Source organism: Polynucleobacter sp. MWH-Berg-3C6 (genome assembly GCF_018881855.1).
Taxonomy (GTDB): Bacteria; Pseudomonadota; Gammaproteobacteria; order Burkholderiales; family Burkholderiaceae; genus Polynucleobacter.
The window spans coordinates 115,344-287,286 of the sequence record NZ_JACVPN010000005.1 but is presented as its reverse complement, the minus strand read 5'-3'; the positions used below and the strand labels follow the sequence as shown (position 1 = coordinate 287,286).

The window sequence follows — 171,943 nt, the reverse complement described above, 5'->3', positions numbered from 1 at the left end:
GATATGGAGTCTTCAAGGGTACAAGCCCTAGAAAACCCATTTGGTCCCAAAGTATTGGGGATGTGATTGGTAAATGTGTAAACCATGTGGTCGGTACCGGACGTAAAGCATGTGTCCGGTACGTACCTACTTAATATGGTGGGTCGGGCGAGATTCGAACTCGCGACCAACGGATTAAAAGTCCGCTGCTCTACCGACTGAGCTACCGACCCGGTAAAACAGAAATTATAGCAAGAAGTTTGTAGTCGCTCCTGGGTCTAGGCCGTCTGCCCGTAAGCCCTTGTACTTACAAGTACGTTATGAGTTGACCCGTCTGGCCACTGGTGGGTTTTTGGAAAAATACTCCTTAATTCCTCTCAAAATAGCCTCTGCAATGCGATCCTGATAGCCCTCATCATTCAATCTGGCTTCTTCTTGTGGGTTGCTGATAAAAGCAGTTTCTACCAGGATGGAGGGGATGTCTGGAGCCTTTAAAACAGCAAAGCTGGCTTGCTCTACCTTTGGCTTATGCAGAGGAGCAAAACCTCCAATTTGTTTCAGGATGGATTGACCGACTTGCATGGAATCTTTAATTTGAGCAGTTGTCGACATATCGAGAAGTAGGTTCGCCACCTGACGATCTTGAGTCTTGATATTGATGCCGCCAATGAGATCTGAGGCATTTTCTTTGTTCGCCATCCAACGGGCCATTGAGCTACTTGCGCCCATTTGGGAGAGTGCAAATACAGATGCACCTTTGGCTCGGGGCTCAATAAAAGCATCTGCATGGATCGATACAAATAAATCCGCTTCTACACGTCTCGCTTTTTGTACTCTGACATGCAGTGGCACAAAGTAATCACCATCTCTGGTCAAGTAAGGGCGCATGTAGGCCTCACCCTCAATCTTTTCCTTCAGTCTTTTAGCAATCGAGAGGACTACGTTCTTTTCTCTTGATCCTGCAGCGCCAATAGCGCCCGGATCTTCTCCGCCATGCCCAGGATCAATCGCAATCGTAATTAATCTCTTGTATTTAGGGGGTGCTAGAGCCTCTTTTGTTTCTGGAATGGATTGGGCTACTGGATTAGCTGGTGCTTTTGCTGCTTCTTTATCTTTCTTGGTCGCGAACTGAGCAATTAGATCAATCTCTTCATTGGATTTTTCAAGCGCAATCTCTTTCTTGGCGCTACTTCTCACCAAAGCCATGAGTGGATCTAGTGGCGTTGTAGGGTAAAGATCAAATACCATGCGGTAGTTGTATTCAGCAACAGGATCGAGTGTGAAGAGTTGTGGCTTGATAGGTTCTTTTAGGTCAAACACCAAACGCACAATCCCTGGCTGAAATTGCCCCACCCGAATCTGCGATACATAAGGATCATTGGGCTTAACTTTGGCAACTAAGTCCTTCAGTGTTGGATTCAGTTCTAAGCCCTGCACATCAACCACTAGACGATCTGGGTTTGTCAGGATCTGCTGTGTAATTGGTAATGGAGTATCGGACTCCAAAGTAATGCGGGTGTAATCCTCTGAGGGCCATATACGAACACCCAATATCTTGGCGCCCCAAGCAATGTCAACCTCGGTAAGGAGGAGGGCAAAACTTAAGAACTTGACTGAAGTCTTTAAATGCTGGCGTCTAGAGAGGTTAGTTTTTTTACTACTCATATATTTAATTGGATGTTGCTTGAATCTGCTCAACTACTTTTTTACCTTGCTCAGACAATGCGCTGATATTTATAGTGCGCACATTTTCTTCTGCGCCAGCTGTCAACTGAATCTGAATGTCAAATGCGGGAAGAGTGCCCTCGGCTTTTTCTGGCCACTCAATTAAGCAAAATCCCGGAACATCAAAATATTCTGCAAATCCTGCTTCTTGCCATTCCAGTGGATCACGCATTCTGTAGAGATCAAAGTGATGGGCAGTAAAGGCTTGTTGCTTACATTGGAGTGCGTAGGGTTCGCACAAAGTATAGGTAGGGCTCTTTACTTTTCCCTCATATCCCAAGCCTTGAATCAAATGTCTGGCAAAAGTCGTTTTGCCTGCCCCTAGGTCGCCCTCTAAAGAGATATTGAGGTGCGCTGCCGGCGATTGCCCAATCCATTCTTGTATGGAGGCGGCAAGATGCTGGGCTAGGGATGCAGTTTCTGCTTCCTGCCTACAATATTGTTTAAGCGATGCTTTGGGAGATGCCTGGGGCGTCTGATTTCCGGTCATTGCCCTAGTTTATTCAATTATTGCGCTACATTCTGTATTGCCTATGTCTTTATCTACCAATCCTCATTCCCTAGATCAGCCAAAGCTTCGCGCTTGGCTGGGGGAGCAGGCTGAGAGCTTAGGCTTTGATGGTTTGCGTATTACCGATACCCACTTAGGTCCTGCCTCTGAGCGTCTACAAGAATGGCTGGCAGAAGGGCGCCATGGCCATATGGAATACATGCAGCGTCACGTAGACTTACGCGCCAATCCTCAGTTACTAGTTCCAGGTGCAGTGCGCGTCATTTGTGTTTCGATGAACTATCTTCCTCCCGAAAGTGATTTCGATACTGAATGGCGGCGATTAGAAGATCCTTCACAGGCAGTGGTCTCGATGTATGCGCGTGGGCGCGATTATCACAAAGTACTGCGCAATCGTTTACAAGACTTTGCTAAAGCCATTGAAGAAAAGATTGGTGCTTTTGGTTATCGTGTGTTCACAGATTCAGCACCGTTAATGGAAGTAGAGCTTGCTCGTAAAGCAGGCTTAGGTTGGCGTGGTAAACATACGCTCTTGCTCAATCGAGAGTCTGGCTCTACTTTTTTCTTGGGCGAGATCTTAGTCGATGTGCCATTACCAATTGATCAGGAGCAGGAAGAGCATTGCGGTACCTGTCAATCCTGTATTGATATCTGTCCAACCCAAGCTATTACTGCCCCTTACCAATTAGATGCCCGTCGTTGCATCTCTTACCTCACTATTGAAAATCCCGAGGCAATTCCAATCGAGTTCAGAAGTGCGATGGGTAATCGTGTTTATGGTTGTGATGATTGTCAACTCATCTGCCCATGGAATAAGTTTGCCAAGCGCTCACAGCTCCCAGACTTTGCTCAGCGTCATGGCTTAGGCCAAGCTAGTCTCTTGCATCTCTGGTCATGGACTGAGGCAGAGTTTGAGCAGCGTCATGAGGGCAGCGCCATTCGAAGAATTGGTTATAGTCGTTGGCGGCGTAATCTGGCAGTGGCGATGGGTAATGCATTGGCCAGCCCTAGAACAGATGCGGCTGATAAGACTCTCATTCATCAGGCATTAAGCGATGCTTTAAGTTCTGCTGATTCTCTGGTAGCTGAGCATATAGAGTGGGCTCTGAAGGCTAACTAAGGGCTTACAATTAAATCATGTCATCGTCCGAGCAACCCTATATCGATCCTAGCGAAATCGCGCTAGAGGAATCGGCAGCTCAGCGCTTCAAGAGTCCAAACGATGCATTCTGGACGGGGATCAAAGATGCGGCTGGCGCTCCAGCAATGGTGCTTTTTGCCGGTATGGTTGGCTTTGGTGCCATGGGTAAGACCAATGGCTTTGATGTTTGGTTCACTACCTTTACTTCATTTTTGATGTTCGCTTTACCGGGGCAAGTGGTCTTGCTCGAGATGGCCATTACTGGCTCATCGGTGATTGCAATTGCTTTAGCAGTCACCTTAACTTCCACTCGCTTTATCACCATGACGGTGACACTCTTTCCGCAGTTTCATCAAAAAGATCGCAATCGCACTTTGTATGCTTCAGTCCATTTATTAGCGATGACTGCGTGGGCAATCTCGATGAGAGAGTTCCATGCGATTGAGACTAAGCACCGCCTGGCTTACTTTGTGGGCTTAGGTCTACTCTGCTGGTTGATTTCTATTCCGGGAACGATCTTAGGCTTTTACTTAGCAGGCATGGTGCCTCCAGCCGTGACATTGGGCCTCGTTTTTATTAATCCACTTTTCTTCTTATTAACCTTTACTGAAGTCAAACCCTGGATTAACCGTATTGCACTGATGTTGGGTTGTATTTTCGGCCCAATCTTTTTTATTGTTGACCGCGATACTAGCTTGCTCACTTCGGGTCTGGTAGCTGGAACGCTGGCTTACTTTATCGATCGTAAGTTCTTGCGCAAGAAGTCTGGAGTCATCGGATGATGAACACCATGGCAAACGCGCTCTCTGGTTGGGGTTTATGGATTGCCTTGATTGGCGCTAGCCTTGGCACTTACTTCTGCCGCGCAATTGGTGTACTACTCTCCAATAGCATTAATCAAGATAGTGAGATCTTTCGGTGGCTAGCCGCTGTCACTTATGCAATGGTGGCAGCCTTAACTATTCGTTTGATCGTCATGCCACTGGGTTTGATGTCAACAGTACCCTTATGGATACGCATTCTGATTTGCGTCTTAGCGATTGGCGTCATGGTATCCAAACCCACCAAGCGATTGGTCCCAGCCTTACTGACTGGAACCTTGTTGATGGTGGGTTACGGCGTGATTCGCTAACTTCTGAAAACAAGTTTAGAGATGGGCCGCCAGAATTCTGGCGATATGTACGGCTTCTCTTTGAGCCCCATCCGCAATTTGATGACGGCAACTGGTGCCATCTGCTACCACCCAACCATCCGGTGATTTCCGAATACTAGGCAATAGACTGAGTTCGGCCATTTGTTTAGACACCTCAATGTGCTCAGCCTCATAGCCAAAACTACCTGCCATACCACAGCAAGAAGATTCAATTAACTTAGGCTCTGCTTTAGGAATGAGTTTGAGTAATTCCATTGCTGGCGTCACGGCAGCAAAAGACTTCTGATGGCAATGTCCATGAAAGAGTACTGGCTTGCTGGCTTCCTTAAGATTCAGCTCGAGAGTCCCTGCTTTAGCTTCGCTTGCTAAAAACTCTTCTAAGAGTTGAGCTTGCTTAGAGACGCTGATCGCTTTCTCACCAAAACCCATCACCAGAGCCTCATCCTTGAGAGTAAATAGGCAGGAAGGCTCTAAGCCAATAATTGGAATGTTCTTTTGCGCATAAGGCGCAAGATGGTCGACTAATTCACCGAGAGTCTGTTTGGCCTTATCTACCATGCCTGCGGCAAGATAGGTTCTGCCGCAACAAAACTCTTTAGAGCAAGTATTATTTGCTGCTTTTGTCTTGCCGCTGCTCTTATTTGGAATATGCACACGGTAACCTGCGGCCTTGAGAACTTTTAAGGCAGCGGTGAGATTTTCATCTTCAAAATAGGCATTAAAAGTATCGGCTAGCAGGACTACACCTTTGCTATTGCTATCTTGCGCCAATTCTTCAGGCGTGAACTGATGATTTTGTGCAGCTTTTTGGTTCCAGAAAGTTTTTCCCTTCCAGATTGGCAAACTTCTCTGCGCGGAGATGCCCATAATCCATTCTTGAAGCTTGGCAATCGGAGCAATGTGATTGCGCAGGTTCAAGAGTGCTGGCAATAGTGGAATATTGCTAATCGTAGAGGCATATTTCGGTAGATAAGCTACTGCGAGATCTCGCAAAGAGTGGCCAACCCGTTTCTTATACGCTGATAAGAACTCAATCTTCATCTTGGCCATATCTACGCCAGTAGGGCACTCACGACGACAGGCTTTACAGCTGATACAAAGCTCCATCACCTCTTTAATAGCATCGCTGGCTAGTGGGGAGGTTTCTGTTGATGCGCCACTCTTAATATCGAGTTGATTCGATAGTGCTAGGCGCAAAGTATTCGCTCTTCCTCTGGTGAGATGCTTCTCATCCCGAGTAACACGATAGCTAGGGCACATCACTTCAGCATCGAACTTGCGGCAGTGACCATTGTTATTACACATCTCCACGGCTTTAGCCAGTCCCATTGCAGGATCACCGCCAGTGCCAGGCGCAGTAGTTTCTTCTGTAACGGGATCGTTCTGTACGTTCCAAGCAGACCAATCTAATGCGGGCTGTAATGGAATGACTTTGTAATTGGGCGGAAATCTAAAGTTGATGGAATCATCCATCTTCGGTGGATTCACAATCTTGCCAGGATTAAACAATCCCTTAGGATCAAACGCGTGCTTGATCTCCGAGAGTGCTTCCGTAATCGTGGGGCCAAACTGCCAAGAGATCCACTCGCCACGACACAGGCCGTCTCCATGCTCGCCGCTATAAGCGCCTTTGTATTTGCGTACTAATTCTGAGGCCTCTTCTGCTACAGCGCGCATCTTTTGGGCGCCGTCTCTGCGCATATCCAAAATAGGGCGCACATGCAAGGTTCCTACTGAAGCATGAGCATACCAAGTGCCGCGCGATCCATATTTAGCAAAGACATCAGTTAGTGCTTGGGTGTAATCAGCCAAACTCTCTAGCGGTACAGCGCAGTCTTCAATAAAACTCACTGGCTTGCCATCACCTTTAAGACTCATCATGATGTTCAAACCTGCTTTGCGTACTTCCCATAAATTCTTTTGCAAGGCTGCATCTGGCATTGCCACCACTGAACCTGGTAAACCTAAGTCACTCATCAGCTCTTGCAAGGATTTGAGTTTATCGAGGAGCGGTGCATGCGCTTCACCAGAAAACTCTACCAGCAGAATGGCTTCTGGAGTTTGTGCCGTGTGATCAATCAGTGCAGTCTCAATGGTTTTCTTAAAGTTCGGATTGCTGCGTGCCAAATCAATCATGGTGCGATCCACTAGCTCAACCGCGGTAGGGCCTAATTTGACAATATGCTGGGCACTATCCATCGCCTTATAAAAACTCGCGAAGTTCACAATACCTAATACTTTGTGTTGTGGCAGTGGTGCTAATTTGAGTTTGAGGGATTTGAAGTAGGCCAGCGTACCTTCGCTACCCACTAATAGATGCGCTAAGTTAACACTGCCATCTTGGGTGTAAGGTAATTCACTTTGGGGGTGGAAGATATCGAGGTTGTAGCCTGCAACACGCCTTAGCACTTTCGGGAACCGTGCCTCAATCTCAGGCTGCAGCGTATTAGCCAAGCCTTTCACAAAGTCACCCAGCTCTTTAGCAACCCCAGAGCTATTTGCATAATTAGCAAATTCACCAACCTGGCCGCTGGCAAGCCAAGCGTTGATTCCTAAAACGTTATGCACCATATTGCCGTAGGCAATCGAGCGACTACCGCAGGAGTTATTGCCAGCCATGCCGCCAATCGTTGCTTGCCCAGCAGTCGATACATCAACCGGATACCAAAGGCCATGTTGTTTCAATGAGCCGTTGAGGTGATCGAGCACCATGCCTGGCTCAACTTCGACATAGCCTTGATCCAGATTGAGATCGAGAACATTTCTGAAGTATTTAGTATTGTCGATGACTAAGGCTGCGCCAGTAGTTTGACCGCATTGACTAGTGCCACCACCACGTGGAAGAACGGGCACGCCTAGTTCGGCTGCAATCTGAATAGCACTCGCAATATCTTGGGCGGTCTTCGGAATAAATACAGCAACTGGCATTGCCTGGTAAATCGACGCATCAGTAGCGTAGCGACCACGACTTGCACTATCGGTCATCACATCGCCAGAAGTTTCTTGACGCAAGCGCTTCGCTAATTGCGCCTGATCCACCATCAGCTCTTTAAGATCAAGGGGTTTGTTCATTTGACTGCCTCTGCTGTAGTTGTGGCTTCCGCTTCAGCCTTGAGTAGCTGCACTACAACGTCGCGTTTATTGTGAACGTGCTGGATCATGATCTTGCGCATACGGCCGCTGTCTCTGGCTTTGAGGGCATCGAGCATCTCTTGATGCTCTTCCACTGCCTTCTCCCATTTGACGCCATCTTGATTGGATCGAAAGCGCAATGCTTCAATACGAGCATTCACTTGGGAGAAGAGTTGAGCTAGCACTGGATTATTAGCCGCTTGATTAATCAGATGATGAATACGCAGATTGAGTTTGTAATAAGTTGATAAATCACGGCGCGCATACGAAGCCATCATTTCATATTGGAGGGCCTCTAATTCTGAGAGGGTGGTCTCACTAATATTGTTCGCAGCTAGTTCGCCAGAAAAACCTTCCAAGTCTGCAATCACATTAAAAGTGTTAATGACATCTTCAAGGCTGAGTTGCACCGCAATCGCACCCCGGTTCGCAATCAGCTCTACTAAACCATCTGCTGCTAGGCGACGAATTGCTTCCCGAATCGGAGTGCGAGAAACGTTCAAGCTCTCGGCGAGCTCCCGCTCATTGAGTTTGCTACCAGGAATAATCTTGCCTTCCACCAACAGCAGTCTGAGCTTTTGGAAGATCGCTTCATGCAAGTTCTGCGAATTAGGCTGTTCAATTACCTTCATGGCATTAATTCCCTAGACCCTAAATTTGTATACAAAAATATCAATAAGCCATCATAAAGCATAAATATAGGCTTTTAAGGCTAAATAAAGGCTTTATTTTAAGGTTTTCTATATATATTTTGTATACAAAATGGAAAATTGGCAAAAATTGTCTTACACTAGGCAGATTATTTAACCCAAAACCAGCGAGACAAAACATGCTCAAACTCGATAACCACGCATCTGGACGCCATTTCTTACATATTCCTGGCCCAAGTCCAGTTCCACCACGCGTATTACGCGCGATTAGCTATCAAACGATTGACCATCGCGGTCCTGAGTTTGGTCAGTTTGGCTTGAAGGTCCTTGATGGTATTAAAAAGATTTTTAAGACTAGCCAGCCAGTCATTATTTATTCTGCATCTGGCACTGGCGCATGGGAAGGCGCGTTGGTCAACGTACTGAGTCCTGGCGATAAGGTGCTTTTTTATGAGACTGGCCAGTTTGCAAACTTATGGCGCGCACTTGGTAAGCGTCTTGGCCTCGATGTTGAGGTAGTCGGTAAGGCTGGACAAGATTCTTGGCGTTGGGGTGTCGATGCTTCTGTCATTGAAGAGCGTTTACGTAAAGATACTGGGCACGAGATCAAAGCGGTATGCGTAGTGCATAACGAAACTTCTACCGGCGTTACTTCAAACATTGCTAATGTTCGTAAAGCGATTGATTCACTCAAGCACCCAGCGCTACTCTTGGTAGATAGCGTATCTGGCTTGGGTTCTGCGGACTATGAGCACGATAAGTGGGGTGCTGATGTAACTATCTCTGGTTCACAAAAAGGCTTGATGCTGCCTCCGGGTATTGGTTTTAATGCTTTGTCACCAAAAGCAATTGAGGCAAGCAAGAACAACAAAATGCATAAAGCGTATTGGGCTTGGGATGAAATCCTCGAATCCAATAAAAATGGTTACTGGCCTACAACACCAAGCACCAATCTCATGTACGGATTGCATGAAGCAATGGATATGATGTTGGCTGAAGGCCTCGACACAATTTTTGCGCGTCACCAGCGTTTAGCTGCAGCATGTCGTGAAGCAGTGAAAGCATGGGGCTTAGAGATTCAGTGTCAAGACACTGATTGCTATTCACCAGTACTCACATGTATTGCTACACCAGAAGGTATGGATGCAGATGTACTGCGTAAACACGCTTTAGAGAAATTCAATCTCTCCTTAGGTACTGGCCTGGGCAAGATCAAAGGCAAGGCATTTCGTATTGGCCATTTAGGTGACTGTAACGAGCTCAATCTCATGGCTGCATTAAGTGGTGTCGAGATGAGTTTGGGCTCTATGGGCTTCAAACCGAAGGCAAGTGGGGTAGTTGCTGCGCAAGAGTTCCTTAAATAAGAGGCACTTAGGGCGGGTGGAGCTAGATTCCTCAGGGCAAATCGAGCTGCACCCCTTATAATTCAAGTACTTATATAGAAGTGCATGAATTCAATACACCATATTCGAGACAGAAAGATTAAACATGTTAGCTACTAAACCATTTTTAACTCAGGCAGATGTTCAAAAGATTTTGAATGCAGCTGATCAACACGCTGCTAAAAATAATTTGGCAGTGACGATTGCCGTCTGTGATGAGGGTGGTCATATGTTGGGTTTAATTCGTCGCGATGGTTGCGCACCTTTATCTTCTTATATAGCTCAAGAAAAAGCACGCACCGCTGCAATGGGTAAACGTGAGACACGTGTTTACGAAGAAATTATTAATAACGGACGTCATGCTTTCTTATCTGCCCCGCACGTATCGGGCATGTTAGAGGGTGGCGTCAATATCGAGGTAAACGGGTTTACCATCGGCGCAGTCGGCGTTTCCGGCGTTAAATCGGCTGAAGATGCTGAAACCGCTAAGGCCGGTATCGCAGCCATTCTGTAAGTTACCTTGATAAATACTGATACTGAAATAACTTCTACTACAGGGGCTGACAATACAGTCGCCCCTAGTGACTCCAGCGCTGCTACCACTGCTGCCGCTGCCCCTCCAGCAACAATTACCTTTGCTGATTTTGGTTTAGATCCAAAGATTCAAAAGGCGGTACTCGAGCAGGGCTATACCATCCCTACGCCAATTCAAGCGCAATCTATTCCGCATGTTTTAGCTGGCAGCGACTTGATGGGTGCTGCACAAACTGGTACCGGTAAAACTGCTGCCTTTGTCTTACCTATCATTCAAAAGATCTTGCGTCATGCTAGTAATAGCGCTTCACCAGCACGCCATCCAATTCGTGCCTTAGTGCTGACACCAACACGAGAGTTGGCAGTGCAGGTAGCAGAGAACGCTGCTAGCTACTCCAAACATACTGATTTACGCGCTGCTGTTGTCTATGGCGGTGTGGACATGAAGGAGCAAGTTGGGATTTTGCGTAACGGCGTTGAGATCTTGATTGCGACCCCAGGTCGCTTGCTTGATCATATTGGTTCAAAAGTTGCCAACTTATCCCAAGTCGAGATTTTGGTATTAGATGAAGCGGACCGCATGCTGGATATGGGCTTCTTGCCTGATCTGCAGCGCATTATTAATTTGATCCCAGCGCAAAGACAAACCTTACTGTTCTCTGCAACTTTCTCGCCAGAAATTAAAAAACTGGCACAAAGCTATTTACGTACTCCAGTCACAGTTGAAGTGGCGCGTCAAAATGCTGCTGCCGATACGGTCAAACAAGTAGTGCATATGGTGGCCTCGGCAGATAAACAACGCGCTATTGTGAAGGTATTGGAAGAGCGCACACGTAATGGTTTATCGCGTCAATGCATCATCTTTACTAATAGTCGTTTGGGTTGTGCTCGTTTATCTCGTGCACTCGAGCGTGATGGCATTAAAGCAGGTGCGATTCATGGTGATAAGAGTCAAGGTGAGCGCACTCTCACATTAGATGCATTTAAATCAGGTGCGATTGAAGCTTTGGTTGCTACCGATGTAGCAGCTCGCGGTTTAGATATTCCGGATATGCCCTGCGTGATTAATCACGAGTTGCCATATAACGCAGAAGATTTTATTCACCGCATTGGTCGTACAGGCCGCGCTGGTAGTAAGGGTGATGCGATTGCCTTGGTGGATGCAAGTGAAAAGCGCTTGCTAGATGATATTGAAAAATTGATGAAGCGTAAGCTTGATATCAAGCCTCTACCAGAGGGCGCGCCTTCACCAAGTAGAGTATCGAATTATTCTTCTGTTAGCTCTTCATCCAATACTGCTTCAGCGAAAATGCCTGACCCATTCTTCTACAAGCCCTATGAGCCAAGCGCTGCACCACCAGCAGCTGAGGGCGCAAAACCAGAAGAGAAAAAAGTGGGCATTACTCCTGCCAAGCCAGCTATTGGTGCTTTGCTGGGCGGCTTTAAAAAGAAGTAATTCAGCGCCAAGCACGAGTGGCCGCTAAGAGCCACTCTGCAATGGTGATGCTTTCACCATCTGGCAAATGATTCAATCCTAAATGCAGTGCTGCTTTGCGTAATTCTGCAAGCGCATGTTTTTCATCTTGAGTATTGATTTGGGTTGCTAAAGTCTGCTTACTGAGTTTCTCACCATGCTCATCGAGCACTAGAGGAAGATGCAAGTATTGCGGTGTGTGATAACCCAATACCTTTTGCAAATGGATTTGCCTTGCTGTGTTGCCTAGCAAATCAGCTCCACGCACAATATGCGTAATTCCTTGTAAAGCATCATCTACTACGACTGCAAGTTGATAGGTGAAGATGCCATCGTTTCTGCGCAGAACAAAATCACCCACTTCTATATTGAGGTCTTGGTCTTGATGGCTTAGCACTAAATCCTCAAACTCAATGTGGCAATTTTGGGGAAGAGCAAGTCGCCAGGCCGCCTTGGATGTCTTTAGCAATTCTGGTGAATTAGTTTCCAACGAATGTGATCTACAGGTTCCCGGATAGACCATTTCCTGGTTACGGGGAGTTTTTATTCCGAGGCCGGCTAGAGTATTGGCAATAGCCTGCCTAGAGCAGGCGCAGGGGTAGATCAATTTGAGCTCATTTAAGCGCTCTAAAGCTCTCTGGTAATGATCTTGGCGCTGGGATTGATGGGTAAGTTCCTCATCCCAAGAAAGCCCACAGGCGACCAGTTGCGCCTGAATTTGCTGGACTGCCCCAGGAATACATCTCGGGGCATCTAAATCCTCTATTCTGAGCAGCCATTTACCCCCATTTTTACGGGCATCTAGCCAGCTTCCCAAGGCGGCAACCAGTGATCCGGCATGGAGCGGGCCAGTGGGCGAGGGGGCAAATCGCCCGCGGTAGCCGTCGGCTGGGGATGAGGGGTTTTTCAAAGTAGACACAGCTAAAATCATCTCATGGCTTCACCCCGTTTTGTCCATCTTCGCCTTCATTCCGAGTTTTCGATTACGGATGGAGTGGTTCGTATTGACGATGCAGTTGCCGCCGCCGTTAAAGATGAAATGGGCGCCTTAGCCCTAACCGACCTCAGTAACTTATTCGGTTTAGTGCGTTTTTATACCGCGGCTCGATCTAGCGGTATTAAGCCAATTGCCGGTGCTGATGTTTGGGTAAGTAATCCTCAAGATCCAGATCAGCCTCATCGCTTATTGCTTTTAGTTCAGAACCATTCTGGTTACCTCAATTTGTGTGAACTACTGAGCAGAGCTTCTTTAGATAACCAATCTCGCGGTCGTGCTGAAGTTGACTCCGCCTGGTTTAGTGAACCCGCTGCCAAAGCGGAAGATAAGAAAGCCAAGAAAACCCTTGCTGATGGATTGATTGCACTATCCGGTGCACGCCAAGGTGAAGTGGGTAGCGCTTTACTAGCAGGTCAAGATGATCAGGCCAAGATTGTTGCCAGACGGTATGAGAAGTTATTCCCGAATTCTTTCTATATTGAAGTGCAGCGTGGCGGCCATCAGCAGGATGAAAAACAGCTCCAGCTTGCCTGCCACTTAGCTAGTGAGCTGAAACTGCCGATAGTAGCGACCCACCCAGTGCAGTTCATGCAAAAGAGCGATTTCACGGCCCATGAGGCACGGGTGTGCATTGCTGAGGGAGAGCTATTGGGTAACCCAAGACGCGCCAAGAAATTTAATGACGAGCAATACTTCTTAACGCAAGCCGAAATGGAAAAGCGTTTTGCAGATTTGCCCGCTGCAATCACAAACTCTGTAGAAATTGCGAAGCGTTGCAACTTATCGCTGGTCCTTGGCCAGCCACGTCTGCCAGATTTCCCTACACCCCCAGGCATCACCCTTGATGAATATTTACTAGCTCAATCTGAGATTGGGCTGAAGCGTCACATGGAGCGCAACTTCCCGGACGCCGAAGAGCGCGCTAAAGAAATGTCGCGCTATCACGAGCGTTTAGTGTTTGAGGTGAAGACGATTGCTCAAATGGGATTTCCGGGTTACTTCCTGATTGTGGCGGACTTCATTAACTGGGCTAAAAATAATGGCGTACCAGTTGGCCCAGGTCGTGGATCTGGTGCAGGCTCTTTAGTGGCTTACTCCCTGGGTATTACGGACCTTGATCCACTACGCTACAACCTGCTCTTTGAGCGCTTCTTAAATCCAGAGCGGGTATCGATGCCCGACTTCGATATCGACTTCTGCCAGCATGGTCGTGACCGTGTGATTCAGTACGTTAAGGATAAATACGGCAAGGATGCGGTCAGTCAGATCGCCACTTTTGGAACCATGGCAGCGCGAGCAGCGATTCGGGATGTGGGGCGCGTATTAGAACAGGGCTATAACTTCGTCGATGGCATTGCCAAACTGGTTCCGAATAAGCCAGGTCAGTACATGACCATTGAAATGGCTAAAAAAGAAGAAAAGCAATTAGCCGAACGTGAGAAAAATGAAGATGAAGTGCGACAGTTACTTTCACTGGCGCAACAATTAGAGGGCATGACTCGTAACGTCGGTATGCACGCTGGTGGCGTATTGATTGCTCCAGGACGCTTAACCGATTTTTGTCCGCTTTATACACAAGAGAGCAAAGATCAAGACAGTAGCTCCGTGATTAGTCAGTTTGATAAAGATGACGTTGAAGCGATCGGCCTGGTGAAGTTTGACTTCTTGGGCTTGACTACGCTCACTATCTTGGCTGCAGCGGAGCGTTGGATTAAAGCGCTACACGCAGATCGCAAAGACTGGAGTATTAGTGACATTGCGCTCGATGATGAGAAAGCCTTTGATGTTCTCAAGAAGGCCAACACCGTTGCTGTATTCCAGCTTGAAAGTCGCGGCATGCAGGGCATGCTACGGGAAGCCAAGCCTGACCGCTTTGAGGACATTATTGCTTTGGTGGCTTTATATCGCCCGGGCCCAATGGACCTGATTCCAGACTTTATTGAGCGTAAGCATGGTCGTCAAAAAGTAGAGTATCCAGACCCACGTATTGAGCCAGTTCTGCGCGAGACCTACGGCATCATGGTCTACCAAGAGCAGGTGATGCAGATGGCGCAGATGATTGGTGGTTACTCATTGGGTGGTGCTGATATGTTGCGCCGTGCGATGGGTAAGAAAAAGCCTGAAGAGATGGCGCAGCATCGCAAGATCTTTAGTGATGGCGCAAAAGCGGGCGGCATTAGCGAAGGCAAAGCGAACGAGATCTATGACTTGATGGAGCGTTTTGCGGGTTATGGATTTAATAAATCCCATGCTGCTGCATACGCACTCTTGGCTTATCAAACTGCTTGGCTCAAAGCTTATTACCCAGCAGAATTTATGGCAGCCAACTTATCGCTCGCTATGGATGACACCGATAAGGTAAAGATTTTGTATGACGATTGTTTGGCAAATCAAATCCGAGTCTTCTCGCCTGATATCAATACGGGCGTATACGACTTCACGCCATTGCGTGCACCTGATGCAGCGCCTGATTCACCGATCAGTCATATTCGTTATGGCCTAGGCGCTGTGAGAGGTACTGGTGAGGCTGCGATTGAGGCGATTGTCAAAGCCCGTGAAAGTGGTGGACCATTTAAAGACTTGTTTGATTTCTGCGCACGCGTTGATCGTCGGCAAGTTAACCGCCGCGCCATTGAAGCGCTAATGCGTGCTGGTGCATTTGATAGTCTCTATCGTGATTCAGTTCCTGCAGGGGGCAATCTCTATGACATTCGATCTACCTTACTTGCCTCATTGGCCAGAGCCATTGAGGCTGCAGAACAAGCAGAGGCCTCGATTCATCAGGTGAGCTTATTTGAGGCTGCTGGAGAAGAAGATCGCCACCTCCCAGAATTAGTGCGTGAACCTGTTTGGTCTGAGAAGAAACGCCTCCAAGAAGAAAAGACCGCTTTAGGGCTTTGCCTAACGGGGCATATGTTTGATGCCTATCGTGACGAGACTGGGCATTTCATACGCCAGCCTTTGGCTAAAGTAGCTGAAGGTAAGGATCAGTTAATTGCCGGCATCATTACTTCTGCTCGCATGCTTACGGGTCAGCGTGGCCGTATGATGATCGCAACCATTGATGATGGCAGTGCTGCGATTGAGGTAACGCTGTATAGCGAAGTGTACGAACCTAATCGCTCTTGGCTGAAAGAAGATGAGATGCTGATTGCTAAGGTCAATGTCACGCCAGATAAATTTTCAGGTGGCGTGCGAGTGGTTGCTGAAGCGGTAATGGATATCACTGGTGCTCGCATGCGCTTTGCTCGCAATGTGCATGTCTGTATTGATTCTGCGATTGATCTGAAGATGCTGCGTAGCCAAATCGGACCTTATTTGATGGCTAATCGCGTACGTGATCCAAAGATGGGCGCAGCTCCACCTCCAATGCCGGGCTCCAATGAGGGTATCAAGGGCTTGATGTTGACTGCTGCGGTAACTACCAGTGGTGGAGCTTGCTTGATGCAGTTTCCTGAAGAGTTGCGCATTTATCCTGATGATGCTTGCTTGCATAGTCTTAATCAACTACTAGCGTCTAAACAAAAAGATCCTGTCCAGGTTCAATACCACTGAGTTACTTGATTACCTGCTCAATCGCGGTAATGACTTGAGTGGGTTCCAATAAATCTAAGCATTCACTATTACTATCAGCGCGATCAAGGCAGCCTGCCTTGCGGCAAGGAACGCATTCACCTGGGCCTTGCAAGATTGTGAGATTACCAACAGTTTGTGAACGGGCGCGTAACTGATAAGGTTGTTCGCCAATAAAGCCATTAGGCCATGGGCCAAAGTTGGTCGGTGGTGTTGCGCCAAATAAAGTAATCGTAGGAGTATTGCAAGCTGCTGCTAAATGGGTGATGGAGGTATCAACGCCAATATATAGTGCGGCACCGCGCAGCAATGTCCCAGCCTGTGGAATAGAAAGCTTACCTGCAGCATTAATGACTTTCGCGGCAGTCTCATCATTTAAGAGAGAGATGATGTCGTGATTGAGTTGCACATCCTGCTTAGCAGGCGAGGCACTTAATACCACCTGAAACCCTTTACTAACGAGCCAGGTAATCAGATGTTGCCAGTGCGCCAAGGGCCAACGCTTATAGGCAGTCAGTGGCCCTGGATGAACTACAACATAGGGTTGCACTAGAGCATTTGTAATGACGGGTGTCAGTGCTTCACCAACAGGTGGTGTTACAGATATCGGTTTGCTGAATAATTCAGGAGGGTTTCTAAAGAAGACTTCGAGCAAGCGGAGTTTTTCTGCGATGACGTGTTGATTAAAGTAATCGATATCTACCGTATGCATGCAGATCAATTTCTTCCAAGCGTTCTGTTTCTCAGCTTTACTTCTTTTAGATTTATCTTCCACATCTTTGCCTTGAGGGTGGCCACCTAAGACACCAACTCTTCTAAAGGCAGCAACTAGCCCATAAAGATAGGCGCGATCACTAGGCTGGGTAACGAATGCTAAGTCGTAGCGCTGAAATAGTCGATTAAAAAGGGAGAGGTATTCACCAACACCAGGACGATCTGAAGTTTCAATAATTTCGTTGATGTCTGGATTGCCGTAAAGCATATCGAGTTTGCCGCGATAGCCCAGAAAGTGAAATTCAGCATCAGGCCACAACTCTCTGGCCTTGCTAATGAGAGGGGTGGTAACTAGCACATCCCCAATTTGCCGAGTAGCAATAAACAATACCTTTTTAGGCTTTAAATCTGAGAAGGTATTCATGTTCGGGGGGTTCATTACAGTGCCTTCGCCAGAATCTTTTCACGGACGCGGCGCGCGTTCTCGGCAGCATTGCTTTGATCATGAATTTGATGAAAGAGATGCAATACTTCTGTTGCCCATGAGCCTGATTTACGAATGATGCGGTGATGTTGTAAGCGGAAGACAAAATCGGCATCCTCATGACCCCAACCCGTCATCGTTTCATCAAAACCACTAATTGCCTCGGCATCTGCTTTCCAGCAAGCCATGTTGCAGCCTTTAATACGGCGCCACACAAACTGTTTGTAGTCTCGCCATGAGCCGTTTCCAAGTTTGATTTTGAGGGGCCAATATTTATTGATGCCACCACTGATGCGATTACTTAAAAGGCTAGCGCTAAAGCGTTGAAAGTCCCAATGTGGCCAAGTAATCAGATCTTGTGTGAGTTTTTCATTGAGAAGCACTCGGCTACCGGTCACCAAATATCCTTTTTGTGCCAATGCACGATGACGCGCTACGAAATCGGGCTGCACAATGCAATCGCCGTCCAGAAATACTAGATAGTCGCCATGTGCAGCTTGAATCGCGCGATTCAGAATGATCGTTTTTCGAAATCCTTGATCCTCCTGCCATAGATGATTTATGGTAATCGAGGAAGAGGATTTAAATTCTTCAATCACTTGTTTGGTGCTCTCGGTAGAGCCATCATCGGCAATAATGATTTCAAAGTTGCGATCTGTTTGTGTCGCAAGAGATTCTAGGCATAGCTTAAGTGCTTGTGGCCAGTTGTAGGTGGCCAACAAAATCGAAATCATTTGCTAGCGTCCTGATTGAGATGCCACAACTTCATATAACGATAGTAGGTACCTTGACCATTAGAAATTGCTAAAGCAAATCCTTGAGCGCCATCTAAGAAGCCTGCGCGGATTACATAGGTACGAAAGAATGCCCAGAAACCATGTAGCACTGCTTTTAAGGGGCTGCTAGTTTTTCCTTTAGCAAAAGCTTGCTCTGCGGATGCAGTGGAATAACGATCGATCTTTTGTAAGACTTGAGAGTAGTTCATGAAGCTGTAGTGCAGCATCGGATTTTCCAACTTGGCGACTTGACCATTTGGAATGAGGCGTTCATGAACCAGGTCATCTGAGAAGTGGGCAGTGCCACGCTTAAAAAGACGGTCAACATAATCTGGACTCCAGCCAGAGTGACGAATAAAGCGTCCGCAATACCAAGAGAGGCGAGGAATGGCAAAGCAGTCCACCTGAGCGCTATGCTGGATAGCGTTCAAAATCTCCGATCGCAGGGCGGGGGTAAGTCTTTCATCGGCATCCAAGGAAAGCACCCATTCGCTGGTAGCCAGGTCTAAGGCACGGTTTTTTTGGGGGCCAAAACCAGGCCAATCCGGCGGGCTGGAGGTAATAGCGCCATACTTTTGGGCGATCTCTAGGGTACGGTCTGAGCTGGCCGTATCGACCACCACAATTTGCTGGGCAACGCCTTCCAGGGAGGCTAGACAATCGTCCAAATTGGCCTCTTCATTGCGGGTGATGAGTATGACTGATAAGGTGGGCATAATTCATTATATGAATGCTCAAGACCGTACCGCCCTAAATCGCTTAATTACCTACCTCAAACCCCATACTGGCTTAATTATTGGGTCTTTGGTGGCCATGGCTTTTGTAGCCGCGGCTGAGACCTCAATCCCCGCCTTGATGAAACCGCTGCTTGACCGCGGCTTTACAGGCCAGCTGAATAGCAAGCTTTGGCAGGTGCCACTTTTCTTGGTTGGGTTAGCTTTGGTGCGCAGTTTGGCCCAGTTCTTTTCAAGCTATTTGCTAACCCGAGTAATTAATGCGGTACTTCTGAAGTTGCGAGAGCAAATGTTCCAAACATTGCTGCATGCGAGCACTACTTTCTTTCAAAAGAACTCTGCATCAAATTTAATTAATGCAGTGGTATTCGAGGTTAATAATGTGCTGACGCTCATGGGGGGCATGCTAATTAGTTTGGTGCGCGATTCTCTGACTGTAATCGGCTTGATGGGCTACTTGATTTACTTGAACTGGCGATTGACGCTGGTGGTCTTAATTATCTTCCCGATCATTGCATTTGTGATGAGCAAGATTAATAAGCGCTTGCGCTCACTCAATCGGGAGCACCAAACCTTAACTAGTGAATTGGCTTATATCGTGGAAGAAGCTGCTGCTGGTTACAGGATCGTGAAGGTTTATGGTGCCGAACAATATGAGATGAACCGCTTTATTGAGAAGGCTGAACGTTTGCGCCAGTTTGCCTTGAAGTCTGCAGTAGCAGGCGGATTGAATCAGCCAATTACTCAGTTGATCGCCTCGATGGCCTTGTCAATAGTGCTTGTGATTGCTTTGATGCAATCTGCTACAGAGGGGACGACAGTTGGAGGCTTTGCAGCTTTTGTTACCGCAATGATGTTGGTGATTTCTCCATTGAAACATTTAGCTGATATTAATCAGCCTTTACAACGTGGCTTGACGGCTGCCGAAATGATTTTTGGCTTAATGGATGAACCTTTTGAAGAGGCAAAAGAACGCAGAGAGAATATGAAGTCCTTGGAAAAGGCGAAAGGCGGTATTCGTTTTGAGGATGTTGGATTTTCATATCAACAAGAGGCTGGCCGACAAGCTGCCTTACGCGGAATTAACCTAACTATTAAGCCTGGCGAAGTTGTGGCATTTGTTGGGCCATCAGGCGGCGGAAAATCTACTCTAGTGAATTTATTGCCGCGCTTCTTTAAACCAACGAGTGGACATATTTTCCTGGATGATATTCCCTTAGAGGATATTGTCTTAGCCGATATCAGAAAGCAAATTGCCTTTGTAAGTCAGGATGTCATTCTGTTTAACGATACGATTGCTGCAAACGTAGCCTATGGCGCTACTGGACAAGAAGGTATTGACCGAGGCCGAGCCATTGAGGCTTTAGAGGCCGCCAATCTCGGTGCTTTAATTAAAGAGCTGCCCGAAGGCATTGATTCCATGATTGGTGACAACGGCAATCGTTTATCTGGCGGACAGCGCCAGCGCCTGGCCATTGCAAGGGCTATTTACAAAAATGCCCCAATCTTAATTTTGGATGAAGCAACCTCTGCCTTAGATTCTGAATCTGAGCGCCAAGTACAAGATGCGCTTGATCGATTGATGGCTGGCAGAACTACTCTGGTGATTGCACATCGCCTATCTACGATTGAGCACGCTGATCGTATTGTGGTGCTAGAGCACGGTCAAATCGTCGAAAATGGTGCGCATGAAGAGCTCATCAAAAAAGATGGTCTTTATGCCAACTTGCATCGCATTCAGTTCTCGAACGCTTAAGTAAGTTAGCTTAAAACAATATCGTATTGCTCTTGGCGGAAGCTGCCTTCTGCTTGAAGGGTAATTGGTTTGGCGATGAAGTCACCTAGTTGCGCCAAAAATTGATTTTCTTCCTCTAGAAATAAATCAATCACATCGGGCGCGGCTACGATTCTAAATTCACGAGGATTAAATTGGCGATGCTCACGCACAATCTCACGTAGGATTTCGTAGCAAATGGTTTGAGCAGTTTTTATCTCGCCCTTGCCCATGCAGGTGGCGCATGGCTCACAGGTGATATGGGCCAAAGATTCGCGCGTCCTTTTACGAGTCATCTCGACCAAACCTAGAGCAGAAAATTCACTTACTGAAGTACGGGCATGATCACGCTCGAGATTGCGTTTTAGCTCATGCAGCACGGACTCTTGATGGTCTTTGCCCAGCATATCGATGAAGTCAATAATGATGATGCCGCCGAGGTTACGTAAACGTAATTGGCGAGCAATTGCTTGAGCAGCCTCTAAATTGGTTTTAAAGACAGTGTCATCTAGATTGCGTGCGCCAACATAACTTCCTGTATTGACATCAACGGTTGTCATTGATTCTGTCTGGTCGATCATCAGATATCCACCAGACTTAAGATCTACTCTTCGACCCAAAGCTTTATTAATTTCGGCATCAACATCAAATAAGTCAAAAAGCGCGCGTTCACCACGATGCAATGTCAGCTTACCTAATAGGTTAGGCATATACAAATTCGCAAATCCTTTGAGCTTCTCAAAATTTTCTGCAGAGTCAACCCGAATTTGCGTTGTATCTTCACCGGCCACATCACGCAGGACTCGCTCAGCAAGGCTGAGGTCTTGATAGAGCAGGCTCGGAGCAGGTTTGTGCTTCATTGCTACCCGAATGTTTTCCCAGGTTGTACGCAGGTAATGCATATCGTGCAGAAGCTCGGCATCAGATGCATCTTGGGCGCTAGTGCGCACAATAATGCCCCCTTTTTCATCATCTGACATAAGCCCTGCAAGTCGAGCCTTAATTGCTTCACGTTCTTCTGGTTGGTCAATCCGTTGCGATACGCCGATGTATTTTTCGGTGGCAGGATCGCTGCCTGCTGGTGGTAGATATACCAAGTTGCGGCCAGCAATACTAAGTTGGGTTGTAAGGCGAGCACCTTTGGTGCCCAGGGGATCTTTTAGGACCTGCACCAAGAGCGTCTGTCCTTCGAACAACAGCTTTTCAATTTGCGCCTGCGGATTATTTTGGGTGATATCAGCAACGTGCATAAAAGCAGTGCGCTCAAGACCAATTTCAATAAAAGCAGATTGCATGCCAGGAAGTACGCGTACGACTTTGGCTAAATAGATATTGCCAACGATTCCCCGTTGACGAGTACGCTCGATTTGTAACTCTTGAACAGCGCCTTGCTGGATTAAAGCAACCCGTGTTTCTTGGGGAGTGATGTTAATGAGGATTTCTTCATTCATATGCATTTCACTTGAGCGCGCTCTAATAGTTGTGCAGTTTCAAATAGGGGTAGCCCCATGATACCGCTATAGCTGCCCTCAATTGCAGGGATGAATGTGCCACCAAGCCCTTGAATGCCATAGGCCCCAGCCTTTCCAAAAGGCTCCCTGCTGGCAATATAAGAATCAATCTGTTCTTGGGATAGCTTGGTAAATTGCACTTTGGATACTTGCACCAGGCAAAGCGGTTTTTCGCTTGGACTGATAGTCAATGCAACAGCTGTGAGTACTTCATGAGTTTTACCGTTAAGCATCTTTAAAATCCGCTCCACATCTGCGGCATCGGTAGGCTTGCCTAATATCTCTCCCTCACTGTTATTAGGCAGGCTAACTGTTGTATCGGCACATAAGATCGGAGCCCATGAAAGCCCACTTTTTTGCCAGCGTGCTAAAGCAACAGCGCTCTTTGCTAAGGTCACACGCTCAACATAAGCCCGAGCTTTTTCATGGGGCAGGGGAGTTTCGAGGCTTTCAGTATCTTCACCTGGGCTAGGCAATAACATCTCAAATCGCACACCCATTTGCTTTAATAACTCTTGGCGACGTGGGCTTTGTGAAGCCAGATAGATAAAAGAAAACACAGCATTACTCACGATGGTATGGGTGCCCTTGCAAAATCGTCCAAGCACGATAGAGTTGTTCAACCAACATCACTCTTGCCATGGCATGCGGCAAGGTTAGGCTAGAAAGGCGCCACATGGCCTGTGCATTGGATTTCAGGCTAGGATCTAAGCCATCGGCACCACCAATTAAAAAGGTGATATCAACACCTTCCTGGCGCCATGTAGCTAGCTGGGTGGCTAGGTTTTGCGTAGTTTGATCTTTGCCGCGCTCATCTAGAGCAATTACTTTTGATCCCTTTGGGATGGCAGCAGTAATCTTGATGGATTCTTTGGCTGGCGTGAGATCAGGTTTGATCTCTTTAATTTCAATGCTGCAATCCGCTGGCATGCGTTTGACATAGTCATGAGTTGCTGTAGCAACCCAATCTGGCATTTTGTGGCCAACAGAAACAATAGTTAGGCGCATTGACTAGCGAATCAATTATGAAGAGTATTGCTTACTCGTCGTCTTCAAGTTCACTTGCTTTAACAAGTCCTTTGCTACCAGCTAATTTGACGCGCACAGGCTTGGCGCCCCACATGCCTTCTAGTTGGTAGTAAGAGCGCAGCATCGGCTGCAAGATGTGAACAACAATATCACCGCAATCTACTAGGACCCATTCACCAGTCTCCAATCCTTCGATAGAGATCACTTCGCCACCTTTAGCGTTGACATCTTCTTTCACTGACATCGCTAGTGATCGAGTTTGACGATTACTTGAGCCAGTAGCAATGATCACGCGATCAAATAACTCACTCAGTTTCGTGGTGTCGTAAACGCGAATATCCTGCGCTTTAACGTCCTCTAGAGCATCAATAATGACGCGTTGTAATTTACGTAAGTCCATGGTTTCTCAATGATATTTTTTCAGTATTTAGGAAGATCTTAGCTTGATTACTGGTACAGGCCTAGATTTGTAATGATTTGTAGGGTGTGGGAGGAAATTGCCTCTGACTCAATCTGGCTTCGAGCCGGTGTTTTAAGGCGTTTACGTAGCTCGGTAGAGGAAAGGTCTACCGATAGGCTTTCATCTATATAGATGAGGCCAGATGGCTGCTTTTCAAGTGCGACTGAGTCCATTATCTGATGCGCTTTCAGTAATTCCTGAATTTCAGTGCTCAGCCCAGCATTCAGATCGTAATGTGGCCGACTTGCCACTGCAAAGTTGATGTATTGAAATAGATCGCGCCACGAGTGCCAAGTCGGAAGTTGGATGAGTGAATCCGCCCCCGTCAACCAAATCAGACTTGCTTTGGGCCCAAAGCGCTCTCTAAGTGCTTTGGCAGTATCAATGGTGTAGCTTGGACCAGCACGTTCTATCTCAATACGGTCAACACCAATACGGGTTGGAATTTTTAAATATAAGAAAACTCGGGCTAAATCTTTGGCGGCTGCCTCGGTTAGCTGAAAGCGAATTTCTGCAGGCGTAATGCCTGAACCTTTTTGCCAGGGCTCACCGCTGGGAATGAGAAGTAATTCATCTAATTGCAATGTTTCTGCAAAGTGAGTTGCTAGCTTTAAGTGGCCTACGTGGGGTGGATCAAACGTTCCCCCTAAGATGCCGATTCTCTGAGTAGTGCTCAACCCAACCAATCCCGTGGTTTGAGGTAATAGTCATACAGCTTAGCCTCGGGTGTACCAGGCTTTGGTTGCCAGTTGTACCACCACTGCACTACTGGCGGCATCGACATTAAGATCGATTCAGTGCGACCACCGGAATGCAGTCCAAAGATCGTGCCCCGGTCAAATAAGAGGTTGTACTCAACATAACGACCGCGACGGTACTCTTGGAACGACTTTTCTTCTGGCGTGAATGCGTCCTGATAACGACGCTCTACGATCGGCAGATAAGCATTGATAAACGCATCACCTACGGCCCGTGTCATCGCAAAGCTTTTCTCAAAACCAAGTTCATTAAAATCATCAAAGAACACGCCGCCAATACCGCGTGGTTCTTCACGATGTTTGAGATAAAAGTACTCATCACACCATTTCTTAAAGCGAGGGTAGAGCTCTTCGCCAAATGGATCAAGTGCATCCTTAGCGGTCTGATGAAAATGTTTGCAGTCTTCGTCAACGCCGTAATAAGGCGTAAGGTCAAAGCCACCACCAAACCACCAAACTGGTTCTTTATCAGGGGCTTGCGCAATAAAGCAGCGCACATTCATATGGGTGGTAGGGGCTTTGGGATTGTTGGGGTGAAAAACTAGAGACACTCCCATGGCTTCAAATTTGCGACCAGCTACTTCGGGGCGGTGATGAGAGGCAGAGGGTGGCATTTGATCACCACGGACGTGTGAGAAACCAACCCCGCCTTTTTCTAGAATATTGCCGCCATCTAAAGTGCAGGTCCGACCATAGCCTTTGAGTTTGCTGTCTTCAGGCTTGTGCCATTCATCAGCAACGAAAGCTTTGCCATCAAGTGCGCTCATCGCGCTCGTAATGCGATCTTGTAGGCCTAAAAAGTAATCCTTTAGGGCTGCGATATCAATTTGGGTCTGAGTAGATGTCAAGGGATAACCTCTGTCTTATTTAACCGCGCGATAGCCAATATCTTTGCGATATTGCATGCCATCAAAACGAATGTGATTAATTGCTTCGTAAGCTTTTTGCTGAGCACCGCGAACAGTATCTGCAAGGCCGACTACACATAAGACGCGACCGCCGGAAGTCACGATCTTGCCATCTTGTAGTTGAGTACCCGCATGAAAAGTAATTTGATCTTCAGTGTCGGCTGGAATGCCAGTAATCACGTCGCCATTACGCGGAGTCTCTGGATAGTTATGGGCCGCTAGCACTACACCTAATGCAGTGCGACGATCCCATTCCAACTCAACTTCATTGAGCTTGCCATCTACTGCATGGTCTAGCGCATTGACAAGATCGCTCCGTAAGCGAGCCATGATGGGTTGCGTTTCTGGGTCTCCCATGCGGCAATTGAACTCCAAAGTCTTGAGCTTGCCGTCTGGAGCAATCATCAAGCCAGCATATAAGAAGCCGGTATACGGAATGCCATCAGCTTCCATGCCCTTGACGGTTGGCATGATGACTTCACGTAATGCCCGCGCATGAATTTCTGGGGTGACAACAGGGGCAGGGGAATAAGCACCCATACCGCCAGTATTGGGGCCTTGATCAGCATCGAGTAAGCGCTTGTGATCTTGGCTAGTTGCTAGTGCAAGAACATTTCTGCCATCAACCAGCACAATAAAGCTGGCTTCTTCACCAGTTAGAAATTCTTCGATCACAACACGCGCACCGGCATTGCCGAACTTATTATCCGCAAGCATCATGTCGACTGCAGCATGTGCTTCATCCAGACTCATGGCTACTACCACGCCCTTACCAGCAGCAAGACCATCAGCTTTGATCACGATTGGCGCACCTTTAGCATCGATATAGGCATGTGCTTCAAGAGCGCTAGAGAAGGTTTGGTAATCCGCTGTTGGAATACCGTGCCGCTTCATAAATGCCTTGGAGAAATCTTTAGACGACTCGAGTTGGGCTGCTAATTGGGTTGGACCAAATATACGTAAACCATTATTACGGAAAACATCAACAATGCCGGCTGCCAAAGGAGCTTCTGGTCCAACAACCGTGAGGTGAATCTTTTCACGTTTAGCAAAGTCTGCTAGTTCTTGTAAGCCAGTAATTGGTAGATTCTCAATACCAGCAGTAGCTTGCTTAGCAGTGGCAGTGCCACCATTGCCTGGTGCTACAAAGACAGTTTGTACTTGAGGCGATTGTGCAAGCTTCCAAGCTAATGCATGTTCGCGTCCGCCGGATCCAATCAGAAGAATTTTCATAGCTAGCTGTGACTTAAATAGGTTATGAGGAAATAGTTGTTTAAAGAGCAGCGTTCGTAAAGACTTCTTGAACATCATCTAGATTTTCAAGCGCATCTAATAGTTTTTGCATACTCTCTGCCTGCTCACCCTCTAGGGCAATCTCAGTCTCAGGACGCATTGCTACCGTAGCCAATTCAGGTTTGAGGCCTGCTTGGTTTATGGCATCTTGTACCTTAGAGAAGTCTGGTACTGGAGAGAGAACTTCAAGCGAGCCATCATCATGCGTAATGACATCTTCGGCGCCAGCATCTAAAGCAACTTCCATGAGTTGATCTTCACTCGTGCCTGGTGCGAATAACATTTGACCGCAATGCTTGAATAGAAAAGCCACTGATCCTTCGGCGCCCATATTGCCGCCATTTTTATTAAAAGCATGGCGAACTTCAGCAACGGTGCGGGTGCGGTTATCGGTCAAGCAGTCAACAATAATCGCGGCACCGTTAATGCCATAACCTTCATAGCGAATCTCTTCGTAGTTCACACCTTCAAGCGAGCCAGTGCCACGCTGAATTGCTCTTTGTACGTTGTCGTTCGGCATATTGGAATCTTTAGCTTTATCAATAGCTAAACGCAAACGAGGGTTGGTTGCGACATCGCCGCCACCAAGTTTGGCTGCAACAGTAATTTCTTTAATGAGTTTGGTCCAAATCTTGCCGCGTTTTTCGTCTTGACGACCCTTGCGGTGCTGAATATTGGCCCATTTCGAGTGGCCGGCCATACGGGTAATTCCTTTTAATAATTTGGCTAGAAGTCCTCATTTTAAGGGGTTCTAGACCAAAGGTAGAGGGTTAGGAGCCATTTTTTGTTACACTTTCATCTCTTAGCAGTAACAAAGCATCAAAGTTAAGCAGAATTTCCACTGCAAACACCTGCCTCGGTGATGGAATTGGTAGACGTGCCGGACTCAAAATCCGGTGCCGCAAGGCGTGGCGGTTCGAGTCCGCCCCGAGGCACCACTCAAATGACGGTTCAGTCTTTGGGTTTCTTCAAAAACTTAAATTTCGTACGAATCCGATTCGTTATTCATAGCTTGCTCGACAATTTTCTTAGTTAAGGTCGGCGAGAAGAGCTCAATGAAGGTGTACACGAAGGAGCGTAGATAAGCACCTTGTTTGACGCCAAGGTGGGTAACGTTATTGCCAAACAGGTGACCTGCTTGAATTACTTTGAGGTTCCGATCTCTATCTGGATCATAAGCATGACCAGCAACGATACCGATGCCCATACCAGTTTCTACATAGGTTTTGATCACGTCCGCATCGATCGCTTCCAAAATAATATCTGGCGTGATATTTCGTTGTGCAAAGGCAGCATCAATTTTGCTGCGGCCTGCAAAGGCTTTGTCATAAGTGATGATGGGGTACTTCGCAATCTCTTCTAAAGTAACCGTTGCTTGATTGAGGAGTGGATGACTTAATGGCACCATCACTACGTGATGCCATTGATAGCCAGGCAATGCAAGGACTCCAGGGGTATTGGCAATACCTTCAGTGGCAATGGCAATATCTGCACGATCATGTGTCAACAACTCTGCAATTTGTCCCGGATTGCCTTGTTGAATGCTAACGCGTACCTTTGGAAAGCGTTTTGTAAATTCTGTGAGCACTTTAGGAAGTGCATAGCGAGCTTGTGTATGTGTGGTTGCAATAACAAAGCTACCTTGGTCTTGGCTTGCAAAATCTTTGCCAACCCGCTTTAAGGTCTCGACTTCATCCAAGATGCGCTCAATTGAGCTCAGAATTCTTTTGCCTGGCTCAGTAAGTGAGCGAATCCGTTTGCCATGGCGACGAAAGATCTCCACTCCCAACTCATCCTCAAGCTCAATGATCGCCTTTGATACTCCAGGCTGAGAAGTAAAGAGTGCCTTAGCGGCTGTTGTCAGATTGAAGTTTTGTCTAACTGCTTCACGTACAAAGCGAAATTGATGAAGATTCATAGGGATTCCTGTCTATATATCAACAAAGATATAGGAATCAAATTCTAAATGAAATTTGGGTATTAAGCCTTAGATACCCAGCGTAATGCTGCTATGGCAAGCAGTAGGTAGAGGAGGGGCGGTGTTAATGCCGTCATAAAGGCAGGCCAGGAACCAAGAAGTCCCACATTTGAAAATAGGGAATTAAAGAGCTGGAAGCTCATACCAAGCATGATGCCGCCAAAAACCTTAATACCTACGCTACCAGCACGAACTTTTAAGTAAGCAAAAGGTAGGGCCAAAGCTAGCATTACAAAAATCGTAAAGGGGTAAACCACTTTTTTCCAAAAAGCGATTGAGTGGCGTTGCGCATCTTGTTTGTTATCACGCAAATGGGAAATAAATCGACCCAAGCTAACGATAGACATTTTTTCCGGGCTAATCAGTAGCACGCTCAAAATTTGTGGCGTGACTTCAGACTCTAAAGTCAGTATGGGGTGCGTAAATGTTTGCGCAGAGAATGCCGCATTTAATGGGTCAGATTGTTTTGTCTCTTTGAAGCGAGTTTCGACCACTTCATTGAGCACCCAAATGCCAGCTTCATCAAATTGGCCTGATGCAGCAGTTCGAATCGAGAGTAGGTTGTAGGTGTCATCGAATTCATACATTCGAATATTACGGATTTCATTATCCTTATCGACTTTCCCGACGTTCACGTAACGAACGCCAGGCCGAACAGGCCCGCTGCCATCTGCATCGCGCAGCCGATCCTTGACCCAGACACCTGTTCTAAATTGAGAGGAGTAAGCAGATCCCAATGCTTTCATTCGCACTCGCTCTGATTTAGATTCAGCATAGGGACCAATCCATTCGCTCATCAGGAGAGTGAGAACTACGAGTGGTAATGAAATTTTGGTGAGGGTGATGAGACCTCGCTTCACATCTAGGCCCGCAATACGTAGGATAGTAAATTCTGATTGACTAGCAAGCATGGCAAAAACATAGATACTGCCAATGAGTCCTGCGATCGGAATAATTTCAGAGATGCGGCTTGGTGCCTTTAAGACAACATGCAATAAGGCCAAGGGGAGGGTATAGCCACCTTGCACAGAGCCGAGCTCACTCAAGATATCAAAGAACAGAAATAGGGCAACTAGCGCAAATAAAATAAAACCAAAAGCCGCATAAATTTGTTTGGCTAAATAACGCTCATAGATAAAAGGAAAGAGCAGCTTCATTTATTTCCAAAGCCAGCAGGTAGCTGACGGCGCCACCACTTTAAGGAGGGGTTGATGCGGTTGCGGATTAAGGCAAAGGCAATGAGAAATGCTAGAACATGAATTGGCCAGATGCCAACAAACATACTTAATTTTCCTTGGGACACAAAGTTTTGTGTCAGATTCAGCAAGTTGCTATAGATTAAATAAATTAACACTGCATAGAACATGGCGGTGTAGTTACCTAGTCTTGGGTTGACATAGGCTAGTGGAATCGCAATCAACACCAACCCCAGTGCCATCAGCGGTAGACCAATGCGCCACAGTAATTCAGCACGATTAGGATTAATGACGGTTGGGCTTTCGTCATTAAGTAGTTCAGAGATCGTTTTTTCTCGATCACGTGGTGCCGGGGCAAGCGCTTCTTTACTGCGAATTTTGGTGCTGTACTCATCAAATTCCAGAATTCTGAAATCGGGCTGGGTAGGTTGGCCCTCATAGCGCCGGCCGTTATGGAGAACAATGGATTTCTCCCCGCCTTCCGAGTTTTGAATGTAGCCAGTTGAAGATACGGCAATGCTTAACTTGCCACCCTTGGAATCGGCGACAAAAATATTTTTTACTTCACTCTTATCGATATCTAATTCTTCAATAAAAAATACACGCTCTGCTTTTGCTGATTCTCTAAATTGTCCAGCGCTTACCATTGAGACGTCATCGCGCTGTTGAAAGCGTTGACTAATAAGAGTGGATTCGCGATTAGCCCACGGCCACACAAATAAAGCTAGGAGAGCAATGATGATGATGAGTGGAGTTGCAAACTGCAGAATAGGGCGAATTAAATTCGTAATGCTCAAGCCACTGGCAAACCACACAATCATTTCTGAGTCTTTATACCAACGTACTAAAACAATCAGGGTTGCAACAAATAGGGATACGGTTAGCAGGACGGCCAGGTAACCAAGGGTAGCGAGTGCAATTAATACTAGGGCGTCTTCTGGATTGACGGCGCCATTCGCTGCATAGCCCAAAATTCGGATAACCAAGGTTGTGACCATGATGGTAACCAGGACCAAAAAAACACCACCAGTCGTAAAACTGAGTTCGCGGCGGAGGGCTTGGTTAAAAATCATGCGAAGCTATTTATCTGGATTCTGGGGTTATTGGTGGGGTCTATAGGGCTTATATTGGCGCAGATAAAAGAAGTTCATCTCATGTCGGAGGATAATGGATAAAAGTGCCGTTTTAGTAATTTCCTACCCTCTGAATCGACTTAACCATACCGCAATAGATTATGACAATTCAATTTAGTACCAAGATTTTCCCTCAAGCTGACCTCCAAAGCGTAAAAGCCTTAAATTCCAGTCTAAAAAGCCTGCTGGCTCAAAGTTCTGACTGTTTGGTTCTGGGCTATTCCAAAGCAGACTTAGATAGTTTTAGCGGCACAAAAGCTGCGAAAAGTAAGGCTGGCTTTTTGGCTGAGCTAGATCACTTGCTAGGCGGTTCAGTAGGCCATGCCAATGCACTGGGGGATCTGGATGACAAACAATCTTCCGTCTGCCTCTTGCGCGCTGAAAAATCTTGGGCTACGAATGGCGTAAAGGCAAAGCGAGTTCTCTTGCTGGGTACAGGTGACTTACATCTAGAGAGTGCACGCAGTCTGACCAGCTTTTCAAAAGTGGTACGCGCTGGATTAAAGGCATTAAGTGGCGGATCGATTGAGAATGCACTCTGGTATGTGCCGAGCTTTGGACAAAAAGCAGAATTGATCGCTGAAGAAGTTCGGCTAACAATTCAGTATGCCGGTGATCAAGCCTATCGTTTTGGCGTACGTCAACCGGCTATGAAATTTAAAGCCAAAGACAAAGCCGACACTTTTAAGCATTTAGTGTTTGCCGGCAATAACGCCTGTGCTAAGGAGCTCAAGTCTGCGGTAGAGCAAGGACTTGCAATGGTTGAAGGTATGCACCTCGCAAAAGATTTGGGCAATCTTCCGCCAAACGTTTGCACCCCGACTTACTTGGCTAAGACAGCTCAAGGCCTTAGCAAAAAAGTTGGCCTGAAAGTCGAAGTGCTAGGCAAAAAGCAAATAGAAGCTTTGGGTATGGGCTCATTCCTGTCGGTTGCTCAAGGATCTGAAACGCCTCCTCAATTTATTGTGATGCGTCATCAAGGTGGTAAGGCTGGCGATGCGCCGATTGTCTTGGTGGGTAAAGGTATTACCTTTGATACCGGTGGTATTTCATTAAAACCAGGCGAAGCCATGGATGAGATGAAGTACGACATGTGCGGTGCAGCTTCAGTCATTGGTACTTTGTATGCGGCTGGCTTGATGAAGCTTAATAAGAACGTGATTGGCGTGATTCCAACTTGCGAGAACATGCCATCTGGTCAAGCAACTCGTCCTGGCGATATTGTGAAGAGCATGTCTGGCCAAACAATTGAGATTCTCAATACGGATGCTGAGGGCCGTTTGATTTTGTGTGATGCACTCACTTATGTTGAGCGCTTTAAGCCGAAGGCGGTAATTGATATAGCCACATTAACTGGCGCATGCATCATCGCTTTGGGTCATGTACATAGCGGCTTGTTTTCAGATGACGAAGATTTGGTTAACGCGCTGACCAAAGCAGGCAAAGCTTCCTTAGACACCGTCTGGCGCTTGCCCCTGGATGCGGCTTACCATGAGCAGCTCAAGTCTAATTTTGCTGACGTTGCCAATATTGGTGGGCGTCCCGCAGGTAGTGTTACAGCAGCCTGCTTCTTGTCGCGTTTTACCGAAAAGTACAAGTGGGCTCACTTAGATATTGCTGGTACTGCCTGGAAGAGTGGGGCTGCTAAAGGCTCTACTGGTCGTCCAGTGCCTTTGTTGGTGAACTTCTTGCTTGAGCAAAAGTAAGTCTTAATAGCAATATGGCCCGCATCGACTTTCATAGCAATGTAGCAGACAAGCTGGAATACGCTTGTCGCCTAACGCGCAAAATTTGGAGCGCTACTGCCGCAGGTCAACCGGTGCGCAATATCGTCATGGTTGGAGAGAAGGCTGATCTTAAAAAATTGGATGAGCTACTCTGGACTTTCAGTAGCACTGATTTTTTGCCGCATTGCTTTATCGATGATGAAGCTGCAAGTGAAACACCAATCGTATTGACCGATGATTTTGCTACTCCAGCTTTATCAGGCGTACCTCATGCCGATGTCATGATTCACTTAGGAATGCGTATGCCACAAGATGTAGCTGCTTTAGTCGCACGCTTTCCTCGCATTGTTGAGGTGGTCACAGTCGATGAGGCGGAACGCCTAGCGGGGCGCGAGCGTTATAAAGCCTACCGCGATCTTGGTCACGAGTTGCACAACTTTGACCAATCTAAGAGTTAAGGTATGTTGATTCATCCTCAGTTTGATCCAGCGGCGATTCGGATTGGATCATTTGCAATTCATTGGTATGGCTTGATGTATCTCATGGCCTTTGCACAGTTTCTATTGTTAGGCCGTTTACGTATTCGTGCGGCACGCTATCAAGCCCTAGGTTGGAGTTATAAAGACCTTGAAGATCTTCTATTTTCAGGAGTCTTGGGTGTTGTTCTCGGCGGTCGTCTAGGGTATGTCTTGTTTTATATGCCCGGCCATTATCTTGCCAACCCTTTAGATATTCTGAAAATTTGGGAAGGTGGGATGTCTTTCCACGGTGGATTGCTTGGTGTTCTAACTGCGTTGTATTGGTTTGCCAAAAAACGGAATACTACTTTTTTTGTGGTGAGTGATTTAGTGGCGCCTTTAGTGCCATTTGGTTTGGCCTTTGGAAGATTAGGTAACTTTATTAATGGCGAGTTGTGGGGGCGACCCACAGATGTGCCTTGGGCCATGGTATTTCCTTTGGTCGATAACCTCCCGCGCCACCCCTCTCAAATCTACCAATTTCTGGGTGAAGGAATTTTGCTGGGAGTAGTGCTGTGGATTTACTCTAGTAAGCAACATCGCATAGGCCAGGTCTCAGGACTGTTTTTATTAGGCTACGGCATCTGTCGCTTCTTAGCTGAATATGCACGCGAGCCAGATGCTTTTCTTGGTCTCTTAGGTCTCGGTTTATCGATGGGCCAATGGCTATGTATACCGATGATCCTTTTTGGCCTCTACCTGATGACGGCATTTAAATCGAAGTCCTAGGCATAAAAATTTGCCTAGGGATTGAGGTGATTATGTTGCAACGCAACAATATCTAAATACCTATATTCTCTAGATACAATCACAGCTTCATGGATTTCCTTGCCTTTGCAGGAATACATTGATTTACCGTTTTTGTTAGTTGTATTTCTGAAAAGACCTCATGCTTGAAAAGTTAGCAAAAGCCCGTTATTTTTCGCGCGTCACCGGCGCTGTGAATCGCCTCATTTCTGAGCGCGGTGAGTCTAATGCCGTCAGCATGGCTGATGAGGTGATTCATAATTACCGCAAGTTAACAAAAGATCAGCACGCTAAGTTTTTTACTTTCTTATTTCAAAAGCTCAATCCTGATCCTGTAGCAGTGATGGCTGCTGCTCAAAACTTTTCTGCCGAAGGCAATGCTCGCAACTATATTAAATTGCAGCGAGTTGCTGAGCCACCAAGGCAAGAATTATTTCGTCGCTTAAACCGCGCAACCGATGGTACTGCTGCATTGGTGGCGATGCGCCGCGATCTGTTGCAATTGCTCGATAAACAGCCTGAGTTAACTGCAGTAGATTTTGATTTACGCCATCTTCTTTCTTCCTGGTTTAATCCAGGCTTCTTAAAGATGCACCGCGTTGATTGGAAGTCACCAGCAGAAGTGTTGGAAAAACTCATTCAGCATGAAGCAGTGCATGCGATTGATGGCTGGGATGACCTGCGCCGCCGCTTGCAGCCTGATCGCAGATGCTTTGCTTTCTTCCATCCTCAGTTGCCTAATGAGCCATTGATCTTCGTTGAGGTGGCATTGCTGCCTGAGATCCCTGCAGTGATTACCCCACTTGTGGATAAAAAAGCAGAAACAGTGCACCAGACTTCCAACTACAAAGTGGCAGCTTTTTATTCCATTAGTAACTGCGAGCCTGGATTGCGCGGCGTCTCTATGGGCAACTTCTTGATTAAGCGAGTTGCTGAGCAATTACATGCAGAGTTTCCTGGGCTGAAAACTTTCGTGACCTTGTCACCGATTCCTGGATTTATTGATTGGGTAGCTAGCGGCGCTGATATCGGCGGTGAAAAAGCCAGCGTGCAACTCAAGCCTGCTATCAGAATGGCGCGAGAACAAGCATTAGAGACTATTGGGCTTGAGAAGCGTTCTTGGACTGAGCGCTTAAGTGCTGGATGGCATCCTGACAATGCCACCGAAAAAGAAAAAGCGGCATTGATGTGTCTCGCAAGTATTTATTTGGGTCTCGGCTCTGCCGGTCGTAATGGCAATCCGGTTGCTAAGTTTCACTTAGGCAATGGCGCTAAGCTTCATCAAATCAATTGGGCGGGAGATCTTTCGCGCAAGGGGCTACGCCAATCAGCAGCATTAATGGTGAATTATTTGTACGATCTTTCTTCTGTGGAGGAAAACCACGAGCGGTTTACCTTGGGTGAGATCGATTATTCAAGGGCGGTGGGCCGTTTAATGACGCTCTAAATAGGAATTGAGGAGGAGGCACCCAAAGGCAGAATTCAAAGAGTATTCGCCTAGGGGCTCATGGAGTAAGCTAAGCGTCACAAAGCAGTAAATAAGAAGGCATTATTGATGCCTAAATGTTGTGTATATAGCCAATAAAAATGGCAAGTGGAGGAGACAAAAATGTTGAAGCAATTAAAATTTTCAAGCCTTGTAAAGCAGTTTCTATTCTTAGCTTGTGCTGCACCCTTGATGGTGATTGCGCAAGAGTGGCCTAATAAGCCGATTACTTTTATCGTACCTTTCCCTGCGGGTGGTGGTACAGATGCTTTTGCAAGACCGTTGGCTGCACAGTTGACTAAACAGTTGGGTAAGCAAATCATTATTGATAACCGCGGTGGTGCAGGTGGTACCCTCGGCGCCTCGATTGCAGCCAAAGCAGCTCCAGATGGTTATTCCTTCTTTGTGGGAGCAGCACACCATGCGATTGCTCCAGCGATGTACCCAAATTTAGATTACGACATTGAGAAGAGCTTTATTCCAGTGGCGATGATTGCAAACCCTCCTCAAGTCATCGTTGTAAATCCGAAGAACGTACAAGTTAAGGATTTGAAAGAGTTCATCGCGCTTCTGAAAAAGAACCCTGGCAAATTCAACTACGCTAGTGCAGGTAATGGCTCTTCACATCACTTGGCTGGTGAACAGTTCAAGATGTTGACAAAGACGTTTATTACCCATATTCCATATCGTGGCGCTGGCCCAGCAATGCAAGACCTGATTGCCGGTCAAGTTGACATTGAGTTTGATGGTTTAGGTTCATCCGCTGCGCAAATTAAGAATGGCTCCATTGTTGCCCTGGCAGTGGCTTCACAAAAGCGTGCTCCAGGATTTCCGAATGTGCCAACAGCTGCAGAAGCAGGTCTAGTCGGTTATGAAGTATCTACTTGGTATGGCTTATTTGCACCTAAGGGTACCCCTCAACCAATCATCGACAAGATGATTGTTGAAGTACAAAAGGCTATCAATAATCCAGAACTAAAAACCATTTGGACCAATAACGGATCTGACACTCCAAACTTGACAGGTGATGCATTTGGTAAGTTTGTCAATGCCGATATCAAGCGTTGGGCTGCAGTGGCTAAAGCTTCTGGCGCCAAGTTGGATTAATACCTGCATTGCTAATCATTATTACTAGTTAGATTTGAGAGTCTCATGAATTTATATTCACTATTGGAAAAAGGGTTTCCAAAAGATAAGAAAGCATGCGCTTTAGAAACGCATGATGGTTTGTATTACTCCTGGGCTGACCTTGAGGGCGCCACCGCTAAGATGGCAAATCTACTCAAGAGTCTGAAGCTGCCCGCTGGTTCTCGGGTTGCTGTCCAGGTTGAGAAATCACCCGAGGCTCTCTTTCTATATTTGGCTACGATTCGTGCAGGCTATGTATATCTGCCACTCAATACTGCCTATCAGGCTGCTGAAATCCAGTACTTTCTGGAGAATGCAGAGCCGGCTGTAGTGGTTTGCAGTAGCAAGAACTTTTCTTGGGTATCTAAGGTAGCTGCGAAAGCGGGTACCAAGCATGTCTTTACTCTTGATGAAAATCGTACAGGTACCTTACTTGAGCGTGCAGGTGGCTTGAGCGACAAGTTCACCACGGTCCCCGCTAAAGATGATGACCTCGCAGCCATTCTGTATACCTCAGGTACTACTGGCCGTAGCAAGGGTGCGATGCTGACGCATAAAAACTTGGGCAGTAATGCTCAGGTCTTGCAAAAATTCTGGGGCTGGAAAAAAGGTGATGTATTGCTACATGCATTGCCTATCTTCCATGTTCATGGATTATTTGTCGCAGCGCATGGAGCATTAATTAACGGTAGCAAAATGATTTGGCTGCCACGTTTAGATACGGCTCAATTGATTAAGCACATGCCTCAATCTACCGTGATGATGGGCGTACCTACCTTCTATGTACGTTTGTTGGCTGATAAAGGCTTTAATAAGAAGGTGGCGCGTAATATGCGCTTGTTCATTTCTGGTTCAGCACCATTGTTGACAGAAACATTTAATACTTTCAAGCAAGTGATTGGTCAGCCAATCCTAGAGCGCTACGGTATGAGTGAAACAGTGATGTTAGTTTCTAATCCGTATAAAGGTGCTCGCGTTGGCGGTTCTGTTGGCTTGCCATTGCCTGGCGTTAAGGTGCGCGTCGTGAATGAAAGCAATAAGCCATGCGGCGTTGATGAAATCGGTAGCATCCAGGTTAAAGGCCCAAATATATTTAAAGGCTACTGGCGCATGCCGGAGAAGACCGCAGAAGAATTTACTAAAGACGGTTGGTTCAAGACGGGCGACGTTGGACGTTGGGGTGGTGATGCCAATGGTGGCAAAGCTCCAAAAGACTACTTATGCATTGTTGGCCGTAGTAAAGACCTCATTATTTCTGGCGGCTACAACGTGTATCCAAAAGAGATCGAAGGCTTTATCGACGATATGGATGGTGTAGATGAGAGTGCCGTGATCGGCATTCCGCATCCAGACTTTGGCGAAGCTGTGATGGCGGTAGTAGTTCCTAAAGCGGGTGTGAAGTTAAATGCCGAGGCAATGATTGCAACGCTTAAAACTCAGATTGCTAACTTTAAGATTCCCAAGCGCTTAGAAATTGTTGCTGACTTACCGCGTAATGCAATGGGTAAAGTGCAAAAGAATATTTTGCGTCAGCAGTACACGCAGTAATTAGAAGCCAAATGCCTTGCGGCTTTCATTGAACATGAAGGCTGCAAGGAAAAACAACATGACACCGAAGATACGCTTGAGCTGAGCAACATTGAGCTTACGCGCCATCTTGGCTCCCAGCGGAGCAGTAAAAATGCTGACTGCCACGATGCAGGCAACCGCTGGCACATATACAAAACCTAAAGATCCTGCAGGTAGATTGGGGTAGTCCCAGCTGCCATACATATAGCCAATGGTTGCAGCTGCTGCAATCGGAAATCCTAAGCCAGAAGAGCTTGCCATGGCGACATGGGGTTTGACATTGCACCAGAGCATAAATGGCACTGTAATAAATGCGCCACCTGCACCAACTAGGCTAGCTAGACAGCCTGCAAAGCCCCCGAATGAAAATAATCCTAGGGCGCCAGGTAACTCACGGCCGGCGCCAGGTTTCTTATTCAGAATCATCTGAATAGATGTGTAGACAATAAAGATCGCAAAAAAGAGTGATAGCCATGAGGTGTTGAGTGCCTCAAAAATTTCACTACCACCAATGAGGCTTCCTGCAACCAATCCAGGGCTAAATGCTGCAACCAATTTCCAATCAATGGAGCCATGTTTGTGATGCGCCCAAATGGCAGAGGTTGTCGTAAAGAGAATGGTTGCCATCCCTGTGGCAATTGCCATATGCACGATGACGCTTTGATCAAAATTGAGGTGGTTAAATACCAAGATCATGAAGGGCACGAGGATCATGCCTCCACCGATGCCAAGAAGCCCCGCCAGAAAACCAGCGATGCTACCGCACAGCATGAGCATTGCAATATCAGTTAGTAACATGGATTCCCCGCCTTGGCCGCTAGGCCGTCATCCTGAACCCTAAGGTTCAAGGTGGAACGGCTACTCTGTTTCGGGTGCATTAAGTGTTTCAGGGAGTAACCAAGTCTAAGTTGGCACTGTGAATCAGCAAAACGCTCACGCCCACAAGGTAAAGATCGTTCCGGATGCATGCGCATCGGTTCAAGGAACTATTGGCCTTGGCGAACCAGGCAGGGAAAGGGTTTGCATCAAAGCATCAACCTGATCTTCAAGGGTGTGGATCTCTGCTTGCAGTCTTGCAACTTCATCAGAGCTCACATTAGAAGAAGGGCTTTGCTGCGATTCTTTTTGTAGCTTAATCAGGTCGCCAGCAATTTTAAGTGCAGCCATCATGCTGGCGCGTTCAATGCTACGATTGCCACCGCTAATAGCCAGTTGAATTTGCTCATCAACCAAGACGCAAGCAGCACGAAGTAAAGGCTCGTGCTCTACGCTCGTAGCGAGAGTAATTTTTTGCCCAGCTAGGGTTACTTCAATGCGTTGTTGGCTCACTATCATCCTCTGCGTTGGTAGGTGGAATAGCTTCGCCAAGTAAGTTCAGTTGGCGACCATCACTTTGCTCTGGTAGGCGACTCAAGATATGTTGAATGCGCTTCTGTGCACCCTCAATTTTTCCTTCAAGATGAACCCGGTTCTGCGATAGGTTTTTTACTGCATCAGAAACTAAGGCAATCTTTTCAGACAGGCGTTGAATAGATGCACTGAGGGCATCTAGACCTACATCGCCAGAGGAAAGAGGGTTTGGCTCATACATTCCACCATTGTAGCTTTTTGATCAAGCCTTGTGAAAACTCGCCCGAGGGCCCTTGATTATGGCCAGTAGTCTCAAAAGGTATATCTGGCTGTTAAGTAGTACGCTCTGCGGTCACTAGGGTAGTAGTAGTAATTGTTAGAAAATGATCCACTTGCGCCCTGGGTAGAGGTATAACCCCCGTAAGTTGCATACAAAGCATTGCCGACATTCTTGATTGTGAACTTAGTATCCCATCCCCCTGTTTTGTAATTTAAGTACACGTCACCGACAGTGTAGGAGGGCATCAATGCTAGAGAGTTATAAACGGTAGTGTTGGTTCCGGCATCGTAATGCTGAGTACTAACGTAGTTGACAATGCCACCAATTGACCAACTTTGGTCGATTAAATAGCTAGCTCTTGCATTCAAGAGTAAATCGGGGGTGACTGCAATTGATTGCCCCGTATATATTCCATCAGCATAGTATGAGCGCTGAAACTTCCCGCCGCCCGCCACACTAATGCGATTGGTGAGATTGACAGATGAATCAATCACCACACCCCGTCGATTGATGTTATTCGGGGAGTTGTAGTTAGCCCCCGTTATGGGGTTGTAAGTAATTTCATTTTGAGAAACAGAAGAGAATATGGAGCCATTTACTTTTAGACTTTGGAGCAACCAATTGCCTCCAAGCTCATAGGTCTGGGCAGTTTGAGGTCTCAAGATGCCATTAAAAACTTGCACACCTGTGGTTGGGTCAGAGCCCCAAAATTCATCAATATTAGGAAAGCGATACGATTGATTCCATTTTATGTAGAGATTTTGATTCTTTGCGTAATTGAAATTAAATGCGGCATCTCCAGCATTGGCTGAAAAAGTTTGGTTTGCATTCGAGGGGCCATCAGTTGAGCCGACGGCAGAGTAATAGGTATTTGCTTGCTGTGTTTGGCGTCTTGCGCCACCTGCAAAGCTGATACCTTTAGCAATTGGAACCTTGATTAGTCCATATACCGACTGATTCAATAGGGCAGCGTTTTGAATGTTATTGGTTTGACCGCTTGGATTGGTAATGTAGCCTTGTGGAATCATGTAGCTATTTAATTGATTTGAGCCATAGGAGCCAACAGATCCCTGTCCAGCTTTATTAAACTCATACCCCACAATCGTTGTGCCCAGGGGGCCAAAGTCAGCCTTCACCCGAGGCGAAAGATTGAGTTGCCAGCCAGAAAGCGTATTGTTGGTGTTTGACCATACTGGAAAACCGCTAGTGGTATTGATGGCTGCTGTCGTGTCATAAAAGGGGTAGTAATTAAACGAAGTTTTATTGGTATATGAAGTGTCTAGTTCCCCGATGTATCCCTTGGATAATTCTTTGGTTCCGCCAAAACGAAATCCCAAGTTATTGACGGTATTATTTGCGCCAATATTTTTGAAATAAGCCGATTGCGGATTTCCGCTCCCCACTTGTCCAATGACTGCGCCAGGAAGCTGTTGATTTGTATAGCCATAAAAGACGTCCGTATAGATTTTGTCTATCCCACCAAATTTCTGAATAACTTTCGCATCGAATGCATAAGCATTGGCTGCTGAATTTTGTCTCCATCCATTGGTATTGGAGCTATTAGCAGTCAGTTGATAGGTGGTATCTCGATATGTATCGCGAAGAATCGCATTGTTAATGAGAGTGTTGTAACTGCCATAGCTTGTGCTGGCTTGATTAAGCTTAGAGGTATTTCCATTGGTGATGATATTAATCACGCCACCGACTGCACCGTTACCATATTGAACGCTGGCGCCTCCTTGTAGGACCTCAATCCGCTCAATCGAATCTATCGGAATGGACTCCCACATAACCGATGATGAATCAATTGGGTTAATTCTTTGCCCATCAATCAATATCAGAGTGGTGCTTCCAGCGGTCATTCCGTAGCCACCCATATCAACTGTGGCATCTAGGTTAAGTTGACCCCCACCATTGATATTGCGGACATTGAGGCCGCCAATTTGAGAGAGAACATCGGGAATATTGTTTGATGTTGAACTGGATATCTCATCACGCGTAATCACTTTCACATTCGCGGGAACTTCATTCAGGTTTTCTTCGAAGCGCGAGCCGGTCACAACAACAGTGGACTGTGAACTTTGGGCAAATGCTAAAGATGGACTACTGATGGTAAAGAATGCGCCGCAGAATAAGGCGATCTTTTTCTTGCTGAACTGCTGTTTCATGACATGCTTCCTGTTATCGAATGCCTAGCTCACTTCCCCGTAAGCTGGGTCGAACAGAATTTCATGTGCAGGGGTTCGGGCGTCAATTGGGCGCAAGATCTTAGGACCAGGCGCTGTCATCGGCGCGCGAAGGTCCCCGTCCGCGAAATTCCACCTGTCTTGGCCGGTATCCGGGCTAGTAAATATCAGAATCTGGCCTTCCCATGCGATTGACGCGCACAGTGGCTTTGTCAGATTCCTGACGCCTAAAAAATGAGCAAAAGGCGTATTTACCTACCGTTGCGGGGGCAGCACACGTTTAGTGTTTCCCGTTTAACTCGATTGCAATGCAAAAGAGCACCACGACCAGTTGATTCTAGCCTAACTACAGTCCGTATTAGGGTTTTTATCTAATTTGGAGGGTAAAAAAGCCTACAATGGAGAGTCTAGGATTAAGGATTCATGACAGCATTAGATAAGCACCCCGAAAAAAACCTGATTCGTCTCCAGTTAAGTCAAAACTCTGTCTTAAAAAGCTTGAATCAGGATGCGATGGCTGAATTAGAGCGGCATTTAGAGATTTCCGATCTCAAAAAATCAGAGATTTTGCTCCATCAGGGCGATCATCAGATGGAACAATACTTTGTTTTAGATGGCATTTTGAAGCGCATTGTTTCTAGTGCCGATGCCAAAGAGATGATTCTGCGTTTTGCTATCGAAAAAGATATTGAAACCAGTTATGCTGCTTGGCGTCTCAAGACCGCTGCACCCTACAGTATTGCCTCTGTAACCAAGGCTCGAGTGGCTCGGATGCCCCTCAAGAAGTGGGCAGAATTCTTGGATCAGCATAGGTCCCTTAAAGAGAGCTTTGAGTTCGAAGTGATGCGCCTGATGAGCGAGATCATGGCTCACACCATTACCTTGCATATGCTCGATGCCCCAGGCCGGGTAGAGCGTTTTCTGCGTAAATACGAGGACTTATTTGAGCTGCTCCCTAAAAAGGAGTTGGCTGCCTATCTCAACCTCTCCCCCGAGACCTTGAGCCGCCTTAAAACGAAGCATAAAGAGCTATTTATCTAAGTTTTATGGGTTTGCGCTCCTTTAGGGGCCTGAATTCAGGGGAAATTGACCGAAGTCAATGATGAACCCTCACCCCGAGCCTAATATTCATTTCTGCCTAAGCGGGGACTAATACCCGTAGTGCGATTAATAACTTCATTGGAGACACTAGCGAAAGCTAAATTGCGTGGAACTATCACTTAGTGATGACTTGCAATTCATAAAAAAATCTATGACTACAGATAACCAAAACACACAACTAACTGATGGCTTCCATCTCGTCATTGACGCTTTAAAAGCAAATGACCTCGATACAATTTTTGGCTTAGTTGGTATTCCAATTACCGACCTCTGTCGTTTGGCTCAAGCTGAAGGCTTGCGCTTTATCGGTTTCCGTCATGAGCAGCATGCTGGTAACGCTGCAGCGATTGCTGGTTACATGACACAAAAGCCTGGTATTTGCATGACTGTTTCTGCCCCAGGTTTCTTGAATGGTTTAACAGCTCTGGCAAATGCAACTGTGAACTGTTTCCCAATGATTTTGATTTCTGGTTCAAGCGAGCGTGAGATCGTTGACTTGCAGCAGGGTGACTACGAAGAGATGGATCAGCTCAATGCTGCTAAGCCATATTGCAAAGCTGCATATCGTATTAATCACATTGAAGATATCGGCATTGGTTTTGCTCGTGCAATTCGTGCAGCAGTGTCTGGTCGTCCAGGCGGCGTGTACTTAGACTTGCCAGCACAGTTGCTTGCTCAAACAATGCCTGCTGATGAAGCCAAGAAATCGATTTTCAAAGTAATCGATCCAGTTCCACGTCAAATTCCTGCTGCTGATGCAGTGGCACGTGCTTTAGATGTATTGAAGGGTGCTAAGCGTCCATTGATTCTCTTGGGCAAAGGTGCTGCTTATGCACAAGCTGATAAAGAGATTCGTGATTTGATCGAAAAATCTGGCATCCCTTACTTGCCAATGTCGATGGCTAAAGGTTTATTACCTGATAACCATCCACAATCCGCTTCTGCAGCACGCTCATTTGTATTGGCTGAAGCTGATGCGGTGATGTTGGTTGGTGCACGTTTGAACTGGTTGCTAGCTCACGGTAAGGGTAAGACTTGGGGTAAAGATCCTAAGAAATTTATTCAGATCGATATTCAAGCAAACGAAGTGGATAGCAACGTACAAATTGCTGCCCCATTAATTGGTGATATTGGTTCATGCGTTAGCGAACTCTTAAAAGGTATTTCTGCAGTTCCTAAGCCAAGCGCTGAGTGGATTGCTGCAATCACTGAGAAGAAAGATAAGAACACTGCCAAGATGGCTGAGACGTTGGCAAAAGAAGCCAACCCAATGAACTTCCATGGCGCATTGCGTGTGATTCGTGATGTGATTAAGAAGAACCCAGATGTCAATTTGGTAAACGAAGGTGCAAACACCTTGGATTACTGCCGTGCGATCGTGGATATGTACAAGCCACGTAAGCGCTTTGACTCAGGTACTTGGGGAATTATGGGTATTGGCATGGGTTATGCCATTGGCGCTGCTGTAACGAGTGGCTTGCCAACAGTTGCAGTAGAAGGCGATAGCGCATTTGGCTTTAGCGGTATGGAGCTCGAAACCGTTTGCCGTTACAACCTGCCAATTACAACCGTTGTGTTTAACAACAATGGCGTATACCGTGGTACTGATGTCAATCCAACTGGCGGCGCTGATGTTGCTCCGACGGTTTTCGTTAAGGATGCGCGCTACGACAAGATGATTGAAGCGTTTGGAGGTGTTGGTTACTACGTAACGACCCCAGCAGAATTGGAAGCAGCGTTAACCGAAGCAATCGCTGCCGGTAAACCAGCTCTGATCAATGCGGTTATTGATGAAACTGCAGGTACTGAGAGTGGACGTTTGACGAACTTGAACCCATCTACAGCAGGAGCTAAGAAATAAGTATTAGAAGTAGTAATAAAAAGTTAATATTTTTGGACTAAATTAAGCAGCAAATAAGAAACACTTAAGGAGAAACAAACATGACTAAACCATTAGACGGTATTCGCATTATTGACTTCACACACGTACAAGCAGGTCCTGCATGTACTCAGTTGTTGGCATGGTACGGCGCTGACGTTATCAAAGTAGAGCGTCCAGGTTCTGGCGACGTAACTCGTAGCCAATTGCGCGATATTCCAGGTGCGGATGCTTTGTACTTCACTATGCTCAACGGTAACAAGCGTTCTTTGACTCTCGATACTAAGACTCAAGAAGGTAAAGAAGTTTTAGAGAAGATGATCAAAACCTCTGATGTGATGGTTGAGAACTTTGGTCCAGGCGCGTTAGATCGTATGGGCTTCTCTTGGAAGCGTATTCAAGAATTGAACCCAAAAATGATCATGGCTTCTGTAAAAGGCTTTAGCGATGGCCACTCATACGAAGACTTAAAAGTGTATGAGAACGTTGCTCAGTGTGCTGGTGGTGCCGCCTCTACAACAGGTTTCTGGGACGGTCCTCCTACTGTTTCTGCTGCTGCTTTGGGTGACTCTAATACTGGTATGCACTTGGCAATCGGCATCTTGACAGCATTGATGCAGCGTCAAAAAACTGGCAAAGGTCAAAAAGTTTCTTGCTCAATGCAAGATGCTGTATTGAACTTGTGCCGCGTCAAGTTGCGCGATCAACAACGTTTGGACAAAGTTGGTTACTTGGAAGAGTATCCACAGTACCCACATGGTTCATTCACTGACGTAGTTCCACGTGGTGGTAACGCTGGTGGCGGTGGTCAGCCAGGTTGGGTGTTGAAGTGTAAGGGTTGGGAAACAGATCCAAACGCATATATCTACTTCACTATTCAAGGCCATGCTTGGGAGCCAATTACTAAAGCTTTGGGTAAACCAGAGTGGGCAACAGATCCAGCCTATATGACTGCTGAAGCTCGTCAAGACAAGATTTTTGACATCTTCGCAACCATTGAAGATTGGCTCAAAGACAAGACTAAGTACGAAGCTGTGGATATCCTCCGCAAGTTCGATATTCCATGTGCTCCAGTTCTCTCAATGAAAGAATTGGCTGCTTCACCTGACCTGCGTAAGAGCGGTTCAATCGTTGAAGTGGATCACAAAGTACGCGGTAAGTATTTGACTATCGGTAGCCCAATCAAGTTCTCTGATTTGGAAATCGAAGTTGGTCCATCACCAGTATTGGGTGAGCATACTGATGAAGTGTTGGCTGACCTTGGCTATAGCGCTGATGACATCGCTAAGCTGCATACAGCTAAAGCAGTTTAAGAACGATAATTAATTAGCACTATCTTTAAGGCGCTCCTTGTGAGCGCCTTTTTTATCTTTAGATTGCATCTATGAATAAGAATATTGACTTAAGCCAATTGGTAGAGTGCGTGGGTGATGCGATCATTGTTGTCGATGCACATGAAAAAATTGTGATGTGGAATCCCGCAGCTACTCGTATCTTTGGGTATTCAGAAGCAGATGCTTTAGGTAACACCTTGGATTTGATTGTTCCAGAGCGCCAACGTCATAGACACAATGAGGGCTGCCGTAAGTCAATGGAAACCGGGATCACGCGTTACGGCACATCGCTATTAAAAGTGCCGGCGCTTCATCAGAATGGCAGCATGCTCTCAATCGCTTTTACGGTCGGGATGCTGTTTGATGAGCATCAAAAGGTGAGCGGGATTGTTGCCGTAATTAGGGATGAAACAGAGCGTTTTGCCGAAGAAAGGGCCTTGAAAAAGCGCATCCTAGAACTTGAAAACTCCCATTCTTAGGCTCAAATAGCATTTAAATAAGCTTCAAAGCAGGTAGTGCCCAAAAATTGGGCATAGACCATTTTGCTAAATTCCCCGCTGGTAAAATTGTCCCAATTCAAAATTTTCATTCTTATTAGGACTTAAACCATGGCAAAAGCACTAGAAGGGGTCAAAATCCTCGACTTTACGCACGTTCAATCGGGACCAACCTGTACACAGTTACTTGCTTGGTTTGGTGCAGACGTTATTAAGGTAGAAAAATCTGGCGAAGGGGATGCAACCCGCGGTCAACTGCGCGACATTCCAGATGCCGATAGCTTGTATTTCACTATGCTGAATCACAACAAGCGTTCCATCACTGTCAATACCAAGACTCAAAAGGGTAAAGAAATTCTAGAGCGCCTCATTAAAGAGTGTGACGTATTGGTTGAGAACTTCGCACCAGGCGCATTGGATCGTATGGGCTTTTCTTGGGAGCGGATTCAAGAGCTCAATCCCATGATGATCATGGCATCTGTGAAGGGCTTTGGTCCTGGCCCATACGAAGATTGCAAAGTGTATGAGAACGTTGCCCAATGTGCTGGTGGTTCCGCATCTACCACTGGTTTTGATGATGGTCCTCCCATGGTTACTGGCGCACAAATCGGTGACAGCGGTACTGGTTTACATTTGGCATTAGGTATCGTTACAGCTCTTTATCAGCGTACTCACTCTGGCCGCGGTCAAAAGGTCTTGGCAGCAATGCAAGATGCTGTATTGAACTTATGCCGCGTGAAGTTACGCGATCAACAACGCTTAGAGCGCAATGGCATCATGCAAGAGTACCCTCAGTTTCCGAACGGTGAGTTCGGTGAGTCTGTACCACGAGCTGGTAATGCCTCTGGTGGTGGTCAGCCTGGTTGGATTGTGAAATGCAAAGGCTGGGAAACCGATCCAAATGCCTACATATATGTAGTAGTTCAAGCCCCAGTGTGGGAGGCGATTTGCAAAGTGATCGGCCATGAAGATTGGATTACTGATGTGCGTTTCGCATCTCCAATGGCGCGCTTGCCGCACCTCATGGAGATCTTCGGTGAAATTGAGAAATGGACAATGACCAAGAGTAAGTTCGAAGTAATGGACATCTTGAATAAGTATGACGTTCCATGTGGCCCAATTTTATCCATGAAAGAAATCGCTGAGGAGCCTGCGCTGCGCGCTACAGGTACAGTGGTTGAGGTAGACCACCCAATTCGTGGCAAGTACCTGACTGTTGGAAACCCAATCAAGATGTCGGATAGCCCAACTGAAGTGACACGATCACCATTGCTTGGCGAACATACCGATGAGATTCTCAGTGAGTTAGGTTATTCCACTGATGAGTTGATTTCTCTCCGTCACGATAAGGTTATCTAACATGCGGGTTGCGTTGATTGGGAGTGCTGATTTTGGCAAGGCTGCATTAGAAGCTTTTTTAGAGCGTGGCGATGAGGTCGTAGCGGTTTTTTGTCCGCCAGACAATCCCAAATCAACTAAGCCAGAAGTCCTTAAAGAGGCAGCGCTTGCAAAGGGCTTAACTCCTTTGCAGTTCTCCTCTCTGAAGGGCCCTGACGCCGCTCAAGCCATGATTGATAGCGGTGCTGATATCTGTGTCATGGCTTATGTATTGCAGTTTGTGCCTCAAGAGCTTTGCAAAATACCAAAGCACGGCACGATCCAGTATCACCCATCACTCTTGCCAAAATATCGCGGCCCTAGCGCCATTAATTGGGCGATTGCTTTAGGCGAAGAGAAAACAGGTTTAACGATCTTCCGTCCATCTGATGGTTTGGATGAAGGCGAAGTGATTTTGCAAAAAGAGGTCGCTATCGGACCTGATGACACATTAGGAAAAATCTACTTTGATCATCTTTTCCCAATTGGTGTAAAAGCATTACTAGAGGCTGCTGACTTAGTGGTTGCTGGCAAGCATCAAGAGGTTGTTCAAGATGAATCGCTAGCAAACTATGAAGGTTGGTTTGATGCAAATGCTGCACAGATTCATTGGGCGACACATATCACCCAAATCTACAACCTCATCCGCGCTTGTAATCCAGCCCCTGGTGCATGGACCAAGTTCGGTGAACAAAAAGTACAGATCTATGATTGTCATAAGCATGTGGTTGCGACTTTTGGAGCTGTCAAAGGCAAGCCGGGTGAAGTAACTCAGATCACTTTAGATTCATTCTTCATCGCCTGCCATGGTGGGCAGATTGAGGTCCTCAAGGCTAAAGGTGCTGCAGGCAAAGTCTCTGGTGCCGAGTTGGCTAAAGAACTGAGTCTACAAGTAGGCCAGTTCTTTACGCTGTAGATCTTCTTCTAGAGTGCTTGCTTAATCTAGTAATGACTAATAAATCCATATCAGAGTGTGCGGGCGAGGTACAGTCTGGAACGCCATCCCCTCAAGTAGAGGGTGTAAAAGAAGATCAAGCTGAAATGATTTCTGACTCTGAGGCTCTCACTGGGAGCGCAGCCAACAACACCAGAAGATCTGGACTTAGTAAGCGTGAAATTATGGAAGAATTATCTCGCCAACGATTTCCTTGGGATGAGTAAGCCCCGACTAGCCTAGAAATTAGATCTCTAGGTTGTCAATCAAGCGGGTTTTACCTAGCTTAGCCGCAGTGAGAATGACGAGTGGCTCACCAGCCTGAAGACTTTCATTGGAAGCTGGTGCTAAGTCACTTTGCTGACGAATGGCGATGTAATCAGGCTGCCAGCCACGTCCAGTTAGAGAGGCAACAGCAAGCTTTTCAATTTCAGAAAGAGACTTTGTGTCACGCACATTTAAATCGAGGACTTGTTGACGTGCCTCTTTTAATGTTTTCATTAGCTCAGGCGCCTCTGCTCGTTCTTCAGTCGAGAGGTAGCCATTACGGGAGGAGAGGGCGAGTCCATCATCAGCGCGAATGGTTTCACCAGGAACAATCTCCACCGGCAAGGCAAACTGTTTTGCCATTCTTCGAATAATCATCAGCTGTTGATAATCTTTTTTACCGAATACAGCAACCTTGGGCTGTACGCAAGAGAACAGTTTCAATACAACCGTGCAAACCCCTTTAAAGAATCCTGGGCGGAATTCACCCTCAAGGATATCGCCTAATTGCTGGGGAGGATCTACTCGATACTCTTGTGGCTGAGGATAGAGATCACGTTCAGTGGGTGCAAAGAGGATGTAAACACCTTCTTTTTCTAGCTTCTCGATATCGGCTTGCATCGTACGTGGATAGCTATCAAAGTCTTCGTTCGGACCAAACTGCAAGCGGTTTACAAAGATGCTGGCAACGACTGGGTCGCCATGTTGTCTTGCAAGACGCATGAGTGATAAATGACCCTCATGCAGGTTTCCCATGGTCGGTACAAATGAAGCGCGGTTCTGGCCGCGCAAATGGTCGCGCAACTCCTGAATGTCGCTAATGATTTTCATGCAACAGGCGTGTAGGCGAGCCGGACGTAAATTGGCGCATAGGGCTCGGCTTGAGTAATCTCAATTAAAGCTTCGCGTGAGAGTTCTAGCATGGCAATAAAGTTCACAATCACTACTGGAATACCATTGCCAGATTTAATAGCCTCTTCAAATAACTCACTAAACTCAATAAACTTTGTGCTTTGTAGGCGACGCAAAATACGCGTCATAAAGTCACGTACGGATAATTCTTCACGAGTAATGGTGTGATGCTGATTGAGTTTGGCACGGTGCAGAACATCACGCCAAGCCATTTGTAAGTCATCTAGATTGACTTCTGGCCAAGTAATAGCAACGGTAGTGTCTACAAAGCCATGAGCTACCTGGAAGTCACGGCCTTGTTGTGGAATTTGATCAAGCTCTTGAGCTGCAAGTTTCATGCGCTCGTACTCTAAGAGGCGGCGTACTAATTCTGCACGTGGATCTTCTACTTCCTCTTCGCTGTCTGCCTTCTTCATTGGCAGTAGCATGCGCGATTTAATTTCAATCAACATTGCCGCCATCAGCAAATACTCGGCAGCAAGTTCAAGATTGGAATGGCGAATCTGATCAATGTAGCTCAAGTACTGTTGAGTAACCTGCGCCATTGGAATATCAAGTACGTTGAAATTCTGTTTGCGAATGAGATACAGCAAAAGATCTAAAGGACCTTCAAATGCTTCTAGAAAAACTTCTAGTGCATCTGGCGGAATGTAAAGATCCGTTGGTAATTTAAATAATGGCTCGCCATAGAGCTTGGCGAATGCTTCCGACATCCCATCAGTGACTGACGGGGTGCTATCTAGTAAATCGGATATTGGCTGAGTGCTGGGCTCAGTCATTCGAATAAACATAAGCGCGTTGTTTTAATTTGGCAGCTTTAGCGCGACGCTGATCTTCAACGCTTAATGGCTCTTTGTCCCACAGGAGGGCGCGACCAGCCTGCTGCTCTGCCTCGAGATTAGGCTTCTCAGATTTGAGCTCATTTAAGAACTGGGTGAATTCAGATTGATATCTTGCCATGGTATTTCCTAAAATACTCAATAAATTCAACAACTTATGGAGATTAATGCCAAAAGTCATCTATGGACTACGACCACCATTATAGGTGCTTTTCAGGGCTATTTTTACAAGTTTGCGGCTAGTAAAGCCTCAATTTGAGGAGCTTCTACCCGGGTCATGAGGTGCTTATATGCCTTGATTGGGTTTTTACTCGAAAGCGGCTGATTGATATCGCCCCAGGATTGTGGCGGCAACGACAGAAATTCTTCTACGCCAGTAGCAACTTGTGGAATCACTGGTTTGAGATAAAGGCTGAGCATGCGGAATGCTTCTAAGGTAACGCTGCAAACTCGTTGCAAGTCGGCCTCACGCTCAGGATCTTTAGCGATTTCCCAAGGCTTATTCTCATCTACAAAGCCATTGACCTTATCAGCAAGCTCCATGATGTTGCGTAATGCCTTGGCATATTCACGCCCTTCATAGAGCTCTGCAATTTTTTCACTGGATGCAGCAATTTCTTTGAGTAGAGGTGTGTTCATCGCTTCGTCAGATACAACACCACCAAAACGTTTTACCAAGAAGCCAGCACTGCGGCTAGCAATATTGATGTACTTGCCTAACAAATCACTATTTACTCGCGCAACAAAGTCTTGCAGATTTAAATCTAAATCTTCCATGCTGTCATTGAGCTTAGTAGCGAAGTAATAGCGGAACCACTCAGGGTTGAAGCCGCACTCAATCACACTATTCGCGGATATTAATGTGCCGCGTGATTTACTCATCTTCTCGCCATCAACCGTTAAGAAGCCATGTGCAAATACATTGGTAGGAGTGCGGTAGCCAGAAAACTTCAAGGTTGCTGGCCAGAATAAAGTGTGGAAATACAAAATATCTTTGCCAATGAAATGGTATTGCTCAGTAGTCGTATCTGGCTTAACCCACTCATCAAAATTGAGACCTTTAGCCTGGCAGTAATTGAGAAAGCTAGCGTAGTAACCAATGGGGGCATCAAGCCAGACATAGAAGTACTTGCCTGGGGCGTCGGGGATCTCAAAGCCGAAATAGGGGGCATCACGGGAGATATCCCAGTCGCCCAGCTTGCTTTCGCCTGGCTGGCCAACCCACTCTTTCATCTTATTGCGGGCTTCCGGTTGCAAAGGCGTTTTAACTTGAGTCCATTCGCGCAAAAATTCCTCGCAGCGTGGATCAGATAATTTAAAGAAATAGTGATCAGAAATCTTTTTGATCGGCGTCGCACCGCTTACTACAGAAAAGGGGTTCTTTAAATCAGTGGGCGAGTAAGTAGCGCCACATTTTTCACAGTTGTCACCGTATTGATCTTTAGCGCCGCACTTAGGACATTCACCTTTAATGAAGCGGTCCGGCAAAAACATTTCTTTGACGGGATCATAAGCCTGTTCAATCGCACGCTTCTCAATCAGTCCGGCATCGCGTAACTTGAGGTAAATGCTCTGAGCCAGTTTTTCGTTCTCAGGGCTATCGGTGGTGTAGTAGTTATCAAAAGAAATCAGGAAGTTGTCAAAGTCGCGCTTATGTTCTTTCCAAACATTGGCGATTAATTCCTTTGGGGTAATACCTTCTTTTTCAGCGCGTAACATGATTGGGGTGCCATGGGTGTCATCTGCACCAACGTAATGAACCTCATGACCACGCATCCGTTGAAAGCGTACCCAAATATCGGTTTGCACGTACTCCACCAAATGGCCGATATGAATTTGACCATTGGCATAAGGTAGGGCTGAGGTGACAAGAAGGCGACGCTGGGAGCTGCTCATGTAATACGGACTTAAATAAGAAGGTTAAATTAGGGGTAATACGCAATTATGCAAGCTTGTGCAGTGATTTTAGTCTGCGGTTAAAGTAAACACCGCGAAGTTCCCGTAAATCTCGCTAAACTCCAATTTCTACTCGATTCAGAAAGCGTTTCATGGCCGTAAAACCCAATATTCAGATGTCTAGTGCCTCCGTGCCATTGGTGCATGAGGTGGAGATATTGGATGAGGCGGGCAGGAAAAAGCTGAGCCATATCCCTGGTGAGCGCTCATTGACCATCTACTTGGACAAGCGTGAGGTCGTTACTTTAATGACCCTAGGAAGTGCTCCTGAGGCCTTGGTGCTTGGGTATTTACGTAATCAGCGTTTGGTTGAGTCGCCGGACGATATTGAAAGTATTCAGGTTGACTGGGAGACCGACTCTGCAGCAGTCAAGACTCGCCGGAGCACTGTTGATATTGAGGCCCTGACCAGCAAGAGGGTGGTCACTACCGGTTGCGGCCAGGGCACCATGTTTGGTGGCCTTATGGAAGAAATGTCTGAGATTCGTTTGCCAGATGGACCCAAGTTATCCCAAGAGGCAATTGTTGCCTTGATTGACGCGATCCGGGTTCACGATTCAATCTATAAAAAGTCCGGCTCTGTTCATGCCTGCGCGGTATTTGAGAGAGAGGGCAATGATGGAGTTCGACTCCTCCACTTCATCGAGGATGTTGGTCGCCACAATGCAGTCGACTCAATTTCTGGTTTGATGTGGCTAGCCAATAAGCCCGGCAAAGATTTGATCTTTTTTACTACTGGCCGCTTAACTTCGGAGATGGTGATTAAGGGGGCTCAGATGGGCGTTCCCTTTCTGCTGACCCGCTCAGGAGTCACCCTGATGGGGTTAGAGCTGGCCCGTAAAACCAATCTCACCATCCTGTCCCGCTGCTCCGGAAAACACTTTGAGATCTACAATGCCCCTGAGCGGGTGATTTTTACCCAAAACAGCTAATTTTTAGGTCTTAGGCCCCGATAAATGGTGGCTTAGGTTGGCGAAGGTTTTACAATTCGCCCATGACTATTAAATCTGACCACTGGATCCGCCGCATGGGCGAACAAGGCATGATCAGCCCGTTCGAGCCTGGACAAATTCGACAAGACGCTACTGGCAACAAAATTGTTAGTTATGGCACATCAAGCTATGGCTATGACATTCGTTGCGCAGATGAATTCAAGATTTTTACGAACATCAACAGCACGATTGTTGATCCAAAGAATTTCGATGAACAATCCTTTGTTGATTTCAAGGGTGATGTTTGCATCATTCCGCCAAATTCATTTGCCTTGGCCAGAACCGTAGAGTATTTCAAGATTCCACGCAGCGTATTAACTGTTTGCGTTGGTAAGAGTACGTATGCGCGTTGCGGCATTATTGTGAACGTCACTCCATTCGAGCCCGAGTGGGAAGGTTATGTCACTTTAGAGTTTTCTAACACCACACCATTGCCGGCAAAGATTTATGCGGGCGAGGGATGTGCGCAAGTTCTCTTCTTTGAGAGCGATGAGGTCTGTGGCACATCATATAAAGATCGCGGCGGTAAGTATCAAGGTCAGCGGGGCGTAACCCTGCCCAAGACCTAAGTTATTCACGGTAGTGCGTAAATTTCTTATCAATCGCCGCCCTGCGCGTATTGACTTAGATGAATACCGCGCAACCCTTACGCGATCTGAAGTAGCGCGCCCAGAAAACAATTTCTACCACTGGCTTTTAGGTACAAGCTGGGCTAGCTTCTTGCTGCTGGTCATCGCGGTCTATCTAGGCGCCAATCTTTTATTTGCATTCGCCTATCTCGCTTGTGGTGATGGCGCAATTACTCATGCTCAGCCTGGCTCGCTCTTGGATGTTTTTTTCTTTAGTGTGCAAACCATGGCAACGATTGGTTATGGTCGGATGACACCAGTGGGTTCTTGGCCAAACGCGATTGTGACCTTCGAGGCATTTTTCGGAATTGTCTATTCTGCTTTAACAACGGGTTTAGCCTTCGCGCGCTTTACAAGGCCTACTGCTGGAGTACGTTTCTCTAAGGTGGCGGTAGTGGGCAATCACGATGGTATTAAGACATTGAAGTTCAGGGTTGCCAATGATCGTAGCTCTCATATTGTTGAGGCCCAACTTCGACTGTGGCTCATTGCTGAGAGTATGACCTCAGAGGGCGAGCGCTATCGTCGATCAGTGGAGCTACCCTTACATCGCTCTGAAAGTCCGGTCTTTTCTTTGACCTGGATGGCGATGCATAGCATTGATGAGACCAGCGCGCTAAATGACTATTTGGGTAATAGTGCCCTCAATGGCAATTGGCACCTATTGATTACCTTTACTGGCTACCATGAGAGCCTTGCAAACCAGGTTTATGCCCGCCATGTTTACTTACCTGGAGATGTCCAGCAAAATGCGACATTTGTCGATATAGTCACGGTTTCGCCGGATGGAGGTCGGGTAATTGACCTTACCAATTTTGAGAAGTGGGTTCCGAATGCATCGGACCGTATAGCAGGGGAGTTTTTATGAAATTTCGTTTCCCAATCATCATCATTGATGAGGACTTTCGTTCCGAAAATATTTCGGGTTCGGGTATTCGCGACCTTGCCGAGGCAATTGAGCAGGAAGGCATGGAAGTCATTGGCTTAACAAGCTATGGCGACCTGACCTCTTTTGCGCAACAGGCTTCCCGCGCGTCCTCGTTCATCGTTTCGATTGATGATGAAGAATTTGACTCTGATTCTGAAGATCATGATTTGCCGGCCCTGAATAATTTACGCGCTTTTATTACTGAAGTACGTAAACGGAATGAAGACATTCCAATCTTCTTATACGGCGAGACTCGTACCTCACGTCATATGCCAAATGACATCTTGCGTGAGTTGCACGGTTTCATTCATATGAATGAAGACACCCCAGAATTTGTAGCGCGCCACATTATTCGTGAAGCAAAGGTATATCTTGATTCTTTGGCGCCACCATTCTTTCGCGCATTAACGAATTACGCCTCTGAAGGGTCTTATTCCTGGCATTGCCCCGGTCACTCAGGTGGTGTTGCCTTCTTAAAGAGTCCAGTAGGCCGAATGTTCCATCAGTTCTTTGGTGAGAACATGCTACGGGCTGACGTTTGTAATGCTGTAGAGGAGCTTGGTCAGCTGCTAGACCATACTGGCCCAGTACTACAGAGCGAGCGCAATGCTGCCCGCATCTTTAATGCCGACCATTTGTTCTTTGTTACTAATGGCACATCTACATCTAACAAAATTGTTTGGCACTCTACAGTTGCTCCTGGCGACGTAGTGCTGGTAGATCGCAATTGCCATAAATCGGTGATTCATTCGATCACCATGATGGGCGCGATTCCGATTTTCTTAATGCCAACTCGTAATCACCTTGGCATTATTGGCCCTATTCCGAAAGAAGAGTTTGAGTGGGCCAATATCAAGAAGAAGATTGATGCAAATCCATTTATTAAGAATAAAAATGTAGTGCCGCGCGTAATGACGCTAACTCAGAGTACCTATGACGGTATTGTCTATAACGTCGAGATGATCAAAGAGATGCTGGATGGCAAAGTTGACTCATTGCATTTTGACGAAGCCTGGTTGCCGCATGCTGCATTCCATCCTTTCTATAAAGACATGCATGCCATTGGCTCTGATCGCAAACGTACCCAGAAGAGTTTGATGTTTGCGACCCAGTCGACCCATAAGCTCTTAGCTGGTCTGTCACAAGCTTCACAGGTATTGGTTCAAGACGCTGAAGAGACGAAGTTGGATCGCGATTGTTTCAACGAAGCGTATTTAATGCACACCTCTACTAGCCCACAGTACGCCATTATTGCTTCCTGTGACGTTTCTGCTGCCATGATGGAATCACCTGGTGGTACTACTTTGGTGGAAGAGTCGATTGCAGAAGCAATGGACTTCCGTCGTGCGATGCGTGAGGTAGATGACAAGTTTGGCGCCGATTGGTGGTTCAAAGTTTGGGGCCCAGATCATTTGGCGGAAGAGGGTATTGGCGAACGTTCAGACTGGATTTTAGAGCCCAATGCCTCATGGCACGATTTTGGTAAGTTAGCTAAAGACTTCAATATGCTGGATCCAATTAAGGCTACGGTAGTTACGCCGGGATTGGATATCGAGGGCCACTTTGGTTCAATGGGTATCCCTGCAAGCATTGTGACTAAGTATCTTGCTGAACATGGAGTGATTGTTGAGAAGTGCGGTCTGTACTCTTTCTTCATTATGTTTACGATCGGCATTACTAAGGGTCGTTGGAATACGCTCGTAACTGAACTGCAGCAATTCAAAGATCACTTTGATAAGAATGCGCCTTTGTGGAAAGTGCTTCCCGAGTTTGTTGCGAAGCACCCACGCTATGAGCGCGTCGGCCTGAAAGATATTTGTCAGCAGATCCATGAGTTCTATAAGGGCCGTGATGTAGCTCGCATGACTACTGAAATGTATACCTCCGATATGGTCCCAGCCATGATGCCTTCAGAAGCTTGGGCCAAGATGGCGCATAAAGAAGTTGATCGTGTGCCGCTTGATAAGTTAGAGGGGCGCGTAACTGCAATGCTGGTAACGCCATACCCGCCAGGTATTCCACTACTGATCCCTGGTGAGCGTTTTAATAAGCGCATCGTTGACTATCTCTACTTCGCAAGAGACTTCAATGAGAAGTTCCCAGGCTTTGAAACCGATATTCATGGCCTAGTGAAGGTGGATGTCGATGGACGCAGTGAATACTACGTCGATTGCGTCAGACAAGAGCGCGATATTACGCTTTAAAGTTTCTTGAGGCTTGAGTGAAAAATGCCCTGCAGAAGCGGGGCATTTTTATTTAACTGGCTTATCAAGCTGAAAGCTCACCGGCGCATCTTCATCTACCTTGCTGGGCGACTCTGATTTGGATTCTTCAGTGTCTGTAAAGTTAAAGTCCTGGCTTTGAACAACGGCTGCCGGTTTATCCAGTAGTGTGGTCACCAGTGCAGGGAAGGCAATCACCACTGCCACCATGATGAGCTGCAATCCCACCCATGGCAATGCTCCCCAATAGATATCGCTGCTCTTCACCTCTTTTGGTGCTACACCCCTAAGGTAGAAAAGAGCAAAACCAAATGGAGGGTGCATGAATGAGGTTTGCATGTTGACGCAGAGCATCACGCCAAACCAGACAAGTGCGGCACTAGCTGCAGCCTGTGGATTTCCATTCATAGTATCCAGTAGAACGGGTGACAGTAATTTCACAGCTACTGGCGCAAGCATTGGCACGATGATGAAGGCGATTTCAAAGAAGTCTAAGAAGAATGCCAAGAAAAAGACGAAGAGGTTAACGATAATTAAGAAGCCAACCCAGCCACCAGACAAATCCGCAAAGAGTGCCTCAACCCATTGCCCACCATCTACCCCCTGAAACACTACTGAGAAACAAGTTGAGCCAATCAAAATAAAGACCACCATCGCAGTAATGCGCATCGTGTTTTGATAAGCCTCCTGAATTAACCCTCTCAGGTTCGGAATACTGGCTCTGCGCAGCCAAGCTAAAAGGAGGGCGCCCATTGCACCCATGGCACCAGATTCTGTTGGGGTTGCAATACCAGTCATGATGGTACCAAGGACTAAAAAGATGAGCACTGCAGAGGGAATGATTCCCATCAGACATTTTTTCCAGAGTGCCCACCCCTTGAGAGTCAGTTCGCTTTCAGGAACTGCTGGCAAATAGTCTGGTCGAATACGGCTTAAGAGAAATGTATAGAGGGCAAAGAGGGCGATCTGGAGTAGTGATGGTCCCCAAGCACCAAGATACATACTGCCCACATCAGCGCTACCACTTTGAGTCTTGAGTTGATCTGCCAACACAATGAGAACAAGAGATGGCGGCACTAATTGGGTAATCGTGCCAGAGGCTGCTAGAACACCTGTGGCATAGCGCATGTTGTAGCCATAGCGCATCATGACTGGAAGAGCAATCATTGCCATAGCAATGACCTGAGCAGCCACGGTGCCAGTAATAGCACCGAGAATAAACCCAACAATGATGACGGAATAGCCTAGACCACCTCGAATTCTGCCAAAGAGTTGACCCATGGAGTCCAGCATCTCTTCAGCAAGGCCGCAGCGTTCAAGAATGGCGCCCATAAAAGTGAAGAATGGAATCGCCAGAAGTAGATCATTTGCTAGAACGCTGCCAAAGATGCGCTGCGGAATGGCTTGCAAAAATGGCATACCAAAAAAGCCTTCGCTGATAGCAATGACTGAGAAGAATAAGGCAGTAGCCATTAAGGAGAAAGCTACGGGGAAGCCAATCAGCATAAAGACGATCAGGCCGCCAAACATCAGGGGAGGCATCCACTCCAATGAAATCATTGCATTGGCTTTTCGTAACGAAGATCTTCAGCGGGCAAAGTCATTTCGCCTTTGAGTGCGCCAATTCGTTTGATGATTTCTGAGAGGCCTTGCAAGCTCAGCATGAAAAAACCAAACGGTACAACAAATTTGATGGGGTAACGCGCTAAGCCGCCAGAATTGGAAGAGTGTTCCATGACTAACCAGGATGGATAAAAAAGAGTCGTCCAGGAGAGCCAGGTAAATAAAATACAAGCTGGCATTAAGAACAAAATAAAGCCAAATAAATCTACCCAAATACGACCACGATCTGACAGACGTGAGTAAATTAAATCTACTCGGACATGCTCATTGCGTTTGAGTGTGTAGGCTGTGCCTAACATGACTGCGGCACTAAATAAATACCATTGCAGCTCAAGAGGCCAGTTATTGCTGATATCTAAGCCATAGCGAAGCAGGGCATTAGCTGCTGATACCACGCAAGACAGTAGGATCATGATGCTGGCCGCTTTGCCCAGCAGTTGGTTTACGCGATCAATACCCGCAGATAGCTTGGACCAAAACCCCATGCGATCTAGAGGTCTGCACGACCCCGTTTGATGGCGGCAAGTACTTGAGAAGGGGCTGTGCCTCCAGCATGCTGGCGTGATTGCACAGAACCATCGACGGTGAGCAAGGCAAAGACGTCATCACCGATAAGTTCAGGGCGATTATCGAGGCCACAAGCAAAGCGTAATTCCGACAAACTCAAGTCAGTAAGCATGCAGTTTCTGCCAACACATGCTTTAACTGCATGAGCAACGGCTTCGTGTGCATCACGGAATGCGAGGCCTTTTTTAACCAAGTAATCAGCCAGGTCAGTTGCTGTGGCAAAACCTTCTTCAGCAGCTGCTTTCATGACATCAGCCTTAACATCGATATGCGGGACCATATCAGCAAAAATACGCAAGGTATCTTGTACGGTATCTACTGCATCAAATAAAGGCTCTTTGTCCTCTTGATTATCTTTGTTGTAGGCAAGCGGTTGACTCTTCATTAGCGTCAATAAAGACATGAGATCACCATAAACGCGACCAGTCTTGCCGCGCGCTAATTCAGGAACGTCAGGATTCTTTTTCTGCGGCATGATGGAGCTACCAGTGCAGAAGCGATCCGGCAGATCAATAAAGCCAAAACGTGGACTAAGCCAAAGCACAAGTTCTTCGGAGAGGCGTGACACATGCATCATCAGAATGGAAGCAAAGGCGCAGAACTCAATCGCAAAGTCTCTATCCGAGACTGCATCTAATGAGTTATTGCAAATGCCATCAAAGCCGAGAGTCTTGGCTACCTGTTCCCGATCAATTGGGTAGGTGGTACCAGCTAAAGCGGCTGCACCTAAAGGAAGGCGATTAAAGCGTGCGCGCAGATCAGTCAAGCGACTGGCATCACGACTAAACATTTCGTAATAGGCCATAAGGTGATGGCCAAAAGTAATAGGCTGCGCAACTTGCAAATGAGTATGACCAGGCATGATAGTGCCAGCATGTTTTTCTGCTAAATCTAATAGCGCAGTACGCAAGGTTTTGAGAGTAGCGGAAATTTCATCAACGCTGCCACGCAACCATAAACGTAAATCAGTAGCGACTTGGTCATTGCGTGAACGACCAGTATGCAAACGCTTTCCTGCATCGCCAACCAATTCAGTAAGGCGTGCTTCAATATTGAGGTGCACATCTTCTAGTGCTAGCTGCCAATTAAACTGGCCAGATTCAATCTCACTTTTAATTTGAGCCATACCCTTTTCAATATCAGCTAAATCTTGAGCGCTAATGATCTTTTGGGCTGCCAACATTTGGGCGTGGGCCAGGGAGCCGGCAATATCGACCATGGCAAAACGTTGATCAAAGCCAATAGAGGCGGTATAGCGCTGGACAAGTTCGTCCACTGGTTCGGCAAAACGGGCCGACCAAGCTTGGGCTTTGTTGGCTAAGGAATTTTTAGATGAGCTCATAAACACAGTATATTGGTGTAGGTCTTTAATTATTTTAAATGCTATGTCCCAAACCCTAAATTCCCCCTCTGGTACTACCCCTGCGGCCCCCAAGCGCCTAGTGATTGCCTCTCGCGAAAGCCGCCTAGCCATGTGGCAGGCCCAGCACCTGCAAGCCTGCCTGCAAAAGCTCTATCCAGGCTGTGATGTCCAGATTTTGGGGATGACCACCCGGGGGGACCAGATTTTGGATAAGGCCTTATCTAAAGTGGGTGGTAAGGGTCTGTTTGTCAAAGAGCTCGAAACTGCCCTAGAAGACGGCAGAGCGGATTTGGCAGTCCATTCCTTAAAAGATGTACCCATGGTCATGCCAGACGGTTTTGATTTAACGTGCGTGATGGCTAGAGAAGATGCCAGGGACGCCTTTGTTTCTAATGACTATGCCAGTCTTGAAGATCTTCCAAAAGGTGCCATTGTGGGGACATCGAGTCTGCGCCGTGAGTCAGTGCTGCGAGCAAAGTTTCCCCATCTAGTGATTGAGCCACTACGCGGTAATTTAGATACCCGCATGGGTAAGCTAGATCGTGGTGAGTACCAAGCCATTATTTTGGCAGCAGCTGGCTTAAAGCGTTTAGGCCTTGCCTCTCGCATTAGAGCCTTCTTGCCGTACGATCCCTATACCCCAGCTGCTGGCCAAGGCGCCCTAGGTATTGAGACTCTTACTGCCCACCCGCATATCAAAGACTGGTTGGCCCCCTTAAATGACATGCCAACGCTGTTGGCAGTGTCTGCCGAGCGGATGGTCTCTCGCCAGTTAGGTGGATCTTGTGAAGTGCCCTTAGCTGCTCACGCTACTTGGGATCAAAACCAACTACAAATCCGCTCTTTTGTGGCTAGTACCGATGGCAAAGCCATTTGCCTCGCCCATGGCAAAGGAGTGGTGCAATCGCTTGCTGATGCAGAAGCACTAGGCTTAGCTGTTGCCCAAGACTTACTCGCGCAAGGTGCGGCGGATTTGATTCCGAAGATTGCTAAATAATAATATTAGTAGCGATGAGTACTAACACCATCATCGTCACCAGGCCTAGCGGTCAAGGTCGTCAGCTCATCGAGATGCTCACGAATGCTATCGAGCAAAGTGGCGTTGCTAAGCGCAGTCTTCCAGAAATCGTTTCATTGCCATTGCTCACAATTGTTCCTAAGGCGGATGATCATCTTGCAGATCATATTGCTACCGCTTTAACCGATACAGATCTTGCAATCTTCGTTAGTCCCAATGCCATTGAGTGTGTCATGCGTTTATTGGAGCGTGATTGGCAAGAATTTTCCAAGAAGATTATTCCCGTTGGAGTGATGGGTGGCAGTAGCAAATTAGCACTACAAAATCATGGTATTGGCGAAGAAAAAAATCCTACCCCCGTAATCATTCCTCAGAATAATGAGCAGTGGGATTCAGAGGGCTTATGGCAGGAGTTACAGGCTCTTGGCTGGGACTGGAGCAAGAAGAAAGTCATTATCTTTAAAGGCGAGGGCGGTCGAGATTGGTTGGCTGACACACTTACAAAGGCTGGGGCAACAGTAGATGCGATTTCTACATATACTCGTGTACCTTTAGACCTTGATAACCCTGCTTGGCATGCGATCCATGAGATGGATTTTTCAAAATCACTGTGGTTGCTGACTTCATCCGAAGCGGTGCGTTATTTAGGTCAAGCAGTAAAGGATCAATTTCCGCAAGGCCTACAAAATGCAAGTGCCTTATGCTCACATCACAATATTGCAGATGCGGCAGAGAAAATTGGATTTGGTGAAGTATTCACCACCGATCCTGGTGATGAAGCTCTCATTAAAGCCAGTTTAGCCTGGCTAACAATCTAAGCTTTTGAGTATTGAAGCAAAGCTGGCAAGAAAATTTCATTTACTAGTATTGGATGCCCCTTGAGTTGATAGAGGGTGCGACGAGCCCATAAGGGCGAACTCAATTTAGGGTAATTCTTGGAACACCGTTTCCACAAAGCACTACTTTTATCTAAGCGTGCAATATCTCGTGGCGGTTTTGCTTTAGAGTGCTTACGCGTTTTGGCAAAGAGTACTGCGCCTAAAGGCTTGCTACCCAGCCGCAGCACAGCATGATTGCTACCACTAGAGCTTAGGGTGGGAATAACGCTATGCGCCATCACTAGGGGAATATTATTTGCGCACAATAGTACTTCACGTACTCTGCAGCGTCTAATCTTGAAATGGAAATAGCGACTCTCGTCGCTATTGAGTGATTGAGGGCAGTCTCGCAAAACGTGAACTTCGAGTTTTTGACCAACTGCTTTCTCAATTTTTTGGGTGAGTGACCCAGTATCGCTAAGCCAAGGTTGCCACTTTCGTGGCGCCCGATGAATTTCACCGGAACCGACTCGATTCCATGCAGAACGGAGACGATTACGGCGAATCATTTTTAGCTACCACTAAAGTTCCGACGTTGACCGCCAGACTTTGGTTTAGCAAAACGTGGACCTGCAGGACGCGCCGGACGTGAGTCAGCGGAACGAGCAGGGCGTGAGTCAGCAGAGCGTGCTGGACGTGAATCGGCAGAACCATTCGAACGTGCTTCGAAATGATTGCCTGAACGATTACCACCGCCACCGCCACCACCGAAACGTGATTCAGAGCGTGCGCCTGAGCCATAACGTCCACCGCCGCCGCCAGAACGACCACCACCGCCACCAGAGCGGCCGCCAGGACGACCGCCACCACCAAAGCTAGGCTTTGCTTGTGGCTCTAGACCAGCGATGACAGATGCCACGATATCTTGCTGTGTAAAACGCTCAATATTGCGAATCTTAGCGCGATCACGATGTTCAACTAAAGTGATTGCTACACCATTGCGACCAGCGCGACCGGTACGACCAATGCGGTGCGTATAGTCTTCAGGTTTCATTGGCAAGCCAAAGTTAATCACGTGACTAATGCGGGGTACATCAATACCGCGAGCTGCTACGTCAGTCGCCACCAAAATCTTGGTATGACCTTTACGTAAAGACTCAAGACGACGCATACGAACAGCTTGAGGCATTGCACCATGTAAGGCGCTTGCTTCGTAGCCATTGGCACGCAGGGTATCAGCGATTTTTTCGCTTTCAACTTGGGTGCTTGCAAACACAACTGCTTGATCCAAAGTGGCATCAGCCAAAATGTGCTCAAGCAACTTATGCTTGTGTGACATGCTGTCAGCCCAATGCAACTTCTGCTCGATGTTGGCATGCTTTTCACCTGCGTGAGCAAGTTCAATACGTTTCGCATCTGTAGTTAATGCATTTGCTAAAGACATAATCTTTGGGGCAAAGGTTGCAGAGAACATCAAAGTTTGATTGCGGCCTGCACAGCGCTTATCAATGGCCTCGAGGTCATCAGCAAATCCCATGTCGAGCATGCGATCAGCTTCATCAATCACGAGTTGTTTTACATCATCTAAGCGAATTGCTTTGCTATCGCACAAGTCGAGCAAACGACCTGGGGTTGCAACAACTAACAAGGCGCCTTTGAGGGCTTGAATTTGTTTGCCATAAGGCATACCACCCATGACGGTTGCAATGCGGATCCCTTTCATGCCACGAACTAAGTTCACTGCATCGGCGGCAACCTGTTGAGCTAATTCACGAGTAGGGCAAAGTACTAACACTTTAGGTTGTGCGCGACCTGGTACAGGTGAATTGTTCGGGTTGTCTTCGATGAGTTGATTAATCAAAGGCAATAAAAAGGCTGCGGTTTTGCCGCTACCGGTTTGGCTGCTGACCAATAAGTCACCACCAGCTAAAGCAGCAGGAATAACCTGAGCCTGCACGGAAGTGGCTTGGGTAAAACCCAGTTCAGCAACGTTTTTAAGGAGTGATGCCGCTAGGGCGAAATTCTGGAATTCATTTCCAGCGCTTTTTGAGTCTTTCGACTCGTGTTTAGTTTCTTTAGAAAAAGTCATGCTATTACACATCCCCTGAAAGGGATGTCTCCGTATGTTGCATCCATGGTTTTATAGGATGCGATGGTCAAAGGCATCGACCATCAGACAGGCGGCAGCGCGTTTTATGAACTTCGGTGTTTATGACTTCTAAACGGAGCGCTGAAATATAGCTGGGGGGCGATGAATCAAATTGCTTTAAAAAGCCTCCCATTATGACAGTTTGAGAGGGTGATTACAAGGGTTTTCCCGAATTAATTACTTTAGTCTGCGTATTAGACGCTCAACCTTCTTGCCGTAGGGCGGGTGAGCTGGTTTGGTGCCCTTGAGAAGATTGCTGCCCAATAAGCCACGTACTTCCAAAATGGGTTTTGCATGACTAAAGGTGTCAAAGCCTGTTTTGCCGTGATACGAGCCCATGCCGCTGGCCCCAATTCCACCAAATGGCAGTGTCTCTACAGTGGCGTGTAATAAGGTGTCATTAATGGTGACGCCACCAGAGTGAGTTTCCTCTAGAACGCGCTGCATATTCTTTTTATCTTTACCAAACCAGTAGAGTGCTAGAGGACGCGGTCCATGATTAACATAAGCAATGGCTGCAGCAGTATCTGCAATGGTCACTATTGGAAGAATCGGCCCAAAGATTTCTTCATGTAGAACGCGAGCTTGAGGTGATACATCAACAAGCGCAACAGGCTCAAACCGTCTTGCACCTGCAGATGGATTATTGAGTAATGGAATAGTTCTTGCGCCACGATCTACCGCATCGCTAACTAAGTGTTGCCAGTATTCCAACTGGGCGTCATCAATTGGGCCTGTGAGCTCTTCTGGATTGCTAAATTGAGTTTGGGCTGCAGACTGCAGTTCTTGAATAAAGGCAGTTTGATTAGCTTGCTCCATCAGTATGTAATCTGGGGCAATGCAAGTTTGACCACTATTTAGTAGTTTGCCGTAAACAATAGAAGCGGCCGCATCTTGAAGTTTGGCGCTTGGATCAATGATCGCCGGTGTTTTACCACCAAGCTCTAGTGTTACTGGAGTGAGGTTTTCGGCAGCAGCGCGCATCACTTTTTTACCAACGGCTTCTGAGCCGGTGAACAGGAGGTGGTCAAACGCAAGCGCAGCGAATTGTTCTGCAACGTCAGCCTCGCCCGTGCTAACGCAAAATTCACTAGAGTGAAAATATTCTTGAATCAAACCCGCTAAAAATCCGGAAGTACGAGAGCTGCGATCAGACGGCTTGAGCCAAACTCGATTGCCTGCAGCAAGTGCAGCAATGGCAGGAACTAGGGCTAATTGAACTGGGTAGTTCCAGGGGCTCATGATTCCAACAACACCAATAGATTGGCTTTGCACCCATGCATCTGAGGAGCCCATATAGGAAGGAATTTCTACCTGTACGGGCTTCATCCATTCTTTGAGATGTTTGCGGGTGTACTTGCAGGCCTGATACACCATCTGAAATTCAGCAAGGCGCGTTTCAATGGGGTGACGAACCCCAAAGTCTGCTGTTAGCACTTTGCAGATCTTCTCTTCATTAGCCTCAATCATCTTCTCGATGCGGCCAATACGCTCCAGTCTGACCTCAAGGCTAGGGTTTGGTTCAGCAGCATAGGCTGCCTTGATCTCATCAAGTTGGATGGTGAAGCGATTCATAGTTTTAGATAGTTGGCAGATATTGAAATAAGGCATTAGGATAAAGCCATGAACGAAACTTTTGATAAAAACCAAACTACTTTAGAGCGTGCCACCTTGGGCGGCGGCTGTTTTTGGTGCCTTGAGGCTGTTTACCAGCAAATTTCAGGGGTTAAATCAGTCGTTTCTGGATATGCTGGAGGTGCTAGACCGAACCCTACGTATGAAGCGATTTGCACTGGCGTTACTGGACACGCAGAGATTGTGGACATTATGTTTGATCCCCAGGTCATCTCTTTCAGAGATCTATTGGAGATCTTTTTTGTAATTCATGATCCCACCACATTGAACTATCAAGGCAATGACCATGGCACTCAATATCGATCAGTCATCTTTACGCATAGCGATGAGCAATCCAACATTGCGCATGAGGTCGTCAAAGAGCTTGATGATTCTAAAATTTATTCTAGACCTGTAGTGACACAAATTGATGTGGCACCAACGATTTTTCCTGCTGAGGACTATCACCAGAATTACTTTGTGCAACATCCCAATCAAGGTTATTGCAGGGCAGTCGTTGCACCTAAATTAGCCAAGTTCAGAGCGAAATTTAAATCACTGATATCGCCCCAGTATTCCTAAGGCGCTAGGCGGTTTATCTGCCAGCTCGATCCATTCAACTTATAGTGAATACGATCATGCAATCTGGAAGGGCGACCTTGCCAGAATTCAATTTCAGTTGGGCGTAAGCGATATCCACCCCAATGCTCGGGCCGCGGTGGGGCATCCCCGAATTCTGCTTTGAACTGTTTCTCAGCTTCTTCTAGAAATTCGCGATTTGGAATAGCCGAACTTTGCGGGGAGGCCCAAGCGCCAATTCTTGATGCTGCAGGACGAGAATGGAAGTATTCATCACTTTCTGCGGCGCTCACGCGCTCTACAACTCCTTGAATTCGTACTTGGCGCTCTAATTCATGCCAATGAAAAAGGAGTGCAGCTTGAGGTCGGATCGCTAATTCTTTGCCTTTTTGGCTCTCATAGTTGGTAAAAAAGGTGAAACCATTTTGGTCTGCGCCTTTTAGTAAGACAATACGTGCTGATGGATTTCCGGCTTTATCGGCAGTAGCCAAAGTCATGGAATTGGGTTCAGGGCACTCTGCTCTTACCGCTTGGTCAAACCAAAGTTGGAAAAGCGGAAGTGGATTGCCTGGAACATCAGTTTCTGAAAGCTGGCCAAAGGTATAGTTTTTGCGAAGTTGAGCAATGGAGTCCATTTTTTCAGTATAAAGAAGCTATGGCAGAAGACAAGATAGAAGAAAGTACGGAAGATCGCCGTTTTGGTGGGGTCTCTAGGCTCTATGGCCCAGAGCTGCGTGAACGTTTTCGCAATGCTACGGTGCTGGTAGCTGGATTAGGTGGGGTCGGTTCCTGGGCGGCTGAGGCACTAGCTCGAACTGGAATTGGGCACCTAGTCTTGGTGGACTTTGATCACATTGCAGAGAGTAATACCAATCGCCAATTGCATGCTCTTGAAGGTCAGTACGGTAAAGCTAAAGTCGAAGCGATGACGCAGCGTATTTTGCAAATTAATCCAGAGATCAAATTAACTCCTTGCGATGAATTTTTAACTTCAGAAAATTTAGATGTACTCATACCGCATGATGCGCTGGTATTGGATGCTACCGACTCAGTGCAAACCAAAATTGCTTTATCGGTATGGGCAAACAAAAATAATCGTGCCTTAGTCATGTGTGGAGCGGCGGGCGGTAAATCCGATCCAACGTCGGTACGTTGCGATGATCTCTCTCGAACCGAGCAAGATGCCTTATTGGCAAAAGTAAGGCAAGGACTGAGGCAAGATCATGGCCTCTCCAGAAACCTAAAGAAAAAAATTGGGATTCGTGCGGTTTACTCACATGAGCCTAGAGCTGGTGCTGCTAATGGTGGCTTGGCATGCTCTGGTTATGGCTCCACCGTGATGGTGACTGCAGCCTGCGGCCTTGCTGCTGCTGCTGAAATTTTGAATCTCATCGCCGCTCAAGCCTAATTACAGCTTTGTTTGCACTAATTCCTTAAGGGGATTCCCTGTAGGAAATTACTGATTCTTTTGCAGTCAGAAATAATTTCTGACCTTCATTAGTCTTGATTTGAAAGACATTTCTCATTTAAGCATTCCCCCTTTTATATATTTAATCACTTTAGATATTTTTATCCCCTAGTACATCTGCCAGGCACTCCCTAGACTTTGCCTCGTTGGTAACTCAGCCAACTACAAATCGAAAGGAGGTCTCTTTTGCAGACTGAACACACTGGCTTAAAACGCCATCTCAAAGTAAGACACATTCGCTTGATGGCATTAGGGTCAACGATTGGCGTTGGTTTATTTCTAGGGTCAGCAAGTGCAATCAAAATTGCTGGACCGTCGATTCTCTTGGGTTATCTACTGGCAGGAATTGTCGCCTTCATCGTATTGCGCGCACTTGGTGAAATGGCGGTACATGAGCCTGTCGCTGGATCCTTCGCCGCTTATGCCAATAACTATGTTGGTCCATTGGCAGGCTATATGGTCGGCTGGGGTTATTGGACGTATTGGGTTGTGGTTGGCATTGCCGAGGTCACTGCGGTCGGCATTTATATGGCTATTTGGTTCCCAGAGACGCCACAGTGGGTTTGGGCGCTGTCATCGATTGTGATGATGGGCTTAATTAATCTCATTGCTGTCAAAGTATTCGGTGAATTTGAATTCTGGTTTGCTCTGATTAAAGTGGTTGCGATTATTGCCATGATTGCTCTCGGTGGATCAGTGATTTTGTTTGGTTTTACCAATGATTGGCAGCCGATTGGTTTAAGTAATCTGTGGCAACACGGCGGCTTTTTTCCGAATGGCATCAGCGGTATGTTGCTCTCACTGCAGATGGTTTTATTTGCCTACGTTGGTATTGAGATGATTGGCTTATCTGCTGGTGAGGCCGAGAACCCGCGCAAAACAATCCCCATGGCGATCGATTCACTAGCGTGGCGCATCTTAATTTTTTATATGGGCGCGATCTTGGTCATTCTGGCGATTTTCCCGTGGAATGAAGTGGGGCAGCAGGGTAGCCCCTTTGTAGTGATGTTTGAGCGTATCGGTTTACGGGAAGCGGCCGGCTTGATCAACTTTGTGGTGATTACTGCGGCGCTCTCATCATGCAACGCTGGGATCTTCAGCGGTGGTCGAATTTTGTACTCGCTCTCTAGCAATGGCTATGCTCCAGCCCCGTTTGCAAAGCTATCCAAGTACGGCGTCCCCCATCGGGCAGTGATCGTCACTGTTGCAGTTTGTATGACAGGCGTTGTCTTGAACTACTTTGTACCTGATAAGGCATTCCAATACATCATGGCTGCAGTGACCTTTGTGGGTTTAATGGTATGGATTGCAATTTTGTTTACGCAACTCCAATTTCGTCGCTCATTAACTCAAGCTCAAGCAGCTGATCTTGCGTATCGCACCCCTTGGTATCCGTATTCCTCATGGTTTGCTCTGGCATTCATTTTCTTGGTAGTTGTGCTGATGGGTTTTCATGAGGATGCGCGGATCGCTTTGTTATTGGGGCCGTGCCTATTAGCGGTGTATCTAGCGATGTTTTATATCGTTGGCTTACACCATAAAACAAAAAATAATCGTGAATTTAAGTAAAGGGAGATAGCAATGATTATTGGTGTGCCTCAAGAAGTTAAAAACAATGAGTTCCGGGTTGGGTTAACTCCGGGCAATGTCAGCGGGCTTTGCAAACAAGGTCATACTGTCCTAGTTCAGCGTGGCGCAGGTGAGCAGATTGGTCTAACAGATGAGTCTTATCGAATTGCTGGAGCTTCGCTGATTAACAGTGCGGCAGAAGTATTCCAGAAGGCCGGGATGATTGTGAAGGTCAAGGAGCCTCAAGCACAAGAATGCGCCATGCTCCGCGAGGATCAAATTTTATTCACTTATCTGCATTTGGCACCAGATCCAAACCAGACCAAGGCATTGCTTGATTCTGGCGCTACTTGTATTGCCTATGAAACGGTAACAGCCATGAATGGGGCTCTGCCACTATTGGCGCCGATGAGCGAGGTGGCTGGTCGCATGTCGATTCAGGCGGCGGCCTCCCATTTAGAAAAAACGCATGGCGGCCTAGGCGTACTGATGGCAGGCGTGCCTGGTGTATCACCAGCCAAGATTGTGATTTTGGGGGCTGGGGTTGTTGGACGCAATGCTTTACAAATGGCTGTCGGTATGGGCGCTGATATATGTATCTTTGATCGTGACATCGATCGCTTACGTCAGATTGATATGCTTTACGGCAATCGAGTAAGAACCTTTTATTCTGATAGCTTATTAATAGAACAAGAAGTTTGTGAGGCGGATGTAGTGATTGGTGCAGTGCTGCTACCTGGTGGTGCAGCACCAAAGTTGGTGACACATGAGATGGTGAAAAAGATGAAGCCAGGATCAGTAGTGGTGGATGTGGCGATTGATCAGGGCGGGTGCTTTGAAACTTCCAGACCTACTACCCATGCTGATCCCACTTTCTTAGTTGATGGTGTATTGCATTATTGTGTTGCCAATATGCCTGGTGCGGTTGCAAGAACTTCTACCTTTGCATTAACAAACGCTACCTATCCGTTTATAGAGGCCTTAGCCAATCGAGGTGTTATGAAAGCGTTATCGCTTGATCATCACTTGCGGAATGGCTTGAGCGTGCATAAGGGTGTATTGACCTCCAAGCCCGTGGCTCAAGCCCAGGGTTTGGAGTTTGCCTTGGCTGAGGAGCTCTTTATGGCCTAGCCACATCCCATATGCCTAGTGAGTGATCCTAGAAGATACTCCGCCGAGGGATTTAAACTGATCTCAGCGCACTATTTAATGACCCCTTACTAGGCTCTCTTGATTTATGGATTTTTCTGCTCTAGCTCTTTCTACTGGTGTTGTTGCTTTAGCGGAGATGGGTGACAAAACCCAGCTTCTCTCTTTGATGTTGGCTGCACGCTACCCCAAACAAGCCTTAGCAATTATTGCGGGCATCTTGATTGCCACCATTGCCAACCATGCCTGTGCAGCTTTACTGGGGCACTGGCTAACCACTTTAGTTTCTCCAGATGAAATGCGATGGATTTTAGGTTTGAGCTTCTTAGGTATCGGTCTATGGCTCCTTGTCCCAGATCATATTGATGATGCGGCCGGATCAAAAGTAGCCGATCGTGCATGGCAAGTATTTCTGCTAACCGTTGGCCTATTCTTTTTAGCGGAGATGGGGGATAAGACCCAAATTGCAACGATTGCTCTAGGTGCACGTTATGAAGATGTTTTTTCTGTAACGGTTGGCACCACCTTGGGGATGATGTTGGCAAATGCTCCAGCAGTCTGGATTGGTCAAAAATTTACCAAGCGTATGCCCATTAAGTGGGTGCATGCCGTTGCTGCTGCTACCTTTATTGCGATTGGTATTGCCACGCTAATCTGGGGTTAGTGGCCTATGACCGGCCTGCAGCGAGTCTAGCCAAGGCTTAAAATAAACCTATGAAAACTGATCTGCCCCAGAGCTTTCGTCGGCTCGAATACCGTCCCCCCGTTTACACCTTTGATCAAGTAGAGCTTGATATTGCCTTGGATCCTGCACGCACGATTGTGAAAAGTCGGATTGAGGTCTTGCCAGGCAAGAGTTTTGAAGCTGGGGCGCCCTTGGTTTTAGTGGGCCAAGAATTAGAGTTTGTGAGTTTGCGGATTAATGGAGAGGCCCATCGTCACCTTGAGCTTACCCCTGAATTTTTAACCATCCATTCCTTGCCAAATGAGGGTAGGGATAAATTCATTGTTGAAATCATTTGCGTTTGTGTCCCAGAAAAAAATACTTCTCTCATGGGCTTGTATGTTTCGAATGGAAACTTCTTTACGCAATGCGAGGCTGAGGGCTTCAGAAAGATTACTTACTTTCTAGATCGTCCTGATGTGATGGCGCGTTATCGCGTGACATTGCGAGCGCGTGAAGCTGAGTGCCCGGTTCTCTTATCCAATGGCAATCTCTTGAACACAGAGAAATTGCCAAATGGTTGGCATAGCGCCACTTGGGAAGACCCATTTCCAAAGCCATCCTACCTGTTTGCACTGGTCGCTGGTAAGTTGGAATGTATTGAGGAGACTATTACCACTAGTAGTGGCGCCAAGAAGTTATTGCAGATCTGGGTGGAGCCCCATGATCTGAAGAAAACGCGTCACGCCATGGATTCCTTGATCGCCTCCATTCATTGGGATGAAAAACGTTTTGGCCTAGAGTTGGATTTAGAGCGCTTCATGATTGTGGCGGTAGGTGATTTCAATATGGGAGCGATGGAGAACAAGGGGTTGAATATTTTCAATACCAAGTTTGTGCTCGCGCAACCCGAAACCGCAACCGATGCAGACTTTGCCAACATTGAAAGTGTTGTTGCGCATGAGTATTTCCATAATTGGACTGGTAATCGAGTCACTTGCCAAGATTGGTTTCAGTTATCCCTTAAAGAAGGCCTAACGGTATTTAGAGACCAAGAGTTTTCTGCCGATCAAATGGGTAGTGAATCTGGGAGGGCAGTAAAGCGCATAGAGGATGTCCGCTTGCTACGTCAGCTTCAGTTTCCTGAAGATGCAGGTCCGATGGCTCACCCCATTCGCCCAGATGAATACCAGGAGATAAGTAACTTCTATACCGTGACTGTGTATGAAAAGGGCTCAGAAGTAGTTCGTATGTATCAGGCCTTACTCGGTAAAGAGGGGTTCCGTAAGGGTATGGATTTGTATTTCAAGCGCCATGATGGTCAGGCGGTCACCTGCGATGATTTCTTAATGGCAATGGCGGATGCTAATGGTAGAGACCTTACCCAATTTAGAAATTGGTATAGCCAAGCAGGCACTCCGCGGGTGAAGATTCAAGAGCATTACGATTCAAGTAAAAAACAATATCAAATTACATTGACTCAAAGCTGTGCCCCAAGTACTGGCCAGCCTGAGAAGAAGCCTTTTCATATTCCGCTGAAAATGTGCCTGATTACTAAAGACAATCATCAAGTAGAGCAGTTATTGGAGTTGACGCAAGCTAATCAAACCTGGACTTTTGACAATATTGTTGAGCGCCCGGTGCTGTCAATAAATCGAAACTTCTCAGCCCCGATTCATTTAGACTTTGAGCAAAGTGAAGCCGATCTTTTAACACTGTTCTCATCTGATGATGATCCTTTTAATCGCTGGGAGGCTGCTCAGAGACTAGCGATGCAAATGATTTTGAACAATCGCTTGCCTGATGAGAGATTAATTAGCGCCTATCGTGAGCTATTGCTTGATCCCAAGCTAGACCCAGCTTTTAAAGAACTGGCCTTGACCTTACCTGCAGAATCCTATCTTTACGAACAGTGCGCTAGCGTAGATCCGCAGAAAATTTTTGCCGCCCGCCGTGCCTTCCGCAGGGAAATTGCGAAGCAGTTGCAATTAGAGTGGGCTGCACTTTATCAGCAAATGCAAACACCTGGGCCATTTAAGTCTGATGCAGTCGATTCAGGTAAGCGTGCCCTCAAGAACTTGGCCCTCAGTATGTTGCTCGAAGCCAACAAGGATGTTTGGGCGCCTATGGCAGTAAACCAATACCGCGTTGCCGACAATATGACTGATCGCTATGCTGCTTTAGCCGGCTTAGTGATTCATGGGGCGAAGGAATCAAAAGACTGCTTAATTGATTTCTATGAACGCTTTGCAAATGATGCTTTGGTCATTGATAAGTGGTTTGGATTGCAATCAAGTCGCCCACCTGTTGATGGTCTTGAGCCCACCTTGAGTGATGTCAAGAAATTACGTGAGCATCCTGCATTTAAGATGAATAACCCGAATCGAGTCCGTAGTGTGATTCATGCCTTCTGCTCCAATAACCCTGCAAGCTTTCATCAGGTGGATGGCAGTGGTTATGAGTTTTGGGCTGATAGCGTTTTAGCTTTGGATCCAATTAACCCTCAGGTTGCAGCACGCTTGGCAAGGGCCTTGGATCGCTGGCGTCTATTTGCCCAGCCCTATCAAGATAAGATGAAAGCAGCTCTAGAGCGCGTGGCAGCATGCTCAACCCTTTCTCCAGATACGCGAGAAGTGGTTGGTAAGGCTTTGGGTAACTAGTCTTTTGTTAGTGCAACTGATTACTATAGGAAATACCTAATTTAGTTGCAAGACCCTCCAAGTGCTTGTCTAGGGTCCATATCAGTGCATTATCCGATAGTAAGGTAGAGGCCAGAAGTGATACGTCAACAGCGCCACAGCCCGATTCATAGAGTTGATGTTTTTCTATAAAGTCGAGAGTTTCATTCGGCGTTGCAACGGTTGCTTGCTGCAATTTTTTTAGGTATCCCAACGTTTTAGATCTTGGGGATGGCGGTGATCCACATGCTAATTCTATTAAGACTAATGGATGACAGAGGATCTGATCATTTGCTAATAGTGTCTCAAAAGATGCATTCGATTTTCTAAAGTGCGAAACCCATACTGAAGTATCAACTAGAACCATCGTCATTATTGCTGCCCGACCTTTGATCTACGACGGGGAATGCTTTTCATTTGAGGAGATTTGCCACCTAGAGAAGCTAGCCGTTTTGCGACCTGAACCCTTATAAAAACATTAATAGCTTCACGAAAAAGGTCGGCTTTATCCATCTCTGGGTCGGCGAGATCTAATCCCCTTTGATAAAGGTCGTCATCAATGGTTACGGTTGTTCTCATATTTAATCCTCATCAATAATGATGCATTATATCATCTAAATTAACATCAAAAGATAGCCTTACCTCGACTTGAAATGATTAAACACCTAATTTTTTTAGGATTGAGGCTCTTTTTAGAGTTGATGGCAGGAAAAGGGCAAAATAGACCCTAATCTCAATAGCACTTTGGAGAATCGCCTTTGTCCTCAAGTACCAATACCAACTTCAAGCAATATTTAGTAAGCGCTAAACCTAAAGGCGCCGCTATTCCTGCCGGTCTGCAAGATTTATTACTCGCGGTAGTCAATACTTGCTCGACCTTAAGTCATGAAGTAGCACAGGGCGCCTTGATTGGTTTGCTTGGTTCTGCTGGTAGCGGCAACGTACAGGGTGAAGTGCAGCAAAAACTCGACATCATTGCTAATGATCAATTGATGGATGGCGTCAAAGGGTGTAAATCACTTGCTGGTCTTGCCTCCGAAGAAATGGAATTGCCTGTACCAGTACAGGGCACTGGTGATTACCTTCTCTTGTTTGATCCGCTTGATGGCTCATCTAATATTGATGTGAATGTTTCCATTGGCACTATTTTTTCTATCCTGAAGAAGCAAGATCCCAATGCTCCATTGCAAACTTCTGATTTCTTGTTATCGGGACGTCATCAAGTAGCTGCTGGCTATGTAGTTTATGGTCCACAAACCACAATGGCCCTTACCTTGGGTGATGGCGTAGTGATGTTTACCTTAAATAAAGAGACTGGCGAATTCTTATTAATTAAAGATGCTGTGACTATATCGCCTGCTACCAAAGAGTTCGCAATCAATATGTCTAATATGCGTCACTGGGCTGATCCAGTACGCCGTTATGTTGAAGAATGTTTAGCTGGCACTACTGGTGCACGTGATAAAGATTTCAATATGCGCTGGATTGCCTCAATGGTGGCTGATGTACATCGTGTTTTATCCCGTGGCGGCGTATTTATGTACCCTTGGGATAAGCGTGATCCAAAAAAGGCCGGGAAGTTGCGCTTAATGTATGAAGCTAATCCAATGAGCTTCTTGGTAGAGCAGGCTGGCGGCGCTTCCATTAATGGCACTCAGACCATTATGGATCTCCAGCCAACGGGCTTGCATGAGCGTGTCTCAGTGATGTTGGGGTCTAAAGAAGAAATTGATCGTTTACGGCAATACCATTCGTAAGCGATAGCCCAAGTTTGATCTTAGGGCTTTACTTTTGCTTTGAGGTAGGCGAGCGACTCTTCTACTTGATCAATCAGAATGAGGCAGATATCTCCAGCAGAGATATCCTCTAAAGCAGTATCAATCGCCTTAAATTCTCCATGAATTTCTTTCACTTGCTTGGCTTTAGTTGCACCTACCAAACCTTCTTGTAAAAGCTTCAGTACTTCGCCATCTTCGCGCCCACGTTGGCAAGCATCTTGATACAAGATCACGTTATCAAATGAATTACCCAAAATACGGGTTAGGTCACGAATATCTTCATCACGTCGATCGCCAGCACCGCTAATCACAACGTGACTTTTCTTGGGCTTCATCGCCTGAATGGCACTCGCTAGAGCGCGCATTGCATCTGGATTATGACCATAGTCAGCAATCACGGTTGCACCGTTGTGCTGGAACTGATTGAAACGACCTGGAACTGAGTTTGCATCACTCTCGAAACTGTAGAGGGCGCGAGCAATTTTCTCAGCATCTAATCCGAGAGCCCAGGCAGCACCGATTGCGGCCATCGCATTTTCTACCTGGAAACCGAGTACCCCATTTTGGGTGATTGGGATTTCACTGACAGGGAAGCGATAAATAATTCTTGAGCCCTTTGAGGCAACAATGTAGGTGCCATCAAAGTAAATTACCTTCTTATTCTTGGCACGATGCGCAGCAATGACTGGATGGTGCTGATTCTGGGCAAAGAAAATGACCCGACCGGAACATTTATCGCCCATTTTCACTACGATAGGGTCTGCGGCATTCAGAACAGCGGCGCCAGTTGGGGCAACGTTTTGTACGATGACGCGTTTGAGAATTGCTAAATCTTCGACGCTAGTGATGTAGTTCAGGCCGAGGTGGTCACCTTCACCAATATTGGTAACTACAGCCACTTCACAACGATCAAAACCAAGTCCTTCGCGTAGCATGCCACCGCGGGCTGTTTCCAGTACTGCGGCATCTACGTCAGGATGCATTAATACATTACGAGCGCTCTTAGGCCCACTACAATCACCAGAGTCAATCAAGCGATGATTAATATAAACGCCATCAGTTGTAGTCATTCCAACACGAAGACCGGTCTCATCTAATAGATGTGCAATTAAACGTACGGTAGTTGTTTTGCCGTTGGTTCCAGTGACTGCAACAACTGGAATGCGACCATCATCTCCAGGGGGGAACATCATATTAATGATGTCTTCACCAACAGGGCGGCCTTTGCCATAGGAGGGCTTAAGGTGCATACGCAAGCCAGGTGCAGCATTGACTTCAACGATGCCGCCCCCTTGCTGCTCTAATGGCTTATAGATAGACTCACACAAAATATCAACGCCAGCAATATCCAGCCCAATCATTTGTGCGGCAGCTACTGCACTTGCAGCAACATCAGGATGGACATCATCAGTGACATCGGTAGCGGTGCCACCAGTACTTAAATTAGCGTTATTACGGAGTAATACGCGTTCACCAGTTTTAGGAACGTGTTGAGGGGTGAGTCCATTGCTGGCTAGATGGGCTAAAGCAATATCGTCAAAGCGTATTTTCGTCAGGGCAGTTGCATGACCATCACCGCGCAATGGATTCTTATTTTCCATTTCAACTAATTGGGTAACGGTATGCGTACCATCACCAACAACTTGAGCGGGTTCGCGACGAGCGGCTGCTGAGAGGCGATTACCAACGACTAGAAGACGATAGTCGGCACCAGGTAGGTAGCGCTCAACAATAGTTTCACGACCAAAACCTTGGGTCACTATAAATCCAGCACGAATATCTTCTTCCGTTTGAATATTGGCAACAACACCCTTACCTTGATTGCCATCTTTGGGCTTGAGAACAATTGGGCCGCCAATTTTTTGCGCGGCACGCCAAGCATCATCAGCGGTCGTGACGACTTCGCCAATCGGTACTGATACACCTGCAGCTGCAAGTAAGTTCTTAGTGAGCTCTTTATCTTGTGCAATAGCCTCAGCAATTGCACTGGTGTCGCTGGTCTCAGCCGCTTGAATACGTTTTTGTTTGCTACCCCAACCAAACTGAACCATGCTGCCTTCAGTCATGCGGCGATAGGGGATGTTGCGCTGGACAGCTGCATCCACAATAGATCCAGTGCTGGGGCCTAGGCGAACATCTTCATACAAAGCCTCAAGTTCAGAGAGCGCAGCAGCAAGATCAAACGGCGCATCATTCAATGTCGCCTGAATGAGAGCAAATGCAAAGTCAAAGGCCATGCGACCAACGACCTCTTCGGTATATTCCACGACTACTTGATAAACACCAACGTCGATCGTTTGAACTGTGCGACTAAAAGTAACAGGGCAACCTGCCTGCGCTTGTAAGCCAAGTGCAGCGTGTTCTAAGGCATGGGCAAGTGAGAGGACTTCATTGTGACCACCACGACGCATGCTACCTAGCTGCGGAAAGCGTTCACGAATCTTGTTTTCAAATTGGGGAATAGAGTCGATTGAGCGCTCAGATGCGTCGCAAGAAACAATGGCTTCTAGCGCAGTGTGACGGCTCCATAAATTGGGGCCGCGCAGCATACGAATACGGGTGATTTCCAATTAAGCCCCTGTTGCAGTAGTAAGGTCTGGCACGAATGTTTCTGCGCCAGCTTCAATCACGTTAAATGGTATATCTAGTGCCCAGGCAGCAGCAATCGCTGCGCCGAGGTTCATGCCCTTCCATGGAGCCGAAGCATCTGATTCTGAGTGGCGTGGTACTGGAATCGATTTTTGATCTAATTTGCCAGACTTAAGGGTGATTTGTTGTTTGCCAACCAGCACTACACGCCCACCGTTTTCTAAATGGTTTTTAATTACTTCAGAATTTGGATCTTCACTAAAGAAGATGACTTGACCATCGCAGAGTTCTGCCATCTGAACGCACATTGGATCATCAGCGTTGAGAACGCCAATACCAGTTGGTAAGACAACATCAATCTGAGTCCGCACAATACTAAAAACTTGGTCTTCATCGTAAATTGCGTATTGCGGGAAGTTGGCTTTTGGATTGACGTTAAGCACGACCCCAACCTGGCAGCGATCGTAAGCCAAGCCCTCAATCAGCATTGAGAGATGATTGTTTTCAATGACGACAGCTTCTACGGCACGATTGAGTAAGGTGCGGCGTGCATTTTCCCAGTTGGAGGCATTGGTATTTGGGATTGCGCGATTACCGAAGAACAAACCTTTACTGCATGAAAGGCCAACATAGACATTTGTCAGGCGTAAAAAGTGCGCAACCATTTCTGCAACCGGTGTTTTGCCATTTTCACCACAAATACCTACCACTGGGATACGGAAGTCCGAACCCGGAGGGAAGAGGTGATTGGCAATTTCTTTACCTACGGGTTGAGGTTTACCGCTGGCTGGCTTTAAATGCATGAGTAGGCCAGGACCAGCATTGACTTCCACAATGGCAGCATTTTGTTCTGCCAATGGACGGCCAATATCTTGCGCAACCAGATCAACACCAGCAATCTCCAATCCAACTACGCGTGCAGCTAGGGCGACTTGGTGCGCCACATCCGGATGAATCAGATCAGTAACATCAAAAGCAACGTTGCCATTGCTCTGAATCAGCACCTTGTGATCAATACCAGGAATGCTATCGCCAGTGAGCTGCTGTCTTGCCAGCTCTAGCTCTACTGCCGAATCAATACGTACAGGATTCAGTGGATGCTCTTCTGTAGTTCCGCGACGTGGATCGGAATTAATTTGTATTTGAATGAGTTCACGAACAGTGTGCTTGCCATCACCAGTAACCCAAACAGTTTCACCTTTTGCTGCAGCAACCACTTTGTTGCCAACGACAAGCAGGCGATGTTCATCGCCAACAACGTGCCGTTCAACGAGTACTTCACTGCCTTCATCAATTGCAACTGCATAAGCAGCTTCAATCTCTTGTTGGGTATAGAGGTTAATGAATACGCCGCGACCGTGATTACCATCAATGGGTTTCACTACGACAGGTAAGCCAATGTCTTGAGCGGCTTCCCAGGCATCATCCGGGCTGGTAACGGTTCTACCTTCAGGAGTGGGTACACCAGCGCTGCGCAATAAACTCTTCGTTAAATCTTTATCTCTAGAAATAGTTTCAGCAATCGCGCTAGTTTGATCAGTCTCTGCAGTCCAGATACGGCGTTGTTTAGCGCCGTAACCCAATTGCACCAAGTTACCTTCAGATAAGCGAATTGAGGGAATGCCGCGTTCTTCAGCAGCATTCACAATACAAGCTGTACTTGGTCCAAGTAAAAGATCGTCACCAATGTCACGCAGTTTTTCGATAATGTCACTGACAAGCGCAACACAATCTTTGTTGTCTTGCGCTAATGCTAAGTACAAATCACGTGCATATTTGAGAGCGGTTAATGTGACTTCTTCATTAATGGCGCTGACCATCACTTTGTATACGCCGCGTCGATCACCATCACGTGCTTTACCAAAGCCACCCGGAATACCAGCTAGATTTTGTAGCTCGAGTGTGAGGTGTTCCAGGATATGTGCTGGCCAAGTGCCTTCTTCAACGCGCTTTAAGAAGCCACCGGTTTCTCCGTAGCTGCAACGGTGCTCAACAAGACTAGGGAGGGCCTTAACAAGACGCTCATAAAAACCAGGGATGAGGTTAGAGGGGTAGTCCTCTAAATCGCCAATATCCAGCCAAACCTCAATAACAGGGTGGTAGGTCCACATATTGGGGCCACGGAGATGCTTAACGCTCAGGATCTCAATGGATTTGTCGAGTAATTGGGGCATGTTTGGGGTGTTGCGAGTGGCGGGGCCATGGTTTGGCTATGGCGCGTCAGACAGTCTCTCTATTTCTAGTTTTTATTTAAAGCTCACAAAATTAGCAAAAATACACAAAAAGGCCTACTTATCTAATTTAACGTTTTTAGGGCGCTAAAGTTGACAGTAGCTATAAATCTAAAAAATCTAGCTCCACTATACTTTTAGAGTCGATGAAGCCAGAAATCCTACCTTTTGCCCCCGCTTTGCCAAGCTATTGGCAACCTATTTTGCAGGGCGAAAAATCCCCAGTCCCTAGTCCAGACGCTCTGCTGGCATGGGTAGAGTTGGATTTAGATGCAGAGCTGCGCTTCGAGAAAAGCCTGCTTTTCCTCAATGAAGACGGTCTGTATTGGACCGATGGCAAGCAATTTGAGTCTTGGTCCATTGGCCAGGGAGGGCATTTAACCCATGGTGACCATGCAGGAGTAGGGCATTTAAGGCTCGAAACTCCGGATAGTTTGCTCCGTACTTGGTATTTCACTCTGGCAGTCAATCCACAAGTATTGCGTCTTCAATCGAGTTTTAAACAACTCACTAAAGGTGAAGAGCAAAGTAATCCAGAATCCAGTGAGTACGATAAACAAGTTTGCCCAGTTTGCTTAAGTCCAAAGCCAGCCAATTCTGATTCCTGTCCAACGTGCGATCCAGAGGATGATGCACCACCCTCTACATGGACGCTTTTTAAGTTATGGCGTTTTGCAAAGCCATATAAAAAACAACTTGCATTGGGTTTTGTGCTCACCTTATTGTCCACCGGGGCAACACTGATTCCACCTTATCTCACGATGCCATTGATGGATCATGTTTTGATTCCGTATGAGCGTGGCAACTCAATTGATTTTCATTTGGCGAGCATGTATTTGCTTGCTTTATTTGCTGCAGCCATTGTTGCTTGGGGTCTTGGTTGGTGGAAGACTTACTTGCTGGCGTTGGTAAGCGAGCGCATTGGCGCTGATTTACGTAACACTACTTTTGAACACCTGCTCAAACTGTCTTTAGAGTATTTCGGCGGCAAACGCACGGGGGACTTGATTGCACGTATTGGCGCAGAGACTGATCGCATCTGCGTTTTCTTATCCTTATACGCCTTAGATTTTGCGACTGATGTACTCATGATCACCATGACTGCGGCAATCTTGGTATCGATTGATCCCTTACTTGCCTTGGTAACCCTAGCGCCTTTGCCATTTATTGTGTGGATGATTCATGTGGTGCGCGATCGCTTGCGCTTTGGTTTTGAAAAGATTGATCGCATATGGTCTGAAGTGACCAATATCTTGGCCGATACCATTCCGGGAATTCGGGTGGTGAAAGCGTTTGCTCAAGAAGATCGTGAACTAAAGCGCTTTGTTGATTCAAATAAGCACAATTTACAAATTAACGATCGCGTGAATCGTGTTTGGGGCTTGTTTTCTCCAACCGTAACCCTGCTTACCGAAACTGGATTGTTGGTTGTATGGGGCTTTGGTATTTGGCAAGTTGCTCACCAAAAAGTAACCGTTGGTGTATTGATTGCTTTCTTGGCCTATATCGGACGTTTTTATATTCGCTTAGATTCGATGAGTCGAATTGTTTCTCATACGCAAAAAGCCGCAGCAGGGGCTAAACGTATCTTTGATATTTTGGATCATGTGTCCAGCGTTCCTGAGCCTATTAACCCGGCACCATTGGGGCCAGTTCAGGGCCGCATTTCATTGCGGGGTGTGGGTTTCCGCTACGGCAACCGTGCAGTATCCAAAGGCATTGATTTAGATATCGCTCCCGGTGAAATGATCGGCTTAGTAGGGCATAGCGGTTCAGGTAAGAGCACGCTAGTAAATCTCATTTGCCGTTTTTATGATGTGAGTGCTGGTTCAGTAGCATTGGATGGGCGTGATATTCGTAGCATTCGAATTGCTGACTACCGTAAATGTATTGGCTTAGTGCTGCAGGAGCCATTCTTATTCTTTGGCACGATTGCAGAAAATATTGCCTATGGAAAACCTGATGCTACTCGGGAAGAAATCATTGAGGCGGCTCGTGCAGCTCACGCCCATGAATTCATTCTGAGACTTCCGCTTGGTTACGATTCTCTTGTGGGTGAGCGCGGACAATCTTTATCGGGCGGCGAGCGTCAGCGTATCTCAATCGCACGTGCGCTCCTCATTAATCCAAGTATTTTGATTTTGGATGAGGCAACATCATCAGTCGACACTACTACTGAAAAAGAGATTCAGCGCGCTTTAGATAACTTGGTGAAAGGTCGCACAACGATTGCGATTGCTCACCGTTTATCGACTCTTAGAAAAGCTGATCGCCTGGTAGTCCTCGATAAGGGCGAGATTGTGGAGATTGGTTCACATGAACAATTAATGGATGCTCAAGGTGCTTACTACACCTTGTATCAGGCACAACTGCGTCATGCGGCCGAGTTGGTTGAGGGTGGCGCCATTGGCGAGAGTCTTGAGGAGTACCAAGATGAGAAGCAAGAAGAAAAATTAGAAGTGATTGCAAAGAACATTGGGGGTGGTGTATGAATAAGACCCATCAGTTAGAACGAGATTCACTTGGCCGCTTAGTTTTGATCGATGCAAAGGGCGAGCGGCACATTGGTGTTTATCCAGTTCGTGCGTTCCCAATTACTGCCCCTAGTTCTGGTATTGGCATCATGAATCAGTCAGGCAAAGAGGTATGCTGGTATCCAGATGTTGCGCTGATTCCATCGGCAGAGCTCAATCTGATTGAAGAAGAGTTAGCGGCCCGCGAATTTATGCCGGTCATTGAAAGAATTACGAAGGTGTCTACATTTGCGACGCCAAGCATTTGGGATATAGAAACGGATCGTGGCCCAACGCGTATTCGCCTGAAGGGTGAAGAAGACATTCGCAGAATTGCAGGCAATACTTTGCTGATTGCTGATTCCAATGGCCTGCAGTTTTTGATCAAAGATTCCACGCAGTTGGATAAAGTCAGCAAAAAGCTGCTAGATCGCTTCCGCTAGAATCAAAGCGGATTTGCCGCTTTAGCTCAGTTGGTAGAGCAGTTCATTCGTAATGAAAAGGTCGCCAGTTCGATTCCGGCAAGCGGCACCAGCCCCTCATTCACTAGGGTAAATACTTAACTTTTTAAGCTAGCTCTCTTTTGCATCATTCCAAGCTAATAACCATATTCATTATGTGCATTTATTGTGCATTAAATGCAGTTTCTCAAAGAAGATGTAAGTACACTCAAGGCTGTCTTTGGCTTAATGTATCAGGGTTTCTACTAGCTTGTGTAAGCTTGCGTGTAACGATTTTGAAATAATTGATGTCAGTCAACTTTAACTGTGACATTTTGATTAAAAATCACATCCATATTACATAAACCAAATTCAATTGGTAAACCATATTTATTGGAGGAGATGTTCATGAAGATGAAGTTAAAAGGGGCATTGATTTCCACCGCTCTAGCCCTCGGTGTCGCTGGCGTTTCACCTGCATTTGCTGCATGGGAACCAACTAAGCCTGTTGAGTTCATCATTCCTGCTGGTCCTGGTGGTGGCGCTGACCAAATGGCGCGCATGATCCAAGGCATCATTACCAAAAACAATTTAATGAAGCAAGCAGTGATCCCTGTGAACAAGGGAGCCGGTGCTGGAGCTGAAGGTTTCTTGGCAATGAAAGAAGCTAAAGGCGATCCAAATAAGATTGTGATCACGCTTTCAAACTTGTTTACTACTCCATTAGCAACAGGCGTCCCCTTTAACTGGCAAGACATTACTCCGGTAGCCATGTTGGCGCTTGACCAATTCGTTTTGTGGGATAACGCTGACAAGCCATACAAAACTGCCAAGGAATATATCGATGCCGCTAAAGCAGCAGGTCCAGGTAAATTCAAAATGGGCGGTACAGGCTCTAAGTCTGAAGACCAAATCATTACTGTGGCAATTGAAAAAGCCACTGGTGCTAAGTTCACTTACATCCCATTCAAAGGGGGTGGCGACGTTGCTGTTCAGCTCGTAGGTAACCACATTGATTCTTCTGTAAACAACCCAATTGAAGCGGTCGCTCAATGGCGTGCAAATAAATTACGTGCATTGTGCGTATTTGATGACACACGTATGCCATACAAAGAGAAGGTTACTGATACCCAGTCTTGGTATGACGTACCAACCTGTAAAGAAGCAGGCGTGCCAACTGACTATGTCATGTTGCGCGGTATTTTTATGGCTCCAGGCGTAACTCAAGAGCAGGTTGATTACTATGTTGATGTATTCAAGAAAGTGCGCGCTACGCCAGAGTGGAAGAAGTTCATGGCTGATGGTGCATTTAATCAGACCTTCATGACCGGCAAAGAGTTTAGAAACTGGCTCACATTGAATGAAGCTTTGCATAAGCAATTGATGACCGAAGCTGGCTTCTTGGCCAAGTAATTTGTAGGAAATCTGATAGGACCTCCACTAGGGGGTCCTATTTTTTAAGTAGTGTATTAATTAACTTTATTGATAAACAAAGCAAATGTCTGAACATACAAATAATTCAAATCAAGATTCTGCGATCAGCGTCAGAGCAATGGATATCATCACTGCGATCGTTTTCCTTGCGATTGGCATCACTGTGATGGTTGGCAGCCTAAAGTTAGGTGCCAGTTGGGGTGCTGATGGTCCTGAGGCGGGATATTTCCCTTTCTATATCAGTTTGATTATTTTGCTTTCAAGCACAGTCACTCTTTACCAGGCTGCAATCGTTAATAAGAAAAAGAAAACAGAGTCATTTGTCGATAGCGAGCCTCTAAAGCAAATTATGGCCGTGCTTTTACCGGCAATCGTTTTTGTCTTGGGCGTTCAATTGATTGGTATTTACGTTTCTTCAGCCCTCTACATCGCAATCTTTATGGTGTGGCTAGGAAAATATCCAATTTGGAAAGCAATTGCAGTATCTGTTGGGGTAAGCGTTGCCCTCTACCTCATGTTCGAGTTCTGGTTCCAAGTTCCGCTGCCACATGGCACATGGTTCAATCCGCTCGAGTTTGTTGGTGTGAACTAATAAATATAAATAAAAAAGATTAGATAAAAGGAGTTCAAGTTGGAAGAAATTAGCGCTCTATTCAATGGCTTTGCCGTTGCAATGACACCCTTTAACTTGCTGTTAATGTTGGTTGGTGTAACCCTCGGTGTGATCATCGGTGTGTTACCAGGTCTAGGCGGTGCAAACGGCATTGCGATTCTGTTGCCGTTGACATTCACGATGCCGCCAACATCCGCAATCATCATGCTCTCTTGTATTTATTGGGGCGCGTTGTTCGGCGGAGCGATTACATCAGTGCTCTTTAATATTCCAGGCGAGCCCTGGTCTGTTGCGACAACCTTTGACGGTTATCCAATGGCCCGAAATGGTAAAGCTGGTGAGGCGCTAACAGCTGCATTTACATCTTCTTTCGTTGGCGCGTTCTTTGCAATCGTGATGATTACCTTCTTGGCACCGTTGGTTGCGAAGTTTGCACTCCAATTCGGTCCTCCGGAATTCTTCTCGGTGTACTTGCTTACCTTCTGTAGTTTCGTGGGCATGAATAAGGGATCGCCATTTAAGACCATTTCCGCAATGATGCTGGGCTTTGCCTTGGCTACTGTTGGTATGGATACAGTCACCGGTCAGTTACGTTTGACATTCGGCAATCCAGAATTAATGCGTGGCTTTGACTTCTTGATCGCTGTGATCGGTTTGTTCGGTATCGGTGAGATTCTGCTTTCGATGGAAGAGGGTCTTGCATTTAAAGGTGCAGCTGCCAAGATTCGCGCTAAGGTAGTTTGGGAAACCTGGAAGCAATTACCAAAGTACTGGGCTACTTCATTACGCAGCTGTTTGATTGGTTGCTGGATGGGTATTACTCCAGGCGGCGCAACACCAGCTTCTTTCATGGCCTACGGCGTAGCTAAGCGTGTATCCAAAGAGGGCGATAAATTTGGTACCGGCAAAATGGAGGGAATTGTTGCTCCAGAAACTGCAGCTCACGCTGCTGGTACGGCGGCGCTTCTGCCAATGTTGTCTCTCGGTATTCCAGGCTCACCAACAGCAGCGGTATTGCTCGGTGGCTTGTTGATCTGGGGCTTACAACCTGGTCCTTTGCTTTTCGTAGAGAAGCCAGACTTTGTTTGGGGCTTGATCGCTAGTATGTACTTAGGTAACTTGGCCGGCTTGTTTGTTGTATTAACTTGCGTGCCACTGTTTGCCTCCATCTTGAGAATTCCGTTCTCCATTATTGCGCCAGTCATTATTGTGATTTGTGCGGTTGGTGCTTATACCGTTCACAACGCCATGTTTGACGTTTGGTTGATGATGGGCTTCGGTGTTCTAGGCTATGTCTTCAAGAAGCTCGATTATCCAATGGCGCCAATGGTTTTGGCCTTGGTATTGGGCGACCGCGCAGAAGATTCTTTCCGTCAGTCCATGTTGTTCTCCCAGGGTAGCTTAGATATTTTCTTCTCTAACCCATTGGTTGGCGGTATTACATCTCTTGCATTAATCCTGCTCTTCTGGCCATTAATTGGCAAGTTTGTTGGTAAGAAAAAGGACGCTGCTGCATAAAGCTTAACTGGTCAAAAGCCAGTCTGATCTAGTTAAAAAGGGGCGCAAGCCCCCTTTTTTCATTGAAAAGAGAAAATTCCGATAAAATACCACCATCATGAATCTCCACAAAAACCGCCTTGTTCACTGGATTGCTGCAGTCGCAATTGCAATGAGTGCATTGGCGCCAGCTATGTCACAAGCGGTATCGCTTGCTCAGCATGGTCAAGGTTTTGCGATGGAGATTTGCTCTGCAGATGGCAATAAGATGCAAATGAATGTGCAAGGCGATGAGCAAGAAGTAGCGGAGCAAGCTCAGCCATGTCCATATTGCGTTGCTCAAAACACCATCACACCAGCCTTTAATACCAACCTGACATTCCAGGCACCGCAAGCATTCGCTTTGCTGCCGGCACTTTTCTATCAATCGCCCAAGCCGCTTGCTGTTTGGGTAACTCCTCCCTCAGCAGCGCCTCCTACACAAACCTAAATCTTTTTAGGGCATAGCCTAGCTATGTAGTTGGCATCTATACGGTTGCCGTAATGTTGTGTGGAGAAGCAAATCTTGTTTCAGAAAAATAAAATTAGTACATGCATTGGTATGTTATTTGGATCAATGTTGATAGTGGGTGGTACTCAAGCTCAAATAGCGCCACCACCTGACTATGACCAAAAATTAAGGGACGTAGTTGTTGATGCAACAAGATCTGGCACGCCGCTAGATGAAATTCCGCTAAATACAACCATTCTCACAAAGGAGGCTATTGAAATATCACCGGATCAGACCATTGACCAGATATTGAAGAATGTTCCTGGGGTCATATTGAATGATCAGCCTTACTACCAAAAAGACCCCACTAGTCAAAGCATCAACACTAGAGGCCTGGGAAATGCTCGCACACTAGTATTAATAGATGGAGCACCTGCAAACGATGCATTCTATGGAACGGTTCAGTGGAATTTGGTGCCCTTATCGGCAATTGATAGCGTCGAATATATTCGTGGTGGAGTTTCGAGCTTGTGGGGTAACTACGGTATGGGCGGCGTTATCAACATTAAGACAAAGAATCCAAAGAATAGTCAGCAAGATGTATCAGCAAGTTATGGCTCATTTGGCACTGGGAATATAGCTGCATCTAAGGATGTAATTGCCTCAGATAAGATGCAACTACGATTTTCCGCAGACTATTTCAAGACGGATGGATATCAAAACGTAGCGACAATCAGCCCAGGAGCGCCGAGCAATATTTATAACGGTCAGGGGCCATCCAGTTCGAGTAATTCAAATTTGCGCTTACAGAGTTATTTCAAGCCAACGTCATCTACAACGGGATTCTTCAGACTTGGTTATCACACAATGGCTGATTTATCGAGTGGGTACTCATTTGCTACGAATTTAAAGCAAGATACCGAAATGGCGGCTGGTACAAATACGCAGATTGACTCCAGCTCAAATGTGCAAACAAACTTTTTTTACCAAAATACAATTTTCAATAAACAAAATGGATCAACTGCGGCACCAACAGCTACAGGAAAGCCATATATTAGTGCGGTGTACCAAAACCCTTACAGCACGATTGGTGGTGGTGCCCAGTATATTAAGAATCTCAATAGTGTTATTGACCAAGTGGTGGTTGGCCTTGATGCAAGAAATATCAGCGGTTCAAATTCAGCAAATAATTTTAGTTCAACTGGTTCTAACATAATGACGAATTATGCTAAAGGACAGCAAAATTTTTATGGGCTTTTGGGTCAAATAAAATCAAAATCAAACTCAATACCATTAGAAGCAACTTTATCGGCGCGATGGGATTATTGGAATAGCGAGACTTCATCGTATTACAACCAAACGGCCAGTGGAATCGCCAATCAAGCCGTTCCAAATCAAAGTAAGGCCATGCTTAATCCAACACTTGGATTGTTATACCAGGCTAGTAAAAATTGGGACCTTCGCTCTGCAGCTTATCGTGCATTTCATGCGCCAGGTATGAATAACACGCTTAGAACATATGGAAGCGACAGAGGTTGGACATTCGCCAATCCAAACCTGACACCAGAGACAATGACTGGATATGAATTTGGTACTGATTATCGATGGAAAACTGGCTTTAGTCAGCTCACCTTTTTCAATAACTATATTCAAAATGCGGTTGCACGATATCAGTTAAATCCAAACAGCTCTAACGATCAGGCGTTGGCGCAAAGCTTATGTAATAGTAATGCAACTTGGACCGGAACAAGTGATTCATACGGGGTGTGTAATGGGGCTAAAAGTTTAAATTACTATACAAATAAACAAAATTTATTAAGCCAAGGTATTGAAACTCAATATCACCATGACATTAACCCTGACTGGGCGCTTGATTTGAATTATGCGTATACCCAGACAAAGTTAACAATGAGCGCTACAAGTGATCCTGCAAACAAGCAAGTAGGAGGAGTTCCACGCAATATTGCAGGTGCTGGATTAACTTATTATCCAATTCCGAAAGCAAGTATTACCACTACACTAAGATATGTTGGCTCTTCTTGGATGAACACTCGCAATACTTTATATGTTCCAAGTTACACAATCGTTAGTCTTAGGGCAAATTATGAGATTAGTAGTAATGTTGTGATGTTTGCTTCTATTGTGAACCTATTTAATCGGCAATTTATAACATTTGGTACTGGATCTACTTCTGTTGACTATACACAGGGAACACCGCAATCAATTAATCTTGGTGCAAAAATTACATTTTGATACTGTCAAAACACTACTGGGAAATCCGCTTGATTTTTTTTAAAGCTTATCTATTTAGTTTGTTTCTTTTGGGAGCCTACGGCTCTAGTTACGCTCAAATGCAGCACTCATCAAACATGATGAGTGCTGCACCGGCTAAATCAGGTGCATGTGTTGGGACTGGACTTGATTGCGCTAATGCAGCCACTCCTTATTTCGCTCCTGATGGTAGATTACTGCTGGCGTGGACTGCAAATGGAGTGGTATCAGTAGGGCAGTCTTCTGATTTTGGGAAAACATTCACGTCCACTGTCAACATTGCGGAGCATGGTAAGTCATTGGATACTGGGAGTGATGCGCGTCCTCAAATTGTTGCCGATAAGCAAGGCAATATCTTTTTAGCTTATGCATTTTTCAAAGATGCCAATTGGAATGCGCAAATTAACACCACAAGATCAACGGATAGTGGCAGTACATTCAGTCCACCAGTATCTCTAGTTCAAGATAGCTCTAGCCAGCGCTTCCCCTCAGTCTTAATCAGGCCTGATAATTCTATTTTTATTTCCTGGATTGATAAGCGACTGGTGGCAGCCGCAAAGCAGGGGGGAGCAAAGCGTTTAGGCGGATCAATTGCTTACTCATTTTCAAATGATGGTGGAAAAACATTTCAGGCTGAACGATTTGCCAATGAGAGTAGTTGCGAGTGTTGCCGCATTGGTGGAGCTCTAGATATAAACAATCAGCCTGTGATTGTTTATCGAGCAATATTTCCAGGTGGCATTCGGGATCAGGCCACTCAAGTCATCACCACTAAAGGCGCTGAGCCAGTTCGTCGGGTTGCAGATGATGATTGGAAGACAGATGCATGCCCGCACCATGGCCCATCAATTGCAGTTTCTGGGTCTGGAAAATTCCATGTAGCCTGGTATACCCAGGGGAGCAAGCGCTCAGGCGTCTTTTATGCCAACTCTAGCAATCAGGGTGCTAGCTATTCTGTCCCCACCAGAGTTGGATCCGAGGGCGCCAATGTATCCCGACCTTATCTTTTAGCAATGGGTCAGCAGGTCTGGTTGGCTTGGAAAGAATTCAATGGCACTGATGCATTGGTTTACATTAAGCAATCTGTTGACGATGGAAAAACGTGGGGTGCTGCGCAGATGATTTCTAAAACAAATGGATATAGCGACCATCCTTTATTGGTAAATAAAGGTGATGCAGTCTTTTTGTCATGGCTGACAAGGGCTGACGGGTATCAATTGATTAAGGTTGGACAACAGCAATGAAAAAATATCTACTTACATTTGTACTTGCTATGGGAATTTCTCATCTGGCATTTGCCGATAAGTCAAATCTCAAACCTTATCAGGGCGGTGAATGGTCTAGTTTAGTGAAGAGCGCCAATGGTGCGCCAATAGCCATTCATTTTTGGGGAGTTACTTGCCCAGCTTGCGTGAAAGAGATGCCACTTTGGGGAGGCTTTTTGAAGAGCAATCAAAATGCAAAAGTAATCTTTATTCAGGTTGATGATGTCACCCCGGAGAGCATGCAAAAGATGTTGAATAAGGCTGGTTTGGAAAAAGCTAATAATTACTATGTTGTTGGGCCTTTCGATGAGCGCTTGCGTTATGAAATAGATCCCAAGTGGCATGGCGAGACACCAACCACTATATTGATCGATAAACATGGTAGAGCGACCCGTAAAACGGGATTGATGAATTTTCAACAGCTTCAGTCCAGCTTGATTGCTGGCCGAGAGAAAAATTAACTAAAAAGGATATATATGAAACGCAATACATTAGCTTTATTAGCTGTAGCTTTAGGCTTGAGTTTTTCTGTTCAAGCGCAAGAGGCAAAAGTGGGTGCAATTAAGATTGAAAAAGCTTATACCCGCTCTACGGTGCCTGGCCAGATGGCCGCCGGCGGCTTTATGAAGATTGAAAATAAAGGTGGCGCTGCTGATCAATTGATTTCTGCGAGCTCACCCGTTGCCGGAGAAGTGCAGTTGCATGAGATGGCCATGGAAGGCAACGTCATGAAAATGCGCCAAGTAAAAGATATCGCTGTTCCTTCAGGAGGTGAAGTCGAGTTAAAGCCAGGTGGCTTACACCTCATGTTTATGAATATCAAGGCACCTTTAGCCGCTGGTGAAACTGTTCCAGTGAAATTAAAGTTTGCTAAGGCTGGCGAAGTAGAAGTCAAAATGCCAGTGAATGCCATGGGCCAGCATGGCGGAGCAATGAAGCACTAAATTGTTATATTTAAATAGATCAAAAAAAGCCCCTAGTTTTACTTAGGGGCTTTTGTTTTAGATCTCTACCGATTAGGTTAAGTCTAAATTTTGATCTGTTACTGCGCCTTTGCTTGCGCTACTTGCAAGGCTTGCATATTTAGCCAGCAAGCCGCGGGTGTAGCGTGGCTTTGGCTGTTTCCAAACCGCACGACGCTTAGCAATTTCTTCTTCGCTGACGTTGAGCTGAATCAATAACTTATGGGCATCGATGGTCACAGAGTCACCTTCGTGGATGAGCGCAATGACGCCACCAACATAGGCTTCTGGAGCTACGTGGCCTACAACCATACCCCAGGTGCCACCAGAGAAGCGACCATCAGTGATAAGACCTACAGACTCACCTAAACCCTGGCCGACGAGAGCAGAGGTAGGTGCGAGCATCTCACGCATACCAGGACCACCTTTAGGACCTTCGTAGCGAATAATGACAACATCACCATCCTTGATTTTTTGAGCCATGATGGCTGCCATAGCATCATCTTCAGAATCAAAGACGCGGGCTGGACCAGTGATAGATGGGTTCTTAAGGCCGGTAATCTTGGCAACACAGCCTTCTGGAGAAATATTGCCCTTCAGAATAGCTAAGTGACCTTGCTTGTAAATCGGATTATCCAAAGTGCGAATCACTTTTTGATCTGCACGTGGCACAGACGGAATATCTTTCAATGTTTCAGCAATCGTTTTGCCAGTAATAGTCATGCAATCACCATGCAGTAATCCGCCATCGAGCAAAATCTTCATGACTTGTGGAATACCACCGGCCTGATGTAAGTCGGTTGCTAAATAAGTGCCTGATGGTTTCATATCGGCGATGACTGGAACGCGCTGACGAATACGTTCAAAGTCATCAATCGTCCAGTCAATTTCAGCGGCACTAGTAATGGCCAAGAAATGCAATACCGCATTGGTAGATCCACCAACAGCCATGATGACGCTCACAGCGTTCTCAATGGACTTTTTGGTAATGATGTCGCGTGGACGCAGGTTATTTTTGATGGCTTCAACCAAAACACGGGCTGACTCAGCTGCACTTGCCACTTTCTCTTCATCTACGTTAGCCATGGTTGAGGAGTAGGGCAGGCTCATGCCGAGTGCTTCAAAGGATGAGCTCATCGTATTAGCGGTATACATGCCACCACATGAACCGCTACCTGGGCAAGCATGCTCTTCAACACCTTTTAAATCTTCTGCGCTTAATCTACCGGAAGTAAATTCACCAACAGCTTCGAATGCAGAAACAATGTTGAGATCTTTACCTTTGTAATGACCAGGTTTAATAGTTCCGCCGTACACATAGATTGCTGGAACATTAGTACGCGCAATTGCCATCATGCCGCCTGGCATATTTTTGTCGCAACCACCAATGACCACAACACCGTCTTGCCAAAGACCATTGACGCAAACTTCAATACTGTCAGCAATCACTTCGCGTGAGACGAGAGAATATTTCATGCCCTCAGTACCCATGCCAATTCCATCAGAAACTGTAGGGGTGCCAAACAATTGAGCCTTGGCACCAGCTTCTTCTAAAGCCTCGACAGCAGCATCTGCCAATTTCTGTAATCCACTATTACAAGGAGTGATCGTAGAGTGACCATTAGCAACGCCAACCATTGGCTTTGAGAAATCCGTATCTTTGTAACCCATGGCGTAATACATCGAGCGGTTAGGTGCGCGAGCGACTCCCTCGGTGACCATGCGCGAGCGTTCATTAAGGCGTTTCATGCTTTATTACTCCAGAAAAGGTAGGTGACGAAAGGCTCTATTGTGCCGTGAGATCTGATTGAAAGCTGAGTTTCATCGTGAGGCAAGAGACGTTCTAAACATGCTGCGATGCAATATGAAAAAGTGAGTAAATTCATTGAGATAGATGGCAATTATTAGCTATGAAGCTAATAGCTAGCTGCAACTTACTGCTGTAAATTAGGCGAATTATCACTTTTCCCTTTGAATTCAATGACTAAAGTCGGCCATATCTACTTAATTGACGATGATGAATCGATGCGTATCTCTTTGGCCAGAATGTTGCGCGAACTGGGTTATTTGGTCGAGGATTACGCCTCAGCCAGTAATTTCTTGGAAAAGTCTGTGCCAGTCTCTCCAGCGGTCATTCTCTTGGATATGCAGATGCCGGATATGACGGGTCTTGATCTGCAGGAAAAGTTGCTTAAATTGGGTCGCAAGACCCCGATTATTTTTGTTAGCGGGCAAAGCCATCCTCATCAAATTGTTCAAGGCCTCAAGAAGGGGGCGGTTGATTTCCTGTTCAAACCCTTTAATTTGGAAGAGCTTCTCAAGGCTGTGGCAGATGCTATTGATTTTGACAGTCGCCAGCTGAAGCGCGTTTCTTTGGATGTAGAAACCCGCAGAGATTACGTCAGCCTAACGCCAAGAGAGCGTGAAGTTTGTGGCTGGTTGGTTAAAGGGCTCCTCAATAAAGATATTGCTGTTAAATTGGGTACGACCGATGCCACAATTAAGGTTCATAAAGCCAGAGTGATGGACAAGATGCATGCAGATTCAGTTCAGACTTTGGTGAAGAAATACCTCGAGTCAGATTTGGAAAGTCACCCTTTAAATCGTTAGCCACATGGCTAATTACTGCTGCACCATTTTGGGGTTAGTATCAGTTATATTATTTTTATAAGAGACAGGCGATAAGTCGTGAATCAGTCAGCCAAGTTACCGGAGATTCGTAAAGAGGCTTTCACTAAGGCTAGAGAAAGTCTTGGCTTAAGCACGAAAGAATTATCTGGCATGGCCTGTCTTTCTGTTCGTCAAATTGAACAAATAGAAAATGGCGAGTCTAGTACTTTTTACGGACCTCAAGTTAAAGTCACTGCCGCCAAAAAAGTTGCCGGTTTACTTAAGCTAAAAGAAGAGGATGCTTTTGATTTTGGGGGAGTCCAACCACCAGCAAAAATCATTGCAGAAAAAGAACCAGAGCCTGTAGTTGCAAAAAAAGTTGCCAAAGCAGAAAAAGCAACTGACCCAGAAAAAAAATCCAAGCCACAGCAAGTGGAGGAGACACCCAAAGTCGTTATTAAAGATCCTGAGCCGCTGACTCAATTAGAAGGCAGCAAAGCATCTGTTCAAAGCAATCCAAAAAAGAAACTCTTTGTTCTATTATGTATTGCTGCTGCACTAATATTTTCAATTGTTAATTTACGCCCATTATTTTTTCCTGAGCCGCCAAAAGAAGAGATCGTAGTAGAGGTCGTACAAGAGGCTCCGCCAGCCGCCCCAGTGGAGGAGGCTAAGCCTGCAGCACCTCCAGCGGCTGTAGCTCCCCAGGCGGTAGCTCCGGCAGCAGCGGTTTCTACCGAATGCCCAGCAGCTGATGCAGTAATCGCTAGCTATAAGCCTGAAGCGCCAAAAAAAGCTGCTGATTTGGTATACGCGCAATCGAAGACAGCGCAAACTATCTGTGTGATTGATGCCTCTGGCAAAACCCAAACTAAAACTTTGGAGTCGGGTATAGGGGCAAGCATTTATGGAAAGCCACCTTTTAAAGTACTTACATTGGGTTTAAATCAAGTGGATTTGTATTTCCAGGGCGCGAAGGTGCGCACAAGTAATGCTGGCAAGACGATTATTTTAGAGGCAGCTGAAATCAGTCAGCCTGCAGCAATAACAGATTCTCAGTTGCGCTGAGAATCTGTATAGCTTTAACAGAGATCAAACTGCAGATTCGTTTGTTTCGCCTGTGCGAATACGAATCACTTGCTCTACAGCAGTAACGAAAATCTTTCCGTCACCAATTTTTCCAGTACGTGCTGCTTTAGTAATAGCTTCAATTGCAGCCTCAACACGATCACCAGGAACGACAGCCTCTACTTTTACCTTAGGCAAAAAGTCGACTACGTATTCAGCACCACGATAGAGTTCGGTATGACCTTTTTGACGGCCAAAACCTTTTACTTCGGTCACGGTGAGGCCGGTAACACCCACTTCTGCTAAGGCTTCACGGACTTCGTCGAGCTTGAACGGCTTAATGATTGATGTAATTAATTTCATTTATTCCCCCTAATGCAGTAATCATACCTAGAACTAGAAGATATCGTCAAAAACAAACAGCTTTTTAAGTTTCTAGGCCCTAAATTGTGAAGTAATTGGGTAGCGCCAATCCCGACCAAAAGCACGGGTGGTTACGCGAACCCCGGGAGGCGCTTGGCGGCGCTTGTATTCATTTAATTTGATGAGTCTGGTGACCTTTTCCACGCTCTCAGCATCAAATCCCGCAGCAATGATTTGAGCTATGGATTGGTTCTGCTCCATATAGCGCTCAACGATCCCATCTAATACCTCATACGAAGGTAGACTGTCCTGATCAGTTTGATCAGGACGTAATTCAGCAGAGGGGGCGCGAGTCAGAATCCGCTCCGGAATTACTGGCTTGATGCTATTGCGGTAATCGCATAGTCGATAGACCAAAGTCTTGGCGATATCTTTGATCACTGCGAATCCGCCAGCCATATCACCATACAGAGTGCAATAGCCGACAGCCATTTCACTCTTGTTACCAGTAGTCAAAACGAGGCGACCTGTTTTATTTGAGAGTGCCATGAGAAGAGTGCCGCGCACACGCGCCTGAATATTCTCTTCGGTAGCATCTACCTTTAAACCTTTAAATTGCGCTGCCAAAGATGCTTCGAGGGCATCTACCGGACCGCTAATCGGAATTTCGTCATACTGCACACCCAGGTTTTTCGCCAACTCGCTCGCATCGATCCAAGAGATGTCGGCCGTGTAGCGGGATGCCATCATGACGGCCCGAACTTTATCAGCACCGAGAGCGTCTACGGCAATCGCTAATACCAAAGCAGAATCTACGCCACCCGATAAACCAATAATGACCCCAGGAAAGCGATTCTTGTTCACGTAGTCGCGTACACCCAAAACCAATGCTTGATAGGCTTGCGCCTCAACACTTTGGGGTGGGGTAATCAACCCCTTTTCTAATTGGCCCGATGAGTTGATATCCACGATGCCTAGTCCAGTTTCAAACTGGGGCATTGCCATCACGACATCACCCTGACCATTTAATGCGAATGATCCACCATCAAAGACCAATTCATCTTGACCACCAACGGCATTGACATAAACCAAAGGCATTTTGGTTTGCGCAATATGTCCCCGCAGTACTTCAATACGCAGAGTTTCTTTTTTCAAGTGATAGGGTGACGCATTGGGCACCAGTAAAACTTGTGCGCCAGCAGTATGTGCTTGTTTAGCGGGGCCAGTATGCCATGCATCTTCACAGAGTATTAAGCCGTAACGAATACCTTCGCATTCAAATACGCAGGCTTCTTTGCCGGGAACGAAGTAACGTACTTCATCAAATACTTCGTGGTTCGGTAATTCTTGTTTGGCATAGCCAGCAATCACTTTGCCGTTTTGTAAAACAGAGGTAAAGTTTTGTAGGCCAGCCGCAGTCTTTTTGGGATGGCCTACTACTACAGTGAGGCCAGAATACTGCGCTAACTCTTTCATTAAGAGATCGAGTTGCTGCTGCGCTGCTTCAATAAAAGCAGGGCGGAGTAATAAGTCTTCTGGAGGATATCCGGTGAGCGAAAGCTCGGGGGTAACTACGAGTTTGGCACCTTGCTTAAAGGCATCCTGAGCGGCTTTGTAAATCAGTTGCGCGTTGCCAGCCAGATCCCCGAGTAAGGGGTTCATTTGGACTAGGGCAATTTTCTGGGCACTCACTCCGATTCACAAAGCCTTTATTAAAAATGAAGATAAAAAATTATTTGTGCTCTTTGTTGTAACGCTCAATACCTTCCATGATTTCTGTATGGGCATCTGCAACGCCACCCCAGCCTTTAACTTTGACCCACTTACCTGGCTCGAGATCTTTATAGTGCTCGAAGAAGTGTTGGATTTGGTTTAAGCGCAATGGGTTGATGTCTTCTGGTTTTTGCCAGTGTGTATAGATTGGCAAAATTTTGTCTTCTGGAACAGCCAACAACTTAGCGTCTTGGCCACCTTCATCTTCCATTTGTAAAACACCAATTGCACGGCAGCTAACAACCACACCTGGAATCAGTGGGAATGGAGTGATTACGAGAACGTCAACAGGATCGCCGTCACCAGCAATCGTTTTGTTAATGTAGCCATAGTTACATGGATAGTGCATTGCAGTGCCCATAAAACGGTCTACAAAAATCGCGCCACTTTCCTTATCGACTTCATACTTGATTGGATCCGCATTCATTGGGATTTCAATAATGACGTTGAAGCTCTCAGGGATCTTTTTGCCGGGCTTGACGTTGTCGAGACTCATAAATACTCCGAATAATGATTAGTAAATACCCTGATGCTAGCAGGTAGGCACAGGGGTGATTCTGTTACATACTGGTACAGCTTATAGACCCTAGTTTAAAGCTTTCTAAAACCTGGTCGACCTAAGCGCTAGATATACAAAACAATAAGATCAACTTTAGGGAGTCAAGCATGAGTAATGTCACTTTAGGCTTGTATTTTGCCTTGGCTTGCGGTGTCCTAGCCGTAATTTACGGTTTTGTGATGCGCGGCTGGATTTTGAAGCAAAGTACGGGCAATGCCAAAATGCAAGAAATTGCAGAGGCAATTCAGCAGGGCGCCGCCGCTTATTTATCGCGCCAATATAAAACGATCGCTGTAGTTGGGGTAGTTCTCACTATCCTCATGGCGCTCTTTCTAGACTTTGCAACTGCTATCGGTTTTGTGATCGGCGCAGTACTGTCTGGCGCATGCGGTTTTATTGGTATGAATGTTTCGGTACGTGCAAACGTACGTACAGCTGAAGCAGCTACTAAGGGTATGAACGAGGCTCTCAATGTTGCATTTAAGGGTGGCGCGATTACCGGCATGCTAGTAGTTGGTCTCGGTCTCTTGGGTGTTGGCCTCTTCTTTATGTTCCTGGTATCGATTGGTGCAGGACAAGATCTGGCTTCTGTTTTGCATCCGCTGATTGGTTTGGCATTCGGTTCATCTTTGATTTCTATCTTCGCGCGTCTTGGCGGTGGCATCTTTACTAAAGGTGCAGACGTTGGTGCTGACTTAGTTGGCAAGGTAGAAGCAGGTATTCCAGAGGATGATCCACGAAACCCAGCAGTGATTGCCGATAACGTCGGTGATAACGTGGGTGACTGCGCCGGTATGGCGGCAGACTTATTTGAAACCTATGCTGTGACACTGATTGCCACTATGGTGCTGGGTTCATTGATGGTGGTTGGAGCACCAGTGGCAGCCATTGTTTATCCGCTCGTACTTGGCGGTGTTTCTATTATTGCTTCCATCATTGGTTGTTCCTTTGTAAAAGCAACGCCTGGTATGAAGAATGTAATGCCAGCTTTGTATAAGGGCTTAATCATTGCCGGTGGTTTGTCATTGGTAGCGTTCTACTTTGTGACTAATTTCATCATGCCAGATGATGCTTTGGGTATTCCAGGTAGCCAATGGCGTTTGTTTGGCTCAACCGTAGTAGGTCTCTTGCTGACTGCAGGCTTGGTTTGGATTACCGAGTACTACACCGGTACTCAGTTCAAGCCAGTGCAACATATTGCTGAGGCTTCTACTAAAGGTCACGGTACCAACATCATTGCAGGCTTGGGTATCTCCATGAAGTCCACTGCATATCCAGTGCTCTTTGTCTGTGCTGCTATTTTTGCTGCTTACTGGTTAGCCGGCTTGTATGGCATTGCGATTGCAGCAACCGCGATGTTATCGATGGCAGGTATTGTGGTTGCACTCGATGCTTATGGCCCAATTACAGACAATGCTGGCGGTATTGCGGAGATGGCTGGTTTGCCGCAATCAGTACGTGACATTACCGATCCATTGGATGCGGTTGGTAACACTACAAAAGCAGTTACCAAAGGCTATGCAATTGGTTCTGCTGGATTGGCTTCACTCGTATTGTTTGCTGACTATACCCATGCATTAGAGGCGATTGGTCAGCAAGTTTCCTTTGATCTATCGAACCACATGGTCATCATCGGCCTCTTTATCGGCGGCATGATTCCTTACTTGTTCGGTGCGATGGCAATGGAAGCGGTTGGTCGCTGTGCTGGTGCAGTAGTAGAAGAAGTGCGCCGTCAGTTCCGTGACATTCCTGGAATTATGGAAGGTACTGCTAAGCCTGAATACGGTAAGGCGGTAGACATGCTGACGAGCGCAGCTATTAAAGAAATGATTGTTCCTTCACTCTTGCCAGTGATTGCGCCGATCGTTGTGGGTCTCTTGTTGGGGCCTGCTGCATTGGGTGGCTTATTGATGGGTACGATTGTGACCGGCTTGTTTGTAGCGATCTCAATGTGTACTGGTGGTGGTGCTTGGGATAACGCCAAGAAATATATCGAAGAAGGAAACTTCGGCGGTAAAGGTTCTGAAGCCCATAAGGCGGCTGTGACTGGTGATACCGTAGGTGACCCCTACAAAGATACTGCTGGTCCTGCTGTAAATCCACTCATTAAGATTATTAATATCGTGGCATTGCTCATCGTGCCACTCTTGCCAGTGATGAGTCGCTAAGGCAATTCAGTAAAGCAATAAACAAAAACGCCTAGCAATGCTAGGCGTTTTTTCTTGGAGAAGGCCTTGACAAAGAGTAGTTCATTGGCCCACTATAGAGGTAATGGATTTTGAATGGGATATGGCTAAAAGTAACTTATGCCAGATCTCTCGAAATTTTGATTTTGCATATGTGATATCAGTTTTTACAGATCCTGCGTTGCTTGTTGAGCATGATCAGCGCTGGGATTATGGTGAAGAGCGGTTTCGGGCGCTGGGAGTTATTGATGGTCGCATCTTTGTGGTTGTATTCGCAAGGAGATTAAGGGCTATCAGAATTATTTCGGCAAGAAGAGCTAATAGTAGGGAGGTCAAGCGTTATGAAAAAAATAGTTCGAGTTAGTGTTGATCTAAAAAACCCCAAAAGCTTTCCAAAAGGTTTTGTTAATAAGAAGTTGCTTGATGCAACAGCCGAACGTCTCATAAAGTTACACGAACAGCAAGATGATGCCGAAGCTATGCAAGATGCTGCTAAATATGCAAAGCGTGTCCGTGAGCGGATTGGCCTATCTCAACAAGAGTTCTCCAGTCGAATAGAGGTTTCGCTGGAAACTATTAGAAATTGGGAGCAGGGTAAAAGAAGTCCAACTGGCGCAGCAAAAGCGTTACTGAAAATATTGGATCGAGCCCCCGAAGTAGCATTGTTGGCCCTAAGTGCATGAAGCTATAAAAGTAAAAACGCCCAGCAATGCTAGGCGTTTTTGTTATTAGAGAAACTTTTGCAAACTTAATCCAAGGTTTCCAAATAACGTTGCGCATCCAGTGCAGCCATACAGCCTGTACCAGCACTCGTAATTGCTTGGCGATAGATGTGATCTTGAACGTCACCGGCAGCAAAGACGCCAGGGATATTGGTAGCAGTGGCATTACCCTCTAGACCAGAATGAGTCTTGATATAGCCGTTGTTCATATCTAACTGGCCAACAAAGAGTTCAGTGTTTGGTTTGTGGCCGATTGCAATGAAGGCACCAGTGACAGCGATATCTTCTGTGCTGCCATCTTGTTTCTTGATGCGCACACCAGTAACACCTTTTTCATCACCAAGCACTTCATCCAATGTTGCATTGAGTTTGAGTTCTACTTTGCCTTCAGCAACTTTATTCATGAGGCGATCATTCAAGATGGGCTCAGCACGGAATTTGTCGCGACGATGAATGACAGTTACTTTTTTGGCAATTCCAGTTAAGTAAAGCGCTTCTTCAACTGCGGTGTTGCCACCACCTACTACGCAAACATCTTGATTGCGGTAGAAGAAGCCATCGCAAGTTGCGCAACCGGAAACACCACGTCCCATAAATGCCTCTTCACTTGGTAAGCCGATGTATTGGGCAGAAGCACCGGTAGAGATAATCAAGGCATCGCAGGTGTAAGTTCCTGAGTCTCCAACCAGGCGGATGGGCTTTTCTGTGAGGGCAGCCGTATGAATATGGTCAAAAATGATCTCGGTATTAAAGCGCTCGGCATGCTTCAAAAAGCGGTCCATCAGCTCAGGGCCTTGGACGCCATCGGCATCAGCAGGCCAGTTTTCGACGTCTGTCGTGGTCATTAATTGACCCCCTTGAGCCAAGCCAGTAATGAGGGTAGGCTTTAAATTGGCTCGGGCTGCATAGACTGCAGCCGTATAGCCAGCAGGGCCTGAACCGAGGATAAGAACTTTGGAGTGTTTTAGGGTATTTGTAGTCATAACCAAATTATAGGTTTGCTTGTTTACAATCGGTAGAACATGGCGAGAACCGTATACCCGAAGTCCCAAATCCCCCAGCCCCCCAATAGCGATGGGCAGGGCAGGATGCCCCGCCTTCTGCTGGAGGCCCGCTGGTTCATTTCTCTGGGCTTATGCCTGGGCTTATTTGCCATTTTGGTGACCTATTCCAAGGCGGACCCCGCCTGGTCACATGCAAGTTTTGAGGCTCCCAGAAACCTGGGCGGTCGTTTTGGGGCCTATTTAGCGGATCTCATGCTCTATATCTTTGGCATCTCCTCCTTCTGGTGGGTGGTGTTATTTGGGCGCAGAGTCCTCAATGGCTGGCGTGAGCTCTGGAGTATTCCGCTGCCACCAGATCCAGATGCCAAACCAGACTCCTTATTAGTGCGTTGGCTGGGCTTTGGACTGACTTTAGCCTGCAGCATGGGTCTTGAGTCCATTCGGATGCATTCCCTGTCCTGGGAGCTTCCAAGACCTCCTGGTGGCATTCTGGGTGAGCTCATCGGCGACCCCTTACAGATGTCTCTCGGCTTTACCGGGGCAACCTTAGTTCTTCTGTTTGGTCTCTGTGCTGGCTTATCTCTGTTCTTGCATTTCTCCTGGTTGGATATCGCTGAAAAGGTAGGACGCTTCCTGGAAGTCACTTATCACCGCATTCGTGAGCGACGCGATAGTGAAGAGGACCGCAAATTAGGCGAGGCGGCTGCTGAAGAGCGTGAAGAGTTTGTAGAAGAGTTTCGTGGTCGCGTAGAAGTTGCTGCTCCCGTACAAATTGTGCGTGCACCGGTAGAAATTCCCAAGAGTGCTCGTGTAGAGCGTGAGAAACAACAGCCACTATTTGTGGATATTCCAGATTCAGAATTGCCACCACTGGCTTTGCTCGATCCAGTCCCGGAAGTAAAAGAAACAATTTCTGCCGATGTCTTGGAATTTACTTCCCGCTTGATCGAGCGCAAGCTTGCTGAATTCAATGTTCAGGTTACTGTGATTGCTGCATACCCTGGTCCAGTGGTGACTCGCTACGAGATTGATCCGGCGATTGGTGTGAAGGGTAGTCAGATTGTCAATCTCTCACGAGATCTTGCACGTTCACTGGGTGTTGTGAGTATGCGGGTAGTTGAAACTATTCCAGGTAAGACCTGTATGGCTTTGGAGTTACCAAACCCAACACGTCAATCTGTGTATCTCTCAGAGATCCTCACTTCACAGGTATATAACGACAATCATTCATTGTTGACTCTGGCTTTAGGTAAGGATATCTCGGGTAGCCCAATGGTTGCTGACCTTGCCAAGATGCCACACTGCTTGGTGGCAGGTACTACCGGTGCCGGTAAGTCTGTAGGAATCAATGCCATGATTTTGTCGCTGCTCTTTAAGGCGAAGCCTGATGAAGTGCGCTTGATCATGATCGATCCAAAGATGCTCGAGATGGCCATCTACGACAAGATTCCCCATTTGCTTTGCCCAGTAGTCACCGATATGAAGCAGGCGTATAACGCGCTGAACTGGGCAGTGAATGAGATGGAGCGTCGCTACAAACTCATGAGTAAGTTTGGTGTGCGTAACTTAGCTGGCTTTAATAAGAAAATTCTGGAAGCAGAAGAGAAAGGTGAGAAGCTCACTAATCCATTCAGCTTAACTCCAGATGATCCTGAGCCAATTTATAAAGCACCAGTCATCGTGATCGTGATTGATGAGTTAGCTGACTTGATGATGGTTTCTGGTAAGAAGATTGAAGAGTTGATTGCCCGTATTGCACAAAAAGCCCGTGCTGCAGGTATTCATTTGGTGTTGGCAACACAACGTCCGAGCGTGGACGTCATTACCGGCTTGATTAAAGCGAACGTGCCAACCCGTATTTCATTCCAAGTGAGTAGCAAGATCGACAGCCGTACGATTTTGGATCAGCAGGGCGCGGAAGCATTGCTTGGTATGGGTGACATGCTCTACATGGCACCAGGTACTGGCTTACCAGTTCGCGTACACGGCGCATTTGTTTCGGATGATGAAGTGCATCGCGTAGTGGAGTGGCTTAAAGAGAAGGGTGAAGCCAATTACATTGATGGCGTGCTTGAAGGCGCCGATGAATCTAATATCGATGCCTTAACCGGTGAGAGCGGTGGAGAAGCTGATCCACTTTACGACCAAGCAGTAGCCATCGTTCTAGAAAACAAACGTCCATCGATCTCCTTAGTGCAGCGTCACTTGCGTATTGGCTACAACCGCGCAGCACGTCTCTTAGAAGATATGGAAAAAGCAGGGCTTGTATCAAAGATGGGTAATGGCGGTAATCGTGAGATCCTGCACCGTCCTTCAGAATAAGGCAGTAATTTTGCAAAGATTCTTATCTGCAGTAATTCTTGGAACAGCTCTCCTGTTTACAAATGTCACCAACGCTCAAAGCGAGAGTGGTGCCGATCAATTGCGTCAGTTTGTACGTAACTCCAAAACTGCTGAGGGTGACTTTGTGCAACAGCAGTTGCGCGCACCTAAGGCAGGCGAGTCACAAGATAAGGGTTTAAAGGTAGTACGTCAGACGCAAGGTCACTTTGTGTTTCAGCGTCCCGGAAGATTTATCTGGGACACCCAAAAACCGTATGAGCAAAAACTGATTGCCGATGGCAAGCAACTTATTTTGTGGGACAAGGATTTAAATCAAGCCACCATTCGTCCTGCAGGGCAAGCGTTAGCTGCCACACCAGCGGCCATATTGTTTGGTGAAACCTCCCTTGATCAGCATTTTGATTTAATCGAAGGTGAAGAGCGCTTGGGAATGAAGTGGGTAGCCCTTACCCCCAAAAAAGATCCGAATGCTAAGAATAAAAACGACCTTCCTTATACAAAGATCTCGGTAGGTATGGTCAATGGCTTGCCAAAGGCTTTGGAGTTAATTGATGGCCTGGGTAGCGTGGTCTTGGTTACCCTAGATAAGATCCAGTTGAACGTCAATTTGCCCGCAAATCGCTTTACTTTCACGCCGCCCGCCGGCGCTGAGGTCTTACGCTTAAACTAGAGCCACAATATTCATTCAGTACCAAACAGACTAAACAGAGCAATATATGATTGATCCGCAATTACTCCGTAAAGATATCGCCGCCGTTGCTGCGCGCCTAGCTACCCGTAAATTTCAATTGGATGTTGAGAAATTCAACACCTTAGAGTCTGAGCGTAAATCTTTACAAACCCGTACCGAAGAATTGCAAGCCAAACGCAATCAGTTGGCAAAAGCCATTGGTATGAAAAAAGGTAAGGGCGAGGATGCTTCTGCTGAGATGACTGAGGCGAGTCAGATCAACGTCGATATGGAGTCTGGTGCGGCGCGACTATCCATTCTGCAGGCAGAGATTTCTGATTTCTTGATGGGTATTCCTAATCTCCCGGATGAGTCTGTACCAACGGGTAAAGACGAGACTGAAAACAAAGAAGTGAAGCGTTGGGGTACAGAGCCCATATTTGATTTTGAGATTAAAGACCACGTGGATCTTGGTGGCCCATTAGGTTTAGATTTTGAAGTGGCCGCCAAAATTAGTGGCTCACGCTTTGTAGTACTCAAAGGGCCGATTGCTAGACTACATCGTGCCTTAACGCAATTCATGATTGATACGCACGCAACGCATCATGGTTACCAAGAGGTCTATGCGCCTTATATGGTTAATGCAGCTTCTATGCGCGGCACCGGCCAATTACCGAAGTTTGAAGAAGACCTTTTTAAAGTTCCCCGTCAAATGGGTGGTGAGGACGCAAAGGGAACAAATTCAGGCGAAGCAAAAACAGAAAACTTCTACCTAATTCCAACTGCAGAAGTGCCAGTAACGAATTTAGTCAGAGATGAAATTGTCAATGCTGATCACTTGCCGATGAAGTATGTGGCTCATACCCCATGCTTCCGCTCTGAAGCAGGTAGTTATGGCCGTGATGTGCGCGGCATGATTCGTCAACACCAGTTTGACAAAGTTGAGTTGGTACAAATCACAAAACCAGAAGACTCCATGCAAGCATTAGAGGATTTAACTGGCCATGCAGAAAGAATTCTGGAGCTACTCGAATTGCCATACAGAAAAGTATTGCTCTGTACGGGTGATATGGGATTTGGTAGCACCAAGACTTATGACTTAGAAGTGTGGGTACCATCACAAAAAGCCTATCGTGAAATCAGTTCATGCTCCAGCATGGGTGACTTCCAAGCAAGACGCATGCAAGCCAGATTTAAAGCAGGACAAGGCAAGCCAGAATTAGTACACACCTTAAATGGTTCAGGTCTTGCAGTGGGTAGAGCATTGGTAGCGTTGATTGAGAATAAGCAGCAAGTGGATGGCAGCATTGCCATACCTAAAACACTGCAACCCTATTTGGGTGGCTTAACAGTGCTCAAGCCTGTTTAAGTAAAACCAAAGAAACACCCCAAAGCTATAATTGCACTTCGGTTCGGAGAGGTGGCAGAGTGGTCGAATGTACCTGACTCGAAATCAGGCGTAGGGTCAAACCTACCGAGGGTTCGAATCCCTCTCTCTCCGCCAAAACTACTCGGCAGCTTTTCTTAGGATCTTGTTTGCAGTCGCAGCGTAATCATTCATGGTCTTGACTAGCTTAGGCGTCGGTCTCACATATTTGATGCGCTTATCGGATGGATCAAAGTAGTGCTCAAGCCATCCATCATTTACAAACCTGAGATAGTGTCCTCTAACTGCTGTATAGGAGTGGGGCACTGAGGCAAAGAGTTCTTTGATGGAGATATTGTTTTTGGCGTAGTTGTTAATTGCCAAGACAAGTATTAAATCGTATGCAATCAGTGAGTTTTCTGTCGGCAGGTTATCCCTGCACCAGGTGCGCAAGGCGAAAATACCTTCAATCATTAATTCATGAGTTTTACTAAACATCTTTAGACTCTATCAGCTATATAGCTGAATAGATATCTAAATAGACATCTTAAAAAGATCTTTTAATTAAATAAAATTATGGTATTTATCATTAAATAAGACAGTCCTAGAATAGAATGATCCCACGTTATATAGTTCAATACCCATGAAAATTACTTCCTACCTCCCTCTAGCCGCTGTATTTACGTTAATTGCTTGTGGCACTCCAGATAGCGAGTTCGGGGTTTATAAGCAATCTGATGGAGCTATTGGGGTACATGCCCCTAAGGGTGCTAAAGAGAGCGAAGTTCAGCAGGCAGCTCTTGCAGAATGCAAGAAGCTAGGTAAACAGAATGCTGTGATCGCTGAAAGTAGGAAAACGGTCAATGACCGTTTTCCTATGACTTACATCTATTTGTGTAGATAAGTTTTAACTTGCTGCTTAGCTCAGTAACCACTTCTTAATCGACTTATTGACGCACATTGCGTCTAAAGCAAGACCAAAGAACTCAGAACCATTGGTTACCATGCTCTCGATGGCTTCTACTTTTCCAGACTTAATGCCCCGTAAATAGGTAGCCGCACGATAGCGTAAGAAGTGTTCAGTTTCACCTTCTTCGTTCTCAGTAGAGCAGAGCTCAAGGCTGCCGTAGCGCGTTTCTGGATTGATATTCAGAATCGCGAGACCTAGCGCACCAATCAGTTTCTCTGGAACGGGGATTGGTACATAGGAGTAGAGGGAAATGAGCATTTCTTGTTCGTCTACTTCAATAATGTGATCAATATCAAGAACGTCTTGTTCAGTGAGTTCTGTTTCACCAGAATCGCCACCACCAAAGGTAGACTCAAATTGCAACATCGCAGTATTGCTACCTTTGGAGATCTCGATCATGTCAGGATAGCCAAGCAAGCCTTTCCACCAATACATGAGGGAGAAAGTGCAGGGCTTTACTTCTACCAAACCTTTATTGGTAGATTTAGCGAAGTAGAGACCATAAAACTCGTCATCTTTCTCAAGACCATATTGATCTACTTTGGAAGATTTGGCTGCTGCTTTCTTAACCGCTTTTTTAGCTACCTTCTTTGCTACCGGTTTTTTGGCTGCAGACTTCTTGGCAGGAGCCTTCTTAGCCGCCACTTTTTTTACTACCTTTTTAGCAGTTTTCTTGGTTGCTGGCTTCTTAGTCGCTACCTTCTTAACAACCTTCTTTGCAGGGGCTTTTTTTACCACCTTGGTAGCTACTTTCTTTTTAGCTGGAGACTTCTTTGTAGCCATGGTTTATTACCCTTCTTTTGGTTGAAATATGCTTCAGTGCTTATAGATATTACTGCAAGTTCCCTGCAGTTCTCATCAGAGCTATATGGGGTTTGTCCTGCTTATGGCTATGGGCATTGTCCTATTCTTGAAGCAGGAATACACTGAAAACAGATAGTTTCGAATAACCTAATATCAAGAGGATCTATGTTTCCAGAATATCGTGAATTGATTACCAAGCTAAAGACCTCAGATCGTCACTTTTCCCATTTATTTGATAAGCACAATAATTTGGATCAAAAGATTCAAAGAATGGAGGCCCATTCAGAGCCTAGCACCCCGGAGCAGATCGAAACCCTGAAGAAGGAGAAATTGCTATTAAAGGACCAGATCTACGCCGTGTTAAAGAAGGCAAGTAGCTAGCCTAATAAAAAAGAACTAAGCCTTTTTAAGGAGGCGGGCTTTAAATCTCATACTGCCTGCTTCTCTTTTGCAGTCGACTTTATGATCGCCTGAAACCAAATGAATGTGCAATGAGCAAAACTGTAAAAATCATCCTCATTATCTTTGCTGCCGTCTCAATCCTTGTAGGTTTGGGCGCCTGGTACGCTGCCTCCTCAATTAAACCAGCGCAACTAACGCAATTACTTAGTTCTACAGTAAAGGACGCAACTGGACGAGAGCTCAAGATTGCCGGGCCTGTGAGCTTAACTATTTTCCCCTCCATTGGCGTCAAGGCTGAGCAAGTCAGCTTAAGCAACGCAACGTGGGCAAGTGATTCTGAAATGCTGTCCTTAAAGCGCATTGAGCTTGAAGTGAAACTATTCCCCTTATTGACGGGCAATGTAGAAATTGACAGCATTAATCTTGTTGGACTTGAAGCCCATTTGCAGACTAATAAAGCAGGACAAAATAATTGGGATTTAACGCCGGTAGTCAGTACGGCAAATTCCAATGGCGCTCCTAGCAGTAGCTCCTCTCAGGCGGTATCGGATGACAGTAGTCTTGTGGCAATACAGACTGTGCATATTTCTGATGCTCGCATCACCTATCAAAATGGTAGCAGCCCCCTTAAAACCATAGAGGTTCCGAAGCTTTCATTAACGGGTGAGGGTGGCAAAACCACTATCTTGCTTGATCTGCAATACGCTAATTACAAATTAGGACTCAAGGGCAAGATGGGCTCGCTACGGCAGGCCATCATCGATTGGGGTCAAAGCCCAGTAAAAACAAATCTGGATTTCACACTCACTCTGAATAGAAAGTCACTAGACATAACTGGCACAGTTGATAAAGCTCCCAAGGTATTGCCGCAATTTGATATTAAGCTCGAGTCCAAATCATTTGACTTACTTCCATTGGCTGCGGCATCTGCTGCATCCTCAGCAGGAAAGTCTGCAGTGTCTGCAAAATCTGTGAGTAGTCAAAGCAAATACTTCTTTAGTGATGATCCTTTGCCGTTTGATTTATTGCCAAATGCCAATGGCAAGATTGCCTTAGCTATTGTGCAGCTTGGTGTGCCAGATCAAACGCCCTATAAGAATGTCAGCGGGACAATTGCCTTCAAAGGTAATCGACTGGATGTCAATGATCTGAAATTTGAGCTGGGTAAAGGACAGGCTCAAGCACAAATTTCACTATCGCAAATAGATAGCCCTGCGCCTGTAATATCGATGAAGGCGCTTGCAAAAGGCTTTACCTTAGAGCAAGTGGTTGACAGTGGTGATTCAAATGCTAAGGTCAGTGGTGGTGATACTCAAATTGCATTTAACTTAACTGGTAAAGGCAAAAGCTTGCATCAAATCATGGGTGCAGCAAATGGTGCAGCACAAATGACCGTGGGTAAAGCCCGCTTAGACTCAAAGCTACTAAATGCTGCTGGCGATTTGGCTGTCACCATCATGGATACCTTAAATCCAATGCGTAAACAAAGTAATCAAACGATCTTAGAGTGTGCGGTAGCTTATCTTCCTGTTGGTAATGGGATGATTAATATTAAAGATTCGGTTGGAGTAGAAACAGATAGATTGGATGTCGTTTTATCGGGAACAGTGAATCTCAATACGGAAGCAATCAATCTCAAGATTGATCCTAATCAGAAATCCGGCTTAACTACCGGCATAGATCTCGGTAGCCTGGTAAAACTAGAGGGTACTTTGCAAAATCCTAAGGCTGGCGTTAACAGAGAAGGTGTTGTAAATAGCGCCGTATCGATTGGCTTGGGATTTTTAACTGGCGGAATCAGTATTGCTGCAGAAAATGCAAGGTCTATGACCACCAAGAGACATCCTTGTAAAACAGCAATGCACTCTTGGGCTGATATTTACCCGGGATCTAATTGATCGGATCTTTAAAAAACTAGACCGCTTACAAAGAGGCTGAATAAAGAAATAAAGATGCTGGCGAAGAAGGCAGTCCAGAAGCCGGAGATCGTAAATCCACTGACGACTGCTGATACCAGCATTAAGACCAAGGCATTAATGACCAGTAGAAACAGGCCCATTGTGACTACTGTTAAAGGTAGTGTAAAGAGGATGAGCAATGGCTTAACGATGGCATTGGCAAATCCTAGTAGTAGGGCTGCAATGAGCAGTGAGCCTCCATCAGCAAAGCGTAGGCCACTAAAAATATAGCTAGCTACCCAGAGGGATAAAGAAGTCAGACCCCATTGAACTAGAAACAGCGTTAAGTTACTCATTTTTATTCCTTTTCTTCTTGCAAGAAGGTGATAGATGATGCCTACAAGACTATCTTATCAGTCGCTTAGTAGTGCGGGGGAATTTCATCTTTGAGACTACCTCCGCCACCACCTGCGCTGCTCGCCTGTTCTTTAATGGCTTTGAGCTCGCGATAGAGAAATTCAATTTGCTGCTGTTGCTTATAGACAGTCTCATTGAGTTTTTCAATAAGGTCTTCAGTAAAGCTTAATTTAATTTCTAGATTAGTAATTCGGTCATCACTCATTGGATTTACCTCTTTATTCTGCGACAAGTTCAAAGCGACCATCTTCCATCTCGGCTTTTGGTCGAATCCAAAAATCGTGCGATTGCATAGATTCGTAAACATAAGCAGGCTCAAGAGAGGCTTCAACGTTTGCTAGAAAGACTACTTTATAAAAGCCACCAGTCTTTTTGTGCTTAAGCTTGCTACCCGGTTTAAACAGGCCTTCATCAGGTGAGGCCATTTTAGGTTTAGTCATGATGCAAATCCATAATGTTGTAGTTAGAAGTAATTAGTACATTTTCTTTTAACGCTTGAGAAGCAAACTTCAATACTTCATTATCTTTACTAATGAGAATACAGGGCTTGGCTGTAAAAGCTATGTCTAGAAAGACTTGATCATCCGGATCTTGGCAGCGCCAGGGGGAGGGCAAAAGCTTTTCCTCATCCAAAATGCGCGCTAAGGATCGCCATTGCAGCAAAATTTGTTCTTGTGCAGCCGGCTCTAGCGAGAATAAGGATCTTGCGATCACATCTGCAAATTCTTCCAGGGTCTTGGTGCTGACCAGAGCATCAATTTGCTTGTCTAGCAATGCTTGCTTTAAATGAATTGCCCTGAAGTCATTGAAGACAAATAGATCTAGCAGAACATTGGTATCAAAGACGATAGATTTCATCTTGAGATGATTACTTATTCTTGATTGCTGCGCCAAACTTCAGGTGTGATCGTGACTTGACCTTGATCTGAAGAGACATACGCTTCGCCATCTTGAATATTTACATGCAAGACCATGCTGCGCTCAACCAATTTATTGAGTTCATTTGCTTGCGCCGCTGGAATAGAAATGATTTGGAGATTGCGAGCACGTGTGAGTTTATTGGTAATGCCATCCCACCAAATTTTGCTGGTATGTCCACCATAGCAATAGACAATCACTTGATCAGACCTCCCGCAGGCCTTCAGAATGCGGCGCTCATCTGGCTGCCCAATTTCAATCCAAAGCTTGATGGCATCGGTCAGGTCTTTAATCCAGAGATCTGGTTCATCGGTATCACTTAAGCCTTTGGTGAAGACTAAATCCTCATTTGCCTGTAAAGCAAAAGCAATGATTCTGACCATCATCCGCTCCTCAGTTTCTGAGGGGTGCTTGGCGATAGTGAGGGAGTGACTGCCATAGTAGTGGCGGTCAGAGTCTGCGACATGAAGGTCGGCTTTGTGGATAGTTGCGCGTAGAGCCATGACGCATTATCGCCTGTATAGCCCGCTACCAGAGGTAGCTTGGTCTTTTAACCAGTATCATTTGACCCTAGAGACTGAATATAGCTAGCCAAGAGCCCCATGATCCGTATTACTGAACTACGTCTGCCTGTCGACCATGCTCCAGAAGCTGTGGAAGCAGCAATACTGAAGCGCCTGAATTTATCCCCCAAGGATTTGATTGGCTTTGAGGTCTTTAAGCGCAGCTACGATGCTAGAAAAAATGTGGCGCTCTCTTTTATCTACACGGTAGATCTCTCGGTTAAAGATGAAGAGGCCATTCTGAAAAAGTTTGATGGTGATATTCATGTTAGACCATCACCCGATACGAGTTATCACTTCAAGGCCAAAGCTCCCGACTCATTTGCCACCGGTAAATCATTACGGCCTGTAGTGATTGGTTTTGGTCCCTGCGGAATATTTGCAGCACTCGTATTAGCGCAAATGGGATTTAAGCCGATTGTTCTTGAGCGCGGTAAGCAAGTGCGAGAGCGTACTCAAGATACTTGGGGTTTATGGCGTAAGAATATTCTCAATCCTGAATCCAATGTGCAGTTTGGAGAGGGCGGGGCGGGCACTTTTTCAGATGGTAAGTTATGGAGTCAGATTAAAGACCCTAAGTTTTATGGTCGCAAGGTGATTAATGAATTCGTGAAGGCGGGTGCGCCAGCAGAAATTCTCTATGTTGCTAAGCCTCATATCGGCACCTTCCGCTTGGTGGGCGTCGTAGAGAAAATGCGCCAAGAGATTATTGAGCTTGGGGGTGAGATTCGCTTCTCCCAAAAAGTGATTGGTTTTGACATTCAGAATGAGCAGATTACTGGTGTCAAAATTGAAGGCCATGATGATCTACAGGCAAGTCATGTGGTACTAGCCCTTGGCCACAGTGCACGGGACACTTTTCAGGTTTTGCATGAGGCTGGTGTCTTTATGGAGGCTAAGCCATTCTCAGTAGGCTTTCGGATTGAGCATCCGCAGTCACTCATTGATAAGGCGCGTTTAGGTCCGCATGCCGGTAATGAGTTGATTGGTGCGGCTGATTACAAGCTAGTTCACCATGCCAAGAATGGCCGCTCTGTTTATAGCTTCTGTATGTGTCCTGGCGGTACTGTAGTGGCTGCAACTTCGGAGCCCGATCGCGTAGTGACTAACGGAATGAGTCAATATTCTCGTAATGAACGCAATGCCAATGCCGGTATTGTGGTGGGCATCACTCCAGATGACTACCCTGGTGGTCCTATGGCAGGAATTGAGTTTCAGCGCGCGCTTGAATCCAAAGCTTTTGAGTTAGGCGGAAAAACCTATGAAGCGCCAGGACAGTTGGTTGGAGATTTTCTGGCGGGCAAACCTTCAACAGAGTTTGGTAGCGTTCTGCCTTCTTACAAACCGGGTGTGCATTTAACTGATTTAGCCGAGAGCTTGCCAGCCTATGCGATTGAAGCAATTCGGGAAGCGTTACCTGCCTTTGAAAAGCAGATTAAAGGCTTTTCAATGAAAGATGCTGTCTTGACGGGTGTCGAGACCAGAACCTCTTCACCTCTGAGAATTACTCGTGGACCGAATTTTCAAAGCCTAAATATCAAAGGCCTCTATCCTGCGGGTGAGGGCGCTGGATATGCCGGTGGAATCTTATCTGCCGGTGTTGATGGAATTAAGGTTGCAGAAGCACTTGCTCTAGATTACTTATCAAAGTAGGCGGCATATTCCAGAGTTCTTTATTTCCATCCGTAAGGGTAAATCCTCACACGTTTGATCTGGATCAAATAAGTAAATAAATACTGTTGCTTTTCAGGCATTACTAAATGCATAACATCATTACATTTGATTTACATCAAATTCCTCTAGATCTGTCAATTCGAAAATAGTTTCATCGAAATTGATAACAGAAAGAGGAATCATCATGCGTCTTAAATCACTAGTGTTAGCAATGGCTGCCGTAGCCTCATTAGCTCCAATCGCTTCGCAAGCACAGTCTGCGAACGAAAACCCTTGGATGATTCGTGTGCGCGCGGTAGATTTGCTTTGGCAGAATGGTCAAACAGAGTCAGTGAAGGCTTTGGATATTAAGGCTGAAAATCAATTTATCCCAGAGTTTGACGTGTCTTACTTTTTTACAAAAAACATTGCTGCTGAGTTGGTATTGACTTGGCCACAGCAGGTCAACATTAATATGGGCGGCGCAAATGCTGGAAAAATCTCAGCACTTCCACCATCATTGCTGATGCAGTATCACTTTACAGATCTGGGGGCTTTTAAACCTTATGTTGGCGCTGGTGTGAACTACACCATTTTTGGCAATCGCCAAAATTTTCCAGCCCTTGGTAATGCCTATCAAGTTGATCAATCTAGCGTTGGTTTCGTTGGTCAAGTAGGTGCGGACTATATGTTTGATAAGAATTGGGGTCTTAATGTGGACCTGAAGTACGCAACTATGAGTACAAACGTATCTGCTGTAGGCGGAGCTAGTATTGGTAAATTGACTTTAAATCCTTGGATGCCAGCAGTTGGTGTGACTTATAAGTTCTAAGAATTCAGTTCTTGGTTCTTGAGGTAGGGCCCCTGAGGGGTCCTATTTTTTTGGGCATTTCCATAAATCTCTCCTCTTTCTTAGAAGTGACGATAATGTCGCCATGGCTTTAATCGTACTTACTGATGCAAAACTGGCTTTTGGCCACGTAGATCTCCTCGCAAACACTGCTTTTTCACTGGAATCGGGTGAGCGTGTTGGCTTAATTGGGCGCAATGGCACTGGCAAATCTTCTCTTTTGAAGATCTTGGCTGGCATTGAAAAAATGGATGATGGGCTTTTGCAATATCAGCAAGGCCTCAGAATTGCTTATGTTCCTCAAGAGCCTATCTTTGAAGCTGAGGAAACGGTATTTGATGCTGTCTCCAAGGGTGTAGCCCAGGCGAAGGCTCTGCGTGAGGAATATGAGGCACTCAGTGTAGGCGACTGGGATGATGCCTCTCATCACCGTTTGGATGAAGTGCAATCTCAATTGGAGGCACTCAGTGGTTGGAACTGGGAGCAACGTGTTCATGAAACTCTAGATCGCCTGCATTTAGAGGCGGATGTCAAAATCAGCACCTTATCGGGCGGCACTAAAAAACGGGTAGCGCTTGCACGTGCTTTAGTAGAGATGCCTGACGTCTTGCTCTTGGATGAGCCAACCAACCACTTGGATTTAGATTCCATTGCCTGGTTAGAGGGGCTTTTAAAAGAATATCAAGGCTCTGTCATTCTGATTACCCATGACCGCGCCTTCTTAGATAACGTCTGCACCCAAATTGTGGAGCTCGATCGCGGTATCTTACGCAGTTATCCCGGCAACTTTACGCAATACGAGGTTCTCAAAGAGCAAGAGCTCAATGCAGAGTCTTTAGCCAATGCTAGAGCAGATAAATTGCTTGCCCAAGAAGAGGTCTGGATTAGAAAAGGGGTTGAGGCCCGCCGGACACGCAGCGTAGCCCGCATTGCCCGCTTAGAAAAACTGCGTACTAGTCGCGCTGAACGTAGAGATGCCATGGGTCAAGTGAAGTTAGCGGTCTCGGCCGGTGATCGCAGCGGCAAAATTGTTGCTGATCTACAAAACGTCAGCAAGTCTTACGATAGACCGATTGTGCAGGACTTCACTGCAACCATTTTGCGTGGCGATAAAGTGGGCCTGCTTGGTCCTAACGGCGCTGGCAAGACAACGTTGCTTAAATTGATTCTGGGTACGATTGCACCTGATTCAGGAAGCGCTACGATGGGCACCCGGATTGAAGTGGCTTACTTTGATCAAATGCGTGAAGGACTTGATCTCAATGCTTCGCTTGAAGACTACATTAGCCCAGGTAGTGAATGGATTGAAATCAATGGCAATAAAAAACACGTCAAGAGTTATTTGAGTGATTTCTTATTTGCGCCGGAGCGGACTAATTCACCGGTAAGCACTCTATCAGGTGGTGAGCGTAATCGCTTGTTACTTGCTCGTTTGTTTGCAAGACCAGCAAACGTCTTGGTATTGGATGAGCCAACCAATGACTTGGATATCGATACCTTAGATTTGCTCGAGCAATTGCTGCAAGACTATAAAGGTACCGTCTTTTTGGTAAGTCATGATCGTTATTTCTTGGATAACGTAGTCACCAGCATCATTGCTCATGAGGGTGATGGATTTTGGCGTGAGTATGAAGGCGGCTATGAGGATTGGAAAATTCAAAAAGCACGTTCAGAAAAAATCCGCGCGAGCAATGCAAAGCCTGTAGCTAAGACGGAGCCCAAATCCGAAGTAAAGCAAGAGCCTAAAGTGGAAGCAAAGCCCGCAGCGAAGAGTGGGGTGCAAAAACTCAATGGCAAAGAGCGTCAAGAGTTAGAAGCCTTACCTTTACAAATTGAAGAGCTGGAAACAGAGCAGGCCGATATCGGAATTGCGATGAGTAATCCAGATCTTTATAAGAATGAACCTGAGTTAGCTGCAAGCATGCAGGCTCGTTTAACTGAGATTACTGCACAGCTAGATCAAAAACTGCAACGCTGGGAGCTACTCCTCAGTCGCTCAGAGGCTTAAGCCAGCTTATTTAATATTTAAGCGAGCACGCAGTTGTGCGATTTCATCCAAGAGATCAAGAGCTAGGGCAACACCTGGGACATTTAATTCCAGATCATGCGTGAGATGCGCTGCAGTTTTGGCTCTTCTAAGAGAGTCTCCGCTAAAGCGCCAGTCTTCTGGAGATGAGCCCGCAGGACTCAGTACACCTTCTGATACCCAAGACATAATCAATTCTTGAGGGGTGCGAGATGCATGTGAGAGCTCCACAATACTCATGTGTACTTCATTTTCTACAACGCTCGCTTCGATCCAAGTGGTATTTAACTTTGTCATCGTCATCATCCCTTCAAGTGAGATCTAGGATTGAAATCAAAAGCCTTTTCAAAGTGTTGATAGGCCTCTTTTTGTGAATCTGTTTCTGCTGGTGGTAGTGCAATGGTAGGAACTACATAAAGATCGCCGGGCTCAGCACTTGGAATACCTTTACCTTTAAGGCGCATCTTGCGGCCAGCAACGGTGCCGGCAGGAATTTTTAATTCCAATGTTGAGCCTGCTGGGGTTGGCACATTAACGGTAGTGCCCAGAGCCGCCTCCCAAGGTGCCAGTGGAATATCGATAAAGACATCTTTGCCATCAACCCGATAAATTGCATTTGGCAGGAAATCAATCTCTAAATACAGATCACCTGCAGGACCTTGTCCAATACCAGGGCCACCTTGTCCTGAGAGACGTAGATTTTGACCAGCCTTAACCCCTTTCGGAATGCTGACGTCTAATTTTCGCTCTTGAGTGCTGACGTGTCCGCTAGCGTCTTGCACAGGCATGTGCAAAGCAATAGTTCGTTTAGCACCGTTATAAGCATCGGCAAGATCAATCAATATTTTGGCGTGATGATCTTGGCCTTTGAAGTTCATGCCTTGGTGTGATTGGCCACCACGGCCACCTTGGCGATGTTTGCCTCTACCAAAGAGAGATTCAAAGAATTCGCTTTGATCACCTTCGAAGCCGCCACCATAACCTGGGTGGCCACCATTAAATCCATTATCGGAATATTCAAAACCTTCATTCCAATTTGGAGGAGGAGTGAAGTCTTGACCATTTTTCCAATTAGCGCCAAAGCGATCGTATGCTGCGCGTTTCTCGGTATCTTTTAAAACCGCATAGGCCTCGCCGATTTCCTTAAACTGCTCTTCAGCGCCAGCTTCTTTATTAACATCTGGATGATATTTGCGAGCAAGCTTGCGGTAGGCAGATTTAATTTCTGCTTCGGTAGCGGAGCGAGCTACTCCCAGCGTTTCGTAGTAATCCCTAAATTTCATAAGTCTGTATTAATCCTCATACATTGATTCTTACTGAGCTAATGATGAATTCTACAGTTCTATTAGCTCATGACCCCGATTTGCCAAGGAACAAATTCATAATCTCCGAGGCCAAGCAATTCGCTCTTAGAGGGCTCTCCAGAGGCTGTGCGCAGAAAGAGCTCAAAAATGCGTTGCCCCATCTCTTGGACAGAAACGGTTCCGTCCAAAATCTCGCCACAATTAATATCCATATCTTCAGTAAGTCGCTGGTACATGGGGGTATTGGTGGCCAGCTTGATGCAGGGAGCAGGTTTGGAACCAAACATGGAGCCTCTACCAGTGGTAAAGGCGATCAAGTTTGCTCCACCAGCGATTTGACCAGTGGCGGAGACAGGATCAAAGCCAGGTGTGTCCATAAAGACAAAACCTTTGGCCGTTACCGGTTCGGCATATTTGTAGACTTCCATTAAGGGCCCAGTACCACCTTTCATAGAAGAGCCTAAAGACTTTTCAAAGATATTAGCAAGCCCACCAATTTGATTGCCAGGACTAACTTGACCATTAATTTGCACATCCCTACCAACGGAATATTCATCTTTCCACCAGCGAATACGTTTGATTAACTTTTCACCAATCGCTTGACTTGCGGCACGACGTGTGAGGGTGTGTTCTACGCCATAGATCTCTGGCGTCTCTGACAAAATTCCAGTACCGCCGTGACGAGACAGAATATCGATGGCAGCGCCTAATGCAGGATTAGCTGTAATGGATGAGAAACCATCTGAGCCACCACATTGCAAGCCAACACAAAGATGACTTGCAGAAACAGTTTCACGCTTGGCTTTGTTTGCTTCCGGAAGGAGGGCCTTAACTGCCTCAATGCCAGCCTCAATGGTTTTACGAGTACCGCCGGTCTCTTGCATGATAAAAGTGTGCAGGTTTGTACCTGCGATCAATTCTTCTTGCTCCATTAATCCTTTTAATTGATTGCGCTCGCAACCAAGACCAACAATCAGTGCAGCTGCAAGGTTAGGGTGGCGCGCATACCCAGCCATCGTGCGACGCAGTAACTCCATTGGCTCACCACTCATTTCCATGCCGCAGCCGATATCGTGGCTAAATGCCACTACACCATCAACGTTTGGAAAGTCTTTTAATTTCTCCGGTGTAAACCAGTCGGCAATTCTATTTACTACAGTCGCAGAGCAATTGACGGTAGATAGAATTCCAATGAAATTACGCGTACCTACTTTACCGTTTGGTCTGACATACCCCTGAAAGGTCGCGCGCTCAGACTCTGGCAGCATTTGCGTTGGTTTAAATTCACTAGCGTACGCATAGTCTCGATCAAACTCCCGAAACTCGGTGTTATGACTATGAACCATGGTGCCAGCTTCAATATCAGTATTAGCAAAGCCAACAGTCACGTTGTACTTCAGAATGGGCTCACCCTTCAGAATCTTTTTGGCGGCAATTTTGTAACCAGCGGGAACCTGGCTGCGGCTTGTAAAGTGTTCGCTAGGAACTTCGGTGCCAATACCAATATCAATACGCGCCACCACAATATTGTCGTTAGGGTGAAGGCGGATGATGGCGCCAGCCAGTTTTTTTCCAGACGTTTCAATCATATTCGTGTCAGTTCTTGTGTAATGGACTTATCGTAAACCTAGGCTAGCTCAGTTTTAATGACTCAGGTCAAAAAATAGTACTTCTGCACCATTGCCATCACTGATTTGAAGAGCAGTTTCATTCTCAATGAGCAATGCATCGCCGCCAGCCAGTTTTTGACCATTCACATTTAAAGATCCTTTGATGAGATGAACATACGCCTTGCGTATTGGGTCGAGTTGCAACTGCGCAGATTGGAGCCCATCAAAAAGACCGGCATATATTCTGGCGTCTGCAAATATTTTGACAGATCCATCTTTCCCATCGGGTGAGGCAATTAAACGCAGCCTCCCTTGTTTTTCGACTAATGGAATAGTCTTTTGCTCATAGCTTGGTGCAATTTCTAAAACATTGGGCTCAATCCAGATTTGTAAGAAATGGGTTGTTTGATCTTTAGCATGATTGAACTCGCTATGTGTCACGCCAGAGCCAGCACTCATGCGCTGCACATCTCCCGGAGGGATGCTCTCGATATTACCCATGCTGTCTTGGTGTGCCAGTTCACCAGAGAGAACATAGCTAATAATTTCCATATTGCGATGACTGTGTTTGCCAAAGCCCATACCGGCTGCTACGCGATCTTCGTTAATGACTCTTAAGTTCCCCCAGCCCATAAATTGAGGGTCGTGATAACCAGCAAAAGAGAAGGAATGGAAGCTTTTGAGCCAGCCGTGGTCGGCATAGCCTCTATCTGAGGATTTTCTGAGTTGGAGCATAGGTTTACTGGTTTTCGTTGGAGAAATATCAATAAGGACATTATCATTAGCTTTTGCCATTTTTGCAGATTGGTAGTGCATGGGAAGCTTTAAAGAGAATGTAAAAGAAACCTTTCTAGGCCTTTCTGAGAGCGCTCAGGAGAGGTGGATCGATTTCACCCAATTTTTGCAAGAAACTTGGCCAGTTTTAGTTTTGCTCTTAGCGCTTATAGTGGGTATTGGCATCTATGCAGATCCACCGCCGCCACGACACGTGATGATAGCAACGGGAACCACTGGTGGCTCTAGTGAGATATTGGGTAAACGCTATGCAGAGTTTTTTGCCAAGAAAGGGATCACTCTCGAGCTCGTTCCCACAAACGGAGCGCAGGAAAACATTAACCGCTTATCAGATCGTAAAGATCCTTTACAGGCAGCATTTGTCCAGGCTGGAGTTGTTCATACTAAGGATGTGACAGGCATACATTCTTTAGGCGTGATTGCTTATGATCCGATTTGGTTTTTCTATCGCGGACCCGAGCTTAATCCAAAAGATTTTCAGGGCATAGATGGAAGGTTTAAGTACTTCCTCGGTAAAAAAATCTCTATTGGTAATGAGGGAAGTGGTACGCATGCTCATGCCATGAAGCTTTTGAAGGTCTCGGGATATGAACCTGGGCCAAACTTCGTCAACCTACCAAACGATCAAGCAGTAATAGCATTGAAACAGGGTGAGATCGACGGCGTTTTTATTGTCGATACGCATTACTCATCTAATGTTCAGGCGCTTTTAAATGATCCACAAGTAAAACTGGGAACCTTCGGGAGGGCTGAGGCATATACCAAGCTTATCCCATATCTCAGCATTCTTGAGGTGCCTGAAGGCGCATTTGATTTAAAGCGCAACTTCCCCAATACCGATCTTAAGCTCCTTGCAACCACCACCAATCTTTTGATTGATGATCGCATGCACCCTGCAATTCAATTTTTGTTTCTTCAGGCTGCCAGTGAAATTAATGGCAAAGCAACTTTCTTTGCCAAACGCGGAGAGTTCCCGTCGTTTAAAAATACGATGCTTCCCGAAAGCCCTGTGGCTATTCACTATGAGAATAATAACTATCCATTCTTAGTAACTATGCTGTCGTACTTGCCATTTTGGCTCGCAGAGTTAGTAAATCACATTGTATTTATCGTTCTACCATTTTTAATTATTTCCTATCCCCTATTGCAAGCTTTGCCAGGTTTTAGAACCCGGCGCATGCAGAATAAGATTAACCGTATATATTCTGACTTGAAGAGCTTTGAGCAGGAGCTTCTAATTAACTTTGATCTTGGTAAGCTGAATGAATATCTGAGAAAGTTAGACCTCTTGGAGTATCGAGCTCTCAATATCAAGGTATCTAAGCGCCTAGCCGGTGAGTACTACTCTTTGCGTACCAGTATTGACTATGTGCGCAACTGCCTCAACCGAGGGGTTCAGCCATACCAAATTGATGAGACATCTGTTGCCCTTGCCGGGCAGGTGCTCACCAAAATGGATCAGCCTGGGTGATTATTCGTTCTCGCCCGATTTGCTAGGGTATTTAAACGAGGCATAACGTACTACGGCATTCGCTAGGGCTAGTACGAGAATTGTGATGCCCATGTAGAGAATGGGAAGATCAGCTTCATGCTTGGTATTGACTAAATCAATAATGAGGCGTGTCACAGCAGTGATTGCCACGTAGATCAAAAACCGCACAGGCATATGATTGGTTTTAAAATATATGCCGACCATTGCACCAATCTCGAGGTAGATAAATAGTAAGAGCAGGTCTTCAATAGAAGCAGATCCCTTACTCATCATTCCCATAAAGGCGACAGCAGCTGACCAAACTGTTGCCGCACCAATGCCAAACAAGGCAATGCGATGGAATAGGGAAACAAATAGATTGCCAAGTGGTACCGTCCACTTTTCAACCGTGGCCTCTAGTTTGGAAGCATCTTTTGGCGAGTTTGGGTTCATGCGATTCTCCAGTTTCTAAATGTATTTTTGCCAGTATATTTGTCAATTGGCTTTGGAGGAATAAAAAAGAGGCCCAAAGGCCCCTTTTTTAGTAGGTGTTGGCTTTGATCAACCCAAGCTATCGGCCCAAATGTTGTGAGCCCAGCCCCAGGCATACACACCCTCAAGGGTAGATGGTGCTGGGGACAGTCCTCCTGAGCCGGGAACGGTCTTGAAGGTCTTCTCGGCAGCGTTGTACTGATGCACGCTGGCAACGTGTACAACTTCACGGTCATTTACAAAGCTGTAGCAAGTATTCGTCAGGACAGGTGCTGGATTGATTTCCCAGCCACTGAGTTCAGCAACAATTGCTGCAGCAGCCACTTTGGCGTGTTGATTAGCCATGTGACCAGACTTGGGCATTGCTGGTGCAATTTGAATGGAGTCGCCTAAGACGTGTATATCTTTTTGCGCAGTAGATTCAAAGTTCAGGAAGTTGACATTGACCCAACGACCATTTGAATTCGCGAGGCCTGTTTTGACAGCGATCTCACCAGCGCTCATAGCAGGTAATAAATTCAATACATCCGCCTTGATGTCGTCTTGAACTTCAAGTTTGATGGTCTTGGTTTTCGCATCAACAGCAGTGACATTGTGTTTTGGCAAATACTCAATCATGCCGGTGTATTGCTCAGCCCAAACTTTCTTGAAGAGGCCGCCCTTAGACGTCACATCTTGGTTGGCATCTAATATCAACACCTTCGATTTAGGTTTATTTTTCTTGAGGTAGTTCGCTACCTGGCAAGCACGCTCATACGGGCCAGGAGGGCAGCGATAGGGAGCCTCTGGAATGCTAATAGCAAATGTGCCACCATCACGCATCGCAGCCAACTGATTATGAAGTGCAACAGTTTCAGGGCCGGCCTTCCATGCTTGCAGAGTAACCCCATCTTTATTCGCTTGCGCCAATCCTTCAATGGTATTGGTCATCAAGGTGATGCCAGGAGAAACAATGGCTTTGTCGTAGCGCAAGGTTTTGCCTGAAGCCAGTTTGACAGTCTTTTTGTCTGGGTCAATGCTGCTAACGCTATCTTGAATAATCTTGATGCCATGACGCTTGCTCAGATTATCGTAGGGGGAGGTGAGTTCTGCGAGGGTGCGCGAGCCACCTACTACTAAGTTCGAGAGCGGGCATGAGATAAAAGAAGCGTTAGGCTCAATGAGTGTTACCTTGGCAGTGTTATTTGAAAACAGGCGTAAGTATTTAGCAGCAGTTGCGCCGCCGTAACCACCACCAATAACTAAAATTTCTGCCTTCTGTAAATTAGCATGGGCTGTGCCAGAGAAGCCTGCAAGTAAACCTAGCGCTGCTGCGCTCTGACCAATAAAGTGTCGACGATCCATGATGGCTTCCTTATTATTTCTTGCCAAGCTGTTTGGCGATGGTTTCAAGTTGCTCGTCAGAGTAGCCTTTGGCTAACTGCGGCATGATGGTTCCTTCTCGAGCTCCAGATTTAAATGCTTTCAATTGAGTCAGCATTTGCTCGCTAGTCAAGGTATTAATGAGGGGCATTCCGCCATCAACCACACCTTTGCCATCGGTACCATGACAGTTGGCGCAAGTAGCAGCTAAGCCACGCTTATGTAGATTGGTAGCATTTGCGTTTTGCGCAAGGGCAGAAGCGCTCCATTGGCTAAAGCCGATATAGAGCGCAGCTAGGATTGCGGGTTTGAGATACTTTGCTCGCATGGGGTCCATCTCCATTTGGTTTATTTCTGAATAATGTATTACTTTTTTACTTCACAGCATCTTAAACAAGAAGTCCCAAAAAAGTCAGATTTCCCTCAGATTCATTTTTCATAAGCTCATGTGAAAAAGTAGAGCAAGTCCATTTTCTCCGACATTCTTGCAAGCCCTATAAACTATAGGAATGCGAGGTTCATTTTCTTACCGTTCCGCCGTCTTAATCCTACTTTTAGGTGTATTTACCTATCTTTATGGCTTAGATAGTCGATTTGCCCCTAAAAACGGTGATGAATATCCCTATATGCATATTGTGCGGATGACGGCCGATGCTGGAAATTGGCTCCCTTTGCAGTCTGAGATGGACGGCATTAAAAATACCAAGCCACCCCTAATTTTTTGGCAAGGTATAGCCAGTACTTATTGGGCAAGCGAATGGTCTTTGCTGAACTTGCGTTGGCCCAGCGTTCTCTACACGGGATTAACTGCTTTTTTCTTATTTTTAGCAGTACTTCGATTTAGTGGCAAAACCCAAACCGGTTTATTGGCGGCTTTAGTTTGGCTTTCTTTCTTTGCAAGCTATCGGTATGGCCGCCCATTTTTAGCTGATCCACCAGAGGTCTTTTGGATTAGCTTGCCATTTATGGCACTTCTATATTGGGGTAAGTCTGCCTTTGAATCCAAGTTCTTTTTTCCAATATCGGCTGGCATCTGTTTTGGGCTCGCACTCTTTGCTAAATCGTTTGCTTACATTGCTCCAGCGACATTCGCTCTAGGCCTCTACTACTGGCGCTGGCGGGAGTGGAGTATTCCAAAAACACTAATTCAGGATCTCTATAAGATCTTGATCGCTGGGGTTTTGGCTTTAGCTGTCTTTGCTTTGTGGTTCCTTGTGGATCCAAACCCAGATGCTGTTTGGAAAGAATTTGTACTCGGTGAGAATGCAGGAAAGTTTGCTGCCCGGAACTCGAATTATTTTCTAGATCTACTGCGTGGTGGCGACAGTATTTGGCTTTTACTCTTAACTACACTAGCCAATGCAGGCCTATTTACGTTTGTATTGATTTCTACTTTATGGCAATGCTGGCGTGGTCGTCGCTTCCTGAATCTGGAAGAAGTGCTGCTATTACTCTTGATACTTGCGTTTCTGATTGTGTTTGCTTTGCCTAGCCAGCGTTCTGGCCGCTATTTATTGCCAGTGATGCCCGCATTTGCTGCCTTGATTGCGCTGCATTGGGAGCGCTTGCCTTTATGGGGCTTTCGAATTGCCTTAATTCTTCAGGGAATCGTTCTCGCGCTGCTTTTATGGATAGGAGCTAATCTACAGTTCTCTGGTTTTATGGGAACAGCCGGCGCATGGATTTATGCCTACTGCCATTGGATCTTGATGGCTGTTAGCTTCATCGCTGTACTGATGGGCTTAATCAGATCCAATCATGCGAAGACACTGGCATTGGCAGGATGTTTTCTGACCTACTGCGCACTCACCAGCAGTCTTTCCCCTTTAGAGGGCAAGCTAGGTCGTTATTCAGTTGAAACGATTACGCAAGTTCAAGGTAAGGATGTTTGGATACCGTGCGACTATCGTGCCAAAGATGAGGAGTACCGATTGTTGTTGCCTGGAGCCAGGCTCCATGGCTATTTGGCTAAAGATGCTGCTGAAGTAAGCAAACTAACAAGTTCATATCCTATCGTGGCAGTCCATACACCATTGGGAGCTAAGCCAGAGCTATGCGACTCTTGTCAGATTGTTGGACAGAGAATGGAGATGCGTGCACGCCACTCTGATGAAGAAATCAGGCAGATGTTACAAGGCCAGATTGGAAAGTATCTTTTTGTAAATGAGTATCTCGTTGTAACACCCGTGATCGCCCCCGATCTTTCTAATGTTAAGGATGTTTGTAGATGAGTCGTGTTATTGCCCTCTGTTTTTTATTGCTGGCTGCAGTACTCGGCTTCTTGCATATTGATAGTCGTCCAGCGTGGGCGCCATTTGCAACACAGATAGCTACTCCAGTGGAAGAGGAGTTAGAGGTAGTCCCAACCCCAAAATCTAAAAACCACAATACTCCAAGTAAGGCAATCATTGCGAGCCCTATTAGTGCGTGGTTGCCAGAAACGGGCGCTCCATCAGTGCATGCTGCATCTCTGATTGCGTTAAATGATGGCGCGATTCGGGCTTTTTGGTTTGCGGGAAGCCGCGAAGGTGCTGCGGACGTTGTGATTAATAGCGCTGTCTTCGACCCTAAGTCATCCAGTTGGAGTGCGCCAACAGTTGTGATGGATCGGGTAAGTGCTGAAAAAGGGTTAGCACGCTACATCGCTAAATTGGGTAATCCGGTTCCCGCCAGAATGGCAGATGGCCGCTTGCAATTATTCTTTGTCACGGTCTCGATTGGCGGTTGGGCCGGCAGCTCTATCTCTAGTGTTATTTCGGATGATGAAGGTTTGACTTGGAGCAATCCGCAACGCCTGGTTAGTTCGCCTCTGATTAACATCAGTACTTTAGTGAAGTCTCCGGCGGTAACCTTCGCTGACGGTCGTCTTGGTCTGCCCGCCTACCACGAATGGATTGGGCGTTATGGTGAGTTTTTAAGAGTCGACGCAGGACAGGTGATTGATAAGCGTCGCATGAGTTCTGGGCGAAGCGCTATTCAGCCGCTGATGTTTGTAAACGATGCTAAAGATGCGACTGCGTACTTCCGGCAGGCAAGAAGTGCAGGACTCCCAAAACAAGTGATTGCTAGTCATACTCAAAATGCAGGCCAATCATGGCAATCAACTGCAGATTTGCCAATCGCTAACCCCAATTCTGCAGTTGCGGGACTTCAGCTCAATAGCGGTGCTCGTATTTTGGTACTCAATAATATTGAAGCAGGCCGATATCGCTTGGTGTTGTTGATGGCCGAAGCGAAATCAGACCAGTGGCAGGTAGTTGATGTAATAGAAAATGATGAAGCATTACCAGACGGTCAGCGTAAAGAGTTTTCTTATCCCTACCTGATTAGCGTTGATGGCAATGATGCCCATTTGGTTTATACCTGGGATCGCAAGAAGATTCGTCATCGATATTTTTCTGGCGCTTGGTTAAAGCGTACTCAGAGTCAGCTCCCTAACGCGCAAACCGATACCGCTTCGCAGGAGGCCAAATAATGAACCACTTGATGCAAATCTTTGCTCTGATTGAGATGTCCATCACTTGTGCAGCTGTGATTATTTTGCTGTTACAAAAAACATCCTCGCAAGAATTTCCGCTCATTGCCAAAGTATTGTTAATACTCTTGATTGGCAATCTCTTTTTCTGGCCATTGGGCTTAGGTATGGAGCTGCCTCTTGCTGCCTATGTACGTGGTGTTGTAGGTGATCTGAGTGTTGTCACAATGCTCTTACTATGGGCTTCATTGCTATTGACCGGTAAGCCAGCTCCCTTGGCGTTTAAGTTTGCTATCGCACTCATAGCAATTTGTTTTTATCCACTCGCCTTAGGTCTAGGCATGATAGATCCTTACGCGTGGGGCTATGGCTCGATTGCATTCTTTATCGCAGTCTTGTTCTTTGCCCTAGTGTGTGGACTTGCAAATTGGAGTAAGGGCGTGTGGATTATTGCTATCGCGATTCTGGCTTGGGCAGCGCACTGGCATGAGTCAACCAATCTTTGGGATTACTTATTGGATCCATTCCTGGCAATTTGGGCTTTGGCTGGATTTATCGTGGCGCTTTACAGAAGGCGTAGAGATAAGGCACGTTCCGGCTATTTATTTAGGCCGGGTTAATAATATTCAAAAAAATATGGGTAAACGATAGCGAATCTACTAAGCTATTTGTATAGATCACTGCTGAGGCAAACATGAGACAGGTAAGTCAAATAAGTATTTCCGCATGGAATAAAAAGGGTGGATTGCATGCGCTAGTGATGATCGCTTGCGGATCTCTCCTGAATGGCTGTGTCATGAATCCTGACCCTTATCAGCAAAGTGGATATTACATACAGGATCCGAGTTATAACGCAGCCCCACAAACGATTTCGTCAGCACAATTGCAGTCATTGGTTTCTCCAATAGCACTTTATCCAGACTCCTTGCTCTCGCTCATGTTGCTAGCCTCGACTTATCCGTTAGAAGTTGCAGAAGCTTATAACTGGCGGAACAGTAATGCCTCCCTGAAGGGTGACGCATTACAAAATGCACTGAAGGCGCAATCATGGAACGATAGCGTGAAGTCTCTCATATCGTTTCCACAAGCATTCAATATGTTAGGTAGCAAATTGCAGTGGACTCAAAATCTTGGCAATGCTTATAAACTTCAGGCCGCTGACACTATGCAGGCAGTACAAGTCTTAAGAAAAAAGGCTATGAATGCTGGTACTCTAAAGTCTAATAAGGAAATTACTGTCACTACAGATACAAGCGGCAATATCTTGATTGCCCCAGCCAATACCAAGGTGGTCTATATCCCCAGCTACAACCCTACGGTAGTTTATGGACCATGGCCATACCCTGATTACCCGCCGTATCCCGCTTATGACCCCGCTTGGGGAATGATGGCCTTTGGTTTAGGTTTTGCAATTGGCGATGATTTTTGGACTTATCCCAATTGGTCTAATGGCACGATTAATTCTACGACCATCAATGCATCTGGACGCACACCTTCTCGAGCTATTATTGGTCCCGCTAGCATTGCCAACCAGCAGCGTTTACTGAATGACTGGAAAAATAATGCCACTCCACAGGAGAGGCAGGCTGCTCGCACAGATGCTCAACGTGCCAATAACGCCTTTCAAAAAGATGCTAGCCCTCAAGAGAGAGATCAAGTGTCGCGCCTAAACCAAGAGGCACGTAATGATGCCCAAATGGATAGAGCTAATCCAAATGTTTATCGTGAAGCTGCCCAAGAGAACGCTATGCGAGATCAAGCCCGCTTTGATGCAGGGCAAGATCGCTCACGTGGTTTTGGGGGGCAAGAGAGTTCCCGCGGATTTGGCGGGGGAGGTGGTCGTTACGGCGGCTTTGGCGGTGGCCACATGGGTGGATTTAGACGTTAACTTTTCAAGAGAATAGAACCATGAAAATATTGCCAGCTTTACTCGCGCTGATTACATCCATTATTTGCTTTAGTCATAGTGCATATGCGCAAAAGGATCTCCCGGCAAATGATGCGAGCACTGCCGCATTTGTGGAGCTCTGTAAAAATCCAAATGATGAGCAAGGTCGCATTTTTTGTTTTGGCTTTGGCGAAGGTGTATACCAATCCTATTTAGTAAATCGCAGCTCAAATGCAAAGCGATCTATTTGCTTTTCAAACAAAAGCGAAACTCGCAACGAAATCTTGCAAAAATTTCTGGCATGGAATGTGGCAAACCCTCAATTCAACCAAGAGAGCGCTGCTCAAACCTTGATGCGATTCTTTATGCAGAATTATCCCTGCAAATAAGTGGTCAGAAAGTGCTAAGTAGACAATAAAAAACCAGCCGGAGCTGGTTTTTTATTTGACACAGATCTAAATCAATAAAGCTTAGTCTGGGATATTCGCTTTACGAATGACTGGACCCCAAACGTTGATTTCAGCATCCAAATGATCTTTTAATCCTTTGGCAGAAACCTTGCTCGCTGGAACGATGTCAATGTTGGCATCCTCTAAACGCTTCTTCACGTCAGGACTATTGAGTGCCTTCTTCAGAGCGGCATTGAGCTTATCCAAGATAGGCTGTGGAACACCTTTTGGCGTGTAGACACCATGCCAAACTTTCACTTCAAAACCTTTGAGTCCTTGCTCATTCAAAGTTGGCACATTCGGAATCGCTGGCAAGCGTTTTAAAGTAGTCGTACCAAAAGCCTTGACGCGACCATCCTTGATATAAGGAATGGTTTGAGTGGTTTGATCGCAAAGCAGATCAACTTGACCGCCTAATAAGTCGGTGAGGGCAGGGCCAGTTCCTTTGTAAGGAATATTAGTGAGCTTTACACCCATGCGGCTTTGGAAGAGCAGGCCGCAAAGTTGTGACACAGCACCTGGACCAGCATTCGCCATTGTGACTTTTGATCCATTGGCTTTGATATAGGCCTCTAATTCTTTAAAGTTGTTTGCTGGTAAATCTTTCTTACCTAAGAGCACCATTGGAACGTCAGCTACTTGGCCAACATATTCAAAGCTAGTCATTGGATCGTATGGGAGCTTGTCATACAAAGCATTCGCAGTAGCCATGCCCATGTGGTGAATGTAAATGGTGTATCCGTCTGGGGCTGCACGAGCTACCTTAGTAGAGGCAATAGTGCCGCCTGCGCCTGGAACGTTCTCTACCACTACTGTTTGACCTAATGCTTGACCCATTGGTACTGCAATGAGGCGTGCGATAGAGTCTGTCGGTCCACCAGCGGCAAATGGCACGATTAGATTAATTGACTTGGTTGGCCAGTCTTTTTGCGCAAGAGCATTGCCGCTCAAAAGTGCGCCAGCAGTTAGTGCTGCAGTAATTCCTGAAAATACAAAATTCTTGATCTTCAATTTGGTCTCCATCATGTTGTTATGCAGGCTAATTCTGCCAGTTTTTTAGCTTTTTGGGCAGGGTTGTTACCTAGTGTTTACCAGCAATCGCAATCGTTCTTTGCGCTAGCAACACTACTGGGCGATCAATCATGCGTCCATCGAGCTTGACCGCACCGCCTTTTGAGGCTGCATCGGCCTCTATTACCCGCTTTGCCCAGGCAAGCTCTGCCTCTGAGGGCATAAAGGCAGCCTTCACAATACCCACTTGCTTTGGATGGATACAGAGTTTTCCACCAAAGCCCATCCGCTTAGCACGCTCAGCATCATCTTGAATTCGGACTACATCATCTGTGGATGGCGTAACCCCATCAATAGGAGGGGCAATCTGAGCTACTCGTGATGCCAAGACGATTTGATAGCGCGCAGTTTGTAATTCAGTTTCTTGTGGATCACACACCATGCCAAGGTCTGCTTGTAAATCTAGATTACCTAACGCAAGACGAATCACTTGATTGGAGTTCGCTATTTCGCGAAGATGATCTAAACCAATGGCGGTTTCAATCATGGGAATCAGAGCAGTATTTGGTAAAACCAGTGCAGCACCATTCATCTCATCAACAGACTCACTCTTTGGAATCAATAAACAAGCAACATCAAGCTCTTGCGCCAAAATTAAATCAGCGGAGTAAAACTTGCTGCCTGGAGAATTGCTGCGAATCACTAAACACTTTTTTTGTTCAGCAGTAAAGCTAGGCCAAGCTGCCCGAATCGCATTACGAGCCATGTCTTTATCTTCCGCTGCAACAGCATCTTCCAAATCAATGATGACTCCACCAGCACCGCTATCTAGTGCTTTTGCAAAACGCTCGGGGCGAGTGCCAGGTACAAATAAAAAGTTACTGCAAAAACCGAGAGGTGTATCAAGTGGGTTCATAGGGGGTGTAGTGGATTAATTACTAGGAAGTAGAGTGCCTATCTTGGCCTGTTTGCGGATATTCCACAAGAAATCAATTGCTTTACTCATCTCTGCAGGGCTTGCACCTTTGCTAAAAGCAGCAAGGCGCATTGCCTTGTCGGTAATCTCAGCACGACTTAAGGTATTTCCAGGGTCGCCTTTGGGCTCATCAACACGCCCATCCAAAATTTGTCCGTTATTGAGATGCACTTTGACTTTACCAATCCAGCGCTGTGGGTAGGCGCCATCGACTTCAGGATCCAGAGTCATGGTCACGCGATCACGGAATAAGCAGATGGCATCATCCTTAAAGTGCTCATCAAATTCTTGAAGGCCGGCAAATTGATAGTGGGCAACCAGTGCAAGAACAGTGCCCATCGAAAATTTGGATTGATGCACAGTGGCAGGATTTGTTACAGGGCCCAACACATCAATCGCACCTTGATGCACTAAGGTTTCTACTTTGGCAATATCACTAGGTTTGAGTTTGTTAGCTAACATCACTTGCAATAGCGCATCTGCAGCTGGGTGGGTGTGGCGACAGGAAGCATGAAACTTAAAACTGGTTTCTGCTAAAGCCCAACGAGTGCCCAATCGATCAACCAGTTTGCTTGGAGCTGCATCACTGGACATGCCAGCGGCTAAACCTTGCTTGCCTTCAAGAATATGCTCAGCGCCAGTAAACCCTGCTTGGGCAATGTATGCTGACATTAGGCCGGTTGCCGCAGCATGGGCTGTATGCAATTGTTTGGAGTCCGCGGCATCGCGCAAAAATTCCCAAAGTCCGGCAGATTGCGTGCCAGCCGAACCAAAGGCATGCAACATTTGTGCGGGTGACAGTTTTAACAGTCGACCAACAGCGGCTGCAGCGGCAATCGTGCCTGCAGTACCGGTGGTATGGAAAACTTTGTAATGGGAACGACCCAAAAATTCACCAACCCGAATACCAACTTCGTATCCCGCTACTGATGCCACTAAAAGTTCTTCGCCAGAGGCGCCGATTGCTTGTGCACAAGCTAAAGCAGGTGGAAATGCTACGGTGGCTGGATGAAATACGGAACCGTTATGCACATCATCTTGCTCAGCCACATGAGAGGCGGCTGCATTAGCCATTGCTGCTAAAAAGGGGCTCGAAGTTTTACGGGAGATTAGAATTTCTGAGGGGCCAGAATGGGTGCTATCAAAACCACCCATGGTTTGCGCAAATTGGGTAATGGTTTCAACAGGACGCGAGCCTTTGCCAGCGATTGCAGAGCCAAACCAATCTACCAACAAATCTTCGGCACGGCTCATCACGTCGCTTGGAATGTCGCTCGCCTTTAAATTGGCAGCAAAGCTAGCAAGTTCAAGCGATAAGTGTTCTGTGCTCATAAAAATATCCTTTTAGTTGGGGCTAGTGCATTAAGCCAAAACAGCGGTAGCTTGCATGGTGAGCCAGCCTTCATGATCTTGTGCCCAAATCGCAATTGTTTTACCGCTTGGATCTTTTTCTAAATCCGGTTTAGCAGACACTTTAAAGATATTGATGTCAAAGGTTGGGCGAATTGCACGGAACTCAAAACTCTTGAGCTTGCAACCAGGAATACTTTGACGAACTAAATCTACTAGCAGGGTGGCAATCAAAGGACCATGCACAATCAATCCTGGATAACCTTCTACCTCAGTAACGTATTTGCGATCGTAGTGAATGCGGTGGCCGTTAAAAGTGAGTGCAGAGTAGCGAAAGAGCAGGACATCATCAGGTGTAATCGTTTTTGTCCACTTCGCATCGGTTGGGGCAGGAGTAGGAGCAACTGGTTTGTCATCCGGTCCTGGCGCATCACGATAGACAATGTCATGCTCTTCAATAATCGCAAGACCATTTTGATTGGAGATCTCATGTTTAACCAATACAAAAATCAAATCGCCAGTGCGACCTGCTTTATGCGTAACAGATTCAATTTTCGAAACGCGTTCAATCTCATCGCCAACGGATAGCGGTGCCAGCCATTGAATACGACTACCTGCCCACATACGACGCGGCAGAGGAACAGGCGGAAGAAATCCACCACGCTTAGGGTGACCATCAGGACCAATTTCAGATTGAGGTGCATGGGGTAAAAAATAGAGCCAGTGCCAGAGTTCAGGAAGGAAAGTGCCTTTGCTGGGCGCTGGATCATCGCGATTTAAGGTTGCCGATAAGGCGCGGATGGGGGCAGCCGTAACGGCATCCTGAAAAGACTCGGTTTTACCAAGCCATTCTTGTAAGTGGGTGATGGTTTGAGGTTCGATTCGCATAACTTCCATTATGCCAACCTTGGGGAAAAGCTTAGCCCATTAAGACCGCTGCCAGATAGGCAAGAAGTCCAGCAAATGCAGACCCTCCCAGCACCGTAATTACCCCTTTTTGGTATTTAAAGAGTGCCAAGCCAGCCAATATGCAGATTACGATTGAAATCCAAGAGACTGAAGATCCTAAGCCGCTTGGTAAAAACACGTGATAGGCAAAGAAGAGTCCTAAATTGGCGATGACGCCAACGACTGCAGCAGTGATCGCTGTGAGGGGTGCAGTAAACCCAAGCTTGCCATGAGTAGATTCAATGAGTGGCCCACCCACCAGGATAAAAAAGAAGGATGGCAAAAAAGTAAACCAAGTGGCAACGCAAGCGCCAAGTACGCCAAACCAAAATGGACTGCTATTACCAATCAAATGTTGGATATGGCCCGCTAAGTACCCAACAAAGGCAACCACCATGATGAGTGGTCCAGGCGTAGTTTCTCCAAGCGCTAAACCATCAATCATTTGATTGGCGCTGAGCCAATGAAAATGATCTACGGCACCTTGATAGACATAAGGCAGTACAGCATAAGCTCCACCAAAAGTCAGGAGGGCGGCCTTAGTAAAGAACCAAGCAATTTGAGGATAGAGTGTTTTCCAACCAAAGATTGCAATCAATCCTGCAATTGGCAATAGCCAAAAGCTCAATGCAATCGCACTATGTTTAATCGTCTTCTGAAGATTAAATTGAGCATGTATAGGAGTGGGACTATTGTCATCAATGATGGCGCTACCGTAATTGCTCGCTTTGGAATTGCCGTGTGAACCTGTTTGCTGAAAATATTCGGGATAGCGCTTGCCTCCCCAGTAACCAATTGCTGCGGCAATTAAGACAATTATCGGAAAGGCTAAATTTAAAATGAAGATGGCTAAAAAAGAAGCTAGCGCAATCCACTTTAATGCTTGGTTGTGAAGGGTGCGTTTACCAATGCGTACAGCGGCATGCAAAACAATGGCAACTACTGCAGGCTTAATGCCAAAGAAGATTGCGGCGATCCAAGGCACTTGTCCGAAAGTAATGTAAATCCACGATAGCGCAATCAAAATAAACAGTGACGGCAAGACAAAGAGGGCGCCCGCCAGAACGCCACCCCAGCTACGATGCATCAGCCAGCCGATATAGGTAACTAGCTGTTGGGCTTCGGGTCCAGGCAGGAGCATGCAATAGTTGAGCGCATGTAAAAAGCGCCGCTCAGAAATCCAGCGACGCTTCTCAACTAACTCTTGGTGCAGGACAGCGATTTGTCCCGCTGGCCCACCAAAACTAATAAAGCCGAGTTTGGCCCAAAACTTCAGGGCCTCACTGAGTGGAACGCTCAAGCGTCTTCCATTCCGCCAATGACTTGGCTAAAGCCGTTATCGACGTAAATGATTTCAGCGGTAATGCCGTTGGCTAAATCGGATAACAAGAACGCAGCAGTATTACCAACGTCATCAATCGTCACGTTGCGGCGCAGAGGAGCAGTTTGCTCTACAGCTTCTAAAATTTTGCCAAAGCCTTTGATGCCAGAAGCGGCTAAAGTTTTAATCGGGCCAGCAGAGATGCCGTTCGCACGAATACCTTTAGGGCCAACTGATCCAGCGAGGTAGCGCACAGATGCTTCCAGGGAAGCTTTTGCCAAACCCATGGTGTTGTAGTTTGGAACATTCTTCATTGAGCCTAAATAAGTCAATGTGAGTAATGAGGATTTATCACGCAACATCGGCAATGCTTCTTTTGCCATTGCTGGAAAACTATATGCAGAGATATCGTGTGCAATTTTGAAGCCCTCACGAGAGAGGCCTTCTAAGAAGTCGCCAGCAATCGCTTCTCTTGGGGCAAAACCAATCGCATGAACAAAGCCATCAAATTGAGGCCAAGATTTGGCTAAATCCTTAAAGAGGGCTGAAATTTGCTCGTCGCTACCGACATCACAGTCAAAAATGAGTTCGGTATTGAATTCTTTTGCGAAATCGACAATCCGGTCCTTAAAGCGCTCACCTACGTAGGTAAAGGCCAATTCTGCGCCTTCACGGTGGCATGCCTTGGCGATACCATAGGCTATAGAGCGGTTAGAGAGAAGGCCGGTAATGAGGATTTTTTTGCCGGAGAGAAAGCCCATGTTGTGTCCTTTGCTTCAAATATGATTAGCTATCTACAATTGTTGCATATATGCCCACCCTAAACCCCATTCGCCAACTTGCCCATTTCTTGCTACTAGCCACGCTAGTAGGGCTTGGGGCCAATACAGCGCAGTCAGCCCAGGGAATTTCCCAGTACGGTAAACCGAAATATGCGGATGGATTTGCCCATTTTGATTATGTGAACCCGAATGCTCCCAGGGGCGGTACCCTGACTTTGCCTAATCCAGGCCAAAGAACGAGTTTTGATAAGTTCAATCCATTTACGCTCCGAGGTGTCACTGCTCCCGGTATTGATTTGATGTTTGAATCTTTGGCTGAAGGAAGTGCGGATGAGGTCTCTAGTATTTATGGTTTGCTTGCTGAAGATATCGCAGTTGCCCCAGACCATAAGTCGGTAACGTTTCGCATACGTCCAGAAGCCAAGTTTTCGGATGGCACCCCGGTATTAGCAGCTGATGTCAAACACAGTTTTGATGTTTTGATGAGTGGTAAAGCACATCCACGTTACAAAACTACCTTTGCAGATATTAAAGAAGCTGTTGTACTTTCTGATCGAGTAGTGCGTTTTGATTTCAAAAACAATAATGCTGAACTACCGATCTTGGCAGGAACGCTCCCAATCTTTTCTCGTAACTGGGGAAAGAAGCCTGACGGCACCATCGTTCCGTTTGAGAAGATTGCCTTTGAAGCCCCGGTTGGTAGCGGTCCCTACCTGATTGAGTCTTTTAAAGCTGGTAAGTCGATTGTCTACAAGCGTAACCCCCAATACTGGGCCGACCAATTAAGTAAGCCACTGAATGTGCGGGTAGGTTTTTATAACTTTGATCGTGTGCTCTACAAACTGTATAGCGATGATGCAGTTCGCCTCGAAGCATTTAAAGCGGGGGAGTTTGATGCGATTGTGGAGTACCGTGCCAAGATTTGGGCGAAGGGTTACGTAGGTTCTAAGTTTGATAATGGAACGCTTTTAAGAAAAGCCTTCATCAATCACAACGGTGCTGGTATGCAAGGTTTTGCCATGAATGTGCGCAAACCGATTTTTCAGGATCCGCGTGTTCGTCAAGCATTGGGTTTGGCTTTGGATTTCGAATGGCTCAATCGCCAAATATTTTTTGATCAATATGGCCGTATTAATAGCTACTTCACTAATAGTGATCTGAGTGCTAACTTTGATGGCCCACGCAAACCTACAGAAGCTGAGTTGAAACTACTGAGACCCCTTAAGGCTAAATATCCGCAATGGGTACCTGATGCAGTCTTTGGTCCTATGCCGCCGCCGCCTTCAACCAAGTCGCCGGATAGCCTACGTCAGAATCTCAAGAAAGCCCGCGAACTATTAATGCATGCGGGTTGGCAGTACCGTGATGGCGCGCTGCGAAATGAAAGGGGCGAGCCTTTCCGGATGGAGATGGTAGAAAACGGCGGATTCTTTCTGAGAGTGATTTCCGCTTACAGTCGTAACTTAGAAAAGTTAGGTATCAAGCTAGATATTCGTACGAGTGATTTTGCTTTGTATCAAAAGCGCATGGATGAATACGACTTTGACATGACGACAACGCGTTTTCCAGACTCACAAAATCCAGGTAATGAATTGTGGGATCGATTCGGTAGTCAGGCTGCTAAGGAAAAGGGCTCAGACAACATCATCGGCATCCGGTCTCCTGTTGTCGATGCTTTAGTGGAAGAAATTACTAAAGCTCAAAATCGAGAAGAGTTACGCGCTGCTTGTAGGGCACTGGATCGTGTTCTCTGGAATAGCTATTACGTTATTCCTCAGTGGTACAACCCAACCCATCGTGTAGCCTTCCGTAAAGAGATGCGTTATCCAGAGCCACCTTTGTACTACCAAGCTGAGCCTTGGATTATGCAAAACTGGTGGAAAGAAGAGGCTAAATAATGCAAGCACAAATGCGCACCTATATTTTTAAACGCTTGCTGCTCATGATCCCAACCCTATTGGGTGTATTGACCCTGACCTTTGCGGTAGTGCAGTTTGTGCCGGGTGGCCCAGTCGAGCAAATGGTGTTGGAGCTCAAGGGCAAAGGGGATGCTGCAGTAGGTGGTTCCGAATCTTCTGGGGCTGGTGCTACTTATCGTGGCCGTCAAGGTATAGATGCACAACGTTTAGAGGAAGTGAAAGCACTGTACGGATTTGATAAGCCACCTTTAGAGCGTTACTTCATGATGCTAGGACGCTTTGCTCGCTTCGATTTAGGTCAAAGCTATTACCAACATCAAAGCGTCTGGGGATTGGTGGTCTCAAAACTTCCGGTATCCATCAGTATTGGTTTATGGACTTTCTTCATTACGTATTTGGTTTCGATTCCGCTAGGCATTGCAAAAGCGGTGCGTGATGGCTCTCGTTTTGATACTGTGACAAGCAGCATCATTTTGGTGGGTTACGCCATTCCGGGATTTGTCTTAGGGGTTTTGTTGCTGGTCATCTTTGGTGGTGGTAGCTTCTTGCAAATATTTCCTCTGCGAGGATTAACTTCAGACAATTGGAGTGATTTGAGTTTGATCGGCAAGGTAATGGACTATTTGTGGCATTTGGTTCTGCCCATTACTGCCTCTGTGCTAGGTAGTTTTGCCGTCATCACTATGCTAACTAAGAACTCTTTCTTAGAAGAGATTCGTAAGCAGTATGTGTTGACCGCGAGAGCAAAGGGGCTCACTGAAAAACAAGTTCTGTGGAAGCATGTATTCCGAAATGCGCTATTGCCACTTGTGACTGGCTTTCCTGCGGCATTTATTGGCGCATTCTTTACGGGTTCGCTCTTGATTGAGACGCTCTTTTCATTGGATGGACTCGGTTTACTCTCCTATGAGTCTGTAATGCGCAGGGATTACCCAGTAGTATTTGGCACCTTATATTTGTTTACTTTGATTGGCTTGTTTACCAAACTCATTTCGGATCTTTGCTACGTTTATATTGATCCTCGTATTCAGTTTGGTGCTGGAGGTGGCTCATGAGTCGTTGGCAGCGCTTCAAGCACAGTCGAGTGGGTTACGCGAGTCTTTGGATCTTCATGGTCCTGTTTGGCTTATCGATGTGCGCCGAGCTGATTGCGAATGACAAGCCTTTAGTTGTGCGCTACGACGGACAATTTTATTTTCCGATTGCTAAGAACCACGCAGAAACTATATTTGGTGGGGACTTCTCAACTCCAACAGACTTCTTGGATCCCGATATTCGTCACAACATTACGAGCAATGGTAATTGGGCAATCTATCCGCCGGTTCACTATAGCTACGAGACTCTCAATTACTTCTCTCAAGTTCCCAATCCTGCACCACCCTCCTGGGAAAACTGGTTAGGCACTGATGATCGTGGGCGCGATGTCTTGGCACGTCTGATTTATGGTTTCCGCTTATCCATTTTGTTTGGTTTGGCTCTCACTATCGTAGGTGTGACGGTGGGCATCATCACAGGATCTCTCATGGGATTCTTTGGCGGTAAATTCGATTTGGTTTCACAAAGGCTAATAGAGATTTGGTCAGCAATGCCAGAGTTATATCTATTGATTATTTTTGCTTCGATCTTTAATCCCAGCGTTTCTCTCTTGATCATCCTCTTGGCAGCTTTTGGATGGATGGGCTTATCGGATTACGTACGTGCAGAATTTTTTCGCAATCGCGCCTTGGAGTACGTCCGTGCAGCGCGAGCACTAGGATTAACCAATGTGCAAATCATGTGGCGTCATATTCTGCCCAACAGTTTGACTCCAGTAATCACCTTTTTACCGTTTCGCATGAGCGCAGCGATTTTGTCGCTGACGAGTTTGGACTTCTTGGGTCTTGGTGTGCCTCCTGGCACCCCAAGCCTGGGCGAGCTTCTCTCTCAGGGTAAGGGCAACTTGGATGCCTGGTGGATTTCACTATCGACCTTTGTGGTCTTAGTAGCTACTTTGCTCTTGCTCACTTTTATGGGCGAAGCTTTACGTGATGCGTTTGATTCTCGTAAATCTGGCGCCATGAATGGAGGTCGTTCATGAGCTTGCTACGCTATGAAGATTTCTCCATCTCATTTGGAGCGGGGCGCCGTGAAAAGTTTGCTGTTAACCATCTTGATTTAGAAATTGGCATTGGCGAGAGAGTTGCATTAGTAGGTGAATCGGGCTCTGGTAAGACGCTTACTGCCTTGGCCCCTTTAAGACTTGAGCCAGAGGGCGCCAAAGTTTCTGGAAGGATTCTGTGGAACCAAAAGGACGGGCAGGGCACAGTCGATTTACTCTCGTTACCCATTCAAGATATTCGTGAAATTCGTGGTCGAGAAATTGCCATGGTCTTTCAGGAGCCGATGACCGCCCTCAACCCATTATTTACAGTTGGCAATCAAATCATTGAGGCAGTACAAATCTATCAGCCTTTAATGTCTAAAGCAGATTGCATTGATGCAGCGATTGATTTACTGAAAAAGACTGGCATTCCAGAGCCTGAGCGCCGTTTCCACTCCTATCCACACCAGCTCTCAGGCGGTCAAAGACAGCGCGCCATGATTGCGATGGCGTTGGCATGTAAGCCACGTTTGCTCATTGCAGATGAGCCGACCACTGCGCTAGACGTGAGCCTGCGTCTACAGATTTTGGATTTACTGAAAGAGCTACAAGAAGAGTCTAAGGATCAGGGTGGCATGGGCATCTTGTTAATTACGCATGATCTGAATTTAGTAAAGCACTTTGCCCAGCGTGTAGCAGTATTAAACCAAGGCAACTTAATGGAGTCGGGCCCAACCAAACAAGTCTTTACTCAACCTAGCGATCCTTATACCAAGGCGCTGGTAAATAGTGAGCCGGTGCGGGACTTGGCCCCAGTGATGCCGCTAGCACCAGAACTCCTGAAGACAGAAGAGCTATCAGTGGCTTATCCAAGTTCAGAATCTATCTCTTGGTTTAAAAAAGCGCCACCCCATAAGGTATTAAAAAAGGTGAGCCTCTCTCTAAAGCAAGGTCAAACCATTGGCGTGATTGGTGAATCGGGTTCTGGTAAGACTACCTTGGGTATGGCGGTTCTTGGTTTGTTGGGTGACTCTGCAGCACAGGTGAGTGGTGATGTGGATGTTCTCGGCAATGATTGGCAAAAACTCAAACCAGTAGAGCGTCGTGCAATGCGCTCAAGCTTGCAAGTCATTTTTCAGGATCCATTTGGATCGCTTTCACCGCGTATGAATGTGATGCAGATTGTGGCCGAAGGATTGGATGTGCACTTTCCAAAACTCTCAGCAACTGAACGAGAAAATCGCGTGGTAGATATTTTGAAAGAGGTTGGCCTCGATCGATCAGCGCTTACACGCTATCCACATGAGTTCTCTGGTGGGCAGAGACAGCGGATTGCGATTGCGAGAGCGCTCATCTTGCGCCCACAAATTTTGGTGCTGGATGAGCCTACCTCTGCATTGGATGTCTCGATACAAAAACAAGTGCTAGCCTTGCTGACCGAATTGCAAAAGAAGTACAACTTAGCCTATTTGATGATCAGTCATGATTTGGCTGTCATCAGGGCAATGTCCCATGAGGTGATGGTGCTCAAAGAGGGCAAGGTAGTGGAGTTTGGGGATACCGAAACTCTGATTAAGCATCCGCGCCAGATGTATACCAAGGAGCTTTTTGCGGCTGCTGAGTTGACGTAGTAGGGTGTCAAAATGGCCTTTAAATGGGCTAAATTGGTGCATTTGCCCCAATTTAAGGATAAATTATCTTTATAAACAAAGACTTAAGACTAAAGTCAAGGCTTGGTTAATTCAGGGTTCTTTGTTAAACTGGTCCGATGTCACTGAAAAAAGCGCTACTTTTAAAGCTCCTTGGCTTTGCCTTGGGCTTAGCGGTTTCTGTGTCGACCTACGCGGTCGATGCGCCTAGTGACGCCCCTGCAGAAGCGGTGGTTCCAAAAGAAAGCATGTTTCAGGCTGGGCGCTCTTATCTTTCTCGTGTGTCTGATCGCTTGGTCGATACTGTTTCCGGGAAATCAGAAGAGTTAATTGATCGCGCTATGGAAGTGATCGGCGTACGTTATCGCTCCGATACAGAATTGCCTCAGTCTGGATTAGATGGCAGTAGTTTTGTTGGCTACGTATTCAAAGACAAACTTGGATTTCTATTGCCACGCAAATCAACCCAAATGAGTCGTGTTGGCAAACCTATTAATCGTGATGAGTTGCAACCAGGTGATCTCGTATTTTTTAATACGATGCGTTTAACTTTTTCACACGTCGGCATTTATGTTGGCGATAACAAATTCATTCACTCTCCATCCAAGGGAACTACTGTTCGTGTTGATGACCTTGGAAGCCTCTATTGGGATAAGCGTTTTGATGGCGCACGCCGTTTAGATGGCAGCGACACTCTAAATGACGCAGAACGTAAAGAGCTGTTGAACGAAGTAAAAAAACTCAAGCGTAAGTCAAGTAACTTGTAAGTCAAATCTCACTGCTTACGGCATGGCCGTGGTGGGGTTAATGGGTTTTCGTGATGCTAGCTTGATCTGTAAAGATTTCGGAAGGGAATTAATCTTGCCTGAGGCTTTTAATTCAAGCCTTGTCCATTGGAAGTCGTTTTGATCCTTTTTGTTTTTAATACGCATAGTCTTTATTTTAACCCCTCAGCTTTTCCTTAATTAAACCCATTTGCTCTTGTGCCGCAGCTTCTCCTGCAAGGATGGCTGCATTTCTGGATTTGAAATCACCACTACTCATTTGCTTGAGTTGCGGGGTAATTACAATATCGGCGCTCTTGAGTTCGAACTGATTAATACTTTTTTGCATGATGGAGATGGTGTGCTGTAGCACTCCAAAAGTGCCACTAGCATCTTGATGTACTGGTTCAGAGGAGATATTGACGGCAATCACAATGGTGGCACCCATCTGTCTGGCATAACTTACTGGGACTGGTGCCACTAAGCCACCATCAACATATTCTTTGCCGCTAATCACTGTGGGCTGAAATACGCCAGGTACGCTGCACGATGCGCGAACCGCTTGTCCGGTGTTACCGCTTCTAAACAAGACACCTTTACCTGATTGCAATTCGGTTGCCACGATGCCCAGCGGAATGCGCATTTGCTCAATCGTTTTGTTTTGCACTTCGCGATTGACCATGTTTTGCAGGGCATCCCCTTTAATCAGGCCACCAAAACGACCGACAAATGGCAGACCCCAGTCTGCAATCGTGGCTTCATCCAGACTTAGGGCGAGGCGATTGAGGTCATTGCCGTTTGCCCCGGATGCGAGGAGGGCGGCAATCACACTACCGGCGCTGCTACCAACAACGATGTCCGGGTAGATGCCTTGCGCCTCTAGCGCCTTAATGACCCCGACATGGGCAAAGCCTCGGGCAGCACCCGCACCAAGCACCAGGCCAAGGACAGGTTTTTTGCTCCCCATGATGCTGCATGAGGAGAGGCCTGCTGCCCCAAGAAGGCTGCCAACACCAATGCCCAGCCCTAATAGGCGACGGCGCTCTGGTGATTTGGGCTCTATAAATGGCTCAATTCTGGGTTTTGATGAAATATTGTGCATATAGCTATTGTATTGAGCCTACCTTATAATGGTTGCACGGTGAACGAAAAGGACTTCGTTTCGGCGCGAATCAATCCCCCAACTAGAATTCATGAGATGGATTGGTCGTAGTAGCTAGAGAACACCACAAACCCATTACTGAAATACATTTTTTAAAGCCTCATCAGGAAAATTCCTGATAGCCCGACTTTTATGGACGATCACAACAAGCGCGTTATTGAAACAGCCCTCCTGTGCGCACAGGAACCACTCTCTGTATCTGATCTATCTAGGTTGTTTGTTGAAGACATCACAACAGCAGATATTGATGAAGCTCTGGTGGAAATTCAGCGTGCCTGGGATGACAAAGGAATGGAGCTGGTTCACATTGCGACCGGTTGGCGTTTTCAGAGTCGTTTGTCGATGCGCGAGTATTTAGATCGCCTCACTCCCGAGAAGCCGCCGAAGTATTCTCGTGCGGTGATGGAGACCTTGGCCATTATTGCTTACCGTCAGCCTGTTACTCGCGGAGAGATTGAAGAAATTCGTGGGGTTGCTGTAAGTAGTAACGTAATGAAGCAGTTAGAAGATCGTGGTTGGGTGGAAGTGATTGGTCATAAAGAGACGATTGGCCGCCCGGGTTTATATGCCACCACCAAACAATTTTTAGATGACCTTAGTTTGACAAACTTGCAAAGCTTGCCAATTTTGGAAGATGCAGCGCCAATGGCAGCTGTAGAACACTTGGGTCAAGCAATCATCGAATTTGATCCAGATGCCACAGTAGAAACAGTGATCATCAACGAAGCTCAAGAAGTAGTTGAAGATTCAGCAAATGAAGTAGTAGAAGAAGTTACCCCTGAGTCTGAACAATCAGACGAAACAAAACAATAATTAATGACAAGCTCTAACGAAAACGATACATCCCTGGTAGTAAAGCAAGCCGTAACGCCATCTAGTACTGACGCAGGCCCATCCAATGATGATGGTATTAAAGCCGAAGGTCGCGAAGGTGGTGAGCGTGGCCCAAGACATCCACGCCGTGCGGGTTCGGGGAAGCATCCATTTAATAAGAAACGTCCTTTTAATAAGGATCGGCCTCGTCGCGAAGGTGGTGAAAGCAATGGTCCGCGCGAGGGTGGTAACAATCAAGGTAATCAATCTGCCAAATTGGCTCCAAATCCTGCCGAAAGCGAAGCTCTATTTGCTTCCGTAGTTTCTGGTGAATTTGATGCTGCTTTAGATGCTCCTGAAGTATTAGAGGTAAAAAATCCAGATGGTCTAAACGAGAGCGAGGTTTCTCATCAGACTGGTGCAGAACGTCGTGCCCAACGTGCACAACGTTCACGTGAGCATGAAGATCCAGATGCACCGACAGAAGAAGAAATGAGCAGCTTGCAATTTGCCAACATCGATGAATTACCGCTCAGTTTGCGTGATGAGGTTTGGTCAGATCTCGATGGTTTGGATGATGAGGCTGATGATGAAGACACCGTCAAGCTTCATAAAGTATTAGCAGATGCTGGCATGGGTTCACGCCGAGATATGGAAGACTTGATTGTTCAAGGGCGTGTATCGGTGAATGGATTGCCTGCACATATAGGCCAGCGTATTGGGCCAACAGATCAAGTGCGCATCAATGGCAAGCCAGTCCATCGCAAGATTCAGACTAAACCGCCACGCGTCATCATGTATCACAAGCCTGCTGGCGAGATTGTTAGCCAATCGGATCCTGAAGGTCGTCCAACAGTTTTTGATCGCCTACCAAAACCACGTCAAGGTCGCTGGATTGCTGTTGGTCGTCTGGACTTTAATACCGAAGGCCTTTTGTTATTCACCACTTCTGGTGAGTTGGCAAATCGCTTAATGCATCCACGTTACGGCGTTGAACGCGAATATGCTGTGCGTATCTTGGGTGAGTTGAGCCAAGAAAATACAGCGCAATTAAAGAGTGGCATTACGCTCGATGATGGTCAGGCTAAATTCTTACGCCTAGCAATGGGCGGTGGTGACGGCGCTAATCGTTGGTACCACGTTGCATTAAGTGAGGGGCGTAATCGCGAAGTACGTCGTATGTTTGAAGCAGTTGGTCATACGGTATCTCGCTTAATCCGAACCCGTTATGGCATTTTCTTATTGCCTCCACGCTTACGTCGTGGCAAATGGGAAGAGATTGAGGCAGGCGGTATCTATAACTTGATGAAGTCTGCCGGCTTAAAAATGCCACAGCCACAAGATAAGGGCCGTAATCCAAATTCAAATGGCCAAAGTCGTAATCCTGCTGGCGCTGATTTCCAACCCGATCCAATGCAAACCTCAGTTTCTTATTGGGGCTCACGCGATGCCTTAACCCTTGCGAGTGGCCATAATGGCATGACGCATCAAGGTAGAGGCGGTAAACCTGGTGGTGGAGGCGGTTCAGGTGAAGGGCGTGGTCCTTTCCGTGGTCGCACCCAAGGCGGTAGGCCTGGCCAGGGTGCCGGTCAGGGAGGAAATGGACAGGGTCAAGGCCGCAATAAAGGTAAAAAAGTACATCATGGCCAGTCTGCTTTTGTGACTGCCAGCCCACAAAGCCCTGGAAATGGCCCTAAACGGGGTGCGCCAAAAGGGCGAAAACCCTTCAACAAAGGCCCCAGAAAACCGAGAAATCCAGGCGAAAGCTTCTGATTTCTAACAGTTTTCCCTAAAAATCAGCTATAATTTTGGTCTTACAGCAGACTTCTGCTGTTTTTAGTTGTTACCGACTGATGTTGCGATCAACGTAAGTCGGCCTGTTCTGAATTTCGAGAATATGGGCTTTGAAGCCCATTTTTTTTTGCCATTTTGGTATGAAGGGAAGTTGTGAAGGATCAGCAGGTAATTTCTGCAGAGCTGGAAAACTTAGGCTACACGTTAGTAGATATTGAGCGTGAAGCTGGAGGTTTGCTGCGCGTCACGATTGAAAACCCGGATTACGAGCGTTTGATTACTGTCCTCGATTGCGAGAAGGTAAGTCATCAACTGAGCTACACCTTGCCAGTTGAGAACATTCCTTACGAGCGTTTGGAGATTTCTTCACCGGGCTTAGATCGTCCTGTAAAGAGTGCAGTAGATTTTGAGCGCTTTGCTGGAATGGAAGTGGATTTGAAGTTGCGTGTAGCTGTTGGTACCCGCAAGAATTTTCGTGGTGTGTTGCAAGGTTTGCTGACTGGTGAGTTGAATTCGCCTGATGCGAAATTTGGTTTGGTGTTTGAGGGTGCTGATGGTCAGCCCTCTCAATTGGAGTTTTCTTTAGCCGAGGTCGACAAGACTCGGTTGGTCCCTGTTATTGATTTCAAAGGAAGAAAGTCATGAGCCGAGAAGTTCTCATGTTGGCAGACGCCCTAGCGCGTGAAAAGAACGTTGATCAAGCTATTGTGTTTGAGGCGTTAGAGATGGCGCTGGCCTCAGCTACTAAAAAACGTTATCCCAACGAAGATGTGGATATTCGTGTATCGATTGACCGTGAGTCAGGCGAATACGAAACCTTCCGTCGCTGGTTGGTTGTTCCCAACGAAGCTGGTCTGCAAGAGCCTGATAAAGAGATTTTGCAGTTCGAAGCTCAAGAGCAACTTGCTGACATGGAAGTTGGCGACTATATCGAAGAGCAGATTGAATCTTTAGCGTTTGGCCGTATTGGTGCCCAAGCTGCTAAGCAAGTGATCTTGCAACGTATTCGTGATGCTGAGCGTGAGCAAATCTTGAACGACTACCTTGAGCGTGGCGAAAAAGTCATGACCGGTACCGTAAAGCGTGCTGACAAGAATGGTTTGATTATTGAATCTGGTCGTGTTGAAGCTTTATTGCGTCGCGATCAAATGATTCCAAAAGAGAATTTACGTTCTGGTGATCGTGTACGTGCCTACATCCTCAAGGTGGATCGTGAAGCACGTGGTCCACAAATTGAACTTTCTCGTACTTGCCCAGACTTTTTGATCAAGTTGTTTGAGAACGAAGTTCCAGAAATGGAGCAGGGCCTATTAGAGATTAAGGGCGCAGCCCGTGACCCTGGTATCCGTGCCAAGATTGCTGTTGTGACTTATGACAAGCGTATCGATCCAATTGGTACCTGTGTTGGTGTTCGTGGCACTCGCGTTACTGCAGTGCGCAACGAAGTTGCAGGCGAGGCAGTGGATATTGTGTTGTGGTCTGAAGATCCAGCGCAGTTTGTGATTGGTGCTTTGGCTCCAGCACAAGTATCTTCAATCGTGGTGGACGAAGAGCGTCACGCGATGGATGTGGTGGTTGATGAAGAGAACTTAGCGATTGCCATTGGCCGTAGTGGACAGAACGTTCGTTTGGCAAGTGATTTGACTGGTTGGCAGATCAACATCATGACTCCAGAAGAGTCTGCTGAGAAAACAGAAAAAGAAGCTTCCTCTGTACGTCAGTTGTTCATGGATAAATTAGACGTTGACCAAGAAGTCGCTGATATTTTGATTGAAGAAGGTTTCAACACATTGGAAGAAGTGGCTTATGTACCGCTTTCTGAAATGTTAGAGATCGATTCATTCGATGAAGATACTGTGAATGAGTTACGTACTCGTGCTCGTGATTCCTTGTTGACGATGGAGTTGGCAAAAGAAGAGCGTATTGGTGAAGTTTCCCAAGACTTGCGTTCTTTAGAAGGAATGACAACAGAATTGATTGCTAAGCTTGCTGACAATCAAGTTCACACCCGTGACGACCTTGCTGAACTAGCTGTTGATGAGCTAGTTGAGGCGACACAAATTGACGAAGAAACTGCGAAAACGCTCATCATGAAAGCGCGCGAACATTGGTTTACTTCATGAGAGGAAGTAGTGCATGGCAACAACAACAGTAAAAGTACTCGCTAAGGAACTTAAAAGAACCGCAGCTGACCTCTTGGAGCAATTGAAGGCAGCTGGTATCGATAAGGGTTCTGAGGATGAGAGCATTACCGAAAAAGACAAAACTGTTCTGCTTGAGCATTTGCAAAAAGCACACGGTAATGTTGAGGCTGGCGCTCGTAAAAAGATTACTTTAATCAAGCGCGAGAGCTCTGAGATTCGCCAGGCGGATTCTGCTGGACGCACTCGTACCGTTCAGGTTGAAGTACGTAAAAAGCGTGTGTTAGTAAAGGCTGGAGATAAAGCGCCTGTGGCCGATGAGGCTCCTGTAAAGGCAGCACCAGCTAAAGCAGGAAAACCAATTCTGTCGGAAGAAGAATTAGAAAAACGCGCAGCTGAAGCCACTCGCCAAGCTGAGTTGTTAGCTCGTCAAGAAGCGGAAATGAAGGCAGCAGAAGATGCTCGTCAAAAAGAAGCTGCACAGCCTGCTGAGAGTGATGTAAAAGCGGATGAAGCTCCTGCAGCTGCTGAGAAAAAAGCAAAGACTGAAAAGGCTGCAAAGGATTTAGCGGCTAGCAAAGAAAAAGAGTTAGCTGAAATTCGTGTGCGTCGTGCTGCTGCTGAGGCCGAAGCCTTGGCTATTCGCGACATGATGAGTGCACCAGCTCGTGTTCTGAAAGCGCCGAGCGAGGTTGCTGCTGAAGAAGCGAAAAAGGGTACTTTGCATAAACCTGCCAAAGCAGAAGGTGCAGAAGACAAGAAAAAATCTCCAGCTAAAGTTGGGGGCAAAACAATCAAGTCTTCAGAGACATCGTCTACTTGGCAAGAAGAAGGCGCCAAGAAACCGGGCGGCCTTAAAACTCGTGGCGATGTATCTGGTGGTGTTGGTGGCTGGCGCTCTGGCGGCGGTCGTAAGAAGCAACGTCAAATTGCTGAAGCCAATGTCGACACAAACTTCCAGGTTCCAACAGAACCAGTGGTGCGTGATGTCCATGTTCCTGAAACCATTACTGTTGCTGAGTTAGCTCATGCAATGGCGGTGAAGAGTGCAGAAGTGATTAAGCTGCTGATGGGTATGGGCCAAATGGTCACCATCAACCAAGTGCTTGATCAAGATACCGCAATGATCATTGTCGAAGAGATGGGTCATAAAGCCCATGCAGCGAAATTAGATGATCCAGATTTGGATCTCGGTACTGATGGTCATGATGCGGAGTTACTACCGCGTCCTCCAGTCGTTACTGTGATGGGTCACGTTGACCACGGTAAAACTTCTTTGCTCGATAAGATTCGTGCAGCTAAAGTGGCTACCGGTGAGGCTGGTGGTATTACCCAACACATTGGCGCATACCACGTAGAAACTCCACGCGGCATGATTACCTTCTTGGATACCCCAGGTCACGAAGCCTTTACGGCAATGCGAGCTCGCGGTGCTAAGGCGACCGATATTGTGATCTTGGTAGTAGCAGCAGATGACGGCGTGATGCCACAAACCAAAGAAGCGATTCACCATGCGATTGCTGGTGCCGTACCTTTGGTTGTTGCCATCAACAAGATTGATAAGCCGGAAGCTAATTCTGAGCGCGTCAAGACTGAGTTAGTAGCAGAGCAGGTTGTGCCTGAAGAATACGGTGGCGACGTGCCATTTATTCCAGTATCTGCAAAAACAGGTGAGGGCATTGATGCTTTACTAGAGAACGTTCTCTTGCAAGCCGAAATTTTAGAACTCAAGGCTGCTAAAGATGCTCCAGCACAAGGCTTAGTCATTGAGGCGCGTTTGGATAAAGGTAAGGGTCCAGTTGCAACTATTTTGGTTCAGTCTGGAACGCTCAAGCGTGGCGATATGCTTTTGGCCGGCTCTACATTCGGTCGTGTCCGCGCGATGATGGATGAAAACGGTAAGCCATGTAATGAGGCTGGACCATCTATTCCAGTCGAGATTCAAGGTTTGGCTGAAGTCCCTGCTGCCGGTGAATCAGTGCAGGTAGTACCTGATGAGCGTAAGGCTCGTGAGATTGCACTGTTCCGTCAAGGCAAGTTCCGTGATGTGAAGTTGGCCAAACAGCAGGCATTCAAGCTCGAGACCATGATGGAAAACATGGAAGAGGGCGCTGTTGAAGCGAAGTTGTTGCCATTGATCATCAAGGCAGACGTACAGGGTTCACAAGAAGCCTTGTCACAATCCTTAATGAAGCTCTCTACACCAGAAGTCAAAGTGCAAATTGTTCACGCAGCTGTGGGTGGTATTACCGAGACTGACGTGAACTTAGCGGTTGCCTCTAAAGCCGTCATCATTGGCTTTAACTCACGTGCAGATGCAGCAGCGCGTAAGCTAGCTGAAAATAATGGCGTAGATATTCGTTATCACAACATTATTTATGATGCTGTTGATGAGGTGAAGTTGGCTCTGAGTGGCATGTTGACTCCTGATAAGAAAGAAGAGATCACCGGTCTCGTTGAGATTCGTCAAGTCTTCTTGGTATCTAAAGTGGGTGCTATTGCTGGTTGCTTGGTGGTTGACGGTGTTGTTAAACGTACTTCAAGCGTTCGCCTCTTGCGTGACAACGTGGTTGTCTGGTCCGGTGAGCTCGATTCACTCAAGCGCTTTAAAGATGATGCGAAAGAAGTCCGTGCCGGTGTTGAGTGTGGTCTGTCATTAAAAGGCTACAACGACATTAAAGAAGGCGATCAGCTCGAGGTGTTCGAAGTTACTGAAGTAGCGCGTTCACTCTAAGCCAGATTCGTTTTACAGCATGCATAAATCTAGTCCACATCGTAACCAGCGTCTCGCCGATCAAATTCAGCGAGACCTGGCCGAGCTCATTCCACGTGAGTTGCGTAGTCCAAGCGTAGGCTTAATTACTTTGCAAAGTATTGAGCTTACGCCTGATTTAGCGCATGCCAAAGTATTCTTTACTGTTTTAGGCGCTGAACCTGAGTATGCTTTAAAAGCACTTCAAGAAAAAGCGGGTTATTTGCACTCCTTATTATTTAAGCGTTTGCATATTCATACCGTGCCAACTTTGCACTTTCACTATGACAGCTCAGTAGAGCACGGCATAGAGATGTCTCGATTGATCGATCAAGCTGTGGACAGTGATCGCAAAGACGAGACTCAATAATGGCTATTCGGATCGACGGCGTAGTGCTGCTAGACAAACCCGCAGGAATGAGTTCCCAGGGGGCGGTTACTGCAGTCAAGCGCGCATTCAATGCTGATAAAGCTGGCCATACAGGCACTTTAGACCCGATGGCTACAGGCCTTTTGCCTATTTGCTTAGGTGAGGCTACAAAATATTCTCAAGATTTATTAGAAGCAGACAAAACCTATATCGCCAGAGTCAAATTTGGTTCACGCACAGATACTGGTGATGCAGAAGGTCTTGTGATTGAAGAGCTGCCTTTACCAGTATTTGCAAATGAAGCAGATATTAAAAAAGCACTTGATGCTTTGCTGCCTCAATTTACTGGACCGATTTCTCAGGTGCCGCCAATGTATTCAGCGCTCAAGCGTGATGGCAAGCCTTTATATGAATACGCACGTGCTGGTGTTGAATTAGAGCGTACCGCCCGCGAAATCACGATTCATCACATTCGTTGGACCGATGTCCAGTGGCCCGAAGCTACTTTAGAAGTGTCTTGCAGCAAAGGTACCTATATCCGCGTATTAGCAGAAGATCTTGGTAGCGCCTTGGGCTGTGGTGCCCATTTAGTTGGCTTGCGCCGTACCGAAGTAGGGCATTTAAATCTTGAGCAGTCATTTACGATCGAATCGATTCAGAGTGGTTTGCAAAATAGCGCCTCCTATATCTTGCCGGTAGATGCTTTGCTGCAAACTTTGCCCCACTTAACTGTGGATGAGCAACAAGCTAAGCGTTTGGAGATGGGGCAACGTGTTCCGCTCAATCTGCCATCCATTGAAGCGTTGGTAAGGATTTATCGTGCCACTGCTGCTCCCCATAACTTTATTGGTACTGCTGATTGGCGCTCTGGGGTGTTGCATCCTAAGCGCTTAATTTCTCAGGCTCACTAAGCATTCATTATTTATAACCCTTTTCTTATCTTTCACTTTAGAAGCTTCACATGACTAAACGCGCACTTCGTAACATCGCCATCATCGCCCACGTTGACCACGGTAAAACTACTCTGGTTGACCAACTCTTGCGCCAATCTGGCACATTCCGCTCCAATGAAAAAATGACCGAACGCGTCATGGACTCAAACGATCTAGAAAAAGAGCGTGGCATTACTATTTTGTCCAAGAACTGTGCGGTTGAGTACGATGGCACACACATCAACATCGTTGATACCCCAGGACACGCAGACTTCGGTGGTGAAGTAGAGCGTGTACTCTCGATGGTTGACGGTGTATTGCTCTTGGTTGACGCGGTTGAAGGCCCAATGCCACAAACCCGTTTCGTTACCAAGAAAGCATTGGCTCTCGGTTTGAAGCCAATTGTGGTGATTAACAAGGTTGACCGCCCAGGCGCACGCTGCGATTATGTGATCAATGCAACCTTTGAGTTATTTGACAAACTTGGCGCAACTGAAGAACAGTTAGATTTCCCAGTGGTATACGCATCTGGTCTGAATGGCTATGCTGGATTGACTGATGATGTGCGTGAAGGTGATATGCGCCCATTGTTTGACACGGTTCTCAAGCACGTTCCGGTCCGCGATGATAATCCAGAAGGTCCATTGCAATTACAGATTACTTCTATTGAATACAGCACCTACGTCGGTAAGATCGGTGTAGGCCGTGTAAACCGCGGAACGGTTAAGCCATTGATGGACGTTGTGTTCATGGATGGTCCTGATGGCGTTCAACGTAAAGGCCGTATCAATCAAGTATTGAAATTCCGTGGCTTAGAGCGTGAGTTGGTTGACGAAGCTCAAGCTGGCGACATCGTATTGGTAAACGGCATTGAAGATCTGGCGATTGGTACAACAATCTGTGCTCCAGATGTTCCAGAAGCATTGCCAATGCTCAAAATTGATGAACCTACTTTGACCATGAACTTTATGGTGAACACCAGCCCATTAGCTGGACGTGAAGGCAAGTTTGTGACTAGCCGTCAAATTCGTGAGCGTCTTGATCGCGAGCTCAAGTCCAATATGGCATTACGCGTTAAAGAAACTGACGATGACACTGTATTTGAAGTATCTGGTCGTGGCGAATTGCATCTCACCATCTTGGTAGAAACGATGCGCCGTGAAGGTTACGAGTTAGCAGTTTCCCGTCCACGCGTTGTGTTCCATGAAGAAGATGGCGTGAAGATGGAGCCATATGAGAACTTAACAGTTGATTTAGAAGACAGTACTCAAGGCGCTGTGATGGAAGATTTAGGTAAGCGTAAAGGTGAATTGCTCGATATGGTGAGTGATGGCAAAGGCCGCACCCGTCTTGAGTACCGTATTCCAGCGCGTGGCTTGATCGGCTTCCAAGGTGATTTCATGACCATGACCCGTGGTAATGGTTTGATGAGTCATACCTTTGATGCTTATGCACCTGCCAAAGACGGTATCTTGGGTGAGCGTCATAACGGCGTATTGATTAGTCAAGATGATGGTGAAGCTGTTGCCTACGCCTTGTGGAAATTACAAGACCGTGGTCGTATGTTTGTAAGCCCTGGCGATCCTTTATACGAAGGTATGGTGATCGGTATTCATAGCCGTGATAATGACTTGGTTGTGAACCCAATTAAAGGGAAGCAATTAACCAACGTTCGTGCTTCCGGCACAGATGAAGCAGTGCGCTTGGTTACTCCAATCGCAATGAACCTCGAGTATGCAGTAGAGTTTATTGATGATGACGAGTTGGTAGAAGTAACGCCAAAGAGCATTCGTATTCGTAAGCGCTACCTCAAGGAGCATGAGCGCAAGAAAGCCTCACGCGAGTAGGCTCTAAACGTATCAGATAAGCCACCTTCGGGTGGCTTTTTACTGTTATCAGCATAGAAGTAATGGTTTTTGATCCGTCTAAAATGTAGTAACATTGCTACATATTTCATTTTTATGACGGAGGCATCAATGGTTACTACTTTGTCGAGCCGTGAATTTAATCAAGATACTGGAAGGGCTAAAAAAGCCTCTGAAACTGGTCCAGTTGTCATTACCGATCGTGGAAAACCTGCGCACGTGTTGATGACATTTTCTGATTATCAGCGTGTTGTGGGGAAGAGAAAAAACATCTTAGATCTTGTGGGCATGAAAGGTGCCAGTGATATTGATTTTGAACCTGCGAAAATCATCAGCCTTTCAAAGCCAATTGGAGATTCCTTGTAATGTACTTGCTAGATACCAACGTCATATCAGAATTTAGAAAGTCTGCAGATGGGCGCATCAACAAACATGTTAAACGCTGGGCTGATGAAATTTCTCCTGAATTGATGTTTATTTCTGCAATCTCAGTACTTGAATTAGAGATTGGAGTACTGCAAATAGAGCGTCGCGACAAGAAGCAAGGCCTTATTTTAAGAAAATGGTTAAATAAAAATGTTCTTCCAGCATTTTTGGATAGAGTTCTCCCTGTAGATGTTGAAGTTGCACAGCGTTGCGCAAGCTTGCATGTACCAAACCCTAAATCTGAGCGAGATGCAATGATTGCCGCTACTGCTATTGAGCATCGGATGACTATTGTGACCAGAAATATTTCTGACTTTAGTCAATCTGGCGTCAAAATCTTCGATCCATGGGGTTGACGATTTTCATTTTGTAATATTTTTGTCATATATTTCTATATAATTGGAAATATGAAAAATACTAATGCAGTACAAGCCTTTCTGGCGCTAGGGCAGGAATCCCGCCTCAATATCTTCCGTTTAATTGTTCAACGGGGTGATGAGGGACTTACGCCAAGCCAAATTATTGAGAAATTAGGCATTCCGAATGCGACATTGAGTTTTCACTTAAAGGAGCTGGTGCAAGCAGATTTGCTCTTAGTGGAAAGGCAAAGTCGCAACTTGATTTATCGCCCCAATGCAAAGCTCGTTCAGGACCTCAGTGAGTTCTTATTGGATAACTGTTGCGGTGGTCAGGCTTGCGTACCGGTCAAGGTTTCAAAGAAAGCAAAATCCATATGAAGCAATACAACATTCTATTTCTGTGCACGCACAATTCAGCACGTTCAATTATTGGTGAGGCATTAGCGTCAACTCATCCGAGTGGCAAGCTAAGAGGATTTTCGGCAGGCTCTACTCCTGGCACAAGCGTGAATCCATATGCTGCCCAAATTGCAAAAGAATTGGGCTTTGATACTTATTTGCTTCAATCTAAAAGCTGGGATGTATTTGCTCTGCCTGATGCTCCAAAGATGGATTTCATCATTACGGTATGTGATAACGCGGCTGGAGAGGTATGTCCACACTGGCCTGGCCAGCCGGTTAGTGCCCATTGGGGTTTCCCAGACCCATCGCAAGTGCAGGGAACTGATATGGAGAAGAAGGCCGCATTTGCCAGTGTTATGAATGGGCTTAAAAAGAGGATAGATATCTTGGCTGCTATGCCTCTTGAAAAGTTAGACGCAATGTCCTTGAAAGCAATTCATACCAACTCATGAACTCCTTGACTAAACAACTCTCCTTCTTGGATCGGTATTTAACGGTCTGGATTTTTGCTGCCATGGCCTTGGGTATTGGTCTGGGTTATTTCATTCCTGGGGCAGAGGGCTTCATTAACTCATTTCAGGTGGGTAGCACGAATTATCCAATTGCGATTGGCTTGATACTGATGATGTATCCACCCTTTGCTAAGGTGAGATACGAAGATCTGCCAGATGTATTCAAAGATAAGAGAATCTTTGCCATTGCCTTTCTGATGAATTGGATCATTGCCCCAATCTTTATGTTCCTACTGGCAATTACCTTTGTTCCAAATCAGCCGGAATACATGGCAGGCCTCATTCTGATTGGAATAGCACCCTGTATAGCAATGGTCATTGTTTGGAATGACATTGCCAAAGGCTCTACAGAATATGCTGCTGGCCTAGTGGCGTTTAATGCAATCTTTCAGATTCTGTTCTTTAGTCTTTACGCCTATGTCTTCTTGACCGTATTGCCGCCGTACTTCGGACTGGCAGGATCAAATGTGAGTATTACCATTGGTGAGATTGCTAAAACAGTCTTTATCTATTTAGGCATTCCTTGTATTGCAGGATTAATGACGCGGTTCGTCATGCTCAAGTTTGTTTCTAAAGATTGGTATCACGAGCACTTTGTGCCCAAGATTGGCAAACTCACTCTCATTGCACTGCTCTTTACGATTGTGGTGATGTTTAGTCTTAAGGGTAAGCTGATTCTTGAGCTGCCAGGCGATGTCTTGACTATCTCTATCCCCTTGTTAATTTACTTTGGCGTGATGTTTATCTTGACCTTTGTAATCACAGCGAAGATGGGTATCGACTACAAGCGCTGCTGTACCTTGTCGTTCACAGCCTCTAGCAATAATTTTGAATTAGCTATCGCAGTAGCAATTGCTGTCTTTGGCATCAACTCTGGGGCTGCCTTTGCAGCAGTAATAGGGCCCCTGGTTGAGGTGCCCATCATGATTGGCCTGGTAACTGTTGCTCTGTGGATTAAAGAGCGTTACTACAAGATCTGAATAGCAGCTACTTAGCTATAAGGGCCGCAGAAGCGGCCCTAATTTCATGAATCAAGCAGCGCCGAGAATTTACTTCACTAGTAAAACTGCTTGCTTTGCGTTAGCACTCACTTTTTGAGCCACAGAGCCCATTAGGGTATCCAAGAGTCCTGTTCGACCTTTTGAACCCATCACAATTAAGTCAACCTTTTCTTTATTGGCTAAGTTGATAATCTCCTCGGCAACATTGCCGCGTTTAATCACCATAGTATGTTTTATACCCGCAGCATCTAAAGCCTTTTGCGCTGATTTAAGCTCTTTTTCGCTGACCTCTCTGAGATAGTCGTCGATTACGCTTTGTGCCACGAACTGCTTCACATGACCCAAGCCAATGTCATCATGAATGCTGGCAAGGGTAACGGTGCACTTGCTGCGAAAATCTTTGGCTAGCTTAGCTGCATACTTGGCGGCATTGAGTGATGATTTTGAGCCATCTACTGGTACTAGTATTTTCATACTTTCCTCCATTTGTTTATAAATTGAATAACTATTAAGTCCTCAGTTCAATCTACTCTCAATATTGAGTAATAACCATCTAATTCGACTTAATTCGGTCTTTGGGGATAATAATTAGGGGGACTTTTTGATTTAACTCAAAAACTTCACTAGCTCGACTGTCTGCCACGCCTAACCAAGCAATCCCTTAAAATGGCAGGGTTAAGGTAACGAGGTTTTGCATGCAAGTGAATTCAGAAGGGGTCTCAGCATCGCGGGTATTTTTACCTGCTGATCAGTCCTACCCGAATTTATTGCAATTCTTCATCAATCAATTTCCCCACATTGAAGTAAAGGAGTGGGAGGATCGATTTGCTCAAGGACTCGTATTGAATGACGGGGGAGAGGCTCTTAAGGCGAGTGGCGCTTACCTGCCCAATACGCATCTCATTTACTTTAGGCGCTTAGCAAGAGAGCCTGAAATCCCCTTTGAAGAAGAGATCCTATTTCAGGATGACCATATTTTGGTGGCAGATAAACCCCATTTTTTGCCAGTGACACCCAGCGGCCTATATTTGCATCAAACATTACTCAATCGCCTCAAGAAAAGAACCGGCATTCAGACTCTTAGTCCGATTCATCGTATCGATCGAGATACGGCTGGTTTAGTCATTTTCTCAATAAAGCCTCATGAGAGAGCGCAATACCAAAATCTCTTTAGAGATCGCTTGGTGAACAAGGTATACGAAGCAATTGCGCCTTACTCCGAAGACTTGATGGCTCGATTGCCGATTACCTATCAAAGTAGAATTGAGGAGTCTGAACACTTCTTGCAAATGCAGGAAGTGGAGGGTGATCCTAATACTGATACATTGATAGAGCTTCTAGAGGCTGCTAAGCCTTGGGCTAAATACAAGCTGACTCCAGGAAGCGGAAAGAAACATCAACTTCGTTGTCACCTCAATACCCTAGGCATCCCAATCAAAAATGATCAGATTTATCCAATTCTGACGCCATATCAGGAATATGACTTAGATTTTTCTAAGCCCTTGCAGCTTCTGGCAAAAGAAATTCACTTCAATGACCCGCTGAGCAATGAAAATAGGGCATTTATTAGCAAGAGAGTATTAAGCTAGGGCTAAATGAGTTTGCATAATCAAAAACGTCTCGCTGTTGCCCCCATGATGGAGTGGACGGATCGTCATTGCCGCTCTTTTCATCGCACGCTAACTAAAGAAGCAGTGCTTTATACCGAGATGGTGACAACTGGCGCATTAATGCATGGTGATGTTCCGCGACATTTGGATTATTCACAAGACCAACACCCAGTGGTACTTCAATTGGGCGGTTCAGAGCCCAATGACCTCGCTAAAGCATCAGAGCTAGCGCAGCAGTGGGGTTACGATGAGATTGATCTCAATTGCGGCTGCCCATCGGAGCGAGTTCAGCGGGGTGCATTTGGTGCTTGTCTTATGGCTGAACCCAATTTGGTTGCTGACTGTGTCAAAGCAATGAAAGGCACGGTGGATATTCCGATTTCGGTAAAGCATCGTCTTGGCCTAGATTCGATGGATGCATCCAGCTCAGAAAAAGATTATCAATTTGCGCTCGATTTCATATTGGCGGTGGCAGATGCAGGCGCAAGCCAGGTGACAATTCATGCGCGCAATGCAGTACTCAAGGGACTCTCACCAAAAGAGAACCGCAGTAAACCACCGCTACGTTACGAGGTTGCTGCAAAACTAAGGCTAGATGCGCAAAAACAATTTCCAAATCTCAAAGTTCTCCTCAATGGCGGCTTAGAAACCAATGAACAAATTGCTGGCCATTGGGATGACTTTGATGGCTTCATGATCGGTAGGGCTGCTTATCATTTCCCGGTAATGCTCTTGGGTTGGGATGATTTAATTCATTCCAATGGTGAAGCAGCGGGCTATCTCTTTAGTGAAATAGAGTGGCACAGAATTCAGATTGCTCTCGTTAAGCAAGTGCAGAACTGGTTTGACGAGTGCAGGGCAAAAGACAAGCCTTTTTATATTGGTGCGTTCACAAGACATATTCTGGGCTTAGCCCATGGCAGAGCGGGGTCTCGTTATTGGCGCCAACGACTGTCTGACCATCATGCATTAGCTAAGGTTCAAAGCAAAGTGGCTATTGCAGACTTCTTTCTGGATGCCAGTCTAACCCTTGGGGATTGGGCCGCTTTTGAGCTAGAAAGCTTAGATTAGGCCATTTTTGACAGGTTTTTGAGCAAAAAGCTATAATGTCACCTCTACAACGGCGGACGTAGCTCAGTTGGTAGAGTCCCAGATTGTGATTCTGGTTGTCGCGGGTTCGAGCCCCGTCGTTCGCCCCAAATACCTCCTCAGATCATCTCCAATACATCTATTCATTTTTCCTTCGAAATGCTGAATTCGAGGGTAATTGCTTGTTTTGGTCTTCTATCTCTTGGAATTAGAATCTCCTGGTACATTAAATCCACCCTACAGGGACACCTGTCCAATGAAAAAATTCGATTTCTCCACAATTCTGTTTGGCCTAGTACTGACAGCTATTGCAGCGTATTTCATGCTCAGATCTACGCCTAGCCAAAGCGCTCCTGCATCTTCTATTCCTACTGTGCAAATTGGCAATCTGATCTGGGATCAAACCGAGATGACTATTGGCGATGTCAAAGGTTTTGCTGCTACTGGTTTTGTGAGTGCTGCAGAAAAGAAGGGTGGTGGCCTAAATTATGAAAGTGGATTTGTACAAAAATCCGGCTGGACCTGGAAGACTCCATATGGAGTGCCTGCTAATGACTTAGAGCCTGCAGTACATCTTAATCAAAAAGAAGCAGACTCTATATGCCGTTTCTACGGTAAACGTTTGCCAACGGATGCTGAGTGGACTTCAGCTGCATTTTTAGAGCAAAGAGCAAATCCTCCTGCTGGCTATGCCAAAGGGCAGCGTTACCCATTTCCTGGTGGTAATACTCCAGCGGTTTCTCATTGCCTAAATGGCTGTGGTGATTACAAAGGTGTGGCTCCTGCCGGTGCTCTGAATCGGGGTACAGGGCATGTCACCACTAAAACGACAAAGCCTGGGGTGAATGGCATGTATGACATGGGCGGCAATGTCTGGGAGTGGACCGCTACAGAGCGCAATGGTGGATACATCACGCGCGGCGCCTCTTGGTGGTACGGTCCAGAGCGCCAGCAAGAGTCTGATGTGGAGTCTAAGTCGGCTGATATCACCGTGGTTTATATCGGATTTCGGTGTGTCGCCGATGCCGTGAAACAATAGGGGATGACTAGTCCTGCAATAGACTCACCCGAGATTGAAGTTACTCCTGATTACCAGGCGGTAATTGAAGCTATTGAGCGGCATGATCCCTATATCTTTGTCAGCGGTAAAGCGGGCACTGGTAAAACAACCCTCATTGGCTATCTTCGCGAAACAATTCCTGGCAATGTTGTAGTCGTAGCGCCCACTGGTGTAGCTGCATTGCAAGTGAAGGGTGTCACGATTCACTCCTTCTTCAGATTGCCACCACGCTTAATTTTCCCAGAAGAAGATATTAAACCCCTGCGGGATAAGCGCCTCTATAAAGATATTCGGCTTCTCATCATTGATGAGATCTCGATGGTACGGGCTGATGTAGTTGATGCCATGGATTTATTCCTGCGTGAGAACGGACCGCAAAAGGGTAAGCCCTTTGGTGGAATCCAGGTGATGTTTGTAGGGGACTTATTTCAGTTGCCGCCAGTAGTATCGAGTAGCGATATGCAAGTGCTAGCCGATCGAGGATATGAGGGCCCTTATTTTTTCTGCGCTATGGCTCTACACCGCAAAGATGTCACTATGGTGGAGTTATCCAAGATCTTCCGTCAGAAAGATGAGCACTTTGCCGATCTACTGAATCGTATTCGCATTAATCAGGATATAGATGAGGCACTAGATACACTCAATGCACAATGCTATCGAAAAGACGCCGAGGTGGATGAAGAAACTATCACGCTCACCACTACCAATGCAAGAGCAGACCAAATTAATGGCGCAGGATTACGGGCCATTACCAATGATGTCAAGGTCTATACGGGTAAAACGACGGGAAAGTTTAATGTTGATGAACGCAACTTGCCATCAGCAAATAATTTAGCTCTAAAAGTTGGCGCAAAAGTCATGTTTACTGCAACAGATCCCAATTTTCCGAAACGCTGGGTGAATGGCACGATTGGTGTTGTGCGAGAAATGCTTCCAGACAAAGTAAAAGTGATGGTAAAGAACGGGCCGTATTCCAATACCGTTGAAGTTACGGGCCATCAATGGGAGTCCTATCGTTACGATCACGACATGATGTCCGGGAAAATCTCACCCAGCATTATTGGTACTTATGTTCAGATACCGTTAATGCTCGCTTGGGCAGTAACTATTCATAAGAGCCAGGGTAAGACGCTCGATAAAGTCAAAGTCGATTTATCTTCTGGCGCATTTGCATCTGGTCAAGTCTACGTTGCCCTGAGTAGATGCAAGACGATTGAGGGCATTTCTCTGCAAAGACCAATTGAGCCTAGAGATGTGAGTTGCGATCAAGAGATCAAGCGCTTTTATTTGAATTGCCTACCAACACAGTAGGGTTCAAGCAACTTTTCTTACTCTTCTAATGGTCTGAACCTTCGGCTTTGCTGCTTTTTGCTTTTCAAGAGCTTCGCTAGCAATCAACTTAAACTCACCCTCAACAAACCTCTTTAAGGCCTCACGCATAAGTGGTTGGTAGCCAAGGTCATATTTTGTGCCCAAAAGCTTATAAGACTCGATTAAGTCCTTTTCAAGTCGAATGGAGATCATCTGCAGTCCTAGAGCGTCATCAATTTGAGTGCCAATTTTTTTATCAACAGCTATGGCGTACTTGATCTCTCGACCTAATTCACCGCTTTCCCAGGCCTCTGCCGTATTTTTTACTTTTATTATTTTGTTTTTTGTTGCCATAAATTCCTTGTTTCTAAATAGAGTCATTTTGAGAGAAACGCTTCTTTTAGCAGGGTACTGACATCGTATTGTATATACTAATTTCAATCTCATTTGGAGTAAAGGCACTTTTTATGAAAATCAGCCCATTTTCAAAAATGCACACCACCTTAATCAGGTCGCCCCGATCATTTTCCGATATGAACCATTCAGTTAAGGGGTCAGTGAGATGTTCAAGCCTTGTATCTATTAGGTAAGATCGCAGCCTATTTCTAAAGCATTGCTCTATATCGGTGCGTTTGAGTCCATGTTTTCTAGCTAATTTTTGTTCAATTTCAGGACTAATGATGAGGTTTTGCATTGATTTGCCTGTATTTTGTATATACGTATTTTAACAGGCATGACTCTTTCATCAAGATTCAAAGGGAAGGCATCTTTATGAAGATGGGCTTTCATCACTTAACAAAAATGAGTTCTTTCTTTTGTTAAATTAGTTGTCAGAAAAAGGAGATAGTTTGACAACAAGCATTGGAAAGACTCAAGAGGTGCCTAATTTATCGAGGCAAGAACAAGCGGATATCCAAAAATTAAGTGAAGAGATGTTATCTGATGATGAAATGTTGCCATTGCTCTTATGGGATTTTTTGAATGAAGATGACAAGAACTGGATTTGGTAATACTGCCAAATACTCTAAAACCCAGCCGCCAACCCATCCCTACGATGATCGCTACCAGCAATATAAGCAGAGTCAGATTCATCACTAATCTTGGCAATTGCTTGAGCGCTGCCAAAATCTAAACTATTGGCAGGCATCACCGTTACTTCGTGACCCATATTTTTGAGGCCCTCAATAATATATTCTGGCATTGCCGCCTCAACAGTCAGCTTTCCTAAATCATCGATTCTCCAGCGCGGAGCATCAGAGCATGCTTGAGGGTTGAGGTATTCGTCGATGAAGCGCATTGCAAATTGAATATGCCCTTGGGGCTGCATATTGCCGCCCATCACACCAAATGCCATTGTGGGTTTGCCATCTTTTGTTAAGAAGGCAGGCAGGATCGTATGGAAAGGGCGCTTGCCTGGGGCAACTTGATTGGGGTGGCCATCTTTGAGGCTAAAGCTCATGCCGCGGTTATGAAATGCAATTCCGCCTGGCGCAACAACACCAGAACCAAAGCCCTTAAAGTTTGACTGGATGTATGAAATCATCATGCCAGATTCATCTGCAGCGCAAAGATAGACTGTGCCACCAGAGTGCGGATCACCAGGACCATAGGTTCCGGCTTTATTGTGATCAATCAGTGAAGCACGGCTGGCCAAATATTCTCTATTGAGTAATGAGCTCACGGGCATAGTCATAGAGCGCGCATCGGAGACATATTCATATGCATCAGCAAAGGCGATCCGCATGGCTTCTACTTGTAGATGAATACGCTGAGCAGAGTTTGCTGGATATTGCTTCACGTTTGCAGCTTCCAAAATACCTAAAGCGATCTGTGCAGCAATGCCAGAGCCATTAGGAGGAATCTCGTGGAGGGTGTAATCACCATAATCCAATGCCAGAGGTTCAACCCACTCAGGTTTGTTATCTGCAAAGTCTTGCATAGAAAAACAACCACCAGTAGACTTTGCAAAGTCGACCATGCTTTGAGCGAGTGCCCCTTTATAAAAAGATTGGCCTTCCGTTGCAGCAATCTCTTTTAAGGTTTTAGCTTGCTCGGGAAATTTCCAGATTTGTCCAGCTTGAGGAGATTTGCCACCAATCAGAAAGGATTCTGCAAAGCCGGGCTGATTCTTCAGAATCGGAATTGCTTCGCGCCATTGGCGTGCAATTACTGGCGATACTGGAAAGCCATTTTCCGCATAATCAATTGCACGCTTAAATAATTGTGCAAAAGGAAGCTTGCCGAATTTGTTCGATAACTCAACCCAACCAGCAACCATGCCTGGAACAGTAACAGTATTCCAACCAATCAGATCCATTGCCGATTTGCCAGAAAAATGTTCTGGCGTCCAAGCGGCAGGGGCACGACCAGAGGCATTTAAGCCGTGGAGCTTTTTGCCGTCCCAGAGAATGGCAAAGCTATCGCCGCCTAAGCCATTCATCGTAGGCTCTACAACCGTTAGGGTAATGGCAGTAGCCAATGCAGCATCTACTGCATTGCCACCATTTTGTAGAGCCTCAATACCAGCTTGTGTAGCTAGAGGTTGAGAGCTAGCAACAGTGTTTCTGGCGATGACAGGTGCACGACCACCGCTAAAGGGAGGAGAAATCAACATAGAGGCTTATTTATTTTTATTAAAGGATCAATCAACTTTGATATTGGCTGACTTTACTACTTTCTCCCATTTGGCATGCTCTTCAGCTGAGATCTCTGCCAATTTTTGAGAATTAGCAAACTGTGGATGAATACCTTGAGCTGCCATACGTGCTTTGAAATCAGGATTCGTTAAGATCTTACGAATTTCTCGTTCAAGTTTTGCAACGATCGCTGGTGGTGTCGCTTTGGGAGCAAAAACTGCATAGAAGTTCTCAACATCGAACTGCTTCATGCCATCCTGTCCTAGGGTTGGAACATTCGGCATGAGAGGTGAGCGCTCTGCGGCAGCAATCGCAATCGGGCGTAACTTACCGCTCTGAATATGGGGCAATGAAGCTGTCACGCTATCAAACATCATCAAAGTATTTCCAGCAATCAAATCAGGTAGGGCAAAGCTGCTGCCTTTATAGGGAATATGTGTTCCAGTTGCGCCGATACGTTGCATAAAAAGAGTGGACTCCAAATGCGAGAGGCTGCCATTGCCTTGCGAGGCGTAATTAAAGTCTCCCTTCTTAGATTTAATGAAAGCAATTAATTCCGGAAGATTCTTTGCAGGGACGCTTGGATTGATAACAATTAAGTGAGGGATTGTTCCAACTAGGGCAACTGGCTCAAAGTCTTTGCGCAAATCAGCAGGAGGATTTTTGAATAAGGCCTGAGAAATCGTTTGATTTGTCATTGCGCTGAAATGAATCGTATAGCCATCAGGCGCAGCTTTAGCTGCTGCTTGCAAACCAATCATGCCACCAGCACCAGGCTTGTTCTCAATGACAATTGATTGACCTAGGGCTTCACCCAGTGGCGCCATCACAGCCCGCGCAAATACATCAGTGGACCCGCCGGCAGGAAAGGATAGAACAGCAACTATCGGTTTCTTAGGCCAATCAGTATCAGGCGCAGCTAGCGCTGACGTGCCTAAAAGTGCATAGATAGAGCCGAGCAATAAGGGGAATAGTGAAAAAAATGGGCGCTTCAGTGATTTCATATCAGATTCCGTTTTGTGTCCTAATGGTTGATCAGTTATATAGTATTAGATATTCAAATTGCAGTTTACAAATATTCACAGAGAGTCAAATGACCACTTCAAGAGACAACCCAGGTATTGACATGTCATCCTATTGGCTGCCTTTTACCCCAAATCGCTATTTCCATCAGAACCCTAAGGTGATGCAGTCTGCCAAAGGAGCTTACTACTATGACAATCATGGACGTAAGCTGTTTGATGGTCTTTCTGGGCTTTGGTGCTCACCCTTGGGGCATGCTGATCCACGTATTGGTGCAGCCATTAGCAAACAATATGAAACCATGGATTATTGCCCAGCCTTTCAGATGGCAAGCGAGGCCACCTTCAGTCTTGCAAGCCGAATTGTCAAGATGGCACCAAAGGGCTTGGATAAAGTCTTTTTTACCAATTCAGGCTCTGAAGCAGTAGATACCGCTCTCAAGATTGCGATTGGATATCACCGCGTGATGGGGAGCGCCTCCCGGGTGCGCATGATTGGTCGAGATCGTGCGTATCACGGTGTAGGAATGGGCGGTATCTCCGTAGGTGGCATGGTTGCCAATCGCAAAATGTTTACTAGCCTCATGATCCCTGGTGTAGATCATTTGCCGCACACCTTAAATCTTTCGCAAATGGCTTTTTCTAAAGGTCAGCCTACATGGGGCGCTCATCTTGCCGATGAATTAGAAAAGATCGTTGCCTTACATGACGCCAATACGATTGCCGCAGTCATTCTCGAGCCAGTACAAGGTTCAACAGGTGTCATCGTGCCACCAGAAGGTTATTTGCAAAAGATTCGTGAGATCTGTACCAAGCACGGCATTTTGCTGATTTTTGATGAAGTCATTACTGGCTTTGGTCGCTTAGGCGCTAACTTTGGGGCCGACCGTTTTGGTGTCACTCCTGACATGATCACCTTTGCTAAAGCGATTACGAATGGCGTGATCCCTATGGGCGGCGTGCTTATACGTGGCGACATCTATGACAGCATTATCGGTAATGGTGGGCAAGACCAAGCGATTGAGTTCTTCCATGGCTACACTTATTCAGGTCACCCAATACCTACCGCAGCTGCCCATGCAGTGCTGGATATTTTTGAGTCCGATGACTTGGTTAGTCGCGCTAAAGCATTAGAGCCAGTATTAGAAAATGGCTTGCATGCATTAAAAGGCAAATCAGGAATCTTGGATATTCGGAACTTCGGTTTATCAGGTGCAATCGATTTAGAGCCGGTACCAGGTAAGCCTGGACTACGTGCCTTGAAAGTTCTAGAAGCTTGCATTGAACGTGGAGCTCTTGTGCGTGTAGCGGGCGACTGTATTGCAGTAGGCCCGCCATTTATTTCTAAACCAGAAGAAGTGGAGTTCTTGTGTAGCGTGCTAGGTGAAGCGGTGGATGCTGCGATGAAGGTGAGTTAACCCCTAATATTTTGTGTCTTGCATAACCCTTTTATAGTGTAACGCTATGCTATACAGTATGGTATGATCAAATCATTCCACCATAAAGGGCTGCAATTATTTTTTGAAACGGGTAGTAAGGCAGGCATACAAAGTTCGCATGCACCTCGATTGGCTAGACAGCTTGCTAAATTAAATGAAGCAAGTTCTTGGGAGGATATAAATTTGCCGGGATGGCGTCTTCACCTGCTTAAAGGAAAATTAGTCGGTCACTTTTCAATCCTTGTTGGTGAAAATTGGAGGCTAACTTTTAAAGTTGAAGGTGAGGATGCAGTTTTGGTAAATTATCAGGACTATCACTAATGCTAAAAATGAGAAAAATGTATAACCCCCCACACCCAGGGATAACCTTGCGAGATGATGTCTTGCCAGCTCTTGGGATCACTGTGACAACTGCTGCTGAGCAGTTGGGAGTTACTCGTCCTGCTTTGTCTCGAGTATTAAACGCTAGAGCCGCAATCTCTCCTGAGATGGCTCTTCGAATTGAGGCATGGCTTGGCATTAAAAATGGTGGCAGCGCAAGCGTTTGGTTAGCGCAACAGTCGGCCTATGATCTATGGAAAGCAAGAAAGACTATTAAACCTAAAGTAAAGCACGCCCGCATCCCACAATTGCTAGCTGCCTAAAATTAATAAGAAAAAAATTAGGAGACATATGACTACCCGGCGAGATTTATTTAATGAGCGACTTGGTAAGCCGGGATTGATCGTTGCCCCTGGTGTTTATGAGATGGTTTCATTGCGTTTAGCGGATCGCATGAATTTTGATGCGCTCTACATGACGGGCTATGGGGCTGTTGCCTCATTACTGGGATTGCCCGATGCTGGTTTAGCAACCTATACAGAAATGGTTGCGAGGGTAAGTGCGATGGCTGGCATGGCCAAAACCCCTTTAATTGCTGATGGTGATACCGGTTATGGTGGCTTACTCAATGTGCGCCATACTATTCGAGGGTATGAGGCTGCAGGTGCAGTGGCCATTCAACTAGAAGATCAAGAGTTCCCAAAAAAATGTGGGCATACCCCGGGTCGTAGAGTCATTTCTCTGGAAGATATGGTGAAGAAGATTGAAGTTGCCGTTGCATCAAGAACGGACCCCAACTTCAAAATTATTGCCAGAACCGATGCAAGAACTACCTTAGGCTTAGATGAAGCATTGCGCCGAGGCGAGGCTTATGCTCGCGCTGGTGCAGATATTTTGTTTATCGAGTCACCTGAGACTCAAGAGGAAATGCATCGCATAGGCAAGACCTTTCCAAACCATCCCTTGATCGCCAATATGGTAGAGAAGGGAAGAACCCCTGTTCTATCTAAAGTTGAGTTAGAGCAGTTGGGTTATAAGATTGCGATCTTCCCAGTAACGGCGTTACTGGCTTCGGTACAGGCAATGACCAAGGTGTATGAGCACTTTAAAGACTCTGGATCATCCATCAATAATCCAGTAGATTTATATGACTTCAGCGATTTATCAAAATTAATGGGCTTTGAGGATGTCTGGGAGTTTGAGAAGCGTTTTGTTGAGACGAAGTAAAACTGGATAAAGGTCTGCTATGAAATTACATCGTTATTTTTCCTTTGCCATCGCATTACTTACGGCTTCATTCTCATTAGCTGCCTTTGCGCAATCGAACTATCCTAATCGGCCCATTCGTTTAATTATTCCGTTTACTCCAGGCGGGGTTACGGATACCTCGGGCCGTTTTATTGCAGAGCAACTTTCATTGAAGCTTGGCCAACAAGTGATTGCGGATAATAAGCCAGGGGCATCAGGCAATATTGGCTCGCAAATGGTAGCGTCCGCAGAACCAGATGGTTATACCCTGCTATTGGGTTACGCTGGCACTCTGTCTATTAATCCATCGCTGTTTGATAAAGTTCCTTTTGATAGCGTCAAAGACTTTGCGCCGATTGGAAAAATTGGCGATGCTATTTTGATCATCGTAGCGAATAATGATTTTCAGGGTAAGACTTTGGCAGATGTGATTGCGATCTCTAAAAAAGATCCCAATGGCTTGTCTTACGGAACATCTGGATCTGGCGGAACGCCTCATATTGCCGGTGAATTGTTTAAGCAAAAATCGGGCGCCAATTTAGTCCATATTCCATACAAGGGTGGTGGGCAGGCACTGCTTGATTTGCTGGGAGGCAATATTCCCTTGGTGTATACAGCTGTTGCCGGAGCAAATCAGTACGTTGCTACAGGAAGGATAAAAGCCATTGCCGTTTCTAGTGCAAAGCGAAGCCCGAGCATGCCCGATGTTCCAACTTTTATTGAAAGTGGTGTTAAAGACTTCGTGATTGATGATTGGGTTGGTTTATTGGCTCCAGCAAAAACACCTAAACCAATCATTGCTAAGTTGAATCAAGCTTTAAACGAGATTTTGAATTCACCCGAGGGTAAGGCAAAGCTTTTGGCTATGGGTATTTTTCCAGCCCCTGGTACGCCTGATAAATTTGGTGAACAGATCAAAGGTGATTTGGTTCGTTTTGCGCCGATTGTGAAGGCTGCGCTCATTAAATCTGAGTAATGCAGTTCAAGAGAGTCATTGATTAAATAAGTGATAGATCACTGGTATTGCCACAGCACTAATCACGCCATTCATGCCCATTGCTAGGCTTGCATAAGTTCCTGCTTCAGGATGGATGCTAAATGCTCTTGAGGTGCCGATGCCATGCGCACCAATACCAATTGCAAAGCCTCTTTGCCACCAGGCTTTCATACCCAGCACATTTAAAACAAAGGGCGCCAAGATCGCTCCTAAAATACCGGTGCTGACCGCAAAGATGGCAGTGAGCGTTGGCGATACCCCAATACGTTCCGCAATCCCCATGGCGATTGGCGCTGTAACGGATTTGGGGTACATTGCTCCAGTGATGCTCGAGTCAGCGCCCAGCAGACTTGCGATACCAACCCCACTAGCTATAGAAACCAGACCGCCGGTAGCTAATGAAACAATTAGCGGAATGGAGCGACCCTTGAGGCTGGCAAGTCCTCGGTAAATTGGTATGGCTAGGGATACCGTTGCTGAACCTAATAAGAAGTGGATAAACTGTGCGCCCTCAAAGTAGGTTGAGTAGGGCATCTCGATAAATTGAATGATGCAAGCGACTAGGACGATGGCAATGGCTACGGGATTAGCCAGTGGATTTTGCTTGGCATATTTATAAATAGTTAGCCCGACTTGATAGGCCGCTAAGGTAAGAAAGAGTGCAAAGAGTG

158 protein-coding genes, 5 tRNA genes, 1 other RNA gene, 3 pseudogenes and 1 riboswitch (1 of these 168 running past the window's edge) are annotated in these 171,943 nt (G+C 46.3%); of the genes and pseudogenes, 96 read left to right on the top strand and 71 right to left on the bottom strand.

Annotation, left to right across the window (positions count from 1 at the left end):
* Window positions 1-136 precede the first annotated feature (136 nt).
* The 3 genes from ICN13_RS09540 to tsaE all read right to left on the bottom strand — a co-directional run bounded on the left by ICN13_RS09540 (window position 137) and on the right by tsaE (window position 2,194).
* Window positions 137-212 (bottom strand) — tRNA-Lys (locus ICN13_RS09540).
* 85 nt (window positions 213-297) lie between these two features.
* Window positions 298-1,644, bottom strand: a complete 1,347-nt coding sequence (locus ICN13_RS09535) for an N-acetylmuramoyl-L-alanine amidase (protein WP_216140110.1) — start codon at window positions 1,642-1,644, stop codon at window positions 298-300.
* Window positions 1,645-1,648: 4 nt separating this feature from the next.
* Complete coding sequence (gene tsaE, locus ICN13_RS09530) at window positions 1,649-2,194, bottom strand: tRNA (adenosine(37)-N6)-threonylcarbamoyltransferase complex ATPase subunit type 1 TsaE (protein WP_216140109.1); 546 nt, start codon at window positions 2,192-2,194, stop codon at window positions 1,649-1,651.
* A 43-nt stretch (window positions 2,195-2,237) separates the two neighbouring features.
* Here tsaE and queG point away from each other — a divergent pair, with 43 nt between their 5' ends.
* The 3 genes from queG to ICN13_RS09515 are packed head-to-tail and all read left to right on the top strand — an operon-like array spanning window position 2,238 to window position 4,488.
* Complete coding sequence (gene queG, locus ICN13_RS09525; RefSeq protein ID WP_216140108.1) at window positions 2,238-3,335, top strand: tRNA epoxyqueuosine(34) reductase QueG; 1,098 nt, start codon at window positions 2,238-2,240, stop codon at window positions 3,333-3,335.
* A 17-nt stretch (window positions 3,336-3,352) separates the two neighbouring features.
* Window positions 3,353-4,138 (top strand): AzlC family ABC transporter permease, encoded by a 786-nt coding sequence (locus ICN13_RS09520; RefSeq protein WP_216140107.1) that lies wholly within the window; start codon window positions 3,353-3,355, stop codon window positions 4,136-4,138.
* An 8-nt stretch (window positions 4,139-4,146) separates the two neighbouring features.
* Entirely contained in the window at window positions 4,147-4,488 is a 342-nt protein-coding gene (locus ICN13_RS09515) for an AzlD domain-containing protein (RefSeq protein WP_255534108.1), read from the top strand.
* Window positions 4,489-4,503: 15 nt separating this feature from the next.
* On the opposite strand, the gene ICN13_RS09510 is transcribed toward ICN13_RS09515, so the two are convergent.
* Both ICN13_RS09510 and ICN13_RS09505 read right to left on the bottom strand, forming a co-directional pair.
* A complete protein-coding gene (locus ICN13_RS09510) occupies window positions 4,504-7,581 on the bottom strand; it encodes an FAD-binding and (Fe-S)-binding domain-containing protein (protein WP_216140105.1) in 3,078 nt (1,025 codons plus the stop codon).
* The gene (locus tag ICN13_RS09505; protein WP_216140104.1) at window positions 7,578-8,273 is read right to left on the bottom strand and encodes a GntR family transcriptional regulator; all 696 of its coding nucleotides are present in this window, start codon (window positions 8,271-8,273) and stop codon (window positions 7,578-7,580) included. The genes ICN13_RS09510 and ICN13_RS09505 overlap by 4 nt, the downstream gene beginning before the upstream one ends.
* A 197-nt stretch (window positions 8,274-8,470) precedes the next feature.
* Here ICN13_RS09505 and ICN13_RS09500 point away from each other — a divergent pair, with 197 nt between their 5' ends.
* From ICN13_RS09500 to ICN13_RS09490, 3 genes are all read left to right on the top strand, one after another.
* Window positions 8,471-9,655, top strand: a complete 1,185-nt coding sequence (locus tag ICN13_RS09500; RefSeq protein ID WP_216140103.1) for an alanine--glyoxylate aminotransferase family protein — start codon at window positions 8,471-8,473, stop codon at window positions 9,653-9,655.
* Window positions 9,656-9,779: 124 nt separating this feature from the next.
* On the top strand, window positions 9,780-10,187 hold the full coding sequence (locus tag ICN13_RS09495; RefSeq protein WP_087908528.1) for a heme-binding protein: 408 nt from the start codon (window positions 9,780-9,782) through the stop codon (window positions 10,185-10,187).
* A gap of 6 nt (window positions 10,188-10,193) precedes the next feature.
* Window positions 10,194-11,663: a DEAD/DEAH box helicase gene (locus ICN13_RS09490; protein WP_216140102.1), complete on the top strand. Its 1,470-nt coding sequence runs from the start codon at window positions 10,194-10,196 to the stop codon at window positions 11,661-11,663.
* Between the two features lies 1 nt (window position 11,664).
* Here ICN13_RS09490 and gluQRS read toward each other — a convergent pair whose 3' ends face one another.
* Window positions 11,665-12,612 carry a tRNA glutamyl-Q(34) synthetase GluQRS gene (gene gluQRS / locus ICN13_RS09485; RefSeq protein ID WP_216140101.1) on the bottom strand — a complete coding sequence of 316 codons (948 nt, stop codon included), beginning with the start codon at window positions 12,610-12,612 and terminating at the stop codon, window positions 11,665-11,667.
* 3 nt (window positions 12,613-12,615) lie between these two features.
* Between gluQRS and dnaE the strand changes: the two genes are divergently transcribed.
* Window positions 12,616-16,233, top strand: coding sequence for a DNA polymerase III subunit alpha (gene dnaE / locus ICN13_RS09480; protein ID WP_216140100.1), 3,618 nt, complete (start codon window positions 12,616-12,618; stop codon window positions 16,231-16,233).
* A gap of 1 nt (window position 16,234) precedes the next feature.
* Here the strand turns inward: dnaE and ICN13_RS09475 are convergent, their stop codons facing one another.
* The 3 genes from ICN13_RS09475 to ICN13_RS09465 are packed head-to-tail and all read right to left on the bottom strand — an operon-like array spanning window position 16,235 to window position 18,941.
* Window positions 16,235-17,404, bottom strand: coding sequence for a glycosyltransferase family 9 protein (locus tag ICN13_RS09475; RefSeq protein ID WP_255534107.1), 1,170 nt, complete (start codon window positions 17,402-17,404; stop codon window positions 16,235-16,237).
* Window positions 17,404-18,183 (bottom strand): glycosyltransferase family 2 protein, encoded by a 780-nt coding sequence (locus ICN13_RS09470; RefSeq protein ID WP_216140099.1) that lies wholly within the window; start codon window positions 18,181-18,183, stop codon window positions 17,404-17,406. The genes ICN13_RS09475 and ICN13_RS09470 overlap by 1 nt, the downstream gene beginning before the upstream one ends.
* Window positions 18,180-18,941, bottom strand: coding sequence for a glycosyltransferase family 2 protein (locus ICN13_RS09465; protein ID WP_216140098.1), 762 nt, complete (start codon window positions 18,939-18,941; stop codon window positions 18,180-18,182). Before ICN13_RS09465 ends, ICN13_RS09470 begins: the two co-directional genes overlap by 4 nt.
* Window positions 18,942-18,951: 10 nt before the next feature.
* Between ICN13_RS09465 and msbA the strand changes: the two genes are divergently transcribed.
* Window positions 18,952-20,715: a lipid A export permease/ATP-binding protein MsbA gene (gene msbA / locus ICN13_RS09460; RefSeq protein ID WP_216140097.1), complete on the top strand. Its 1,764-nt coding sequence runs from the start codon at window positions 18,952-18,954 to the stop codon at window positions 20,713-20,715.
* Between the two features lie 5 nt (window positions 20,716-20,720).
* Here the strand turns inward: msbA and rng are convergent, their stop codons facing one another.
* From rng to ICN13_RS09420, 8 genes and pseudogenes are all read right to left on the bottom strand, one after another.
* Window positions 20,721-22,184: a ribonuclease G gene (gene rng / locus ICN13_RS09455; protein WP_216140096.1), complete on the bottom strand. Its 1,464-nt coding sequence runs from the start codon at window positions 22,182-22,184 to the stop codon at window positions 20,721-20,723.
* Window positions 22,181-22,816, bottom strand: a complete 636-nt coding sequence (locus ICN13_RS09450; protein ID WP_370622978.1) for a nucleoside triphosphate pyrophosphatase — start codon at window positions 22,814-22,816, stop codon at window positions 22,181-22,183. The genes rng and ICN13_RS09450 overlap by 4 nt, the downstream gene beginning before the upstream one ends.
* Window positions 22,809-23,252, bottom strand: coding sequence for a 23S rRNA (pseudouridine(1915)-N(3))-methyltransferase RlmH (gene rlmH / locus ICN13_RS09445; protein ID WP_216140095.1), 444 nt, complete (start codon window positions 23,250-23,252; stop codon window positions 22,809-22,811). Before rlmH ends, ICN13_RS09450 begins: the two co-directional genes overlap by 8 nt.
* Window positions 23,253-23,286: 34 nt before the next feature.
* A pseudogene (gene rsfS, locus ICN13_RS09440) lies at window positions 23,287-23,673 on the bottom strand (ribosome silencing factor); the annotation flags it as partial.
* 47 nt (window positions 23,674-23,720) lie between these two features.
* Window positions 23,721-24,410: a nicotinate-nucleotide adenylyltransferase gene (locus ICN13_RS09435; protein ID WP_216140094.1), complete on the bottom strand. Its 690-nt coding sequence runs from the start codon at window positions 24,408-24,410 to the stop codon at window positions 23,721-23,723.
* On the bottom strand, window positions 24,407-25,318 hold the full coding sequence (gene hemF / locus ICN13_RS09430; protein ID WP_216140124.1) for an oxygen-dependent coproporphyrinogen oxidase: 912 nt from the start codon (window positions 25,316-25,318) through the stop codon (window positions 24,407-24,409). Before hemF ends, ICN13_RS09435 begins: the two co-directional genes overlap by 4 nt.
* A 36-nt stretch (window positions 25,319-25,354) precedes the next feature.
* Window positions 25,355-26,632 (bottom strand): phosphoribosylamine--glycine ligase, encoded by a 1,278-nt coding sequence (gene purD, locus ICN13_RS09425; protein WP_216140093.1) that lies wholly within the window; start codon window positions 26,630-26,632, stop codon window positions 25,355-25,357.
* 40 nt (window positions 26,633-26,672) lie between these two features.
* Window positions 26,673-27,392 carry a YebC/PmpR family DNA-binding transcriptional regulator gene (locus tag ICN13_RS09420; protein WP_216140092.1) on the bottom strand — a complete coding sequence of 240 codons (720 nt, stop codon included), beginning with the start codon at window positions 27,390-27,392 and terminating at the stop codon, window positions 26,673-26,675.
* Window positions 27,393-27,545: 153 nt separating this feature from the next.
* Here ICN13_RS09420 and ICN13_RS09415 point away from each other — a divergent pair.
* Window positions 27,546-27,630, top strand: a tRNA-Leu gene (locus tag ICN13_RS09415).
* Between the two features lie 38 nt (window positions 27,631-27,668).
* Here the strand turns inward: ICN13_RS09415 and ICN13_RS09410 are convergent.
* From ICN13_RS09410 to lptF, 3 genes are all read right to left on the bottom strand, one after another.
* The gene (locus ICN13_RS09410) at window positions 27,669-28,610 is read right to left on the bottom strand and encodes a CysB family HTH-type transcriptional regulator (RefSeq protein ID WP_216140091.1); all 942 of its coding nucleotides are present in this window, start codon (window positions 28,608-28,610) and stop codon (window positions 27,669-27,671) included.
* 62 nt (window positions 28,611-28,672) lie between these two features.
* A complete protein-coding gene (lptG, locus tag ICN13_RS09405) occupies window positions 28,673-29,827 on the bottom strand; it encodes an LPS export ABC transporter permease LptG (RefSeq protein ID WP_216140090.1) in 1,155 nt (384 codons plus the stop codon).
* On the bottom strand, window positions 29,824-30,939 hold the full coding sequence (gene lptF / locus ICN13_RS09400; protein ID WP_216140089.1) for an LPS export ABC transporter permease LptF: 1,116 nt from the start codon (window positions 30,937-30,939) through the stop codon (window positions 29,824-29,826). Before lptF ends, lptG begins: the two co-directional genes overlap by 4 nt.
* Window positions 30,940-31,100: 161 nt before the next feature.
* Here lptF and ICN13_RS09395 point away from each other — a divergent pair, with 161 nt between their 5' ends.
* The 6 genes from ICN13_RS09395 (at window position 31,101) to ICN13_RS09370 (ending at window position 38,153) form a co-directional block, all read left to right on the top strand.
* Window positions 31,101-32,705: a leucyl aminopeptidase gene (locus ICN13_RS09395; protein ID WP_216140088.1), complete on the top strand. Its 1,605-nt coding sequence runs from the start codon at window positions 31,101-31,103 to the stop codon at window positions 32,703-32,705.
* 14 nt (window positions 32,706-32,719) lie between these two features.
* The gene (locus ICN13_RS09390; RefSeq protein ID WP_216140087.1) at window positions 32,720-33,184 is read left to right on the top strand and encodes a DNA polymerase III subunit chi; all 465 of its coding nucleotides are present in this window, start codon (window positions 32,720-32,722) and stop codon (window positions 33,182-33,184) included.
* Between the two features lie 3 nt (window positions 33,185-33,187).
* Window positions 33,188-33,973, top strand: a complete 786-nt coding sequence (lgt, locus tag ICN13_RS09385; protein ID WP_216140086.1) for a prolipoprotein diacylglyceryl transferase — start codon at window positions 33,188-33,190, stop codon at window positions 33,971-33,973.
* Window positions 33,974-34,133: 160 nt separating this feature from the next.
* Complete coding sequence (locus ICN13_RS09380) at window positions 34,134-35,438, top strand: malonyl-CoA decarboxylase domain-containing protein (protein ID WP_216140085.1); 1,305 nt, start codon at window positions 34,134-34,136, stop codon at window positions 35,436-35,438.
* A 162-nt stretch (window positions 35,439-35,600) separates the two neighbouring features.
* Window positions 35,601-36,584, top strand: a complete 984-nt coding sequence (locus ICN13_RS09375) for a tripartite tricarboxylate transporter substrate binding protein (protein ID WP_216140084.1) — start codon at window positions 35,601-35,603, stop codon at window positions 36,582-36,584.
* A gap of 45 nt (window positions 36,585-36,629) precedes the next feature.
* Window positions 36,630-38,153, top strand: coding sequence for a malonyl-CoA synthase (locus ICN13_RS09370; RefSeq protein WP_216140083.1), 1,524 nt, complete (start codon window positions 36,630-36,632; stop codon window positions 38,151-38,153).
* Here ICN13_RS09370 and ICN13_RS09365 read toward each other — a convergent pair whose 3' ends face one another.
* The 5 genes and pseudogenes from ICN13_RS09365 to ICN13_RS09345 all read right to left on the bottom strand — a co-directional run bounded on the left by ICN13_RS09365 (window position 38,154) and on the right by ICN13_RS09345 (window position 41,972).
* Window positions 38,154-38,972: a sulfite exporter TauE/SafE family protein gene (locus ICN13_RS09365; RefSeq protein WP_216140082.1), complete on the bottom strand. Its 819-nt coding sequence runs from the start codon at window positions 38,970-38,972 to the stop codon at window positions 38,154-38,156.
* A non-coding RNA gene (gene ssrS / locus ICN13_RS09360) (6S RNA) lies at window positions 38,973-39,191 on the bottom strand.
* A 99-nt stretch (window positions 39,192-39,290) separates the two neighbouring features.
* A pseudogene (locus ICN13_RS10235) lies at window positions 39,291-39,509 on the bottom strand (cell division protein ZapA); the annotation flags it as partial.
* Window positions 39,484-39,765 (bottom strand): hypothetical protein, encoded by a 282-nt coding sequence (locus tag ICN13_RS09350; RefSeq protein ID WP_216140081.1) that lies wholly within the window; start codon window positions 39,763-39,765, stop codon window positions 39,484-39,486. The pseudogene ICN13_RS10235 and the gene ICN13_RS09350, both read right to left, overlap by 26 nt.
* 71 nt (window positions 39,766-39,836) lie before the next feature.
* Entirely contained in the window at window positions 39,837-41,972 is a 2,136-nt protein-coding gene (locus ICN13_RS09345; protein WP_216140080.1) for a TonB-dependent receptor, read from the bottom strand.
* A 143-nt stretch (window positions 41,973-42,115) separates the two neighbouring features.
* A riboswitch (cobalamin riboswitch) is annotated at window positions 42,116-42,331 on the bottom strand.
* 82 nt (window positions 42,332-42,413) lie between these two features.
* Between ICN13_RS09345 and ICN13_RS09340 the strand changes: the two genes are divergently transcribed.
* The 7 genes from ICN13_RS09340 to ICN13_RS09310 all read left to right on the top strand — a co-directional run bounded on the left by ICN13_RS09340 (window position 42,414) and on the right by ICN13_RS09310 (window position 49,339).
* A complete protein-coding gene (locus ICN13_RS09340) occupies window positions 42,414-43,031 on the top strand; it encodes a Crp/Fnr family transcriptional regulator (protein ID WP_216140079.1) in 618 nt (205 codons plus the stop codon).
* Window positions 43,032-43,242: 211 nt separating this feature from the next.
* Window positions 43,243-44,952: an oxalyl-CoA decarboxylase gene (gene oxc / locus ICN13_RS09335; RefSeq protein WP_216140078.1), complete on the top strand. Its 1,710-nt coding sequence runs from the start codon at window positions 43,243-43,245 to the stop codon at window positions 44,950-44,952.
* A gap of 80 nt (window positions 44,953-45,032) precedes the next feature.
* Window positions 45,033-46,283, top strand: coding sequence for a formyl-CoA transferase (gene frc / locus ICN13_RS09330; protein WP_216140077.1), 1,251 nt, complete (start codon window positions 45,033-45,035; stop codon window positions 46,281-46,283).
* Between the two features lie 71 nt (window positions 46,284-46,354).
* Window positions 46,355-46,783, top strand: coding sequence for a PAS domain S-box protein (locus tag ICN13_RS09325; protein ID WP_216140076.1), 429 nt, complete (start codon window positions 46,355-46,357; stop codon window positions 46,781-46,783).
* Between the two features lie 129 nt (window positions 46,784-46,912).
* Window positions 46,913-48,160, top strand: coding sequence for a formyl-CoA transferase (gene frc, locus ICN13_RS09320; protein ID WP_216140075.1), 1,248 nt, complete (start codon window positions 46,913-46,915; stop codon window positions 48,158-48,160).
* 1 nt (window position 48,161) lies between these two features.
* A complete protein-coding gene (locus ICN13_RS09315) occupies window positions 48,162-49,094 on the top strand; it encodes a methionyl-tRNA formyltransferase (protein WP_216140074.1) in 933 nt (310 codons plus the stop codon).
* Between the two features lie 32 nt (window positions 49,095-49,126).
* A complete protein-coding gene (locus ICN13_RS09310) occupies window positions 49,127-49,339 on the top strand; it encodes a hypothetical protein (protein WP_216140073.1) in 213 nt (70 codons plus the stop codon).
* A gap of 19 nt (window positions 49,340-49,358) precedes the next feature.
* Here the strand turns inward: ICN13_RS09310 and panC are convergent, their stop codons facing one another.
* The 4 genes from panC to metG all read right to left on the bottom strand — a co-directional run bounded on the left by panC (window position 49,359) and on the right by metG (window position 53,026).
* The gene (gene panC, locus ICN13_RS09305) at window positions 49,359-50,210 is read right to left on the bottom strand and encodes a pantoate--beta-alanine ligase (RefSeq protein WP_216140072.1); all 852 of its coding nucleotides are present in this window, start codon (window positions 50,208-50,210) and stop codon (window positions 49,359-49,361) included.
* The gene (locus tag ICN13_RS09300) at window positions 50,207-51,070 is read right to left on the bottom strand and encodes a ScpA family protein (RefSeq protein ID WP_216140123.1); all 864 of its coding nucleotides are present in this window, start codon (window positions 51,068-51,070) and stop codon (window positions 50,207-50,209) included. The genes panC and ICN13_RS09300 overlap by 4 nt, the downstream gene beginning before the upstream one ends.
* The gene (locus tag ICN13_RS09295; protein ID WP_216140071.1) at window positions 51,063-51,251 is read right to left on the bottom strand and encodes a DUF3460 family protein; all 189 of its coding nucleotides are present in this window, start codon (window positions 51,249-51,251) and stop codon (window positions 51,063-51,065) included. Before ICN13_RS09295 ends, ICN13_RS09300 begins: the two co-directional genes overlap by 8 nt.
* A 104-nt stretch (window positions 51,252-51,355) precedes the next feature.
* Entirely contained in the window at window positions 51,356-53,026 is a 1,671-nt protein-coding gene (metG, locus tag ICN13_RS09290) for a methionine--tRNA ligase (protein ID WP_216140070.1), read from the bottom strand.
* Between the two features lie 152 nt (window positions 53,027-53,178).
* On the opposite strand from metG, the gene ICN13_RS09285 reads away from it, so the two are divergent.
* The 4 genes from ICN13_RS09285 to ICN13_RS09270 all read left to right on the top strand — a co-directional run bounded on the left by ICN13_RS09285 (window position 53,179) and on the right by ICN13_RS09270 (window position 57,839).
* Complete coding sequence (locus ICN13_RS09285) at window positions 53,179-54,018, top strand: formate dehydrogenase accessory sulfurtransferase FdhD (protein ID WP_216140069.1); 840 nt, start codon at window positions 53,179-53,181, stop codon at window positions 54,016-54,018.
* 62 nt (window positions 54,019-54,080) lie between these two features.
* Window positions 54,081-54,647, top strand: coding sequence for a dCTP deaminase (gene dcd, locus ICN13_RS09280; protein ID WP_216140068.1), 567 nt, complete (start codon window positions 54,081-54,083; stop codon window positions 54,645-54,647).
* Between the two features lie 13 nt (window positions 54,648-54,660).
* A complete protein-coding gene (locus tag ICN13_RS09275; RefSeq protein WP_216140067.1) occupies window positions 54,661-55,575 on the top strand; it encodes an ion channel in 915 nt (304 codons plus the stop codon).
* Window positions 55,572-57,839: an arginine/lysine/ornithine decarboxylase gene (locus tag ICN13_RS09270; protein WP_216140066.1), complete on the top strand. Its 2,268-nt coding sequence runs from the start codon at window positions 55,572-55,574 to the stop codon at window positions 57,837-57,839. The genes ICN13_RS09275 and ICN13_RS09270 overlap by 4 nt, the downstream gene beginning before the upstream one ends.
* Window positions 57,840-57,887: 48 nt before the next feature.
* Here ICN13_RS09270 and ICN13_RS09265 read toward each other — a convergent pair whose 3' ends face one another.
* The 3 genes from ICN13_RS09265 to argH are packed head-to-tail and all read right to left on the bottom strand — an operon-like array spanning window position 57,888 to window position 61,389.
* Window positions 57,888-59,417 carry a TRAP transporter large permease subunit gene (locus tag ICN13_RS09265; RefSeq protein ID WP_216140065.1) on the bottom strand — a complete coding sequence of 510 codons (1,530 nt, stop codon included), beginning with the start codon at window positions 59,415-59,417 and terminating at the stop codon, window positions 57,888-57,890.
* Window positions 59,414-59,965, bottom strand: a complete 552-nt coding sequence (locus ICN13_RS09260; RefSeq protein ID WP_216140064.1) for a TRAP transporter small permease subunit — start codon at window positions 59,963-59,965, stop codon at window positions 59,414-59,416. The genes ICN13_RS09265 and ICN13_RS09260 overlap by 4 nt, the downstream gene beginning before the upstream one ends.
* A gap of 5 nt (window positions 59,966-59,970) precedes the next feature.
* A complete protein-coding gene (argH, locus tag ICN13_RS09255) occupies window positions 59,971-61,389 on the bottom strand; it encodes an argininosuccinate lyase (protein ID WP_216140063.1) in 1,419 nt (472 codons plus the stop codon).
* A 43-nt stretch (window positions 61,390-61,432) separates the two neighbouring features.
* Between argH and hemC the strand changes: the two genes are divergently transcribed.
* The gene (gene hemC, locus ICN13_RS09250; protein ID WP_216140062.1) at window positions 61,433-62,407 is read left to right on the top strand and encodes a hydroxymethylbilane synthase; all 975 of its coding nucleotides are present in this window, start codon (window positions 61,433-61,435) and stop codon (window positions 62,405-62,407) included.
* A 14-nt stretch (window positions 62,408-62,421) separates the two neighbouring features.
* Window positions 62,422-63,246, top strand: a complete 825-nt coding sequence (locus ICN13_RS09245) for a uroporphyrinogen-III synthase (protein WP_216140061.1) — start codon at window positions 62,422-62,424, stop codon at window positions 63,244-63,246.
* Here ICN13_RS09245 and ICN13_RS09240 read toward each other — a convergent pair.
* The 3 genes from ICN13_RS09240 to ICN13_RS09230 all read right to left on the bottom strand — a co-directional run bounded on the left by ICN13_RS09240 (window position 63,243) and on the right by ICN13_RS09230 (window position 66,970).
* Entirely contained in the window at window positions 63,243-63,815 is a 573-nt protein-coding gene (locus ICN13_RS09240; protein WP_216140060.1) for a chorismate lyase, read from the bottom strand. The genes ICN13_RS09245 and ICN13_RS09240 overlap by 4 nt on opposite strands.
* A 2-nt stretch (window positions 63,816-63,817) precedes the next feature.
* Entirely contained in the window at window positions 63,818-65,335 is a 1,518-nt protein-coding gene (locus tag ICN13_RS09235; RefSeq protein WP_216140059.1) for a DEAD/DEAH box helicase, read from the bottom strand.
* 237 nt (window positions 65,336-65,572) lie between these two features.
* The gene (locus ICN13_RS09230) at window positions 65,573-66,970 is read right to left on the bottom strand and encodes a coniferyl aldehyde dehydrogenase (protein WP_216140058.1); all 1,398 of its coding nucleotides are present in this window, start codon (window positions 66,968-66,970) and stop codon (window positions 65,573-65,575) included.
* 48 nt (window positions 66,971-67,018) lie between these two features.
* Between ICN13_RS09230 and msrA the strand changes: the two genes are divergently transcribed.
* The gene (gene msrA / locus ICN13_RS09225) at window positions 67,019-67,591 is read left to right on the top strand and encodes a peptide-methionine (S)-S-oxide reductase MsrA (protein WP_216140057.1); all 573 of its coding nucleotides are present in this window, start codon (window positions 67,019-67,021) and stop codon (window positions 67,589-67,591) included.
* On the opposite strand, the gene pdxH is transcribed toward msrA, so the two are convergent.
* The gene (gene pdxH / locus ICN13_RS09220) at window positions 67,588-68,223 is read right to left on the bottom strand and encodes a pyridoxamine 5'-phosphate oxidase (protein WP_216140056.1); all 636 of its coding nucleotides are present in this window, start codon (window positions 68,221-68,223) and stop codon (window positions 67,588-67,590) included. The two genes, msrA and pdxH, sit on opposite strands and share 4 nt — an antisense overlap.
* Window positions 68,224-68,243: 20 nt before the next feature.
* Between pdxH and ICN13_RS09215 the strand changes: the two genes are divergently transcribed.
* The 5 genes from ICN13_RS09215 (at window position 68,244) to pepN (ending at window position 75,098) form a co-directional block, all read left to right on the top strand.
* On the top strand, window positions 68,244-68,996 hold the full coding sequence (locus ICN13_RS09215) for a ThiF family adenylyltransferase (RefSeq protein ID WP_216140055.1): 753 nt from the start codon (window positions 68,244-68,246) through the stop codon (window positions 68,994-68,996).
* Between the two features lie 246 nt (window positions 68,997-69,242).
* A complete protein-coding gene (locus tag ICN13_RS09210; RefSeq protein WP_216140054.1) occupies window positions 69,243-70,625 on the top strand; it encodes an amino acid permease in 1,383 nt (460 codons plus the stop codon).
* 12 nt (window positions 70,626-70,637) lie between these two features.
* Window positions 70,638-71,756, top strand: a complete 1,119-nt coding sequence (gene ald, locus ICN13_RS09205; protein WP_216140053.1) for an alanine dehydrogenase — start codon at window positions 70,638-70,640, stop codon at window positions 71,754-71,756.
* Window positions 71,757-71,862: 106 nt separating this feature from the next.
* Window positions 71,863-72,438, top strand: coding sequence for a TMEM165/GDT1 family protein (locus ICN13_RS09200; protein WP_216140052.1), 576 nt, complete (start codon window positions 71,863-71,865; stop codon window positions 72,436-72,438).
* A 50-nt stretch (window positions 72,439-72,488) separates the two neighbouring features.
* Entirely contained in the window at window positions 72,489-75,098 is a 2,610-nt protein-coding gene (pepN, locus tag ICN13_RS09195) for an aminopeptidase N (RefSeq protein ID WP_216140051.1), read from the top strand.
* 7 nt (window positions 75,099-75,105) lie between these two features.
* Here pepN and ICN13_RS09190 read toward each other — a convergent pair whose 3' ends face one another.
* On the bottom strand, window positions 75,106-75,489 hold the full coding sequence (locus tag ICN13_RS09190; RefSeq protein ID WP_216140050.1) for a PIN domain-containing protein: 384 nt from the start codon (window positions 75,487-75,489) through the stop codon (window positions 75,106-75,108).
* Window positions 75,489-75,695, bottom strand: a complete 207-nt coding sequence (locus ICN13_RS09185; protein WP_216140049.1) for a type II toxin-antitoxin system VapB family antitoxin — start codon at window positions 75,693-75,695, stop codon at window positions 75,489-75,491. Before ICN13_RS09185 ends, ICN13_RS09190 begins: the two co-directional genes overlap by 1 nt.
* 179 nt (window positions 75,696-75,874) lie before the next feature.
* Between ICN13_RS09185 and ICN13_RS09180 the strand changes: the two genes are divergently transcribed.
* Window positions 75,875-76,873, top strand: coding sequence for a class 1 fructose-bisphosphatase (locus ICN13_RS09180; protein ID WP_216140048.1), 999 nt, complete (start codon window positions 75,875-75,877; stop codon window positions 76,871-76,873).
* Window positions 76,874-76,893: 20 nt separating this feature from the next.
* On the opposite strand, the gene cphA (ICN13_RS09175) is transcribed toward ICN13_RS09180, so the two are convergent.
* Window positions 76,894-79,464: a cyanophycin synthetase gene (gene cphA, locus ICN13_RS09175; RefSeq protein ID WP_216140047.1), complete on the bottom strand. Its 2,571-nt coding sequence runs from the start codon at window positions 79,462-79,464 to the stop codon at window positions 76,894-76,896.
* 12 nt (window positions 79,465-79,476) lie between these two features.
* Window positions 79,477-81,657, bottom strand: a pseudogene (gene cphA, locus ICN13_RS09170) (cyanophycin synthetase); the annotation flags it as partial.
* A 203-nt stretch (window positions 81,658-81,860) separates the two neighbouring features.
* Here cphA (ICN13_RS09170) and ICN13_RS09165 point away from each other — a divergent pair.
* The 11 genes from ICN13_RS09165 to ICN13_RS09115 all read left to right on the top strand — a co-directional run bounded on the left by ICN13_RS09165 (window position 81,861) and on the right by ICN13_RS09115 (window position 93,181).
* The gene (locus ICN13_RS09165; protein WP_216140045.1) at window positions 81,861-84,206 is read left to right on the top strand and encodes an ABC transporter ATP-binding protein; all 2,346 of its coding nucleotides are present in this window, start codon (window positions 81,861-81,863) and stop codon (window positions 84,204-84,206) included.
* Window positions 84,203-84,670 carry a DUF1854 domain-containing protein gene (locus tag ICN13_RS09160; RefSeq protein WP_216140044.1) on the top strand — a complete coding sequence of 156 codons (468 nt, stop codon included), beginning with the start codon at window positions 84,203-84,205 and terminating at the stop codon, window positions 84,668-84,670. The genes ICN13_RS09165 and ICN13_RS09160 overlap by 4 nt, the downstream gene beginning before the upstream one ends.
* Window positions 84,671-84,685: 15 nt before the next feature.
* Window positions 84,686-84,761 (top strand) — tRNA-Thr (locus tag ICN13_RS09155).
* Window positions 84,762-85,081: 320 nt separating this feature from the next.
* Window positions 85,082-86,080, top strand: coding sequence for a tripartite tricarboxylate transporter substrate binding protein (locus tag ICN13_RS09150; protein ID WP_216140122.1), 999 nt, complete (start codon window positions 85,082-85,084; stop codon window positions 86,078-86,080).
* Between the two features lie 85 nt (window positions 86,081-86,165).
* The gene (locus ICN13_RS09145) at window positions 86,166-86,693 is read left to right on the top strand and encodes a tripartite tricarboxylate transporter TctB family protein (protein ID WP_216140043.1); all 528 of its coding nucleotides are present in this window, start codon (window positions 86,166-86,168) and stop codon (window positions 86,691-86,693) included.
* A 39-nt stretch (window positions 86,694-86,732) separates the two neighbouring features.
* Window positions 86,733-88,232 (top strand): tripartite tricarboxylate transporter permease, encoded by a 1,500-nt coding sequence (locus tag ICN13_RS09140; RefSeq protein WP_216140042.1) that lies wholly within the window; start codon window positions 86,733-86,735, stop codon window positions 88,230-88,232.
* Window positions 88,233-88,329: 97 nt separating this feature from the next.
* Window positions 88,330-88,701 carry a DUF2946 domain-containing protein gene (locus ICN13_RS09135; RefSeq protein WP_216140041.1) on the top strand — a complete coding sequence of 124 codons (372 nt, stop codon included), beginning with the start codon at window positions 88,330-88,332 and terminating at the stop codon, window positions 88,699-88,701.
* A gap of 75 nt (window positions 88,702-88,776) precedes the next feature.
* Entirely contained in the window at window positions 88,777-90,954 is a 2,178-nt protein-coding gene (locus ICN13_RS09130; protein WP_216140040.1) for a TonB-dependent receptor, read from the top strand.
* A 98-nt stretch (window positions 90,955-91,052) separates the two neighbouring features.
* Window positions 91,053-92,216, top strand: a complete 1,164-nt coding sequence (locus tag ICN13_RS09125) for a sialidase family protein (RefSeq protein ID WP_216140039.1) — start codon at window positions 91,053-91,055, stop codon at window positions 92,214-92,216.
* Complete coding sequence (locus tag ICN13_RS09120) at window positions 92,213-92,698, top strand: TlpA disulfide reductase family protein (RefSeq protein ID WP_216140038.1); 486 nt, start codon at window positions 92,213-92,215, stop codon at window positions 92,696-92,698. Before ICN13_RS09125 ends, ICN13_RS09120 begins: the two co-directional genes overlap by 4 nt.
* Window positions 92,699-92,713: 15 nt before the next feature.
* The gene (locus ICN13_RS09115) at window positions 92,714-93,181 is read left to right on the top strand and encodes a copper chaperone PCu(A)C (RefSeq protein ID WP_216140037.1); all 468 of its coding nucleotides are present in this window, start codon (window positions 92,714-92,716) and stop codon (window positions 93,179-93,181) included.
* Between the two features lie 72 nt (window positions 93,182-93,253).
* On the opposite strand, the gene ilvD is transcribed toward ICN13_RS09115, so the two are convergent.
* A complete protein-coding gene (gene ilvD, locus ICN13_RS09110; RefSeq protein ID WP_216140036.1) occupies window positions 93,254-94,948 on the bottom strand; it encodes a dihydroxy-acid dehydratase in 1,695 nt (564 codons plus the stop codon).
* Between the two features lie 231 nt (window positions 94,949-95,179).
* Between ilvD and ICN13_RS09105 the strand changes: the two genes are divergently transcribed.
* Both ICN13_RS09105 and ICN13_RS09100 read left to right on the top strand, forming a co-directional pair.
* A complete protein-coding gene (locus tag ICN13_RS09105) occupies window positions 95,180-95,809 on the top strand; it encodes a response regulator transcription factor (RefSeq protein ID WP_255534106.1) in 630 nt (209 codons plus the stop codon).
* 78 nt (window positions 95,810-95,887) lie between these two features.
* Window positions 95,888-96,877, top strand: a complete 990-nt coding sequence (locus tag ICN13_RS09100) for a helix-turn-helix transcriptional regulator (RefSeq protein WP_216140035.1) — start codon at window positions 95,888-95,890, stop codon at window positions 96,875-96,877.
* Between the two features lie 24 nt (window positions 96,878-96,901).
* Here ICN13_RS09100 and ICN13_RS09095 read toward each other — a convergent pair whose 3' ends face one another.
* From ICN13_RS09095 to ppa, 3 genes are all read right to left on the bottom strand, one after another.
* Window positions 96,902-97,240 (bottom strand): P-II family nitrogen regulator, encoded by a 339-nt coding sequence (locus tag ICN13_RS09095; RefSeq protein ID WP_216140034.1) that lies wholly within the window; start codon window positions 97,238-97,240, stop codon window positions 96,902-96,904.
* 72 nt (window positions 97,241-97,312) lie between these two features.
* On the bottom strand, window positions 97,313-98,932 hold the full coding sequence (locus ICN13_RS09090) for an NAD+ synthase (protein WP_216140033.1): 1,620 nt from the start codon (window positions 98,930-98,932) through the stop codon (window positions 97,313-97,315).
* 40 nt (window positions 98,933-98,972) lie between these two features.
* Window positions 98,973-99,509 carry an inorganic diphosphatase gene (gene ppa, locus ICN13_RS09085; protein ID WP_216140032.1) on the bottom strand — a complete coding sequence of 179 codons (537 nt, stop codon included), beginning with the start codon at window positions 99,507-99,509 and terminating at the stop codon, window positions 98,973-98,975.
* Between the two features lie 170 nt (window positions 99,510-99,679).
* Here ppa and ICN13_RS09080 point away from each other — a divergent pair, with 170 nt between their 5' ends.
* From ICN13_RS09080 to ICN13_RS09070, 3 genes are all read left to right on the top strand, one after another.
* The gene (locus tag ICN13_RS09080; protein WP_216140031.1) at window positions 99,680-101,740 is read left to right on the top strand and encodes a sodium-translocating pyrophosphatase; all 2,061 of its coding nucleotides are present in this window, start codon (window positions 99,680-99,682) and stop codon (window positions 101,738-101,740) included.
* Window positions 101,741-101,843: 103 nt separating this feature from the next.
* Complete coding sequence (locus ICN13_RS09075; protein ID WP_216140030.1) at window positions 101,844-102,122, top strand: BrnT family toxin; 279 nt, start codon at window positions 101,844-101,846, stop codon at window positions 102,120-102,122.
* The gene (locus ICN13_RS09070; RefSeq protein WP_216140029.1) at window positions 102,100-102,441 is read left to right on the top strand and encodes a DNA-binding transcriptional regulator; all 342 of its coding nucleotides are present in this window, start codon (window positions 102,100-102,102) and stop codon (window positions 102,439-102,441) included. Before ICN13_RS09075 ends, ICN13_RS09070 begins: the two co-directional genes overlap by 23 nt.
* A 65-nt stretch (window positions 102,442-102,506) precedes the next feature.
* Here the strand turns inward: ICN13_RS09070 and trxB are convergent, their stop codons facing one another.
* Window positions 102,507-103,463 carry a thioredoxin-disulfide reductase gene (gene trxB, locus ICN13_RS09065; protein WP_216140028.1) on the bottom strand — a complete coding sequence of 319 codons (957 nt, stop codon included), beginning with the start codon at window positions 103,461-103,463 and terminating at the stop codon, window positions 102,507-102,509.
* A gap of 105 nt (window positions 103,464-103,568) precedes the next feature.
* On the opposite strand from trxB, the gene ICN13_RS09060 reads away from it, so the two are divergent.
* The 4 genes from ICN13_RS09060 (at window position 103,569) to ICN13_RS09045 (ending at window position 108,001) form a co-directional block, all read left to right on the top strand.
* Window positions 103,569-105,806, top strand: a complete 2,238-nt coding sequence (locus ICN13_RS09060) for a DNA translocase FtsK (protein WP_216140027.1) — start codon at window positions 103,569-103,571, stop codon at window positions 105,804-105,806.
* On the top strand, window positions 105,766-106,497 hold the full coding sequence (locus ICN13_RS09055; RefSeq protein WP_255534105.1) for an outer membrane lipoprotein carrier protein LolA: 732 nt from the start codon (window positions 105,766-105,768) through the stop codon (window positions 106,495-106,497). The genes ICN13_RS09060 and ICN13_RS09055 overlap by 41 nt, the downstream gene beginning before the upstream one ends.
* A 46-nt stretch (window positions 106,498-106,543) precedes the next feature.
* Window positions 106,544-107,866, top strand: a complete 1,323-nt coding sequence (serS, locus tag ICN13_RS09050; protein WP_216140026.1) for a serine--tRNA ligase — start codon at window positions 106,544-106,546, stop codon at window positions 107,864-107,866.
* Between the two features lie 45 nt (window positions 107,867-107,911).
* A tRNA-Ser gene (locus tag ICN13_RS09045) sits at window positions 107,912-108,001 on the top strand.
* A 3-nt stretch (window positions 108,002-108,004) separates the two neighbouring features.
* Here ICN13_RS09045 and ICN13_RS09040 read toward each other — a convergent pair.
* A complete protein-coding gene (locus ICN13_RS09040) occupies window positions 108,005-108,361 on the bottom strand; it encodes a hypothetical protein (protein ID WP_216140025.1) in 357 nt (118 codons plus the stop codon).
* Window positions 108,362-108,506: 145 nt separating this feature from the next.
* On the opposite strand from ICN13_RS09040, the gene ICN13_RS09035 reads away from it, so the two are divergent.
* Complete coding sequence (locus ICN13_RS09035) at window positions 108,507-108,767, top strand: hypothetical protein (RefSeq protein ID WP_216140024.1); 261 nt, start codon at window positions 108,507-108,509, stop codon at window positions 108,765-108,767.
* 15 nt (window positions 108,768-108,782) lie between these two features.
* On the opposite strand, the gene ICN13_RS09030 is transcribed toward ICN13_RS09035, so the two are convergent.
* Window positions 108,783-109,616, bottom strand: a complete 834-nt coding sequence (locus ICN13_RS09030; protein ID WP_216140023.1) for a hypothetical protein — start codon at window positions 109,614-109,616, stop codon at window positions 108,783-108,785.
* Window positions 109,617-109,802: 186 nt separating this feature from the next.
* On the opposite strand from ICN13_RS09030, the gene ICN13_RS09025 reads away from it, so the two are divergent.
* Together ICN13_RS09025 and ICN13_RS09020 are read left to right on the top strand one after the other, a co-directional pair.
* Entirely contained in the window at window positions 109,803-110,018 is a 216-nt protein-coding gene (locus ICN13_RS09025) for a YdcH family protein (protein WP_216140022.1), read from the top strand.
* Window positions 110,019-110,128: 110 nt separating this feature from the next.
* Entirely contained in the window at window positions 110,129-111,937 is a 1,809-nt protein-coding gene (locus ICN13_RS09020; protein ID WP_216140021.1) for an AsmA family protein, read from the top strand.
* Between the two features lie 8 nt (window positions 111,938-111,945).
* Here ICN13_RS09020 and ICN13_RS09015 read toward each other — a convergent pair whose 3' ends face one another.
* The 5 genes from ICN13_RS09015 to ICN13_RS08995 all read right to left on the bottom strand — a co-directional run bounded on the left by ICN13_RS09015 (window position 111,946) and on the right by ICN13_RS08995 (window position 113,775).
* Window positions 111,946-112,293 (bottom strand): phage holin family protein, encoded by a 348-nt coding sequence (locus ICN13_RS09015; RefSeq protein WP_216140020.1) that lies wholly within the window; start codon window positions 112,291-112,293, stop codon window positions 111,946-111,948.
* 65 nt (window positions 112,294-112,358) lie between these two features.
* Window positions 112,359-112,559, bottom strand: coding sequence for a SlyX family protein (locus ICN13_RS09010; protein WP_216140119.1), 201 nt, complete (start codon window positions 112,557-112,559; stop codon window positions 112,359-112,361).
* Window positions 112,560-112,572: 13 nt separating this feature from the next.
* Window positions 112,573-112,794, bottom strand: coding sequence for a hypothetical protein (locus ICN13_RS09005; RefSeq protein WP_216140019.1), 222 nt, complete (start codon window positions 112,792-112,794; stop codon window positions 112,573-112,575).
* On the bottom strand, window positions 112,787-113,212 hold the full coding sequence (locus tag ICN13_RS09000) for a putative toxin-antitoxin system toxin component, PIN family (RefSeq protein WP_216140018.1): 426 nt from the start codon (window positions 113,210-113,212) through the stop codon (window positions 112,787-112,789). The genes ICN13_RS09005 and ICN13_RS09000 overlap by 8 nt, the downstream gene beginning before the upstream one ends.
* Window positions 113,213-113,226: 14 nt before the next feature.
* Window positions 113,227-113,775, bottom strand: a complete 549-nt coding sequence (locus ICN13_RS08995) for a YaeQ family protein (RefSeq protein WP_216140017.1) — start codon at window positions 113,773-113,775, stop codon at window positions 113,227-113,229.
* Window positions 113,776-113,874: 99 nt separating this feature from the next.
* On the opposite strand from ICN13_RS08995, the gene ICN13_RS08990 reads away from it, so the two are divergent.
* The 3 genes from ICN13_RS08990 (at window position 113,875) to ICN13_RS08980 (ending at window position 118,346) form a co-directional block, all read left to right on the top strand.
* A complete protein-coding gene (locus ICN13_RS08990) occupies window positions 113,875-115,488 on the top strand; it encodes an NAD(P)/FAD-dependent oxidoreductase (RefSeq protein WP_216140016.1) in 1,614 nt (537 codons plus the stop codon).
* A gap of 205 nt (window positions 115,489-115,693) precedes the next feature.
* Complete coding sequence (locus tag ICN13_RS08985) at window positions 115,694-116,320, top strand: OmpW family protein (protein ID WP_216140015.1); 627 nt, start codon at window positions 115,694-115,696, stop codon at window positions 116,318-116,320.
* Between the two features lie 103 nt (window positions 116,321-116,423).
* Complete coding sequence (locus ICN13_RS08980) at window positions 116,424-118,346, top strand: ATP-binding cassette domain-containing protein (protein ID WP_216140014.1); 1,923 nt, start codon at window positions 116,424-116,426, stop codon at window positions 118,344-118,346.
* Window positions 118,347-118,352: 6 nt separating this feature from the next.
* Here the strand turns inward: ICN13_RS08980 and ICN13_RS08975 are convergent, their stop codons facing one another.
* From ICN13_RS08975 to ICN13_RS08960, 4 genes are all read right to left on the bottom strand, one after another.
* The gene (locus ICN13_RS08975) at window positions 118,353-118,661 is read right to left on the bottom strand and encodes a chaperone modulator CbpM (protein WP_216140013.1); all 309 of its coding nucleotides are present in this window, start codon (window positions 118,659-118,661) and stop codon (window positions 118,353-118,355) included.
* A 5-nt stretch (window positions 118,662-118,666) separates the two neighbouring features.
* A complete protein-coding gene (locus ICN13_RS08970) occupies window positions 118,667-119,647 on the bottom strand; it encodes a DnaJ C-terminal domain-containing protein (protein ID WP_216140012.1) in 981 nt (326 codons plus the stop codon).
* A gap of 62 nt (window positions 119,648-119,709) precedes the next feature.
* Window positions 119,710-121,257: a UxaA family hydrolase gene (locus tag ICN13_RS08965; protein WP_216140011.1), complete on the bottom strand. Its 1,548-nt coding sequence runs from the start codon at window positions 121,255-121,257 to the stop codon at window positions 119,710-119,712.
* A 54-nt stretch (window positions 121,258-121,311) separates the two neighbouring features.
* On the bottom strand, window positions 121,312-122,013 hold the full coding sequence (locus ICN13_RS08960; RefSeq protein WP_216140118.1) for a pirin family protein: 702 nt from the start codon (window positions 122,011-122,013) through the stop codon (window positions 121,312-121,314).
* A 79-nt stretch (window positions 122,014-122,092) separates the two neighbouring features.
* Between ICN13_RS08960 and ICN13_RS08955 the strand changes: the two genes are divergently transcribed.
* On the top strand, window positions 122,093-123,544 hold the full coding sequence (locus ICN13_RS08955; RefSeq protein WP_216140010.1) for a TAXI family TRAP transporter solute-binding subunit: 1,452 nt from the start codon (window positions 122,093-122,095) through the stop codon (window positions 123,542-123,544).
* Here ICN13_RS08955 and ICN13_RS08950 read toward each other — a convergent pair whose 3' ends face one another.
* The 3 genes from ICN13_RS08950 to ICN13_RS08940 form a co-directional block, all read right to left on the bottom strand.
* Window positions 123,545-123,997 carry a phosphate-starvation-inducible protein PsiE gene (locus ICN13_RS08950; protein WP_216140009.1) on the bottom strand — a complete coding sequence of 151 codons (453 nt, stop codon included), beginning with the start codon at window positions 123,995-123,997 and terminating at the stop codon, window positions 123,545-123,547. It abuts the gene before it with no gap.
* Window positions 123,998-124,105: 108 nt separating this feature from the next.
* The gene (locus ICN13_RS08945; protein ID WP_216140008.1) at window positions 124,106-125,380 is read right to left on the bottom strand and encodes an NAD(P)/FAD-dependent oxidoreductase; all 1,275 of its coding nucleotides are present in this window, start codon (window positions 125,378-125,380) and stop codon (window positions 124,106-124,108) included.
* 13 nt (window positions 125,381-125,393) lie between these two features.
* On the bottom strand, window positions 125,394-125,726 hold the full coding sequence (locus tag ICN13_RS08940; protein WP_216140007.1) for a c-type cytochrome: 333 nt from the start codon (window positions 125,724-125,726) through the stop codon (window positions 125,394-125,396).
* A gap of 181 nt (window positions 125,727-125,907) precedes the next feature.
* Here ICN13_RS08940 and ICN13_RS08935 point away from each other — a divergent pair, with 181 nt between their 5' ends.
* The 5 genes from ICN13_RS08935 (at window position 125,908) to ICN13_RS08915 (ending at window position 131,150) form a co-directional block, all read left to right on the top strand.
* Window positions 125,908-127,629, top strand: a complete 1,722-nt coding sequence (locus tag ICN13_RS08935) for a glycosyltransferase family 39 protein (protein WP_216140006.1) — start codon at window positions 125,908-125,910, stop codon at window positions 127,627-127,629.
* Window positions 127,626-128,873, top strand: coding sequence for an exo-alpha-sialidase (locus ICN13_RS08930; RefSeq protein WP_216140005.1), 1,248 nt, complete (start codon window positions 127,626-127,628; stop codon window positions 128,871-128,873). Before ICN13_RS08935 ends, ICN13_RS08930 begins: the two co-directional genes overlap by 4 nt.
* Window positions 128,873-129,493: a hypothetical protein gene (locus ICN13_RS08925; protein ID WP_216140004.1), complete on the top strand. Its 621-nt coding sequence runs from the start codon at window positions 128,873-128,875 to the stop codon at window positions 129,491-129,493. Before ICN13_RS08930 ends, ICN13_RS08925 begins: the two co-directional genes overlap by 1 nt.
* Before the next feature lie 74 nt (window positions 129,494-129,567).
* A complete protein-coding gene (locus tag ICN13_RS08920; RefSeq protein WP_216140003.1) occupies window positions 129,568-130,761 on the top strand; it encodes a DUF3300 domain-containing protein in 1,194 nt (397 codons plus the stop codon).
* Between the two features lie 20 nt (window positions 130,762-130,781).
* Complete coding sequence (locus ICN13_RS08915; protein ID WP_216140002.1) at window positions 130,782-131,150, top strand: Rap1a/Tai family immunity protein; 369 nt, start codon at window positions 130,782-130,784, stop codon at window positions 131,148-131,150.
* 81 nt (window positions 131,151-131,231) lie between these two features.
* Here ICN13_RS08915 and ICN13_RS08910 read toward each other — a convergent pair whose 3' ends face one another.
* The 6 genes from ICN13_RS08910 to fabI are packed head-to-tail and all read right to left on the bottom strand — an operon-like array spanning window position 131,232 to window position 137,577.
* Window positions 131,232-132,236: a Bug family tripartite tricarboxylate transporter substrate binding protein gene (locus tag ICN13_RS08910; RefSeq protein WP_370622977.1), complete on the bottom strand. Its 1,005-nt coding sequence runs from the start codon at window positions 132,234-132,236 to the stop codon at window positions 131,232-131,234.
* Window positions 132,237-132,291: 55 nt separating this feature from the next.
* The gene (locus ICN13_RS08905; protein ID WP_216140001.1) at window positions 132,292-133,137 is read right to left on the bottom strand and encodes a CoA ester lyase; all 846 of its coding nucleotides are present in this window, start codon (window positions 133,135-133,137) and stop codon (window positions 132,292-132,294) included.
* A 15-nt stretch (window positions 133,138-133,152) separates the two neighbouring features.
* A complete protein-coding gene (locus ICN13_RS08900) occupies window positions 133,153-134,529 on the bottom strand; it encodes an MmgE/PrpD family protein (RefSeq protein ID WP_216140000.1) in 1,377 nt (458 codons plus the stop codon).
* 30 nt (window positions 134,530-134,559) lie between these two features.
* Complete coding sequence (locus tag ICN13_RS08895) at window positions 134,560-135,444, bottom strand: MaoC family dehydratase N-terminal domain-containing protein (RefSeq protein ID WP_216139999.1); 885 nt, start codon at window positions 135,442-135,444, stop codon at window positions 134,560-134,562.
* 22 nt (window positions 135,445-135,466) lie between these two features.
* Entirely contained in the window at window positions 135,467-136,795 is a 1,329-nt protein-coding gene (chrA, locus tag ICN13_RS08890; protein ID WP_216139998.1) for a chromate efflux transporter, read from the bottom strand.
* Window positions 136,792-137,577 carry an enoyl-ACP reductase FabI gene (fabI, locus tag ICN13_RS08885; RefSeq protein WP_215364785.1) on the bottom strand — a complete coding sequence of 262 codons (786 nt, stop codon included), beginning with the start codon at window positions 137,575-137,577 and terminating at the stop codon, window positions 136,792-136,794. Before fabI ends, chrA begins: the two co-directional genes overlap by 4 nt.
* A gap of 50 nt (window positions 137,578-137,627) precedes the next feature.
* Here fabI and ICN13_RS08880 point away from each other — a divergent pair, with 50 nt between their 5' ends.
* From ICN13_RS08880 to ICN13_RS08860, 5 genes are all read left to right on the top strand, one after another.
* Window positions 137,628-139,496 (top strand): extracellular solute-binding protein, encoded by a 1,869-nt coding sequence (locus tag ICN13_RS08880; protein WP_216139997.1) that lies wholly within the window; start codon window positions 137,628-137,630, stop codon window positions 139,494-139,496.
* Window positions 139,497-139,507: 11 nt separating this feature from the next.
* On the top strand, window positions 139,508-140,572 hold the full coding sequence (locus ICN13_RS08875; RefSeq protein WP_216140116.1) for a microcin C ABC transporter permease YejB: 1,065 nt from the start codon (window positions 139,508-139,510) through the stop codon (window positions 140,570-140,572).
* Window positions 140,569-141,594: an ABC transporter permease gene (locus ICN13_RS08870; RefSeq protein ID WP_216139996.1), complete on the top strand. Its 1,026-nt coding sequence runs from the start codon at window positions 140,569-140,571 to the stop codon at window positions 141,592-141,594. The genes ICN13_RS08875 and ICN13_RS08870 overlap by 4 nt, the downstream gene beginning before the upstream one ends.
* Window positions 141,591-143,228, top strand: coding sequence for an ABC transporter ATP-binding protein (locus tag ICN13_RS08865; protein WP_216139995.1), 1,638 nt, complete (start codon window positions 141,591-141,593; stop codon window positions 143,226-143,228). The genes ICN13_RS08870 and ICN13_RS08865 overlap by 4 nt, the downstream gene beginning before the upstream one ends.
* 137 nt (window positions 143,229-143,365) lie before the next feature.
* Window positions 143,366-144,013 (top strand): C40 family peptidase, encoded by a 648-nt coding sequence (locus ICN13_RS08860; RefSeq protein ID WP_216139994.1) that lies wholly within the window; start codon window positions 143,366-143,368, stop codon window positions 144,011-144,013.
* Window positions 144,014-144,188: 175 nt separating this feature from the next.
* Here the strand turns inward: ICN13_RS08860 and ICN13_RS08855 are convergent, their stop codons facing one another.
* Window positions 144,189-145,112: a patatin-like phospholipase family protein gene (locus ICN13_RS08855; RefSeq protein WP_216139993.1), complete on the bottom strand. Its 924-nt coding sequence runs from the start codon at window positions 145,110-145,112 to the stop codon at window positions 144,189-144,191.
* Window positions 145,113-145,304: 192 nt separating this feature from the next.
* Here ICN13_RS08855 and scpB point away from each other — a divergent pair, with 192 nt between their 5' ends.
* From scpB to arsB, 13 genes are all read left to right on the top strand, one after another.
* Complete coding sequence (gene scpB / locus ICN13_RS08850; protein ID WP_216139992.1) at window positions 145,305-145,985, top strand: SMC-Scp complex subunit ScpB; 681 nt, start codon at window positions 145,305-145,307, stop codon at window positions 145,983-145,985.
* A gap of 3 nt (window positions 145,986-145,988) precedes the next feature.
* Window positions 145,989-147,758, top strand: a complete 1,770-nt coding sequence (locus tag ICN13_RS08845) for a pseudouridine synthase (protein WP_216139991.1) — start codon at window positions 145,989-145,991, stop codon at window positions 147,756-147,758.
* 174 nt (window positions 147,759-147,932) lie between these two features.
* On the top strand, window positions 147,933-148,424 hold the full coding sequence (rimP, locus tag ICN13_RS08840; RefSeq protein ID WP_216139990.1) for a ribosome maturation factor RimP: 492 nt from the start codon (window positions 147,933-147,935) through the stop codon (window positions 148,422-148,424).
* Window positions 148,421-149,902, top strand: a complete 1,482-nt coding sequence (gene nusA / locus ICN13_RS08835) for a transcription termination factor NusA (RefSeq protein WP_087910206.1) — start codon at window positions 148,421-148,423, stop codon at window positions 149,900-149,902. Before rimP ends, nusA begins: the two co-directional genes overlap by 4 nt.
* 13 nt (window positions 149,903-149,915) lie before the next feature.
* The gene (infB, locus tag ICN13_RS08830; protein WP_216139989.1) at window positions 149,916-152,654 is read left to right on the top strand and encodes a translation initiation factor IF-2; all 2,739 of its coding nucleotides are present in this window, start codon (window positions 149,916-149,918) and stop codon (window positions 152,652-152,654) included.
* Between the two features lie 19 nt (window positions 152,655-152,673).
* A complete protein-coding gene (gene rbfA / locus ICN13_RS08825; protein ID WP_216139988.1) occupies window positions 152,674-153,042 on the top strand; it encodes a 30S ribosome-binding factor RbfA in 369 nt (122 codons plus the stop codon).
* Complete coding sequence (gene truB, locus ICN13_RS08820) at window positions 153,042-153,953, top strand: tRNA pseudouridine(55) synthase TruB (RefSeq protein WP_216139987.1); 912 nt, start codon at window positions 153,042-153,044, stop codon at window positions 153,951-153,953. Before rbfA ends, truB begins: the two co-directional genes overlap by 1 nt.
* Window positions 153,954-154,003: 50 nt before the next feature.
* A complete protein-coding gene (typA, locus tag ICN13_RS08815; protein ID WP_216139986.1) occupies window positions 154,004-155,821 on the top strand; it encodes a translational GTPase TypA in 1,818 nt (605 codons plus the stop codon).
* A 129-nt stretch (window positions 155,822-155,950) separates the two neighbouring features.
* Entirely contained in the window at window positions 155,951-156,205 is a 255-nt protein-coding gene (locus tag ICN13_RS08810) for a type II toxin-antitoxin system Phd/YefM family antitoxin (protein WP_216139985.1), read from the top strand.
* The gene (locus ICN13_RS08805) at window positions 156,205-156,621 is read left to right on the top strand and encodes a type II toxin-antitoxin system VapC family toxin (RefSeq protein WP_216139984.1); all 417 of its coding nucleotides are present in this window, start codon (window positions 156,205-156,207) and stop codon (window positions 156,619-156,621) included. The genes ICN13_RS08810 and ICN13_RS08805 overlap by 1 nt, the downstream gene beginning before the upstream one ends.
* Window positions 156,622-156,672: 51 nt before the next feature.
* Entirely contained in the window at window positions 156,673-157,002 is a 330-nt protein-coding gene (locus ICN13_RS08800; protein WP_216139983.1) for a helix-turn-helix transcriptional regulator, read from the top strand.
* Complete coding sequence (locus ICN13_RS08795) at window positions 156,999-157,478, top strand: arsenate reductase ArsC (protein WP_216864041.1); 480 nt, start codon at window positions 156,999-157,001, stop codon at window positions 157,476-157,478. The genes ICN13_RS08800 and ICN13_RS08795 overlap by 4 nt, the downstream gene beginning before the upstream one ends.
* On the top strand, window positions 157,475-158,518 hold the full coding sequence (gene arsB / locus ICN13_RS08790; RefSeq protein ID WP_216139982.1) for an ACR3 family arsenite efflux transporter: 1,044 nt from the start codon (window positions 157,475-157,477) through the stop codon (window positions 158,516-158,518). Before ICN13_RS08795 ends, arsB begins: the two co-directional genes overlap by 4 nt.
* A gap of 69 nt (window positions 158,519-158,587) precedes the next feature.
* Here arsB and ICN13_RS08785 read toward each other — a convergent pair whose 3' ends face one another.
* Window positions 158,588-159,013, bottom strand: a complete 426-nt coding sequence (locus ICN13_RS08785; protein WP_216139981.1) for a universal stress protein — start codon at window positions 159,011-159,013, stop codon at window positions 158,588-158,590.
* Between the two features lie 221 nt (window positions 159,014-159,234).
* On the opposite strand from ICN13_RS08785, the gene ICN13_RS08780 reads away from it, so the two are divergent.
* From ICN13_RS08780 to ICN13_RS10200, 5 genes are all read left to right on the top strand, one after another.
* Window positions 159,235-160,128 (top strand): pseudouridine synthase, encoded by an 894-nt coding sequence (locus tag ICN13_RS08780; RefSeq protein WP_216139980.1) that lies wholly within the window; start codon window positions 159,235-159,237, stop codon window positions 160,126-160,128.
* A 6-nt stretch (window positions 160,129-160,134) separates the two neighbouring features.
* Window positions 160,135-161,220: a tRNA dihydrouridine(20/20a) synthase DusA gene (gene dusA / locus ICN13_RS08775; RefSeq protein WP_216139979.1), complete on the top strand. Its 1,086-nt coding sequence runs from the start codon at window positions 160,135-160,137 to the stop codon at window positions 161,218-161,220.
* A gap of 52 nt (window positions 161,221-161,272) precedes the next feature.
* Window positions 161,273-161,348, top strand: a tRNA-His gene (locus ICN13_RS08770).
* A 146-nt stretch (window positions 161,349-161,494) separates the two neighbouring features.
* The gene (locus ICN13_RS08765) at window positions 161,495-162,277 is read left to right on the top strand and encodes an SUMF1/EgtB/PvdO family nonheme iron enzyme (protein WP_216139978.1); all 783 of its coding nucleotides are present in this window, start codon (window positions 161,495-161,497) and stop codon (window positions 162,275-162,277) included.
* A 3-nt stretch (window positions 162,278-162,280) separates the two neighbouring features.
* Entirely contained in the window at window positions 162,281-163,609 is a 1,329-nt protein-coding gene (locus ICN13_RS10200; protein ID WP_216139977.1) for an ATP-dependent RecD-like DNA helicase, read from the top strand.
* Between the two features lie 3 nt (window positions 163,610-163,612).
* Here the strand turns inward: ICN13_RS10200 and ICN13_RS08755 are convergent, their stop codons facing one another.
* Entirely contained in the window at window positions 163,613-163,963 is a 351-nt protein-coding gene (locus ICN13_RS08755; protein WP_216139976.1) for a hypothetical protein, read from the bottom strand.
* 494 nt (window positions 163,964-164,457) lie between these two features.
* On the opposite strand from ICN13_RS08755, the gene ICN13_RS08750 reads away from it, so the two are divergent.
* Complete coding sequence (locus tag ICN13_RS08750; RefSeq protein WP_216139975.1) at window positions 164,458-164,619, top strand: hypothetical protein; 162 nt, start codon at window positions 164,458-164,460, stop codon at window positions 164,617-164,619.
* A 14-nt stretch (window positions 164,620-164,633) separates the two neighbouring features.
* On the opposite strand, the gene ICN13_RS08745 is transcribed toward ICN13_RS08750, so the two are convergent.
* A complete protein-coding gene (locus tag ICN13_RS08745; protein WP_216139974.1) occupies window positions 164,634-166,223 on the bottom strand; it encodes a gamma-glutamyltransferase family protein in 1,590 nt (529 codons plus the stop codon).
* A gap of 27 nt (window positions 166,224-166,250) precedes the next feature.
* Window positions 166,251-167,249 carry a tripartite tricarboxylate transporter substrate binding protein gene (locus tag ICN13_RS08740; protein ID WP_216139973.1) on the bottom strand — a complete coding sequence of 333 codons (999 nt, stop codon included), beginning with the start codon at window positions 167,247-167,249 and terminating at the stop codon, window positions 166,251-166,253.
* Between the two features lie 89 nt (window positions 167,250-167,338).
* Between ICN13_RS08740 and ICN13_RS08735 the strand changes: the two genes are divergently transcribed.
* From ICN13_RS08735 to ICN13_RS08715, 5 genes are all read left to right on the top strand, one after another.
* The gene (locus ICN13_RS08735; protein ID WP_216139972.1) at window positions 167,339-168,685 is read left to right on the top strand and encodes an aspartate aminotransferase family protein; all 1,347 of its coding nucleotides are present in this window, start codon (window positions 167,339-167,341) and stop codon (window positions 168,683-168,685) included.
* Window positions 168,686-168,748: 63 nt separating this feature from the next.
* Window positions 168,749-169,027, top strand: a complete 279-nt coding sequence (locus ICN13_RS08730) for a type II toxin-antitoxin system RelE/ParE family toxin (RefSeq protein ID WP_216139971.1) — start codon at window positions 168,749-168,751, stop codon at window positions 169,025-169,027.
* 8 nt (window positions 169,028-169,035) lie between these two features.
* A complete protein-coding gene (locus ICN13_RS08725) occupies window positions 169,036-169,350 on the top strand; it encodes a HigA family addiction module antitoxin (RefSeq protein ID WP_216139970.1) in 315 nt (104 codons plus the stop codon).
* A 28-nt stretch (window positions 169,351-169,378) separates the two neighbouring features.
* Entirely contained in the window at window positions 169,379-170,254 is an 876-nt protein-coding gene (locus ICN13_RS08720) for an oxaloacetate decarboxylase (RefSeq protein ID WP_216139969.1), read from the top strand.
* 19 nt (window positions 170,255-170,273) lie between these two features.
* Window positions 170,274-171,251 (top strand): tripartite tricarboxylate transporter substrate binding protein, encoded by a 978-nt coding sequence (locus ICN13_RS08715; protein WP_216139968.1) that lies wholly within the window; start codon window positions 170,274-170,276, stop codon window positions 171,249-171,251.
* Window positions 171,252-171,266: 15 nt separating this feature from the next.
* Here ICN13_RS08715 and ICN13_RS08710 read toward each other — a convergent pair whose 3' ends face one another.
* Window positions 171,267-171,943: the 3' portion of an LrgB family protein gene (locus ICN13_RS08710; protein ID WP_216139967.1), read on the bottom strand. The gene runs 52 nt beyond the window's last position; 677 of the gene's 729 nt are visible here — the last part of the coding sequence; its start codon lies beyond the right edge, outside the window; it ends in the stop codon at window positions 171,267-171,269.

Bases quoted from the DNA above. Each gene is read 5' to 3' on its own strand.
- ICN13_RS09535 (WP_216140110.1), bottom strand. From the start codon at position 1,644: ATGAGTAGTAAAAAAACTAACCTCTCTAGACGCCAGCATTTAAAGACT.
- tsaE (WP_216140109.1), bottom strand. From the start codon at position 2,194: ATGACCGGAAATCAGACGCCCCAGGCATCTCCCAAAGCATCGCTTAAA.
- queG (WP_216140108.1), top strand. From the start codon at position 2,238: ATGTCTTTATCTACCAATCCTCATTCCCTAGATCAGCCAAAGCTTCGC.
- ICN13_RS09520 (WP_216140107.1), top strand. From the start codon at position 3,353: ATGTCATCGTCCGAGCAACCCTATATCGATCCTAGCGAAATCGCGCTA.
- ICN13_RS09515 (WP_255534108.1), top strand. From the start codon at position 4,147: ATGGCAAACGCGCTCTCTGGTTGGGGTTTATGGATTGCCTTGATTGGC.
- ICN13_RS09510 (WP_216140105.1), bottom strand. From the start codon at position 7,581: ATGAACAAACCCCTTGATCTTAAAGAGCTGATGGTGGATCAGGCGCAA.
- ICN13_RS09505 (WP_216140104.1), bottom strand. From the start codon at position 8,273: ATGAAGGTAATTGAACAGCCTAATTCGCAGAACTTGCATGAAGCGATC.
- ICN13_RS09500 (WP_216140103.1), top strand. From the start codon at position 8,471: ATGCTCAAACTCGATAACCACGCATCTGGACGCCATTTCTTACATATT.
- ICN13_RS09495 (WP_087908528.1), top strand. From the start codon at position 9,780: ATGTTAGCTACTAAACCATTTTTAACTCAGGCAGATGTTCAAAAGATT.
- gluQRS (WP_216140101.1), bottom strand. From the start codon at position 12,612: ATGATTTTAGCTGTGTCTACTTTGAAAAACCCCTCATCCCCAGCCGAC.
- dnaE (WP_216140100.1), top strand. From the start codon at position 12,616: ATGGCTTCACCCCGTTTTGTCCATCTTCGCCTTCATTCCGAGTTTTCG.
- ICN13_RS09475 (WP_255534107.1), bottom strand. From the start codon at position 17,404: ATGAACCCCCCGAACATGAATACCTTCTCAGATTTAAAGCCTAAAAAG.
- ICN13_RS09470 (WP_216140099.1), bottom strand. From the start codon at position 18,183: ATGATTTCGATTTTGTTGGCCACCTACAACTGGCCACAAGCACTTAAG.
- ICN13_RS09465 (WP_216140098.1), bottom strand. From the start codon at position 18,941: ATGCCCACCTTATCAGTCATACTCATCACCCGCAATGAAGAGGCCAAT.
- msbA (WP_216140097.1), top strand. From the start codon at position 18,952: ATGAATGCTCAAGACCGTACCGCCCTAAATCGCTTAATTACCTACCTC.
- rng (WP_216140096.1), bottom strand. From the start codon at position 22,184: ATGAATGAAGAAATCCTCATTAACATCACTCCCCAAGAAACACGGGTT.
- rlmH (WP_216140095.1), bottom strand. From the start codon at position 23,252: ATGCGCCTAACTATTGTTTCTGTTGGCCACAAAATGCCAGATTGGGTT.
- purD (WP_216140093.1), bottom strand. From the start codon at position 26,632: ATGAAAATTCTTCTGATTGGATCCGGCGGACGCGAACATGCATTAGCT.
- ICN13_RS09420 (WP_216140092.1), bottom strand. From the start codon at position 27,392: ATGGCCGGCCACTCGAAATGGGCCAATATTCAGCACCGCAAGGGTCGT.
- ICN13_RS09410 (WP_216140091.1), bottom strand. From the start codon at position 28,610: ATGAATCTTCATCAATTTCGCTTTGTACGTGAAGCAGTTAGACAAAAC.
- lptG (WP_216140090.1), bottom strand. From the start codon at position 29,827: ATGAAGCTGCTCTTTCCTTTTATCTATGAGCGTTATTTAGCCAAACAA.
- lptF (WP_216140089.1), bottom strand. From the start codon at position 30,939: ATGATTTTTAACCAAGCCCTCCGCCGCGAACTCAGTTTTACGACTGGT.
- ICN13_RS09395 (WP_216140088.1), top strand. From the start codon at position 31,101: ATGACAATTCAATTTAGTACCAAGATTTTCCCTCAAGCTGACCTCCAA.
- ICN13_RS09390 (WP_216140087.1), top strand. From the start codon at position 32,720: ATGGCCCGCATCGACTTTCATAGCAATGTAGCAGACAAGCTGGAATAC.
- lgt (WP_216140086.1), top strand. From the start codon at position 33,188: ATGTTGATTCATCCTCAGTTTGATCCAGCGGCGATTCGGATTGGATCA.
- ICN13_RS09380 (WP_216140085.1), top strand. From the start codon at position 34,134: ATGCTTGAAAAGTTAGCAAAAGCCCGTTATTTTTCGCGCGTCACCGGC.
- ICN13_RS09375 (WP_216140084.1), top strand. From the start codon at position 35,601: ATGTTGAAGCAATTAAAATTTTCAAGCCTTGTAAAGCAGTTTCTATTC.
- ICN13_RS09370 (WP_216140083.1), top strand. From the start codon at position 36,630: ATGAATTTATATTCACTATTGGAAAAAGGGTTTCCAAAAGATAAGAAA.
- ICN13_RS09365 (WP_216140082.1), bottom strand. From the start codon at position 38,972: ATGTTACTAACTGATATTGCAATGCTCATGCTGTGCGGTAGCATCGCT.
- ICN13_RS09350 (WP_216140081.1), bottom strand. From the start codon at position 39,765: ATGTATGAGCCAAACCCTCTTTCCTCTGGCGATGTAGGTCTAGATGCC.
- ICN13_RS09345 (WP_216140080.1), bottom strand. From the start codon at position 41,972: ATGAAACAGCAGTTCAGCAAGAAAAAGATCGCCTTATTCTGCGGCGCA.
- ICN13_RS09340 (WP_216140079.1), top strand. From the start codon at position 42,414: ATGACAGCATTAGATAAGCACCCCGAAAAAAACCTGATTCGTCTCCAG.
- oxc (WP_216140078.1), top strand. From the start codon at position 43,243: ATGACTACAGATAACCAAAACACACAACTAACTGATGGCTTCCATCTC.
- frc (WP_216140077.1), top strand. From the start codon at position 45,033: ATGACTAAACCATTAGACGGTATTCGCATTATTGACTTCACACACGTA.
- ICN13_RS09325 (WP_216140076.1), top strand. From the start codon at position 46,355: ATGAATAAGAATATTGACTTAAGCCAATTGGTAGAGTGCGTGGGTGAT.
- frc (WP_216140075.1), top strand. From the start codon at position 46,913: ATGGCAAAAGCACTAGAAGGGGTCAAAATCCTCGACTTTACGCACGTT.
- ICN13_RS09315 (WP_216140074.1), top strand. From the start codon at position 48,162: ATGCGGGTTGCGTTGATTGGGAGTGCTGATTTTGGCAAGGCTGCATTA.
- ICN13_RS09310 (WP_216140073.1), top strand. From the start codon at position 49,127: ATGACTAATAAATCCATATCAGAGTGTGCGGGCGAGGTACAGTCTGGA.
- panC (WP_216140072.1), bottom strand. From the start codon at position 50,210: ATGAAAATCATTAGCGACATTCAGGAGTTGCGCGACCATTTGCGCGGC.
- ICN13_RS09300 (WP_216140123.1), bottom strand. From the start codon at position 51,070: ATGACTGAGCCCAGCACTCAGCCAATATCCGATTTACTAGATAGCACC.
- ICN13_RS09295 (WP_216140071.1), bottom strand. From the start codon at position 51,251: ATGGCAAGATATCAATCTGAATTCACCCAGTTCTTAAATGAGCTCAAA.
- metG (WP_216140070.1), bottom strand. From the start codon at position 53,026: ATGAGCAGCTCCCAGCGTCGCCTTCTTGTCACCTCAGCCCTACCTTAT.
- ICN13_RS09285 (WP_216140069.1), top strand. From the start codon at position 53,179: ATGGCCGTAAAACCCAATATTCAGATGTCTAGTGCCTCCGTGCCATTG.
- dcd (WP_216140068.1), top strand. From the start codon at position 54,081: ATGACTATTAAATCTGACCACTGGATCCGCCGCATGGGCGAACAAGGC.
- ICN13_RS09270 (WP_216140066.1), top strand. From the start codon at position 55,572: ATGAAATTTCGTTTCCCAATCATCATCATTGATGAGGACTTTCGTTCC.
- ICN13_RS09265 (WP_216140065.1), bottom strand. From the start codon at position 59,417: ATGATTTCATTGGAGTGGATGCCTCCCCTGATGTTTGGCGGCCTGATC.
- ICN13_RS09260 (WP_216140064.1), bottom strand. From the start codon at position 59,965: ATGGGGTTTTGGTCCAAGCTATCTGCGGGTATTGATCGCGTAAACCAA.
- argH (WP_216140063.1), bottom strand. From the start codon at position 61,389: ATGAGCTCATCTAAAAATTCCTTAGCCAACAAAGCCCAAGCTTGGTCG.
- hemC (WP_216140062.1), top strand. From the start codon at position 61,433: ATGTCCCAAACCCTAAATTCCCCCTCTGGTACTACCCCTGCGGCCCCC.
- ICN13_RS09245 (WP_216140061.1), top strand. From the start codon at position 62,422: ATGAGTACTAACACCATCATCGTCACCAGGCCTAGCGGTCAAGGTCGT.
- ICN13_RS09240 (WP_216140060.1), bottom strand. From the start codon at position 63,815: ATGATTCGCCGTAATCGTCTCCGTTCTGCATGGAATCGAGTCGGTTCC.
- ICN13_RS09235 (WP_216140059.1), bottom strand. From the start codon at position 65,335: ATGACTTTTTCTAAAGAAACTAAACACGAGTCGAAAGACTCAAAAAGC.
- ICN13_RS09230 (WP_216140058.1), bottom strand. From the start codon at position 66,970: ATGAATCGCTTCACCATCCAACTTGATGAGATCAAGGCAGCCTATGCT.
- msrA (WP_216140057.1), top strand. From the start codon at position 67,019: ATGAACGAAACTTTTGATAAAAACCAAACTACTTTAGAGCGTGCCACC.
- pdxH (WP_216140056.1), bottom strand. From the start codon at position 68,223: ATGGACTCCATTGCTCAACTTCGCAAAAACTATACCTTTGGCCAGCTT.
- ICN13_RS09215 (WP_216140055.1), top strand. From the start codon at position 68,244: ATGGCAGAAGACAAGATAGAAGAAAGTACGGAAGATCGCCGTTTTGGT.
- ald (WP_216140053.1), top strand. From the start codon at position 70,638: ATGATTATTGGTGTGCCTCAAGAAGTTAAAAACAATGAGTTCCGGGTT.
- ICN13_RS09200 (WP_216140052.1), top strand. From the start codon at position 71,863: ATGGATTTTTCTGCTCTAGCTCTTTCTACTGGTGTTGTTGCTTTAGCG.
- pepN (WP_216140051.1), top strand. From the start codon at position 72,489: ATGAAAACTGATCTGCCCCAGAGCTTTCGTCGGCTCGAATACCGTCCC.
- ICN13_RS09190 (WP_216140050.1), bottom strand. From the start codon at position 75,489: ATGACGATGGTTCTAGTTGATACTTCAGTATGGGTTTCGCACTTTAGA.
- ICN13_RS09185 (WP_216140049.1), bottom strand. From the start codon at position 75,695: ATGAGAACAACCGTAACCATTGATGACGACCTTTATCAAAGGGGATTA.
- ICN13_RS09165 (WP_216140045.1), top strand. From the start codon at position 81,861: ATGAAGCCAGAAATCCTACCTTTTGCCCCCGCTTTGCCAAGCTATTGG.
- ICN13_RS09160 (WP_216140044.1), top strand. From the start codon at position 84,203: ATGAATAAGACCCATCAGTTAGAACGAGATTCACTTGGCCGCTTAGTT.
- ICN13_RS09150 (WP_216140122.1), top strand. From the start codon at position 85,082: ATGAAGTTAAAAGGGGCATTGATTTCCACCGCTCTAGCCCTCGGTGTC.
- ICN13_RS09145 (WP_216140043.1), top strand. From the start codon at position 86,166: ATGTCTGAACATACAAATAATTCAAATCAAGATTCTGCGATCAGCGTC.
- ICN13_RS09135 (WP_216140041.1), top strand. From the start codon at position 88,330: ATGAATCTCCACAAAAACCGCCTTGTTCACTGGATTGCTGCAGTCGCA.
- ICN13_RS09125 (WP_216140039.1), top strand. From the start codon at position 91,053: ATGCAGCACTCATCAAACATGATGAGTGCTGCACCGGCTAAATCAGGT.
- ICN13_RS09120 (WP_216140038.1), top strand. From the start codon at position 92,213: ATGAAAAAATATCTACTTACATTTGTACTTGCTATGGGAATTTCTCAT.
- ICN13_RS09115 (WP_216140037.1), top strand. From the start codon at position 92,714: ATGAAACGCAATACATTAGCTTTATTAGCTGTAGCTTTAGGCTTGAGT.
- ilvD (WP_216140036.1), bottom strand. From the start codon at position 94,948: ATGAAACGCCTTAATGAACGCTCGCGCATGGTCACCGAGGGAGTCGCT.
- ICN13_RS09105 (WP_255534106.1), top strand. From the start codon at position 95,180: ATGACTAAAGTCGGCCATATCTACTTAATTGACGATGATGAATCGATG.
- ICN13_RS09095 (WP_216140034.1), bottom strand. From the start codon at position 97,240: ATGAAATTAATTACATCAATCATTAAGCCGTTCAAGCTCGACGAAGTC.
- ppa (WP_216140032.1), bottom strand. From the start codon at position 99,509: ATGAGTCTCGACAACGTCAAGCCCGGCAAAAAGATCCCTGAGAGCTTC.
- ICN13_RS09080 (WP_216140031.1), top strand. From the start codon at position 99,680: ATGAGTAATGTCACTTTAGGCTTGTATTTTGCCTTGGCTTGCGGTGTC.
- ICN13_RS09075 (WP_216140030.1), top strand. From the start codon at position 101,844: ATGGATTTTGAATGGGATATGGCTAAAAGTAACTTATGCCAGATCTCT.
- ICN13_RS09070 (WP_216140029.1), top strand. From the start codon at position 102,100: ATGAAAAAAATAGTTCGAGTTAGTGTTGATCTAAAAAACCCCAAAAGC.
- trxB (WP_216140028.1), bottom strand. From the start codon at position 103,463: ATGACTACAAATACCCTAAAACACTCCAAAGTTCTTATCCTCGGTTCA.
- ICN13_RS09060 (WP_216140027.1), top strand. From the start codon at position 103,569: ATGCCCCGCCTTCTGCTGGAGGCCCGCTGGTTCATTTCTCTGGGCTTA.
- ICN13_RS09055 (WP_255534105.1), top strand. From the start codon at position 105,766: ATGGCGGTAATCGTGAGATCCTGCACCGTCCTTCAGAATAAGGCAGTA.
- serS (WP_216140026.1), top strand. From the start codon at position 106,544: ATGATTGATCCGCAATTACTCCGTAAAGATATCGCCGCCGTTGCTGCG.
- ICN13_RS09040 (WP_216140025.1), bottom strand. From the start codon at position 108,361: ATGTTTAGTAAAACTCATGAATTAATGATTGAAGGTATTTTCGCCTTG.
- ICN13_RS09035 (WP_216140024.1), top strand. From the start codon at position 108,507: ATGAAAATTACTTCCTACCTCCCTCTAGCCGCTGTATTTACGTTAATT.
- ICN13_RS09030 (WP_216140023.1), bottom strand. From the start codon at position 109,616: ATGGCTACAAAGAAGTCTCCAGCTAAAAAGAAAGTAGCTACCAAGGTG.
- ICN13_RS09025 (WP_216140022.1), top strand. From the start codon at position 109,803: ATGTTTCCAGAATATCGTGAATTGATTACCAAGCTAAAGACCTCAGAT.
- ICN13_RS09020 (WP_216140021.1), top strand. From the start codon at position 110,129: ATGAGCAAAACTGTAAAAATCATCCTCATTATCTTTGCTGCCGTCTCA.
- ICN13_RS09015 (WP_216140020.1), bottom strand. From the start codon at position 112,293: ATGAGTAACTTAACGCTGTTTCTAGTTCAATGGGGTCTGACTTCTTTA.
- ICN13_RS09010 (WP_216140119.1), bottom strand. From the start codon at position 112,559: ATGAGTGATGACCGAATTACTAATCTAGAAATTAAATTAAGCTTTACT.
- ICN13_RS09005 (WP_216140019.1), bottom strand. From the start codon at position 112,794: ATGACTAAACCTAAAATGGCCTCACCTGATGAAGGCCTGTTTAAACCG.
- ICN13_RS09000 (WP_216140018.1), bottom strand. From the start codon at position 113,212: ATGAAATCTATCGTCTTTGATACCAATGTTCTGCTAGATCTATTTGTC.
- ICN13_RS08995 (WP_216140017.1), bottom strand. From the start codon at position 113,775: ATGGCTCTACGCGCAACTATCCACAAAGCCGACCTTCATGTCGCAGAC.
- ICN13_RS08990 (WP_216140016.1), top strand. From the start codon at position 113,875: ATGATCCGTATTACTGAACTACGTCTGCCTGTCGACCATGCTCCAGAA.
- ICN13_RS08985 (WP_216140015.1), top strand. From the start codon at position 115,694: ATGCGTCTTAAATCACTAGTGTTAGCAATGGCTGCCGTAGCCTCATTA.
- ICN13_RS08980 (WP_216140014.1), top strand. From the start codon at position 116,424: ATGGCTTTAATCGTACTTACTGATGCAAAACTGGCTTTTGGCCACGTA.
- ICN13_RS08975 (WP_216140013.1), bottom strand. From the start codon at position 118,661: ATGACAAAGTTAAATACCACTTGGATCGAAGCGAGCGTTGTAGAAAAT.
- ICN13_RS08970 (WP_216140012.1), bottom strand. From the start codon at position 119,647: ATGAAATTTAGGGATTACTACGAAACGCTGGGAGTAGCTCGCTCCGCT.
- ICN13_RS08965 (WP_216140011.1), bottom strand. From the start codon at position 121,257: ATGATTGAAACGTCTGGAAAAAAACTGGCTGGCGCCATCATCCGCCTT.
- ICN13_RS08960 (WP_216140118.1), bottom strand. From the start codon at position 122,013: ATGCTCCAACTCAGAAAATCCTCAGATAGAGGCTATGCCGACCACGGC.
- ICN13_RS08955 (WP_216140010.1), top strand. From the start codon at position 122,093: ATGGGAAGCTTTAAAGAGAATGTAAAAGAAACCTTTCTAGGCCTTTCT.
- ICN13_RS08950 (WP_216140009.1), bottom strand. From the start codon at position 123,997: ATGAACCCAAACTCGCCAAAAGATGCTTCCAAACTAGAGGCCACGGTT.
- ICN13_RS08945 (WP_216140008.1), bottom strand. From the start codon at position 125,380: ATGGATCGTCGACACTTTATTGGTCAGAGCGCAGCAGCGCTAGGTTTA.
- ICN13_RS08940 (WP_216140007.1), bottom strand. From the start codon at position 125,726: ATGCGAGCAAAGTATCTCAAACCCGCAATCCTAGCTGCGCTCTATATC.
- ICN13_RS08935 (WP_216140006.1), top strand. From the start codon at position 125,908: ATGCGAGGTTCATTTTCTTACCGTTCCGCCGTCTTAATCCTACTTTTA.
- ICN13_RS08930 (WP_216140005.1), top strand. From the start codon at position 127,626: ATGAGTCGTGTTATTGCCCTCTGTTTTTTATTGCTGGCTGCAGTACTC.
- ICN13_RS08925 (WP_216140004.1), top strand. From the start codon at position 128,873: ATGAACCACTTGATGCAAATCTTTGCTCTGATTGAGATGTCCATCACT.
- ICN13_RS08920 (WP_216140003.1), top strand. From the start codon at position 129,568: ATGAGACAGGTAAGTCAAATAAGTATTTCCGCATGGAATAAAAAGGGT.
- ICN13_RS08915 (WP_216140002.1), top strand. From the start codon at position 130,782: ATGAAAATATTGCCAGCTTTACTCGCGCTGATTACATCCATTATTTGC.
- ICN13_RS08910 (WP_370622977.1), bottom strand. From the start codon at position 132,236: ATGATGGAGACCAAATTGAAGATCAAGAATTTTGTATTTTCAGGAATT.
- ICN13_RS08905 (WP_216140001.1), bottom strand. From the start codon at position 133,137: ATGAACCCACTTGATACACCTCTCGGTTTTTGCAGTAACTTTTTATTT.
- ICN13_RS08900 (WP_216140000.1), bottom strand. From the start codon at position 134,529: ATGAGCACAGAACACTTATCGCTTGAACTTGCTAGCTTTGCTGCCAAT.
- ICN13_RS08895 (WP_216139999.1), bottom strand. From the start codon at position 135,444: ATGGAAGTTATGCGAATCGAACCTCAAACCATCACCCACTTACAAGAA.
- fabI (WP_215364785.1), bottom strand. From the start codon at position 137,577: ATGGGCTTTCTCTCCGGCAAAAAAATCCTCATTACCGGCCTTCTCTCT.
- ICN13_RS08880 (WP_216139997.1), top strand. From the start codon at position 137,628: ATGCCCACCCTAAACCCCATTCGCCAACTTGCCCATTTCTTGCTACTA.
- ICN13_RS08875 (WP_216140116.1), top strand. From the start codon at position 139,508: ATGCGCACCTATATTTTTAAACGCTTGCTGCTCATGATCCCAACCCTA.
- ICN13_RS08870 (WP_216139996.1), top strand. From the start codon at position 140,569: ATGAGTCGTTGGCAGCGCTTCAAGCACAGTCGAGTGGGTTACGCGAGT.
- ICN13_RS08865 (WP_216139995.1), top strand. From the start codon at position 141,591: ATGAGCTTGCTACGCTATGAAGATTTCTCCATCTCATTTGGAGCGGGG.
- ICN13_RS08860 (WP_216139994.1), top strand. From the start codon at position 143,366: ATGTCACTGAAAAAAGCGCTACTTTTAAAGCTCCTTGGCTTTGCCTTG.
- ICN13_RS08855 (WP_216139993.1), bottom strand. From the start codon at position 145,112: ATGCACAATATTTCATCAAAACCCAGAATTGAGCCATTTATAGAGCCC.
- scpB (WP_216139992.1), top strand. From the start codon at position 145,305: ATGGACGATCACAACAAGCGCGTTATTGAAACAGCCCTCCTGTGCGCA.
- ICN13_RS08845 (WP_216139991.1), top strand. From the start codon at position 145,989: ATGACAAGCTCTAACGAAAACGATACATCCCTGGTAGTAAAGCAAGCC.
- nusA (WP_087910206.1), top strand. From the start codon at position 148,421: ATGAGCCGAGAAGTTCTCATGTTGGCAGACGCCCTAGCGCGTGAAAAG.
- infB (WP_216139989.1), top strand. From the start codon at position 149,916: ATGGCAACAACAACAGTAAAAGTACTCGCTAAGGAACTTAAAAGAACC.
- rbfA (WP_216139988.1), top strand. From the start codon at position 152,674: ATGCATAAATCTAGTCCACATCGTAACCAGCGTCTCGCCGATCAAATT.
- truB (WP_216139987.1), top strand. From the start codon at position 153,042: ATGGCTATTCGGATCGACGGCGTAGTGCTGCTAGACAAACCCGCAGGA.
- typA (WP_216139986.1), top strand. From the start codon at position 154,004: ATGACTAAACGCGCACTTCGTAACATCGCCATCATCGCCCACGTTGAC.
- ICN13_RS08810 (WP_216139985.1), top strand. From the start codon at position 155,951: ATGGTTACTACTTTGTCGAGCCGTGAATTTAATCAAGATACTGGAAGG.
- ICN13_RS08805 (WP_216139984.1), top strand. From the start codon at position 156,205: ATGTACTTGCTAGATACCAACGTCATATCAGAATTTAGAAAGTCTGCA.
- ICN13_RS08800 (WP_216139983.1), top strand. From the start codon at position 156,673: ATGAAAAATACTAATGCAGTACAAGCCTTTCTGGCGCTAGGGCAGGAA.
- ICN13_RS08795 (WP_216864041.1), top strand. From the start codon at position 156,999: ATGAAGCAATACAACATTCTATTTCTGTGCACGCACAATTCAGCACGT.
- arsB (WP_216139982.1), top strand. From the start codon at position 157,475: ATGAACTCCTTGACTAAACAACTCTCCTTCTTGGATCGGTATTTAACG.
- ICN13_RS08785 (WP_216139981.1), bottom strand. From the start codon at position 159,013: ATGAAAATACTAGTACCAGTAGATGGCTCAAAATCATCACTCAATGCC.
- ICN13_RS08780 (WP_216139980.1), top strand. From the start codon at position 159,235: ATGCAAGTGAATTCAGAAGGGGTCTCAGCATCGCGGGTATTTTTACCT.
- dusA (WP_216139979.1), top strand. From the start codon at position 160,135: ATGAGTTTGCATAATCAAAAACGTCTCGCTGTTGCCCCCATGATGGAG.
- ICN13_RS08765 (WP_216139978.1), top strand. From the start codon at position 161,495: ATGAAAAAATTCGATTTCTCCACAATTCTGTTTGGCCTAGTACTGACA.
- ICN13_RS10200 (WP_216139977.1), top strand. From the start codon at position 162,281: ATGACTAGTCCTGCAATAGACTCACCCGAGATTGAAGTTACTCCTGAT.
- ICN13_RS08755 (WP_216139976.1), bottom strand. From the start codon at position 163,963: ATGGCAACAAAAAACAAAATAATAAAAGTAAAAAATACGGCAGAGGCC.
- ICN13_RS08745 (WP_216139974.1), bottom strand. From the start codon at position 166,223: ATGTTGATTTCTCCTCCCTTTAGCGGTGGTCGTGCACCTGTCATCGCC.
- ICN13_RS08740 (WP_216139973.1), bottom strand. From the start codon at position 167,249: ATGAAATCACTGAAGCGCCCATTTTTTTCACTATTCCCCTTATTGCTC.
- ICN13_RS08735 (WP_216139972.1), top strand. From the start codon at position 167,339: ATGACCACTTCAAGAGACAACCCAGGTATTGACATGTCATCCTATTGG.
- ICN13_RS08730 (WP_216139971.1), top strand. From the start codon at position 168,749: ATGATCAAATCATTCCACCATAAAGGGCTGCAATTATTTTTTGAAACG.
- ICN13_RS08725 (WP_216139970.1), top strand. From the start codon at position 169,036: ATGAGAAAAATGTATAACCCCCCACACCCAGGGATAACCTTGCGAGAT.
- ICN13_RS08720 (WP_216139969.1), top strand. From the start codon at position 169,379: ATGACTACCCGGCGAGATTTATTTAATGAGCGACTTGGTAAGCCGGGA.
- ICN13_RS08715 (WP_216139968.1), top strand. From the start codon at position 170,274: ATGAAATTACATCGTTATTTTTCCTTTGCCATCGCATTACTTACGGCT.